Source organism: Palleronia sp. LCG004 (assembly GCF_032931615.1).
Taxonomy (GTDB): domain Bacteria; phylum Pseudomonadota; class Alphaproteobacteria; order Rhodobacterales; family Rhodobacteraceae; genus Palleronia.
Window position 1 is genome coordinate 225182 of sequence record NZ_CP136759.1, and the last position, 224171, is coordinate 449352.

Genomic DNA, 224171 nt, shown 5'->3' on the forward strand with positions numbered 1-224171 from the left:
TCGCTTCTGGTCGTTCGCGAACTCATGTTCGGACCGCGACGCTTTTCGGATATCCGCGCAAGCCTGCCTGGAATAAGCGCCAAGACCCTTGCCGAACGACTGGCGAGCCTGGAATCGCATGGTATTCTTGCGCGCCACGCGGCAACGGATGCCGTGCCCGCACAGCTCTACGGTCTGACCGACTGGGGCCATGCTGCCGAACCGCTGATCCAGGAACTCGGGCGCTGGGCCGCGGCCTCGCCTCTGCACGATCCGACGCTGCCGCTTTCCGCTGCGTCCTTCATGCTGTCGCTGAGGACGATGTTCGACGCCGCTGCGGCAGGGGATCTTGCGGCACGAATCGTCTTTGCGATCGGCACGGTGCGGTTCACGGCGCACCTTGCCGATGGGGCGTTACCGGTCGAGCGGGGAGAGGCCGCGGAGTGCGAACTCGGCATATCGGCCCCGTCCGGATCGGCGCTCGCCGCGGTATTCTACGGCGATATGCCGCCCGCTGAAGTCGGCGTCGAGGTTACGGGGGATCCGGAGCTTTTCGAGACGTTCAGGTCGCTTTTCGAGCTGCCCGACAAGCGACCGGCGTAATATAGCGGAAAATCCCGTGGGTGGTCGTCGGAGTGGTGCCGGGTGGGTCGGTACGGCCATTCGGGCTAGCCATGGGGACGGGCCTTTTCGGAGTGGCTGGCAACCCGAGGAAGAAGGCGCACGGAAAGAGCTGCCTGCGCTGCTGAGACCTGCCTCAACGGCGGATAGAGCTTCGGAATTGCGCGCTGATCCCTTTGCCCCGACGCAACGTTAGAATGCGTATGAAGCATGATACCTGACACTGGATAACGGGACGCGAGAGCTTCATGTCCGCTACGAGATCGCTGTTCATGGGGTCCGGCAGACTTTCACGGGTCCATTCGGGTTCGCAAAAGACATTCAATGCTTGCGCTGCGGTATTTCCGGCGGCAGGGCTCGATCTCTGCTTGCCCGACCCGCAAGTCCGGGCATCCGATTGCCGCGATCTGCCGCGGAGCTCCCCTAGCTCAGCCGGTCTTCCAGTCGAAGAAGCCCGGTCCAGCGCGGTCCAGAAGTGAACGGGCCAGCGTTCGGCCGAGCTCGGGGCCGTCCGCCGCGAGGCCCTCGATCAGGTCCGACAGCGCCTCCGATCCGTCCGTCTTCAGAATTTCTCCGCGGAGCGTCAGGCGGTCGCCGTCGAGCGTGGCAAGCGCTGCGATGGGCGTCTCGCACGACCCGTCGAGCGTCGCGAGAAAGGCGCGCTCGGCCGCGAGGCGCGTGCCGGTCTGACCATCGTGGATGGCCGCGAGCATTTCGGCCGCGCGGTCGTCATCCATTCGCCGTTCGACGCCGATGGCCCCCTGCGCCACGGCAGGCAGCATCGTCTCGGGCGGGACGGGATTGCGCGGAATGTCGTCGTTGCCGAGCCGGTCGAGCCCCGCCATGGCGAGGAACGTGGCATCGGCGACGCCGTCCTCGAGTTTTCTCAGCCGCGTCTGCACGTTGCCCCGGAACTCTACGACCTGGAGGTCGGGACGGCGGTTCAGCAATTGCGCGCGCCGTCTGAGCGAGGAGGTGCCGACCGTGGCACCCTGCGCCAGATCATCGAGCGTGCCGCCGTCGAGCGCGATGAACGCATCACGCTCATCCGCGCGCGGCAGGTAGGTGTCGAGAAGAAGCCCCTCGGGCTGCAACGTCGGCATGTCCTTCATCGAATGAACCGCAAGATCGATCTCGCCCGCGCTCAGAGCCTCCTCGATCTCGCGCGTGAAGAGACCCTTGCCGCCGATCTCCTTCAGCGGGCGGTCGATCACCCGGTCGCCGGAGGTCTTGATGACCACCACTTCGAACGCCTCGGAAGGCAGGCGGAATGCATCGGCGAGCCGCATGCGCGCCTCATTCGCCTGGATAAGCGCCAGCGGCGATCCGCGGGTGCCGATCTTCATCGGGGTGTCGGGCGTGGGACGTCTCATGGAACGAACGCTTAGCCGGGGCGCGAGGACAGCACAACCGAAACCGTCTTGACATTGACCGGCCCGACCCGGACGACCCTCCGTGACGCGGAAAGCGAGGAAATATCATGGCCGAGAAACTGCTCATGCGTGCGCTGAAGGGTGAAACGCTCGACGTGCCGCCCGCCTGGATGATGCGCCAGGCCGGACGCTACCTGCCGGAATACAAGGCCACGCGCGCGCAGGCGGGTGATTTCCTGTCGCTCTGCTATACGCCCGAACTCGCCGCCGAGGTGACGTTGCAGCCGATCCGGCGTTTCGGCTTCGATGCCGCGATCCTCTTTGCCGATATCCTGCTGGTACCGCAGGCGCTGGGTGCCGATCTGTGGTTCGTGACGGGGGAGGGGCCACGCCTCTCGACGCTGACCGACCGTGCCGGGATCGACGCGCTGAAGCCAGCCGATACGGTGCACGAGACGTTGAACCCGATCTACGAGACGGTGCGGATCCTGTCGCGCGAATTGCCGGAGGATGTCGCGCTCATCGGCTTTGCGGGCGCGCCCTGGACCGTCGCGACCTACATGGTCGCGGGCCGTGGAACGCCGGATCAGGGGCCGGCCCACGCACTCAAGGATGGCGATCCGGACGCCTTCGGCGCGCTGATCGACCGCATCACCGAGGCGACGATCGAGTATCTGTCCGCGCAGATCGAGGCGGGGGCCGAGGTCGTGAAGATCTTCGACAGCTGGGCGGGATCGCTGAAAGGCGACGATTTCACGCGCTATGCCGTGGCCCCGACCAAGCGGATCATCGCGGCACTGAAGGCGCGTCATCCCGGAATTCCGGTCATCGCCTTTCCCCGGCAGGCAGGTGACGGCTACAAGAATTTCGCGCGTGAAACTTCAGCGGATTGCGTGGCGCTCGACAATTCGGTCGCACCGGAATGGGCGGCAGAGCACGTGCAGCGTGGCGTCTGCGTGCAGGGCAATCTTGCGCCGGGACACATGGTGACGGGCGGGCAGGCGCTGATCGACGAGGTGCGCCATATCCGCGAGGCGTTCGCCAACGGGCCGCATATCTTCAATCTCGGCCACGGTATCACGCCCGATGCCGATCCCGACAACGTGGCGCTGATGCTCGAGACATTGCGCGAGCGGCGCTAGGTCCGCCCGTTATCTCACGTCGCCGGGCGAGACGAAGGCATCGGCCCAGTCGCCGCTCGGGATGAGCTGTACCGGGTCGACCCGATCGATGTAGAGATAGAGCCAGGCCTCCATCGGGCCCTGGTCGGTCTGCACCTCACGGCGGACGCGCTCGTACTCGGCGGGTTCGTCCATGAGGCCCTCGTAATCGTCGAGGATCGCCATCACGCCGGTCGTGGTCAGACGCCAGACCTCGCCCTTGACCGATCCGGGGCCTTCCTCGATCAGCGCGGGATACCACCCGGTCGAATAGAGAAGCCCCGGCACCCAGCCCTCGGCGATGAATTCCGCCCCGCCACGGAAGGCGAGTGTCGCCTCGTTGTTGATGAAGCCCCGGCGCAGCGTCCCGTAGACGAAGACCAGATCGCCGATGTACCCGTCGCCCGCCATCAGACCCACTTGGCCAGCGGCGGAAGGCTCATCAGAACCGCATTGGCATCGTGCCCGGTCTCGAGCCCGAATTTCGTGCCACGGTCATAGACGAGGTTGTATTCGGCATAGAGGCCGCGATGGACAAGCTGCGCGTCCTTCTCCGGTACCCCGAACTCCATTCCGCGACGCTTTTCGACCAGTGGCACGAAGGCCGGGAGGAAGGCGCGGCCCATGTCCTGGATCATGGCGAAATCGGACTTCCAGTCGCCCGTGCAGTGATCGTCGAGGAACACGCCGCCCACACCGCGCGCGCGTCCGCGATGCGGGATGAAGAAATACTCGTCCGCCCAGTCCTTGAGCCGGGGATAGAGGTCGGTCCCGTACGGATCGAGATGGGCGCGCAACGTGTCGTGGAAATGTGCGGTATCCTCGGCGTAGTCGAGACAGGGATTGAGGTCCGATCCGCCGCCGAACCACCAGGCATGCGGGGTCCAGAACATCCGGGTGTTCATGTGTACCGCGGGGACGTGCGGGTTCTGCATGTGCGCCACCAGACTGATGCCGCTGGCCCAGAAACGCGGATCGCCCTCCATGCCGGGAATGCCCTTGCGCGCCGCCATCGCGGCCTGCGCGCGGGGGGCGAGGGTTCCGTAGACCTCGCTCACGTTGACGCCGACCTTCTCGAAGACGCGGCCGCCGCGCATCACGCTCATGAGGCCGCCACCGGCATCCGAGCCGTCGTCCGACTTGCGTCGCGTTTCGCTCACCTCGAAGCGGCCAGCCGGAGCTTCCGCGAAGGGGCCCGAATCGTGGTCACGCTCCAGCGCCTCGAACGCCGCGACGATCTCGTCGCGGAGGGCCCTGAACCACCTGGCGGCCTCGGCTTTCTCGGATCGGAACACGGCGTCGTCCATCGCAATCCCTTCTGTCGCTGGCATGGAAATGGGCCTATCATCGGGAGGTGCGGAAATCCACAGACAGGCATGCCCTGCGGTAGAAGGACCTTCCTGATGTTTTCCAAGCCCATGATGTGGCTTCTCGTTCCGCTCGCGCTCGGAGCATGCGCGACCCCGCGCGAGGCTTGTATCCGCGACGCGCAATCCGAGTTGCGCGCGGTCACGCGCGACATCTCCGCAATCGAGACCGACCTCGCCCGTGGATATCGTCTCGTCCGCACGCGCGAGACGGATTTTCGGCTGACGACCTGCTTCAGGCGCACCCGCGAGGGCGAGACGTTCGGCTATCCCTGCCAGAAGCCGGTGACGGTCACGAATTCGACGCCGATCGGTATCGATTATTCAGAAGAGCGGTCGCGGCTGTCGCAACTCAAGGCCCGGCAATCGCGGCTGCTGTCGTCGACGGAGGCCGGAATCCGGCAATGCCGCGCGGCCTATCCGGCGGAGAGCTGAGCAGGGGTCAGCTGGCCGCCGCCTCTTCGAACTGGGCGGCCGCGGCGAGTGTGCGGTCGTCCGAGAGAAGCTCGCGCGCCACTGCGGGCGCGATGGTGAAACAATCCTGCCCGCGGGCCGCGAGTTCGACCATCTGGCGTGCATTCCGCAGCGACGCGATGAGAACGCGCGTCTTGCCGCCTGCGGAGAGGCCGATGGCGCGCATCTCGGACATCGCGTCGTAGGCGGGCATTCCCGCCTCGAGCATCCGGCCGAAATAGGGTGCGATGTACTCGGCCCCGAGGGCTGTCGCGACGAACATCTGCTTGGGGTCGTAGCAGGCGGTCATCAGGATCGGTCCGTCGAGATCGCGGATCGCAGGCGTTGCGCGGATGCCGTCTTCGGTCAGGGGAATCTTGACCACGGTGCGGATGCCCGCATCCTTTCCGACGCGATAGAGTGTCCTGGCGAAGTCGACATAGCCCTCCACCGGGCCGGCGACCTGGGCGTGAAACTCCCTTGCGCCGAGACCTGCCGCATGATCGGCAAGGGTACCCCAGTCGATTTCGGGATAGCGCAGCCCCGCGCGTTGCGCGAGGAGCGGGTTGGTGGTGATACCGGTGAAGAGACCGGTGGGCAGCAGGGCGTCCCATTCGGTGCGATCGGCGGTATCGAGATAAAGATCGAGGCCCATATCAGTTCGCCCCCTGCATCGCCGCATCGAGCTCGTTTCTCGTGGGTGGATCGCATCCCTCTCGCGCGCAATTGATGGCGGCCGCGAGCATAGCTTCGGTGAGGATTGCATCGAGACCGGCGGCCTCGAGGCTCGCGATCGCATCGGGAGAAAGCGCGCCCTCGCGCGCGAGACCTGCGAGTGTCGCGGCCATGAATGTGTCGCCCGCGCCGACCGTATCGACAAGCGACGTGACTTTCGGCGCGGGAAGGTCGCGCCGTGCGCCGTCCTGCCAGATGCTGACCCCCTTGGGGCCACGTGTCATGACAAGGAGGGTCCGGGGCGCGGCCTCGGAGATCGTCGCGATCGCGGCGTCCGCATCGAGGTCGGGAAAGAGGCCGGAGAGATCCTCGTCGCTGAGCTTCACGAGATGGGCATGCGCGGCCATGCGCAGGATGCGCGCGCGATAGGCGTCCCGGTCCTTGATAACCGACAGGCGCACGTTCGGATCGAGCGACACGACGAGGCCGCGATCGGCGCAGGTCGTGCAGAAGGCCTCCCAGGCATCGGCATCGGGGCCGTCGGTCAGTGTCAGCGATCCGGTATGCACCGCGCGTGCCTCGTCCGGCAGGGCGGAGGAAAGGCTCTCGGTCGTGACCTGACGTTCGGCCGTCGCATCGCGCTGGAAATCGTAGCTCGGGATGCCCTTCGTGACCGTCACGCGCGACAAGGTCGTGGGCTCATCCCTGCGTCCGCCCCGCAAGTCCACACCCGATGCCTCAAGCGTGTCGGCGAGCCGCGCGCCCCAATCGTCGGTCGAGATCGGCGTGATATAGGCCACGTTCGCACCGAGCCTGCCAAGGGCCATCGCCACGTTGAATGGCGATCCGCCAGGGTGGGCCGCGACCTCTCCGTCGCGGGTCACGTGATCGATCAGGTTCTCGCCGCCGACGGCGATGAGCGGGCGCTGGGCCATTGTCCCTCCTCCTCGCGCGGATGGGGAACGCCGCGCACGGAAGTTATCTCGCGCAGGCCGCCAGCCCCGTCAAGCGAGAGCGATCAATGGGCGGGGGTCTCGACCACGTCGACGAGCGTGCGGCCACCGTCGATCGTCAGGATCTGTCCCGTCATGAAGCCCGACCCGTCGGCGGCAAGGAACTGTACGGCCTCGGCGATTTCCGACGCGCCGGCGATGCGGGCAAGGGGGGTTGCCTCGATGATCTCGGCCCTCAGATCGGCATCGGCCTTGATCGCGCCTTTCAGCGTTCCGCTCATCACGCTGCCGCAGGCAATGGCATTGACGCGGATGCGATGCGGGGCCAGCGCCACGGCAAGCGAGCGCGTGGCCTGATCGGCGGCAGCCGAACTGACCGAATAGGCCAGCAGGTTCGATTGCGTCCGCTGCGCGGCGATCGAGCTCATGTTGATGATCGACCCGATCGGTCCCTGATCGCGACCTTCCTCCTTGGCCTGGCGGATCATGCGCCGCGTGACCTGCTGCGTCAGTCGCAGCGATGTCATCAGGTTCTGCTCGAGCAGCTCGGCCACCGTATCGTCATCGGGATCGAGAGGATCTGATGTCGCCATCTGCCGCGAAGCGTTCACGAGAATGTCGATCCGGTCGAAGGCGTCGAGCGTTGCCGACAGGAGGTTGGCGATCGTGAGCTTCTCGCGCAGGTCGCCCGCGAAATAGCGCGCCGTGCCGCCTTCGTCCTCCGGCAGCTCGCCGATCTCGTCGACGAGGCGGTCCTCGTCCATGTCGCAGAGCATGACGTTCGCCCCGCGTTCGATGAAGTGCCGCGCGACGGCGAGGCCGGTTCCGTTGGCCGCCCCCGTGACGATGGCGGTCTTGCCGGAAATCGAGAAGGACATGGGTCTGGCCTTTATCTTGCGCGGCGCGGTCGCGCGGCGCGGTAGAGCTTGAAGGCGTTGGTGCCGGGCAGTTCGGAAACTTCGGCGAAATGCTCGTTCAACGTCGATTCGTAGGGCAGATGACGATTGGCGACCAACCAGAGCGTACCGCGCGGCTCGAGGATGCGGGCGGCATTGGCAAGGAAGGCACGACCCAAATCGGGAGTGCCGGCGCGCCCCTTGTGGAAGGGCGGGTTGCAGATCACGTGTCGTGCGGATCGGGGCGGCGTGAAGGCGGTCGCATCGGCCCAGTGAAAGACCGCGCGCGGATCCTCGACATTGCGCCGCGCGCAATCGAGCGTGGCGAGATCGGCCTCGACCAGATGGATTTCGGTGATCGCATCGCTGCGAAGCGCGTGACCCGCGAGATAACCCCATCCGGCACCGAGATCGACGACCGCACCGGCGAGCGAATCGATCACGCCAGCAAGAGCGGCCGATCCGGGGTCGATCCCGTCCGCGGAAAAGCTGCTTGGTGCCGTCCAGTACCCGTCGTCGTTCCGTGCGGGTTCGGCCAACCAGTCGCGGAATTCACCGCCTTCAAGCGCGAAGATCTTGCCGTGAGCCTTGGAGATGACCGGGCCAACCGTACCCACGGCACGGCAGGCCTTGAGCATCGCATCGATTCCGTCGGTCTTCTGCCCGTCGACGATGATCCGTCCCCCTGTCGCGGCCGCCCGCGCGATCCGATCACGCGCGAGAGCGCGTTCGCGCGGCAGCGAGACAATCGTCGTCGCCATGCCTGCGCGCAGATCCGTCGCGACATCGAGCCCGCGTCGCGAAAGCCTGTCGTGATCGGGTTGGACCGTCGAGATGAGCGTGACCGGGCCGGGCAGGGGGGAGATGTCGACATTGCCATCCGCGCCCAGGATCTGGACCGGAGTGTCGATCATTCCCTCATCGAGGGCGAGCCTGAGACGTGTGGACAGCATGGCGAGGCGCGCGCGCCTATTCCTTTTCCATCGTGCATTGCAGCGGATGCTGATGACGCCGCGCGAAATCCATGACCTGCGTCACCTTGGTTTCGGCCACCTCGAAGGAGAAGACGCCGACGACGGCGAGCCCCTTCTTGTGGACCGTCAGCATGATCTCGAAGGCCTGCGCGTGGTTGAGGCCGAAGAACCGTTCGAGCACGTGGACCACGAATTCCATCGGGGTGTAATCGTCGTTGAGCAGCATCACCTTGTAGAGCGGCGGCCGCTTGGTCTTGGGCTTCGTCTCCAGCACGACGTCGGTATCACCGTCGCCGGGCGTGGGCTTGCTGGACAGGATCGGAGAGCTCTCGATCACGTCGGGCCTTTCGGGTATCGGTGGGATGAATTTCACCGTTGTTCATATAGGGAATGGCACCCGTCTGAAAAGGGTACAATATCGTATCCCGTCGTCGTTCGCGTTTGCGTCCCATGCAATCCGGCCATAGGTCCGGTTTCGGAAAAGGCATTGGGCGGGGAGTTACGTGACGGGTCTTCAGGCGATCGGGTTCGATGCGGATGACACGCTCTGGCATTGCGAAAAGTTCTTTCGGCTGACCGAGGGGCTTTTCGCCGATATGCTGCGCGATCATGCCGCGCCCGAGGATCTGGGCGCTCGGCTGATCGAGGCGGAACGGCGCAATCTGGCGCGCTACGGCTTTGGGGTGAAGGGATTCGTCCTGTCGATGATCGAGACCGCGATGGACGTGACCGCGGATCGTGTCCCGGCACATGTCCTTCGCCGCATCATCGAGGCGGGTCACGAAATGCTCGAACATCCGGTCGATCTGCTGCCGCATGCCGCCCAAACGATCGAGGCTTTGCACGGGCAATACGCGCTGATCCTCGTCACGAAGGGCGACCTGCTCGATCAGGAGCGAAAGCTCGCCGCGTCGGGGCTCGGCGATTGGTTCGACCGGATCGAGATCGTGTCGGACAAGACCGCACGCGTCTACGCAGGCGTCTTCGCGGATCACGGCGGTGCGGGGGCGGGCCTGATGGTGGGCAATTCGATGAAGTCCGACGTGTTGCCGATGATCGAAGCGGGCGGTCATGGCGTCTTCGTCCCCTGTAACGATACCTGGATTCTAGAGGCGGCGGAGGCACCCGAGGGCGATGCACGTTTCCACGAGATTACCCATCTTGGTGAGCTCCCGGCCCTCACAGTCAGGCTCTCGAAGGGTCGCTCATCTTGAGGTTGTCTCGTGTCCTGGGCACAACATCCATGCGGATGTTGCGGAGGGATCACGCGATGGGATCTTGAAACAATGTTATTTTCGTGCCGCCGGGGTTGTGCTAGCGTGACGCAGTAGCGGATCGGACAACAAGATTCGACCGCCGAGGCAGACAGAGGCAGTAACACCCGTGACACAAAAACGGCTGCAAAGCGCCTTCTGGGCGTTCGCGATGATGATCGCGGTAACGATTGGCGGGCAGGCGAATGCCGCACCCTATGCCGCCATGGTGATCGACGCCCGCTCGGGCGAGGTACTCCATTCCCGAAATGCCGATACGCCGCTCCATCCGGCATCACTCACCAAGATGATGACGCTCTATGTCGTATTCGACGCGGTGAGGCGGGGAGAGATCGGGCTCGACACACCGGTCAAGATCTCGAAACATGCGGCGAGCGAGCCGCCTTCCAAGCTTGGGCTGCGTTCAGGGCAGACCATTGCATTGCGCTATCTCATCCGTGCGGCGGCTGTGAAATCGGCCAACGATGCGGCGACAGCGCTCGGCGAGGCGATCGAGGGGTCGGAGGCTGCCTTCGCACGGCGCATGACGCAGACGGCCAAGGCGATGGGCATGACGCGCACGACCTTCAAGAACGCGCATGGCCTGACCGAGGCGGGGCATCTCAGCACTGCGCGGGACATGACGACGCTGGGACGCCAGCTTTTCTACGATTTCCCGGAATACTACAATCTCTTCTCGCGGCGCAGCACGAATGCGGGTGTGACCACGGTCGCCAACACCAACCGCCGCTTCCTTGCGGCCTATAACGGTGCCGACGGGATCAAGACTGGCTACACTCGCGCGGCGGGGTTCAACCTCGTGGCGTCGGCCGAACGCGGCAACGAGCGGATCATCGCGACGATGTTCGGCGGCACCTCGACCGCGCAGCGCAACGCGAAGGTCGCGGAATTGCTCGACATGGGCTTTTCGCGTGCACCCTCGCAAGTGGCGATCAGCCGTCCGGCAGCGCCCGATTTCACGACCGGGACCGGAGCGTCCGCGATCATGGCAAGCTCCCTCAGGCCCCATGCGCGTCCGGCGCTGCAGGTCGCGGGAGCGATCGGGGCGTCCGAAACGCAGCTCGCCCAGGCGGTCAACCAGGCTGTCCAGCAAGCGTCCGTCCCCGTCCCGGTCGCACGTCCCGACGATGCCCTCGAGGTGGTGACGCGGGTTTCGACCTCGGGCGGACGTCACTGGGGGATCAACGTGGGCAAGTACGGCTCTCGCCACCAAGCCGAAAGCGTCCTCCTCAAAACCGCGCTCGTCGAGATCGGTACGCTCGACACCGCGCTCAGGAAGGTCGTTCAGGGCTCCGGTGGATACGAAGCGAACTTCGTCGGCATGACGCAGGACGGTGCCGCGCTTGCCTGTCGCAGGCTCGCCGCGCGCGACGTCGAGTGCAATACGCTCGGGCCGACAGGCTGAATCGTCGGCGGCCGGTCAGGCCGCCGACCAGATCCCGTTCCGGCGGCTGAAGGCTGCTTCCATCTCGGGCTTGAAGGCAGGCTCGTCCTGCGCAGCGAATGTGCGGATCGTCAGCCCCTTCCGGTCACCCTCGATCACGTTGAAGGTGTTGGCCTCGCCCCGAAGCCGGTTCGACAGTCCGGTGCCCGCCTGTACGAACAGGAGGCCTTCGGCGCGTTCGAAGGGAGCGGTCACCGTGTGATGCAGGTGGCCCGACAGGACGATATCGGCCCCGCATTCCTGCAACCGCCCCAGCGCGGATCTGGCACCGCGCATGAGCCGCTTTTCCACTTCGGGGCCGTGTTCGAGCGGATGGTGAAGCACGACGACCCGCAGGCTGTCAGCGGCGTCCGCGAATGCTGCGCAGACACGTGCCACGGTGCGACGTGACATCTTCCCACGCTGCCACGAGAATCGGTTGACGGTGTTGACGCCCATGACGCGCGCAGCGTCCAGATCCGTACTCGGCTCAAGGTTTGCATCGATCGCCTGACGATAGCGCTTCCATGGTTGGAAGAAACGTACCAAGAGATTGTCGAGCGGCGTGTCATGGTTGCCCGGCACCGACAGCGTCGGCGCCTCGATACGGTTCAGGAAGGCACGCGCGCGGTCGTACTGGCCGACCCGCGCCCGCTGGGTGAAGTCGCCGGAGATCGCCACGAGATCGGGGGTCAGGCCATTCACTGCTTCGATCAGCGGTGTTTCGAGCTCGGGCTGGTCGCGACCGAAATGAAGATCCGAGAGGTGGACGATACGGGTCATTCGGTTCTTTCGGCTGGAAGGATGATCTTGAGCGGCGCATCCGCCATTCGAAAGCGGAACGGGCCGGGCGCACGTTGCTTCTCGCCGTCGAAGGCGAGGATGGTACTGCGTCGTCGTGGTGTGGCGACGAGGTCGCGCGCGCTCAGAAGCTCGTAGTCCCGGCCCTCGCGCACCGTCCCGCTCGCCAGACGCCAGGCCAGCTGGAAGAGCCGTCTTCGGCTGTTCGCCTTGGAGACGAGAACGGCGAACTTGTCCTCGGAGATCAGCTCTGACCCTTCGAGCCCGAAATAATCGAGCTGATAGGCAGATCGCGCGACGAAGATCATCGCGGTACGGTGTTCGACGGGCTCGCCGCCATCGACCTCTAGCCGGAGCCGCATGGGTTTGCGGAATCGCATCATGGTCTTCACCACCGACCAATGCGCTGCAAGCCTGCGCCGACCCCAGCGACTGTAGACCGCCTCGCGCTCCTTCAGGATGGAAGGATAGATGCCGAGGCTCGAATTGTTGAGGAAGGTCTGGCCGTTGACCTCACCCACGCGGATGTCGTGGGCATGCCCCTCGAGGATCTGTCGGGCCGCCTCGACCGGTTCCTCGCTGAGGCCGAGACCTCGTGCGAAGAAGTTGAACGTGCCGAGAGGCAAGACGGCCATGGGCACATCGCGTCCGCGCATCGCATCGGCGACCGCCATGATCGTCCCGTCGCCGCCGGCCGCCACGATCAGATCCGCGCCGTCCTGGATCGCCTTGTCGATCAGAGAAGACAGATCGTTTTCGGGCGACCAGTCGCGCCGGGTGGTGCCCTCTCCGAAGACGTCGATGGCATCTTCGATGACCTTGTTGTCACGGGAATTGCGACCCGATTTCCTGTTGGCGATGACGCAGATGGAGCGGGTCATTATGGCTTTCCGATGCTTCTGCGGGCAAACGCCGCGCGCACCGGAATTGTTGCGTTCAGCGGATGCGTTCTCGCACGCCGCCGAAGGCCGCCTCCATCAGCGCGCGGGTATACTCAGTTTCGGGAGCGTCGAAGATCGTGTCGGCGGACCCCGCCTCGACCACGTCGCCCTTCTTCATCACGATGACCTTGTGCGCGAGGGCGCGGACGACCTTCAGATCATGGCTGATGAAGAGATACGCGAGGCCATGACGCGCCTGCAGATCGCGCAGCAACTTCACGATCTGGACCTGTACCGTCATGTCGAGCGCGCTTGTCGGCTCGTCGAGGACAACGAGCTTCGGCTGCAGGATCATCGCGCGTGCGATCGCGATGCGCTGGCGCTGGCCACCGGAGAATTCGTGCGGATAGCGGTGCATCGTAGCAGGGTCGAGCCCGACCTCGGACATGATCGCCGCGACTTTCTGATACCGGTCGCGCCGCCCATCCGTGCCGTGGATATGGAGCCCCTCGGCGATGATCTCCTCGACGGTCATCCGGGGGGAGAGCGATCCGTAGGGGTCCTGGAACACGATCTGCATGTCCCCCCGCAACGGGCGCATCTTGCCGCCACGAAGCCCCTGTATGTCGCGGCCCATGAACACAATCGGCCCTTCGGAGGATATGAGCCGCATGATGGCGAGTGCGAGCGTCGTCTTGCCGGACCCCGATTCGCCGACGATGCCGACCGTCTCGCCACGCCGTACCGAGAGCGTCGCGGCATTGACGGCCTTCACGTGCCCGACCGTGCGCTTCATCAGCCCCTTCTGGATCGGGAACCAGATCCGGAGCTTGTCGGTCTCGGCGATGACAGGGCTGTCATCCGGGACGGGCAGAGGGCGTCCGCCGCTTTCGGCTTCGAGCAGCATGCGCGTATAGGGATGGCGCGGATCGCCGAAGATCTCGGCGGTCGGCCCGTGCTCGACGATTTCGCCGTCCTTCATCACGCAAACACGGTCGGCAATCTTGCGCACGATCGTAAGATCGTGGGTGATGAAGAGCATCGAAAGCCCCTCGCGCGCTTTCAACTGCGCCAGGAGTTCCAGGATCTGCGCCTGGATCGTCACGTCCAGCGCGGTGGTGGGCTCGTCCGCGATGAGGAGATCCGGACCGTTGGCCAGCGCCATGGCGATCATCACGCGCTGTCTCTGGCCGCCCGAAAGCTGATGCGGATAGGCCCCGAGCCGGCTTTCGGCATCCGCGATGCCGACCTCGTCTAGAAGTTCGAGAATGCGTCGCCGGGCCGTGTCGCCCTTCAGGCCCTGATGCAGTTCGAGCGATTCCCGGAGCTGTTTCTCGATCGTGTGGAGCGGATTGAGCGAGGTCATCGGCTCCTGAAAGATGAAGCTGATATCGTTGCCGCGCACCTTCCTCAACAGCTTCTCGGGTGCGCCGATCATTTCGGCGTCGTGGTAACGGACGGACCCTTCGACCCGCGCGGCACCGGTCAACAGATCGACCGTGGAGAGAGCGGTGACGGATTTTCCCGACCCGGATTCACCAACCAGCGCGACAGTTTCGCCCTCGCCGACCTCGAAACTCACACCGCGCACGGCATGGGTTTCGACGCCGTCCTGGCGGAAACGGATGTTGAGGTCGCGGACGGTCAAGACAGCGCTCACTGGAAGGTCTTTCTCGGGTCGAAGGCGTCGCGGATCCCCTCGAAGATGAAGACGAGGAGGGAGAGCATGATCGCGAAGGTCAGGAAGGCCGTAAAGCCGAGCCAGGGGGCCTGGAGGTTCTGCTTGGCCTGCAACGTCAGCTCGCCCAGTGACGGCGCGGATGACGGCAATCCGAAGCCCAGGTAATCGAGCGAGGCAAGCGTCGCGATCGTGCCGGTGATGAGGAACGGCAGCATCGTAACGGTGGCGACCATAGCGTTGGGCAGCATGTGGCGGAACATAATCGTCCAGTTCGAAACGCCGAGCGCTCGGGCCGCGCGGACATATTCGAAGTTGCGGGCCCTCAGGAACTCCGCCCGGACGATCCCGACAAGTGCCGGCCATCCGAAGAGAACGGTAACGAAGACCAGCAACCAGAAACTTCGCCCCAGGATCGCGAAGAGGATGATGATCACGTAGAGCGACGGCGTCGAGACCCAGATCTCGATGACGCGCTGGAAGATGAGGTCGAGCCAGCCGCCGAAGAAGCCCTGCACGGCGCCTGCGACAATTCCGATGATCGAGGTGATGACCGTCACGACGATCGTGAAGAGGATCGAGAGCCTGAAGCCGTAGATCACCCGCGCCGCCACGTCCCGCGCCGTATCGTCGGTGCCGAGCAGGTGGTCGGCATCGGGGGCGGACGGCGCGGCTCCGCCGATATCGTTGATCGTGTCGTAGCTGTAGGGGATAGGTGGCCATACCATCCAGCCGCGATCGAACCCTTCGGCAGTTTCGCCCGAGTTGATTAGCGCACGCGGGTCGTCGAAGCACTCGACGAGCCCGGCGGTCATGATCAGGCACTGGACTTCCACATCGGAATAGACCGCCTCCGTCCGGAAATCGCCGCCGAAGGCCGTCTCGGGGTAGAAGTTGAAGACCGGTGTAAAGAGCTCTCCGCGATAGCTTACGAGGATCGGCTTGTCGTTGGCGATGAACTCGGCGAAGAGGCTGAGCCCGAACAGGACGCCGAAGATGATCAGCGACCAGAAGGCGCGTCCGTTGCGACGGAAGTTGCGCCAGCGCCGCTGGTTCAGCGGGCTGAGCGTCGGGCGACGTCGCTTCGGCGTGACGGGCGGTGGCGCGTCGAGCCCTCCTGCCCCGGGGTGGGGCGGCGGCCCCTCGATGCCGGGTTCGGTCGGCGAGCGGACGGGCGCGCCGTGATCGAGATGGCTCATCTCAGCCCTCCCGGGTTTCGAAATCGATCCGCGGATCGACGAAGACATACATGAGGTCCGACAGGATCCCGACGACAAGCCCGATCAGGCCGAAGAAGAAGAGCGTGCCGAATATCACGGGATAGTCGCGCGCGACCGCCGCCTCGAAGCCGAGCCGGCCGAGGCCATCGAGAGAGAAGATCGTCTCGATGATGATCGACCCGCCAAAGAAGACGCCGATGAAGACCGCCGGAAAACCCGCTACGATGATGAGCATCGCGTTGCGGAAGACATGGCCGTAGAGCACCTGGCTTTCCTTCAGGCCTTTGGCCTTGGCGGTCGTGACGTATTGCTTCTTGATCTCGTCGAGGAAGCTGTTCTTCGTCAGGATCGTAAGCGTCGCGAAGGCCGAAATGGTCGAGGCGGTGACAGGCAGTGCGATATGCCAGAAATAATCGCCGATCTTGCCCAGAAGGCTCAGCTGATCCCAGTTGTCGCTGGTGAGCCCCCGGAGCGGGAACCACTGGAAATAGGATCCGCCCGCGAAGAGGACGAGCAGCAGGATCGCGAAAAGGAATCCCGGAATCGCATAGGCCACGATGATGAGCGCGCTCGTCCAGGTGTCGAATGTTGTGCCGTCGTTGACCGCCTTGCGGATCCCCAGCGGTATCGACACAAGATACGCAATGAGCGTCGACCAGAGCCCCAGCGAGATCGAGACCGGCATCTTCTCGAGCACCAGATCCACGACGCTGATCGAGCGGAAATAACTCTCTCCGAAATCGAAGCGGATGTAGTTCCACATCATCGTCAGGAACCGTTCCAGCGGGGGCTTGTCGAACCCGAATTCGCGTTCCAGCTCGGCGATGAATTCCGGCGGCAGGCCGCGCGCCCCGCTATATCCGCCGGGATTGCCCGAACTTTCGAACTCGGCCGCGCCGGACGAACCGCCTCCCGAAATCCCGGAAAAGACGTCGCCGGACCCCTCCATGCGCGCGATCACCTGCTCGATCGGGCCACCGGGCACGAATTGCGTAAGCGTGAAGTTGACGACCATGATCCCGATCAGCGTCGGGATGATCAGCAGCAGCCGTCGGAGGATATAGGCTCCCATGCCGTCAGAGCGCCCCGGATTGTCTGAGCTCTTCCGCGGCCTCTTCGTCGTACCACCAGAAATCGAGGGCACCCGCGCCGAAGGGCGGCAGGGTCTCGGGGTGATCGTAGACGTCCCAGTAGGCGATCCAGGTATCCGGGAGGTAGTAGATCGGAATGTCGAAGGAGAGGAAACGCAGCACGCGGTCGAGCGCGTGGGTCGCGGTCGTTAGCCCTTCGAGCGTGGTCGTATCGTTGATGGTCTGCAGAAGACTGTCGACCGCGCCGTTCTTCAGCCGCATGATGTTGCGCGAACTCTCGTCCGCACCTTCCGATCCGAACCATTGACGCAGCCCCGTAGAGGGCTCGAACCCCATCTGGAAGGCCTGGTTCGTCAGATCGAAATCGTCGTCGCGCCGGCGTTGCACGTATTGGGCGGTGTCGACGCGCTCGAGCGTTCCGTCGACGCCGATCAGTTCCAGATTGCTGATGAAGGGCGTGATGATCTTGTCGTAGCGCGAGTTGAACTGGATGATGTCGAGCGTCAGGCGCTGGCCGTCTTTCTGGCGGATGCCGTCCGGTCCCGGCTCCCATCCGGCGGCGTCCAGCAGTGCCGCGGCCTCGCGGATGGTGCCGCGCGATGGGCGGGCGCTTTCGCTTGCGTTCTCGGTCGGCAGACGCGCAGGCTCCTCAAGGATGGCGGCGTCGAGCAGCCCCTCCTCGATCAGCGGCTCTAGAAGGGCGCGCTCCGCCTCGGAGGGCGTGTCGGTCGCTTGCAGGTCGGTGCCGGTCCAGAACGATTCGGGGCGCGCGTAATCCCCGTAATAGAGCGTCGCATTCGACCATTCGAAGTTGAACATCATCGCGATGGCTCGGCGGACCCTGATGTCCTGCCACTTCTCGCGATTAAGGTTGAAGTTCCACGAGAAACGCTGCGCCACCGTGCCGTCCGGGATCTCCTCCGTGACGACGTCGCCGGACTTGACGGCAGGAAAGTCGTAGCCGGTGTTCCAGTCGCCCGGGTCGCTTTCGAAACGCAGCAGGTATTCGCCGGTCTGGAATGCCTGCAATGCCGCTGAGGTGTCGGCGAAATATTCGACCCTCACGGTCTCGAAGTTGTTCCGCCCCTGGTTGATGGGCAGATCCTCGCCCCAGTAGTCCGGGTTCCTGCGATAGACGACGCGCCGATTGTAATCGACGCTGTCGAGCACGTAGGGGCCGGTCGCCATGAAGGGTTCGGTCGTGCTCTGGTCGAGGCGGATTTCGTTCTCTTCGAACCATGCTTTCGAAAAGGCCGGTGTACCGCCTGCCTGCTGAACCCGAACCTTCGGGGGCATGAAGTCGGTGAAGACGAAGCGGATCGTGTAATCGTCGAGGACATCGACGGATTCGTAGAACTGCGAGGCGGACTGGCGGTATTCGGGGATGCCCTGTTCGATGAAGAGCTGGTTGGTGAACGCGATGTCGTGCGCGGTCATCGGCGTGCCGTCCGCGAAGGTCACATCCTCCCGCAGCTTGAAGGTCGCATAGGTCCGCGCCTCGTCGTACTCGACGGTCTCGCAGAGAAGGCAGTAGCTTCCGTATGGATCGTCGAGCGTGCCGACCATCAGGGTCTCGTCGCCGATGGTGTTCAGGGCTGCGGGCACCCCGGCCCGGGCATACTGGTTGAAACTGTCGAAATTTCCCAAGCTCCAGGTCGAGTATTCGCCACCTTTCGGCGCGTCGGGATTGACGTAATCAAGAACCTTGTCGGGGCCGTATTTCAGTTCGCCGAAGTTGGTGTAGCCGTGCGAAATCGTGACATCGCCGTCCCCGGGCTCGGTCGTCTCCTGCGCGAATGCGGGAGTGCCGGCGGAAAGGAGCGCTGTTGCGAGAACAAGGCCCGTCCGCATCGCGGACCGCCCCGACGTCGCGAGGGCGGGGAAGGGGGCTGCCGCGTCTGTCATGGCCATCGTCCGTCTTGGGGGAATGCTTTCGATGCCCGCAACGCTAAGGGCGCGGTGGCCGGAGATTCAAGTTGAAATAGCGTGATCGCGGCAAGGCCCCTGCGGTCGCGCGGATGCCGGCCGAGGGGCCGGCATCATCGGTAGCGAGGTGCTTCGCGCGATACCGATCACTCGGTCGTCTGGAGATACGCGATGACGTTGGCGCGCTCTTCGACGCTCGGAAGTCCATTGAAGCTCATCTTGGTTCCCGGCGCGTATCCGCGGGGATTCTCGAGAAAACCGTTCAGGTTCTCGGGCGACCAGACATCGGCGACTTCCTCGAGCGCACCGGAATAGGCATAGCCCGCGACCGCGTCGACCTCCCGGCCGACCACGCCGTTCAGATGCGGGCCGACGCCGTCGGAGCCGTCGACTGCGTGACAGGCGCGGCAGCGTCCAAAGACACGTTCGCCCGCACCGGCATCGGCGCTTGCGAAGACTTCCTCGAAGGGTGCCGCCTCCTCTTCCGGTTCGGCACCTTCGCCTTCGGGGACTTCGATCGAGTAGGCCTGTTCGCCTTCGTCGTGGCCGGAACCGTGATAGATGAGCTCCGCTCCCCAGGCCCCGAGAAGGAAGATCAGCAGCGCGCCGCAAAATCCGCCGACGATCTTCGTGAGTGTCATAGTGTCGAACATGTCGCGTGTCGCCCCTTGCCGCATCTTCGGTGGTTCTCTATCCCCTTCCGCGCACGGGTTTCAAGCGATATGACCCGCGACAAGACGACGATCGGGGAGCGTGTCATGGCCCGCAGCATCGCGTTCCAGGGGGAACTGGGCGCTTATTCGCATCAAGCCTGCGTCGAGACCCGGCCCGATCTCGAGCCGCTCGCCTGCCGCAGTTTCGAGGCCGCGATCGCCGCCGTGCGTTCCGGCAGGGCCGAACTGGCCATGCTGCCGGTCGAGAATTCGACCTATGGTCGCGTGGCCGACATCCATCGCCTGCTGCCAGACAGTGGTCTCAAGATCGTCGAAGAGGCCTTCGTCCGCGTCGAGATCTGCCTGATGGCGGGGGCGGGGACGCGCATCGAGAACATCCGCGAGGTGCGGGCGCATCCCGTCCTCATCCCCCAATGCGCCGACTTCCTCGCCACGCGCGGCATCCGCGGCGTTGCGGCCCCCGACAGCGCCGGTGCCGCGGCCGAGCTCGCCCGGGCACCGCAGCCCGATCAGGGCGTGCTGGCCTCGGCCACCGCGGCCGAGACCTACGGGCTGGAGATCCTCGCGCGCAACGTAGAGGACCTCGACCACAACGCGACGCGGTTCCTGGTGATGGCGCGCGATTACGACGAGACCCGGCGTGGCGATCACGGGATGATCACCAGCTTCGTGTTCCGCGTACGGAACATTCCCGCCGCGCTCTACAAGGCGATGGGAGGTTTCGCGACGAATGGCGTCAACATGACAAAGCTCGAATCCTACATGGTCGGGGGCAATTTCACCGCGACACAGTTCTATGCCGATGTGGAGGGCCATCCCGAGGACCCGGCCCTCGCCCGGGCGCTCGAGGAACTCGATTATTTCACCGACGAGATAACACTTCTGGGCGTGTATCCAGCCGATCCCGGCCGCCGTTAGGGCGTCGGATCGAGATGCGCGACGACTGAACGCTGTTTGCGCAGATCAGCCGCGGGGATGGGCGCGGTCGTAGACATCCATGAGGCGCGACATATCCACGGCGGTGTAGGCCTGCGTCGTCGAGAGCGAATTGTGGCCCAGCAATTCCTGTATCGCGCGCAAATCGCCGCCCGCATCGAGCAGATGGGTCGCGAATGAGTGGCGCAGCGCATGGGGCGTGGCGGTGGACGGAAGGCCAAGTTGCATGCGCGTCCGCTCCATCGTCTTCTGGACGATCCGGGGATTGAGCGCGCCCCCGCGCGCGCCCCGAAAGAGCGGCGCGTCCGGTGTCAGGTCATAGGGGCAGGCGCGGGCGTAATCCTCGATGGCGAGGCGCGCGGCGGGCAGCAGCGGCACGATCCGTTCCTTTCGGCCCTTGCCGGTAATGCGCAGCGTCTCGCCCGGGGCCTTCGTTTCTCCGCCAAGACCCAGCGCTTCGGAGATGCGTAGGCCCGATCCCCAGAGCAGGGTGACAACCGCGAGATCGCGGGCGGCAATCCATGGCTCGCTCGCCTGGACCTCGATGGTAGAAAGCAGGTCACGCGCGGCCTCGACGGTCAGCGGCCGGGGGAGCTTGCGCCGGAATTTCGGGCTGCGCGTCGACAGGATCGCCGTCGGATCGAACGGCTCCCGCTCGGCCAACCATCGCGTGAAGCTCTTGACGGACGAAAGCCTGCGCGCGAGCGAACGCGCCTGCAGACCGCGGCCCCGCTCATGTGCCATCCAGGCACGCATGTCGCGCAGCGTGACATCGACCATCAGCGCGGTTCCGGTGCGGTCCCCCAGATGGGTCTGCATGAATTGCAGAAAGCCCACGACGTCGGTCCGATAGGCGACGACCGTCGCAGGCGAGGCATCGTCGAGCGATGCGAGGTGGCTCAGCCACGCTTCGAGCGCGGCCGAAAGGCCCGGGGTGATCACGCGAGCCAGCGGCGCATCGCCCGCTCGAAGACGCCTGCGAAGAAGTCGAGAAGATCGCCGCCCTGCCCTTGGGCGAATTGCTCGGGGTCCTCGGCCCCGAGGACGAGCATGCCGGGCAGGCGTCCCTCGCCGAAATCGAGCATCAGGCACGCCTCCGAGCGGATCGCCTCGGCCTTGTCGCCGTGGATCTCCGGGCTTGCACCGTACTCGCAATGCCTCAGCGTCACGCGGCGCGGCTTGCCGCCGGAATGCTGGCCGCCATAAAGGCAGCAATAGCCCCGCTCGGCGAGGCCCATGATCTGTGCCAACGGGCCGAGATCGGGGGAATTCTCGTGATCGGCGCTTTCGAGCAGGAGCCTGAGGCTGTCGACCTGCAGCGTCCGTGCCACTGGCCCGGCGAGATCGTCGAGGAATGTCGCGAAATCCTGCGCATCGAGCAGACGCAGGATCGCGCGATGGATCGTGTTGGTGCCGGCGAGATTCTCGTAGGCGGCGGCGATCACGTTGCGATGCGTATCTTCGAGCCGGTCGAGCCGGCTTTCGAGCCGCTCCATCGCGATGCCGCGCATATCGACGACGTTGCCGCCCAGATGACGGTCGTTGGCGGCGACGAGCGCGCGCATCAGATCCTGATCGTCGAGGATCAGGTCGGGTTGCGACAGGATGCGGTCGCGGATTTCGGGGGTCGCCAGGGGGTTGGTGCTCATGCCTCGGTCCATTCTTATGCGATGGTCCGGCGATCCTATCCGGGCCGGTCGGCGCGGCCCATACCCCCCGGGCGGGCGCGGGGCATGCGGTGGCCCGTTCGCCACAGGCACCGGGGGCTTCTGTCCCGTCGCGCGCGGATGGTATAGGGTTGGACGCCCGACCGGTCCACGTCAGGAGCGATCCGGATGAGATGGACATGAGCATTTGACCACAGGTGACGACATGGGCGTTGAGCCCGGATGGTTCGAGGAAGGCGCGCTGGTTTCGGTGCTGACGACCCAACCGCTCGACCGGCCGCTCGATTATCGTGCTCCCGAAGGAGGCTGCCGGGAAGGTGCGTTCGTCGAGGTGCCGCTCGGGCCGAGACGGGTTCTGGGTGTCGTCTGGGGGCCTGGCGCGGGCGGATACGACATCGCCAAGGTCCGGCCGGTCAACGCGGTGCTCGACGTAGCACCCATGCGCGCGGAATTGCGCGCGTTTCTCTCGCGGGCGGCGGAATACACGCTCACGCCGCTGTCGGCGATGCTGCGGCTCGCGACGCGTGCGCCTGGCCTTGGTGCCGCCCAGACGATGCGCAAGGTCTATGCCCGCGGGATCGGTGATCCGTCGAGGATGACGGATGCACGGGCGCGGGTGCTCGATATTCTCGACGAGGAGGAGGGCCGCGTCTTTACGCTCAAGGAACTCGCGGATCTCGCGGGCGTCGGGACGGGTGTGGTCAAGGGTCTGGTCGAGCAGGGTGCGATCGACGAGCGCGAGAGCCCGCGCGACCTGCCCTTTCCGCGCCTTGATCCGGACCTCCCCGGGATGGAGCTCACGCCCGAGCAGGCGGTGGCGGCAGAGACGCTGCGCGCGGGCGTGGAAAGTGGCCGCTACGCCACCACCATGCTCAGGGGCGTTACCGGGTCGGGCAAGACCGAGGTCTACCTCGAGGCCGTGGCCGCCTGTCTTTCGGTGGGGCGTCAGGCCCTGGTCCTCCTGCCGGAGATCGCGCTCACCGCGGAGTTCCTGACCCGCGTCGAGGCACGGTTCGGCGCGAAGCCCGCAGAATGGCATTCCGGTGTCACCCAGACCGAGCGGCGTCGGGTCTGGCGGATGGTGGGCGAAGGGGGGGCCGAACTCGTGGTCGGAGCGCGATCGGCGCTCTTCCTGCCCTATCGCGACCTCGGCCTCGTCGTCGTCGACGAGGAGCATGACACGTCCTACAAGCAGGAAGACGGGGTTCTCTACTCCGCGCGTGACATGGCCGTCCTGCGCGCGGCGATCGGCGGCGCGCAGGTCGTACTGGCATCGGCCACCCCGTCGCTTGAGACCTGGGCGAATGTCGACGCCGGGAAATACGGTGCGTTGACGTTGACCTCGCGGTTCGGTCCGGCAGTCATGCCGCAGATGCGGGCGATAGACTTGCGGGGCGAGGATCTGCCGTCCGGGCGCTGGATCTCGCCGACACTCAAGACCGCGGTCGAGGCACGGATCGAACGAGGCGAGCAATCGCTGCTCTTTCTCAACCGCCGTGGCTATGCGCCGGTGACGATCTGCCGCGCCTGCGGGCATCAGATAGGCTGCGATCATTGCGATGCCCGGATGGTCGAGCATCGCTTTCTCAAGCGGCTGGTGTGCCACCAATGCGGAGAGACGAAGCCCGTCCCCGAGGCGTGTCCATCATGCGGTGTAGAGGGCAAGCTTGCGGCCGTGGGCCCGGGCGTCGAACGGATGGGCGAGGAGGCCGCGGCGCTGTTCCCCGATGCCAAGGTCGAGGTGCTGAGCTCGGACATGTATGGCAGCGCGCGCGCGCTGAAGGAGCGGATCGTGGCGATCGCGGAGGGCGATGCCGATATCGTCATCGGCACGCAGCTGGTGGCGAAGGGACACAACTTTCCGAACCTTACCCTGGTCGGCGTGATCGACGCCGACCTCGGGCTGCAGGGCAGCGATCTGCGCGCGGCCGAGCGCACGTTCCAGCTCATGCGTCAGGTTGCGGGCCGCGCAGGCCGGGCCGAGCGTGCGGGCGAGGCGCTGCTGCAGACCTTCCAGCCCGAGCACCCCGTGATCCGAGCGATCCTTGCCGGCGACGAGGATCGGTTCTGGGCCGCCGAAGCTGCGGAGCGGCGTGCGGCGGGGGTACCGCCTTACGGCCGCATGGCCGGCATCGTCCTGAGCGCGCCCGACATGCAGGCGATCTTCGATCTGGGCGGCGAGATGGCACGGCGCGACGGGCCGCTGAGGCAGATCGGCGCGCAGGTCTTCGGGCCGGCACCCGCACCGATCGCACGGATCCGAGGACGGCATCGCGTCCGTCTGCTGGTCAAGGCCGACAAGGCCGCACCGTTGCAAGCCGCACTTTCCGAATGGCTGAGGCAGTTCCGCTGGAAGGGCGACATACGCCTCAGCGTCGATATCGATCCGCAGAGCTTCTACTGAACAAAAAAACCGCGCCGGAGTGATCCGACGCGGCCATAGTACCTTTGGTCTGAGCAGCGGCTCAGTTCGAGTTTGTGCTGCTGTCGGAACTCGAGCTTCCGTCGCTGGAGCTGCCGCTCGACGAACCGCTGTCGCCGCTCGACGTGTCGCTGTCCGTCGACATTTCGCTTTCCGACGAAGCGTCGCCGGACATGCCGCCCTCGGACGAGGAACTGTCGTCCGATGACATTCCGCTGTCCGTGGAACTATCGTCCGACATGCTGCCGTCCGATGACGAACCCTGAGCGCCCATCGTTTCGCGCGGTTCACCATCCGGGCCGTAATAGACGATCTCAACGCCATCCATCAGGTCGCTGCGCAACTCGGCAAGGCGCTCCTGACGCAGCTGCTGCTCGATCTGCGGGCGGACGGCTTCGAGCGGGGGCAGCTCTTCTTCGGTATCCGCGGCAACCTCGTCATAGGCTTCCTGCACGGCATCGTCGGTGACGACACCCTCCATCTGCTGGTTGAGATACGCCTCGATCGTCGCATTCTCCTGCGCCATCTCGGGCTGATCGTCGGAAACATCGCCCGTGATGCCCTGCTCCTCGGCATCCTGAAGGATCAGCTCACGCAGAACGAGCTGTTCGACTGCGAAGGGGACGAGTTGCTCGGGGGGGGTCTGCTGCATCTGCGGCGGCAGGGCGGAGATCGCCGCCGTCACGTCGGCGGCCGTGATGTCGCTGTCGCCGACCGAAACGACGACGGCATCTTCATCGGGGGAGGCCATATCAGAGCTGCCCGACATGTCGGAATCGCCGGATGCGGACGACGAACTGTCGGACGCCGTCGAGTCGGAAGACGTCGAAGATCCTGTGTCCGACATTCCCGAGCTGCCCGATTGGCCGCTTTCGGAACTGCTGCTCGTCGACATGTCGGTGTCGGAGTTCGTGTCGCTGGAGCTTTGCGCGAGTGCGGGCTGCGCGATTGCGAAAGGTACGGCGACGAGTGCCGCGATCGCTGTGCTGGTCAGTCTGTTCATCTCTGGTCCTCCAGAATTTGTCAGTCTTGGACCGCTCAACCACGCGCGTGCCATGCTGTTCCATGCCTGCTTCATCCCCTTTCCGCGATTTGTCTTGGATTGGGCTCCGGAGCAGCGCGGTAGCGTTCCATGCCATGGCGACGGGCGGGCAGGGTTCCTATATGACCGGCAAAGAGAAAGGGAGACCGAACATGTTTCAGCTTCTGCGCAGAAAAGCCGAGATGGTGGCCCGCGACGATGCCCTACCGGGCCGTGATACGCCGATTGCAATGGACGAGAGGCATTTCGTGAAGGATGTGCCCCTCACCGGTGACGTTCCCGACGGCATGGAAGTCGCGATCTTCGGCATGGGATGTTTCTGGGGCGTCGAGCGGATGTTCTGGAAGCTCGACGGCGTGCAATCGACGATGGTCGGCTATGCGGGAGGCTATACGCCCAACCCGACCTATGAGGAGGTGTGTTCCGGCCGCACCGGCCATAACGAGGTCGTGCGCGTAGTCTATGATCCTGACGTGATTTCCTACGAAGACCTCTTGCGGGTGTTCTGGGAGGGACACGATCCGACCCAGGGTATGCGGCAGGGCAATGACGTGGGAACTCAGTACCGGTCCGGTATCTACGTGACGACCGAGGCGCAGCGCCGGAGTGCCGAAGCGAGCCGGGAGCGTTTTGCGCCGGAGCTGAGCAAGTCGGGCTACGGAGCGATCACGACCGAAATCGTTGACGCCCCCGACTTCTACTTTGCCGAAGGCTATCACCAGCAGTATCTCGCGAAGAATCCCGGTGGTTATTGCGGGATCGGCGGTACCGGGGTGAGCTGTCCGATCGGCACGGGCGCGAGCGCCGCCTGATCGGCGCTCACGGGCGGATTCCCGTGAACTTGTGCAGAAGCGCGACCAGCGTCGCAGCTTCATCGGTGCTCAGACGCGCGGTCTCCCGCCGCGTCTGATCCAGAAAGGCAGGCGCACGTTCCTCCACGAAGCGTGCGCCGCCTTCGGTCAGAAATATCCTCAATGCCCGGCGATCGCCTTCAGGAACCTCTCGCCGGAGAAGATCGCGGGCTTCGAGACCTGTCACGAGTTTTGCCATATGGGCACGCTTTATTCTCAGCCGTCTGGCAAGCGCCCCCTGACGCGCACCGGGGTTGATCGACGCCAGATAGAGAATCGAGAATTCACCCGGCCGTACGCCTTCGAGCCCCTCCGCCTCGTAAAACATCTCGAAAATCTCGAGCTGAGCGAGGCGGACGAGGAATCCGACTGATCCGCCGAGGGCACCGAGCTCCAGATCCTCTGCTTCGTGCATGATGGATCTGGTTGCGACCTTGTCCCCGGCCATTACGCATCCTTCCACTCTATTCTGTTGACCTGTCTCGCGTCCGACTGTTTCCATGTAAACAGTTATCGCGATCTGGGAGGGGGCGATATGGCGAAGGTGGACGGGGAGCGCGAGGTCAGGGTCTGGAAACCGGACCTCAGGTGGAGGACGAGACCCGACGGCACGACATTGATCTGGCGTGCGGATCCATTGGGCGAGGTACCGCACCGCCTGACCGACCGGATCGACCATTGGGCCAACGTCGCGCCCGACCGCATCTGGATGGCCGAACGCGCGGGGGCCGGCTGGCGCAGGATCAGCTATGGCGAACTTGCGCGCGCCGTGCGCCACGCAGGGCAATGGATGATAGATGCCGGCCTCACGGTCGAGCGGCCTCTCGCCATACTGTCGGGCAACTCGCTAGACCATGCGATCATGGCTCTCTCCGCTCAGTATGTCGGTGTGCCGTCGGCCGCGATATCGCCCGCATATTCGCTGATGGCAGAGGATTTCGACAAGCTTTCCTCCATCCTCCAACAGATTACCCCCGGTGCGATCTTCGTGGAGGATGCAGCCCCCTTTGCCGGGGCGATAGATGCCGTTTTGCCCGACGGTGCCACGGTCGTGGCAAGCCGTGGTGCGATCGAAGGTCGTCACATCACGCCGTTCGAGACACTGCTTGGCACGACGCCGACCGATGCGGTCGCGCATGCGCACGACGCCGTCGGTCCCGACACGGTCGCGAAGTTCCTTTTCACCTCGGGGACGACAGGCAGCCCGAAGGCCGTGATCAACACCAACCGAATGCTGTGCGCCAACATGGAAATGGTGCGCGATTGCTTCGCCTTCATGAAGGACACGCCGCCGATCCTGTGCGACTGGGCCCCGTGGAGTCATACGGCCTCGGGCAACAAGGCATTCAACATCGTCCTCTGGAACGGCGGGACGTTCCATATCGACGGAGGCAAGCCGAGTCCGGAAGGTATCGAGGAGACCGTGCGCAATCTGCGGGAGGTCTCGCCCACGTGGTATTTCAACGTGCCCGTCGGATACGAACGCCTCGTCGAACGGATGGAGCGGGATGCCGTCCTCCGCGACAGCTTCTTCGCGAACCTTTCGATGATGATGTATGCTGGGGCGGGTATGGCGGCGCATACCTGGACGGCACTCGAACGGCTGGCCCGGGAAGCCGTCGGCCACCCCGTTCTCATGTGTTCCGGGCTCGGCGCGACCGAAACGAGCCCATTCGCGATCTTCTGCACCGATCCGCAGCGGGCACCGGGCAATATCGGCATTCCAGCGCGTGGAGTGACACTGAAGCTCGTGCCATCGGGCGAGCGGCTGGAGGCGCGCGTGAAAGGGCCGAACGTCACGCCGGGATATTGGCGCGCCCCGGATCTGACCGCCAACGCGTTCGACGATGAGGGGTTCTACCTGCTGGGCGACGCCCTTCGCTTCGAGGTTCCGGGAGAGCCCCGCCGTGGTTTCCGCTTCGACGGACGCATCGCCGAGAACTTCAAGCTGCGGACCGGAACATGGGTCGCGGTGGGGACCTTGCGTTCGCGGATCGTCGACCAGATGGACGGCCTTGTCAGTGATGCGATCGTCGCGGGAGAGGATCGCGACACGCTCGGGGCGATCTTGCTCCCGGATCTGGAACGGCTCCGCATGATCGCCCCGAATGCGAAAGGCAGCGCCCTTTTGTCGCATCCCGAGGTCCGCTCCGCGATTGCCCGACGTCTCGCGCGTCATCTTGCCGCGGCCGAAGGGTCCGCCACACGGATCACCCGTGCCCTGCTGCTCGACGGGACGCTCTCGCTCGCGCGCGGAGAGGTGACGGACAAGGGTTCGGTCAATCAACGTGCGGTCTTGCGGGAACGGGCCCATCTGGTCGAAGCGCTTTACGGCGATGGGCCGGACGTCATCATTCCCGCGCCAACGCCCGCATAACCTCCGGAAAGAGGCCGCCGATCGTTCGCGGTGCCAGCGAACCGGTCGAGGCGGCAGGTCAATTTACATCCTCCGGTCGCGCGTTATCTAGCGCAAAGCTCAACCGGAAGGCCGCTCAGTGAAACCATCGAATGCTCTCTCGCCTGCAGTTCTTGCCGTGCTGCTGATCGGCACGCCCGTATTTGCACAGGAAGATGGTTCGGGCGGCGATGGCGATGGTCAGGAGCAGCAGGGCGGTCAGGGATCCCAAGGCGGATCCGAGGGCGGCGATGCCCCGGTGATCGATCTGCCGCTGCTCGGCGAAGTGCCGGTGCCGGGTTTCCTTGCAGGACTTTTCGGCATCGAAAGCGGAGAGGGCGACGACCAGCAACAGGAGCAGGGACCCCCAGCAGTCGTCTATTCCGTGGCGGAGGTACAGTCGGTGGCCGAGACCTTCCGCTTTCTGGGTCGTATCCAGCCGATCGAGCGGGTCGACGTGCGTGCCCGCGTTCCGGGTTTCATAGACGAGGTCGCCTTTCGCGGCGGCCAGCAGGTCGAGGAGGGTGATCTGCTGTTCCAGATCGAGACGGCCCAGTACGACGCGGCGCTGCAATCCGCGCGCGCGCAGGAGGAAAGCGCCCGGGCCCAGTTCACCACGGCCGAGCGGGCGCTGGCCCGTGCCGAGGAACTGCGGGAGAGCGGAACGGTCTCGCAATCGCAACTCGACGATGCCGTCGCCGCGTTCGAGACGGCCCGCGGGACGGTCCTGCAAGCAGAGGCGGCCGTTCGCCAGGCCGAACTCGACCTCGATTATACGTCGATCACGGCACCCATTTCGGGCCGCATGTCCGAGCCTTATCAGACCCAGGGAAATTACGTGAGCGCGAGCAGCAACGCCATTGCCGAGCTCACCCAGATGGATCCGGTCTGGGGCGTCTTCGCCCTGGGCGAGAACCGTCTCATCGAATGGCAACAGCTGGGTATCGGCGGGACGGACCTCGCCCCGATCGCCGCGTCGGGCGAGGAAGGGGCATCGGCCGGAGGCGAAGCCTCACCGGGCGGAGACGGCGCGGTGGAGGTCGATCCCCCGCGACCCGACGGCGATCTCGATGTCGCGAACGACATGTCGGAAGAAGGGGCCGATCCCGAGGATTACGACCTCCTCCTCCTGTTGCCCGACGGATCCAGTTACGCCGACGAGGGCGAATTGTCCTTCGTCGGCAACAGCGTCGATCCGCAGACCGGGACGGTCGACGTGCGGGTCGAGTTCAGCAATCCATCGGGCATCCTCTTGCCCAACCAGAACGTCACGCTGGTCGTGACCGAGGCCGATCCACCGCGAATGCCGGTCATTCCCCAATCGGCGGTCCTGCTCGCCCGCGAGGGCCGCTCGGTCTGGGTCGTCCGGGATGACGACACGGCGACGCAGATCCCGGTCGAGGTGACGTCGGTCGACGTTCCGGGCCAGGTCGCAGTGACGCGCGGGCTCGATGGTGGAGAGCGGGTGATCGTGCGCGGAACGATGGCGCTCGAGGAGGGGGCAAAGGTCGACCCAAGGCAATCTAGTGACAATTCCGGTCTTCCCGGGGCATCCGGTCAATGATCTCGAAGACCTTCATCGAGCGTCCGCGTCTTTCGGCCGTCATTTCGCTCGTCCTCGTCATCGCGGGACTTCTGGCGATGTTCGCCCTGCCGATCACGCAATATCCCAACATCTCCCCGCCAACGGTGCAGGTATCGGCATCCTATCCCGGGGCAGACAGCACGGTTCTGGCCGAAACGGTCGGCGCACCGCTGGAGCGCGCGATCAACGGGGTCGACGGCATGATCTACATGTCGTCATCGTCTTCGAACCAGGGCACCTATTCACTGTCGATCACCTTCGAGATCGGGACCGATCCCGACATCGCGCAGGTGAACGTCTCGAACCGGGTGCAACTCGCGACCTCGCAGCTTCCGACATCCGTGGTCGATCAGGGCGTGACGGTCACGACGCAATCGCCGAACTTCCTCGCCGCGGTCGCATTCGTGGTGGATGACGACAGCGACGTCTCGATCATCGAGGCTGCCAACTACGTCTCGACCAACGTTACGACCAGTCTGCAGCGCATCAACGGGGTCGGCAACGCACAGGTGCTCGGCCCCGCGAACTACGCGCTGAGGATCTGGACCGATCCCGGCAAGATGACGGCGCTCGACCTGTCGCCGGACGACATCTCCGAAGCGGTGCGCGGTCAGAACCTCGCCGCGGCGCTGGGCCAGGTCGGCGGCTCGCCCGCTGTCGAGGGTCAGTCCCTCGTCTATACCGTGACTTCCAGGGGCCGGCTGTCCGAGGTCGAGGAATTCGAGGACATCGTCATCCGTTCGGGCGGGAATGGCGGTCTCGTGAGGCTCAGGGACGTGGCGCGGGTGGAGCTCGGCGCGGAGGATTATTCGACGAACTCGTTTCTCGGCGATCAGCCGAGCCTTTCGATCCAGCTCAACCAGGCTCCGGGTGCGAACGGGCTCAACGTCATGGGGCAGGTCCGATCCGAGCTCGAGCGGATCGCGCCGACCTTTCCCGAGGGGCTCAGCTACGAGATCATCTACGACAGCACCGATTACGTCCGCGTCACCATCGAGGAGATCGTGAAGACACTGCTCATCACCGCGGGGATCATCGTCCTCGTGGTCTATGTCTTCCTTCAGGGTATCCGCTCCACGATCATTCCGCTGATCGCAATTCCCGTCTCGCTGATTGGAACCTTTGCCTTCCTGCTGGCCGTCGGATTTTCCATCAACGTGATCACCCTCCTGGCACTCATTCTCGCCATCGGCCTCGTGGTCGACGATGCGATCCTCGTGGTCGAGAACGCCCGCCGCGTAATGGAAGAAACCGACAAGACCGGACGTGAGGCCGTCATCCATGCCATGGGCGAGATCACGGGGCCGATCATTTCGACCACGCTCGTGCTTTTGGCCGTTTTCGTTCCGACGACGCTGCTGCCCGGCCTTTCCGGTCAGCTTTACCGGCAGTTCGGGCTGACGCTTTCGATCTCCGTCGTTCTGTCCTCGGTGGTGGCGCTGACGCTGACCCCGGCGCTTTGCGGATGGCTGCTGCAACCCCACGGGCAGGGCAGCAGGATATTCAAACCCTTTAACTGGGGGCTCGAAAAAGCCCGGAACGGCTATTCACGCGTTGTGAAGTTCTTCGTGACGAAGGGTTTGCTCACGCTTGCCGCGCTCGTCGCGGCGATCGGCCTCGCGCTCTGGTCATACACCACCCTTCCCGGAGAGCTCGTCCCCGCCGAGGATCAGGGTGCCATCCTGGTCGACGTGTCCCTGCCGGACGGTGCCTCGCTCGAACGTACGACCGAAGCCATGCGGGAAATCGGCGACATCATCCAGAACACCGATGGTGTCGAGGCGGTGATCCAGGTCGCCGGCTTCAGCTTTCTCGGCGGATCGCGCTCTTCGGTGGGCATCGCGATCGCGACGCTCAAGCCATGGGGCGAACGACGCGACCTCTTCGCCATTCTCGGTCAGCTCAACGGCCGGTTCCAGACAATTCCGGGCGTTCAGGTTTCGGCCTTTCCGCCCCCCTCGATCCCCGGCACGGGCAGCGTCGGTGGCGTCAGTTTCGAGGTGCTGGCGACCGAAGGGCAATCGCCCGAAGAAGTCGCGCAGGTCGCGCGTTCCTTCGTGCAGGCCGCGAACCAGCGTCCCGAAATCGGCAATGTCCGCACCACGTTCTCGGCCAGTGTGCCGCGCATCTTCGTCGATGTGGACAGTGATCGCGCCGCGCAACTGGGCCTTACCGTCGCCGACATCTACAACACGCTCGGACAGACGCTCGGGGCGGGCTTCATCAACCAGTTCGTCTACGAGGGGCGCGTCTATCAGGTGCGCGTGCAGGCCGATGCGCCCTTCCGTTCGACGCCCGAGGACATCTCGGACCTCTACGTGCAGAATGCCACGGGCGAAGAGGTCTCGATCGGTGATCTGACCGATCTCAGAACCGAGTTCGGGCCCTACATCCTGCCGCGCTTCAATCTCTTCACCACGGCGTCGATCTCGGGAAATCCTGCCGAGGGGGCATCGACCGGCGATGCGCTCACGGCACTCGAAGAGGTCGCGCAGGAGACGCTTCCGAGCGGATATACCTATGCCTTCTCAGGCGCGTCCTATCAGCAGCAGCAGGCGGGCGGAGCCACGATCTACGCATTCATCTTCGCCTTCGTGTTCGCCTATCTCTTCCTCGTCGCGCAGTTCGAGAACTGGCTTCAGCCATTGGCGGTCATGCTTTCGGTGATGGTTGCGATGGCGGGGGCCGCGACGACGCTGCTCATCACGGGGTTCACGGCAAACCTCTATGCGCAGATCGGCATGGTGATGCTGGTGGGGCTTGCCGCCAAGAACGCGATCCTGATCGTGGAGTTCGCCAAGCTGCGCCATGCCGAGGGAATGCCGATCACCGAGGCGGCGATCTTCGGTGCGCGGCAGCGGTACCGCGCCGTGTTAATGACCGCACTCGCCTTCGTCTTCGGGATGTTGCCACTGGTCTTCGCTTCCGGTGCCGGTGCCGCGTCGCGCAACGCCATCGGTACCGCGGCGCTGGGCGGTATGATCGCCGCGACCTTCCTCGGAATTCTCATCATTCCCGCGCTTTACGCGATATTCGAGCGGCTGGGCGAGGGGGCCAAGGGCGTGCTCTGGGGCCGGGAGGACTATACCGAGGACGAGCTGGAGAACGTGCCCGAAGAGGCCAGGCTCTCCTCGTGATCTAGCGCCCGAAGGGTTCGCCCAGCGATGCCACGGAATTGAGCCGCATCCGCCGCCGGTTCGACGAGATGAGGGCAAGTACGACGATCGTCGCGAGGTAGGGAAGGGCCGCGAGTGCCTGGCTCGGGATCGGGACGCCCGTCGCCTGCACGACCAGCTCGCCGATCGAAAGCGCCCCGAAGAGGATCGCGCCCATCGCGACGCGTCCGGTCTGCCACGTGCCGAACACCACGAGCGCGACCGCGATCCAGCCGCGCCCGGCGATCATCCCGTCGGCCCAGAGCGGCGTGTAGACCGTCGAGGCATACGCCCCGCCGAGCCCGGCAAGTGCGCCGCCGAAGGCGATGCAGGCCGCCCGCACCGCAAGGACGGGCGTGCCGATTGCTCTCGCGGCCTCGGGGTTTTCGCCCACTGCCCGGATCCGCCAGCCGAGCCGGGTGGCGCGGAATGTCCATGCCATCACGACCGCGAGGGTGAGCGAGGCCCATACGACGACATCCTGCGTGAAGAGCGGGCCGATCACCGGAAGATCCGAAAGGACCGGCAGTTCGATCCGCGGGATGCCGCGCACCGTGAGGCTTTCGTAGGGTCGCCCGAACAGCGCCGACAGCCCGCCCGCGAGGATCCCGATCGCGAGGCCGGCCGCCACCTGATTGGCGCGGAACATGAGCACGGGGATCGCGAAGACCAGCGCCGCGGCCATGCCCGCACCTGCCCCCGCGAGAAAGGCCCATGCGTGGCCGCCGGTGTGATAGGTCACGATGAAGGCGATCGCCGCACCGAGCGCCATCATCCCCTCGACCCCGAGATTGAGAACGCCCGAGCGTTCCACAACGAGTTCGCCCAGGGCCGCGAGAAGCAGCGGCGTCGCGGCGGCGAGCGTGCCCGCGAGGATGAAAGCCAGCGCACTCATGCGGACGACCCGCGCAGGGGCACGATCCTGTAGCGCACCAGCGTCACGGCGATGAGGTAGAAGATCAGAAGCAGCCCCTGAACCACGCGCACGGCCGCTTGGGGCAGGTCGGCGAAGACGGTCGCGTTGTCACCGCCGATATAGATCGCTGACATCACGAAGGATGACACGAGGATGCCCAACGGATGCAATCCGCCCAGATAGGCGACGATGATCGCCGCGAAGCCGTAACCTTGGCTCACCGAGCGCTGAAGCTGGCCCAAAGGCCCAGCGACTTCGGCGGCTCCGGCGAGCCCCGCAGCGGCACCCGAAACGAGGAGCGAGATCCAGACCCCCCGCGCGGCCGAAAATCCCGCATATCCCGCCGCACGTGGCGCGGTGCCCGTGACGATCAGCCTGTATCCCGCAAGACTTTTCTGCATCAGGACATAGGCCGCGCCGCTCGCGACAAGCGCAAAGAGAAGCGAGATATTGACGCGTGTCCCCGGCAGCAGCGCTGGCAGGAGCGCCTCGAACGGGAACATCACCGTCTGCGGAAAATTGAAGCCGGCCGGATCCTTCCATGGCCCCAGCAAAAGCCAGTTGAGCAGCTGCACCGCGACCAGCGACAGCATCAGCGTCACGAGGATCTCGTTCGCATTGAGCCGCGTGCGCCAGAAGGCGGCGATCCCGGCCCACAGGGCACCCCCCGCCATGCCCATCGCCATCATCGCGACCCACAGGACCGGCGAGGTGGCACCCGGGGCCATGACCGGCAGGATCGAGGCGAAGATCGCACCGAGGATCAACTGCCCCTCGGCCCCGATGTTGAAGACCCGGGCACGAAATCCGATGGCAAGGCCCTGCGCGATCAGCAGGAGCGGCCCCATCTTCAGCAGGACTTCGGAGAAGTCGTACCAATTGGTGAAAGGGCTCGCCGCCAGGGTCCAGAGCGCGTGGCCCGCAGGCACGCCGAGCGCGGCAAAGAGGGCCCACGACACGATCGCAGTCGCCCCGAGGGCCAGAACCGGTGCGAGACATGCCATGGCAAGCGAGGCGCGGTCCCGGCGGACGAGCTCAAACACGGGCGTCCTCCGTTCGCGCACCGATCATCCATTCACCGATCTCCTCGGCGCTGGTCTCGGCAACGGGGAGCGAGGGCGAAAGCCTGCCGTCCCTGAGCACATGGAGCCGGTCGCAGATCTCGAACAGTTCCTCGATCTCTTCCGAGATGACGAGGACGGCGCAGCCGGCGTTGCGCATCAGGACCAGGCGTCGCCGGATGGCGGCGGCGGCCGCCACGTCGACGCCCCAGGTGGGCTGTTGCACGAAGAGGATGCGGGGCGAGAGCATGATCTCGCGGCCCACCACGAATTTCTGCAGGTTGCCCCCCGAGAGCGCGCCGGCCTCGGCCTCGACGCCGGGGGTGCGGACATCGAAATCCGCGATGCAATCCTCGGCGAACCGGTTCGCGGCAGCGCGGTCGACCATGCCGCCGCGTGCAAGCCCGCGATCATGGGCCGTCAAGATGGCATTCTGCCAGAGCGCCATATCAGGTACCGCCCCGCGACCGAGCCGTTCTTCGGGAACGAAGGCAAGGCCCCGCGCGCGGCGTGCGGCGGCTCCGAGATGTCCCACGGGCTGTCCGTCGATCGCGATCGCGCCCGAACGTGCGCGCGACAATACCCGTTCGCCCGAAATGACGGCGGCGAGGTCCGCCTGGCCATTGCCGGAAATCCCGGCGATGCCGACGATCTCGCCCGACCGGATCGACAGATCGATGCCCGACAGGTCAGGCGCGTATGGGTCCGAGCTGGACACGTCGAGCGCCGAAAGCTCGAGCCTCGCTTCACCGGGAACGCCGGCCTCCACGGGCAGCGGCGCAGGCATCTCGCGACCGATCATCATCGTGGCGAGGCTGCGCGTGTCGGTCTGTCGCGGATCTGCGTGACCCGTCACCTGCCCATCGCGGAGGATCGTCGCAGTGTCGCAAAGTGCGCGGATCTCGTCGAGCTTGTGCGAGATGAAGAGGATCGACACGCCCCGGTCACGCAATGCGCGCAGCGTCGCGAAAAGCCGTTCGACCATCTGCGGCGGCAGGACCGCCGTGGGTTCGTCAAGGATCAGCAGCTTGGGATCGAGCATCAGGCAGCGCAGGATCTCGACCCGCTGGCGTTCGCCGACCGACAGCGCATGGACATGCGCGCGCGGATCGACGTCGAGCCCGTATTGCCGCCCCAGATCGCCGATCCGCGCGGCGAGATCGCGCGCGCGTCCCGGTACGACCAGCGCCACGTTCTCGAGCACGCTCAGCGTATCGAAGAGCGAGAAATGCTGGAACACCATGCCGATACCCAGGGCGCGTGCCTCGGCGGGCGATGCAGGCGCGACCGTCCGCCCCTGCCATTCGATGCGGCCGGCATCGGGCATCTCGATGCCGTAAATCATTTTCATCAGCGTCGACTTGCCCGCGCCGTTCTCGCCCAGGATCGCATGGATGGAGCGTGGCATGACCGCGAGGTCCACGCCGCGATTGGCATGGACGGAGCCGTAGCTCTTCGTGACCCCTTCGAGTCTCAGAAGAGGGGCCGTGCTCCGTGCCTCGGCGGTCATGCGCAGGCTCAGTTCGGCAGTGGCGTCGTCACGCCTTGGACATGCCAGTCCATTCCCTGGATCTCGGCATCGGTCATCGTCGTCCCGTCTGGGACGCGGGTCTCGCCGGACTGATCGACGAGCGGACCCGAAAGCGGGTTGAACGTGCCGGATGCGATCTCGGACAGGCGCTCTTCGATCTGTGCCTTCACGTCATCGGGGATCGCAGGGTTCCAGTCATCGACATAGACGACCTCGTCGGACATTCCGAGATAATGGTTGGCACCCTCAAAACTGCCGTCGAGATGCGCCTGCGCCTGCGCGGTGAAGAACGGCTCCCAATCGGTGCCGACGACACCGAGATAATATTCGGGCGCGTAGGATTTCATCGAGGAATTGAGGTTGAACGCATAGACGCCTTCCTCTTCGGCAAGCGAGATGACCGACGGCGTATCCTGCGCGTTCGAGAAGAGGACGTCGCAATCCTGGCTGATGAGCGCCTGGGCGGCCTCCCGCTCGGACGCCGGGTCGAACCAGGAATTGACCCAGACGACGACCACCTCGATGTCGGGGTTGATCGCCTGTGCGCCGAGCGTGAAGGCGTTGACCGAGGTGATGAGCTCGGGGATCGCGAAGGCCGAGACCGATCCGATCTTGCCGGTCTGCGACAGGGCGGCGGCCGCCATGCCCATGAGATAGGTGCCCTGGTAGTATTTCGCGGCGAAGGGCGAGAAGTTCTGCGCGACCTGGTAGCCCGATGCGTGAAGGATCGACACGTCGGGATAGCGGCGGGCCAATTGCAATCCGCCGTTCATGTAGCCGAAGGATCCGAGGATCACGAAGCCCGCCCCGTTCGCGGCCGCGCGCTGCATGATGCGGTCGGCATCGGGACCCTCGGCGATGTTCTCGAGCACCGAAAGCTCGCCGCCCACGGTTTCGGCTGTCGCGCTCGCCGCCTCGACGAGCGTATGCGACCAGCCCACATCGGCGGTGGGCGAGGGCGTGACGAGCGCCATCTGAAGGCTTTCCTGCGCGGAAAGCTTCATCGGAAGCGCACTGGCGAGGCCGGCGGCGGAGGCGGTGCCGAGAAAGGCGCGGCGGGTCTGGGTCATGGTCTCTTTCCTGTCATCAGGCGCCGAGGGCGCGGGTCATCGCGGTTTCGGCCGCCCGGGCGAGCGCGCCTTCATCGAGGCCGGGGAACTCGCCGTTCTCCCAGACGATGCGGCCGTCGATCATCGTAAGGTCCACGGCCCTGCCGATCCCGACCTTTGCCGGCAGCGAGACGGGATCGTGGCGCGTGCCGACATATTCGAGACCGGACGTGTCGATCGCGAAGAGATCGGCCGCCATGCCGGGCGCGATCCGGCCGAGCTCAGGCCGCGCGAGCAGATCCGCGCCACCCCTCGTCGCATAGCGCAGAAAGGCGGATGGCGGCGGTACGGGATCGCGGCGCGATTTCGCGGCAAGGGACTGAAGCATGTAGGCGGAATGGATGCAGTGCATCAGGTTCGAGTTGTCATTGGATGCCGCACCATCCGCGCCGAGGCCGATCGTGATACCGGCAGCCTCCATCGCCGGGATGTCGGTGATCTCCGCCCCGACGAGATAGACTGGCTCGGGACAGTGCGAGACGCCGGTTCCGCTCGCGGCAAGCTTCGCGATCTCGTCCCGTGTCAGTTCCCAGCAATGCGCGAGCCATGTCTCGCGGCCGAGAAAATCGAGGCTCTCCAGATAGTCGATCGTTCGCATGCCATGACGCGTCAGGATGGCATCGCTTTCGCCCTCGCCGGCATGGGTATGGAGCCGCGCGCCCGTTTCGCGGGCAAGCGTCACCGAGCTTTCGAAGGTCTCGCGTCGGCAGTTGACAGGCTGACAGGGCGCGATCGCGATCTGAACCATCGCGAAGGGGTCGGGGTCGTGATAGGAGGAGATGAGCCGTGCGCAATCGGCTATGAACTCGTCCGTCGTCTCGCACAGGGCGTCGGGGATCGTGCTGCCCTCGGATTTCGGAAGGGTATTGCCGCCGCGGCCCGCGACGAAGCGCATGCCCATCAACCTCGCTGCCTCGATCTGGCGGTCGATCAGGTTTTTGCCGGCATGGTCGGGAAATGCGTATTGGTGGTCGAATGCCGTGGTGCAGCCGTGCTTGATCAATTCGGCCATGGTCACGACCGAGGAATGATAGAAGCATGCCTCGTCGAGGCGTGCGAAGATCGGATAGATCGTGTCGAGCCACTCGATCAGGCTCAGTCGGGTCCAGTCGAGATCTACCCGGTTGCGGACGAAGGACTGGAAGAAATGGTGATGCGTGTTGACGAGGCCGGGATAGAGGAACAGGTCGCGCGCGTCGATCACGCGCGTGCCCTGCGGAACCTCGAGGTTCGGGCCGATCGCCTCGATGCGGTTGCCGCTCGTCAGTAGATCGAGGTCGCGCTGCGGAACGGCGTCGGCATCGGTGACGATCGCGGCGCAATTTCGGAACAGGACGCTCATTCGATGGCGGTTTCCATCTCGGGCTCGGGCAAAAGCTCGTGCAGGCGATGGATCCCGGGCATTTCGACGAAGCCCGGGAGGGCGCGGACGGCGCGGGTCCAGAGCCTGATCGACGGGTAGGGTGCGAGGGTAATCCCGCCATCGGGGGCGAGCATCACATGCGGGAAACAGGCGATATCGGCGATCGTCGGCCCGTCACCCACCAGGAATGTCGCACCCTCCATCCGTCGTTCCGACAATGCCGCCTCGAGTTGCCTGAGGCAGGCGCGACCGCCGGTCTGCGCGGTCGCGAGCGATCCCGGAACGCCGAGCATGTCGATGGACCGCGCAAGGCCCGCGGTCGCGTTCAGCCGTTCCGCGAAGGAAAGCCAGTTCTGCAGATGCGCGGCATCGGCCGGCCCCTCGGCGAGCCAGCCGCCCGAGCGCCGGGCGAGATAGGTCAGGATCGCGGCGCTTTCGGTCAGGACCAGATCGCCATCCTGCAGGATCGGCAACGTGCCCGCGGGATTGAGCCCGATGCAGGGTTCGGAAAGATGCTCCCGCCCGGGATAGAGATCGACGGCATGCAGGCTCAGCCGCTCACCGCAGAGCGCCGCCATCAGCCGGACCTTGTAGCAATTCGGCGAAAGGACCCAGTCGTACAGGATCATGCCGCCACCAACTGCGCGCCGTAGATGTAGCCATGCGACTTGAGCCAGCGCCGGTACGCGACCGAGGTCATGTCTGCACGTGTCGGGATCTCCAGCCCGGGATCGAGCGGCAGGAGCGCGGGCACTTGATTCTCGAGGATCGAGCGGTCCTGAACGAAAATCATCTGCTGGAAAGCGACGAGATCGGCCTGCGGCGATACGTCGTCGAAAAGCGCCATCCATGGCCAGACGTCGCAGGTCGTCTCGGTCACGGGCTGCACGAAGATCGCGATCACGTCCCATTCGCCGGGACGCGGCGGACAGGTCTTGTAAAGCACCGAGGAGGTCGGCGCGGGCACGCGGTACATGTATTCCGTGGTGGTCCCGCCGCTTGCCGATTTCGCGGCCTGTGGCTGATAGAACTCGACCTTGGTTGCCCAGACTTCGTCTTCTTCCTCGCGGACCTCGGCCTTGTAGCGGGCAACCTCGGTATGCGGCTCGGAACCGAGGATGTCGGTATGGACAAATGGAAAATGCGCGATGTCGAGGAAGTTCTCGACCGCGCGCAGGGGCGAGCAGGCGACGCGCACGCGACCGCAGGGGACGAAGCGGCGACCGGGCTGGCGTGCTTCGGGAATGTCGAAGATCGGCCGGTTCGGCGTGCCGAGCGAGATCCAGAGATGATGGTAGGCCTCCGTCACAGGCAAGTCGCGACCGTCCTCGGCCTCGGCGCGGACGGTTCCGTCGGCGTCGCGCCAGACGCGGACGGGCGTCTCCATCAGGATCGTGTTTCGTGGGGCGGGGCCGAGATCCGCAAGCATCGCGACCGGGTACCATTGATCTTTCATGCAGCGGCCTCCGCCTCGAAGGTGCGGCGCAGTTGCTCGAGGCGACGGCTCGCCGCGCGGGCATCGGTATCGGGCGAGACAAGCGCATGGACCATCGACGTTCCCGCGTCGATCGGTTGGATCAAGGCAAAAAGGCCCTCGCCCAAGGCGACAGGCCACCCCTCGCCGAGATCTCCGGCGGGACGCTCGACCGGAAGCGACCGCAGGGGGTGCAGATCTCCGGGCAGGGCGGGCGGTTCGGGGGCGGATGGGTCGGCTGCGATCCAGACCACGCCATCGCGTTCGGCCACCGAAAAGGTCGGCACCGCAATGGATGTGGGCGGCTCGAGGCCGGGATGGGCGGGGATCTTGCGGCAGGTTCCGGAGCCGTCGTAGCGCCATCCGTGATAGATGCAGCTCAGCATTTCCCCGCGAACGAAACCGTGGGACAGTCGCATGCCGCGATGCGGGCAGCGGTCCTGCCAGGCAGCAATCCGGCCCGATGCGCTACGCCAGAGGGCGATCTCGTGCGCGCCGCATCGCGTGGGGATCACGGTGGCGGGGGGCAGGTCCTGAGACAATGCCGCAGGCTGCCAGAGAGAGATGTCTATATCGCTGGTCAATGGACGGCCTTCCGATCCGGTCGGGCACGATCCCTAGCGCATCTGGCGGCGGGCGGAACAGGAAATGTCGTCTTGTCGACGCATTTGGCGGCAAAAATGCCTAAGAGATGTGCAAAAACTGAATGCTTTCGCCCGCTTTATCAGCTTGGCCCAGCGACTTCGGTCGTCACTCGGTGAGAATCCGTCGGTCGATGCGCCGAACGTCGACCGTGATGGGGCCGAGGCTGCATCCCATCTCCATCGCGTCGAGCATGTCGGGTGCGCCCTCGGCCGAGAATGTCACGGTGTTGCCTTGAGCCTCGATCGGTCCGCAGAAAATACCCAGCTTGCGGGCGTGTCGGTCGATCCAGTCAGGGAAGGTCGCGTGATCGACGCGCCCTTCGATGACGAAGCGTTCTGATCTGAGATCAGTCGAACTCATGCCGGTGTCTTGAGTCTGATAACCGTCCGGATCTCGTCCGAACCGCCTTCCCAGACGGTATTGCCAGTTCCGTCGGCATTCCCCAGCGTGACTGTCAGTACCGTATCGCCATGCCGACGGGTCAAGCGGCGCGTCTCGTCATCCCAAAGCGCCTCACCATTGGAGAAGAGATCGGGATGCGTGTTCCTGAGCTCGAGCAGCGTGGTCAACAGGCGGAACTTCTCGCTCGACGGATCGTCCCCACGGGGAAGGGAGGCGAGCATGTCCCAGTCGGGTGCACGGCGGTTGTCCGGGTCGGTCAGTTGCAACAGCATGCCCTCGCCGCCCTGATAGATATCGGGCATGCCGGGCAGGGTGCAGCGCAGGGCGAGCTCGCGCAGGCTCAGTGCCGCTCCGATCCGGACGAGGCGTTCGAGCCCATCGGGCCTCCGCGCGTCCCAATCCGCAAGCAGGCGTCTGACCCAGTCCTGCATCCGCGCCTCGCGCTCCTCGTCGGGCGCGGTCCAATAACTGACCTCCTTGCCCTCTCGCAAAGCCTTGACCAGATGGTCGGCCACGCGGTCATGTGCCTCGGGCTCGTCCCAGAGCGCGAGCGCGACCTGGAAGGCATAGAAAAGCCGGTTCGGTTCGAGTTGCTCATCGCCGGCAAGCGCCCTTTCCCAGAGCTCTGCCACCGCGTAGGGCGCGTGGGTCATCGCGGCGATCCGCGCGCGCGCGTCCTCGGAACGCTTTGTATCGTGGCTCGACCCGAGGTTCAGGGCGTGTGGAAACCGCGCCATCCTCTCATCGAGGAACGATTGCACCTCGCCTGCACGGGGCAGGGGATGTCCGGGCTCGGCACCGACCTCGTTCGCGGCAAGATATCGGTTGAACCTGAAACCGGCGGTATCCTCGTGCGCCTTGGCAATGAGGGCTCCGGTCACCTGCTCGATCCTGACGGCGAGCGCGCGCGACGCGTTCGTATCGCTCGCGAGAATGCGCGCGACGATCCAGTCGATCACGTCGGCGGACCGGACATGCTCTGCCGCGCGGACAGCGCTGTCCTCCCACAGGGCGCGATCGATATCTGCGCCGGTATCGCCGATATAGGATCTGTATTGCGGGAAGGCGGTCAGAAGCTCGGTCAGCGCCTCGCGCAGCATTTCGGGGCCAGCCATGAAGCCGTCCTCCTCCGCCGCCCGTTCGGCGAGGCCGATGAGCTGCCGGAGTTCCGCGGCAAGTTCGTCGGTCAGGATCTCGCGTTTGGCTTCCTCCACGAAGGGGTGGAAATCTCCTTCGATCCCGGACGCCTCGCGCCAGAGCGTGTCGATCCGCTCCATGCCGGCAGGCTCGGTCAGAAGGCGCGCGATGATCGTGGCGGCGTCATACCCGGTCGAACCGGCGATGGGCCAGTCGCGCAAGGCTTCGCCATCGACCAGAATCTTCTCGATCCAGACGGGAACGCTTTCGGGAAGTGCCTCGCGCAGCCGGCGCAGATAACCGCCCGGATCGACGAGTCCGTCGACATGATCGACGCGGAGCCCCTGGATCAGGTCCGACCGCGCCAGATCGAGGACGGTGGCATGGGTCCGCTCGAAAATCTCGGGATCCTCGATCCTGACGCCGACGAGACCGGTGACCGAAAAGAAGCGGCGATGGGTGATGCTGTCGCGCTCCATCTGCCACGGAAGAAGCCGCCAGGATTGAGCCTCGTGCAGCGCTGTCGCCGCCGTCTCGTCGAGCGTGCCGTTCCCCATCGCACTGCCGGGGGCGAGCGGAATGCGCAGATCGCCCACGACAAGCGCGTCATCCTCGACCGAAACCTCACCCCTTTCGGCCAGCACCGGCAGAGGATCGGTGAGCCATGGCAGGGCAAGCGGTCCGGCCTGCCAGTCGATGTCGAAGGTTCGGGCGTGTTCGCTTTTCTCGCCATGGCGCAGCACGTCGACGAGCCACGGGGTGTCGAGCCCGAAGGCCATGTGGTTCGGCACGATGTCGAGGATGATGGCGAGCCCGCGTGCCTTCGCCTCGGCGTTCAGGCGCTCGAACCCTTCCCGACCACCAAGGCTTTCGTCGATGGTGGTGGGATCGGTCACATCGTATCCGTGGGTCGATCCCGGCGCGGCGGTCAGGATCGGCGCGAGGTAGAGATGGCTGACGCCCAGTCCCGCGATATGATCGAGCCGCGAGACGATCGTGTCGAAATCGACGCCCTCGCGCAGCTGGATGCGATAGCTTGCAGTATGGATCATCCTTCGGAAACTCCAACGCGGATGCCCGCTCCACTGTCGTCTGTCATGTAATAGATCTCCCGCGTGTCTCGACCGAGCGAGCCGGGCGGTCCTTCCATCGTGAAGATGATCTCGAGCGCCCCATCCTCGAAGATCCACCGTGCCGACATAGACCTTCCTGAAAGACGCTCGACCTGCTCGCTCTTCCAGCCGCTGATGAGCAGCGGTACGACATGCTCATGGCGCAGGTTGAGGAGATGTGTCGTCAGCTCGCGCCATTCGGCGGCATCATCTTCCAGAGCATCATAGGGCCGGGAATTGACGAAGGTCGATTTCTCGTTCGGATCGGGGACGTCCTCGTTCGCGAAATCGGGAAACTCGGATTTGCGTCCCTCGCTGACCGCGCGGGCAAGATCGCCGTCGAAATCCGTGAAGAACTGGAACGGTGCCCGGCTCCCCTCTTCCTCGCCCATGAAGAACATCGGGATGAACGGGGCGAGCGCCAAGAGCGCGTGGACGATGCGGACCTGACCCGGCCCCGTGAGCGAGATGAGCCTGTCGCCACGCGCGCGATTGCCGATCTGATCATGCGTCTGGTTGGAGTTGACGAAACATTCGGGAGGCAGATGGTTCGAGGGTTCGCCACGCGGTTCGTGCTGACCCGGACGCTCCTGCCCCTGATCGACCTGACCGTCCCGCATCGCGGTCACGAGGTCGCCGAACGGATCGACGGCAAAGGGCGCATAGTAGGAAAAGCTCTCCCCCGTCAGAAGCGTGTGCACCGCGTGGTGGTAGTCGTCGTTCCACTGGGCACGCATGTTCGGCGCGTCGATCACGTAATCCGCAAGGTTGCGCTCATCCTCCGGCACCAGGTGCACTGGCCGTCCGAGGTCGAGCTTATCGACATGATCCGCGAGGGTGCGCAGGAATGCCGTGTCTCCCGGAAGGCCGATCTGATGGACGGCGTCGAGCCTCAGCCCGTCGACCCCGTAATCCCGCAGCCACATCGTCGCATTGTCCAGAAAGAACTGCCGAACCTCGGGCCGGTCGAAGTCGATCGCTCCCCCCCAGGGCGTTTCGCGGGTCTCGTCGAAAAAGGCGGGGCAGAGCTGCTTCTGGACGCAACCTTCCGGGCCGAAATGGTTGTAGACCGCATCGACGATCACCATGAGACCGTGCGTCTGGGCGATGCGCACGAAATCCGCCAGATCGTGTGGTGTGCCGTAGGCAGGATGCACGGCATAGGGCAGGACCACATCGTAACCCCAGCCCCGGTTGCCCGCAAATTGCCCGAGCGGCATGAGTTCGATCCCGGTAAAGCCCATCGCCGCGATCTCCGCCATCCGGCGCGCGGCTGCCTTCAGCGTTCCGTCCCGGGTGAACGTGCCGACGTGAAGCTCCATGATCACCGCGCTGCGCCAGTCGCGTCCCCGCCACCCGGCGGGCTGGCTCAACGTTGCCGGGTCGAGAAGCTTCGAAAGCGCATGAACGCCGCCATCCTGCCAGTGCGACGCGGGATCCGGGAAAACCTGACCGTCACGCTCGAACCCGTAGAGTATCCCCTGTTCCGCCGCCGCGGTGGCGACGTGCCATCCGCCTGACTTCGCCATCACCTGCTGGCGACCGTCGAGGTGGAGCGTGATCTCATCTGCGTCCGGTGCCCATAGGCCGAATGACCAGTCGTCGGTGTCGCGTTGTTTCCGTGCACCCCAGACCGGGGTCTCCGCGTATTCCTTCACCCTGATCCCTCGCATACGTTCGTCGGTCTAACTGCAATGGTGTGCCGAACCCCACGGTTCCGGTCTGCTGCTTATTATCCCACCGACCATGCTGTCGCTTGATGTTGTCGACGGGGCACGAAGCCGTCATGTTCGCCTCGAAAGATGCTTGCGAACCGGACCAGACATGATCGACGACCCGAAGACCTTTCTGACGGATCTCTTCAAGACGGCGGTCGCCCGTGCCGATCCAATGGAGGTCGTCCCGGCTCATCTGCCGCCACGTCCCGACGGACGCCTGATCGTGATCGGTGCGGGCAAGGCCAGTGCACGGATGGCCGAGGCGGCGGAGGCATATTACGGACCATGCGACGGCCTCGTGGTCACGCGCTATGGCTACGGCCGGCCCTGCGAGAAGATCGAGATCGTCGAGGCCGCGCATCCGGTGCCCGACGCTGCGGGACAGGAGGTGACCCTGCGGCTTCTGGACCTGCTCTCCGACCTCGATGAAGGGGATCTTGTGGTCGCCTTGATCTCTGGCGGAGGATCCGCACTGCTTTGCGCGCCGATCGACGGTCTGACGCTCGACGACAAGCAGGTGCTCAACCGCGCGCTCCTGTCGTCAGGCGCGCCGATCTCTGTAATGAACCGCATCCGCAAGCATGCGAGCGCCGTCAAGGGAGGCCGTCTGGCTGCTGCCGCGGCTCCCGCGAGAATCCTGAGCCTCGTCATCTCCGACGTCCCCGGCGACGATCCTGCCGAAATCGCCTCGGGGCCCACGACGGGCGACGGAGAGCGGGAATGGGAGCCGGTGGCCGAGCTCGTCTCCCGATATGGCATCGAGCTGCCGGAACGTATCCTCGAAATCATCCGTGAGGCGGAAGGGCCGCTTCGGGCGGTCGACCCGCTGCTGTCGCATGCCGAGACCATCATCGTCGCGGCCCCGCGCCAATCGCTCGACGCTGCCGCCGCCGCGGCGCGCGACCGCGAAATCGATGTCCGGATCCTGGGCGACGCGTTGGAAGGGGAGGCACGAGACCTTGCCCGCGATCAAGCGGCCGAGGCGATCGAGATCGCTGAAAGCCTTGGGGCAGGTGATGCACCCGTTCTGCTGCTGTCCGGGGGCGAATGCACGGTGACGCGGCGCGGCGATGGGACGGGCGGACCGAATGCCGAATTCGCGCTGGCCGCCGCCTTGGCGCTCGACGGTCATCCGAGGATACATGCCGTCGCCTGCGACACCGACGGCGTCGATGGCGCGGCCGAGATCGCCGGAGCCTATGTCGGTCCCGAAACGCTCTCGCGTGCGGCTGACTTGGGCGTCGATCCCGTTGCAGCACTCGAACGCAACGATGCACATACGTTCTTCAGAGCGCTGGGCGATCAGATCGAAACCGGCCCGACCCTTACCAACGTGAACGATTTTCGGGCCTTCCTCGTCCTGCCGCCGCAACCATCCAGTTGAAGGGCGGCACAGTCGCCCCTCTTTGCTTTCTGAAATACGCATGTCGGTCCGCCGGAGCCCGGGGCGGGGCGGATCCCACCGTCACGTCCCGGAATAGAGCCCTTCGTAGATCGGCCCGAGCGTCTCGGGATCGAAGAGCGAGCTTACCGACGTGCCGTGCCAGATGTTGAGGATCGCCTGTGCGAGCATCGGGGCGGTCGGAACGATGCGGATGCTCTGCGACTGGCGTACGGCATCCGTCGCCTCGATGCTGTCCGAGATGACGAGCGATTTCATCACCGAATTCTCGACCCTGTCCACGGCCGGTCCCGACAACACGCCGTGGGTGATGTAGGCGTGCACCTCTTTCGCGCCTTGCGAGATCAGCGTCTCGGCCGCCTTGCAGAGCGTGCCGGCGGTGTCGACGATGTCGTCGACGATGATGCAGGTCTTGTCCGTCACGTCGCCGATCACCGTCATCTCGGCCACTTCACCGGCCTTCTCGCGGCGCTTGTCGACGATCGAAAGCGGTGCGTTGATCCGCTTGGCCAGTTCGCGCGCGCGGGCCACACCACCGACATCGGGCGAGACCACCATCAGATCGTTGAGCTGGTCGCGGAACATGTTGCGGATGTCGAGAGCGAAGACAGGCGACGCATAGAGGTTATCGACGGGAATATCGAAGAATCCCTGGATCTGCGCGGCGTGAAGGTCGAGCGTCAGAACACGTTCGATGCCCGATTCGACGATCATGTTGGCGACGAGTTTCGAGGTGATCGGCGTGCGAGCCTTGGTTCGCCGATCCTGCCGTGCATACCCGAAATAGGGAATGACGGCCGTGATCCGCGCGGCCGACGAACGTCGCAGCGCATCGGCCATGATAAGCAGTTCCATCAGGTTGTCGTTTGCCGGATTTGACGTCGGCTGGATGATGAACATGTCCTCGCCGCGCACGTTCTCGTAGACCTCGACGAAGATCTCGGCATCGTTGAACCGTTCGACCCGTGCATCCACCAGACCGATATTGAGGCCCCGATGCATCGACATGCGACGCGAGATCGCCTTCGCCAGAGTCCGGTTTGCATTGCCGGAGATCAGCTTCGGCTCGAGTGAGTTTGGCATTGAACGAGGTCCTCGGATCCGCTGCGCCGCTCGGATTCGCGACGTTTGACACCGCCTAGCACGCGTCTAGGATCGGGGGAACACAGACAGTTGAACGGGCATTACTTTGGCGCAAATCGACTACTACTTCTCGCCGGTCTCACCCTACACCTACCTGTCGGCCATGCGGCTCGAGCGTATTGCCCAGGCGCACGGGGTTTCGATCGCGTATAAACCGTTCGACGTCGCCGGACTTTTCGCACGGACCGGTGGTCTGCCCCCGAAGGATCGGCATCCGAACCGGCAGGCCTACCGTGAGCAGGATCTCGCGCGGACGGCTGCCTATCTGGATCTTCCGCTGAATGTCCGGCCGATGTTCTGGCCCACGAATCCGGCCCCGGCCTCCTATGCGATCATCGCCGCACAACTGGCGGGAGGGGGCGATGTCGGAAAGCTCGCCCATGCGCTCGCCCGGGCCTGCTGGGCCGAGGAACAGAATGTCGCGGACGACGCGGTGATCCGTGTCTGCCTCGATGGGGCGGGGTTCGATCCGGGCCTCGCCGATAGCGGTCTGCTGACCGGTGCCGAAATCTATTCGCGCAATCTCGAGGAGGCCTTCGCCGCCGGTGTCTTCGGTGCGCCTTTCTACGTCACCGAAGATGACGAAAGGTTCTGGGGGCAGGACCGGCTCGATCAGCTCGACTGGCATCTCGGCCGATCCTGACGGATTTTACCCGATGAGGTCGAGGAATCGTTCGGTATTGTCGTCACTCGCCGACCAGTCGCAGACGAGCCGCGCGGGTACCATCGCGTCATCGGGGCCGTCCAGGTTGCCCATCGAATAGAATTGCGCCCCCGCATCGCGCGCCCGCAGATGCGCAGCACGCGGAAATTCGCAATAGACCATGTTCGCCTGCGGCTCATGCAGAAGGCGCGCGTCATTGTTCTCGCGAAGTCCCTGCGCAAGCCGCGCGGCGGATTTGTTGGCCGACCGCGCCATCTCCAGCCAGAGATCGTCGCGCAGATAGGCTTCCATCTGGGCGCTGAGATAACGGTGCTTCGAAAAGAGATGCCCGCCGCGCTTGCGCCTGAGTTCGAATTCCCAGGCGTGTTTCGGATCGAAGAATATCGCCGCCTCGACGCCGAGAAGCCCGTTCTTGGTGCCACCGAAGCTCACCGCATCGATGCCCGAGCGCCAGGTCAGATCCGCCGGCGAGACGTCGAGGCCAACCAGTGCGTTCGCGATCCGCGCTCCGTCGAGATGTACGGGAAGACCGGCATCCTTCGCGATCCCCGTCAGACTGCGAAGATGATCGAGGCCGTAGACTGTTCCCCGCTCGCTGACCGTGGTCAGCGTGAGTGGACCGCGCTGCACGCCATGCACGACGCCCTGCGCGGTGGCCGCGACCCTCGCCCGAAGGCTCTCGGGGTCCATGAGGCCGTCGGGCGCATCGACGAGCGTCAGTTTCGCGCCGCCGGTGAAGAATTCAGGCGCACCGCATTCGTCTTCCTGCACATGCGCCACGTCGGAGCAGAAGATCGTCTCCCACGGCTCGCAGAGCGTCGCGAGAGCGAGCGCGTTGCACGAGGACCCCGTCCCGACGAGGTAGACCGCCGCCTCCGGTGCCTCGAAGACGTCGCGGATCCGTGCCACGACCGCGTCCGTGGCCGGGTCTTTGCCGTAGGGCATCGCGTAGCCCTCGTTCGCGTCGATCAGGGCGCGCATGACCTTGGGATGGGCCGGTCCGGAATTGTCGGAAGCAAAGTGCATCAGGTCGGTTCCTCGATGATGTGATCCTCCCAATCCTCCTCGTCGACCTCGAATTCGGGCACGGTCAGGCCCTGCGCAGAGACGCCCGCATCGTGCACGCTCTGGGGGTCGCCGGTAAGAAGGGGGTGCCAGGGATAGAGCGGCTTGCCCTCGTGGAGCAGGCGATAGGCGCAGGTTCTGGGCATCCAGTAGGCTGCATCCGGCAGCGTCTTCGGCGTCAGGACCACGCATTCGGGCACGAATTGCTTGCGGATCTCGTAATGCGCGCAACGGCAGGTCCCGTCGTCGAAGAGACGGCACGCCACGCGCGTCAGCTCGACCTCGCCCGTCTCCTCGTCCTCGAGCTTGTTGAGACAACACTTGCCGCAACCGTCGCAGAGCGCCTCCCATTCCGCGCTCGACAGTTCCTCGAGCGGATAGCGCTCCCAGAATCGCGGCCGGCCGACACTGCGCTCGATCGGATCGCTCACGAGAGGATCTCCCGTGCCTGCGCGCTGTCGATGTCCATCTGACGGATCAACGCGTCGAGGCTGTCGAACTTCTCCTCGCCGCGCAGATACTCGACCAGCCCCACGGACAGATGCGTGCCGTAGAGGTCCCCGGCGAAATCGAAGAGATGCGTCTCGAGATTAGGGAGGTTTTCGCCGAACATCGGACGCACGCCGAGAGAGGCCACCCCCGGATAGGTCCCTTCGTGCGGGCCTGCCGCCACGTCCACCGTAACGGCATAGACGCCAAGCTTCGGCAGGTGCAGACCGTCGAGGCCCATATTGGCCGTGGGATACCCCAGATCGCGGCCCCGTCTGTCGCCATGCAGCACCGGTCCCTCGATCCTGTGAAGGTGCCCCAGAAGCTGCGCGGCGAGCCGTGGATCGCCCTCGCTCAGCGCGTCGCGGATGCGGGTGCTCGAGACCTCGACGCCGTCGCTTTTTCTCAACCGGGCGATCGTGACGTCGAACCCGAAGCGTTCTCCGAGGGCGCGCAGCGTCCCGGCATCGCCCGCGCGATCGCGTCCAAAGCGGAAATCTGCCCCCGTCACCACATGCGAAAGGCCGAGAGCGTCCCTGAGGATATCGCCGGCAAATTCCTCGGGCGACAGACGCGTCAGCGTCCTGTCGAACGGGATCTCGAAGAGATGGGTGACGCCGAGCTTGTCGAGCCTGTGGGCACGGGCTTCCCGGTTCATCAGTCGAAAGGGCGGTGCGTCGGGTGCGAAGACCTCGCGCGGATGAGGCTCGAACGTCACGACGGAGAGTGGTGCGCCGTGCCTGCGTGCGATGTCGATCACCGCCTGATGGCCGAGATGGACGCCATCGAAATTGCCCATCGCGGCACTCGTGCCGCGAGCTTCCTCGGGGATATCTGTAATGTCGCGGAAGCTGCGCATGGCACTCGCGATACCGGGAGGGGCCCGCCCGCGCAAGGGGCCCGGAGCGGTGCGATCAGCGCAGCTTGCCGATGGTGAATTCGGGATTGGCGCGCTGCGTGTCCAGGAAGCGGTCGAGTGCCTCCGGCTCGGGCTGACGTTCGGTGGCGGTTTCCTTCAGCGCCAGTCCGCCCGAGACGAACAGCACGTCGAGCCCTTCGAGCGCGCCTCCGAGCACGTCGGTCGCGATACCGTCGCCGATGGCGAGGATGCGCTCGTCCGGCACCGGGTCACCGAATTCGGCAAGCCGCCTGCGCGCCAGGTCATAGACCGGCGGATGCGGCTTTCCGAAGGACAGGACCTCGCCGCCCATCGATTTGTAGAGCTCGGCGATCGCGCCGCCGCAGAATTCGCGCTTGTCGCCCTTGTCGACGACGATGTCGGGATTCGCGCTCAGAAGCTTCAGCCCCCGCGCCTTGGCCGAGAGAAGCTGCGGCCGAACGGCCTCGGGTGGCTCGGATGGGTCGAACGGGCCTGTCACCACGATCCCCTCGGCCTCCCCGAGCGGGACGCGCTCGATCGCAACCGGATCTTCGACGGTCGCGATGGGTTCGAAGAAGACATGGTCCCGCTCCTCCCCCATGAAGTAGATGCGGGACCCGACCGCTCCGCGGAACATGGCGTCGCGCGCCGCGTCGCCCGAGGTCGCAATCGTATCCCAGGCGTCATCGGGCACGCCCAGCGCCTCGATCTGCAGGGCCACCGAGGCGCGGGGCCGCGGCGCATTGGTCAGCAGCACGACCGAGCCGCCACGCGCCCGATAGGCCCTGAGGGCCTCGACCGCTTCGGGCAGCGCCGCAATCCCGTCATGCACGCAGCCCCAGAGATCGCAGAAGAGCGCGTCATACTCGTCCGAGATCTCTTCGAGCGCCTCGATGATCCGCGTCATTCTCGTTCTTCCTCAATGGTGCCGGGGCCGCTCGTGCGACCGCGCTCTCTTTGCTTTTCCAAGTACGCACGGTCCGCCCGAACGATTTCGGCGGGCGGTCTGCCCTCAGAGCGTCAGGTTCGGGATGATCTGCTTCTTGCGCGACACGATCCCGGGCAGCACGACCTGATCGGCTTCCTTGCCGCAGACGGTCGAGAAGCTCTTCTCGGCGATGCCGCGGACGGTGTCGTTGGGCAGGAGCATCGTCGCTTCTTCCTTCAGGATATCGACGATGAAGAGCAGGACTTCCTCGACGCCATCCTCCTCGGCGACGTCGCGCATCGACGCGATCAGTGCGTCCTTGCGGCTCAGCACGGTTTCCGGGGATGTCGTCTCGAGCACGCTCACCCGGAACTTGCGACCGTCGATCTCGGTCTCCTTGCTGTCCATCCGCAGGAGTTCCGCATCCGAGAAGGCCGAGACGTCGGACTTTGCCGCGAACATGTCCGAGGCGAAGGCGGGGATCTGGACATCGAGCTCTTCGGCGAGCTTGCGCGCGAGCTTCTTGTCCGTCTCGGTCGTGGTCGGCGAGCGGAATTCGAGTGTGTCGCTCAGGATGCAGGCCAGCATCGTGCCCTTCGCCCAGTCGGGCATCTGCTCGGCGTCGCGACCGATCAGCTTGTGGATGATCGTCGCCGTGCAGGCCAGCGGCTTCATCGTGATGTTGATCGGACCCTTGGTCTGCAATCCGGGCACCAGGCGGTGGTGATCGATGATGCGGCGGATGTCGGCATTGTTGATGTTGGCCGGAAGCTCCGCAGGATTGTTGGTATCGACGATGACGACCCGCTGTCCGTCCTCCACGTCGTCGATGATCCGCGGCTTCGGAAGGTCGTACTTCTTCAGAAGCCAGGCGGCTTCGGTGTTGGGCTCGCCCAACAGGACGGCTTCGGCCGTCTGGCCGAGCACGTCGTTCAGATACCACGCCCAGAGGATGGCGGATCCGGTCGTGTCGGTGTCGGGTGCCTTGTGGCCGAAGACGAGGGTGCTCATGTCGATGTCCCTGAAAATCACAATCGGCGTGCTTATAGGCCGGGACGATATGTTTGTCACCGCCCGGCGATTCCATCGACCGGGCGGCTGCGCTAGGCAGGGGAATGACCGCGCGCGAAACCGATCTCTACGCTCCCCTGAAGGCGTTTCTGGAAAGCCAGGGCTACGAGGTGAAGGGGGAGGTGGGGCGCGTCGACCTGATGGCCGTCCGGGGTGCCGAGCCGCCCGTCCTGGTCGAGATGAAGCTCTCGTTCACGCTTTCGCTCGTCCATCAGGGAATCGACCGGCAGGCGCTCAGCGACTGGGTCTATCTCGCGGTGCCGCATCCGAAGGGCGGGGTCCGCAAGCGCCCTCTCGCGCTCTGCCGTCGCCTGGGGCTCGGCCTCGTCACCGTGCGGATGAATGACGCGCTCGTGACGGTCCATTGCGATCCCGCTCCCTTCGCGCCGCGCCGGTTCCCGGCACGACAGGGGCGGCTCCTGCGCGAATTCGCACGGCTCGAGGGCGATCCCAATATCGGCGGGGGAACGCGGCGCGGATTAATGACGGCCTATCGGCAGGATGCGCTCCGATGCGCGGCCCACCTGGCGGTCGAAGGTCCCGCGCGTGGTGCCGAGACCGCGCGCGCGACGGGTGTCGCCACGGCGACGCGGATCATGCGCGACAACCATCACGGCTGGTTCCGGAAGGTCCGTACGGGCGTCTACGACCTGAGCGAGGCGGGTCACCGGGCGATTCCCGACCGGGACTGATTTTTGTCCGAAACTGACTTCCAATCCAGTTGACACGAAGTTGACGCGTCCCTACTTCACCGTCCGTTAGCACTCGACGAGACGAGTGATAACCTAAAGCAACGAACTCATAGGAGCGTTCAGAGATGGCATTCACTCCCCTGCATGACCGCGTGCTGGTCCGCCGTGTCGAATCCGACGAGAAGACCAAGGGTGGTCTGATCATCCCCGACAGCGCCAAGGAAAAGCCCCAGGAGGGCGAAGTCGTTTCGGTCGGCCACGGGGCCCGCGACGAAGACGGCAAGCGCGTCGAGATGGACGTCAAGGCCGGAGACAAGATCCTGTTCGGCAAGTGGTCGGGCACCGAGATCACTCTCGAAGGCGAAGAGCTGCTCATCATGAAGGAATCGGACATACTCGGCGTCATCGCCTGAGCCGACCGTTCCCTCAGCTAAACCCCAGACATTCGAAGGAGGAGCCATCATGGCTGCCAAGGACGTCAAATTCGACACCAATGCCCGCGACAAGATGCTCAAGGGCGTCAACACGCTCGCAAATGCGGTGAAGGTCACGCTCGGCCCCAAAGGCCGTAACGTCGTCATCGAGAAGAGCTTCGGTGCCCCCCGGATCACCAAGGACGGCGTTTCCGTCGCCAAGGAGATCGAGCTCGAGGACAAGTTCGAGAACATGGGCGCGCAAATGGTCAAGGAAGTGGCCCAGCGCACCAATGACGAGGCCGGCGACGGAACCACGACCGCCACGGTGCTGGCCCAGGCCATCATCAAGGAAGGCATGAAGTCGGTTGCCGCCGGCATGAACCCGATGGATCTCAAGCGCGGCATCGATCTCGCCACCTCCAAGGTCGTCGAGCACATCCGCTCGGCCGCCCGCAAGGTCGAGAACTCCGACGAAGTCGCACAGGTCGGCACCATCTCCGCGAACGGCGAGGCCGAGATCGGCCGTCAGATCGCCGACGCGATGCAGAAGGTCGGCAACGAGGGCGTCATCACCGTCGAGGAGAACAAGGGCCTCGAGACCGAGACCGACGTCGTCGAGGGCATGCAGTTCGACCGTGGCTACCTCAGCCCCTACTTCGTGACCAACTCCGACAAGATGATCGCCGAACTCGACGATTGCATGATCCTCCTGCACGAGAAGAAGCTCTCCTCGCTGCAGCCGATGGTCCCGCTTCTCGAGCAGGTCATCCAGAGCCAGAAGCCGCTCCTCATCATCGCCGAGGACGTGGAAGGCGAAGCGCTCGCCACGCTCGTGGTCAACAAGCTGCGCGGCGGCCTGAAGATCGCGGCCGTCAAGGCTCCGGGCTTCGGTGATCGTCGCAAGGCCATGCTGCAGGACATCGCGATCCTGACGGGCGGCCAGGTCATCTCCGAAGATCTCGGCATGAAGCTCGAGAACGTCACGATGGACATGCTCGGCACCGCCAAGAAGGTCTCGATCACCAAGGACGAGACGACCATCGTCGATGGTGCCGGCGAGAAGTCCGAGATCGAGGCGCGCGTCGCCCAGATCCGTAATCAGATCGAGGAAACCACCTCGGATTACGACAAGGAGAAGCTGCAGGAGCGTGTGGCGAAACTCGCAGGTGGCGTCGCGGTCATCCGCGTCGGCGGCATGACCGAAGTCGAGGTCAAGGAGCGCAAGGACCGCGTCGACGACGCGCTGAACGCGACCCGTGCGGCCGTTCAGGAAGGGATCGTCGTGGGCGGCGGTGTCGCTCTCGTCCAGGGTGCCAAGTCGCTCGAGGGCCTGAAGGGTGAAAACTCCGACCAGGACATCGGCATCGCCATCGTCCGCAAGGCGCTCGAAGCGCCGCTGCGTCAGATCGCCGAGAACTCCGGCGTCGACGGATCGGTCGTTGCCGGCAAGATCCGTGAATCGGACGACCTGAAGTTCGGCTTCAACGCGCAGACCGAAGAATATGGCGACATGTTCAAGTTCGGCGTCATCGACCCGGCCAAGGTGGTGCGTCACGCGCTGCAGGACGCGGCCTCGATCGCCGGTCTGCTCATCACGACCGAAGCGATGGTCGCCGACAAGCCGCAGAAAGAGAACGCCGGTGGCGGCGGCGGCATGCCCGACATGGGCGGCATGGGCGGCATGATGTAATAGGGCCCACGCCCTTTACTCCGCCATGTTGCGGTCAAGGCAAAGGGCCCCTCGCGGGCCCTTTGTCGCGTTCTGCGACCGGGCATTCTGGCGATTGAAGCATGCGGACCTGCAACCTAACCCCGATTGGGGTATTGTCCCTTCATGCTGAATGCCCTGCTGCTCCTGCTCCTGTCGGTTTTCGGATCGTCCACGGCCATAGCCGAGGCCGAGGAGGAATGCGTCGTCCTGCTGCACGGGCTCGCGCGCAGCTCCGCCTCCATGGCGATCATGGCAGAGGCCCTGCAGGCACAAGGGTTCGGGACGGTCAACGCGGATTACCCCTCCACCGCCGCCCCGATCGAGGAACTGACGCAGGATATCGTCCCCCGCGCCGTCGCGGCTTGCGGCGATCGACGCGTCAGTTTCGTGACGCATTCCATGGGCGGCATTCTGGTCCGGGCCTGGCTCGAGGATCATCGGCCGGACAATATGGGCCGGGTCGTCATGCTCGCCCCTCCCAATCACGGCACCGAACTGGTCGATGCCTTCGACGAACTCGTCGCCTTCGAATGGTTGAACGGAGAGGCCGGCCTGCAACTCGGAACCGATGAGGAATCGTTTCCCAACCGCCTCGAACTGCCTGATTTCGAGCTTGGCGTGATCGCGGGGGACCGCTCTCTCAACCCGATCTATTCTTCGATGATCAACGGCCCCGACGACGGGAAGGTCTCGGTCGAATCGACGCGGGTCGAAGGCATGGACGATCACATCGTGATGCCGGTCACCCATACGTTCATCATGGTCAATCCGGGCGTGATCTCGCAGGTGGTCGCGTTCCTGCGCAACGGGCGGTTCGACCGTGGCGGCTAGCGCCGGCGGTTGACATGTCCCATCTTGCGGCCCGGCCGCGCTGCGCCCTTGCCATAGAGATGCAGCGAGGCGGACGGATCGCGGAGGATCGCGTCGATCCCGTCGACGTCGTCGCCGATCAGGTTCTCCATCGTGATATCGCCGCTTCGGGATCCGTCGCCGAGAGGCAGGCCGGCGATCGCACGGATATGCTGCTCGAACTGATCCACCGGGGCCCCGTCCTGCGTCCAATGGCCTGAATTGTGAACCCGCGGCGCGATCTCGTTGACGAGAAGACCGTCCTTCGTGACGAAAAGCTCGATCCCCATGACGCCGACGTATTCGAGCGCGTTGAGGATCCGCCCGGCAAGCAGGACAGCATCCGTGGCGACCGAATGGGAAACAGCGGCGGGAACCGTGGTCTTGCGCAGGATCCCGTCGACATGCTCGTTCTCGCCGGGGTCGTAGCAGGCGATGGACCCGTCGAGTCCCCGCGCCGCGATGACCGAAATCTCGCGCTCGAACGCGACGAAGCCTTCGAGCACCGCAGGCGCGCCGGATATCGCGTCCCAGGCGGCATCTGCTTCGGAGACATCGTCGATCCGGACCTGCCCCTTTCCGTCATAGCCGAAGCGCCGGGTCTTGAGGATCGCGGGCGTGCCGAGCTCTGCGAGTGCGGCGTCGAGCGCCGCGCGATCGGCCACATCCGCGAAGGGGGCGGGCGACAGGCCAAGATCCGCAAGCCAGGTCTTCTCGGTCAACCGGTCCTGCGAGACGCGCAACGCCTCCCGACCGGGACGGATCGGGCAATGCCGTTCGATCGTGTCGAGCGCATCCGTCGGGATGTTCTCGAATTCATAGGTCACGACGTCGACGGACCGGGCGAAACGCGTCAATGCGTCCACATCGTCATACGCCGCCTTCAGATGGAAATTCGCGACATGCGCGGCGGGCGGATCGTCCGACGGGTCGAGGATGCAGCATTTGTATCCGAGGCGCGCCGCCGCGACCGACAGCATGCGGCCGAGCTGCCCGCCTCCCAGGATGCCGATGGTCGCGCCGGTGGGAAGCCGATCACTCATCGGTCGGCTCCTCGGGAATGGAGGCCGAAAGGGCCGCCCGCCACGCATCGAGCCGCTGCGCCAGATCCGCATCGCCGAGCGCGAGGATGCCGGCAGCCATGAGCCCCGCATTCGCGGCCCCGGCAGAGCCGATCGCCATGGTCGCCACCGGATACCCCTTGGGCATCTGGACGATCGAATAAAGGCTGTCGACGCCCGAAAGCGCGCGGGTCTGTACCGGAACGCCGATCACGGGCAGGCGGGTCTTGGACGACATCATGCCGGGCAGATGTGCTGCCCCGCCGGCACCGGCCACGATCACCTTGAGGCCCCGGTCGACCGCATTGCGCCCGTATTCCCAGAGACGGTCCGGCGTTCGGTGGGCCGACACGATTCGCGCCTCGTAGGTGACCCCGAGTTCATCGAGGATCGCCGCCGCCTCGCGCAGGGTCGGCCAGTCGGACTGGCTCCCCATGATGATGCCGACATCGACCGCCATTCGCGCCTCCGGTTCCGCCTGCGGCCGTTATAACAGCCATGTCGGACTGAACCAGTCCCACGGTCACCCTTCAGGCGATGATGTCGGGAAAGAGGCGATCCTCGAGGGCCGCGATGCGGTCCTTGAGCGCCAGCTTGCGCCGTTTCAGCCGTTGAAGCGTCAGCATGTCCGTGCCCGCGGCCCGTTCCTGAAGCGCGCGAACCGACTCGTCGAGATCCCGGTGCTCGTGCTTGAGCACCTCGAGCTCCACGCGCAGGATCTCGTCTTCTTCCATCTTGCGGTCCATCGCACAGGCTCCTCGTTCCGCGAGGCTCCGGCATGCCGCCGGTGCCCAAATGCCCCCGGGCCACGGCGCACTTGCGCGGGACCGGGCCCTCTCCCATATCTAGCACAAGCAGGCGGTTGCCGGAACGGGGCCGTTTGGAGATCACACGATCGCTTTGAAAAGGACGTGTCATGACGAAGATGGCTTTGGGGTCTCACCCATTCCTGCTCGGTTTCGAGCAGCTCGAACGACTTGTCGAGCGTACGGCAAAGTCCGATGCCGGCGGGTATCCGCCCTACAACATCGAACAGGTGAGCGAACGGGAATACAGGATCACCCTCGCGGTGGCAGGTTTCCCGGAAGAGGCGCTCGAGATCACCGTCGAGGACCGGCAGCTGGTCGTTCGCGGCCGCCAGTGCGAGCCGGATGGCGAGAGGATCTTCCTTCACCGTGGCATCGCGTCGCGTCAGTTCCAGAGGACCTTCGTCCTTGCGGACGGCGTTGAGGTGACGGGTGCAGGGTTGAAGAACGGCCTTCTTCACCTCGATCTCGAACGCGCGCCTCAGGACAGGATCGTCCGAACTATCGCGATCGAGCGTGATCGATCCGACAAGGCAAAGGAGTCAGAGACATGACCGATGAATATCAGGGCGTCCTGAAGGACGATACCGGTGCAGAGGACAAGATCGTCTATGTGCGCCCCGTCGAGGTCGCGGACCTCCCCGAGGAAATCCGCGAACAGGCTGAGGGGCTGGACCTCATCTACGCCGTGCACAACGCCGACGGTGATCGGCTCGCGCTCGTGAAGGACCGGGATCTGGCCTTCGTGGTCGCGCGGCAGAACGACCTTGCCCCGGTAAGCGTTCACTGAGGCGGAATCTATACCGACAGCATGCGGCCCCGGACAATCGTCCGGGGCCTTTTCATTCGGGGCTGAGCCCGCGCACCGGATCCTTGTGAATGATCACGTCGGTCTGCGGGTATTTTTCCAGGATGGCCCGGCGCAGGCCCGCACCGATGTCATGCGCCTCGGCGAGCGTGAGCGAGCCGTCGATCTCCACGTGAATGTTGACGAAGACCCGGCTTCCGGCCGTCCGGGTCTTCAGATCGTGATGTCCGTGCAGCCCCGGCCAGTTCCGCGCGAGCGTCTCGATCCCCCGCACCATCTCGTCGGGTGCGGCCCGGTCCATCAGCGCATTCCAGGCCCCTGCGGCGATGCGGATCGCCCCGGCCGCGAGCAACACGGCCGCGGCGAGTGCAATGAAGCTGTCGAGCGCGAAGATACCGAACCGGGCCGAGACGAAGAGGGCCACGATCGCGCCGAGATTGGGCAGAAGGTCGCTCAGGTAATGAAGCCTGTCGGCAAGCACCACGCGGTTTCCGGTGGTCCTGGCGATGCGCGATTGCAGGATCACGAGGCCGATCGTCAGGACGATGCCGAAGACCATGACGGCTATGCCCGCCCCTTCGTTCGCGAGGGAGCCGTCCTCGGGTGTCGCGATACGCATGATGGCGGCAACGGCGATCGCGATGGACGAGACGAGGATGAAGGCCGATTGCCCGAGCGCGGCCAGATCCTCGGCCGAGGAATGTCCGAAGGCGTGGTCGTGGTCCGGCGGTCGCTGCGCGTAGCGGACGGCCGCGAAGCCGGCGAGCGATACCATGAGGTCCAGCGCCGAATCGGCGAGCGATGCCGCGACCGAAAGCGACCCCGTCGCCGCGAGCGCCCAGAACTTGGCCAGAACGAGCAGCATCGCCACCAGGACCGACGCCCCCGTGGCGATCAGGTTCAGACGATTGTTGCGTGCGACATCCATGCGCGGGGGATTAGGACGGCGAAGGCCGGGACGGCAACCGCTATTCTATGATCTCGGTCGGCTCGACACCCCAGAGCGCGGTCTTGTGCGTCCACCCGCCATATCCGCCGGCGCGCAGGCGGCACCATTCGACGCCGCATTGCTCGATCCGGGCCACGACGCCCCGACGCAGGCGGGCATTCTCGGGAGAGCCTTCCACCGGCTTCATCAGGAGGGCGATCTCGTCCTCCTCGATCATCACGGTGCGCACGCCCGACAGCAGCGAGTAATGGACCCATCCGCCCAGACCGTCGCGATCCTCGACCCGGCGCCAGTGCCCGTGCTCGGCGGTGATCTGCAACGGAAGATCCTTGAGACGGTACACCCAGTCGATCCGGTGACCGAGCGACGGGCCCCGCCGCACGTTCCCCTCGGAGGCCTTCATCGAGACGAAACGCGGCAAGGGCAGGTGGGTCACGGGGCCGAGCGTGTCCTGCGCGGGCGCGGCGTGCCCGAGGCCCGCGACGAGCATTGCCGCGACGGCAAGCGTCGCCTTCTTCACCGTGACTGCCATATGCCACTCCGCCTCTGGGATAGGGGTCGTTCGGTCGGGCCTTCTTCGCATCTTGTGCCGGGTCCCGTTCGCCTGCACCTTGCGCCAAACGGAAGCCGACGGAAAGGCGGAGAACGCGTGCATGGGTCCTGAACGTCTGAGTGTTGTCGTCACGCGACGCCTTCCCGGCCCGATCGAGGGCCGGCTGGCGGAACTCTTCGACGCGACGCTCAGATCCGAGGATGCGCCGATGACCCGCGAAGAGCTCGTCGCCGCGATCCGGAACGCGGACGTCCTCGTGCCGACCATCACCGACCGGATCGATGCGGGCCTTCTGGGTCGGGCGGGCACCCGGCTGAAGCTCGTCGCGCATTACGGGGCGGGCGTCGACAACGTGGATGTTCAGACCGCACGTCAGCGCGGCATCCTCGTCTCGAACACGCCGAACGTGACGACCGAGGATACGGCCGACATGACGATCGGTCTGATGCTGTCGGTGACGCGCCGCATTCCCGAAGGTCTCGCGATCATGCAGCGCGCAGGCTGGACCGGATGGTCGCCGACCGCCAATCTCGGGCGCCGGGCGACGGGGCGTCATCTCGGCATCCTCGGCATGGGCCGGATCGGCCGCGCGGTGGCGCGCCGCGCCCGGGCCTTCGGGATGCAGGTCCATTACCACAACCGCACGCCATCGGGTCCGTGCGAGGACGGTCTCGCCGAGGCGACCTATCACCCCTCGCTCGACCAGATGCTCGCGCGGATCGACGTGCTCTCGATCAACTGCCCCCACACGCCCGCGACCTTCCACCTTCTCAACGCTCGGCGGATCGCCCTGATGAAGCCCACTGCCGTGGTCATCAACACGTCGCGGGGCGAGGTGATCGACGAGGCCGCGCTGGCCCGCGCGCTGGAAGGCGGGCGGCTCGCGGGGGCCGGACTGGATGTCTTCGAGCATGGCGACGATGTCGATCCCCGTCTGCGCGCGCTGCCGAACGTGGTCCTGCTTCCGCATATGGGGTCGGCCACGCATGAGGGCCGCATCGAGATGGGAGAGCGCGTCATCGCCAATATCCTGGCCTTCTCCCGCGGTCAGCGGCCGCCGGATCAGGTCGTGCCCGGGACGTTCTGAAACCGGTTTCGCGGCGAAACCTGACACTCGTCAGGTATTTATCCGTCCGGAACCGCGCGCGGAACGCGCAGGTTGGCGGAGAGACGACATACCGAGGCACGAGGAGGACCGAGGACATGAACTGGGATCAGATCGCCGGAAGCTGGAAGCAATTCACGGGCCGGATCCAGCAGAAATGGGGTCAGCTGACCCATGACGAGGTGGACGAGGCGAAGGGCGACCGCGAGCGTCTCGAGGGCATCATCCAGAAGAAGTACGGCGTGACCAAGGAAGAGGCGCGCGCGCAGATCGACGAATGGATGGCCAAGCAGTGATCGCAATCCGGCGCGGGCATCATGGCCCGCCCGCGCCGTTCCAGCCATGGACCGGAACGCGCGTCATGTCCGGGCCTTGCACCACGCGCGGGGCGGTGAGACTTTGATCCGGCAATGCTGACGGGACAGGCAATGAACGACATTCGACGGGACATTCCCTGGTGGAAACGCGCCGTGGGCTATCAGATCTATCCGCGCAGCTTCGCGGACGGGAACGGCGACGGTATCGGCGACATTCCGGGTATCGTCGGACGTTTGGACCACCTGAAGGATCTGGGCGTCGGCTTCATCTGGCTCAGCCCGGTCTACGCCTCGCCGCAGCGCGACAACGGCTACGACATCTCCGACTATCGCGCGATCCATCACGAATACGGTACGCTCGACGATTTCGACAGGCTGGTGGCCGAGGCAAAGGACCGCGGGATCGGCATCGTCATGGACCTCGTGGTCAATCACAGCTCGGACGAACATGCGTGGTTCAGGGCAGCCGCCGCGTCGCGCGATGCGCCCGAGCACGGATATTACGTCTGGCGCGAGGGTCGCGAGGGCGGCCTTCCGCCGACAGACCGGCGGGCCATCTTCGGCGGGCCGGCCTGGACCTATGTCGCGGCCGTCGACCGCTGGTATCTGCACACGTTCAGCCCGGGCCAGCCCGATCTCGACTGGAGCAATCCCGCGCTCCGCGCCGAGATTTACGATATGATGAACTGGTGGATCGCCCGCGGCATCGCGGGTTTCCGGATGGATGTGATCGACCTCATCGGCAAGGATGTCGATCGCGACCTCTTCGACGAGGGGCCCTTCGTCTGGGACCATCTGGGCGAGATGGCCCGCGAAACGTTCCAGGGTCGCGACCTGGTCACGATCGGAGAGAGCTGGGCCGTCAGCCGCGAAAGCATCATGCGCTATATCGGCGAGGACGGCCCGCTCGACATGATGTTCCACTTCGATCACGTGAAGCTCGGCTGGGATCCGGACTTCCACAAGTTCCGTCCGCGCGAGGTGACGCCCTCGATGCTGAAGCGCGAGATCATCGCCTGGCAGAATGCGCTGCGCGATGACGGGTGGGACGCGCTGTTCCTGTCGAACCACGACCTGCCGCGGCAGGTCTCGCGCTATGGCGACGACGGAGCGCATCGCGTGGCCTCGGCAAAGGCGCTCGCCACGATGCTGCACATGCTGCGCGGCACGCCGTTCGTCTATCAGGGCGAAGAGATCGGCATGACCAATTTCCACGCCTCGTCGCTCGACCAGTTGCTCGATGTCGAGGTGCACGGACAATACCGGCAGTTCCTCGATCAGGGTCTCGGCCACGACGAATTCATGGCGGGCGTCAATCTCAACGGGCGCGACAATGCCCGGACGCCGATGCAATGGGACGGTCGGGCAGGGGCGGGGTTCACCAAAGGTACGCCCTGGATCGGGCTGAACCCGAACCATGCCGAGATCAACGTGGCCGCCGATCGCGCCGATCCCGACGGCATCTTCGCCTACTACGCCCGGCTCATCGCGCTGAGGGCCGAGCATCCCGTGATCGCCGACGGGGGCTTTCGTGCCCATCTCGAGGATCATCCGGCCGTGCTCGCCTTCACCCGGGGGCATCGCAACCGCCGCCTCTCGGTCATGGTGAACCTGACGGGCGAGGCGCAGAAATTCGTCGTGCCCGACGCGATGGCCGGGTCCGGCACATCGCTTGTCGCGACGCACGGGGCGCGCGCCGGGTTGCAGGGCGAGATCACGATGGAGCCGTGGGAGGCCTTCGCGCTGCTGCGCTGAGGGCCGCGTCTTGTTGACACGCGCGACGATGCGCTTATAAGGCGCGCTTCGATGGTGTTGGTGGCCCCCGCGAGGGGATGCCTGTCGGGTGAGGGCCAAGGCCCGAGGCCAAAGGACAACGCCCTTTTGACACGACGCAAAAGGAGATCAGCCGTGACCAAACGCACGTCTGCCAAGTACAAGATCGACCGCCGCATGGGCGAGAACATCTGGGGACGCCCGAAATCCCCGGTGAACCGCCGCGAATACGGCCCCGGCCAGCACGGCCAGCGCCGCAAGGGCAAGATGTCCGATTTCGGCATCCAGCTTCGCGCCAAGCAGAAGCTCAAGGGCTATTACGGCGACCTGACCGAAAAGCAGTTCCGCCGCATCTATGCCGAGGCCGAGCGTCGCCGCGGCGATACCGGCGAGATCCTGATCGGCCTTCTCGAGCAGCGCCTCGACGCGGTCGTCTATCGCGCCAAGTTCGTCGCCACCGTCTTTGCCGCGCGCCAGTTCGTGAATCACGGCCATGTCCTCGTCAACGGCAAGCGGGTGAACATCCCCTCCTTCCGCGTCCGCGAGGGTGACGTCATCGAGGTCCGTCAGAAGTCGAAGCAGCTCGCCTCCGTTCTCGAGGCCGTCGGCCTGCCCGAGCGTGACGTGCCCGATTACATGGATGTCGATCACACCAAGATGACGGCGACCTTCACCCGCGTTCCGGGCCTGGGCGACGTGCCCTATCCGGTGCAGATGGAGCCGAACCTGGTCATCGAATATTACGCTCAGAACTGATCCGAAGGATCATCGGAGCTTGGAAAGGCCGCCCCGATCCGGGCGGCCTTTTTCGTGCGCGGCGTCGAGCGACCGCGCGATTTCGGACTGACGGTGGCGCGGCAGGCGCGAGCGACGATAAGCGTCTGGTCAGCCAAACGCGGCCCCGTTAGGAAGGGGCGCGAAGAGGATCACGCATGACCCACGCTATCGAGCCGAAAGCCGGCATCATGGAAATCGCGCTCTATCAGGGTGGCGCAAGCCGCGCCCCGGGCGTGAGCGACGTGGTGAAGCTGTCGAGCAACGAAAACCCGCACGGCCCGCCCGAATCGGCGCGGGAGGCGCTGAGGAAGACGGCGCACCTGCTGCACCGCTATCCCTCCACCGACCATGCGAGCCTGCGACAGGCGATCGGCGAGGTGCACGGGCTCGACCCCGAGCGGATCATCTGCGGGGCGGGCAGCGACGAGCTCATCCACATGATCTGCCAGGCCTATACCGGACCGGGCACCGAGGTGATCCATACCGAGCACGGCTTCGCGATGTATCGCATCAGTTCGCTCGCCTCCGGGGCCACGCCGGTGGAGGTGCGCGAGCACGAGCGCAAGGTCGATGTCGATGCGATCCTCGACGCGGTCAACTTTCGCACGCGGCTGGTCTTCATCGCGAACCCGGCCAATCCCACCGGCACGATGCTCGGCAGCAACGAGATGGGTCGGCTCGCGGCGGAGTTGCCCGATCATGTGCTTCTCGTGCTCGACGGGGCCTATGCCGAATATGTCGACGGCTATGACGGCGGTGCCAAGCTGGTCGACAAGCGCGAGAACGTCGTGATGACGCGGACGTTTTCCAAGATCTACGGTCTCGGCGGTCTGCGCGTCGGCTGGGCCTACGGTCCGGCGCATGTGATCGACGTGCTCAACCGCGTTCGCGGACCCTTCAATCTGGGCGAGGCGCAGCTTGCCGCCGCCGAGGCGGCCGTGCGGGACCGCGACTTCGTCGACCGCTGCCGGGCCGAGAATGCCCGCATGCGGACCTGGATGGCCAAGGCACTGGCCGAGCTTGGCGTGATGTCCGATACCTCGACGGCGAATTTCATCCTGGCCCGGTTCGACAGCCCGGCGGAGGCCGAAAGATGCGAGGCCCATCTTCGTGCCGACGGTCTGCTGGTCCGGAATGTCGGTGGCTACAAGCTGCCCAATTGCCTGCGTATCACCGTGGGCGACGAGGCATCGTGCCGCCGGGTCGTCCATTCCATCGCCAAGTTCAAGGGACAGGATTGATGAGCCGGCTCTACGATCGCGTCGCCCTGATCGGGCTGGGCCTCATCGCGGGGTCCATGGCGCTCGCCATGAAGCGGGGAGGCCTCGCGGGCGAGATCGTGGGCCATGCGCGCTCGGCCGAGACCATGAAGGTCGCGATGGAGCGGGGTCTCTGCGACCGGGTCTGCGACACGCCCGAAGAGGCCGTCGCCGATGCCGATCTGGTCGTTCTGGCCGTCCCGGTCGGTGCGATGTCCGAGATCGCCGCGCGGATCGGGCCGCATCTCAAGCCGGACGCGACCGTCACCGATGTCGGATCGGTGAAGCGCGCCGTGATCGATGCGGTCGCGCCGCATATTCCCGAAGGCGTGGTCTTCATTCCGGGCCATCCGCTCGCCGGGACCGAGCAATCGGGCCCGAGCTCCGGCTTTGCCGAGCTTTTTCGCAACCGTTTCGCGCTGCTGATCGACGAAGGCGTGCCGCCCGAACCGCTCGACCGGTTGGCCCAGCTCTGGAAGGGGATGGGCGCGCAGGTCGACGTGATGGATGCCGATCACCACGACCTCGTCCTCGCCGTGACGAGCCACTCGCCGCATCTCATCGCCTACACGATGGTCGGGGTGGCCGACGATCTGAGCCGCGTGACCGACGGCGAGGTCATCAAGTATTCCGCCGCGGGATTTCGCGATTTCACGCGCATCGCGGCGTCGGATCCCACGATGTGGCGCGACGTGTTCCTCAACAACCGCGAGGCGACGCTCGAGATCCTGGGCCGATTTACCGAGGAGCTCTTCGCGTTGCAGCGCGCCATCCGGACGGGCGACGGCGACATGCTCCACGACTATTTCACACGGACCCGCGCCATCCGTCGCGGCATCGTCGAGGCGGGTCAGGATACCGGCGCGCCCGATTTCGGACGGGGGCAATGACGATGCGGCTCGCACTTCTCCTGCCCCTCATGCTTGCCGCCTGTGCGCTTCTGCCGGGGGGCGACCGGGTGAGCCGCGACCTTCCGGGTGTTCCGATCTGCGGCGATCGCACGATTCTGGGCGAGACGATCGCGCCGATCGAGGGGCGTATCGCTGCCTGCGGGATCGACCGTCCGGTGCGCGTCTTCAGCGTGTCAGGCGTGACGCTCAGCCAGCCCGCCACGCTCGATTGCGGAACGGCCCGCGCGCTCAGGACGTGGGTGGATCGCGGTGCGAAGCCCGCGCTCCGGCGGCGCGGCGGCGGTCTGGCCGAATTGCAGGTGCCTGCGCATTATGCCTGCCGGACCCGCAACCATCAGGCCGGGGCCAAGATCAGCGAACACGGCCGCGGCCGGGCGATCGACATCTCGGCCTTCAAGCTGCGTGACGGAAGCGAGATCACGGTTCTCGACCACTGGGACAGCTGGCGGCGGGGACGGCTTCTGCGCAGGATGCACGAAGCGGCCTGCGGGCCTTTCGGAACGGTCCTCGGGCCTGAATCCGACCGCTTTCACCGCGACCATTTCCACTTCGACACGGCAAGCTATCGGTCCGGGCCCTATTGCCGCTGATCGCGCGGCACTATCGCCACGAGGGCAAGACCCGCAAGGATGAGACCCACGCCCGCGAGCGAGCGTGAGGTGACGGGCTCGCCCACGATCCAGGTCGCGAACAACCATGCCGTCACGGGCTCTGCCAGCGCGAGGGTCACGGCCGTCGATGCGGCCACGTGGCCCAGCCCCCACGTGTAGAACGCATAGGACAGTCCCGTCGCACCGATCCCGAGAAAGGCGATTGCCCCCCACGACACCGCGGTGTCGAGCCAGACGGGCGGAAAGATCAGAAGGACGGGTGCGGCGAGAATCGCGGCGAGGCCGAAGGTCGTCGCCGCGACGAGGGTCGAGGGTGCCTGGCCGGACAGCCGGCTGGTCGCCAGCGAATAGCTTGCGTAGCAGGCCCCCGCAGCCAGCGCGAGCGCGATCCCGGGTGCCGAGCCGACCCCTCCGCCCGCAATGCCCAGCAATGCGACACCCGCAATCGACAGGACCTGTCCCGCCCCCCTCAGCCGACCGGGCGCGCGCCGCTCCACCATGAATTCGTAGAGACTGGTCCAGATCGGCGCGCTGCCGATGGTGACGGCCGTGCCGATCCCGACACCGGCCAGCGTCACCGCATGGAAGAAGAGGAGGTTGTAGCCCGCGATCGCGCCGGCGGCGAGCAGAAGGCCGGGCAGGGGCAACCCGCGCGGCAGACCGGTCCGCTGGACAAGAGCGAGTGCCGCCAGAGCCGCCGCGCCGATGACGAGCCGCAGCGCGCCCACGGCCAGCGGATCGCGTGTTTCGGGCAGGAGGGCCTGCACCGTTCCGGTCGTCCCCCAGAGAATTGCCGCGGCGACGATCGCCGCGACGCCCAGGAAACGCATCAGCCGCGCAACGTGCCGCCGGTGGCCTTCTCAACCTTTCCGACGATCGCCTTCGAGACCGCTTCGATCTGGGCCTCCTTCAGGGTTTCGCCGCGTGGCTGCAGGCGGACCGTGATGGCGAGGGATTTCTTGCCCTCGCCAAGGCTGCCGCCGATGAATTGGTCGAAGACGCGAACGTCCTCGATCAGGGTCTTGTCGGCCCCCTGCGCCGCGTTGAGGATCGTCGCCGCCTCGACATCCGCATCCACCACGAAGGCGAAGTCACGCTCAACCGCCTGCAGGTCGGCAAGGACGAGCGGGGATCGTGCATGGCCCTGGTTGCGGGCGGCCGGAATCTCGTCGGGCCAGATCGTGAAGGCCACGACGTCAGCCCGGATGCCGAGTTCGCGCAGGATCCTGGGATGGATCTCTCCGAACACCCCAAGGGTCTTCTTCGGCCCGAGGCAGATGCGGCCGTGCCGGCCGGGATGCCACCAGCCCGCCCCGCCGCGCAGGATCTGTGTTTTCGCGGGCGCGCCAAGTGCCGAGAGGACGGCCAGCACATCCGCCTTCGCGTCGAACGTGTCGATCGCGCGGGATGCGCCGTGGACATCCTTGGGGCCCGTGCGTCCCGTCAGGATACCGGTGATCTCCACCGCCTGTTCGCCCGGTTCACCGCCCGAAAAGGCGGTGCCGACCTCGAAGAGCGCAAGATCGGATTGCCCGCGCTTCATGTTGCGGGCCGCCGCCTGCAACAGGCCCGGAAGCAGCGAGGGGCGCAGATGGCTCATCTCGGACGAGATCGGGTTCTCGAGCATCGCGGCGTCGTCTCCGCCATCGAAAAGCGTCGCGGCATTCCGGTCGATGAAGGAATAGCTCACGACTTCGTTGTAGCCGAGCGCGGCGCATGTGCGGCGCGCGGTCTGTTCGGCGCGTTGCCCGGGGGTCAGAATAGGTGCCGGGACGCCGGGCTTTTCGCGCGGCATGGGCTGGGGGGCGAGTTTCGTGAGGGAGGCCATGCGCGCGACCTCCTCGACGAGATCGGCCTCGCCGTGCACGTCGCGACGCCAGCTCGGAACCTCGGCCATGTCGCCATCGAGGGTGAATCCCAGGGCTTCGAGTGTCTTGCGCTGCGTTTCAGGCGCGATTTCCATGCCGACGAGGCTCTGAACGCGGTCCGTATCGAGTCGGTAGGCACGCGGCTGCAGCGCGGGCGCGCCGGCCTCGACGACCTCCGAGGCCTCGCCGCCGCAGAGATCGAGGATCATCTTCGTCGCGAGATCGAGCCCCGGACGGGTGAAGGCGGGATCGACGCCGCGTTCGAACCGGTACCGGGCGTCCGAGATGATCTTCAACGCACGACCCGTCCGCGCGATCGCGACCGGGTCCCACCAGGCCGATTCGAGGAAGACGTCGGTCGTTTCCTCGTCAACGCCGGATGGCGCGCCGCCCATGATCCCGGCAATCGATTCGACGCCGTTATCGTCGGAGATCGCCACGCTGCCCGCGGGGAACGTGTAGCTCCGTTCGTCGAGCGCCTCGAGGGTTTCGCCACCCGATGCGAGATGCACGCGCAGATCGCCCGTCACCCGCGTCGCATCGAAGACGTGCAGCGGACGGTTGCGGTCGAAGGTGAAGAAGTTGGTGATGTCGACCAGCGCCGAGATCGGCCTGAGCCCGATCGCCTTGAGCCGCGCCTGCAGCCAGGCGGGGGAGGGGCCGTTCTTGACGCCGCGGATCAGCCGACCCGTGAAATGCGGTGCGTGCGGCAGCGCGTCCTCGTCGATGGACACGCCGATGGGGCAGGGGAAGCTGCCTGCGATCTCGGCTTCCGGCGCGGGCCTGAGCGTGCCGAGGCCCCGCGCGGCCAGATCGCGGGCGATGCCGCGCACGCCGAGCGCATCCTGCCGGTTGGGCGTGATCGCGATTTCGATCATCGGGTCGATCCGGGTGGGATCGTTCTGGGCGAGCCAGTCGATGAACCTCTGGCCAACCTCGCCCGACGGCAATTCGATGATGCCCGAATGCTCGTCCGAAAGCTCCATCTCGCGCTCGGAGGCCATCATGCCGTAGCTTTCGACGCCGCGGATCTTGCCGACCTGGATGGTCGTGTCGATGCCCGGGACATAGGTGCCGGGCTTGGCCACGACGACCGTGATCCCCTCCCGCGCGTTGGGGGCACCGCAGATGATCTGTTTCACGCCCTCGTCGGTCGCGACGCGGCAGACCCTGAGCCGGTCGGCATCGGGATGCTTCTCCGCCGCCTCGACATATCCGAGCGTGAAGTCCGAAAGGCGCGCGGCGGGGTCCGTGACCTCTTCGACCTCGAGCCCCAGATCGGTCAGCGTCTCGGCGATCTCGTCGACGCCCGCATCGGTCTCGAGGTGGTCGCGGAGCCAGGAGAGGGTGAATTTCATCGCAGGAACGCCTTCTTTGCCATTGGGCCGGGAAGTATCCGATGACCCCGGAAAAGGGAACCCACGGGCGGGTACGACAAGGGACGGCCCGGCCGGGCCGCCCCTTTCGCATTCCGCGATGGCGATGCGTTACGATTTGGACTGCGACTGGGTGCTGCCCTGATCCGTCGGCGCAACATTCGACGTGCTGGGCGTCGCGCGCTCGGTCAGTGTCGCGAAGACCATGCTGTCCGAGACCGAGGCAAGCTGCTGTTCCGCCTGCTGCAGGTTGCTGTTGTCGATCTCGGTCAGGGCCTGGTCGATCGCCTTGACCGTCGCATCGTGAGGCAGCAGTGCCGCGACCTCGACCATGTCGATCTCGTCCACGCGGAAGATCGTGCGGCCCTTCTCGGACGAACCCGTCGATTGCGAGGCATCCGCCTTCTGCTGATCGGACCCGGTCTGGCCCTGCTTCGTGGTCGACGAGGCATCGGCCGTCTGGTCGTTCTGGTCGGTGCCGGTCTGCTGGCGAGTGCTCACGGATTCGGAGATCATCGTGTTGCTGCCCACGGCGAAGTACGAGGCGTCCGTGAGCTTGTCGAGCCCCTGGACCTTGCCGCCGCCGGACGCGTCTTTCTTCAGCATGTCGGGGGTGATTGCATCGCCCGAGGCGTCCTCAAGCTTGGACTTGGCGTCCTGCAGCAAGCTCTTTGCCTGATCGGCGCTGTCCTGATGCAAGGCGATCCGCGCCATCTGAATGTCCCGAACGGCGTAGGATGCATTCTGGGACATCTTGAGCTGTTGCTGGTCGCTCTGGCTCTGAGAGGTCTGCTGCGTATCGCCGGCCTGCGCGGTCTGGGATTGTTCGGTCTGCGGCATCTTGGCCTGCTCTGCCATGGCGATGCCCGTGGTCAGAGATGTCGTCGCGAAGAGAGCCGCAAGGATCGCAGCGGAGGTTCTATGGTGTTTCATCGGTTTGCCCTTTCCAAAAGACCCGCATGGCGGGGTCCGTCGGCGTCTCGATCCGGGATGGATCGTGGTTTGCGTCGGCGGGCACTGCTTGACCTGTGTTCCGACAGGATCGGTATCAAGATTTGAAATTATACAAGAATTTAAGGTTTCTTATTGGAACATCCGTGATCCGACACGAAACCGTCCGAAGGGCCTTCGGATAGGGCGGCGCGCAGTCATGCGGCGGACGTCATTCCCGGGCCGAGATATCCCCGTCATCGCCCATCGCGGCCAACCTCACTTCGCGGAAGAGGCGCAACGTGGGTTTGACGGCGAAGGCCACCGACCCCACGGTGAAACACCAGATCGCCGGTGTCTCGAGGCTGCTCCAGAAGAACATGATCGAGCCTGCGAGAAACAGGATCGCCGCGGAGAAATCGATGAAGGTATATGCGATTTCGACCCGCGCGTAGAAGCGCTTGGATCGTTCCGATTTCTGGCGGTTCTCGTGCCGGAAAAGTCCCCAAGCCAAGGTCAGACCCCGCCCCTGAGCGTCGGTACCTGCAATGCGTTGAATCCGTAATGCCTGAGCCAGCGGAGGTCGCTGTCGAAGAACGCGCGCAGGTCGGGAATGCCGTATTTCAGCATGGCGATCCGGTCGATTCCCATGCCGAAGGCAAAGCCCTGCCATTCGTCGGGATCGATCCCGCCGGCGCGCAGGACATCGGGATGGACCATGCCCGATCCCAGCACTTCCAGCCAGTCGTCGCCTTCGCCCACCTTCACGGTGCCGCCCTCGAAGCTGCACTGGATGTCGACCTCGGCCGACGGCTCGGTGAAGGGGAAATGCGAGGCCCGGAAGCGGGTCTTGACCTTGGTGCCGAAGAAGGCGGTGAAGAACTCCTCGAGCACCCATTTCAGGTTCGCCATCGAGATGTCGCGCCCGATGGCGAGCCCCTCGATCTGGTGGAACATGGGCGTGTGCGTCTGGTCGAAATCGGCACGATAGACGCGGCCGGGGCAGATGATCCGGAGCGGTGCGCCATGCTCCTGCATCGAGCGGATCTGAACGGGCGACGTATGGGTGCGAAGGACGTGCGGCGGGCGGTCGTCGCCGTCCGCGCGGTGCATGTAGAACGTGTCCATCTCGCCGCGGGCGGGGTGATGGTCGGGGATGTTCAGCGCATCGAAATTGTACCAATCGCTTTCGACCTGGGGGCCCTCGGCGACGCGGAAGCCCATATCGGCGAAGATCGCGGTGCATTCCTCCCAGACCTGGCTTACCGGATGCACGGATCCCTCGGCCACGCCGCGCGCGCCGCCACGCCCCGGCAGCGTCACGTCGAGCCATTCTTCCGAAAGGCGCGCATCGAGCGCCGCATCGGCGAGCGCGGCCTTCTTCGCGGCAATGGCGGACGTGATCTCGTCCTTCAGCGCATTGAGCCGGGGCCCGGCTTCCTGCCGTTCCTCCGCGCTCATCTTGCCGAGAGAGCGCATGGCGAGGCTCACCTCGCCCTTCTTGCCGATCGCGGCGAGGCGCAGCTCCTCGAGCGCGGCCTCGTCTTGCGCCGCGTCGATCAGGGGCAGGTATTTCGTGCGAAGCTCGTCCATCGGTCCATCCAGTCAGCGCGTTGGCGCGGTTGCTATCGCGGGCGACGTTGCGTGGCAAGTCGCGGCCACCGGATCGGGCGGGCTTCGCGGGGGCGTCGCCCTATATGGCAGGCGACAAACATGGAAAAACGGGGAGAATTCACATGTACGCACGGTTCATCACCACGACGCTCGGTCTGGCGCTTCTTGCAGGCCCGTCGGTCGCCGCGACGGCCGACGAGATCACGCAGGCGCTCGTCGGCAATACGTTCCAGGGCGATATGGGCGGCGGTGGCTATTCGAGTTTCTTCGCCGAGGACGGGACCTATCACGACGCGTCGGGCTCGGGCCCCTACGAGATCACCGAGGAGGGCGTCTGCTATCCCGAGACGGAATACGGCTGTTACCAGGCCGAGATCGACGGCTCGTCGCTCGAATGGATGCAGGGCGGCGAAAGCGCCGGAACGGGCGAGATCCTCGAGGGCGACGCGCTCGACCTTGCCGGCAATTGATTGGAGGGAACCTCACATGAAGACGCTTTCAACCATATCCCTGCTCGCCCTTACGGCGGCTCCCGCGCTGGCCGAGGATGTCGGGTACGACGTCGACGGGGTCGAGCATACCGGCTATTTCGCCGCCGCGGATGACGGCGAGGCGGCCGGGCTGGTCGTGCTGGTCCACGACTGGAACGGCATCGACGATTTCGAGCGCGAGCAGGCCGACATGATGGCCGCCGAAGGCTACGATGTCTTCGTGGTCGACATGTTCGGGGCCGATACGCCGACCGGCACGATGGAGCAGAACCGTGCCGCATCGTCCGAACTGGGCCAGGACCGCGAGAAGATGCGCATGCTGTTGCAGGCCGGGCTCGACCAGGCGGAACAGCAATCCGATGCGGATGGCATGGTCGTCGCGGGGTATTGCTTCGGGGGCGGGGTCGCGCTCGAGATGGCGCGTTCGGATTTCGCGGACCGTGCAGACGGCTTCGGGTCGTTCCACGGGTCGCTCGGGCTGCCCGAGGGGCAGAGCTACTCCCCGGATGCGGCACCGATCCTGATCATGCATGGCGGCGGTGACGAGTCGCAACCGCTCGGCAGTGTGTATGAACTGATGCAGACCCTCGAGGAGGCCGGAGCGACCTATACGGTCGAGGTCTATTCCGGTGCGCCGCACGGGTTCACCGAACCGGGCGACCGCTATCAGGAACGTGCGGCGACCGAGAGCTGGGAGACCTTCAACGATTTCCTCGAAGATCGTCTCGATAACGGTTGATCGCGGGCGGCCATGAAAAAGGGCCGGATGCGTATCCCGCATCCGGCCCCTCATATCGTCGATCGGTAGATCGGATCAGGCGGCGAGCGCACCCTTTGCCTGATCGACGATCGCCGAGAACGCCTCGGGCTCGTGCACGGCGAGATCGGCGAGAACCTTGCGGTCCACCTCGATCCCGGCGAGCGACAGGCCGTTGATGAAGCGCGAATAGGTCATCGTCTCGTCGTTCAAACGTACCGCCGCGTTGATCCGCTGGATCCACAGGGCGCGGAAATTGCGCTTGCGGTTCTTGCGGTCGCGGGTCGCATACTGGTTGGCCTTGTCGACGGCCTGCGTGGCGGTCTTGAAGACGTTCTTGCGACGGCCGTAATAGCCTTTCGCGGCCTTCGTGATCTTCTTGTGACGGGCGTGGGTGACGGTCCCACCTTTGACGCGTGCCATTGGGTCAGTCTCCTCTTAGCGGGCGTAAGGCATGTAGGTTTTGGCGAGCTTCTGATCGGGCTCGCTCAGAACGCGGGTTCCGCGCGCGTCACGAATGAACTTCGTGCTGCGCTTGATCATGCCGTGCCGCTTGCCGGCGTATCCGCCGACCACCTTGCCGGTGGCTGTCACCTTGAAGCGCTTCTTCGCGCTCGATTTCGTCTTCATCTTGGGCATTTCCGTCTCCTCGATATCGCAAACGGTGAAAGGGGCAGCTCGGCATGCCGCATCGGCCGGCCACCCCGTCGGAACGCGCCCTATAGAATGACGGGCGCTCTTTGGCAAGCCTCAGCCGGGATCGGTCGCGTAGATCAGCCGTTCCTCGCAGGGGGCAACCCGCAGGATGTTCGTCGTCCCCGACTGACCGAACGGCACGCCCGCCGTCACGACGATCTGGTCGGTCGCGTCGGCGAACCCTTCGGAGCGGGCGGCGCGGGCTGCGTTGATCACCGCTTCCTTGAAGCGGCTCACCTCGCCGGTATGGACGCAATGCATCCCCCAGCTCAGGCAGAGCCTCCTCGCCGTGCCGAGCATCGAGGTCAGCGCGATGATCGGCACATGCGGCCGTTCGCGCGCGACGAGCGTGGCGGTCGTGCCCGATTGCGAGAAGCAGCAGATCGCGGTGATGTCGGTCGTCTCGGCGATCTCGCGGGCGGCCGACACGATGGCATCGGCCACGGTCTGCTTGTCGCCGCCGCGGCTGGCGTTGATGATATCGCGGTAGGTCGGGTCGTTCTCGACCTCGATCGCGACGTTGTTCATCGTCTCGACCGCTTCGACCGGATAGGAGCCGGCCGCCGATTCCGCGCTCAGCATCACGGCGTCCGCGCCTTCGTAGATCGCCGCCGCCACGTCCGAGACCTCGGCCCGGGTCGGCATGGGCGATTCGATCATCGATTCGAGCATCTGCGTCGCGACGATCACGGGCTTGGCTGCGGCGCGGCACTTGCGCACGAGACGCTTCTGGATCGGCGGCACGTTCTGCACTGGAAGCTCGACGCCGAGATCGCCGCGCGCCACCATGATCCCGTCGGATGCCTCGAGGATCGCCTCGAAATTCTTGACCGCGCTCGGCTTCTCGATCTTCGAGAGCACCGCCGCCCGCCCGCGGGCGAGCTCGCGCGCCTCATCGACGTCGCGGGGCCGCTGCACGAAGGACAGGGCCAGCCAGTCGACGCCCAGCCCGCAGACGAAATCGAGATCCTTGCGATCCTTCTCGCTCAGCGCGGCGAGGGGCAGCTCCACGTCGGGCACGTTGACGCCCTTGCGGTTCGAGATCGTACCGCCGACGGCGACGGTGCAATTGGCGTAATCGGCCCCGTAATCCTTGACCTTCAGGCGGATCTTGCCGTCGTTGACGAGAAGCGTCGCTCCTTCCTCGAGTGCGGCGAAGATCTCTTCGTGGGGGAGTTGCACGCGCGTCGCGTCGCCGGGCGTCTCGTCGAGGTCGAGGCGGAAATCCTGGCCCTCGGAAAGCTCCTCGGAGCCATTGGCGAACGTGCCGACCCGCAGCTTCGGGCCCTGCAGATCGGCGAGGATCGCGATCGGGCGGCCCGTATCCTCCTCGATCTGACGGATGATGCGATGACGTTCCGCGATGTCGGAATGTTCGCCATGGCTCATGTTCAGCCGGAAGACGTCAGCCCCGGCCTCGAACAGCGCACGGATCGTGTTGTAATCGCTCGATGCTGGGCCGAGGGTCGCGACGATCTTGATCTTACGAAGGCGTCTCATGATCGGAAAAACTCCGTTAGCGTCCGACAGGTTTGCCTCGAGCTTATGACCGCTTTGCGGGGGGGTCGCAACCGGGGGCGGGGTTGAAGGCGGCGGTTCGACACCCAGCTAGTGAGCGGACAAGAACAAGGAGAAGACCATGGATCAGCAGACCCGCATCGAACTCGAAGCCGCCGCCTTCCGCCGCCTCCGCCAGCACCTGAGCGAGCGGACGGATGTCCAGAATGTCGACCTGATGGAGACGGCGGGCTTCTGCCGCAACTGCCTCAGCCGCTGGTACATGGAAGAAGCCCAGAAGCGCGATATCGCGATGAGCCAGGCCGAAGCGCGCGAGGCGTTCTATGGCATGCCCTACGAGGTGTGGCGCGACATGTATCAGAAGGATGCGCCCGAGAAGGCCGACCAGGCCGGCTGATGGCCCGCGGCCCTGCGCTCGACACCTTCGTGCGTGACGCCCTGATGGCCGGACGGTCACGCGACGAGATCGACCGCGTTCTCGTCGAGGCAGGCTGGTCAACGCGGGATGTCGAGCGGGCGCTTGCGACCTATGCCGATATCGACTTTTCGCCGCCCGTTCCGCGTCGCCAGCCCTATGTCTCGGCCCGCGATGCGTTCTTCTACGGGCTGACATTCGTGGCGCTCGTCGTGGTCGTCGCGAATCTGGTCTCGGCGTCGTTCAAGGCGATCGAATGGGCGCTGGAGACCCGCGACCATCTGCGACTGAACTGGAACGTCGCGGCTCTCGTGGTCTTTGCGCCCGTCTTTGCCATTCTCGACCGGCGGGTGCGCGGCGACGACCGCGAAACGCCCATGCGCAAGATCTTTGCCTACGGAGCGCTGTTCCTGGCGTCCCTCGTCCTGCTGGTCGATCTCGTGGCGGCGATCGCGCTCGCCATCGGCGGCGGTCTCGGGGTGGAGGTCGCGTCCAAAGCCGGGGTCGTCGCGTTGGTCGCGGCGCTGGTCCTGCTCTACTACCGTGCGGATCTCAGCGGCGACGCGGGCACCCCCCGGCGGACCGGACGCTAGATCGCCGACTTGCGGCTTTCGTCGAGATAGATCTCGCGCAGACGGGTCGCGACGGGGCCGGGGGTGCCGCTGCCGACGGCCGTCCCGTCGATCTCCACCACCGGAAGAACGAAGGTCGAGGCCGAAGTGACGAAGGCCTCGTCGGCCGCCATCGCCTCCTCGATCGTGAAGGGCCGCTCCTCGACCTTCATCTGCGCCTCGCGGGCGAAGCGCAAAACCGCCTTGCGCGTGATGCCGTGCAGGATCTCGTTCCCGAGCTGACGGGTCACGATCGTTCCGTCCTTGACGATATAGGCGTTGTTCGACGTGCCTTCGGTGACGTGGCCGTCCTCGACCATCCAGGCATCGTTCGCCCCGGCGGCCTTGGCCATCATCTTGCCCATCGACGGGTAGAGAAGCTGCACCGTCTTGATGTCGCGCCGGCCCCAGCGTTCGTCCGGGATCGAAATGATGCTGAGCCCCTTGGCTGCCATCGGGTTGTCGACGAGATCGGCGCGCGCCTGCGTGAAGAGGACGAGCGTCTGCCCGGTCCCGGCGGCGGGATAGATGAAATCGCGATCCGCGGCACCGCGCGTCACCTGCAGATAGATCGTACCCTCGCGCAGATCGTTCTCGGCGATGAGCCGGCGATGGATCTCGAGAAGCTCCCCGGCGGGGACGGGCATCTCCATGCCAAGCTCGCCCAGCGAGCGTTCGAGCCGTTCGACATGCCCCTCGAAGTCGAGAATGCGCCCGTCCAGAACGCTCGTCACCTCGTAGACGCCGTCGGCGAAGAGGAATCCGCGGTCGAAGACGGAAACCGTCGCGCTTTCCTCGGGCACGTAATCTCCGTTGACATAGACGATGCGCGACATGGGGACGGGCTCCTTACCTGCTCGGATCGCACATCGGCCAGGCATGCGATCCTGTCAAGCTCGGGGCCCGGGGCGGCCCCAAATGTTTCGCGCGCGAAACATCCGTGCCGAGGGCGATACCTCCCCGCGAGTTGCATCCCCTGCGCGCCGCGTTCATAGAGACGCGAGATCGACGGAGCGTCCCCAGATGGCACATTATCTTGATTTCGAGAAATCCCTGGCCGAGATCGAAGGCAAGGCCGGAGAGTTGCGCGCCATGTCGCGGCGCGACGACGGCACCGACATGGAGGAGCAGGCCCGCGCGCTCGACCAGAAGGCGGACACGCTGCTCGACGACATCTACAAGAACCTCACGCCCTGGCGGAAATGCCAGGTCGCGCGGCACCCCGACCGGCCGCATTGCGTCGATTACATCCGTGCCCTCTTCACCGAATACACCCCGCTCGCCGGCGACCGGAACTTCGCCGACGACGAGGCCGTGATGGGCGGGCTCGCCCGGCTCGACGGTCGTCCGGTCATGGTGATCGGCCACGAGAAGGGCAACGACACCAAGTCGCGGCTGGAGCGGAACTTCGGCATGGCCCGGCCCGAGGGCTACCGCAAGGCGATCCGCCTCATGGAGATGGCCGACCGCTTCGGGCTGCCCGTCGTGACTCTGATCGACACGCCGGGCGCATTCCCCGGCAAGGGGGCCGAGGAGCGTGGCCAGTCCGAGGCGATCGCGCGTTCGACGCAGACCTGCCTCGGGCTCGGCGTGCCGCTCGTCAGCGTGGTGATCGGCGAGGGCGGATCGGGCGGTGCCGTGGCCTTCGCCACCGCGAATCGCGTCGCGATGCTCGAGCATTCGGTCTATTCGGTGATCTCGCCCGAAGGCTGCGCGTCGATCCTGTGGAAGGATGCCGACAAGATGCGCGAGGCGGCCGAGGCGCTCAGGTTGACCGCGCAGGATCTCAAGAAGCTCGGCGTCATCGACCGGATCATCCCCGAGCCGCGCGGCGGTGCGCAGCGCGACGCGCGGGCTGCCATGGATGCGGTCGGGGCCGAGATCGGACGGATGATCGAGGAGCTCTCCAAGCTCGATCGCGACGCGCTGCGCCACGATCGTCGCCGGAAATTCGTCGACATGGGAAGCAAGGGGCTCGCCGCCTGATCGGCAGGGCCCCCGAGAGTCCTTGATCTGACGCGGCGAAATCCGTATCTGCACCCCCGACCCATTCCCCGAGGATCGAAGTTCATGGCCAGCCGCACCAACCCGCTCCAGTTCATCCAGCAGGCCCGCGCGGAAATCGCGAAGGTCGTCTGGCCGACGCGGCGCGAGGTCCTGCTGACGACCGTCATGGTCTTCATCATGGCGTCGCTGACGGCGGTGTTCTTCTTCTTCGTGGATTTCATCATCCGGCAGGGGCTGCAGGCCGCGCTGACTTTCTTCGGCTAGGCTTGCATCCATGGCCCGCGCCGGTTAGAGGGGCGTTCGATTCCCCCAGACTGACGGCGTGCTTTCGATCGACGTGGCGCGCCGATTTCATATTCGGGGCCGCGGAACTAACGCACAGGCGAGGCGAGCATTCAGATGGCAAAGCGATGGTATTCGGTTAGCGTCCTGTCGAATTTCGAGAAGAAGATCGCCGAGCAGATCCGCTCCGAAGTCGCCGAGAAGAACCTGGGCGAGGAGATCGACGAGGTCCTGGTCCCGACCGAGGAGGTGATCGAGATCCGCCGCGGCAAGAAGGTCCCGACCGAGCGGCGCTTCATGCCGGGCTACGTGCTCGTCCACATGGAAATGAGCGATCACGGCTATCACCTCATCAGCTCGATCAACCGCGTGACCGGCTTCCTCGGTCCGCAGGGGCGTCCGATGCCCATGCGCGACGCCGAGGTCGAGGCGATCCTCGGCCGCGTCCAGGAAGGCGAGGAAACGCCCCGGATCGAGATCAGCTTCGAGACGGGCGAGCGCGTCAAGGTCACCGACGGTCCGTTCGAAGGGTTCGACGGCATGGTCGAGGACGTGGACGACGACAACCAGCGCCTCAAGGTGTCGGTGTCGATCTTCGGCCGGGCCACCCCGGTCGAGCTGGAATACACTCAGGTCTCCAAGGAGATCTGAGCGTTCGACGTGGGAGGGCGGCCTTCGGGTCCGTCCGAACCACGGCAAGCGGACCCTCATCCGATGGTCCATGTGCAGGACGGGAAGTGTCCCGTCGCGAATGAAAGGAGGCCGTCATGGCCAAGAAGAAGATCGGCAGCATGAAGCTGCAGGTGCCTGCGGGCCAGGCGAACCCGTCGCCCCCCGTCGGCCCCGCGCTCGGTCAGCGCGGCATCAACATCATGGAATTCTGCAAGGCGTTCAACGCGCGCACGCAGGAGATGGAGCAGGGCGCGCCGTGCCCCACCGTGATCACCTACTATCAGGACAAGTCCTTCACGATGGAGATCAAGACGCCGCCCGCGTCGTATTATCTCAAGAAGGCCGCCAAGGTGAAATCGGGTGCCAAGACCCCCTCGCGCGAGACTGTCGGCACGGTCACCGTCAAGCAGGTCCGCGAGATCGCCGAGGCCAAGATGAAGGACCTCAACGCCACCGATATCGACCAGGCGATGAAGATCATCCTCGGGTCGGCATCCTCCATGGGCATCGAGGTGAAGTAATGGCAAAGCTCAGCAAAAAGCAGAAGGTGCAGCGCGAAGCCGTCGCCGGCAAGGAAAACCTCTCCGTCGATGCGGCCGTGGCGCTCGTGAAGGGCAATGCGACCTCGAAATTCGACGAGACGATCGAGATCGCGATGAACCTCGGCGTCGATCCGCGCCATGCGGACCAGATGGTGCGCGGCAGCGTGACGCTGCCCAACGGGACGGGCAAGACCGTTCGTGTCGCCGTCTTCGCACGCGGTCCCAAGGCCGAGGAGGCGCAGGCCGCCGGAGCCGATATCGTCGGTGCCGAGGATCTCATGGAGCAGATCCAGGGCGGTCAGATCAACTTCGACCGCTGCATCGCGACGCCCGACATGATGCCGATCGTCGGTCGCCTGGGCAAGATCCTGGGCCCGCGCAACCTCATGCCGAACCCGCGCGTCGGCACGGTGACGATGGACGTCAAGGAAGCGGTCGAGGCCGCGAAGGGCGGTCAGGTCCAGTTCAAGGCCGAGAAGGCCGGCGTGATCCATGCCGGGATCGGCAAGGCCTCGTTCGACGCCGAGAAACTGGCCGAGAACCTGCGTGCCTTCGTCGATGCCGTCGGCAAGGCGAAGCCGGCGGGTGCCAAGGGCACCTACATGAAGCAGGTCGCCATCAGCTCGACCATGGGGCCCGGCGTGACCGTCGACGTGGCTTCGGCGACCGGCAACGAATGATCTAGTTCGTTTCGAACCGATCTCGAAAGGGGCGCATTCCGGGTGGGATGCGCCCCTTTTTCGTTTGCCGGGAATCGGAATGGCCGCGATGCGGACCCGACCGGTCGGATCGGGGGTTGTCGAAACAACAACAGACAGTCCCGGAGATGACCGACATGACCGAATACCGTGCCGCTGCGCTGGACGATCTCGCTCAGAACGACCCGACCGAGGTGGAACTCGGGGAAACGAAGGTTCTCCTCGTGCGGCAGGGCGACGATGTGCATGCGATGGCGGCGACCTGTCCGCACAAGGGCGTGCCGCTGAAGAACGGCGCGATCGACGGCGATCGCATCGTCTGCCCTGCCCATCGCGCATCTTTTGGCCTCGCGACGGGCGAGCTGATCGCGCCGCCGGCCTGCGAGGCGCTCGCCACCTATCCCGTACGTATCGACGATGGTGAGATCTTCGTGACCGTCGCCGAGGGTGTCGAGCCGCATCCGCTGCCTGAGCATGCGCGGCGCGGTGACGACGATCGCAAGTTCGTGATCATCGGCAGTGGCGCGGCCGGCTGGCGCGCCGCCGAGACGCTGCGTCGGGAGGGCTTTGAGGGCAGTATCATCGTCGTCACCGACGAAGGTGGTTCCCCGTTCGACCGCACCGGCTTCTCGAAGGCCTATATCGGCAGCGAGGATACGCCGGATGCCCCGCTCGTCCGCAAGCCCTCGAATATCGGTGATTTCGATATCGAGATCCGTCAGGGCAAGGCCATCGCGCTGGATCCGCGGGACAGGGCCGTCACCCTCGAAGGTCAATCCGAGGTCCTCCGCTATGACAAGCTGCTGGTCGCGACCGGCTCCGGCGCGCGGGAGGCAGGTTTGCCGGGTGGCGATCTCGAAGGCATTCACCGCATCCGCACGAAGACGGATGCCGATACGCTTCGCGATGACATTGCGGCGCGCAAGGACGGCGGGACCTGCCGGGTTGCGATCGTCGGGGGAGGGTTCATCGGGCTCGAGGCCGCCACTTTCCTCGGGCGACGCGATGGTGTCGAGGTGACCATGATCATCCGCGAGCACGTGCCGCTCGCCTCGAAATTCGGTGCTGCCTTCGGGACGCGTATCCTGAGCGAGCAGAAGGAGGCCGGCGTGACGATGCTGACCGGCGCAACCGTCGAGAGGTTTCGCGGCGAAACCAGGGTCAGCGGCGTGGAGCTTGAGAATGGTGAGGTCGTCGATTGCGACATCGCGATCGTTGCGATCGGCGCGGATCCCCGAACGGAATGGCTGCCGTTCACGAAAGATGACGATGGCGGCATCTCGGTCGAGCCGACACTGTCCGTGCCGGACCATCCCGACGTGTTCCTGGCCGGCGATATTGCATGCGTTCCGACCGCATGGGGCCCTAAAAGGATCGAGCATTGGCGTTTCGCGCAGGAACTGGGCGAGCTTGCCGCGCGCAACATGCTCGGGCAGGGCGGGCGCTACGAAGGGACGCCGTTCTTCTGGACGATGCAGCAGGCGAAGGGATCCTATACCTATACCGGCAATGCATCGGACTGGGACAGGATCGACGGGACGCCAGACGGCGGAAAATTCGCGTTGTCCTTCGTCAAGGACGGCGAGGTTCCCGCGGTGCTTGCGTTGGGGTTCGACGACCGGGTCACGCTGATGGAGCGCAAGATGGCCGGAACCGGGCCGGTCCCGGAAGCGGACGCAGTGGCCTACGGGCCCGACTAGATCCGACTTTGCGCGGGGCATCAGAGCCTCGCGGAACCCCCTTGCCGAGCCTTAACGAAAGGCTTAGACGGACCACTTGGACGATCTGTCGGTGATTCGCCGATGGATCATCCATTTCGTCCGAGACGGTGGGTGAGAGCGATCTCGTAAATCCTGCCCGAGACGGGAAGAGACATTGATCGATCGGCCCTTCCGGGGCGCGTTCTGGGATGTGACGACCCGTTCGGACCGCATGATCGGACCTTCTGGTCCGGTTGAACGAGCCGGAGGGGAGACCCTCCAAACTTGGAGTGAAACTGTGGATAGAGCTCAAAAAGAGAAAGTGGTCGAGGAACTCGGCCAGATCTTCGAAAGCTCTGGCGTCGTGGTGGTTGCACACTACGCGGGCCTCACGGTTGCCGAGATGCAGGACCTGCGGGCGCGGCTGCGCCAAGCCGGCGGATCCGTGCGCGTTGCCAAGAACAAGCTCGCCAAGATCGCCCTCGAGGGAAAGCCGAACGCCAAGCTTTCGGATCTCCTGACGGGGATGACCGTCCTGTCCTATTCCGAGGATCCCGTGGCTGCGGCCAAGGCAGCCGAGGATTACGCCAAGGATAACTCGAAGTTCGAGATCCTCGGCGGCTCTATGGGCGAGACACAACTGGACCGTGCCGGTGTTGCCGCGGTCGCCAAGCTGCCCAGTCGCGACGAGCTCATCGCTTCGATCGCGGCCACGCTTGGCGCACCCGCATCGAACATCGCAGGGGCCATTGGCGCGCCGGCTTCGAACATCGCGAGCATCCTGTCGACCATCGAGGAGAAGGCGGAAGCCGCCTGATCCGCATCGCCGGGGCTTGTGCCCCGGGGCGCTGGAACACATCTTAACGAACGGAACGGAAAAATGGCTGATCTGAAGAAACTTGCCGAAGAGATCGTCGGGCTGACCCTGCTCGAAGCTCAGGAACTGAAAACCATCCTCAAGGACGAGTATGGCATCGAGCCCGCCGCCGGCGGCGCGGTCATGATGGCCGGTCCCGCGGACGGTGCCGGTGGTGCCGCCGAGGAAGAGCAGACCGAATTCGACGTGATCCTCAAGAGCGCCGGTGCGCAGAAGATCAACGTCATCAAGGAGGTCCGCGCGATCACCGGTCTTGGTCTGAAAGAAGCCAAGGAACTGGTCGAAGCCGGCGGCAAGGCCGTCAAGGAAGGCGTCGACAAGTCCGAAGCCGAGGACATCAAGGCGAAGCTCGAAGCGGCCGGTGCCGAGATCGAGCTGAAGTGATCGACGCCCCCGCGATGTCCGCATCCGGGTCCAGTCCTTCGGGAACAGGGATCCGGCAGCAGGCACCGAGGGGCCGATGACATGACCCGGCTGGTTCCGTTCGCGGGACCAGCCTTCCGCGTCTCAAAGAGGGCCGTCAGGCGCGACCTTCTTTCAGGTGCGGCTTCGAGGATCGGGCGGCCGTCTGTGGGAGGATGGCCAGGTATGGATCCGAAGCTCCCGTTTCGTCAGGGTGCGCGACCTCTCCCCAAGGTGGCGTGACCCGCGAAAAGCAAAGGTGATATCCCCATGGCATCCAGCTATCTTGGTCAGAAGCGGCTTCGTAAGTATTACGGCAAGATCCGCGAAGTCCTCGAAATGCCGAACCTCATCGAGGTTCAGAAATCGAGCTACGATCTGTTCCTGAAATCCGGCGACCAGCTCGAACCGCTGGACGGCGAGGGGATCAAGGGCGTCTTCCAGTCGGTCTTTCCGATCAAGGACTTCAACGAGACCGCCGTTCTGGAATTCGTGAAGTACGAGCTCGAGAAGCCGAAATACGATGTCGAGGAATGCCAGCAGCGCGACATGACCTACAGCGCGCCGCTGAAGGTCACGCTGCGTCTCATCGTGTTCGATATCGACGAGGATACGGGCGCGAAATCCGTGAAGGACATCAAGGAGCAGGACGTGTTCATGGGCGACATGCCGCTCATGACGCCGAACGGCACCTTCATCGTGAACGGGACCGAGCGCGTCATCGTGTCGCAGATGCATCGCTCCCCGGGTGTCTTCTTCGACCACGACAAGGGCAAGACCCACAGCTCGGGCAAGCTGCTCTTCGCCTGCCGCATCATTCCCTATCGCGGGTCCTGGCTCGATTTCGAGTTCGACGCCAAGGATCTCGTCTATGCGCGGATCGACCGCCGCCGGAAGCTCCCGGTCACGACGCTGCTCTATGCGCTCGGGCTCGATCAGGAAGCGATCATGGACGCCTATTACGACACGGTGTCCTTCACGCTGGAGAAGAACCGCGGCTGGGTGACGAAGTTCTTCCCCGAGCGGGTGCGCGGTACCCGTCCGGGCTATGACCTCGTCGATGCGAAGTCGGGTGAAGTGATCGCCGAGGCCGGCAAGAAAGTGACGCCGCGTGCCGTCAAGCAGCTGATCGATGCGGGCGAGGTCACGGACCTGCTGCTGCCCTTCGACCAGATCCTGGGCCGCTATGTTTCCCGTGACATCATCAACGAGGAAACCGGCGCGATCTATGTCGAGGCGGGTGACGAGCTCACCTGGGAAACCGACAAGGACGGTCAGGTCACGGGCGGCACGCTGCACGAGCTGATCGAGGCCGGCGTGACCGAGATTCCGGTGCTCGACATCGACAACGTCACGGTTGGCCCGTACATGCGCAACACGATGGCTCAGGACAAGAACCTGAACCGCGACACCGCGCTCATGGACATCTACCGCGTGATGCGTCCGGGCGAGCCGCCCACCGTCGAGGCGGCGTCGAACCTGTTCGACACGCTCTTCTTCGATTCCGAGCGCTACGACCTTTCGGCCGTCGGCCGCGTGAAGATGAACATGCGCCTCAACCTCGATGCCGAGGATACCCAGCGCACGCTGCGCCGCGAGGATATCGTCGCCTGCATCAAGGCGCTCGTGGACCTGCGCGACGGGCGTGGCGACATCGACGATATCGACCACCTCGGCAACCGCCGGGTGCGCTCGGTCGGCGAGCTGATGGAGAACCAGTACCGTGTCGGCCTTCTGCGGATGGAGCGCGCGATCAAGGAGCGGATGTCGTCGGTCGAGATCGACACGGTGATGCCGCAGGACCTGATCAACGCGAAGCCCGCCGCCGCGGCCGTGCGCGAGTTCTTCGGTTCCTCGCAGCTGTCGCAGTTCATGGACCAGACCAACCCGCTGTCGGAAGTGACGCACAAGCGGCGCCTCTCGGCGCTCGGGCCGGGCGGCCTGACACGCGAGCGTGCGGGCTTCGAGGTGCGTGACGTCCATCCGACGCATTACGGCCGGATGTGCCCGATCGAGACGCCGGAAGGCCCGAATATCGGCCTGATCAACTCACTCGCGACCTTCGCGCGGGTGAACAAGTACGGCTTCATCGAGACGCCCTATCGCGTCGTGAAGGACAAGCAGGTCACCGACGAGGTGCACTACATGTCCGCTACCGAGGAAATGCGCCACACCGTCGCGCAGGCCAACGCGCAGCTCGACGACGATGGCCGCTTCACGATGGAGATGGTCAACACGCGCCAGAAGGGCGACTACACGCTTGCGCCCACCGAGCATGTCGATCTGATCGACGTCTCGCCGAAGCAGCTGGTCTCGGTCGCGGCCTCGCTCATCCCGTTCCTCGAGAACGACGACGCGAACCGCGCCCTGATGGGATCGAACATGCAGCGGCAGGCCGTGCCGCTTCTCCGTGCCGAGGCTCCGCTTGTGGGCACCGGCATTGAGGAGGTGGTCGCGCGGGATTCCGGTGCCGCGATCATGGCGAAGCGTGCCGGTGTCATCGACCAGGTCGATGCCCAGCGGATCGTCGTGCGCGCCACCGCGGATCTCGAGCTCGGCGATGCGGGGGTCGACATCTACCGTCTCAGGAAGTTCCAGCGGTCGAACCAGAACACCTGCATCAACCAGCGTCCGCTGGTGAAGGTGGGCGACACGGTCGGCAAGGGCGAGGTCATCGCCGACGGTCCCTCGACCGATATCGGTGAGCTTGCGCTCGGCAAGAACGTGGTCGTCGCGTTCATGCCCTGGAACGGCTACAACTACGAGGACTCGATCCTGATCTCGGAGCGGATCACCCGCGACGACGTCTTCACGTCGATCCATATCGAGGAATTCGAGGTCGCCGCGCGCGACACGAAGCTCGGACCCGAGGAGATCACCCGGGACATCCCGAATGTCGGCGAGGAGGCCCTGCGCAATCTCGACGAGGCCGGCATCGTCTATATCGGGGCCGAGGTCGGACCGGCGGACATCCTTGTGGGCAAGATCACCCCCAAGGGCGAGAGCCCGATGACGCCCGAGGAGAAGCTGCTTCGCGCGATCTTCGGGGAGAAGGCGTCGGACGTGCGCGACACGTCGCTGCGCCTGCCGCCCGGAGATTACGGCACCGTCGTCGAGGTCCGGGTCTTCAACCGGCACGGCGTCGAGAAGGACGAGCGTGCGCTGCAGATCGAGCGCGAGGAGGTCGAGCGCCTGAGCCGCGACCGCGACGACGAGCTCGCGATCCTCGATCGCAACATCTATGCCCGTCTCCGCGACCTCGTCATGGGCAAGAATGCCGTGAAGGGACCGAAAGGCGTCAAGCCGAACACCCAGATCACCGAGGCGCTGCTCGACGATCAGCTGAGCCGCGGCCAGTGGTGGCAGCTTGCCCTCGAGGACGAGGACGACGCCAAGATCATGGAGGCCCTGAACGAGCAGTACGAGTCGCAGAAGCGCGCTCTCGATGCCCGGTTCGAGGACAAGGTCGAAAAGGTCCGCCGCGGCGACGACCTGCCGCCGGGCGTGATGAAGATGGTCAAGGTCTTCGTCGCGGTGAAGCGCAAGCTTCAGCCGGGCGACAAGATGGCCGGTCGTCACGGCAACAAGGGCGTGATCTCCCGCGTCGTGCCGATGGAGGACATGCCGTTCCTCGAGGACGGCACGCCGGTCGATTTCGTTCTGAACCCGCTGGGCGTGCCGAGCCGGATGAACGTCGGTCAGATCCTCGAGACCCATATGGGCTGGGCCGCGCGCGGTCTCGGCATCAAGGTCGACGAGGCGCTGGGTGAATACCGGCGGACCGGGGACATGACGCCGGTCAAGGACGCGATGCGGATCGCCTATGGCGACGATGTCTACGACGAAGGCATCGAGTCGATGGACGACGACCGTCTTCTCGAAGCGGCCGGCAACGTGACCCGCGGTGTTCCGATCGCGACGCCTGTCTTCGACGGTGCGAAGGAACCCGATGTCAACGATGCGCTGCGTCGTGCGGGCTTCTCGGAAAGCGGGCAGAGCCGTCTCTATGACGGTCGGACCGGCGAGAAGTTCAGCCGTGAAGTGACGGTGGGGATCAAGTACCTGCTGAAGCTCCATCATCTTGTCGACGACAAGATCCACGCGCGGTCGACCGGCCCCTACAGTCTCGTCACCCAGCAGCCCCTGGGCGGGAAGGCGCAGTTCGGCGGACAGCGTTTCGGCGAGATGGAGGTCTGGGCGCTCGAGGCCTACGGCGCGGCCTACACCCTGCAGGAGATGCTGACGGTGAAGTCCGACGACGTCGCCGGCCGGACCAAGGTCTACGAGAGCATCGTCAAGGGCGAGGACAATTTCGAGGCCGGCGTTCCGGAATCGTTCAACGTTCTCGTCAAGGAGGTCCGGGGACTGGGCCTCAACATGGAACTCCTGGATGCGGACGAGGAGGAAGACGCGGAGTGAAGATCTCGGGTCGAGATTTTCGGGAGATCTTCGGAACGAAGATCTCTCACGCCCTTCCGACGCACCCTTATCATTAAGGACACGACATGAACCAGGAACTGACAACCAACCCGTTCTCGCCGCTCGCCGGCCCTAAAACCTTCGATGAAATCAAGGTTTCGCTCGCCTCTCCGGAACGGATTCTCAGCTGGTCCTTCGGCGAGATCAAGAAGCCCGAGACGATCAACTACCGCACGTTCAAGCCCGAGCGTGACGGCCTCTTCTGCGCGCGCATCTTCGGTCCGATCAAGGATTACGAATGCCTCTGCGGCAAGTACAAGCGCATGAAGTATCGCGGCGTCGTCTGCGAGAAATGCGGTGTCGAGGTGACGCTCCAGAAGGTCCGCCGCGAGCGGATGGGCCATATCGAGCTTGCGGCGCCCTGTGCCCATATCTGGTTCCTGAAATCGCTGCCGTCGCGCATCGGCCTCATGCTGGACATGACGCTGCGCGATCTTGAGCGTGTGCTCTATTTCGAGAACTACGTGGTGATCGAGCCTGGCCTCACGGACCTCACCTACGGTCAGATGATGACCGAAGAGGAGTTCATGGACGCCCAGGATTCCTACGGGATGGACGCGTTCACGGCCAATATCGGTGCCGAGGCCATTCGCGAGATGCTCGCGATGATCGACCTCGAGGCAGAGGCCGAACGCCTGCGCGAAGAGCTCAAGGAAGCGACCGGCGAGCTCAAGCCCAAGAAGATCATCAAGCGTCTCAAGATCGTCGAGAGCTTCGTCGAATCCGGCAACCGCCCGGAATGGATGGTGATGACGGTCATTCCCGTGATCCCGCCCGAGCTGCGTCCGCTCGTTCCGCTGGATGGCGGCCGGTTCGCCACGTCGGATCTCAACGATCTCTACCGCCGGGTGATCAACCGCAACAACCGCCTCAAGCGGCTGATCGAATTGCGTGCACCCGACATCATCATCCGCAACGAGAAGCGGATGTTGCAGGAATCGGTCGACGCGCTCTTCGACAACGGCCGTCGCGGCCGCGTCATCACCGGTGCCAACAAGCGTCCGCTGAAGTCGCTTTCCGACATGCTCAAGGGCAAGCAGGGCCGTTTCCGGCAGAACCTGCTGGGCAAGCGCGTCGACTTTTCGGGCCGCTCGGTCATCGTGACCGGACCCGAGCTGAAGCTGCATCAATGCGGGCTGCCGAAGAAGATGGCGCTCGAGCTCTTCAAGCCGTTCATCTATTCGCGGCTCGAGGCGAAGGGGCTGAGTTCCACCGTCAAGCAGGCGAAGAAGCTGGTCGAGAAGGAGCGCCCGGAAGTCTGGGACATCCTCGACGAGGTGATCCGCGAGCATCCGGTGATGCTGAACCGTGCACCGACGCTTCACCGTCTGGGCATCCAGGCCTTTGAGCCGGTTCTCATCGAAGGCAAGGCGATCCAGCTGCATCCGCTCGTCTGTTCGGCATTCAATGCGGACTTCGACGGTGACCAGATGGCCGTGCACGTGCCGCTGAGCCTCGAGGCCCAGTTGGAAGCGCGCGTCCTGATGATGTCGACGAACAACGTGCTGTCGCCGGCGAACGGCGCGCCGATCATCGTTCCGTCGCAGGACATGATCCTCGGCCTCTACTACATCACGATGGAGCGCCAAGGCATGAAGGGCGAGGGCATGGTGTTCTCGGACGTGAACGAGGTGCAGCACGCCCTCGACGCGGGCGAGGTCCACATGCACGCCAAGATCCAGGCGCGCCTGCCGCAGATCGATGCCGAGGGCAACGAGGTCATGACGCGGTTCGAGACGACACCGGGACGCGTGCGTCTTGGCGCGCTTCTTCCGCTGAACGCCAAGGCCCCCTTCGACCTCGTCAACCGTCTGCTGCGCAAGAAGGAAGTGCAGCAGGTCATCGACACCGTCTACCGCTATTGCGGTCAGAAGGAATCGGTCATCTTCTGCGACCAGATCATGACGATGGGCTTCCGCGAGGCCTTCCGCGCCGGCATCAGCTTCGGCAAGGACGACATGGTCATTCCGGACACCAAGTGGCCGATCGTGGAGGATACCCGCGAGCAGGTGAAGGATTTCGAGCAGCAGTACATGGACGGCCTGATCACCCAGGGCGAGAAGTACAACAAGGTCGTCGACGCCTGGTCGAAGTGCAACGACAAGGTCACCGAGGCGATGATGTCGACGATCTCGACGCCCGGCATGACCGACGGTGCCGAGCATGAGCCGAACTCCGTCTACATGATGGCCCATTCGGGTGCCCGGGGCTCGGTCACGCAGATGAAGCAGCTCGGCGGGATGCGCGGCCTGATGGCCAAGCCTTCTGGCGAGATCATCGAGACGCCGATCATCTCGAACTTCAAGGAAGGCTTGACCGTGCTGGAGTACTTCAACTCCACCCACGGTGCGCGGAAGGGTCTTTCGGACACCGCGCTTAAGACGGCCAACTCGGGCTACCTCACGCGGCGTCTCGTCGACGTGGCGCAGGACTGCATCGTGCGGCAGCATGATTGCGGCACCGAGCGTGCGGTCACCGCCAAGCCTGCCGTCAACGACGGCGAGATCGTGGCGAGCCTCGGTGAGCGGGTTCTGGGTCGCGTCGCGGCCGAGGATCTCGTTCGCCCGGGCACCGACGAGGTGATGGTCACGAAGGGCGAGCTCATCGACGAGCGGAAGGCCGACATGATCGAAGCCTCGGGTCTTGCCGAGGCGCGGCTCCGGAGCCCGCTGACCTGCGAGGCCGAGGAGGGCGTCTGCGCCATGTGCTACGGTCGTGACCTTGCACGCGGCACGATGGTCAACCAGGGCGAGGCCGTGGGCATCATCGCGGCACAGTCGATCGGCGAGCCGGGCACGCAGCTGACGATGCGGACCTTCCACATCGGCGGCGTCGCGCAGGGTGGCCAGCAGAACTTCCAGGAAGCCGGCCAGGAGGGTAAGGCGGAGTACCGCAATGCCCAGATCCTGCAGAACGAGTCGGGTGCGAATATCGTGATGGGGCGGAACATGACCCTCGCGATCGTCGACGAGAACGGTGCCGACCGTGCGACCTTCAAGCTCGGCTACGGCACCACGATGCACGTGGCCGACGGTGCCGAGATCAAGCGGGGCGATCGCCTGTTCGAATGGGATCCCTATACCCTGCCGATCATCGCGGAGAAGGCCGGCACGGCACGCTTCGTCGACCTCATCACGGGCATCTCCGTGCGTGACGAGACCGACGATGCGACGGGCATGACCCAGAAGATCGTCAGCGACTGGCGGTCGGTGCCGCGTGGCGGGGATCTCAAGCCCGAGATCCTCATCGCGGGCGAGGATGGCGAACCCGTCCGCAACGATGCGGGCAACCCGGTCACCTATCCGATGTCGGTCGACGCGATCCTGTCGATCGAGGACGGGGCGGAGATCAAGGCGGGCGACGTCGTCGCGCGGATCCCGCGCGAGGGTGCGAAGACGAAGGACATCACCGGTGGTCTGCCGCGTGTGGCCGAACTCTTCGAGGCGCGCCGTCCGAAGGACCATGCCATTATCGCCGAGGCGGACGGCTACGTGAAGTTCGGGCGCGACTACAAGAACAAGCGCCGGATCGCGATCGTGCCGACCGACGAGGGTGCCGAACCCATCGAGTACATGGTGCCGAAGGGCAAGCACATCCCCGTGCAGGAAGGCGACTTCATCCAGAAGGGCGACTACATCATGGATGGCAATCCCGCCCCCCATGACATCCTTTCGATCCTGGGCGTCGAGGCGCTTGCCGATTACATGATCGACGAGGTGCAGGACGTCTATCGACTGCAAGGCGTGAAGATCAACGACAAGCACATCGAGGTGATCGTTCGCCAGATGCTCCAGAAGTGGGAGATCCAGGATTCGGGCGAGACCACGCTGCTGAAGGGCGAGCATGTCGACAAGGTCGAGTTCGACGACGCGAACGAGAAGGCGATGAAGCGCGGCGTCCGTCCGGCGACGGGCGAGCCGATCCTGCTGGGTATCACCAAGGCGTCGCTGCAGACCCGCAGCTTCATCTCGGCGGCATCCTTCCAGGAGACGACGCGCGTGCTGACCGAGGCATCGGTTCAGGGCAAGCGCGACAAGCTCGTCGGTCTGAAGGAGAACGTGATCGTCGGACGTCTGATCCCGGCCGGAACCGGAGGCGCGAGCCAGAAGGTCCGTCGCATCGCAGCCGAGCGGGATCTGAAGGTCCTCAAGCAGGCGCGTGCGGAAGCCGAGGAAGCCGCGGCGCTCGCCGCGCCGGCTGCCGAGCCGATGAGCGACGATGCGCAGGAATCGCGTGTGGCCGATCTCATCGACACGCCCGAGAGCCGGGACGAATAAGTCCAGTTCCGTGAAAAAGTTGAAGACGCCCCTCCGGGGGCGTCTTTGCGTTCGGGGGAGGGCGGTCGCCGGGTCGCCCCCGCAGAAGTTAAGGGTCGGTGTTGACACCGACCGAGTCGGCCTCTATACGGCCACAACTGCGCGACCGGGATCCGTTCCGGGCCAGTGATCAAATCGATGGAAGTGGTCACGATCCGGGCCGAAAGACGCCCCGATCCTCTGGAGACCAACCGCAAGGGCGACCGCCCGCTGCGGTGTTTGTGTTTTTGCGGACGCGCGAGGCACGCAAGGAATTGAGCCGGGATGCGCGCGCATCCCCCGAGACAAGACGATGTTGCAACACCGAGGAATGTAACCGGAATGCCAACGATCCAACAGCTGATCCGCAAGCCGCGCCAGCCCAAAGTCAAACGCTCCAAGTCCCAGCACCTGGAGAGCTGCCCGCAGAAGCGTGGGGTTTGCACCCGCGTCTACACGACGACACCGAAGAAGCCGAACTCGGCCATGCGGAAGGTCGCGAAGGTGCGCCTGACCAATGGTTACGAGGTCATCAGCTACATTCCCGGTGAGTCGCACAACCTGCAGGAGCACTCGGTGGTCCTGATCCGCGGTGGTCGTGTGAAGGACCTTCCCGGTGTGCGTTACCACATCCTGCGCGGCGTGCTCGACACGCAAGGCGTGAAGGACCGCAAGCAGCGCCGGTCCAAATATGGTGCAAAGCGGCCCAAGTGACGCCGCGGGCGTCATCCCGGACCTGATCCGGGATCTCGCCGATCGAGGCCCCGGGTCGATCCCGGGGCGGGTCAGACAAAGAGATTGAGGAAGCCAAGATGTCCCGTCGTCACGCCGCCGAAAAGCGCGAGATCCTGCCCGACGCCAAATTCGGCGACAAGGTGATCACCAAGTTCATGAACAACCTGATGGTGGACGGAAAGAAATCCGTCGCCGAACGCATCGTCTACAACGCGTTCGATCGGGTTGAGGGTCGGCTCAAGAAGTCGCCCGTCGAAGTGTTCCACGAGAGCCTCGACAACATCAAGCCGTCGGTCGAGGTCCGCTCGCGCCGCGTTGGTGGTGCCACCTACCAGGTGCCGGTCGAGGTTCGTCCCGAGCGTCGCGAAGCTCTCGCGCTCCGCTGGCTGATCACGGCCTGCCGGAACCGCAACGAGAACACGATGGAAGAGCGTCTCGCCGGCGAACTGATCGACGCCGTCCAGGGTCGCGGCTCCGCGGTCAAGAAGCGCGAAGACACCCACAAGATGGCCGATGCCAACAAGGCGTTCAGCCACTACCGCTGGTAATCCGACCAGCGGTTTTCAGAACAAACCCGAGGACGCATCATGCCCCGCGATTATTCGCTCTCCCGCTACCGCAATTTCGGCATCATGGCCCACATCGATGCCGGCAAGACCACCTGCACGGAACGGATCCTGTTCTATACCGGCAAGTCCCACAAGATCGGCGAAGTCCATGACGGCGCCGCGACGATGGACTGGATGGAGCAGGAGCAGGAACGCGGGATCACCATCACCTCGGCCGCGACCACGACCATGTGGTTCCGCACCGAGGATGGCGAGACCACGACGGGCATTTACGGCGATACGCCTCAGGAAGCCTCGTTCCGCTTCAACATCATCGACACGCCTGGCCACGTGGACTTCACCATCGAGGTGGAGCGCTCGCTCGCCGTTCTCGACGGTGCGGTCGCCGTTCTTGACGCCAATGCCGGCGTCGAGCCGCAGACCGAGACCGTCTGGCGTCAGGCCGACCGGTACAAGGTTCCGCGCATCGTGTTCGTCAACAAGATGGACAAGATCGGCGCCGACTTCTGGAACTGCGTCAAGATGATCAAGGACCGTACCGGAGCGACGCCCGCGCCGATCCAGATGCCCATCGGGGCGGAGGATCAGCTCGAGGGTATCGTCGATCTGGTGACGATGAAGGAATGGGTCTGGAAGGGCGAGGATCTCGGAGCATCCTGGGTCGTTCAGGACATCCGTGACGATCTCAAGGATCAGGCCGAGACGATGCGCGCCGAGCTCATCGAGATCGCCGTCGAAGTCGACGACGACGCGATGGAGCAGTATCTGGAAGGCAACGAACCCGACCAGCCGAAGCTGCGCGAGTTGATCCGCAAGGGGACGCTCTCGATGTCCTTCGTGCCGGTTCTGTGCGGTTCGGCGTTCAAGAACAAGGGCGTCCAGCCCCTTCTGAACGCGGTCATCGACTATCTTCCGGGTCCGCTCGACGTTCCGGCCTATATGGGCTTCTCGCCCGACGACGAGACCGAAACGCGCAACATCGCACGTCATGCGGATGACGACGAGCCGTTCTCGGCGCTTGCGTTCAAGATCATGAACGACCCGTTCGTGGGCTCGCTCACCTTCACACGTGTCTATTCGGGTACGCTCTCCAAGGGCGATTCCGTGCTCAACACGACGAAGGGCCGGAAAGAGCGCATCGGTCGAATGATGATGATGCACTCCAACAACCGCGAGGAAATCGAGAATGCCTATGCGGGCGACATCATCGCGCTTGCCGGTCTGAAGGACACGACGACGGGCGACACGCTGTCTGACAGCCAGAAGCAGGTCGTGCTCGAGACGATGACCTTCCCCGATCCGGTCATCGAGATCGCAGTCGAGCCAAAAACCAAGGCCGACCAGGAGAAGATGTCCGCCGGCTTGCAGCGGCTTGCGGCCGAGGATCCGTCCTTCCGTGTCGAGACCGACATCGAATCGGGTCAGACGATCATGAAGGGGATGGGCGAACTTCACCTCGACATCCTCGTCGATCGCCTGAAGCGCGAGTTCAAGGTCGAAGCCAATGTCGGCGCGCCGCAGGTGGCCTATCGCGAGACGATCCGGCAGCAGGTCAACCACACCTACACGCACAAGAAGCAGTCGGGTGGTTCGGGCCAGTTCGCCGAGGTGCAGCTCGAGATCACGCCGACCGAACCGGGTGAGGGCTACAGCTTCGAAAGCCGCATCGTCGGTGGCTCGGTGCCGAAGGAATTCATCCCCGGCGTCGAGAAGGGTATCCAGTCCGTCATGGATAGCGGTCCCCTTGCCGGCTTCCCGGTCATCGACTTCAAGGTCGCTCTGGTCGACGGCAAGTTCCACGACGTGGACTCCTCGGTCCTCGCCTTCGAGATCGCCAGCCGCATGTGCATGCGCGAAGGTCTCCGGAAGGCAGGTGCCCAGCTTCTCGAGCCCGTGATGGCGGTCGAGGTGGTGACGCCCGAGGAGTATACCGGCAACGTCATCGGCGACTTGACCTCCCGTCGCGGTCAGGTGCAGGGGCAGGAGCCGCGCGGCAACGCAATCGTCATCGACGCCTTCGTGCCGCTGGCCAACATGTTCGGCTACATCAACAACCTGCGCTCGATGTCCTCGGGCCGTGCGCAGTTCACGATGCAGTTCGACCATTACGAGCCGGTACCGCAGAACATCTCGGAAGAGATCCAGAGCAAGTACGCCTAAACCCATCGTCCCGGGGGCAACCTTCCCCGGGACCCGACGAATTCGGCGCGGCGACGGTCGCGCGACGGGGCAAACGCCCAAGAGAACAGATCAGGAGGCCATCCATGGCGAAGGCAAAGTTCGAACGCAACAAACCGCACGTGAACATCGGGACGATCGGTCACGTCGATCACGGCAAGACGACGCTGACGGCGGCGATCACGAAGTATTTCGGCGATTTCCGTGCCTATGACCAGATCGACGGCGCGCCGGAAGAGAAGGCGCGCGGGATCACGATCTCGACGGCGCATGTCGAGTACGAGACCGAGAACCGTCACTACGCGCATGTGGACTGCCCGGGCCACGCCGACTACGTGAAGAACATGATCACGGGTGCGGCGCAGATGGACGGCGCGATCCTGGTGGTGAACGCGGCCGACGGCCCGATGCCGCAGACGCGCGAGCACATCCTGCTGGGCCGTCAGGTCGGCATTCCGGCGATCGTGGTCTACATGAACAAGGTCGACCAGGTCGATGACGAGGAGCTTCTCGAGCTCGTCGAGATGGAGATCCGCGAGCTTCTGTCGAGCTACGACTACCCGGGCGACGATCTTCCGATCGTGAAGGGCTCGGCGCTGGCCGCGATGAACGGCGAGAACCCCGAGATCGGCGAGAACTCGATCCGCGAGCTGATGGCTGCGGTCGACGACTACATCCCGACGCCGGAGCGCGCCGTGGACCAGCCGTTCCTGATGCCGGTCGAGGACGTGTTCTCGATCTCGGGTCGCGGTACGGTCGTGACGGGTCGCGTCGAGCGCGGCGTGATCAACGTGGGCGACGAGATCGAGATCGTGGGCATCCGCGACACGAAGAAGACGACCTGCACGGGCGTCGAGATGTTCCGCAAGCTGCTCGACCGCGGCGAGGCCGGCGACAATATCGGCGCGCTGCTGCGCGGTGTCGACCGCGAGGGCGTCCAGCGTGGCCAGGTTCTCTGCAAGCCGGGTTCGGTGAAGCCGCACACGAAGTTCGAGGCCGAAGCCTACATCCTGACGAAGGAAGAGGGCGGGCGTCACACGCCGTTCTTCGCGAACTACCGTCCGCAGTTCTACTTCCGCACGACGGACGTGACCGGCACGGTTCAGCTTGCCGAGGGCACCGAGATGGTCATGCCGGGCGACAACGTGTCGTTCGGTGTCGAGCTGATCGCGCCGATCGCGATGGAAGAGAAGCTCCGCTTCGCCATCCGCGAAGGCGGCCGCACCGTGGGCGCGGGCGTCGTCTCGAAGATCATCGAGTAAGGTCCGCGCGGGCCTCCGTGGGCAAATCCTCCGGAGACCTGTACGGCCCGACTGCCCCGGGCCGGCCCGGGGCCGAGACACAGACAAGGTCCGAAGTGGCGCGGGGAATGATCCTTGCCCCACCTCTCGACTGGAACCCGCAAGGGAAAGAGAACAGATATGGCCGCCAGCCAGAACATTCGCATCCGCCTCAAGGCGTTCGACTACCGGGTGCTCGACAGCTCGACCCAGGAGATCGTGTCGACCGCCAAGCGCACCGGCGCGAGCGTCCGGGGCCCGATCCCGATGCCGAACAAGATCGAGAAGTTCACCGTTCTTCGTGGTCCGCACGTGGACAAGAAGTCGCGTGACCAGTTCGAGATCCGCACGCACAAGCGCATGCTCGATATCGTCGACCCGACGCCGCAGACCGTCGACGCGCTCATGAAGCTCGACCTCGCCGCGGGCGTTGCCGTCGACATCAAAGTGATGGGGGCCTGATCTAATGCTACGCTCAGGTGTGATCGCCAAGAAGGTGGGCATGACGCGCATCTTCCAAGAGGATGGCCGGCAGGTGCCCGTCACCGTCCTGCAACTCGACAAGCTTCAGGTCGTCGCTCAGCGTACGCCCGACCAGCACGGCTATGCCGCCGTGCAGCTCGGCGCGGGGACGGCGAAGCCCAAGAATACCACGAAGGCGATGCGCGGCCATTTCGCCATCGCGAAGGTCGAGCCCAAGCGCAAGATCGCGGAATTCCGTGTCTCGCCCGAGAACCTCATCGAGGTCGGCGAGGAGATCATCGCGTCACATTACTTCGAGGGCCAGTTCGTCGATGTGTGCGGCACGTCGATCGGCAAGGGCTTCGCGGGTGCCATGAAGCGGCATAACTTCCGCGGCCTCGAAGCGACGCACGGTGTCTCGATCAGCCACCGCTCGCACGGTTCGACGGGTCAGTGCCAGGATCCCGGTAAGGTCTTCAAAGGCAAGAAGATGGCCGGGCATATGGGTGCCGCGCGCGTGACCACGCAGAACCTGCAGGTTGTCCGTACGGATTCCAGCCGCGGCCTGATCATGGTCAAGGGTGCCGTTCCGGGATCCAAAGGCGGATGGGTGACGATCAAGGATGCGGTGAAGAAAGCCACGCCCGAGAACGTGATTTATCCCGCCGCGCTGAGATCGGCGGCTGACGAGGCAGAGCGTCTCGCGCAGCAGGCGGCGGAAGAAGCGGCTGCAGCCGAGGCTGCCGAGGCCGAGCGCCTCGCGCAGGAGCAGGCCGAGCAGGAAGCTGCCGCACTGGCCGAAGCCGAGGCGCAGATCAATTCCGAGGGCGCTGAGACCGACAACAGCGACGCCGCCGCGAAGAAGGAGGGCGACGATGAAAACTGATGCCATCAAACTCGACGGTTCTGCCGCGGGTTCTGTCGAACTCGACGAGGCTCTCTTCGGTCTCGAGCCGCGCGTGGACATCCTTCACCGGGTAGTCCGCTGGCAGCGCAACAACGCGCAGCAGGGAACCCACAAGGTCAAGACCCGCTCGGAGACGAGCTACTCGACCAAGAAGATCTATCGCCAGAAGGGCACCGGCGGCGCACGTCACGGTGACCGCAACGCGCCGATTTTCCGGAAGGGCGGGGTCTACAAAGGTCCGGTTCCCCGGAGCCACGGTCACGACCTGACGAAGAAGTTCCGCAAGCTCGGTCTGCGCCACGCGCTGAGCGCAAAGCAGGCCGAAGGCAATCTGGTCGTTCTCGACGGTCTGGACCTCGGCGACGCGAAGACGGGAGCGCTTGCCAAGCAGGTAAAGAACCTGGGCTGGAAGCGGGTCCTCATCATCGACGGTGCCGAGGTGAACCAGAACTTCGCACGCGCCGCGGCGAATATCGACGGTCTGGACGTGCTTCCTTCGATGGGGGCGAATGTCTACGACATCCTGAAGCGCGATACGCTGGTCATCACCAAGGCCGGTATCGAAGCACTGGAGGCTCGACTGAAATGAGCACGAAGCCAGAGCATTACGATGTGATCCGCAAGCCGATCATCACCGAGAAGGCCACGATGGCCTCCGAGAACGGTGCGGTCGTCTTCGAGGTGGCGATGAGCGCGGCGAAACCCGCGATCAAGGAGGCGGTCGAGACCCTCTTCAACGTCAAGGTGAAGGCGGTCAACACGTCCATCACCAAGGGCAAGACCAAGCGCTTCCGCGGCCGCCCCGGCCGTCGGAGTGACGTGAAGAAGGCCTACGTCACCCTCGAAGAGGGCAACACGATCGACGTGACCACAGGTCTCTGACAGCGAGACCACGCCCCGGGCTTGACCCGGGGCGTGGTCGGTGCAAGAAGCGCGTCTTCCCGCCAAGGGAGGCGTTCCGGCGCGACGCCGTGAACAGCGCGAGATGAACTCGGGCCGGCAGGCCCGGCAAGAACGGGGACCTTCGGGGCCCTTGAACCGCGGACCCGAAAGGGGCCGCCACACAACGGAAGACAGAAAGCATGGCACTCAAGTCGTACAAGCCGACGACGCCTGGCCAGCGCGGGCTGGTGCTGATCGACCGTTCGGAGCTGTGGAAAGGCCGTCCGGTCAAGTCCCTCACCGAAGGGTTGACCAAGAATGGCGGTCGTAACAACACCGGACGTATCACGATGCGCCGCAAGGGCGGTGGCGCGAAGCGTCTTTACCGCATCGTGGACTTCAAGCGCAGCAAGCACGAGATGGAAGCCGTCGTAGTGCGGATCGAGTACGATCCCAACCGGACAGCCTTTATCGCACTGATCCAGTATCAGGACGGCGAGCAGCGTTACATCCTCGCTCCGCAGCGGATCGCCGTCGGCGACAAGATCGTTTCGGGCGAGCGGGTCGACGTCAAGCCGGGCAACGCGATGCCGTTTTCGGGCATGCCGATCGGAACGATCATCCACAATATCGAACTGAAGCCGGGCAAGGGCGGTCAGATCGCCCGTGCGGCGGGGACCTACGCGCAATTCGTGGGTCGGGACGGGGGTTACGCTCAGATCCGCCTGAGTTCGGGCGAATTGCGGATGGTCCGGCAGGAATGCATGGCCACCATCGGTGCCGTGTCCAACCCCGACAACTCGAACCAGAACTTCGGCAAGGCCGGCCGGTCGCGAAATCGGGGCATTCGACCCAGCGTGCGTGGTGTGGTCATGAACCCGATCGATCACCCGCATGGTGGTGGTGAAGGTCGGACTTCGGGTGGCCGTCACCCGGTGACGCCATGGGGCAAGCCCACGAAGGGTGCCCGGACCCGTAACAAAAACAAGGCGTCGCAGAGCCTCATCATCCGCTCGCGTCACGCCAAGAAGAAAGGACGCTGATAGATGTCGCGTTCCGTCTGGAAGGGCCCTTTTGTCGACTCCTACGTCCTCAAGAAGGCTGAAAAAACCCGCGAGAGCGGTCGCAACGAGGTCATCAAGATCTGGTCGCGCCGTTCCACCATCCTGCCCCAGTTCGTGGGCCTCACCTTCGGCGTCTATAACGGCAAGAAGCATGTCCCGGTGAACGTCTCTGAAGAGATGATCGGTCAGAAGTTCGGCGAATACAGCCCGACGCGGACATATTACGGCCACGCCGCCGACAAGAAGGCGAAGCGCAAATGAGCAAGCAGAAGAACCCCCGTCGCGTGGGAGAGAACGAAGCCATGGCAAAGGTGCGCATGCTGCGGACCAGCCCCCAGAAGCTCAACCTCCTGGCCGCGCTTATCCGCGGAAAGAAGGTCGAGAAGGCGCTCAACGATCTCACGTTCTCGCACAAGCGCATTTCGGATGACGTGCGCAAGTGTCTGCAATCGGCGATTGCCAACGCGGAGAACAATCACAACCTTGATGTGGACGAGCTGATCGTGGCCGAGGCCTATGTGGGCAAGAACCTGACCATGAAGCGCGGACGTCCGCGTGCCCGTGGCCGGTTCGGACGCATCATCAAGCCGTTCTCTGAACTCACCATCAAGGTCCGCCAGGTCGAGGAGCAAGCCTAATGGGTAACAAGGTAAATCCCGTCGGAATGCGCCTGCAGGTCAACCGGACCTGGGACAGTCGCTGGTATGCCGACACGAAGGATTACGGTGATCTTCTCCTCGAAGACATCCGCATCCGCGAGTTCATCAAGACCGAATGCAAGGCCGCCGGCATCAGCCGCGTGATCATCGAGCGTCCGCACCGCAAGTGCCGCGTCACGATCCACACGGCCCGTCCGGGCGTCATCATCGGCAAGAAGGGCGCGGATATCGAAACCCTGCGCCGCAAGCTTGCGGCGATGACGCAGAGCGAGCTTCACCTCAATGTCGTCGAGGTGCGCAAGCCGGAGCTTGACGCAGCACTGGTCGGCGAGAGCATCGCCCAGCAGCTCGAGCGTCGTGTATCGTTCCGCCGGGCAATGAAGCGTTCGGTCCAGAACGCGATGCGCATGGGTGCGCTCGGTATTCGCGTGAACCTTGCCGGTCGTCTCGGCGGTGCGGAGATCGCCCGGACCGAATGGTATCGCGAAGGTCGCGTGCCGCTCCATACGTTGCGGGCGGATATCGACTTCGCGCGCGTCGAGGCGCAGACGGCTTACGGGATCATCGGGATTCAGGTCTGGATCTTCAAAGGCGAGATCCTCGAGCATGATCCTTCTGCCCGCGATCGCCGTGCCCAGGAACTGCAGGACGGACCGACGCCTCGCGGCGCCGGCCGCCGCTAAGGAGGACGCGAGATGCTACAGCCGAAGCGCACTAAGTTTCGCAAGATGCACAAGGGCCGTATTCGCGGCGAGGCGAAGGGTGGATCCGATCTGAATTTCGGGACCTTCGGCCTCAAGGCGATTGAGCCCGAGCGCGTCACTGCCCGTCAGATCGAGGCCGCACGTCGTGCCATGACGCGCCATATGAAGCGTCAGGGTCGGGTCTGGATCCGGATCTTCCCGGATGTGCCCGTCACCTCGAAGCCGGTCGAAGTCCGGATGGGTAAGGGCAAGGGTTCGGTCGACTTCTGGGCGGCGAAGGTCAAGCCTGGCCGCGTTATGTTCGAGATCGACGGTGTCGGCGAGACTGTGGCCCGTGAGGCCCTGCGCCTTGCCGCCATGAAGTTGCCGATCAAAACGCGCACGGTCGTTCGCGAGGATTGGTAAATCCCGAACGGGATGCGTGCTGAAAAGACTGGAAGCTCCCGTGGGTGACCCCGCGGGAGCTTTTTTCATTCAACGTCCATTTGGATCCGGCGGTATCGGGACCTGCCTGACCGCCCCTACCAAAGCCAGGAGAAGGTCAATGTCCGAAATCACCCCTCTATTCGTGACGCAGCTCTACTGCGCGAAGCTGTCGGACCATGAGCCGTCGGTATCGACCTCGGAACTTGAAACGTCGTGTCTTTCGATCGCGGATGATGACGAGGCGGGTCAGGCATGGTGCGAGGAGAACGCTTTTCCTGGCTATACGAGTTATGCTTCGTTAAGCGATTTGCCCTGGAGGTTTTCGATCTTTGCGGACGTCGTGAGGTCTCTCGATACCCATGTTGCGTCGTTTGCCGAGACTTTGGGCTTCGACCTCGGGGATAGGAAGCTGGTTCTCGAGGATATTTGGATCAACATCCTGCCCGAAGGCGGCAGCCATAGCGGGCATATCCATCCGCACTCGGTGATTTCCGGAACGACCTACGTGGCGATGCCGGAGGGCACTTCGGCAATCAGGTTCGAGGATCCCCGCCTGCCGATGATGATGGCGGCACCGCCTCGTCGGAAAGACGCGGACCCTTCCATCCGGCAATTCGCCTATGTCACCCCGGAGATCGGAGACGTGATTCTGTGGGAAGGATGGCTGAGACACGAAGTCCCGATGAACATGAGCGAGGAAGAGCGCATCAGCATCAGCTTCAACTACCGCTGGGAATGACCGCAGCAGAACCATTTCGTCATCCTGAACCTTTGATGTCAGGATTAGATGAATGTTAACAGCGCGTTGTAAGCTATGGTTAATTGATGCGGTGAGAGAAACAGATTTTGCAACCGGTAGTACGTTGAAGCGAGCACGGAAGAAGTTAAAAAACCCTTAAGGGTGCCGGATGGGTATCCGCTTTTACGGAGGTAACGAATACCATGCTTATCAAGAAACTTGCTGCCGCTGCTGCGATCTCTGTCGCGGCCATTTCGTCCGCCAACGCGATGACGGTCGTCAACTACGAACCGGCCTCGTTCTCGGCCGGTCAGGCCGGGGGCGCATTCGCACGGGCGACTGCATTCGAAGATTTCGACGGTGCCTTCGTGTTTTTCGAAGCGACCGAAGCGCTTCGCTCAAGCACGAGCATCACCATCAACCCCTTCAACGCCAGTGCCGGCGACCCGAGCGCCAACACGATCGACCTGAGCTACGCGCTGAATGACGGCGAGCGTATGAGCCTCGGTATCGATCCGTCCGGAAACCGGACCGGATCGAGCGAGCTCGACTTCAATCTTGGTGCCGGCGATCGTCTGTCGTTCTTCCTGAACGGCATGGCGGGCAGCGGCGGGAACCAGGTGACGTTCCAGACCACCACCGCAGCCATTCCGCTTCCCGCGGCCGGCCTTCTCTACGTTGCGGGTATCGGTGGCGTGATCGCCATGCGTCGCAAGCGCAAGGCGTCCAAAGCCTGATCTGGTCACCATAAGTCAAGACTGTCGGGTCGCCTTCGGGCGGCCCGATCCGTTTGGCACATCTATGATCTGCTGGTTGGCTTCTACTGCATTGGTCTGCAAGCGAGGGGTTGCCAAGGCGAAGACTGCAGCCTATACGGCCGCTTCATCCATCTCCACCGGGATTCGGGGTGACGTGCTCGCGCGGCCCGCCGGTGATGTTGACGAAAGGAACGGCGATGAAAGCCGAAGAACTTCGGGGCAAGACCCCGGACGAGCTCCGTGACCAGCTCGGCGCGCTCAAGAAGGAAGCCTTCAATCTGCGCTTCCAGGCTGCAACCAATCAGCTCGAGAATACGGCGCGTATGCGCGTCGTTCGCCGCGACGTTGCGCGGGTTAAGACGATCCTGAACGAAAAGGCCGCTGGCGCGGCGCAGTCGGAGGCTTAAGAGATGCCCAAACGTATTCTGCAAGGCACCGTCACCTCCAACCAGAACGAACAGACCGTCACTGTCTCTGTCGAGCGCCGCTTCACGCATCCGGTTCTCAAGAAGACGATCCGGAAGTCGAAGAAATACCGCGCGCATGACGAAGGCAACTCCGTCAATGTCGGCGATCTGGTGCGTATCCAGGAATGTGCTCCCCGCTCGAAGTCCAAGCGTTGGGAAGTCATGACGCCCGAGATGATCGAGGCCGATCGCCGCGCCCGTGAAGAACATGCCAAGGTGCAGCAGAAAGAAGACGCTGCACGTCACGACGCGAACGAGGCTGCCCACTAATCGGGCGGTCCTGGCGGGGCGGATCGACCGTCCCGCGACATATCGAAACCCTGGGGGGAACGGGCAGGGCCCGCCCCAAAGGTCGGGAGACATAATCCATGATCCAGATGCAATCAAATCTGGATGTCGCTGACAATTCCGGCGCACGCCGGGTGCAGTGCATCAAGGTCCTCGGCGGCTCCAAGCGCAAATATGCGTCCGTGGGCGACATCATCGTCGTCTCTGTCAAGGAAGCCATTCCGCGCGGTCGCGTGAAGAAGGGTGACGTCCGCAAGGCCGTCGTCGTTCGCACCGCCAAGGAGGTCCGCCGCGACGACGGAACCGCGATCCGCTTCGATCGGAATGCCGCCGTCATCCTCAACAACAACAACGAACCCGTCGGGACCCGTATTTTCGGGCCGGTGGTTCGCGAGCTGCGCGCGAAGAACTTCATGAAGATCATCTCGCTCGCGCCGGAGGTGCTGTGATGGCCGCAAAACTCAAGAAGGGCGATAACGTCGTCGTGCTTGCCGGTAAGGACAAGGGGAAGCAGGGCGAGATCAAGTCCGTCAACCCTTCGGCCGGCAAGGCAGTCGTTGACGGGATCAACATCGCGATCCGCCACACGAAGCAGAGCCAGACCTCGCAGGGCGGGCGTGTTCCGCAAGCCATGCCGATCGATCTGAGCAATCTGGCCATTGTCGATTCCAACGGAAAGGCCAGCCGGGTCGGCTTCCGCGTGGAAGACGGCAAGAAGGTCCGCTTTGCCAAGACCACGGGAGACGTGATCTGATGCTCGATACAGCAAATTACACGCCGCGCCTGCGCAGTGTCTATCAGGACGAGATCCGTGCGAAGCTGCAGGAAGAGTTCGGCCTCAAGAACTCGATGCAGATCCCGCGTCTCGACAAGATCGTGCTGAACATCGGTGCCGGTTCCGAGGCGGTCCGCGACAGCAAGAAGGCCAAGTCGGCCGCCGACGACCTGACGGCTATCGCCGGTCAGAAAGCAGTTGTGACGAAGGCGAAAAAATCGATCGCCGGCTTTCGTGTGCGCGAAGACATGCCGCTTGGCGCGAAGGTGACGTTGCGCGGTGATAGGATGTACGAATTCCTCGACCGTCTGATCACCATCGCGCTGCCCCGCGTCCGCGACTTCCGCGGCGTGAACGGCAAGTCCTTCGACGGCCGCGGCAACTACGCCATGGGCATTCGCGAGCACATCGTGTTCCCCGAGATCAACTTCGACAAGGTCGATGAGGTCTGGGGTCTTGATGTCGTGATCTGCACAACCGCGTCGGACGACGCCCAAGCCAAAGCGCTGTTGAAGCATTTCAACATGCCCTTCAACAGCTGAGAGGATCGAACTCATGGCGAAGAAAGCAATGATCGAGCGCGAAAAGAAGCGTCAGGCCCTGGTGGATCGTTATGCCGCCAAACGTGCCGAGCTCAAGGATATCGCGCGGGACGAGAGCAAGCCGATGGAAGAGCGCTTCAAGGCGCAGCTGAAGCTCGCGAAGCTTCCGCGCAATTCGTCGGCGACGCGCCTGCACAACCGGTGCCAGCTGACCGGGCGTCCGCACGCATATTATCGCAAACTGAAGATGTCGCGGATCGCGCTTCGGGACCTCGGTTCCGACGGGCAGATCCCTGGCATGGTCAAGTCGAGCTGGTAAGGAGGGTTTTGATATGAACGATCCTATCGGTGATATGCTGACCCGGATCCGCAACGCGCAGATGCGCCGCAAGTCGACCGTCCTGACTCCTGCCTCGAAGCTTCGGGGCTGGGTGTTGGATGTGCTGGCCGACGAAGGCTACATCCGTGGCCACGAGACCGTCACCGGTCCCGACGGGCATCCTGCGATCGAGATCAGCCTCAAGTATTACGAGGGTGCTCCGGTCATCAAGGACATCAAACGCGTTTCGACGCCCGGTCGCCGTGTCTATGCCGGTGTCAGCACCATTCCGTCGGTTCGTCAGGGCCTCGGCGTCTCCATCGTCTCGACCCCCAAGGGCGTGATGTCGGATGCGGCCGCACGGTCGGCGAATGTCGGCGGCGAAGTTCTCTGCACGGTATTCTAAGGAGGGTTGAAATGTCTCGTATCGGAAAACGACCCGTCGAGCTGCCCTCCGGTGTGGAGGCCAAGCTGAACGGCCAGAAGATCGAAGTCACGGGACCGAAAGGGTCCCGTAGCTTCACCGCCACCGACGACGTCACGCTCGCCATCGACGACGGCAAGGTGACGGTCACCCCGCGCGGAAAGTCCAAGCGCGCGCGCCAGCAATGGGGAATGAGCCGCACGATGGTTCAGAACCTGGTCACGGGCGTCAGCACGGGCTTCAGGAAAGATCTCGAGATCCAGGGTGTTGGTTACCGCGCACAGATGCAAGGCAACGTCCTGAAGCTCAACCTCGGGCTCAGCCACGATGTCGACTTCGCCGTGCCCGAAGGTGTGACGATCACCGCGCCCAAGCAGACCGAGATCACGGTCGAAGGGATCGACGAGCAGGTGGTGGGGCAGGTTGCCTCGAACATTCGCGACTGGCGTCGTCCCGAGCCCTACAAGGGCAAGGGCATTCGCTACAAGGGCGAGTTTATCTTCCGCAAGGAAGGCAAGAAGAAGTAAGGAACGCGAGATGGCAAACAGCAAGAGAGATCTGTTTCTGAAGCGCCGCCTGCGCGTTCGGAACAAACTGCGTGCGGTCAATTCGGGACGTCCCCGGTTGAGCGTGCATCGCAGCAACAAGAACATCAGCGTTCAGCTGATCGACGACGTTCAGGGCATCACTCTCGCCTCGGCCTCGTCGCTGGAGAAGGATCTTGGCATCCTCGGCAAGAACAATGTCGAGGCGGCGGCGAAGGTCGGACAGGCGATTGCCGAACGTGCCAAGAAGGCCGGCATCGAGCATGCTTATTTCGACCGGGGCGGTTTCCTGTTCCATGGCAAGATCAAGGCCTTGGCTGATGCTGCCCGAGAAGGTGGTCTGAAGCTTTGATGAATAGGGGGAGTGCCTCAGGGCATCCCCCCGAATTTGCAGACGGTTGATGCCGTCTCGATGATCAGGGGGTCCTCTCGGCCCACCGGGATCGGATGATACGCCCCTTACGGGGACAGCAAGGAGCCAGATATGGCAAGAGACGACAACAGGGGCGGCCGCCGCAACCAGCGTGAGGAAACCCCGGAATTTGCCGATCGCCTCGTCGCGATCAACCGCGTGTCGAAGACCGTAAAGGGCGGCAAGCGCTTCGGTTTCGCCGCGCTCGTCATCGTGGGCGATCAGCGTGGACGTGTCGGGTTCGGCAAGGGCAAGGCCAAGGAGGTCCCCGAGGCGATCCGCAAGGCCACCGAATCTGCGAAGCGTAACATGATCCGCGTCCCGCTGCGCGACGGGCGTACTCTCCACCATGACGTCTACGGCCGTCACGGCGCAGGCAAGGTTATCATGCGGACGGCGTCTCAGGGTACCGGAATCATCGCCGGCGGTCCGATGCGTGCCGTCTTCGAAATGCTCGGCGTGCAAGACGTTGTTGCGAAGTCCCTGGGATCGCAGAACCCTTACAATATGATCCGCGCCACGCTGAACGGCCTCGTCAACGAGACTTCTCCGCGTTCGGTTGCGCAGCGCCGTGGCAAGAAAGTCGCCGATATTCTGCCGCGTCGTGACGAAGCGCCAGAGGCATCCGTCCAAGTCGCAGAGGAGGCCTGAACATGGCCAAGACGATTGTCGTCAAGCAGGTGGGCAGCCCCATCCGCCGTCCCCAGAGCCAGCGTGCCACGCTGAAGGGCCTTGGGCTGAACAAGATGCACCGGACGCGTGAACTCGAGGACACGCCTTCCGTCCGCGGGATGGTGGATAGCATTCCGCACCTGGTTCAGATTGTGGAAGAACGCGACTGAGCTTGTCGCGACCAGAACGAGAGACCGAATGCCCCCACGTGGGGCATTCGCATTTCAGATAGTCGCATTGAGAACTACGGTGCAGCGTCGGTCAACGCTTCTCGGAGATCAGTCCTGAGGAGGTGATGGCCGTTTTCTCGCTTTTCTGGAACGAGATAGCTGATGCGTTTCCCCACGAGTGTCGCGTAATCGGCGAAAATCGTCACGAACCGATCGCCAGGATTTATAATCACGAGTCGAGACCGTTCGGGAAGAGCGAGAATTGCATGAGCTACATGGCTCCCCTCCATGGAAACGCATATATCTGCGTCGCGTAGCGCTTTCCGAATTTGGGACGGAGGGGCTGAAACGGAAATCTTTACGAATTCGTTGTCTTCAAGAATGGCTGCGATTTCGCTTTCATTGGCGAGCTCGCGGGTAACTCCCGACTTTCCCCGGCTGAGATAGACACGCTTGCAATTGCTGGCCGTGATACGGTCCCGTATATCCGCGGAAAGCCGCTTCATGCGACTCCGGCGGTTCTCGTTCATTCCAATCTCAGTGCAGACGGTGAGCTCGCGAAAGAATGCGCGGGGCTCGCGGAGCGGATGAAGATCCATATGCCGAACATAATCTGCAGCGTGTTGCCAGTCGGACGGGTATGGAAGCACCAGCATTTCGCTTTCCCTCCGGAAATATTACGTGGCAAGACCATCGGTCAGCCAGTGGCCGAAATATCGGAGGCCGATCGGTGGTACGGAGAAGAACCCACGATCGTAAGCCGGAATGATTCCGTACGAGAGACTGGAAAGTTTCGGCCGTCCGGTCGGGGGAACGGCGTGACCCTCCAGAACATCCTGAAACTGATGTCGGATGGTCGCCCCGTCATTGGCCTCCCGCGGATCGAGCCGCGACAGCTCAAAATCCGGATTCGCTCCACTTTCGGTGGCGGTGATGCGCTGACGTGCTTCCTCCGTCGTGTCCGTGCCGGCCATCATGCCGGTTTCGGCTGGATGCAGTTCCTCGTTCGATACCGCCAATTCACTCAGAGATCGCCGACCTTTCAGCTTGTCACCGACATATGACGTCAGGGGAAAAAACCACGCAGTCTACTGACTTCCTCTCGATCTTAAGTGTCGTACCGCTCTAACGCTCGATCTTCTCATTCTATAAGTCAGGCTTCAGCTTAGCCTAGCTGTGATGATGATCGACCGGAATGCTTGCTCCTGCGCTAGTCGTGCGTTAGGAGCCATACGCCGATCACTGCATCGGTCGATTCACATAGCCGTGTCCGCACCACTCCCGTCGCTGGGGGTGCGCGTCCGGCAAAAGGAGTAAGCGACATGAAACTGAACGAACTTCGCGACAACGAAGGTGCAGCAAAGAAGCGGATGCGCGTCGGCCGTGGCCCCGGATCGGGCAAGGGCAAGACCGCCGGCCGCGGTATCAAGGGTCAAAAGAGCCGTTCCGGTGTGGCCATCAACGGTTACGAAGGCGGGCAGATGCCGCTCTACCAGCGCCTGCCGAAGCGCGGCTTCAACAAGCCCAACCGCAACGAGTATGCCGTCGTGAATCTGGGCCTCATCCAGAAGTTCATCGATGCTGGAAAGCTTGGCGAAGAGATCACCGAAAACGAACTCGTTGATTCGGGTCTGGTGCGTCGGAAGCGTGACGGGATCCGTGTTCTGTCGAAGGGAGAAATCACTTCGAAGGTTCAGATGACCGTGTCGGGCGCATCGAAATCGGCGATCGAAGCGGTTGAGAAGGCCGGAGGGACACTTACCGTCGCGGCATCGCGGGCTTCCGAGTAAACGGTTGTGAGCGTCGGTCAGGGCGCGTACATAACCGCCTAGGTTTTCAACACGCCGCGCGAGCCCGAAAACCGGTTCGCGCGGCGTCATCTTTCTGAGAGAGACCCAATGGCATCAGCAGCCGAACAGATGGCGGCGAACATGAGCTGGGGCGCCTTCGGCAAGGCGACCGAGCTGCGCTCGCGTATCCTTTTCACCCTGGGCCTACTGTGCGTCTATCGTCTCGGGACCTACATTCCCGTGCCGGGCATCGACGGCAACGAGCTCCGCAACTTCATGGAGCAGGCCGCGACCGGCATCGGCGGAATTCTCAACATGTTCACCGGCGGTGCGATCTCCCGAATGGGGATCTTCGCGCTCGGAATCATGCCTTACATCTCCGCCTCGATCATCGTGCAACTTCTCACGGCGATGGTTCCTCAGCTCGAGCAGCTGAAGAAAGAGGGAGAGCAGGGCCGCAAAAAGATCAACCAGTACACCCGGTACGGGACAGTCTTCCTGGCAACCTTCCAAGCCTATGGCCTTGCGGTCAGTCTCGAGGCCGGCGGCCTCGTCACCGACCCGGGCTGGTTCTTCCGAGCGGCCTGCGTGATCACGCTCGTCGGCGGCACGATGTTCCTCATGTGGCTGGGCGAGCAGATCACCCAGCGCGGCATCGGCAACGGCATCTCGCTCATCATCTTCGTGGGCATCATCGCCGAAGTTCCGGCGGCGCTCGCGCAGTTCTTCGCAAGCGGACGATCTGGAGCGATCAGCCCCGCAGTGATCGTCGGCGTGATTGTCATGGTCGTGGCGGTGATCGCCTTCGTGGTCTTCATGGAAAGATCCCTGCGCAAGATCCACATCCAGTATCCCCGTCGCCAAGTTGGCATGAAGGTCTATGACGGCGGTTCATCGCACCTGCCGATCAAGGTGAACCCGGCAGGCGTGATCCCGGCCATCTTCGCCTCGTCGCTTCTGCTGCTGCCGACGACCCTCGCGACGTTCTCCGGCGGGCAAAGCGGGCCCGTGATGTCGACGATCCTGGCCTATTTCGGTCCGGGGCAGCCGCTCTACCTGCTGTTCTTCGGCGGTATGATCGTCTTCTTCACGTATTTCTATACCGCGAACGTCGCCTTCAAATCTGAGGATGTTGCCGAGAACCTGAAGAACCAGAACGGCTTCATCCCCGGCATCCGCCCCGGAAAGCGTACCGAGGAATATCTCGATTACGTCGTTGCCCGGATTCTGGTGCTTGGATCGGGATACCTCGCTGCTGTCTGTCTGCTGCCGGAGATCATCCGGGCCCAATTCGCGGTTCCGTTTTACTTCGGTGGTACCTCCGTACTTATCGTGGTGTCCGTCACGATGGACACGATCCAGCAGGTCCAGTCGCATATGCTCGCACATCAGTACGAGGGTCTGATCGAGAAATCCCAACTGCGTGGCAAGAAGCGTAGCGGTAAGAAGCCCGTCCGGGGAGGAAGCCGTCGATGAACATCATTCTTCTCGGACCGCCCGGAGCGGGCAAGGGAACGCAAGCGCGTCGCCTGGTGGCTGAGCGCGATATGATCCAGCTTTCAACCGGCGACATGTTGAGAGACGCTAAGGTGAGCGGCACCGATATGGGCCGCCGCGTTGCCGAGATCATGGATCGTGGTGAGCTGGTGACCGACGAAATCGTCATTGGTTTGATCGAGGAAAAGCTCGACGGCAAGGCGAAGGGCGGGCTTATCTTCGACGGGTTTCCCCGCACGCTCGCACAGGCCGACGCGTTGGCTGACTTGTTGGCGCGCCATGGTGAGGCCCTCGATGCCGTGATAGAAATGCAGGTGGACGACGAGGCGCTCGTCCGCCGGATCACCGCACGTTCCGTCTGTGCCTCCTGCGGTGAGGTTTTCAACGACGAAACGAAGCCGATTCCCGAGGATGGCAGGTGCTCGAATTGCGGTGGGACCGAGTTTACACGACGCGGTGATGACAACGAGGATAGCTTGAAGCAGCGGCTTCTTGAGTATTACAAGAAGACCTCGCCACTCATCGGTTACTATTATGCCAAGGGTGAACTGCGTCGGATCGACGGCCTTGCCGATATCGATGAGGTCGGCGTGGAAATCGACAAATGTCTCGATGGCTGATTGATTTGGCCACGGCCTTGACGACACGATCGATCCGCACTATTGCGCACCATCCTTAAAAGGAATCGCAACCTATCGGGTTTTCCCGTTGAGAGCGAGCCACAAATTCGACAGCAGCCCGCGGGGAAACCCTCGGGCTTCCGTTGTGAAAAAAGGGCCTGGGATGACGGGCCCGCAACGAAAGGAAGAGACGTCTTGGCACGAATCGCAGGGGTAAACCTCCCCACAGCCAAACGGGTCCCCGTGGCCCTCACGTACATCACCGGCATCGGTCCGAGCGCGGCGAACGCGATCTGCGACGCCGTCGGTATCGACAAGTCGCAGCGCCTGAACGCGCTGAGTGACACCGATGTCGTAAAGATCCGTGAATACATCGACGAGAACTATACGGTCGAAGGCGACCTGCGTCGCGAGACCCAGATGAACATCAAGCGCCTGATGGACCTCGGCTGCTACCGCGGTCTGCGGCACCGCCGGAATCTTCCGGTTCGCGGTCAGCGCACCCATACCAATGCCCGCACGCGCAAAGGCCCCGCGAAGGCCATTGCCGGCAAGAAGAAATAAGGAGGCTGATCCATGGCACGTGATCGTCGCGTCAAGAAGAAGGTCTCCAAGAACATCGCCGCAGGCGTTGCTCATGTGAATTCTTCTTTCAACAATACCAAGATCCTGATTTCCGACGTGCAGGGCAACGCGATCTCTTGGTCGTCGGCCGGCACGATGGGCTTCAAGGGGTCGCGGAAATCGACCCCCTATGCCGCGCAGATGGCCGCCGAAGATGCTGGCCGCAAGGCACAGGAGCATGGCGTCCGCACGCTCGAAGTCGAAGTGCAGGGCCCGGGATCGGGTCGTGAATCCGCGCTGCGCGCACTGGCGGCGGCGGGCTTCAACATCACGTCGATCCGCGACGTGACCCCGATGGCTCACAACGGCTGCCGTCCGCCGAAGCGTCGTCGCGTCTGATCCGGATCCTCGAACTTTGCGGGGTCGCGCCGTGCTGCGCGGCCCTGCGCCGTCATTTTAACCCTCGGGTGTCGGCCCGCCCCGCATGAGCGGCCCGACGAGAATTGAGGAGACACCATGCTTCACAAAAACTGGCAGGAACTGATCAAGCCGTCGCAGCTCGAGGTGAAGCCCGGCAACGACCGTTCGCGTCAGGCGACCGTGATCGCCGAGCCGCTCGAGCGAGGATTTGGTCTGACGCTTGGTAACGCTCTGCGGCGTGTCCTTATGTCGTCTCTCCAGGGTGCCGCGATCACGTCTGTCCAGATCGACAACGTCCTGCACGAGTTCAGCTCCATCGCCGGTGTCCGCGAAGACGTGACCGATGTGGTCCTGAACCTCAAGGGCGTTGCCGTCAAAATGGAGGTCGAGGGGCCGAAGCGCGTTTCGATCTCTGCGAAAGGTCCGATGATCGTGACCGCGGGTGACATCTCCGTCAGTCAGGGCATCACGATCCTCAATAAGGATCACGTGATCTGTCATCTCGACGATGGAGCGGATCTCTTCATGGAGCTCACCGTCGCGAACGGTAAGGGTTACGTCTCGGCGGACAAGAACCGCCCAGAAGATGCACCGATTGGGCTTATTCCGATCGACGCGATCTACTCGCCCGTCCGCCGGGTCAGCTATGACGTTCAGCCGACCCGCGAAGGTCAGGTCCTCGATTATGACAAACTGACGATGAAGGTGGAAACGGACGGATCGGTCACGCCCGAGGATGCCGTGGCCTTCGCCGCACGCATCGTGCAGGACCAGCTCTCGATTTTCGTGAACTTCGACGAGCCTGAAAGCGCGTCGCGGCACGACGACGAAGACGGTCTGGAGTTCAATCCGCTGCTTCTCAAGAAGGTGGACGAACTCGAGTTGTCGGTCCGGTCGGCCAACTGCCTCAAGAACGACAACATTGTCTATATTGGCGACCTCATCCAGAAGACCGAAGCCGAAATGCTTCGCACTCCGAACTTCGGTCGTAAATCTCTGAACGAGATCAAGGAAGTGCTTTCCGGGATGGGGCTTCACCTCGGGATGGACGTCGAGGAATGGCCGCCGGAGAACATCGAGGATCTCGCCAAGAAGTTCGAAGACAACTTCTGATTCGAAAATTGCCGTTCGGGATTGTTTCCGAACGGTGAACAGAATGGGCATTCCGCCCCAATAGGAGAGGGGACCGCACGCACGGGCCCCCGGACAAAGCAAAGTGAAGGATTGAACACATGCGTCACGCTCGCGGATATCGCCGCCTCAACAGAACCCACGAACACCGGAAGGCCATGTTCGCCAACATGGCCGGATCGCTTATCGAACACGAGCAGATCAAGACGACGCTGCCAAAGGCCAAGGAGCTGCGGCGGGTGGTCGAGAAGATGATCACGCTCGGCAAGCGTGGCGATCTGCACGCTCGCCGCCAGGCTGCGAGCCGTCTGAAGCAGGATTCTCATGTAGAGAAGCTGTTCGACGTGCTCGGGCCGCGTTACGCCGATCGGCAGGGCGGCTATGTTCGTGTTCTCAAAGCTGGGTTTCGCTACGGCGACATGGCTCCCATGGCGATCATCGAATTCGTCGACCGTGACATCGACGCCAAAGGCGCGGCCGATCGGGCCCGCCTTGAGGCGGAAGAAATCGATTGATCGATCTCGTGCCACCCTGCGTTGCGGGGTGGCATACATGCCTTACCTTGGGTTACTTATCACCGGTTTGCTTCGATCGTCATTGCCGCCGCGCTCGGAATTCGTGAGATTGCGGTATGTTCGACAGGAATAGCTTCGATGCCGAGCTGATGAAGCTCGACGAGTTTGCGAAGGCGGGATATTACCTCGCCCTCCATATTCGATTTACGACGCCTCTGATGTTCTTCCTGACATATCCCGACGATTGGACTCAGCAGTACGAGCAGAAGGGCTATGTCCTTCGGGATCCGATGACTGCATGGAGTTTCGCGACGACCGGTGCAACGCGATGGTCCAATCCTCGTATTCCTGATCCATTCAAGATATTCGACGAAGCGCGAAAGTTCGGACTTAATTACGGCGTTACTGTATCTGCCGGGCCGATAGTCTCACGGACGGTCGGATCCATCGCTCGAGGCGATAGGGAATTCTCCGATGCCGAGATCGCCGAAATAGAAACGATTACCAGAAATCTGCATTCCATGGCAGATCCGGATGTGCATCTGACACGCGCCCAGATCGAGGCATTGAAATGCGTTGCGGACGGTCACCGCCATACCGCTGCTGCCGCGATGCTTGGAATTTCCGAAAGTGCTTTCAAACTCAGGCTTTCCGCCGCGCGGGAAAAGCTCATGGCCCGCACAACTGCTGAGGCTGTTCAGCGCGCTAAAGATTACAAGTTGCTGTAAATTGACGCCGCGATCATGAGACGTCTCGCATAAAAAACGCCTTACGATAGATTTGGTTCGTAGGGGTTTCCCCTCCGAGTGCATTAAGGAGGCTCATAATGCGTACGACTACTCTCTCTTTCGAAAACATTCACCAGCACGGCGAACTTTTCGCGAACATGCTTCGCGCGCGTCACGAATGGTTCATTCAGCACAATCGCTGGGATCTGCCGCATGCCTTGGGAATGGAGTTCGACCAGTACGACACGCCTGCGAGCAGGTGGGTGGTCGTGCACGACGATGATGGCCAGATCCTGGCCGGCAACCGTCTGACGCCCACGACGGCGAAATGCGGCATCTACACCTACATGATCCGCGATGCCCAACGGGGGCTTCTGGACTCGATCCCGTCGAACCTGCTTTACGACGAGGCTCCCGTGGCCGAAACCGTCTGGGAAAGTTCACGCCTGTTCGTATCCCATCACGTGCCGGCTTCGCGTCGTCGCTTGGTACATGCGCAACTGGTCATGGAACTTGCCAAATCCGCGCAAGGCGTCGGGGCTACGTCCTGCCTGACCCTTCTGAATGCGAACTGGCCGCGTTGGGCGAAGCGCGTCAATGTCGACATGACGGCCATGGGTCCAGCGATGGAGATCGAGGGCATCATGAATCAGGTCGTATCCATGAACTTCGCCAAGTCGATGAATTGAAAGCAGGCTGACATTACGCCTGCTCGTTTCTCTGGCCGATAAGGGCTCGGTCGCCTACATCGGACGCATGGCTGATCTTTTCGACACCACGCCCGATCCGAAGGCGGCCGATGCGGCTCCGAGGCCCCTGGCCGATCGCCTGCGTCCGCGAAGCCTCGCGCAGGTCATCGGCCAGGAGCAGCTCTTGGGCGAGGATGGGCCTCTCGGTGTCATGCTCAATTCCGGGGCACTGTCCTCGCTGGTTTTCTGGGGGCCCCCCGGTGTCGGGAAGACCACGATCGCGCGATTGCTCGCTGACGAGACCGATCTGCATTTCGTCCAGATAAGTGCGATCTTCACCGGTGTGCCGGATCTTCGGAAGGTCTTCGATGCGGCCAAGATGCGGCATCGGAACGGGCAGGGGACACTCCTTTTCGTCGACGAGATCCATCGTTTCAACAAGGCGCAACAGGACAGCTTTCTGCCGCATATGGAGGATGGAACGATCCTCCTCGTAGGGGCGACGACCGAGAATCCTAGCTTCGAGCTGAATGCGGCGCTGCTTTCGCGCGCTCAGGTCCTGGTTCTCACACGGCTGGGCGAGGGCGATCTCGACAGGCTTGTCAATCGAGCCGAAGATGACCTCGGGCGAAAGCTGCCGCTGGAGCCGGATGCCCGTCGGGCGCTTCTCGGGATGGCGGACGGAGACGGGCGCGCGCTCCTGAACCTCGTGGAGCAGATCGCATCGTGGAAGGTCGAGGCACCGCTTGCGACCGATGCGATGACGACACGTCTCATGCGACGCGCGGCGCAGTACGACAAGTCCGGCGATGCCCATTACAATCTGATCTCGGCATTGCACAAATCGGTACGCGGGTCGGACCCCGATGCCGCGCTCTACTGGCTGTCGCGGATGCTCGAAGGCGGCGAGGATCCGCGTTATCTCGCACGGCGCGTCACCCGCATGGCGATCGAGGATATCGGCCTTGCTGACCCCCAGGCGCAGCGCCAATGCCTCGATGCTTGGGAAACTTACGAACGTCTGGGCTCGCCCGAGGGGGAACTCGCCCTCGCGCAGGCAGTGACCTATCTGGCGCTCGCACCGAAATCGAATGCCGGCTACGTCGCCTACAAGCAATCGCGGTCGGCTGCGAAGAAGACCGGATCGGAGCCGCCCCCAAAGCATATCCTCAACGCACCCACGCAACTGATGAAGGACGAAGGCTACGGCACCGGCTACGCCTACGACCACGATGCGGAGGACGGATTTTCGGGGCAGAACTACTTCCCCGACGGTATGAAACGCGGCGTCTATTACCTGCCGCTCGAACGCGGCTACGAACGCGAGCTGAAAAAGCGTCTCGACTGGTTCGTGAAACAGCGCGCACGCCGGTCGGGCGATTGACAATCGCGCCCCGCCGCCCGAGGAGACGGACATGATGTCATCGCTTCTTCAGGTCGTGATCGGCGGCGGGCTCGGGGCCGGTCTGCGGTTTCTGCTTGCCTCCGCCGTAAGCCGTGCCACTGGTCCGGGTCTCCCACTCGGCGTTCTCACGGCAAACGTTCTGGGCTCTTTCCTGATGGGGGTCTTCGTGGTGGTGGCCGCGCAGCGCGGCCTGACGTATCTCTCGCCTTTCCTGGCCGTGGGCCTTTTGGGCGGGTTCACGACATTCTCCTCTTTCTCGCTCGAGACCGTTACTCTTCTGGAGCGGGGGGCCATGAACGAGGCGGCGCTCTACGTTCTCCTGTCGGTCGGCGCATCTCTCGGAGGGCTCTATCTGGGGCTTGTCCTGGCACGGGGAGCCTTCGCATGAGTGCCGTTCAGATGCTCACCGTCGGAGCAGACGAGGGCGATCAGCGGCTCGACCGCTGGTTCCGCCGGCATTTCCCGCACATCCCGCAGGGTCGGATCGACAAGATGTGCCGCAAGGGCGAAATCCGCGTCGATGGCGGTCGGGTCAAGGGTGCCACGCGCCTCACCGCCGGGCAGGAAGTGCGTATTCCTCCGTTGCCCGAAGAGGCCGCGCCAGCCGTCCAGCGATCGACGACGTATGTCAGCGATGCGGACGCGAAGATGATCCGCGATGCCGTGATCTATCGCGACGACCACATCATCGTGCTGAACAAGCCGGCCGGCCTCGCCACACAGGGCGGCAGCAAGACCTCGCGCCATGTCGACCAGTTGTCCGAGGCATTGCGCTTCGGGATGGAGGACAGGCCGAGGCTCGTCCACAGGCTCGACAAGGATACGTCCGGCGTGCTCCTGCTCGGCCGGACGCGGATGGCGGCGAAGGGCCTTACCGAGGCGATGCGTCACAAGGCCACGCGCAAGATCTACTGGGCCGCGGTGGCCGGTACGCCGCAACCGCGCCGCGGAATCGTCAAGTTCGGACTGATGAAGGCACCGGGCCATGGCGCGCGCGGGCAGGGCGAGAAGATGATCTGCGTTCATCCTCGAGATGTGGCCGATACCGAGGGGGCAAAGCGGGCCGAGACACGCTATTCCACGCTGTCCGCCCTCGGTGGCAGGGTCTCGTGGCTCGCGCTCGAGCCTGTGACGGGTCGGACGCATCAGCTTCGCGCCCATATGGCCGAGCTTGGCCATCCGATCATCGGCGACGGCAAGTATGGCGGCTCGTCGCAGGAGAACCTGGGCGACGGATGGGGGGCAGGCCTGGGCGAGGAAATCGGCCGCAAGCTTCATCTCCATGCAAGGTCGATGAGCTTGCGGCATCCCGTCACCGGGGCCGATCTGACGGTTACCGCACCGCTGCCGGCGCATATGCGCCACAGTTGGGACTTCCTCGGATGGGAGAGGTCGGAGGCTCCCGACGATCCGTTCGAGGATCTCCTGGATCCCGGAGCGCGGATATGAGCGAATGGACGATGAAACGCTTTTGGGCGTCGGCTCATGCAATCCCGACCGATGGCGGATATTCGGTGACGCTCGACGCACGCCCCATGCGGACGCCCGCGAAGGCGTCGCTGGTCGTACCGACGATGGCCCTTGCCACTGCGATCGCCGAGGAATGGGATGCGCAGGGCGAGACCGTCGACCCCTTGTCCATGCCCGTGACCCGGACGGCAAATTCCGCAATCGACAAGATCATGCCGCAGCGCGACGCGGTCGAGGCGATGCTCGCGGAATACGGTGGCACCGATCTTCTGAGTTATCGTGCCGAGCATCCCGAGGCTCTCGTCGCGCGTCAGGCGGAGCACTGGGATCCGCTGCTTGACTGGGCGGCTTCTGCCCATGGTGCACGGCTCTCCACGACTGCGGGCATCATGCCGGTGGCGCAGGATCCGGATGCAACGTCGAAACTCGCCGCACCGATGCGGGACATGTCGGCGTTCGAGCTTGCCGGGTTCCACGATCTCGTCGCGCTGACGGGATCGTTGGTCCTGGGCCTCGCCGCGGCCGAAGATGCCCGCCCGCCCGAGACGATCTGGTCGTTGTCGCGCCTTGATGAGGATTGGCAGGCCGAGGAATGGGGTATCGACGAAGAGGCAGCCGAGGCTGCCGAGCGGCGCAAGGCGGATTTTCTCCAAGCCCATCGGTTCTTGTGCCTCGCGCGCGCCGACTGATCCCCGCTGCGTTCTGCTGGACAGAGCGCCCCACGATTAAGCGTTCCGCCCGGAGATTCATCACCATCCGTTGTGAGCGGCTTGACCTCCGCTTATCAATCGCCGCAGACTTGCCTCCGTTCGACGATCAAATATGCAATCGCTCCAACCGGTCGCAGGATCGGACGTAAACCGCCCGAACGAGGGCGGACAAATCAGGAAGAGGTAAATATGACGAAGTCCCTATTTCTTGGTGCCGTCGCCGTAAGTGGTCTGGTGGCAGGGGTCGCCGGTGCCCAGACACTGAACGACGTTCAGGACCGAGGTACCCTCAATTGTGGCGTCAGCACCGGTCTGCCCGGCTTCTCGGCACCGAACGCCAGCGGCGATTGGGAAGGTTTTGACGTGTCGCTCTGCCGTGCCGTCGCAGCCGCCGTGCTGGGCGATCCTTCGGCGGTGGAATTCGTGCCCACGACCGGGAAAACCCGCTTCACTGCCCTCGCTTCGGGCGAGATCGACGTGCTCTCGCGCAACACGACCTGGACCTTCAGCCGCGACAACGATCTCAACTTCGACTTCGCCGGGATCAACTACTACGACGGTCAGGGCTTCATCGTGCCGACCGAGTTGGGCGTGACCTCCGCCCGCGATCTGGACGGTGCGACGGTCTGCGTGCAGACCGGAACGACGACCGAGCTCAACCTCGCGGATTACTTCCGCCGCAACAACATGAGCTATGAGCCCGTCCCGATCGAGACCAACGCCGAGGCGCAGCAGCAATATCTGGCAGGTGCCTGCGATACCTACACCACCGATGCGAGCGGCCTTGCCGCGACCCGCGCGGCGTTCGAGAACCCGAGCGATCACGTCATCCTGCCTGAGGTCATCTCCAAGGAGCCTCTGGGTCCGCTCGTCCGCCACGGCGACAACGAGTGGGGCGACATCGTGCGTTGGACGCTCAACGCCCTGATCGCGGCCGAGGAACTCGGCGTGAACTCGACGAACGTCTCGGACATGGCTTCGACATCGGGCGACAGCCCCGAGATCAACCGTCTGCTCGGCACCGAGGGCAATCTGGGCGAGATGCTCGGCCTGTCGAACGACTGGGCCGTGAACGCGATCGCCGCCAACGGCAATTACGGCGAGATCTTCGAGAAAACCATTGGCGAGAACACCCCGATCGGTCTCTCGCGCGGTTTGAACGCGCAGTGGACCGAAGGCGGGCTGCTTTACGCACCGCCCTTCCGCTAAGACGATTCAGGGGCGCGGATCATTCCGCGCCCTTCTTCCATACGACGATTATACGAGCGGAGCGGGGGCGACACGTCCTTGCAAAATCCGCCGATCCGACGGGGAAACATCGATGGCTAGCGTAACGGACCCGCAGGGCGGCGGATTCCGCCCGGCGATGCTGCTTAACGACAAGCGCTATCGCGGCCTGACATTCCAGTTCATCGCATTGGTGCTCATCATCGTGCTGATGGCCTTTCTGGGCATCAACCTGGTTCGCAATCTTGCGGCTGCCGGGCTCGACATCAGTTACAGCTTCCTCGGCGATCCCGCTAATTACGACATCAACCAATCGCTGATCGAATATTCGAGTCGTTCGACCCATATGCGGGCGGCGGTGGTGGGGCTTCTCAATACGCTTCTCGTCTCGATCATGGCCTGCGTCACGGCGACGGTCATCGGCGTGATCGCAGGGGTGTTGCGTCTGTCCAAGAACTGGCTCGTCCGCAAGTTGATGAGCGCCTACGTCGAAGCATTCCGCAACGTGCCGGTCCTCATCTGGATCCTGATGATCGGAACCGTGGTCCAGCAATTGCCCGCGCCCTCGGCCTTTCGTGGCGACGATCCCGACAGCACGATGTGGTTCGGCATGATCGCGGCGACCAACCGCGGTATCTATGTGCCCGCGCCCGTCTGGGGACCCGGATCGCTGGTCGTGATCGCGGTCTTCCTGATTTCGATCGTCGGCGTTGTCCTCTACCGCCGTCACGCCGTCTCGCGCCTCTATTCCGACGGAACGCTACTTCCGACTTTCTGGCCCTCGCTGGGCATTCTCGTCTTGCCGACGCTGATCGCCTATTTCGCGATGGGGCAGCCCGTGTCGCTCGATATTCCCGAGCTTCAGGGCTTCAACTTCGGCGGCGGGCTCCAGGTGCAGCGGCCGCTCATCGCGCTCTGGTTGGCGTTGTCGGTCTATACCGGTGCTTTCATCGCCGAGAACGTCCGTGCCGGGATCCTGTCCGTCAGTCATGGCCAGTCCGAGGCGGCGGCGTCGCTGGGCCTCAGGCCGCGCCGTGTCATGTCGCTCGTCGTCCTGCCTCAGGCGCTCCGTGTCATCGTGCCGCCGCTGATTTCGCAATATCTGAACATCACCAAGAACAGCTCCCTAGCGATCGCAGTGGGCTATGCCGATATCACCGCCACGCTCGGGGGCATCACGCTCAACCAGACGGGGCGCGCGATCGAGACGATCCTCCTGCTCATGCTCTTCTACCTCATCGTCAGCCTGTCCATCTCGGCGGTGATGAACCTCTACAACGCTTCCGTGGCCTTGAAGGAGCGCTGATCCATGAGCGACATGCATTCCGAATCCGTGGGCTACGTCCGCGACAGCTTCCTTCCCGAGAGAGAGCCGCCCGCGAGGGAGACGGGCGTCATCAAGTGGCTGCGGGCGAACCTCTTCTCCAACTGGATCTACGCGATCCTCACGCTGCTTTCGATCTATGCGATCTACGTGCTGCTATCGGGGTTTCTGCCGTGGCTCCTCGGGGGGATCTGGCAGGCCGAAAGCATCCGGGATTGTCGCGAGATCGCGGATGGCGGGGTGGGTGGCTGCTTCGCTGTCCTGACTGACCGTTGGTACCAGTTGCTCTTCGGCTTCTCGTACCCTTCGACGGAATACTGGCGCCCGACGCTGGCATTCTTCCTCCTGCTGGTCGGGGCGGCACCCATACTCTTCCCGGCCGTTCCTAGGCCACTGCTGGTACTGACGCTGCTCTACCCGTTCGTCGCTTATTGGCTCATCTGGGGCGGCACGATTCTGGTTCCTCTCATGGCCCTGTTCGGTGTCGTGGCGGGCTACGTCGTCTATTCACGCCTCGTCGCGCGCAGCTTTGCGATGGGGCTCTTCGGGGGTGTCGTGGCGGCGTTCGTTGTCTGGTGGCTGGGCGGTTTCGTCACGGCCGAGGCTCCACGCTTCCTTGCTTTGCCGCAGGTCGCTTCACGTGACATGGGCGGCTTCGTTCTGAACATGATCCTCGGCGTCGTCTGCGTGTCGCTGTCACTGCCCATCGGCATCCTGCTCGCGCTCGGTCGGCAATCGCGTCTGCCGATTATCAAATGGATCTGCATCGTCTTCATCGAATTCGTCCGGGGTGTGCCGCTCATCACGCTGCTTTTCGTGGCGAATGTCGTGTTGGCCTACTTTCTGCCGCCGGGTACGAATTTCGACCTCATCCTGCGCGTGATCATCATGATCACCATGTTCGCATCGGCCTATATTGCCGAGGTGATCCGCGGCGGATTGGCCGCTTTGCCACGGGGTCAGTACGAAGGGGCCGAGAGTCTGGGCCTCGACTATGCCCAGAGCATGCGGCTCATCATCCTTCCGCAAGCACTCAAGATCTCGATTCCGGGGATCGTCAATGTCGCAGTCGGGCTCTTCAAGGACACGACGCTGGTGTCGATCATCTCAATGTTCGACCTGGTGGGAATGATCCGCGGTCCGATCCTCGCCTCGACGGACTGGAACGGCGTCTACTGGGAGCTCTACGGCTTCGCCGCGCTCCTCTTCTTCGTCGTCTGCTACAGCATCTCGCAATATTCCCAGTGGCTCGAGCGTCAACTCGCCACCGATCGCCGGTAAGAAGGAGGCCCATGATGAGCGTCACCGAAGAGCGCAACGTCGATACGTCCCGAATGAAGGTCTCCGACGAGATCGCGATCGACATTCAGGGTATGAACAAGTGGTACGGCACCTTCCACGTGCTGCGCGATATTGACCTTACCGTCCATCGCGGCGAGCGCATCGTCATCTGCGGGCCGTCCGGCTCGGGCAAGTCGACGCTGATCCGGTGCATCAATGCGTTGGAGGAACATCAGCAGGGCAAGATCGAGGTCGATGGCACCATCCTGTCATCGGATGTAAAGAACATCGACCGCATCCGATCCGAAGTCGGAATGTGCTTCCAGCACTTCAATCTCTTCCCGCATCTGACGATTCTCGAGAATTGCACTCTGGCACCGATCTGGGTCCGAAAGACACCCAAGCACGAGGCCGAGAAGACGGCGATGCATTTCCTCGAGAAGGTCAAGATTCCCGATCAGGCGAACAAGTATCCCGGGCAGCTTTCCGGCGGGCAGCAACAACGCGTGGCGATCGCGCGATCGCTCTGCATGAAACCTCGCATCATGCTCTTCGACGAGCCGACCTCCGCACTCGATCCGGAGATGATCAAGGAGGTGCTAGACACGATGATCGAGCTCGCCGAAGAGGGGATGACCATGCTTTGCGTCACGCACGAGATGGGTTTCGCCCGTCAGGTCGCGAACCGCGTGATCTTCATGGATCAGGGGCAGATCATAGAACAGAACGCGCCCGAGGAATTCTTCAACAATCCGAGGTCGGACCGGACCAAGCTATTCCTCAGCCAGATCCTGGGGCACTGAGGCGCATCAGCGGCCGAGGTCCTGCGGAATAACGAAATGCTCCACCCGCCCGCAAGCGGGGCCGAGCGCGGTCCACGTGTCGCCCGGTATGTCGAGGATCAGCGTCGCGCAGGTGGGAAATCGGTGGAACTCGGCCCGATCCGGCGTGGTCGCCACGAGATACTGCGCGAGCGCGCCCATTCCTGGATTGTGCCCGATCACGATGAGATCCCGGCTCTCTTCGGATCCGACCCGGTCCAGGATCTTTTCGGGTGCCGCGAGATAGAGATCCTCGTGCCGGGTCATTTCGACATCGCCCAGATGCGCCGACAATCCATCCCATGTCTCGGTCACGCGCCGTGCAGTCGAGAGCAACGCATGCGCGGGGCGAATTCCCTTCAGAGAGAGCCATGCCCCCATCGCGTCGGCGTTGCGGCGTCCCCGATCGTTCAGGGGGCGGTCATGATCGGGCAGGGCGGCCTCCGCCCAATCCGACTTGGCGTGCCGCATCAGGATCAGTCGCAGGCTCATCGGGGCATTCGGATCAGGCTGCCCGCCCCGCGCTCGGTATAAAGTTCCAGCAAGCAGGCATGCGGCGCGCGTCCGTCGACGATGACGACCGCCCGTACACCGCCCTCTATCGCGTCGAGTGCCGTCTGCGTCTTGGGGATCATGCCCCCGGAAATCACGCCGTTTTCGGTCATCTGCCGGATGGCCTCGGGCGTCATTTCACTCACCACCTCGCCATTCGCGTCCTTGAGCCCTGCGACATCCGTCAGCAGCAGCAGCCTGTCGGCATTGAGCGAGGCGGCAATGGCTCCGGCGGCCGTATCGCCGTTGACGTTGAACGTCTCGCCATTTCGGCCGGTACCGATCGGCGCGATCACCGGAATGACCTTGGTATCCGACAAGGACCGGAGGAATTTCGGATTGCATTCGACCGGCGTCCCGACGAAGCCCAAGGCGGGGTCGGTCTGCTCGCAGATCATGAGCTGCGCATCCTTGCCGCTGATCCCGATCGCGCGCCCGCCTTCCTCGTTGATGGCTTGCACGATCCGTTTGCCGACGAGACCCGACAGTACCATTTCGACGACTTCGATCGTCGCGGCATCCGTCACGCGCTTGCCGGCGACGAATTCGCTGACGACGCCCTGCTTCTTGAGCATCGCATTGATCATCGGTCCACCGCCGTGAACGATGACCGGGTTGACGCCGACATGGCTCATCAACACGATATCGCGCGCGAAACTGCGCATCGCTTCGTCCGACCCCATCGCATGGCCACCGAGCTTGATGACGACCGTCGCGCCCGCATAACGCTGGAACAGCGGAAGTGCCTTCGACAGGGTTTCGGCCGTGGCAAGCCATTCTGTATCGCTGGGCATGTCAGCGCTCATCGCAGGGTCACTCCTTTGGTGGTCTTTCAGTCGATGCCTTCGATCACCGCGCGGAGATCTGCGATACCATCGCCTTTTTCCGACGAGGTGAGGACGATCTCGGGGAACGCTGCCGGATGCCGCGACAATCCGGTCCGAAGGGTCTCGAGCATCCGGTCGCGGTCGCCCGCCTTCACCTTGTCGATCTTGGTCAGCACCGTCTGGAACGGCACCGCGGCGCGGTCGAGTAGGCCCATGATCTCGTCGTCGACTTCCTTGATGCCGTGCCGCGCGTCGATGAGGAGAAAGGCACGCCGCAGATTTGCCCGGCCCGAGAGATAGGCGCGCATCAGCCGCTGCCATTTCTCGACCACCGCGACTGGGGCGTTCGCGAAGCCATAGCCTGGAAGGTCCACCAAGTAGAGATTGGCGAGCGTGAAGAAGTTGATTTCCTGCGTCCGGCCCGGCGTGTTGGACGCCCGCGCGATCCCCTTGCGCCCCGTCAAGGCGTTGATGAGGCTGGACTTCCCGACATTCGAGCGTCCGGCAAAGCAGATCTCGACCCGGTCGTCAGGCGGCAGTCCATCCATTGCGACCACGCCCTTGAGGAACGTCGTCTCGCCGGCGAACATCTTGCGACCTCGCTCGCGTGCGTCCTCGTCGGGGATGACTTGTGGGAATGGAAGCTGCATGAACCTGACGTCACTCTTTGAAGGTTCGGCAAGCAGGACCAGCCCCGCCGCGCCTTGTCAAGCGCGCGGCGGGAGAGAGATCAGTCCTTCTCAAGCGGCTGTTGATCGGCGAACCAGGCTGCGGCGGCGCGCAACTGGTCGTCGGTCATGCGGCTCGCGATCATCGGCATCGGGCTGTAGGGCGTTACATCGCCGGCATGGGCATTCTTGAAGTAGGCCAGCCGTTCGACGAGGTAATTGGCATTCTGTCCATGCAGTCGCGGGATCTGGGAGAGAGCGCTGGTCGTATCCTCGCCGTGACACGTGAGGCAGGCGGGAATGTCTGCCTCTTCGAGACCCCGGCGCGCCAGCTGCGCGCCTAGATTGACATCGTCCGAAACCGGCTCGGGGGCGTCACGTACCAGCGGGTCCAGCGATCCGATGAAAGCGGAAAGTGCGTTGATCTCCGGCTCTTCGAGACGCAGCGCGGCCTGATGCATTCGCGAATTGTCCCGTCGCTTCGAACGGAATTCGTAGAGCTGACGTTCCACGTAGTCGGGCCCCTGCAATGTCAGGTTCGGCGTCTCGCCAGACGGCGCACCTGCAAGGTCGGCCTCGTGACATTCCTTGCAGACACGCTCGACCGCGCCGGAGGCGAGCGCGATCTGTTCGGGGGTGGGGGGCACGCTCACATCCTGCATGGGCACGTCCTCTTCGATGCCGCGGGAGGCGAAATACGCGGCTGCACCGGCAATGTCCTCGTCAGTCATGTTCCGGGCAACACCGACCATCGGGGACCATTCGGAGGTCTGGCCCCGGCCACCGCTGCGAAACAACTGGAGTTGGCGGGTGAGGAAGGTCTCGTTCTGCGCGGCGAGTTCCGGGATCACGATGCCATGTTCGTCCGTCTCACCCGCAGCGGCGTGACAGTCGTAGCAGGCCGAGATCGCGTCGACCGGACGACCTTCCGTCGCAAGGATCTCTCCATGGGCGACAAGCTCCGGATCGGGTGCCTCGTCCATCACGGTCGCGACCTCCGGCAGGGTTTCGGTGTAATACTGCGCAAGACCGGAGATCTGTTCTTCGGAAAGTTGTGAGGCCACGACCTGCATGTAGGCGCTATGACGGTCGGCCGATGCGTAGGAATGCAGCGCAGCTTCGATATAGTCGGCGGACTGGATTGTCAGGTTCGCCGCTTCGCCGCCCGTCGCCGCGCCGCTACCGTCAGCGCCGTGGCAGGTGGAACACTGCGCGACAGGGATGCCCGCAAGCGCGTAGTCGGCGAAGCCGCCCGTGGGTGCCGAATAGAGATGTTCGTCCATCGGGTAGCGGCGAGTGTGGTAGTCCATCTCTCGCGCATCGACCAACGGGCCGAATTCGATACCGGGTGCTTCCTCCGTGTCGGGCGTGACGAGCGAGAGGTACGTCGCGCCATCCATCTCGTCGAACCGGCGAATGAACGAGACCATCGTCCAGATCTCGTCCGGCCGGTCGACGGCGGGCCAGGCGGGCATCGCCGACATCATCACGCCGTTCTGTAGGATCCAGAAAAGCTCTGAATCGGTGAACTGGTTGATGACCGAGGGCAGATGCTGCGGCGTCGGTTTCATGGCGAGGACCATCGGGTTCTGCCCGATATCCGGTGCACCATGGCAGCGCACGCAGTTCTGCGCGAAATGCTGCGCCCCGAGCGCGATCCGCCCTTCGTCGTCGAGATCGTCCGGCGGCGTGATGCCGCCCGCATTCGCAGCGACCCAGCGCTTAAACGTAGAGTGGACGACGTGGTAGAAGAGGCGAGGGTCCTTCTTGTCCGCCGCCAGTGGGATCAATCCGAAATAGATCGCGACGAAGGCCGCCAAGCCCGCGACGACGCCCAGACCTGCGAGCGTCGCCACGAATTTCGCGATGAACTTCCCATTGAAAAACCCAGACATGCGCGCAGAATCCCTCAAGCAATTTTGTGGAAGCGTAGCACGCTCACACGCTCTGCCCAGAGCATATCTGCCGCAGGTCCTAGCTCTCGGTCTTCTTGCGGCTGAATCCCCTGCGGATGTTGCCGAAAACATCCGGTTTGTAACCTTGGCTCCGCATGATCGCGTATTGCTGCGTGAAGGTGATCGTGTTGTTCGCGATCCAGTAGAGCACGAGCCCCGAGGCGAAGCTGCCGAGCATGAACATGAAGACCCACGGCATCCAGGCAAAGATCATCGCCTGGGTCGCATCGGCGGGGGCTGGGTTCAGTTTCTGCTGCAGCCACATCGAGATCCCGAGCAGGATCGGCAGGATGCCGAGCGAGAAGATGAAGAAGATCGAGCTGGGATCCGGAGTGCCCCAAGGCAACAGGCCGAAGAGGTTCAGGATCGAGGTCGGATCCGGGGCGGACAGGTCGTGGATCCAGCCAACCCAGGGCGCATGACGCAGCTCGAGCGTCACGAAGATCACCTTGTAGAGCGAGAAGAAGATCGGGATCTGCAGGAGGATCGGCAGGCAGCCCGATGCCGGGTTCACCTTGTTCTTTTTATAGAGCTCCATCATCCCCTGCTGGAGCTTCTGGCGATCGTCGCCCGACTTCTCCTTGAGCTTCTCCATCTCCGGCTGAAGCTCTTTCATCTTCGCCATGGAGACGTAGGACTTGTAGGCGAGCGGGAAGAGCACGGCCTTGATCATCAGGGTGAGCACGATGATCGCCCAGCCCATGTTACCGATCACGGCATGTAGCCAGTGCAGAACCGCGAAGATCGGCTTCGTCAGGAAGAAGAACCAGCCCCAGTCGATGCTGTCGACGAAACCTTCGATCCCCTGCGCCTGGTATTCGCGGATCGTTTCCCACTCCTTCGCGCCGGCGAAGAGCTGCATCTGCGTCTCGACGCTTTCGCCCGGGGCCACGTCGAGCGTCGGCAGTCGTGTCTCGGTCTGGTAGATGTCCGCGCCGTCCACGTATTTGGCGACCGAGACGAAGGACGATCCCGGATCGGGGATGAGCGTGGTCATCCAGTACTTGTCGGTGAAGCCGATCCAGCCGTTCTGTGCAACGTCGATCACGTCGGCACGTGCGCCCTCGCGGTCGACCACGTCGAGATCGGGCAGGTCGTCGTAATCAAGTTCCTGCAGCTCACCGTCGGACATCCGCACCACGCCTTCGTGGAGGATGAAGAAGTTCGACAGGTCCGTAGGCTCACCATGACGGGCAACCGTGCCGTAGGGGGCGAGGCGGACAGCCTCTCCGCTGGCATTGTCGACGCGCTGACGGATCGTGAACATGTAGTTCTGGTCGATCGAGATCACCCGTTCGAAGACGAGGCCCGACGGGCTTTCCCAGCGCAGCGTCACGTCGTTCTCGGGGGTGAGCGCGCCGTCGTTTGTCCGCTCCCAGGGAGTGTTCGCTCCGGGCACGTCTTCGTATTCGAGCCCTGCACCCGGCGACCAGCCAAAGAGCGCGTAATAGGCATTGGGCTGTCCGACCGGGGAGAGAAGATCGACGATCGGGGAATCCTCGTCGATCGTCTCATGGTAGCGCTTCATTGCGAGTGAGTCGATCCGCCCGCCTTCGAGCGAGATGGATCCGAGAAGCGCGGGCGTGTCGATCTCGATGCGCGGCGCGTCGGTGGCTTCGATCTCGGCCGAAGCGACTGCGTCGGGTGCCGAGGATTGTCCGTCAGTCGTCGCCGGGGGGGCGGGGGCGGTGAGCGTCGCCTGTTCTTCGGTCCCCGCATTCGGATCCGGTGTCTGCTGTTCTGGCGGGAAAAGCAGGAACCAGGCGAGGATCACAAGGAAACTCAGCACGGTCGCAAGAATGAGATTCTTGTTCTGATCGTCCATGTCGGACCGCCACCTGTCGCTGGAAAAGGGTCAGCGGCGGTTCAACATCCCGTGGCCTGAAAGGTCAAGCCGTTTTGCCCCTCCCGCGGCCGCGCGGGCCTGTGGTCTCGGAAGCGTGACGGCCGGGCCCGGTCAGGCCGCGCATTGCCGCAGGCATTGCCTGACCGAGCCGCTCCTGCCGCCAGCGGGCAAGCCAGGTCTCGACCGCATCGATGCGCATGGGGCGTCCGATCCCGTAGCCCTGGACCTGATTGCAGCCGAGCTCGGCCGCACGCGCATGCTCGCCCGTCGTCTCGATGCCTTCGGCCACTACCTCGAGGCTCAGATGTTCGGCCATCGTCACGATCGCCGCAACCATTCCCTGCTGTTCCGGATCGCGGTCAAGATTGCAAACGAAGGACCGGTCGATCTTGATTCGATCGATGCAGAACCTGCGAATTGACGCGATGGAGGCCTGTCCGGTTCCGAAATCGTCAAGATCGATCCTGCAGCCGAGCTGGCGCAGCGCGCTCAGCGATTGCGGAACTTTGTCGGCCCCTTTCACGCTCAGCACCGTTTCCAGCACTTCGATGCCGAGGCGTTGGGCGGCGATCCCGTGGCGGTCGAGCATCCATTCGACGCGGTCCACGAGGCTCGGATCGTTGAGATCGGCCTGCGTGAGGTTGATCGACACATGCGGAATGTCGAGGCCACGACCATCCCAATCGGCCAGCGCCTTGAGGGATTGGGCTAGGATCGCGTCGGTGAGCGCAAGCTGGGCACCCGCGGCCTCGATCGTCGGCAGAAAATGGCCGGGTGCCAGCGCGCCGTGGACCGGGTGGATCCATCGCGCCAGCGCCTCGAGCCCGGTCAGCTGTCCGGTATCTGTCGAGACCTGCGGCTGGAAGAACGGAATGATTTGCCCGGTTGCGAACGCCTCGTCGAGATCCTTGGCGAGTTGCAGGGCGAGGGGTGCCTCTGAATCCGGGCTGCGCGCGGCCATCCGGATCGGGTTGTCAACATCAGCTTCGGCATTCCGCAATGCGACCTGGGCGGCGGCCAGTGCCGCGTGACCGTCGATGATGTCGGGCATGGACGGGCCGCAGATTCCGATCGCGGCTTCGAAGCGCGCATGACCGGCAGGGCAGGAGATCGGAGCCTGAAGGCAGCGCTGCAGCCTCAGGGCGATCTGTATGATTTCCTCGAGCGAGGCACGCGCCCGCATCGACAGGACGACGGCCAGCGTTGCTCCGTCGATTTCGGCCACGACGTCCTCGGGACGGAGCGCCGCCTTCAGCGCCGCCCCCGTCGCCGCGAGATCGCCGGGTCTGAGTTCGCCTGACGTCGCCCGTCCGCCAGACGCGCGGGTCGGCCGCAGGACGATGACCCCCGGCAATCCGCCATGAAGGCGCGCCGTTTGATCGAGATACTCGGTCACTGTCGCGACCCCGGGCAACGGCGACGGCGTGGCCGGGGGGGTGGGCCATGTCAGGTGAAGCACGGCCACGACACCGGCCGCGATGACGCAGGAGAGCGCCAATGGAGCGAGTTCGCCCAGAAACTGGCTCGCCAATCCCGCCAGGACGACCGCAACGATGAGGCCGATCCGCGTCGCCGCGATCCGGACCTTGTCATAGCGCACGTTCGAATTCCCTGACGGCATATGAAAGCTCTCCTTCGTGTCACAATCGAAGAGAGGGTCTATGGTCCCAACCTCACTTAAATCTTAAACCGATCGGCAGAAAATGGCTCAAACGATGAAAGTTTTAATTGATATCGAGTGAGCCGAAATCGAAGAGGCTTGGATCGAGCAGGTGCGACGGCCGCGCATTCATCAATGCACGGAACATCACCTGACGCCGGCCGGGGCTGTTGCGTTCCCATCCGTCGAGGATCTGCTTGACCTGCTGGCGCTGCAACCCGTCCTGCGACCCGCAAAGATCGCAGGGAATGATCGGATACTCCATTGCCCGGGCGAACCTCGCGCAATCGTCCTCCGCGACATGCGCGAGCGGGCGCAGCAGGAAGAGGTCTCCCTCTTCGTTGACGAGCTTCGGCGGCATCGTGGCAAGACGGCCGCCGTGAAAGAGGTTCATGAAGAACGTCTCGAGAATATCGTCGCGGTGATGGCCCAGCACGACCGCAGAACATCCTTCCTCCCGCGCGATGCGATAAAGATTTCCGCGCCGCAACCGAGAGCAGAGCGAACAGAAGGTCCGGCCCTGCGGGACCTTGTCCATGACGATGGAGTAGGTGTCCTGATACTCGATCCGGTGAGGTACTCCCATCCGGTTCAGAAACTCCGGCAGCACCGTCGCGGGAAATCCCGGCTGACCCTGGTCGAGATTGCAGGCAAGGATGTCGACTGGCAGAAGTCCGCGCCATTTCAGCTCGGTCAGTGCGGCGAGAAGGGTATAGCTGTCCTTCCCGCCCGAGAGGCATACGAGCCAGCGATCGCCCTTGCGGACCATGCCGTATTGGTCGACCGCCTCGCGCGTCTGGCGCACGATGCGTTTGCGTAGCTTGCGGAATTCGGTGCTAGCCGGTGCGCCATGGAAAAGCGGATGGATATCTGTCTCGTCGAGCATGGCGGTGGGCATACTCCATTTCCTTGCGGCCGCATAGAGAGGACGAACATGCGCCTTGACCCCCCGAAGAGGCCCGCGACGAACCCCTATCCCGACGACTGGACCCAACTCACCGAGTTCGAGTACCTTTCGCCGCTGAGCCTCATCCGTCCAGTAAACAACCTCGTGGACAGGCTTGGCGCGGATGGCGATTACGTGCTGCAGCACGATTTCGACTGTGCGCTCCATGTCGATGGTGAGCTTCACGTGCTCACGGCCCCGCGCGGACTGGTCACCGACCTGACCTCGGTCCCTCCCGTTTTCCGGCTTGTTGTCGGTCGGGTGGGGCCCTGGCTCGAGGCCGCGATCCTGCACGATTATCTTTACGTGGCGTGGGCCTTCCTCGACCGGCGGGGACCGCGTCCGAACGATCGTCTCTTCGCCGACCGGGTCATGTTGCTTGCGATGGAGGCCGCGGGCGTGCGCCGTTGGCGCAGGCGCATCATCTATCTCGCGCTGAGGTGGTTCGGCGCCCGATCCTACGGTCGTGCCGATCCCGAAACGTCCTTCGCCGATCTCGACGCGGAAGAACTCGATCCGGCGCTGATCGTGCCGGATGCGCCGGGTCAATCCGGGACGTTGTCGATGCCCGATCCGCCAAGCGGATGACAGCGTGCGATGCGTCGCAGGCTGAGCCATCCTCCGCGTATCGCACCGTGCCGTTCGAGCGCCTCGAGCGCATAGGCCGAACAGGTCGGCTGATACCGGCAATTGAACCCGACCCAGGGCGAAAATACCGCGCGATAGCCACGTACCGGCAGAGCCAGAATCGAGGCAAGCGGCCCCATCCGACGGCTCTCGCTACTCATCCGTGGATCTTGCGAAGCGCCGCGTTCAGGTCCGCCTGCATCCTCTCGAAATTGCGCTCGGCCGTCACGTCGCGCTTTCCGATCAGGACGTAATCCCATCCTGACTGTCCCAGATGCGGCAGGCCGATCCGTGCGATCTCTCGCAGTCGGCGCTTCGCGCGATTGCGTGCGACGGCGTTGCCGACCTTGCGCGAACAGGTGAAGCCGACCCGTATCGCGCCTTCGTCACGCCGGTCGCGGGCCTGCAGCATGAAGCCCGGCATCCGCACGGTCCGGGCCCGCGCCGCACGCAGGAAATCGGCCCGCGCCTTGATGCGCCGAGGCTCTGCCTGTGATCCGTCCCGTCCCGGTTCCGCACATGACGAAAGCCCGCCCGCGGGTTCGTCCGCGGCGGGCTTTCCATCTGTCATCGCGTCGCCGCTCAGGCGCTGAGCGACTTGCGGCCCCGGGCGCGGCGCGCGTTCAGGATCTTGCGGCCGGCCTTGGTGGCCATGCGCGCACGGAACCCGTGGCGGCGCTTGCGAACCAGGTTCGAGGGCTGGAAGGTGCGTTTCATCGCGTCTCTCCGTCAGATACGGGTGGCATGCGCGAGAACCGAAACCCCGCGCGGTCATTCGAAGCCCGCTTCCTAAGGGGGCGACCGGTGCCTGTCAACATCGTCGCACCCCCCGGCATGAATATGGCCCCCGCGGGGTTTCACGGCCGCCACGCGCCCTATCTGGTCTGCATGACAGGCGCAGGATCCCTCGGCGATGAATGACAAGACCCCGAACGATGCAGGCCCCGCGCCCTGGCTACGCCGTCTGCCGATCGTCGTCATCGCACTCGCGGCCATCGTCGGGGCTTTCACCTTGCGCGATTACCTGAGTTTCGAGACGCTTGCCGACAACCGCGAGCGTCTGCTCGCCTTTCGCGACGAACATTACCTTGCAACCGTGGCGCTCTTCATGCTCGCCTATGTCGTTGTGGTGGCGTTGTCGCTGCCCGGTGCCGCGCTCTGCACCCTGACCGGCGGATTCCTGTTCTCGACCTTCCCGGGCACGCTTTATAACGTCACTGCCGCGACTGCGGGCGCGGTCTGCATCTTCCTCGCCGCGCGCTGGGGGCTGGGCGACCGGCTCGCGGCCCGGATGGACGCCTCCGAGGGGATGGTTTCGCGTATCAAGGCCGGCATCGACGAGAATCAGTGGTCGATGCTCTTTCTCGTCCGTCTCGTCCCGGCGGTTCCCTTCTTTGTCGCCAATCTCATTCCGGCCTTCATGGGCGTCGCCGTCTGGACCTTCGCAACCACGACGTTCCTCGGCATCATTCCGGGCGCGATCGTCTATACGAGCGTAGGATCAGGGCTCGGCGCGGTGTTCGAGCGCGGTGAGACCCCGGATCTCGGTATCATCTTCGAGCCGCGCATCCTGCTCCCGATCCTCGGGCTCTGCCTGCTCGCGGCGATGCCGATGATCCTCAAGGCCGTGCGCGGCAGAAAGGGGCTCTGAGCCATGGAAGAGATCACCTGCGACATCTGCGTGATCGGTGCCGGCTCCGGCGGGCTCTCGGTCGCGGCCGGTGCCGCCCAGATGGGCGCGGACACCGTCCTCATCGAAGGGGCCGAGATGGGTGGGGACTGCCTCAACCATGGCTGCGTCCCGTCGAAATCGCTCCTTGCCGTGGCGAAGCAGGCACATCTGATGCGCAACCCGCCTGTTCCGGGCGTGGCCGCCGCCGATCCGCAGATCGATTACGCCGCCGCCAAGGACCATGTCGCCCGCGTGATCGAGACGATCGCCCCCGTCGACAGCCAGGAGAGGTTCGAGGGGCTGGGCGTGCGCGTCCTGCGCGGCTGGGCGAGCTTCGAGGACGAGAAGACCGTCGTCACGGACGCCCACCGGGTCCGCGCGCGTCGCTTCGTGATCGCGACCGGCTCTTCGCCGTTCGTGCCGCCGATCGATGGAATCGGGGATGTTCCCTACCTCACCAACGAGACGCTCTTCGCCCTGCGTGACCGCCCTGAGCATCTGCTGATCATCGGCGGCGGACCCATAGGCCTCGAGATGGCGCAGGCGCACGCCCGTCTCGGATCCCGCGTGACGGTGATCGAAGCCGACCGCGCCCTGCCGCGCGATGATCGCGAGCAGGTCGAGATCGTGCTGGCCCAACTCGCATCCGAAGGTGTGCAGGTCCTCGAAGGACAAAAGGTCACCCGCGTGCGCCATTCGGACGGCGTGATCCGGATCGAGACCGAAGGTGGAACCTACGAGGGCTCGCATCTGCTCGTCGCCGCCGGACGCAGAATCAATCTCGACCGTCTCGATCTCGACCGGGCCGGCATCGCGCATGATCGTGGCGTGACGGTGGGGACGGACCTGCGCTCGCCCAGCAACCGCCGCGTCTATGCGATAGGCGATGCGGCGGGCGGTGCGCAGTTCACGCATGTGGCAGGATATCACGCCGGCATCGTCGTGCGTTCGGCCGTGCTGGGCATGACCTGGTCCAAGGCGCGGACGGATCACATTCCGCACGTGACCTATACCGATCCTGAACTTGCCCATGTAGGCATGACCGAGGCCGAAACCCGCGAGAAATTCGGCGGCCGGACAAAGGTACTGCGCTTCAACTACGCCGAGAACGACCGCGCAATCGCCACGGGTCGCACGACCGGCTTCGTCAAGCTCGTCGTGGCAAACGGCCGCCCCTGCGGGGCGTCCATCATCGGCTCCGATGCGGGCGATCTCATCGCGATCTGGTCCGAGGCCATCGCCAACGGCACAAAGCTGTCTGCCATCGCGAACACGGTGCTGCCCTATCCAACGCTGTCGGAAATCAACAAAAGGGCGGCGGGTGCTTATTTCGCACCGCAACTCTTTGAAAACGCCAGCGTTAAATCCGTGGTAAGGCTGGTACAGAAATATCTGCCCTGATGTCGAGGGCGCGAGGCATGCTCAATACCCTTTCGGGACGTTTCCTGATCCTGACCGTCGTCTTCGTGATGCTGGCCGAAGTGCTGATCTTCGTCCCGTCAGTCGCGCGATTCCGGGCGGAATATCTCGATTCCCGGCTCGAACGCGCCCAGATCGCTTCGCTTGCGCTGCTGGCCGACGACGTGATCGACCCTGCGCTCGAGGCGGAACTGCTGCAGAACGCCGAGGTTTTCAACATCGTGCTGCGCCGTGACGAGATCCGGCAGCTCGTCCTCAGCTCCGAGATTCCCAGCGACATCGTCGCGACCTACGATCTGCGCGACCCGCAGCCCTGGTCGTTGATCGCCGATGCGATGGCGACACTCGCCCAGCCGTCCGATGCCGTCATCCGGGTCATCGGCGCGCCCGTGCGCGAGGGCGGCGAGCGGATCGAGGTGACGATGGCGACCGGCCCCCTCCGGGACGCAATGATGGAATACGGCCTCCGGGTGCTGATCCTCTCGGCGGTCATCTCCGTGGTCACGGCGCTGCTCCTCTTCATCGCGGTCAACCGCCTTCTCGTCGCACCGATCCGGGGCGTCGTCGACGCGATGCTGAGCTATGCCAAGGCCCCCGAGGATGCGCGCCGCATCATCGAACCCTCGGCGGGCGTGGCCGAATTGCGCGCGGCCGAAGAGGCCCTGCGCTCTCTCCAGACGCAGCTCACGGCCTCGCTTCGCCAGAAGGAGCGTCTGGCACAGCTCGGCAGCGGCGTGGCCAAGATCAGCCATGACCTGCGCAACACGCTCACCACGGCACAGCTCTTTGCCGACCGGATCGAAACGACCGAGGATCCGGCCGTGCAGCGCATGGTGCCCAAGCTGCTGGGCTCCATCCGTCGGGCCGTCTCGATCTGCGAGGGTGTGCTTGCCTTCGGTCGCGCGGACGAGCCGCCGCCGGCGCTGGGCCATGTCTCCCTCGCGGATCTGGTCGGCGACGTGATCGACGGCGAACGGCTCGCGGCCGGTGAGGCGGACATCTCCTTTTCCGAGGATGTGCCGGGCGGTATGGTCGTGCGCGCCGATCCCGAACAGCTCTTCCGCGTCATCGCCAATCTGGTGCGCAATGCCCGTCAGGCGCTCGAGGCGCATGGCGGCGAGGGCGAGATCTCAATCGCGGGTGCCGAGACCGCGCGCGACTGGCTCATCCGGGTCCGCGATACCGGTCCCGGGCTTCCGGCCAAGGCGCAGGAGCATCTCTTCATGCCGTTCCACGGCGCGGCGAAGAAGGGCGGGTCGGGGCTCGGCCTCGCCATCGCCGCCGAACTCGTGCGCGGCCATGGCGGCACCCTGCGCCTCGCCGATACCGGCCCGAACGGCACCGCGTTCGAGATCGTCCTTCCGAAATCGATCGTGACGCTGACCGAAGAGGGCTGATCCGCTCTTTCGGTTGTCCAGAAATTAATCAGGAGCAGTGGCCTCCCGGTGGTGGAGATGGGGGCAGGGGCCTCACCGCCCGGCGCGCCATTGACCCCCGCGCGCCGATCGCCAAAAAGGGAACGCAGCCCATCCTCGAGGATTTCTGGCAATGTACGACTTCGCCGTCATGTGGGACTGGCTGGCCTTCGCGATCCGCTGGCTCCATGTCGTGACCGCGATCGCCTGGATCGGGTCGTCCTTCTATTTCATCGCGCTCGATCTGGGTCTGAGGAAGGCTCCGGACATGCCGACGGGGGTCCATGGCGAGGAATGGCAGGTTCATGGCGGCGGCTTCTACCACATCCGCAAGTACCTCGTCGCGCCCGAGGCGATGCCCAACCATCTTACCTGGTTTAAATGGGAAGCCTACTCCACCTGGCTTTCTGGGGCGGCGCTCCTTGCGGTACTCTACTGGGCGGGGGCCGAACTCTACATGATCGACCCGTCGCGGGCCGATCTCTCGACCTTTCAGGCGATCATGCTCTCGGCGGCCTTCATCGCGGGCGGCTGGATCGGATACGACGCGCTCTGCCGCTCGCCGCTCAAGGCGTACCCGACGGCGGTGATGGTCGTGCTCTTCGCGGGTATCGTCGCGGCGAGCTGGCTGCTCAACCAGGTCTTTTCGGGGCGTGCCGCGCTGCTCCATCTGGGCGCGATGACGGCGACGTTGATGACGGCGAACGTCTTCGCCCACATCATGCCCAACCAGCGCATCGTCGTGGCCGATCTCAAGGCCGGTCGCAAACCCGACCCGAAATACGGCCAGATCGCCAAGCTGCGCTCCACGCACAACAATTACCTGACCCTGCCCGTGATCTTCCTCATGCTGTCCAACCATTACCCGCTGGCCTTCGGGACGGACAATGCCTGGATCATCGCGGCGCTCGTCTTCCTCATCGGCGTCTCGATCCGGCACTATTTCAACAGCCGCCATGCCGGAACGGGCAATCCGACCTGGACCTGGGCCGTCACGGTGATGCTCTTCATCGCGCTTGCCTGGCTGAGCTCGGTTCCGCTGCGCAATCCCGGCAGCGCAGACGCACAGGTGATGACCCCCGAGGCGGAGCGTCACGCCGCCGCGCCGGGCTTCGAGGAGGTGCACCGGATCGTCACCGGCCGCTGTTCCATGTGCCATGCTCGCGAGCCTGTCTGGTCCGGCATCCGCTGGGCTCCGAAGGGCGTCCTGCTCGAGACCGAGGCCGATGTCGCGGGGCAGGCCCGTCGCATCTACCTCCAGTCGGGCGTCACCCATGCGATGCCCCCCGGCAACGTCACAGGGCTCGACGAGGATGGACGCCGCGCCATCCGCGACTGGTATCGCGCCACCACCGACATGGAGATCGCCCGTCAATGACCCGCTACGCCTTCGCCCCCGGCGGGCTTCCCCCGCAAAGCGCCCGCATGGACGAGCGCGCGGTCTTCACCGAGGCCTATGCTTTCCTGCCCGCATCGACGATGCGCGACATCACGACCAGCGCGTTGCCCTTCTGGGACGCGACGCGCGCCTGGGTCATCGCGCGGCCCATGTCGGGCTTTTCGGAGACGTTCTCGCACTACCTGATGGAGGTCGCGCCCGGCGGCGGGTCCGACCGGCCGGACACCGATCCGGGCGTGCAGGGTGTGATCTTCGTGTCGGATGGCCGCATCGCGCTGACGATCGACGGCACCGCCTATGATCTCGGCCCGGGCGGCTATGCCTATCTACCGGCGGGCGCACGGTGGAGCTTGCGTGCCACCGGGGACGATCCCGCGAAGTTTCACTGGGTTCGCAAGCGTTATCAGGCGGTTGACGGAATCGATGCACCCGATGCTTTCGTGACCTCCGACGAAGCCGTCGATCCGGTCGCGATGCCCGATACGAACGGGCGCTGGGCCACGACGCGCTTCGTCGATCCCGCGGATCTGCGTCACGACATGCATGTCAACATCGTCACGCTGAAGCCCGGTGCCGTCATTCCGTTCCCCGAGACGCATGTGATGGAGCATGGTCTCTACGTCCTCGCCGGCAAGGCCGCCTACAAGCTCAACCGCGACTGGGTAGAGGTCGAGGGTGGGGATTTCATGTGGCTGCGCGCCTTCTGCCCGCAGGCCTGCTATGCGGGGGGAGACGGCCCGTTCCGCTATCTTCTCTACAAGGACGTGAACCGCCACGCGCCACTTCCCTAGGGCAGCGTCACCATGACGGGACGGGGCAGGGGATATTCCTCGAGATTGTCACCGGGCCCGATCCGGTCGATGACGGCAAAGAGCCCCGAGGGCCCGAGCGGCGTCAGAACCCCGTGCCACGTCCCGCGCAGCAGGTTCACGGCCTGACCCTGTGCCGTGACGAATGCATTGATCCGCCCGGGGCGGTCGCCCTCGTCCTCTGCCACGATCACGAGGAACGGATCGGGTGACATCGGCACGAAGGCCTGCGAGCCAGCCGGGTGCCGTTCGAGCAAATCGAGTTGATAAGGCATTTGGCGCGGGACCGCGTCGAACAGGCTGATCCCCGCATGCCCGTCCCCGAAATCGAGCCGTGCGCGATCGTGGAAGCGCCCGCAAAGCCCCTGATTGATGACCTTGTCCGGCGCGCCCGACGTATCGATTACGTCCCCGAAGGCGTGGAACGCCTCGGGGTCCAGCGGCCGTGCGACGATCTCCGCACTCATCCGAGCTTCTCTCGCAGCCGAAGTTCGGCGATCCGCTCGACCTGACGGCAGGCCTCACGGAATTCGGCGGCGCTGTCGTTGCCGACCCGACGCTCGAAGGCGTCGAGGATGCCGGCCTTGTCGTGATCGCGCACGGCGATGATGAAGGGAAAGCCGTGCTTTGCCTGATAGGCGTCGTTGAGCTCGGTGAAGCGTGCGCGCTCGGCATCGGTCAGCGCGTCGAGCCCCGCGCTCGCCTGTTCCGACGTGCTCTCCTCCGTCAGGCGTTTGGCCGCGGCGAGCTTTCCGGCAAGGTCGGGATGCGCCTTCAGCACCGCACGCCGCGCCTCGTCGGTTTCGCGGCGAAACCCTCGCGCCATCGCGGAGGCGAGCCCGACCGCATCGTCATGCGCAGGCCCGAGCTCCAGCGCATGGGCGGCCTCGGCAACCCAAGGCGAATGCTCGAAGATCCCGCCGAAGGCTGTGACGAACTCGTCCCTCGACATCTCGCTTGGCCTGCGCCGGGGCTGCGGCGGATGCGTTTCGGCCCAGTGCGCCGCAATCTCGGCGCGGGTCGCGAACCAGACGCCGTCATGTCCGCGCGCATGGTCCAGGAATCGCTTCAGCGCCATGATCCGTCCCGGCCGCCCGGCCAGCCGGCAATGAAGCCCGATCGACATCATCTTTGGCATGCCGGCCGCGCCCTCGGCGTAGAGGCAGTTGAAGCTGTCGGTCAGGTACCGCTCGAACTGGTCGCCCGAATTGAAGCCCTGCGGCGTGGCGAAGCGCATGTCGTTCGCATCCAGCGTATAGGGCACGATCAGCTGATGCCGGCCGCCGAGTTCGACCCAGTAGGGCAGATCGTCGGCATAGCTGTCGGCTATATAGTCGAAGCCACCTTCCTCGGTGGCGAGGCGGATGGTGTTCTCGGACGAGCGGCCCGTATACCAGCCGCGCGGTCTTTCGCCCGTCACCTCGGTATGGAGCGCGATGGCATCGACCATGTCCCCCGCCTCGTCCTCGGGGTTGAAATCCTTGTACTCGATCCACCTCAGACCGTGCGACGCGATCTCCCATTTCGACGCCTGCATCGCCGCGACCTGCGCGGGCGAGCGGGCGAGCGCCGTGGCCACGCCGTAGACCGTCACCGGCAGATCGCCGAGGAGGCGGTGCAGCCGCCAGAACCCGGCCCGCGCGCCGTATTCGTAGATCGATTCCATGTTGGCGTGCCGCTGGCCGGGCCAGGCGGCCGCGCCCACGATCTCGCTCAGGAATGCCTCCGACGCGGCGTCGCCGTGCAGGATGTTGTTCTCGCCGCCTTCCTCGTAATTGACGACGATCTGGACGGCGATCTTCGCGCCGCCCGGCCATTTCGCGTCCGGAGGCGTCGGCCCGTAGCCGCGCAGGTCGCGTTCGTATCGGTCTGTCATGGTCGGTATCCTCTTGTGCTCCCTGTCTGGCCCGGAAACACTGGGCAACGCAATCGAAACGGCAGGCGGAGGCACCCTTGGCGGGTTATCTGACGACACATGTCCTCGACACGGCACGCGGATGTCCGGCGGCGGGGCTGACGATCACGCTGTTCCGGTTGGAAGGCGAGACGCGGACCGAGCTCGCCCGAATGGTGACGAATGCCGACGGACGCACGGACGCGCCGATCCTGCCCGAGTCCGAGTTCGCCACCGGCAGCTACGAGCTCCTCTTCCATGCCGGTCCCTATCTGGGGGAGGCACGGTTCCTCGAGGACATTCCGATCCGCTTCAGGATGGACGAGGCGGCGCATTATCACGTGCCGCTCCTCCTCTCGCCCTACGGGTATTCGACCTATCGGGGAAGCTGAGCGATGATCGACCGCCAGACAGAGGCCGCGCTGATCGGCGCGCTGCGCGACGTCGCAAAGGCAGAGATCCTGCCATGTTTCCGTAATCTCGACGCGGCCGATATCGACACCAAGACCGGCCCGGAGGATCTCGTGACCGTCGCCGATCGCGCGGCTGAGGCCGCGATGGCCGAGCGTATCGCCCGCATCCTTCCCGACGCCGCGCTGGTGGGCGAAGAGGCCGTGTCGGACGATCCGTCGATTCTCGACCGGCTTGAGGGAAAGGGGACCTGCGTGATCCTCGACCCGATCGACGGGACTGCGAATTTCGCGCGCGGCAATGCCAATTTCGGCATGATCCTCGCCGTGACGGAAGGGGCCGAGACGGTGCTGGGCGTGCTCTACGATCCGGTCATGGACGACTGGATCGTCGCCCGGAAAGGCGGCGGCGCATGGTTCTGCCGCGAAGGATCCGACGACCGCCGCCTCGAGGTGCGCGCGTCGCGCGGGGCGGTCGAGGCAACAGGCTACCTGCCGCTCTATCTCTTTCCCAAGGTGCATCAACCGGCGCTCGCCGCGCTCTATCCCCGGATCGGACGGGTCGAGTCGCTGCGCTGTTCGTGTCACGAATACCGCATGATCGCGTTCGGCCATGCCGATTTCCTGACGAGCCATGTCTCGAAGCCATGGGACCATGCGGCAGGGCAACTCGTCGTGGCCGAGGCGGGCGGGGATGCAGGCATGCTCGACGGCGGGTCCTACGATTGCCGCCGGGCGGATGCGCGGCTCGTCGCCGCGAGTGGATCTGCGCTGAGGGCCGAGATCGCGGGAATGGTCATCGGCGCGCTGGGCGAAGAGGTCACCGCATGACCGCGGATGCGCCGGGCATCATCCGCGACGAGACAGGCACGCAGCGTACGCTCGGATACGTGCTCGACGTGGGCCAAGGTGACGGGCGTGGGCGCTGTCGGCTCGTCGTGGACGAGCGGCACACCAATCGCCACGGCGTGCTCCATGGCGGGCTTGTCACCGTGATGCTCGACACTGCGATGGGGGCGACCGGGTCGCTTTCCATGGACGAGACCGGCACGTATCCGATGCTGACGATCTCGCTCACGGTGAACTTCGTCTCGTCCGCGCGGTTGGGCCAATCGCTCGAGGCCGAGGGGCGGCTCACCGGGGGCGGGCGAAAGGTCAAGTTCATCGCGGGCGAGTTGCGGGACGACGAGGGCACGCTCGTCGCCACGGCCACGGGCGTCTTCCGGACGCTGCCGGATCACCGGCGCTCATGAGCGGACAGGTTTCGCGCGGGAAACGTTCTCCCGATCAGTAACCGAGCGTCTTGCGGATCATGTTGAGCGCGACGAGCATCAGGAACACCCCGAAGACCCGCTTGAGCCTTTGTGCGTCGAGTTTGTAGGCCAGTTTGACGCCCAGCGGTGCCGTCAGAAGCGTTGCCGCGATGACGATCAGGAATCCTGGCAGGTTCACCGCGCCGATGGTGAGGGGCGGCTTCAGCGCGATCTGGACGAAGAGGAACGCGATCACCGACGGCACCGCGATCAGCAGGCCGAAACCGGCTGCCGTGCCGACGGCACGATGGGTCGGCACGTTGTGCAGGGTCATGATCGGCACACCGAAGGACCCGCCCCCGATCCCCATGAGGACCGACAGGAAGCCCACGATGGGCGACAGGATCGACCTGAGCCCGAGACCGGGCATCTGGTCCGCGATCCGCCAATCCTTGCGACCGACCAGCATCCAGACGCCTACCAGCAGGGCGAGCGTGCCGAAGATCACCTGGAGAAGTTCCGAGCGCAGTGCCGAGGCCACGAGAACCCCGAGAAGCGCCCCGATGACGATGCCGGGTGCCCAGTGCCGCAGGATCACCCAGTCGACCCCGCCCTTGCGGTGATGCGCGATGACGGACCGGATCGAGGTCACGACGATCGTGGCGAGCGATGTCGCGATGCAGAGCTGCATGAGTTCGGGGCCCTCGTATCCGAGCGAGGCGAAGGCGTAGTAGAAGCCGGGGACGAGGACGATGCCTCCGCCCACGCCCAGAAGCCCGGCGAGGACACCGGCGACGCAGCCGATCGCGGCGACGATCAGACCGAGGATGAGCAGTTCGATGGGATCGCCGGTCATGCGGAAACGTCCTTTGGAATGGTGTCGGGTCCGGCCGCGCGACAGGCGGCCGCGCCGCAGCCATACATCATCGACGGGGGGAGTCTCAGCCGAAATCGCAGCGGGGGGCTCCGCTGCCCCCCGCCATGTGCATCAGCCCTTCGCGTTCAGCGCCGCACGGAGACCCCCGCCGTCGATCCGGGCCAGCGCATCGCGTACGGGCCCGATCAACGGTTCGGGATCGGTCGCGATGCCGCGCAACGTCAGCACTGCGCGGGCCGGATCGTCGGTGGCGGCGGCCTCGCGCAGTTCCTCTCCGCGGGGGTCGGCCACCGGGGGCAGGTCGCGCAATGCGGCGATCCAGCTTGCCACGGCAAGCGCTCCGCGATCGTGTGCCCGACCGGCGGCAATGTTCTCGCCAAGCGCGGCGAGAAGGCGCTGCGGCATCTTCTGGCTGGTGTCCTGAGCGATCTGGTCGAGACGGTGGCGCAGGCGGGTGTTCTCGAACCGGGCGATCAGCGCATCCGCATAGGCCGGAACATCGACATCCTCGGGCATGTCGAGCGTCGCCGCCTGCTCGTCGAGCATGAGGGCGCGCGCGAAATCGCGAAGATCGGCATCCGACATCGTATCCGCGACGGTCTCGTGACCGAGAAGGCGGCCGGCATGAGCGAGGAACGTGTGCGCGCCGTTCAGGAGCCGCAGCTTCATCTCCTCGAAGGGCGTGACGTCCGAGACGAGCTCGGCCCCGCCGGCGGCAAAGGGCGGCCGTTCTGTCGCGAAGGAATCCTCGATCACCCATTGCAGGAACGGCTCGGTCACGATCGCATTGGGATCGTCATGGCCCAGTGCCTCGCGGATCAGGGCGCGGCCCTCGTCGTCCATCGCGGGCGTGATGCGGTCGACCATCGCGCTCGGGAAGGTGCAGTTGGCGTCGATCCAGCCGGCAAGTCCCTCGTCGATCTCGCGCGCGTAATCGGTGAGGACGCGGTGCAGCATGCGCCCGTTGCTGGGGATGTTGTCGCAGGACAGAAGCGTGATCGGACCGGCACCGGCCTCTATCCGGCGGCGCAGACCCTCGGCGAGGATGCCGATCGCGGTTCTGGGCTCGCGCGGGGCGGCGAGATCGGTCCGCAGATCCTCGCGCGAACGGTCGAGCGCACCGCCGTCCTGACAATACCCCTTTTCGGTGATCGTCATCGTCACGAGCCGGAGGTCCGCATCGGCGATCAGGTCGGGGAGCGCGTCGCCTCCGTCACGAAGGGGATGGCGCGTTCCGATCACGCATCCGAGCTGTCGGAGTACCGCGCTTTCCCCGTCGGCCGCGGCGACGTGGAACAGGCCGTCCTCGGCGTCGAGCGCATCGAGCTGGTCCTGCCCGGAATTGAGCCGTGCGGCGATGACGCCCCAATCTCCGCCCTCTGCATCGAGGCCCCGGTCCAGGATCCACATCGTATGGGCGCGGGAAAAGGCGCCGAACCCGATATGCAGGATACGCGGCTTCAGGGCCGCGCGGTCATAGGCGGGATCCTGTCGGGTGATGTCGGGCGTGGTCAAAGCGTGATCTCCTCTCCGGGGGTGATGATCCGTCCGGCGAGGCGGAGCGTCCGCATCTCCCCTTCGGGAAGGACGATGCGGGCGCGGGCGGGGCCCTGGCTCTCGTCGCCCTCATGCGCGATCGTCAGGTCGATCCCGTCGCGCGATGCCGTCATCGCGATGCGGGTCACGCGGTGGGGACCGCCCTCGCTCCGGCCGTCATCGTCGTATGCGAACCCTTCGCCGGTGCCCTCGTCGGGCGGGAAGAGGTGGAACTCGCGCGCCGTCTCGGCCTCGGGTGCCGCACGCATCGCTCCGGTCGAGAGCGGCAGGACCGCGCCGCGCCGCACGAAGAGCGGAATGGTGTCCAGATCGACGGGCAGTGTCACAATCGCGCCCGGCGCATGTGTCGCACCGGTCTGGAAATCGGCCCAGCCATGCGCGTTCCGGGGCAGGCGCACCCGACGCTCGGTCGCCCCCTCGTCGATCACGTTCGCCACGAGAAGATCGGGCCCGAGCAGGAATTCGTCATGCTCCTTCCATGCCTCGGGATCGTCGGGATGGTCGAGGAAAACCGGGCGCAGCATGGGCTCGTCCTCGGTCACGGCGCGCCAGAGCTGCGTGTAGAGATAGGGCAGCAGCCGATAGCGCAACCCGAGTGCCGCGCGGATCTGCGGCAGGATCTCGGGATACATCCATGGTTCGTTGACGGTGGCGTCGTCGTTCCAGGAATGGATCGTGAAGCGCGGATGGAAGATGCCGTTCTGGACCCAGCGCAGGAACAGCTCGGGGCCCGGTCGCGGACCCGAGAAGCCGCCGACGTCGTGGCCGATATTGTAGAATCCCGAAAGGCTCATCCCGAGGCCCGTGCGGATGTTGTAACGCAGCGTCTTCCATGCCGTGCGGTTGTCGCCGGACCACGTCTGGGCGTGACGCTGAAGCCCCGGTGCACCCGAACGCGAGATGAGATAGGGACGCTCGCCCGGCGCATGGGCACGTTGCGCGGCTTCGGAGGCGCGACACATCAGCATCGGCATGACGGGCCGCATGAGGTCGATGTCGATCGGCTCGCCGAAGCCCGCGCAGCGCGCTTCGCGGTCCCAGATCTCGTATTCGTTGTTGTCGTTCCAGGTCGAGCCGATCCCGTGTTCGAGCAGCTGGGCGGTCACGCCGTCCTTCCACCAGTCGAACGCGTCGGGATTGGTGAAGTCGAGATGCGATCCCTCGTCGTCCCAGAAGCTCGAGATCTCGGGCGCGTCCGGGGTCTCGCTGTCGCGCACGAAGAGGCCGGCATCCGCCGCCTCGTCGTAGCGGGGATGGTCCTTCAGCAGGCACGGCTTGATGTTCGCGATGAGGTGCACGCCCGCATCGCGGAACTTCGTGGCCATCGCGTCGGGATCGGGCACCTTGTCGTGGTTCCAGTTGAAGACGTACCGCTTCGTCCCGATCGACGTGTAGCCCGAGGACATCTGGAAGCTGTCGCAGGGCAGGTCGTGCTCGGCCAGACGGTCGAGGAACCCTTCGAGCTGTGCCTGTGCATCCGGGGCGTCGGTATAGCTCATGGTCGAGCCGGAATAGCCGAGCGTCCAGCGCGGCGGGAAGGCGGTGCCACCGGTCAGCCGCACCTGCCGCTTCACCAGATCGAGCATCCGCGGTGCCCAGGAGACATAGTAGTCGAGATCGCCGTCCTCGGCCCGGTAGGCGCGGAAGGCCGGGTGATAATTGTCGAGCTCGTTGCCGAGGTCGAACCAGCAGGGTGCGAGGTTGTCGTAGAAGATCGACCACGCACCGGCACCCGCCGTCTGCGTTATGGTGAAGGGGACGTGCTTGTAGAGCGGATCGGTCGTCTCGGAATCGTATCCCATCGCGTCGAGATTGCGCATCTCGAACCGGCGGCCGCGACGGTCGAGATCGCCGGTCTTCTCGCCCAGGCCATGAACGGGCTCGTCGGGGTGGCGCAACAGGAAATGGGCGTGACGATGATCGCGCACCCCGAACATCGTGCCGCCGGTGCGCCGTTCCTCGACGAAGGTCCGCCATTCGTCGTCGATCCGCGCAGCCCAGGACAAGTGCAGCGGGTGCGAGATGGTGAGCCGCAGGGTCGCGGTCTCGATCACGAGGGTGTCGTCGTCCGTGATCCGCGGCTCGGGGCAGTTGAACCCCGACAGGCTGTCGCGGTCGCGCCCTTCGAGCGGCGCATCGCCGCCCGGGGCCACGGTCCATGTGCGCCCGAGCCGCCATGCACCGTCCTTGAGCAGTGAGACGCGGATCAGGTCGTCCTCGAGCACGCGGATGCGCATGAGGTGCCGTCCGGAAACGGTCAGGTCGACGCCGTCGGTGCGGCGATCCGCGAGGGTCCAGTCCTTGAGCGTCTTCATGCGCCGTATCCAAGAAGCACGCGGGGCAGGAAGAGGCTGATTTCAGGCACGTAGGTCACCACGAAGAGAAGGGTCAGGAGGACGAGATACATCGGGATCAGCGGACGGATCACCTTGGCGATCGAGGTTCCGCCGACGGAGCAGCCGACGAAGAGGGCCGATCCCACGGGCGGCGTGCAGATGCCGATGCAGAGATTGAAGGTCATCACGATGCCGAAATGGACCGGATCCATGCCGAGATCCTGCGTCACGGGCAGGAAGATCGGCGTGAAGATCAGCAGTGCCGGCGTCATGTCCATGAAGGTCCCGACGAGAAGCAGCGTGATGTTGATGGCCAGCAGGATCGCCAGCGGATTGTCGGAGATGCCCAGCAGCACGTCCGAGATCGCGTTGGGGATCAGTCCGAAGGCCATCGCCCGGCTCATCGCGATGGAGGCCCCGATCATCAGAAGGACAACCGCCGTCGTTACGGCAGATTCGACGAAGATGGCGGGCAGGTCGCGGACCGTGATCTCGCGATACCAGACGAGCGCGAGGAGCAGCGCATAGATGACGGCGGCCGCGGCGGCCTCGGTCGCGGTGAAGATGCCGGCGATGATGCCGCCCATGATGACGACGATGAGGCCGAGCGGCAGGATCGCATCGCGTACGGCGCGAAGAACCTCTCCGGTCGAGGGGCGGTCCGCCACGGGATAGCCGCGACGCTTGGCGATGATGCCCGCGACCGTCATCAACCCAAGCCCCATGAGGATTCCCGGGACGTATCCCGCGACGAAGAGCGCCGCGATCGAGGTGCCGCCGGTGATCAGGGAATAGACGATGAGCGTGGCCGAGGGCGGGATCAGCAGACCCGTCGGACAGGAGGCGATGTTGACTGCCGCCGAGAAGCCCCGGTCATACCCCTCGCGGTCCTGGAGCGGTGCCATGACGCCACCCACCGCCGCAGCCGAGGCGACCGCAGAGCCCGAGATCGCACCGAACATCATGTTGGCGATGACGTTGCAATGCGCCAGTGCGCCGGGCAGGCGGCCTGCAAGCACCTTGGCGAGGTTGATGAGACGCATGGCGATGCCGCCGCGGTTCATGATGTTGCCCGCCAGGATGAAGAACGGGATCGCGAGCAGGGTGAAGCTGTCGAGACCCGACGCCATCTGCTGCGCGACGATGAAGACCGATTGCTCGACCCCCATGAAGAGGAGGAATGTCAGCGTGGCCGATGTCCCGATCGCGAAGGCGATGGGCACGCCCAGTGCCATGAGGACGGCGAAACTGCCGAAGAGGACCCAGACAGCGGAGTTCATCGTGATATCCTCATTCGAGCGGCATTGAGACGTCGCCCTCGGCTTCGGGAAGGCGGCCCTGGCCGAGATCCCGTGCGAAGAGCGCGCAGTAATAAAGGATGACGATGCCCGCGAAGGGGATCGCCGCGTAGATCCAGCCCATCGGCAGGCGCAGGGCGGGTGTGACCTGTCCGGAGCTGAGCGTGCGGCTGACGAGCGACCAGCCGCCCCAGACCATGACGATCGCAGCGAAGCCCGCGACGATCGAGAGGATCACCCATTCGAGGGCCAGCCGGGCGCGTCCCTTGAGCGCGATCGGCAGCAGGTCGATGGCGAGGTGGCGACGCGCGCCGAACGTGTATGCCCCGCCGATCAGCGCGAGCCACATGAAGAGGAACCGCGCGATTTCGTCGGTGAGGATGGATGGCGTCTGGAAGACGTAGCGGCTCAGGACCTGCCACGTGACGCAGGCGACGAGAATCGCGAAGATCGCGATCACCGCCCAGCGAAGGATCAGGTCGACGGCACCCTTCACGACCGGACCTGTAACGCCGTCTTGCGGAAACTCATCGCGAAACCCTTTCCTGATGCGCGGCACCGAAACCTGCGGTCGACCAATCCGCGGACGCGGGAGGTCGTGGCAGCGGCTGCGCGGACAAATCCGTGCTGTCCCTTGCCAAACCGTTCGGAATTGGTCAACCAGTGCGCATTCGAACACACCCATCCGAATTTTCCCGGGAGGACGACATGACCGTCACCAAGACAGCCCTTTTCGGCGCGACCGCGCTCGTCGCCGCCGCCTCGATCGCCGACGCCGCCACCATGCGCCTGAGCCACAACAACCCGCCCGACCACCCCACGCATCTGTCGATGCAGGAGATGGCCGATCGCGTCTCCGAGCTCACCGACGGCGAAGTCGAGATCCAGATCTTCCCCAATGGCCAGCTCGGCACGCAGCGCGAGTCGATGGAGCTCGTGCAGAACTGCGCGCTCGAAATGGCGCGTTCCAACGCCTCCGAACTCGAAGCCTTCGAAGAGAGCTATTCCGCGATCAACCTGCCCTACATCTTCGACAGCGAAGAGCACTTCAACGAAGTGGTCGCGGGCGAGATCGGGCAGGACATCCTCGCCTCCTCGAGCGATAACGGCTTTCGCGGCGTGGCTTTCCTGACCGAAGGCGCTCGCTCGTTCTACGGGCAGAAGCCGATCCTGTCGCCCGCCGATCTCGAAGGGGTGCAGGTGCGCGTTCAGCCCTCGCCTTCGGCGATCCGCATGGTCGAGCTTCTGGGCGGCAGCCCGACGCCGATTTCCTGGGGCGAGCTCTACAGCGCGCTGCAGCAGGGCGTCGTGGACGCGGCCGAGAACAACCCCACCGCGCTCACGACCGCGCGTCACGGCGAGGTCGTTTCCGACTTCTCCCTCGACGAGCACACGATCATCCCCTCGGTCGTCGTCATCTCGAACTGCGCTTGGGACGGCATGACGCCCGAGCAGCAGGACGCGATGATGCAGGCCGCCTCCGAAATGCAGGAGGCCCATACGCAGCGCTGGCAGGAAGCCGCCAACGCCGCGCTCGAGGAAGCGCAGAGCGAGATGGGCGTCGAGATCCACGAGGTCGACAAGGCCCCCTTCGTCGAGGCGGTCCAGCCGATGATCGAGGAGACGGCTTCGCGGTCCGACAATCTCGCCGACCTGATCGAGCGGATCCGCGCCTCGGGCAGCCAGTCCGGCTCCTGACGCGATGCTCGAGCGATCCGATCTCGCCGAGAACGCCCTCCAGGCGCTTCACGACGAGGATTACGATCGCCCCTACAACACGCAAGGCCTGAACGCGGAGACCCTGATCTTCGCTGGCGGGCGGCGGGGGCGATCGCTCGACGGCGACTGGACCTTCTGTGTCGACCTCCTCGATACGGGGCTGAGGCAGAAATGGTTCGCGCTGGAACCCTCCGACCCGGAGGATCGGATCGAGCCCTGGGATTACGATCCCTACGAGGGCGAGACCGTTCCGGTGCCGTCCTGTTGGCAGATGCTCGAGGAGAAGTGGTACTTCTTCGAAGGATCTGCCTGGTACGGACGCTGGATCGATCTCGACCCGCATGACGGTCGGCGCTTCCTGCGGATCGGGGCCGCGCAATACGATTGCAAGGTCTTCGTCAACGGCCGGTTCCTCGGCAACCATTACGGCGGCTCGACGCCGTTCTGCGTCGAACTGACGGGAGCGGTTTCGCCCGGCCGGAACTTCGTGCTGCTCTGCGTGAACAATGCGCGCACGCGCGACCGCGTGCCCATGCGCAACACCGACTGGTTCAATTATGGCGGGATCACGCGCGAGGTGACGCTCTACGACACGCCCGCGACGGTGATCCGTGATCTTTTCGTGCGGCTCGAGGACGGCCGGATCCGCATTTCGGTGCATGCCGACGGGCCGTCCGACCGGGTCCGCGTCGAGATCCCCGAACTCGGCATCTCTTCGGAGATCGCTCTGGCCGAAGGGCAGGGCGAGGGCAGCTTTGATGCGGTGCCGGAGCTCTGGTCCCCCGAAACTCCGCGCCTCTATGATGTTCGCGCCGAAGCGGGCGGTGACGTGGTGACCGATCGGGTGGGCTTTCGCACGATCGAACGACGGGGGACCGAGATCGTTCTCAACGGCGATGCCCTCTTCCTGCGCGGTATCTCGGTCCACGAGGACGACGCCGAGACAGGCAAGCTGACATCCGAGGCGGATCTGAGGCGCAGATTCGCCCATGCGGCCGAGCTCGGCTGCAATTTTCTGAGGCTTGCGCATTATCCCCATCACGAGATGGCCGCGCGGCTCGCCGACGAACTTGGCTTCCTGCTCTGGGAGGAGATCCCGGTCTATTGGGCGATCGATTTCGCCAATCCCGCGACGCTCAAGGATGCCCGCAACCAGCTCGTCGAACTCATCCGTCGCGACCGCAACCGTGCGAGCGTCGTGATCTGGTCGATCGGCAACGAGAATCCCGACACCGACGCCCGGCTCGAGTTCATGCGCGATCTGGCCGAAACCGCCCGAAGCGAGGATCCCACGCGCCTCGTCGCGGCCGCCTGTCTCGTCAATCACCGCAAGCTCAGGATCGAGGACCGGCTCGCCGCCCATATCGACGTGATCGGCATCAACGAGTATTACGGCTGGTACGACGAGGATTTCGACGAACTTGGCGTGATCGGCCGCAATTCCGCGCCCGACCGCCCCGTGGTGATTTCCGAGACCGGGGCGGACGGCGATCACGAGATGGGGCCCGCACGCGGCCTTTTCTCCCTCGACTACCAGGCAGAGGTCTACCGCAAGCAGATCGCGACCCTGCGCGGCCTCGACTACGTGAAGGGCATTTCTCCCTGGATCCTCTACGATTTCCGGGTCGAGCGGCGGCAGAACAGGTTTCAGCGAGGGTGGAATCGAAAGGGACTGATCGCGGCCGACAAGACGACCAAAAAGCCCGCATTCGACATCCTCGCTACCTATTACGCGGAGCGAAAGGCCGGCGGATGAGCGCGCGGCGCTATGGAGAGGTCGCGGCACAGATCCGCGATCTCGTCGCGCGTGAGGGGATCGAGCCCGGGGGGCGATTGATGCCCGAACGGGCGCTGTCGGTACGGCTCGACGTTTCCCGTTCGATCATTCGCGAGGCGATCGTCCTGCTCGAGATCGAGGGCCTTGTCGAGGTGCGACGCGGATCGGGGATCTATCTCGGCGATCCGGGTGCGACTGCGAGCCTGCCAGAGCCCGACGATATCGGGCCGTTCGAACTCCTGCAGGCGCGCCAGATCCTCGAAGCTGAGATCGCGGGCTTTGCGGCACGCATGGTCACCAAGGCCGATATCGACCGCATGCGTGCGACGCTCGAGGGCGAGCGCCTGTCACTGGCGAATGGCGACGGGGATTACGCGGGCGACCGAGCTTTTCATCGTCAGGTTGCCGAGGCCACTCAGAACTCCGTGCTGGTCGATATGGTCGAGGACCTCTGGCGCAAGAGGGAGCAGAGCTCGATCTGGGCGGGACTGCACCGGCGGATCTTCGAAACGGATTACCGTGCGGATTGGCTCGACGATCACCAGGCCATCCTTGATGCGCTGAGGGCCCGGAACGAGCGCGCGGCACGATCGGCGATGTGGCGTCATCTTGGCAACGTGCGGGATAGGTTGATGACGCTGTCGGATGTCGAGGATCCGCGCTTCGACGGGTACCTGTTCGACGACGTGCCCCTGAAGCCCTGAATCCAAGCCGTTTTCCGCCTATTCCACTTGATGAAGCTTGGGTATGCGCGCCGATCTGCCGGCCTCGGCCGAAGATCGCTGGCGAGAGGGTCCCCAGATACACGGTCACATCCTGTTAACCAAAAAGATGCTAGCCGTGGCCTCGCCTGGGCGGCAAAACCTTGCCTAGGCTGTTTGCAGGCCAGTTTTCGACCGATTAACGGTCCCAATTCAGGGGCACCGGGACCGGTTCCCGACGAAACGAACTGGCGAATCTCGCCGGGAAATGGAGCATTCTCTTGATTGACATCTCGAAGGCAGCCGGGCGGATCGACGTCACGGCAGGGCGCGTCACGACGTTCGATCTGGGCGGCAGCGTTTCCGCCGTGACCGCGCAACCGGAATCAGGCAACGTGACGATCAACCCTGACGGGACCCTCTCGCTGGTCCTGGCCGACAAGGATTTCCGGGGCCACACCGACTTTTCGGTAACGCTCGGCGAAGGGGCCGATGCGGAGCAGGTCGATGTCCTGATCCGCGCCAAGGCGGGTCCCCAGGCGAACGGTTGGGGCGAGGGCGATCATTACATGCTCGCGGTGGACGACGAAGACGATGTCGTCGTCGAGCCGGGCGAGAACCACCGCAAGATCTACGTTTCCGAAAGCGACGATGCGCTGAGCCGGTCCGATATCGCCGCGCGCGAAGGAATCTCCGAGGGCGACATCAACGCCAAATGGCTCGAAGCGCACCCCGAATACGGCGCGAGCGAGGACATGGCGCTCAAGACCGATCTCGGGATGTCGCTCTGGTATTCGACGACGGACAAGAGGGCGGACCCGACCTCGAACTGGCTCCTCTTCGAGCGAGGCTATGAGTACGACGATACCGGTCGGTTGATCGGTCGGGATTCGGACGGGGAATCGGATATTCACCCCCTCTATGTCGGCGCGTGGGGTGAAGGCGAGAAACCCGTTCTCGGGGACCGTGTGCATATCTGGCAGGATCCGAGTCAGAACGTGGTCGTACAGGGACTGGAGATCGACGGCGCACGCGTCATGAAGGGCGGGAATCTGCTGTTCGATGACGTGACATTCGACGGAAGCCAGGTGACCATTCAGGGTCTTTTCGGCGCAATCGACGGTGCGACGCTCCACGGAACCACGATCATCGACGCGACGAATGGCGGGCGGACAAGCGGCTTCTACGGCGAGAACATCGATGGACTTCTCATCGATAAAGTCTTCGCCGACCGGAACGGATGGTCCCCGGGATACGAGACCGGCGACGGCGATGCACCCCGGATGCAGAACCACAACATCTATATCCAGACCGGTGTCGAGGACGTGACCTTTCGCGACAGCATCTCGATGAGAGGAAGCTCTTTCGGTGCGCAGTTCAGATCCGGTGCGGTGATCGAAGGAAGTGCTTTCGTCGACAACAACGTCGCCTTCAACACCAGTGGTGGACAATACGACAACCGTGGGCACAACGACAATTATTCGCTCGTCCTCGACAATATCGTGACATCCGCCGGCAACAAGCCGGGAGCCGGAGCGCGCGATTGGGGCATCGAGGATTACGCGCGCTGGACAAGCTACGTGGGCAACATCATTGCGCATATGGCCGACCCCGCCGATCCCGAGGATCGGGCCAGCAAGACCGATGGACGACACGACCCCCACACGATCCGCTACGACGACGCATTCGCGGACGACACGCTGATCTACAACTGGATCAGCGACCGCTTCCGGGATTCGCCCCGCCACGACCACGATCAGAACCTCCCCGATATCGATCCGGCCGAACTCGACGAGGTCACGATCAGGCGCTTCGTCGAGAACGAGCTGGGCGTAAGCAATCCCGACGATCCGATCGACATCCTCGCAACGTTCCTTCGCGCGAACTGGGGGCAGATCGAGGCGAGCGACGTCGTCGACTTCTTCCAGAAGGGTTTCGGCAAGGACGTCTCGGTCATCGACGGCCCGCAGGATCTGCGTTTCGTCCCGGACGAGCGGGGTGAGGGCTTCCGTTGGGACAACCGGCTGAACTGGACGAGCGAGGAACTGCCCCAGAGCGGCGATAGCGTCGATCTTGCCGGCAACTGGGTCACCTATGCCGGTACCAACCGTCTGCAGTCGCTCGATCTCGGCGATGGCGGCAGGTTGACCGTTCGTCAGGGGCTTCTCGAGGTCGCGGACCTCGAAGGTGGCGTGAACAGCGCGATCGAGATCGGTCGGGCAGGTCAGCTCTGGACCGATGGGTATGACGGCGAAAAGCGTATCGACGTCTCGCAGGACGGCGGACGGTTCGCGAACTTCGGGACCGTCGAGGGTGGCCTCGATCTCGCCGTATCGAGTGGTGAGGCGATCCTTGCCACCGGTGGGGCCAAGTTCGAAGTCGATGGTGGCCTGCAGATCACCGGCGATCGCGCGAAGATCGGGTTCGACGGTCAGGGCGGCGGTGTCGCTTCGCTGTCGCTCGCCGACGGTGCGGTGCTGCAATTCGAGGCTGCACGGTCCGGCTTTTCGACCATTGCGGAATTCCGCAGCGGTCACTGGGGAACGCGCGCGAGCGATGTCGTTTCGTCGGTCGATCTCGGATCGGCCGATACCTGGCTCGTCGTCGATTTCGCGGATCTCCGGTCAAGCGGCCGGTTCGATCTCGTCGAGGTTGACGAACTCGTCGGAGGGTTCGGAACAATCGAGGTCGACGGTGCGTCCGGCATCTCTGTGTGGATCGACTATGCCGAGGACCGGCTTCAGGTCGCGAAGGGTGGAAACACTCTGACCCTCGTCGGCAGCGATGCCTCCGATGTCTTCGTGGCAGCCGACGGAATCGAGGTCAGGATCGAGGAGTATTCCTCGAACGACCGGCTCGACCTGACGGCGGTGATGGATGGACGCGACCTTTCGGATCTTCGTCTCGCGCAGTCGGACGGCGAGACGGCGATCGTCGATGCGGCGGGCGATGCGATCGCGACGTTCGGCGACGCGGTCGGGACGGTTCATCTGGTCGACGACGGCACTCGCGTCACCCTGAAGGGAGACACCAATTCCGGACCGATCGATCCGAAGCCGGAACCCCAGCCTGAACCGGAGCAACCCGAGCCGGAGCCCGAACCCGAGAAGCCCGAACCCCAGCCCGAACCCGAGAAGCCCGAACCCCAGCCCGAACCCGAGAAGCCCGAACCCCAGCCCGAGCCCGAGAAGCCCGAGCCCCAGCCCGAACCGGAAAAGCCGCAGCCACAGCCCGAGCCCGAAATGCCGGACCAAGGCGATGGCGGTCCGATCGACTGGAACGTGATCGAAGGGTCGTCGAGGCCCTACCAGAACCTTGCCGGCACGGATGGCAGTGATGCGATCCGGGCGAATGGGGGGCGTCTGAACCAGATCACCGGCGGTGACGGTGCAGATGCGTTCATCTTCGGGTCCAGGGTGGCCGACAATGTTCAGACCATGTCGGTCGTCAACGATTTCGATGTTTCGGAGGACATGGTCGTGATCGAGCAGGGGGCACAGATCGTCAGCCAGCGGATGCATGGCGACACGATGTGGATCGGCTTGAAGGGCGATTCCGACATGATCGCTCTCCAGGGCGACGACCTGTCGGTCGATACCGTCAAGATCGTCCACGACGACGCTCACTGGATCGGGTAAGCACTTCGGTTCAGGTTGAAAATCGAAAGACGATCGGAAGATCCAAGCCCGCCGGCGAATACCGGCGGGCTTTTTTTGTAATGGTGATCAGCTACGGAGCGATTCAGCCACGAACACCTGACCATGCCGGGTCACCGTCCCCCGCCGATTAAATGGGCTAGCGTCGGCGCCTACGACGTTCCTTGCCCGTGCCGCCCTGGTTGAAGGAGGTCTGCGGCAGGGTTACGATCTTCGCGAGTTCCGGAAACGGATCGCTGGCATGCGGAAGGGCATTGGCGGCGACGAAATGCTCCTGAAACCGCGGCTCGATCGCGGTTTCGACCTTTCGGATACGCTTCACCGTTTCCTCGATCTCGGCCCGGGCCCCGCGGTCGAGAAGCGCGATACGCGCACCCGTTCCGGCGGCGTTGCCTGCCGAGGTGACGTTCTCGAGTTTCGCATCCGGGATCATCCCGAGCACCATCGCGTGAAGCGGGCTGATATGCGCGCCGAAGGCCCCGGCGAGAACGATCCGGTCGACCTTGTCGACACCGCGTTCGTCCATCAGCAGGCGCGCACCGGCATAGAGCGCGGATTTGGCAAGCTGGATCGCACGGATGTCGCCCTGGGTGACCGTGATGCGGCGCTCGTCGTCTTCGTACACGACATAGACCTGCGTCCGGCCCTCGGGCCGGAGGCGCGACGTGCCTGCCTGTTCGGCCGTCCCGATGAGGCCCGAGGCGTCGAGAAGTCCCGCGATCCGCATTTCGGCCACGGCCTCGATGATGCCCGATCCGCAGATGCCCGTGACGCCGGTCGAGACGATGGCGTCGGCGAAACCGGGATCGTCCGACCAGAGCTCGCAGCCGATCACCCTGAACCGCGGCTCCTTGGTCGCGGGATCGATCCGGATCGCCTCGATCGCGCCCGCGGCCGCGCGCTGGCCGGAACTGATCTGGGCCCCTTCGAAGGCCGGCCCCGTCGGGCTCGAACAGGCCAGGACCTGCCTGCGATCGCCGAGCAGGATTTCGGCATTCGTCCCCACATCGACCACAAGGGTAAGCTCGTCGCTCTTGTCGGGGGCTTCGCTCAGCGCGACGGCGGCGGCGTCTGCCCCGACATGACCGGCGATGCAGGGCAGTAAATACACCCGAGCCGATGGATTGACCGAAGGGAGGTCGAGCTCCGGCGCGCCCAAAGTCATCGCGTCCGACGTGGCGAGGGCGAAGGGGGCCTGGCCCAGCTCGACCGGATCGATCCCGAGCAGCAGATGGTGCATCACGGGATTGCAGACGATCGTGGCCTCGACGATCGCGCGCGGATCCGTCCCGGACACCTCCGCGATCCCGTTGGCGAGCGAGTCGATGGCCTCGCGCACCGCGCGGGTCATCTCGCGGTCACCACCCTCGTTCATCATGGCATAGCTGACGCGGCTCATGAGATCCTCGCCGAAACGGATCTGCGGGTTCATGATGCCGGAGCTCGCCACGACTTCGCCGGTCTTCAGGTTGCACAGATGCGCGGCGATCGTCGTCGAACCGAGGTCGATGGCGAGGCCGAAGATCCCGCCTTCGTAGAAGCCCGGCCATATGTCGATCAGTCGTGCAGGGCCACGATGGTCCTGATGGACCGCGACGGTGACCTGCCAGTTCCCCTTGCGCAACGCGGGCTGCAGCTTTGACAGGATCGGAAGGGAGGTTGCTCCGATCTCGATCTGCCATTGATCGGCTAGGGCGCGCGACAGACGTTCGAGATCGCCCGAGGGCTCGTGCATGTCCGGCTCGGCGACGTCGACGAGGACCAGTCGCGTCGCCGGATCGAGCGTGATGTCGCGCGCGGCCGCCTCCTTGCGGACCACTTGGCGATGGACCTGCGATCCGGGCGGCACGTCGATCACGACATCCGCCTGGACCGTCGCCTGACACCCGAGCCGTCGACCGGGTTTCAGGCCGCGCTTGTCGTCGTAGCGCTGCTCGACAGCGTTCCACGCGCTCAGCGCATCGACGGCGACATGAAGGCCGAGTTTTGGAAAGTCGCCCTTGCCGGGTTCGACCTGGCAGCGCGAGCAGATCCCGCGTCCGCCGCAAACCGAATCGAGATCGACGCCGAGTTTCCGCGCCGCCGTCAGCACCGGCGTGCCGACGGGAAACCGCCCGCGCCGGCCTGACGGGGTAAAAACGACGAGCGGGTCCTGATCTGCCATGGTCGTCACCGGAAGGAGATTGCCGGAGGGCGCTGACGGCAGCCGTGACGGGCCGCATGAACACCGCGTCCGATCGCGGCCGGGCGGATCGCTTGGGCCCTCACGTCCTGCTGCGCCGCCTGCGACCGCCGCGTGCGCCGCCTGCACTCATCTGCGCCTTGGAAGCCTCTGCGAAATTCGCGCCTTCGTCCACCGCGTCGAGGATCCGCGAGAACTTGATCCATTCGTAGCCATTATCGTCGTGGTTCATGAGGAAGTTGGCGGCGCGAACGGCCTCCATCTCTACCGAGCGGACCGGATTCATGATCGCGCTCGTCATGCCGGCGGTGATCGCCATCGGCAGGAAGGCCGCGTTGATCCCGTGGCGGTGCGGCAGGCCGAAGCTGATATTGCTGGCCCCACATGTCGTGTTGACCCCGAGCTCGTCGCGCAGGCGACGCACCAGCGTGAAGACCTGCTGACCGGCATTGGCCATCGCGCCCACGGGCATGACGAGCGGGTCGACCACGATGTCGTGGGCGGGAATGCCGAAATCGGCCGCACGCTCGACGATCTTCTTGGCAACGGCAAAGCGGACTTCGGGGTCCTCGCTGATCCCGGTATCGTCGTTCGAGATCGCGACGACCGGTACATTGTATTTCTTGACGAGCGGCAGCACCAGCTCGAGCCGCTCCTCCTCACCGGTCACGGAATTGAGGAGGGGGCGCCCCTCGGCCGCCTCGAGCCCGTTCTCGAGCGCGCCCGGTACGGAGCTGTCGATGCAAAGCGGCACGTCGACCAGTGCCTGGATGCGGCGAACGAGTTCGGGCATGAGCTGCGGCTCGACGAAGTTGTTGTCTGCGTAGCGCGGATCCTCGGCCATCTTGTTGGTGAAGACGGCCCCTGAATTGACATCGAGGACCATCGCTCCGCAGGCGACCTGTTCGAGCGCGTCGCGCTCGACGGTCGAGTAATCGCCCTGTTCGAGCTCGGCGGCGAGCTTCTTGCGGCCCGTGGGATTGATGCGTTCCCCGATGACGCAGAAGGGCTCGTCGAAGCCGATCGTCACCGTCTTGGTCTTCGATTCGAGGGTCGTGCGGGTCATGGTGTCATCCTGTCTGTCGGCAACGCTCGCGCAATGCGCGGTGGTAGGTGGGTCAGGCCCAGCCGTCGTTTTCAATGAGGGCCTTCAGGCGCTCCCGGTCGTATTCGCGGTCGAGGCGCGCGATTTCGGCCTCGGCAGCCTCGCCGTCGGTCCCATCGACTTCTGCCGGATCGGCCTTGCGCCATTCGGCGATGTAGGCGTCGCTGCCCGCGGCACCCGATTTCATCGCGGCACGATCGATCGCCTGCTCGAACCGTTCGGGAAGCTGGATCTTCGTTGCGCGCCGTCCCGCACCCGCGATGACCTGTGCCGGAATGTCCCGCCAGTAGAGGATCGTCACCTTCGCCATGTCCGTAATGCCTTTCGATCGACCTCGATGCCACCGCGACCGGAGGGGAGGGGTCCGCCCGCTCGCGTAAGGACATCTATCCCCCGTGGGGGCTCCGGACCAGATGCCGCCGCCGTCATATCGTTCATCATGATGATGAGGGGGCGGAAACCCCGCATGTCCGCACGGCACCGCTTGCGCGGGCGGGGCGCGGCCCCTAGTCTCGGTGCAACTGAATGAGGAGGGCGCTCTCATGGCGCCCAGGCGTCCCACAGGTGCCGGCGCGTTCCCGAAACCGGTCGAGCCCCGAAGCACCCGTACGATCGATCCCGACACGCTTTATGCGGCGTTGGATCTCGGCACGAATTCGTGTCGCATGCTGATTGCCCAACCAAAGGGCAATCAGTTTCACGTGGTGGATTCCTTCGCGAAATCCGTGCAGCTCGGCGCGGGGCTCGAAAGCTCGGGCCGGTTGTCGCGCGCGGCGATGGCGCGGACGGTCCACGCGCTCGGGATCTGCCAGTCCAAGCTCGAGAAGCACAAGGTGAGCCACATGCGGCTCGTCGCGACCGAGGCCTGTCGCCGCGCAAGCAATGCGGCCGAGTTCATCGCGACGGTGCGCCGCGAGGTCGGACTGCCGCTCGAGATCATCAAGCCCGAGGAGGAGGCCCGGCTCGCCGTCATCTCTTGCGCGCCGCTGGTCAGCACCAAGACCGAGCAGCTTCTGGTCGTCGACATCGGCGGCGGCTCGACCGAGCTCGTCTGGATCGACCTCACGCGGGTGCCGAAGGTCGATCGGCCGCGCGCGATCATGCGGCTCCATGCGGGTTTCACGCCCAAGGACGGGTCGCCCTTTCCGGCGGCGCGGGTGGTCGACTGGATCAGCGTCCCCTGGGGCGTCGCGACCCTGCGCGAGCAGTTCGACGACGTGCGCAACGATGCCGCCCGCTTCGCGCTGATGAGCTGGTTCTTCGAGGAAAATCTCGTGAATTTCGCGCCTTACGCGAGCGAGCAGAAGCGCGAGGGGTTCCAGATCATCGGCACCTCGGGCACGGTCACGACCGTCGCGGCAAGCCATCTGGGCCTCCGCCGCTACGACCGCAACCGCGTGGACGGGCTGCGGATGACCTCCGACCAGATCGATGCGGTGATCCGGTCCTATCTGACGCTCGGCCCCGAGGGGCGGCGCACGGATCCCCGGATCGGACGCGACCGGCACACGCTCATCATGTCGGGATCGGCGATCCTGCAGGCGTTGCTGAGGGTCTGGCCCACCGACCGGCTGAGCGTGGCCGATCGCGGTCTGCGCGAGGGGTTGCTCTATGCCCAGATGTCGGCGGACGGTGTCCTGGACGACGGGCCCTACTAGGCGGGCCGTGCCCTGGATGGGCGTGCGGCGAATGCGTATTTGAGAAAAGCAAAGAGATCATGGCCAAGAAGACCAGCGGACGTGGACAGCGGGACCTGACGGTGAAGGTCAAGACCGCGCGAGGGCGGCGGAGCTCGTCTACGCGGTGGCTGCAACGTCAGCTGAACGACCCCTATGTCACGCGTGCCCGCGCCGAAGGCTATCGCGGGCGCGCAGCCTACAAGATCATGGAACTGGACGACAAGTACCGGTTCCTCGTGCCGGGCGCGCGGGTGGTCGATCTCGGCTGCGCCCCGGGCGGCTGGCTTCAGGTCGCGGTCCCGCGGATCAACGCGCTGGGCGAGAAATCGGGCAAGGCCCGCGGCAGGATCATCGGTATCGATCTGCAGGAGGTCGAGCCCATCGCCGGTGCGGAGATCCATCAGATCGACTTTCTCGATCCGGGCGCGGACGACCTGGTGAGGGGCTGGCTCGACGGCCCCGCGGATGTCGTGATGTCGGACATGGCGGCTGCATCGTCCGGGCACAAGCAGACAGATCACCTCCGGATCATCGCGCTTTGCGAGACCGCGGCCGAATTCGCCTTCGACGTGCTGGAGGAGGGTGGCACCTTCGTCGCCAAGGTGCTGGCGGGCGGTGCCGAGGGGGAACTGCAGGCGGTGCTCAAGCGCCGCTTCGAGAAGGTCGCGCATATGAAGCCGCCGTCGAGCCGGTCGGACAGTTCCGAGAAGTTCGTCGTGGCGAGCGGCTTTCGCGGGCGTGACGACGAGGACGAGATCTAGCGGGCGAGGACCAGATCGGCCCTGAGCCCGCCGAGCCGCTGGGACCGGTCCAGGCGCAGCGTTCCTCCGTGCTGCCGCGCGATATCCATTGCGATGCTGAGCCCCAGCCCCACGCCGCTGCCGCGATTCTGGTTGCGCGCGGGGTCGAGCCGGGAAAAGGGCCGCAACGCCTCGGTGCGCATCTCCTCGGGAATGCCGGGGCCGTCATCCTCGACCGTGAAGACGATCGCCCGCGGTCCGAGCGACAGGCCCAGTTCGGCCCGCGTGCCATAACGCGTCGCGTTCCCGAGCAGGTTCTCGATCGCCCGGGTGATCGCGAGCGGATGGAGCGAGACGGCATCCCCGCCTGCGACGCCGACGATCTCGACATTCTGTCCGGCACGTCGTGCATTCTCGGCCACGTCCTGGAGGAGGAGCGCCGGGTCCATCTCGACCGGATCGTCGAGTGTTCCGTCGCGCGCGAAGTCGAGGAAGGCGTCGAGCATGCGCTGCATCTCGTCCACGTCGCGCTGGAGCGCCGGGCTTTCGGGATCGTCGCTCATCGACAGGCCCAGACGCATGCGGGTCAATGGCGTCCTGAGGTCGTGGCTAACCCCGGAGAGCATCAGCGTGCGTTGCTCCATCTGCCGTTCGATCCTGTTGCGCATGTCGAGGAATGCCGCACCGGCCTCGCGCACTTCGGTCGCGCCGGACGGTCGATAGGGCAGGGTGCGTCCGCGACCGAAGGCCTGCGCCGCATCGGCGAGCCGCTTGATCGGTTTCAGCTGGTTGCGCAGGAACAGGTAGGCCACGACCGTCATCAGAAGCGATGCGAGAACCATAATTACGAGAAGCTGATGAGGATTGCTGGCCGAGACGCGGTTGCGGTCGAAGGAAAGCCCCAGCGGACCCAGCTGTGTCGCCACGCTCAACTGGACGCGCTTGTCGTCGCCGGCCAGATCCACGCCCATCAGCTCCGGCAGGGCCTCCCTCAGGGTCGGCAGCACCAGGCGACCGGAAAGGTCATAGAAGACCCGCGCGTCGCCGGTGACCGGATCGGCTTGCGGAAGCGCCACGTCGATGCGCAGGGCTTGGGCGAGCGGTTCGACCTCGCGCAGCGCATCGGGGATGTCGGGGGCGCTTTCGACCATCGAAACGAGCCGGCGCAATTCAAGCGCAACATTCCCGGTCATCTGCTCCGTCACGTCCTCGAAGAGGCGCTGGATGAAGACGACCGAAACGACGAGCTGGATCGTCAGGACCGGCAGCAGGAGGATGAGCGCGGCCCGACCGTAAAGGGATCGCGGCGTATAGCGTTTGAGCCAATCGACTGTCATGATGCAGAAGCTATCCCCGGAAAGGCCGACGAGAAAGCGCCATGACGCAGATGCTCGAGCCGGGCCTTCGCCTGCTCCGCGCCCCGAACCCCTCGCCGATGACCCATACCGGCACGAACACCTACCTCCTCGGTCAGGGTCCGGTGGCGGTGATCGATCCCGGTCCCGGCGATCCCGCCCATCTCGACGCGATCCTCGCCGCGACCGGGGGGCAGGTCAGCCATATCTTCGTGACGCATGCGCATCTCGACCATGCCGCGCTCGCTCCCGCGCTGGCGGCCGCGACGGGGGCACCCGTTCTCGCGTTCGGCGATGCGCGCGCAGGCCGGTCGGAAGTGATGCAGCGGATGGCGGATGCCGGAGGAGGGGAGGGCGTCGATCGCGACTTCCGCCCCGATTGGCACCTCGCGGATGGGGAGGCGGTCACCGGTCCGGACTGGACGCTGACCGCGCTCTGGACGCCGGGGCATTTCTGCAATCACCTCAGTTTCGCCTGGGGGGATGCGCTTTTCACGGGGGATCTGGTGATGGGGTGGGCATCGTCGCTCGTCTCGCCGCCGGACGGGGACCTCACGCAGTTCATGTCCTCCTGCCGCCGCCTTGCGACCGGACGCTGGCGCAGGTTCCATCCCGGGCACGGCGACCCGATTGACGACCCGAAGAGGCGGCTCCACTGGCTCATATCGCATCGGCAGGAGCGCGAGGCGCAAATCCTCGATTGCCTCGCAGACGGCCCGGCCCGTCCGGGCGAGCTCGTTTCGCGTATCTACACGGGGATCGAGCCGCATCTCCTGCCCGCGGCAGAGCGCAACGTGCTGGCCCATCTTGTCGATCTGACAGTCCGTGGCCTTGTTCGGCCCGAGCCCGATCTCGGCCCGACCGCTCTTTTTCAGAAGCGCTGACTTTCCCTCCGCAACCCTCTTGCGACCCCCCAACACCCTTGCTATACGCCCCGAAGTGTTCCGGCGTAGCTCAGCGGTAGAGCAGTTGACTGTTAATCAATTGGTCGTAGGTTCGATCCCTACCGCCGGAGCCATTACTTTACCAAGCTACTGACAGCACGTCATTCTATACGTTCTTCGCGGATGCGGGCGGCGACGGTGTCGTGCCCTTGTCCACGGCTCGAAGTCATGTGTACAGATCCGTGCCGCTCTGGATGAGTTCGTGCGAGTAAGACCGGGCGTGCAGGCATTCCGGTCCCTCGGTGGTGCCGAGCCCGGTGGATCGCCGTCATGGCTCGGACGGACGTTCGCACCGCGACCCGTCGATTGGCGGATGTGGGTGGATGTTCACCCAAACGCGATTCTACATCGGATCTAAATCCAGGACTTTCCCCATTTCCGGTTCCATGACCCGGCAGCCCGTGCGGAACTGCACACGCGGCTCTGTGCCGCGACGGCCAAAAGGGAGGAAACCTTGATTCGTCATTATCCCGCCATCGTGGCGGGCGTCGTCTGTGCGGCCCCTGCCATCTCGCAGGATGCACCTGCGCCCCAGAAGAAAGCGCTTTCGGAGGAAAATCCGGGCCAGATCCTCTTCGTTGGAAACAGCTACCTCTATTACGGCGACAGCATCCACAACCACGTCGTCCGAATGGCGCGCGCCGCGTATCCGGACGACAGGTTCACCTACAAATCCGCGACGATCTCGGGGTCCTATCTCGATCAGCACGAGATCTCGTCTTATCTCGAACCGGGCCGCCTCGGTCTCGACGATCCGTTCGACGTCGTGATCCTGCAGGGCCACAGTGCAGCCACGACCACCGAGGATCGGCTCGATCGGTTCGCTGCAGCGGTGAGGGAAGACGCCCCGCAGGTCGAGGAACACGGTGCCGAAGTGGCGCTCTACATGACCCCGGCCTACACCGAGGAGAACGACGATTACGATCCCGAGATGTTCGCGCAGATCGACCGGGGCTATACCGAGGTCGGGAACGAGGTCGACGCGGTGATCATCCCCGTGGGCCTCGCCTTCGAACTCGCCTACGAGGCCCGACCGGAACTGGAATTGCACAAGCATTTCGACGGCAGCCATCCGACGCTCCTCGGGACGTATCTCGCCGCGGCGACGGTCTATGCGGCGTTGTACGAAGAATCGGCGGTTGGCAATTCCTACGATTACTACGGTGCCATTCCAGCCGAAGACACGGCCTTCCTGCAGGAGATCGCCGAAGAGGCGGTGAGCGCGTACACCTCTCGCTGAGGGGGTAGGATACGTCATTATCTCGCCATCGCGGCGGGCGGCTGCGGGCATCGGCTCGGTCCGCGTCGCCCCCCATTCCCAAAGATCGAGAGACGGAGGAGAATTCGACCTCGGAGGAAACCGGCCAACCGGCCGGAGAGGCTTTCGGGTCCGTGTCCGGAAAGGGCACCGACCCAAATCGTGGCGGCGAAGTTCCCGAAAGTGCCGCCCGTTACATGGAGGAGGAGAAACATGAAGAAATCATTCTTGCTGGTCCTTGCGGCCCTTGCACCTGTCGCGGCCCCGGCTGCGCCGGTGGAGGTCCTGTTCGTCGGAAACAGCTACACCTTCGCCCGGCTCGACCCGGTGCTGAGCTACAACGCCGACAACGTGACGAGCCTGACCTCGCCCGAACGGGGCGGGGGCTATGCCGATCCCGAGTCGCGCAACCGCTATTCGCCCCCGCCATGGGGCGGCGTGCCGGGCATCGTGAAGAAGCTCACCGATCAGGCAGGGCTCGACTACGAGATCTCCCTGTCGACCCGTCAGGCCGCGTCGCTCCGCGGGCATTTCCTCAACACCAATCCCGACGACTGGGATCTTCGCAGCAACATCGCGTCAAAGCCTTGGGACAAGGTCATCCTGCAGGAACAGAGCGACGAGCCGTTGCCGCGCGTGACCAACGCGTTCGGCAACGAACTTCGGTCGAACCCTGAATACTTCACCCATTTCGCCGATGTGATCGAGGATTTCGTGCATTCCTCCGACCCGACCGGGACGATCCGCTATCGCGATGCCTTTCCGGGTGCGAGCGAGGATGCGCGTCAGGCGGCCTGCGCCGATGCGGGCATATCGCCGGTGACCTGCAGACGGGATCGTGGCTCCTATGCCAATCCGAACGCCAACCCTGACGCAGATCTCTATCTCTACCAGACCTGGGCGCGACCGAACCTCGTCGATGGCGCGCTCGAGACCGAGATCGACCCCGAGACCGGTGCCGCCATCCGCACGGGCGGCATGTCGGAAGAGACGTTCTTCGCCAGCCTCGACGAGATGACGGCCCTGCTGGCGAATGCCTATGCCGACGCGGCCGATCTGGCCGGGCAGGACGGGACCGGCGGGTTCACCGGCATCGCCCCCGTCGGCGAGGCGTTCCTGAGCGCGGTCGCGTCAGGGATCGCCACGCGCGACTTCTGGGGCGAGGACGCGCTGTCCGACGGGCTGATCGACCTCTGGTTCGAGGACGGCACCCATGCGAGTCCCGCGGGCTCGTATCTCAGCGCGCTGACCATCTTCGGCACGATCACGGATCTGGATCCCGGCATGTTCGGCGCGGGCGAACTCGCGGCTCGTGACCTCGGGATATCGGCCGAGACCGCGCTTCTCCTTCAGGGCACCGCAAGCCGGCAGCTGGGCTTCACCCAGCCCGCCATCGTCCCGCTGCCCGCGACGGGCGGTATGCTGCTCCTCGGGGTCGCGGGGCTCGGTGCCGTGCGCCGCCGCCGACGGACCGCGCCGGCCTGATCCCCCGTCAAGACTTCGCACTCCGTCGACATCTGCGACGGGGTGCGAGGATGATCTGGTCCTTCCGCCGCGATGTCCGGGCAGGCTTCGGGACCACGAACTTGGCCTCGTCCCTCGGATGACGCAAAAGCGACGCACATCCTCGGACACGAACCAGAGACCAGAGAAGACCCCATGGCCACAGACGAAGAGCTCGATACGCAAACCACATTGGCGAACTGGCGCACCGCGCCCTATTCCCGCCGCAGCTTCCACCACGTCGACGAGTTGATCCGGGTCGACACGATCGAGGCATCGGATCGGCCGGGATCGCTGAAGACCGGGCCGGAGCTCGACCTCGGCTCGGTGAAACTGGCCGATGGACGGAGCGTCGAGGATGCGCTTGCGGCCTCGCATACGGACGCGTTCCTCGTCCTGCACGATGGGGTCATCGTGTCCGAGCGCTACGATCGGTTGATGCGGGCCGGGGATCGGCACATCGTCTTTTCCGTCTCGAAATCCGTGACGGGGTGCCTGGCGGGCATTCTCGTCGAGGAAGGCGTCCTCGATCCCGGCAAACCTGTGACGGAATACGTGCGGGAGCTGGAGGGATCGGCCTGGGACGATGCGACGGTGCGCGAGGTGCTCGACATGACCGTCTCGGTCAGGTTCGTCGAGGACTACCTCGATCCGGCGGGCGACGTGTCGCGCTATCGCGTCGCGATGGACTGGAACCCCCCGGGGGATTTTCCCTACGAAGGGGGGCTTCACGCCTTTCTTCCCAAACTGCCGAAAGGCGAGGGGCCGCACGGGTACCGCTTTCACTACGTCTCGCCCAATTCCGACGTGCTTGGCTGGGTGCTCGAAGCCGCGAGCGGCAGGAAGATCGCAGAGCTGCTCTCGGAGAAGATCTGGCGCAGATGCGGTGCCGAAGCGGATGGCATGATCACCGTGGACCAGATGGGCGGCGCGCGTACCGCCGGCGGCATCTGCATGCGTGCCCGCGACCTGGCCCGCTTCGGCGAGGTGATGCGCAACGAGGGCCGCGCGGGCGGCGAGCAGGTCATCCCGGCATGCTGGATCGAGGATATCCGCCGGAATGGCGACCGCGGCGCGTGGGAGTGTGGCGGCATGACGGCGCTCTATCCGACGGGATCGTATCGCAGCCAATGGTACGTGCCGGACACGCATCCGGGCGCGCTGATGGCCATCGGGATCCACGGGCAGTGGGTCTATGTCGATCTCGAGAACCGGATCACGGCCATCAAGCTGTCGTCGCAACCGCTGCCGGAAGACAGCGCGCTGGATCAGCTGAGCCTGTCCATCTTCAAGGCACTCGGCGACCACTTCGGAGCCTGAGCCGGGGATCGCGCTGCACGTCCGAGCGGCATCTGCCGCAGCGGCACGTCAATATAACTCTGGAGATATTGCTGCCATGGGCATCACCTTGCAAGCTATGGAAACAGCACCACTCACGCAATCTTACAGGAGAACTACCGCTATGAAGGCATTTCCCGCAAGCGGGCGACGCATGGTGGCCCTCGCTTCTGTGGCGCTTCCCGCGATGATCGTGTCTGCCACGGCACAGGCGCAGGATGGCAAGGATCTCGTCGTCTTCGACTGGGGCGGGTACGAGGATCCGGGCTTCTACGCCGACTATATCGAGAAATACGGCGACGGCCCCCAGTTCTCGTTCTTCACCAGCGATATCGATGCCGTCCAGAAGGTCCGCGCGGGATACGAGGTGGACGTCATCCATCCCTGCACCGCAACAATGCCGCAATGGATCGAAGATGGCCTGATCAAGCCTCTCGACACGTCGCGGCTGGATCACTGGGACGATCTGAGCCAGGGCATGCTTGACGCGCCGTTCGTCCAGAGCGACGGCAAGGTCTGGATGGTCCCGTTCGATTTCGGCGCGGACGGCATCATCTACCGCACCGACGTCGTCGAGAATCCCACGGGCATCGATATGCTGCTCGACCCGGCCTACAAGGGGCGCACCGCCTTGCCGGCAAACGCCTCCGGGCTCTGGATCGCCGCCGCGCTGCATGTCGGCGTCGAGCTCGATCACAAGAGCATTAGCGAGGAACAGTACGAGGAGATGCTGGCCTTCCTGCGCGAGGCGCACCAGAACGCGCTCTTCTACTGGGAGGACCCGACGCAGCTGTCGCAGGCTCTCAAGTCCGGCGAAGTGGTCGTGGCCGAAGGGTGGAACGATCTCGGCGCGCGCCTCAAAGCCGAAGGCGAACCGATCGACTTCATCGCCGATGCGCCCGAAGGGATCGCGCCCTGGATGTGCGGCTATGCCCTGTCCGCGACCTCCGATCCCGAGCGCGAGCAGCAGGCCTACGACTTCCTGAACGCCATCAGCTCGCCCGACGCTGCGGAATACCTCGAAACCTCATGGGGTTACGGACATTCCAATACCGTCGGCGATGCGCGGGTGGATCCATCGGTGACGGAGTCCTACTACCTCGACGACGTCCGCCAGGCGATCGAGGAAAAGGGCGTCTTCGGGCCGCTCCCGGACGAGATCCGCGCCCGTTTCGTCCAGGATATCGCCCGGATCCGCGCAGGTTTCTGAGTATCCAACCCCCGCGGCGGCACCGGCCGGCGCGGGGGCGGGCCCCCCGGATTTCATGGGAGGAGAGCGGCGTGACCCCCAAGGTCCATTGCGCGCTGACATTCGATTTCGACGCGATGTCCGTCTGGATCGGCAGCTATGCCAGTCGCAATCCTTCGATGATCTCGCGCGGCGAATTCGGCGCGGTCGCGGTTCCCCGCATCCTCGACCTTCTGCGCCGCCACGGTCTGCCGGCGAGCTTTTGCGTCACCGGACATACCGCGCTGGCCTATCCCGACCTGGTGCGTCGCATCGCGGCCGAGGGGCACGAGCTGGTGCATCATGGCTGGGTCCACGAGAATCCGGCCGACTTCTCCGAAGCAGACGAGCGCCGCAATCTCGAGAAGGGGTTCGAGGCGATCGACAAGGCCGCCGGACTCGTTCCACGCGGCTACCGGTCGCCGTCGTGGGATTTCTCCGAGCGGACCGTTCGCATTCTCGTCGATTCCGGCATGACCTATGACAGCTCACTGATGGGCTCCGATCTCGTCCCCTATTACGTGCGGTCCGGCGACGCATTTCCGAACGACGCGCCCTATGTCTTCGGGGTCCATACCGACCTGGTCGAGCTGCCGGTCGCTTGGCATCTCGATGATTTTCCGCATTTCGAGTATGACGGCGCGACCAAGGGGCTCTCCGCGCCCTCGACGGTTCTGGAGATCTGGAAGGACGAGGTGAGCTGGGCCGCCGATCACGAGCCCGGCGGCCTGCTGACTTTCACCATGCATCCGCAGGTGATCGGTCGCGGGCATCGTCTGGCCATGCTCGAGACGTTCGTTTCCTGGCTGAAGTCGCGCGGGGATGTCGGGTTCACGCGCATGATCGACCACGCGGATCGCTGGAAATCCGCGAACCCGCTCGGCGAATGGCTGGCGCAGGGCAGCGTTCACGCCCGCACCGATGGTCTGGGATGACGGTCGTCTCCTCCGGCACCGGGCGATTGTCAGGCAAGCGGGCGCTGGTGACAGGCGCGGCCAACGGCATCGGCAGGGCGATCGCCCGGCGCTTCGTCTCCGAGGGCGCAAAAGTCTTTGCCACCGACATCACCTGGACGGATGAGGACCGCCACGCTTTGCCGGGGGCCCGGATCGACACGCTCGACGTGGCGCTGGAGGCCGAATGGCAGAGGATCGTATCGGATATCGAAGGTCACTGCGGGGGCCTCGACATCCTGGTCAACAATGCCGGGATCGGCGGGGGCGACGCGCCCATACACACGACCAGCCTCGACGCGTGGCACAGGGCCCATTCGGTCAACCTCGACGGCGTGTTTCTCGGCATGAAACATGCCGTGCCCCTGATGCGCTTGGCCGGGGGCGGGGCCATCGTGAACATGGGGTCGATCTGGGGCGTGGCTGGCACCGCGGGATCGGCGGCGTACCAATCCTCCAAGGGGGCCGTGTCGGTCCTGACCCGCAACGGGGCGATCACCTATGCGCCGGAGAACATCCGCGTGAACGCAATCCATCCGGGGCTGATCGCGACACCGATGACCGCGTCCCAACCCGATGAGCTGAACGAGAATACGAGGCGGATGACCCCGCTGGGCCACCCCGGAACCCCCGATGATATCGCGGCAGGTGCGCTCTACCTCGCCAGCGACGAGGCCGCCTTCGTCACCGGTGCCGAACTCGCTATCGACGGAGGGTTCCTTGCCCAGTGACGGAAGCAGGCAGGTCAGGCTTGCCGTCGTCACGGGCGCGGCGCGCGGCATCGGGGCCGCGACGGCACGGCGGCTTGCGGATGACGGGTTCCGAGTGATCGCCTGCGACAGGGAGTTCGAAACCCTCGGGGTGGACTTGCCCGATCCCGGCCGACCGCAACCCTGCAATCTGGACGTGGCCGACGCATCCGGATGGTCGAACCTGGCCCGCCGAATCGCCGGATCGGGTGCCGAACTTGGCGCCTTGGTGAACGGCGCGGCGATCTACCGTCCCCGCCCGCTCGAGGACGAGACCGAGGCCGGGTTCGAAGAGGTGTTCAGGGTCAACCAGATGGGCACCTTTCTGGGCCTCGGCGCATTGTCTCCCCTGATGGCTGACGGGGCGAGCGTCGTGAACATCTGTTCCATCGGCGGCATGATCGGTGACGAGACCGCCTTCGCCTACACGGCGACCAAATGGGCCGTCCGCGGCATGTCGCGATCTGCGGCGCGGGCCCTCGCCCCGAGGGGGATCCGCGTCAACACCGTCTGCCCCGGGCTGATCGACACGCCGATGTTCTACGAGAACTCGGCCGATACGATCGACAACCTGATCGCCGGCGTCCCCGCCGGTCGACTCGGGCTGGCCGACGAGGTCGCGCAATGCATCTCGTTCCTCTGCGGGCCGGAAAGCCGGTACATCACCGGTACGGATCTCGTGATCGACGGCGGCTATCTGGCCTGAAAGGACCGGTCCGCCCCGAGGATCGCGACCGGGTCGCGGGCCCGGCAGTCAGGCTATGGCCGCGTCCCATGTGATCGCGCCGTCGCAGATGGTCAGCAGCGGTCGTGCCTCCGAAAGGCGGTCGGCCGGCATTTCATGCAGCGGATGGTCCATCACGACCACGTCGGCCATCATGCCGGGCGCAAGGCGTCCCTTGCTGTCCTCGTTGAACTCGACCCAGGCATTGTCGACGATGTAGCTGGCGAGCGCCTCGTCCAGCGTCTGGGTGCCGTCCGCCCAATGCGGCCCCGCATCCAGCGGGGCGCAAGCCGCCTGAATCGACCGCATGGGTTCGATCGGCACGATCGGCCAGTCGGTGTTGAAGATCAGACGGGGGGCATGTGCGCGGACGTCGCGGAACGCATAGCACAGCTCGCGCTGATCGTCGTGAAAGCTCCGGCCCGGAGGGGCAGGGGGAAACCAGCCGGCCCGCGGGCTCTGCATCGGCTGCATGGACGGCACAACACCAAGGGCGTCGAACCGCGGCAGATCCTCGCGCGTGACGGTCTCGACATGTTCGATCCGGTGGCGGCTGTCGCGGCGGCCATTGGCGTTCTGCGCCGCCTCGTAACCGTCCAGCACCCGGCGCACCGCCAGTTCGCCGATGGCGTGGGTGGAGATCTGAAAGCCCGCGCGGTCCGCCCGGATGCAGACCTCGGCAAAGTGGTCGGGCGCGAAGAGCTCGACACCGTTCGTCGTCGGATCTTCGGGATAGGGGCGCAGCTGGAGCCCGGTCCTGCTTTCGCTGACGCCGTCCATGAACATCTTCACCCGACCGCACCAGACCTTGTCGCCGGTGAACCTAGCCCGCATCTCGTGCGCTTCCTCGAGCCGGTCGATCGGATCGTCGTTCTTCAGGTGGAACGGAACCTCGATGCGGCAGGGCAGGCGGCCCTCGACCTCGAGCTCGGACAGCAGTTCGAGCTGGTAGAAGTTGCCGTCCATGTTGTGCAGGGTGGTGATCCCGAACCTGGCGCAGTGGAGCATCCCCTTCTCGAGCGATGCCTTGTCGGCTTCCCTTTCATCCTCGGTGGGGGGCGTCGCGGGGTTCCGGCCGAAGGCGATCCCCGCCTGTTCCCGGCCGCCGGAGGACGAGAGCCGCGCGACATGGTTCCAGGCACCGGGCTCAACCAGCATTCCCGTCGCCATGCCGTCATCGCCCATCACGATCTCGCTGTCGGCATCGGTTTCGCCGCCATAAAGAATTCCGGCCATCTCCAGCGCCTTGGTGTTGGCCCAGATGCTGTGATGGTCGCCGCCGAACACCGCGAAGGGGCGGTCGGGGATGATCTCGTCGAGATCGTGGCGCGTGGCGGGGCGGCCGTCGAACATGTAATAGTTGGCCCCAGTGGCCATGAGCAGCGTGTCGTCGGGGCGCGCGGCCGAATAGTCCCGGATCATCGCGGCGATCTCGGCGCGGTCCGTCGATCCCTGGAAATCGAGCCGGTCGAGTTCGACGCCACCCATGAACAGGTGCACATGGCTGTCGATGAAGCCCGGCATCACGGAATTGCCGCCGGCATCCACGATCCGCGTGTCGGGACCCGCCAGATCCAGGATCGTGGCATCGTCGCCGATCGCGGTGATCAGGCCGTCCTTGATGGCGATGGCGGTCTGGCCGGGCATCGGCGTGTCGAAGGTGACGAGGCTGCCGTTATGGATAACGATGTCTGTCATGTCGGTCGGGCCCGTTTTCTGCCATGTCTGTTTGGTCGGGGCCCGTCGTCGTGAAACGGTTCCGCCCCATCGTGATCCCTAGCTGCTATCTGTCCCGGGCCGCCATACCCCTCCAGGGATATGGCGGTGCCGGGCGTGGCGTGCAGAATGTAGCGTGCCAAATCCGCACCCTGCAGATTCCGGTTCCGTGCCAGCGCATGGAACGGCGCAGACGTGACCCCGCTCGCCCCTGCCGCCACTTCGAGGAGGTATCAGAATGTCGTTCCTGCCGCTGACACGGCGCTTTTCCACCGACGAGAAGGTCGGCCTGCGCCTGATTTCGGTGCCGGCCCTCGCGGTCTTTGCGCTGATCGTCGCGCCGCTCGTGATGACGCTGGTCTACAGCCTGTGGGAGCAGACCTATACCGCCCTGAACAAGAGCGTATCGCTCACCAACTACACGACGGTCCTGACGGACCCGATCTATCGGGCGCTGTTCCTGAAATCGCTCGGCGTCTCGGGCCTGGCGACCTTCGTGTCGCTGCTCTTCGCCTTTCCGATGGCCTATTTCATCTCGTTCTACGGCGGCAGGCACAAGGTGGCCTGGATCATCGCGATCATCCTGCCGTTCTGGACCAGCTATCTGCTCAGGGTCTTCGCGTGGAAGATCGTGCTGGGCTATAACGGTGTCCTCAACTCGGCGCTTATCTGGGCGGGACTGATCGACCAGCCGCTGGATGTCCTGATCTACAGCCAGACCTCGGTGGTGATCACGTTGACGCATGCGTGGATGCCGTTCGCGATCCTGCCGATCTATCTGTCGCTCGAACGGATCGACCGGTCCCTCTACGAGGCCGCACGGGATCTCGGCGATCCGGCATGGGCACGGTTCATGCGCATCACGCTGCCGCTGGCCACGCCGGGGATCATCGCGGCCGCACTCGTGATCTTCATTCCGACATTCGGCGATTACGTGACGCCGACGATCGTCGGCGGTGCCAGCGGGCAGATGATCGCCAACATCATCCAGATGAACTTCGGTGCGGCGAACAACTGGCCGCTCGGGGCGGCAGTCTCGGTCGCGACGATCCTGCTGGTCGCGCTGATCGCGACGACGTTCAGCATGATCCTGCACTTCGTGACATCGCGTATCCGGTAAGGGAGAAGGTCATGAGAAAACCGTTTTTCGTCTATGCCATCCTTTTCCTGGTGGTGCTCTACCTGCCGGTCGCGCTGCTGCCGCTCTTTTCCCTGAACGCATCGGTGAACCCGTCCTTCCCGCTCTCGGGGTTCACGTTCGAATGGTACGAGGACCTCGCCCGGCAATCCGCCATGTTCGAGGCGCTGAAGAACAGCCTGATCGTGGGAGTGACGGCGGCCGCCGTGTCAACGACGCTCGGCATGCTCGTGGCGCTCGCGACCGTCCGGCACCGCTTTCCCGGTATGGCGCCCGTCAACGCGCTGATCATGTCGCCGCTGGTCCTGCCGCAGATCCTTCTGGCGGTGTCGCTGATGATCCTCGCCCTGCAGACCGGCATCGGCCTGTCGCTGATGACGGTGACGGCGGGCCACATCCTGCTCTGCACGCCGTTCACCACGGTCGTTCTGCGGGCCAGCTGCGGCGGCATGGACGGCAGTCTGGAGGAGGCATCCTACGATCTGGGATACTCGCCCTTCGCGACCTTTCTCCACGTCACCCTGCCGCTGCTCGCGCCCGGCCTCGTCGCGTCCTTCCTGATCGCCTTCACGCTCAGCTTCGACGAATTCATCGTCGCCTTCTTCCTCTCGGGGAGCGAGCCGACCCTGCCGCTTTACATCTGGGGACAGCTCCGCTTCCCGCAGCGGCTGCCGGCCATCCTGGCCCTCGGAACCATCATCCTGTTCTCCAGCGTCATGCTCTTGCTTCTCGCACTTCGGCTTCTTGGACGGTCTTCGGCCGGAAAAGATCTCGATCTCTCCTGACAAAGGCCCTGACGATGACCAACCCGCTTATCCAAATCGAGAAACTGACCCGGACCTACGGCAGGTTCACGGCGCTGAACGCGGTGGACATGCAGATCAACGAGTCGGAATTCTACTCGCTTCTGGGGCCATCGGGCTGCGGTAAGTCGACATTGCTGCGCCTGTTGGCGGGCCTCGACGAGCCGACATCCGGAACCGTCCGCATCGAGGGCAAGGACGTCACCCGACTGGGTGCCGAGAAACGGCCGACGAACATGGTCTTCCAGAGCTATGCGATCTTCCCGCACATGACGGTCTTCGACAACGTCGCCTATGGCCTCCGCCGCAAGAAGATCCCCGCGCGCGAGCTGGGCGACACCGTCTCCGAAACCCTGGAAAAGGTCGGGCTTTCCGGGCTCGAGAAACGCAGGAAGCCCGAACTCTCAGGCGGCCAGCTGCAGCGTGTCGCCCTTGCGCGGGCCCTCGTGATGCGCCCAAAAGTGCTGCTCCTCGACGAGCCTCTGGCCGCCCTGGACAAGAAGCTCCGTCAGGAGATGCAGAGCGAGCTGCGCCGCCTTCAGCGCGAGCTCGGCATCGCCTTCGTCATGGTCACCCACGACCAGGAAGAGGCCCTGACCATCTCCGACAAGGTCGCGGTGATGTCCGAGGGCCGCATCCTGCAGAATGCCACCCCGCGGGAGCTCTATGACCGTCCGCAAAGCCGCAAGGTCGCCGAATTCGTGGGCGAGATGAACTTCTTCGCCGGTGAGGTCACGGGCCGCGAGGGCGACCGCATCGTGGCGCGGTTCGATCGCCTCGAAACGCTGAGCCTTCCCGGGGATCTGCAACCGGATGCCGAACCCGGAAGCCGCATCGAGATCGGCATCCGGCCCGAGAAGTTCTTCCTCGCCGGACCGCAGACCCCGCCCGACAGGATCCGCACCGGCCGCATCCTCAGCACGGAATTCTTCGGAGAGACCACGCATGTCTTTGTCGAACTGGCTGCGGGCAGGCCTCCTATCACGGTCTCCGTGCAGAACGAGGACCGCACGGACGGGCTGCCGCTGGAGCGGGGCGACAGCTTTTCCCTGAGCTGGACGGATACCGCCTACGTGGCGATGCGCCCGGACTGACGACCGGCACAGCGATGACAGAGATCAGCCCGGAAAACGCGGTTTCCCGGGGCAAGACGACGCATGATTGGAGTAAGACATGTTCATCCAGAATGAGAAGATCGACGCGGCAGAACTCGCCGGTATGGACAAGCAGCATTCCCTGCATCCCTGGTCGGATCTCGCCACGAACCAGAGCGAGGACCCGCTCGTTCTGGCCGAGGCGGAGGGAATCCATATCCGCGACGCCGAAGGAAACCAGTATATCGACGGTATCGGCGGCATGTGGTGCGTTCAGGTCGGGTACGGCCGCAAGGACATCGCCGACGTCATGGCCCAGCAGGCGCGCCAGATGTGCTATTACACGCCCTTTGGCGCGATGACGAACGTTCCGGCGGCGCGGCTCGCCGCCGCACTGGCCGAACGCGCGCCCGGTGATCTCAACACCGTCAGCTTCTCGACCTCCGGCTCGGACGCCGTCGACAGCGCGGTGCGGTTCGCCCATTTCTACTTCAACTGCCTCGGCAAGGAGACCAAGAAGCAGGTCATCGTCCGGATGGACAGCTATCACGGCTCGACCTACCTGACCGCGTCCATGAACGGAAAGCGCCGCGACTGGAGCCACTTCGACTACGCGCGCGAGCTCGTGCATTTCCTCCCGTCGGTCAATGCCTTCCGTCGTCCGGCCGATCAGTCGCTCGAGGATTTCGCGGCCGAGAAGGTGGCGGATCTCGAAGCCAAGATCCTCGAGCTCGGCCCCGAGAACGTGGCCTGTTTCGTGGCCGAGCCGATCCAGGCATCGGGCGGCATCATCGTTCCGCCTGAGGCCTACCTCCCGCAATGCCTCGAGATCTGCCGCAAGTACGACGTGCTCTATATCTCCGACGAGGTCGTGACCGCCTTCGGCAGGCTCGGCCATGTCTTCGCCTCCGAGAACGTGTTCGGCATCCAGCCGGATATCATCACCTGCGCCAAGGGCCTGACCTCGGGGTATATCCCGATGGGCGCGACGCTCTATTCCGACCGCCTGATCGCGGCGATCAGCGGCGACAAGGCGGTGGACCATCCCTACTTCACCAACGGCTACACCTATTCCGGCCACCCGGTCGCGTCGGCCGTGGCACTCAAGAGCCTCGAGATCCTCGAGGACGAGAAGATCCTCGAACAGGTGCGCGAGACGGGGCCGTATTTCCTGGCCCAGCTCGAGAAGCTGCGCGATCTGCCGATCGTGGGGGATGTGCGCGGCATGGGCCTGATGGCCTGCGTCGAATGCGTCGTCCGCAAGGTCGGGGCCGAGCCCGGAGAGGAAGACATGGCCGTCGCCGTGCGGGTGGACCAGCATGCCCAGGATCGCGGGCTGATCCTGCGCCCGTTCGAAAGCCTGTGCATCATGTCGCCGCCGCTGATCGTCACGAAGGAGGATATCGACCGGATCGTCACGATCCTCCGCGACAGCCTGATCGCCACGCAGGACGACCTGATCGCCGAAGGCGTGTGGTCGCCTTCTGATGCCGCCTGAGGGAACGACGACATGCTTCTGATCGATGGAAAGACCTTTGCCGGCAGCGGAGAAGACCTGCCGGTACTGGCCCCCGCCGAAGGGGTCGAGATCGCCCGAGTGAAGGCGGCGAGCGCCGAGGAATTCGACGCGGCGGTCGCCGCCGCCCGGCAGGCGTTTCCCGCATGGTCCGCCACGACACCGCAGGAAAGGGCGGCCCTGCTTCTGGCCCTCGCGGACGCGATCGACGCGCGCCACGAGGACCTCGCCCGCATCGAGGCGCGCAACGGTGGCAAGCCGATCACCCAGGTCCTGCAGGACGAGATGCCCGCGATCTCGGATTGTTTCCGGTTCTTCGCCGGCGCGGCGCGGGTGATGCAGGCGCCGGTGGCCGGCGAATACGTCGCGGGCCATACCTCGATGATCCGGCGCGATCCGATCGGCGTCACCGCCTCGATCGCGCCGTGGAACTACCCGCTGATGATGGCGGCGTGGAAGATCGCGCCGGCTTTGGCCGCGGGAAACACGGTGGTGTTCAAACCTTCCGAACAGACGCCCCTGACCATGATCGAACTGTTGCCTGTCCTGGCCGATCTGTTCCCGGCCGGCGTCATCAACGTCGTGCAGGGCAAAGGTGCCGATACCGGGGCGCGGATGTCCGGCCACCCCGACATCGACTTCATCTCGCTGACCGGGGCGGTCGAAACGGGACGTGCCGTCCTGTCGGGGGCCACGGGCAACCTGAAACGAACGCATCTCGAACTCGGCGGGAAGGCTCCCGTGCTGGTGCTGGACGATGCCGATATCGACGCCGCCGTCGAATGCGTCGCGACCTTCGGATATTACAACACGGGTCAGGATTGCACCGCCGCCTGCCGGGTCTATGCCGAGGCCGGCATCCACGACCGGTTCGTCGCGGCGCTGGCCGCGCGGGTGGAACGGATCCGGACGGGGGATGTCATGGATCCCGCCACGGAAATGGGGCCGCTCATCTCGCAGGCTCAGCGTGACCGCGTCGCGGGCTTCATCGACCGCGCCCGCGATACGGGACATATCGACGTCCTGACGGGCGGCACGGTCTCCGACGGGCCCGGCTTCTATCTGGCACCCACGCTCGTGGCCGGCGCGCGCCAGCAGGACGAGATCGTGCAGCAGGAGGCCTTCGGGCCGCTCGTCTCGGTCACCCGCGTGTCCGACGCGGCGCAGGCGCTGGACTATGCCAACCAGAGCATCTACGGCCTCGCGTCGTCGGTTTGGACACGGGACGTGGGCCAGGCCATGTCGCTCGCCTCGCGGCTGTCCTTCGGCGTCACCTGGATCAACACGCACCTGACGACGATCAACGAAATGCCCCATGGCGGCCTGCGTCAGTCCGGTTATGGCAAGGACCTGTCGATGCTCGGGCTCGAGGATTACACCGTCGCGCGCCATGTGATGATCCAGCACTGAAACTGCCCGATCCTTGGGCATGATCCGTTCACGACCGGCCAGCTTCATGCCCGAAGCTGGCCGCAAGCTGGACGGCGGTGCGGCATGGCACTAGAACACCGTCACCATGATGACGGCCGCTCTTCAAAAACGCTGGAACGACGGTGTCGGTGACCTTCTGGTGCATCGCGACTCCTCCGACATAGTCGACAGGTTCCTGTTCCATCTCTCCGACTGCGTCGAATTCGACCAGTGGTACACGGCCCTCTTCCACAGATCCGAACCCCCCGAACGGCTGGCCTTTCACGGCATCCGCCACGGCAAGGACGATTACGAAGAGGGGTATTACCTCCTCGATCCCTTCTATCAGAAGTTCCGTCAGGATCCTCGCCGCAGCGTTCACCGGCTCGACGACATCTCGATGCCGAGCCGTGCCAAGTCGACCTATTTCGAAAGCTATCTCGGCAAGTGGGAAACCCGCGACGAAGTCGGGTATCTGGTTCCGGTGGGCAAGAACAAGTCGATGCACCTGTCGATTTCCCGGTCGAACGACATGCCGTATTTCGAGACCGGCGAACTGGTGTTCCTCGAAAGTCTGGTGAACCTCGTCGGGGTGATTTTCAGCGTCGACCGTCACAGGTCCGAGCTGGACGAGGAGATGCGCAGCGCCCGCATGCACGACATGGTCGACGAGAAGGTCAGCGATTTCGGCGCCGGGATCCTCAGCGCCCGCGAGCGTGAAATCGCGCTGCTCCAGCTCAAGGGATACACCGCCCGTTCGATCGCGGGTCTGACCGGGATCACCGAAGGCACGGCCAAGATCCACATGAAGAACATCTACCGCAAGATGGGCGTCAGGTCCCAGGTCGATCTTCTCGTCAACTTCTTCGACACCCTGTACGTCTGAAGACCGTCCGGGCCCCGCCGCATCTTCGGGGCAGGGCGTAGTCAGTCGCGCTGACCCGGGCTCCTCGCAAGATCCCGAGAACCTCTCGGTCCGCCTTCCGTCCCTTGATCCGTCGGTATTTATTGCAAGGCGAGGAAAAAGCCGGAGACCTTCGCATATCCCGAAGGCAACGTCCGGCACCCGATCAAGCAACGACCCACATGCCACTCGGAATCTCGCGCGAGGATATAGGCGCTGATGGATCCCGACGGCGCACGCGGGTCACAGGGAAAGAAGGGTGGCGGAGACGAAGGGAGACTACGCCAAATTTCCCAACTATCTGACTTTACTCAGGAATACGGGTGAAACGATGTCCATTTAGCGAGTAGCCCACGTTGGACAACACCATGATGGGTGCAGCTGCGCAACGCCTCTCTTGCGGCACATGGCAGTCGTTGCGGGCGGGGGCCTTGGTCGGTTAGCTCGACGAGGAGTTGCCGCAAAGCGGCGGAGGTGAGGGAGATTGCAGTGTATGACGATGGCACCGGAGGGGGCCTTTCCGCAGGAGGGGCAATCCTCCTCTTGTCTATCGGGATTTACGTGACGATCCTCTGGCAGGCAGGAAAGGCGTTGGAACGGCACGGCTACGCTCTTGCAGGAACCCGGCTATGCACGATCTCCGTGTCTTCCGTTCTGATGGGCTTCATGGGCGGACTGGCAGGGGGTGCCTTCATTGTCTTGGTCTTGGGTGGCTATTCCAACCCCGCTGCTATGCGCGTGCATTGGCTCGCGATCTTTATCGGCTGGGCGAAGGGCGTCCTCGACGGCTGGCGCAAGCCTATCTCCTGACTTTCCTTAAGGTCCCACCATTGAAGGGAGAACCGTGAGGATGACGTGGTGATGACGGCCATCGGGCAATGCCAAGGCGTCCTCAGTCTCTCTCTTGCTGGTCCTGAGTGCGTCCTCGGGGTTGCCCTCCGGGGTGGCCTCGGGGGCGGTTATGGGTGGCCTCTGGGGGTATCACCTTAGAGGCGCATCATTAATGCAACCTGACGAAAGGCCAGAAGCAGCCACTCGAAAGGACCAGACCCAGAATGACGAAGACGAACCAGACACTTAGACCCGGCGCTGGAATGAAGCACCGGAAGTGCAGCCTATCCGAAATCCGTACCGACCCAGCACGTTTCCAGTTCCGGGGGCCGGGGCTCTGTAGTGAGCACGTGAGAGAGATGGCAGACGCGGTTAAGCGGGGCGATACGCTGGAACCGCCGACCATCTGGCGTGACCCCGGAGACGGGCAGCTCTACGTGATCGCAGGCCACCATAGGCTCCAAGCGTACACAGCGGCTAAGCGTACCGGCAAGATCCCGGTCATTGAGTTCGCGGGGGAGTACCGGGACGCGCAGCTCTACGCGGTCAAGTCGAACAGGAACAACAAGCTCCACTTCACATCGGTCGAGAGGTCTGACGCAACGTGGAGGCTGGTGCGGGCGTGGGATCCTGAGCTGGGCACAGACGGCCACACGTTCTCCATCGCAGAGATTACCAAAAGCGCCGGAAGCACTAAGCCGACCGTGAACCGGATGCGTAAGGCGATGGCCGACGCCTATCGGGAGGACGGCACCACGCCCGACATGCTTCCCGAAACTTGGGGTGACATGCGCTTGCGGCGGAGAGAGCAGGCGCTGGACGCGGATGGCTGGGAATGTGATCGGGATGCGGAAGAAGCGCACAGCGAGGAGGTGGACCGGATATACGGCCAGCTCAACCAGACCATGCATCAGGAACGCCACAGGAACCCAAGAGCCCTTGGACACGCGATCAAGCGTTGCCTTGGCTCGGACACGTACATGGTTCTCGACTGGGTGAGAGAGGCGAACGACGGCTATGCGGACGAAGACCTAGAGGGATCTGACGACGAGGCGGCAGCCTTCCCATTCTGAGCCCCGCAGGTCCTCATGGGACCCACGGAGGTTTTCACCGCAGATATCTGAGCGCCTTATCATAAGAGCGGCCAAGAGCGCGTTCCCCCCATGCCTTTGCTGGGGGTGGAGGGGAGGCTTCCTCATCACCTCGGCAGGTGCTGGCCCGGTGCCAGATACAGCGAGCCGCAGCGACCGACCGACAGGCGCAGCTCACTGCCCAGCGCGGCCGACAGACGTTCGAGGTATGGAGAGCTACGCTCGCGGCACGGGTCGTCGGGAGCGTAGGTCAGGGTCGACTTGATCGGGAAGGGAAGGCGGATCAACATGGGAAGTCCTCGCGGTCTGATTGGTCGCAAGGTCTTGGTATCAATGCCACTTTGCATAGATCGCCTTGCTCTCACGAATACCGCTTCTCTGCCTGTCTGGCAACAGGAGGTCCCATCCATCCGTTAGGGTATACCTCTACGGACAGCCGGACGAGAGAGGAAATGGGTGTCCGTAGGGGTTGATTTCCATCATCGGAGAGGTATCTCTACGGACAGTACCCTATAGGACACCGGAGGTATCATGTCCCGGACCATCTTCTATGCCCGCGTTAGCACCGCCGACCAATCCCTCAACCTCCAGCGCACCCAAGCCGAGAAAGCAGGCTTCGAGATCGACGAGGTGGTGGCGGACCATGGAGTGTCCGGGGTCAGCACGAAGCTGGCGGAACGTCCCGAGGGAAAGCGGCTCTTCGACAAGCTGCGCCGGGGTGACGTCCTCGTGGTGCGTTGGGTCGACCGGCTGGGGCGGGACTATCAGGACGTGACGGACACGATCCGAAATCTCATGCGACAGGGCGTCGTGGTGAAGACGGTCATCAACGGCATGGTCTTCGACGGTGCCACCGAAGACCCTGTCCAGCAGGCTGTGAGAGACGCTCTCATAGGCTTCATGGCCGCGACGGCACAGGCACAGGCGGAAGCTACAAAAGCCGCTCAGAGGGCCGGTATAGACGCCGCCAAGAGCGATCCTAAGAGATACCGTGGGAAGAAGCCGAGCTATGACCAGCGCGGACTTGAGCAAGTGCAGTCGATGACCGCTTCAGGGTCAGGGACAAGCGAGATCGCCAAGGCCACGGGTCTTTCTCGGCAGACGGTCCTGAGGATCAAGGTAGACCCTGCGGCAGCTCAAGCGGCGCTGGAACGGTGGAGCGTATCAGAAGGCCCGTAGGAACCCTTGAGCCTCAAGCTGGCTCCAGACCGCCTCCTGTGTCTGAGCAAGCTGTTCCTTCAGGAGCCCATGGTCATAGACCGTGCTGGAGGTGCGGGGGCCAGCCCACCCGCCGATGTCGTGGATGTCGCCTTCTGGAACCCGAGCTTGCCGAGCGACGGTGCGCCACGTGTGGCGGGTCGAATGGAGGGAGAGCCGCTTGTCGGTCTCGCCACCTAGGACCTGACGACGAAACCGCGTGAACCACTGCGAAATCGCATAGACCTTACCGACCGAAGGCCGGATCGGCCAGTCCGGGAACAGGGGGCCACTTTCCCCGTGCTCCACAAGGCGGCGGGACATGATCGGCCACGCGCCTTCGGGGATCGGGACGTATCGCCTTGCGTTGCGAGACTTTCCTTCCGCCAGATTTATCCCTTCGGCGTCATCTTCGAGGTCTTGAGTTTTCACCATCGCCAGCTCGTCGACACGACACCCAGTGACCAGCGCCAAACGAAGCAGATCGCCCTCCCGTGTTCCGCGCGGCGCTGCGGATAGGATTGCCGAGACCTCTTGTGCTGTGAAGTCTTCGCGCCGAGGCGCTTCATCGCTCCGGGCGCGGGGTGTTAGCTGCGTGAAGACCCACGGATCGCGATAGCGCTGGGCCGTCAGGTTGCGGTCGATTGCCCAGACCCAGATCGCTTTCAGCAGGGTGACGTTCTTGTTGACCGTTCCAGAGGAAAGCCCGTTCGGGGCACGTGGAGACTTGGCTGCGGGGAGGTACACGTCGCGGAAACGCCGGGCTAGATGCGGCGTCACGTCTTCGAGACAGGCAGCCTCGGCAGGGTCTTCGAGAAAGGCATGGAGGTGCTTGACCGCCGTTTCCGTGTTCATGACGGTTTTCCGCTTGATGGGCTTGAAGCCTCGACGATTGCCGGGAGCGCGTTCCTCGAAGTACTGGAGCGACAGCCCGCTGGAGGGGGAAGCCGCGACCATAGGCGACTTTGCCGAACCTCTTGAGCTTCACTGGGTCGACACCGCGTTCCTCAGCGGCCTCCAGCTTGTCCCCGAGAACCATAGAGACACCGCCGCGACCGTCCTCGGCATCGTCCTTTGCGATCACCTGTTGCCACTCGTCGGCCCGCTCAAGCGAGAACTGTCCTTCGTCGCTTTCCTCCATGGACCGGCGGCGGATCTCGCCCAGCGCTATGTCCCGGCGTTTCCGTGCCTCGATGAGGTTCCGGGTCCCGAGCCCCTTCCGTATCTCTTTGCCGAACGGCTGACCGGTCCACGGGTTCGGGAGCCCCACAAGGTCAGGGGGTGTAACCATCCTGAAGACCCAGCCGGTGCCGGGGCCGCGAGGTTGCTTGAGATAATCCATGTCGTCAGCCTTGCGCGTGTGGTCCATCATGGACAACGGCTTGCTGAACATCATCATTTCCTGAGCTAAATCAGTAGCTTGAGGATAATGGCGGAGACGAAGGGATTCGAACCCTCGAGACGGTTTCCCGCCTACTCCCTTAGCAGGGGAGCGCCTTCGACCACTCGGCCACATCTCCGCCGACGCGTATAGCCTGCGACGGCGAGGAGTTACAAGGCGTTAGTTTCGGTTTTCGCCCTCCGGCCCCGAAGCCGCGTCACGCCCCGCGCGACGGGGGCGGCTTGCGGCGCTCGCGGCGCGGGCGGTGCCCCGGCGCGTGTCGTCGAGCACCCTTGGCGTGTGGCGCGCGCGGGCCAGCGCCGTGTCGCAGGATGCGCCCTCGACCGAGGCGGCGGCGATCTCGCGCAGCGCGAATGTCGACACCTTGACGAGCCCCACGAGCGTCTCGCGCGACAGGGCGTGGATCGCGAGGTAGTCGAGATGGGCGCCGAGCAATCCCGCCCCCTCGGCCGCGCCGCCCTCGGCATTGACGCGGCAGGCATCGGCGTCGCGCGACAGGAACGACCGGCAGAGCAGGGGGCGCGCGTCGTAGGCCCGGCAGGTCCGCGTCTCGGGGTCGAGCGCGGGGCAGGCCTGCGGGTGCCAGTCGCGCCCGTCGGGATGCCCGGCGAGCGGTGCCAGCGCCGAATGCAGCGCGCGCGCCTCGGCCTCGGTGATCGTGCCCCCGTCCGGCCCGTCGAGGATGCAGCAGAACGCGCAACCCGCGGCGCAGGCGGCCTCGGTCACGATGGGGGGCGGGTCGCGCATCGTCTCGGCCAGCAGGGCACCGGCCACCTGGCGCGCCACCTCTCCGGTCGCCATCGCGCGGACCGCGTCGCGATAGGGGACGCCATGCCGTTCCGCCGTGCCCAGCCAGGCGTCGAGCATGCGGCGCGCCCGGTCCGCGCGGGCCGCCTCCGCTCCGGGCAGGGGCGTGGCGGCCAGCCGCGCGCGCAACCCCGCGATGCTGCGGGGGACCTCCCGCATCGCCTTGCGCCGTGCTGTCCGCGCGGATCTGGCCATCGCCCTAGCCGTAATGCGTGACCGGCGTGCCCGCCACGGCCGACATGTTGAGAAGCCCGCGCGCGGTGATCGAGCTCGTCACGATATGCGCGCGGTTGCCCATCCCCATCAGGATCGGCCCGACCTCCAGCCCGTTCGCCTTCATCTTGAGGATGTTGCGAACGCCCGAGGCCGCATCGGTATTGGCAAAGACCAGCGCGTTCGCGGGGCCTTCCATGCGGCTGTCGGGAAAGATCCGCGCGCGCAGATCGCCGTCGAGCGCGGCATCGGCATGCATCTCGCCCTCGTAGACGAAGTCGCGGGGCCTGGCGTCGAGGATCTCGAGCGCACCGCGCATCCTGATGCCGGTATCGCAATCGTAATTGCCGAACTGCGAATGCGAGCAGAGCGCGATCTTGGGGTCGACCCCGAAGCGGCGCATGTGCCGCGCCGCCGAGATCACCGTCTCGGCGATCTGCTCGGGCGTGGGCGAGGGGTTCACATGCGTGTCCGCGATGAAGAGCGGCCCGTCCTCGAGCACCATGAGCGACAGCGCGCCGACCGCGCGCAGGCTCTCGGTCCCCAGGACCTGCGTCACGTAGTTCAGGTGCCACAGATACTGGCCGAACGTGCCGCAGATCAGCGAATCCGCCTCGTCGCGATGGACCATGACGGCGCCGATCGCGGTGGAGTTCGTCCGCATGATCGCCTTGGCAAGGTCCGGCGTCACGCCCCGGCGTTGCATGATCGTGTGGTAGGTGTTCCAGTAATCGCGGTAGCGGGCGTCGCTTTCGGGGTTCACGATGTCGAAATCGACGCCTGGCCGGATCTGCAGGCCCGCGCGTTCGGCCCTGAGTTCGATCACCTCGGGCCGCCCGATCAGGATCGGCTTGTCGGTCGTCTCCTCGAGCATGGCATGCGCCGCGCGCAGCACGCGCTCGTCCTCGCCCTCGGCGAAGACGATGCGCCGGCTCGTCGTCGCCGCCGCGTCGAAGACCGGCCGCATGATGAGGGCCGACCGGAAGACGGACCCGTCGAGCTTGCGCTTGTAGGCTTCGAGATCCTCGATCGGCCGCTCGGCCACGCCCGATTCGATCGCGGCCTTGGCGACGGCACTCGCCACCACGCCCATCAGCCTCGGGTCGAACGGCTTCGGAATCAGGTAATCCGGCCCGAAGGTCATTTGCTCGCCCTGATAGGCGGCGGCGGCCTCGGCGCTGGTCGTCTTGCGGGCAAGCTCCGCGATGCCCTCGACGCAGGCGACCTTCATCTCGTCGTTGATCGTCGTCGCCCCCACGTCGAGCGCGCCGCGGAAGATGAACGGAAAGCAGAGGACGTTGTTGACCTGGTTCGGGAAATCGGACCGGCCGGTGGCGATCATCGCACCAGGGGCCACGGCGCGGGCCTCGTCTGGGTCGATTTCGGGGTTCGGGTTGGCAAGCGCGAAGATGATGGGCTTGGGGCTCATCCGCTCGACCATCTCGGCCTTGAGGACGCCCGGACCCGACAGGCCCAGGAACAGATCCGCCCCCTCGATCACGTCGCCCAGCGTCCGGGGCCCGCCCGGCTGGGCGAAGCGCGCCTTCTGCGGCGTCATGTCGGCCTCGCGGCCTTCGTGGACCAGCCCCTCGATATCGCAAAGCCAGATGTTTTCGCGCCGCACGCCCAGCTTCACCAGCATCTCCAGGCAGGCGATGCCCGCGGCTCCGCCGCCGGTCGAGACGATCTTGATGTCCTCGAAATTCTTCTTCGCGACGCGCAGGGCATTGGTCGCGGCCGCCCCCACCACGATCGCGGTGCCGTGCTGGTCGTCGTGGAAGACGGGAATGTTCATCCGCTCCCGGCAGATCTCCTCGACGATGAAGCAGTCGGGGGCCTTGATGTCCTCGAGGTTGATCGCACCGAACGTGGGCTCCAGTGCGCAGACGATCTCGGCAAGCTTCTCGGGGTCGCTTTCGGACAGTTCGATGTCGAAGCAGTCGATATTGGCGAACTTCTTGAAGAGGACGGCCTTGCCCTCCATCACCGGCTTCGATGCCAGCCCGCCGATATTGCCGAGGCCGAGCACCGCCGTCCCGTTCGACACGACCCCGACCAGATTGCCGCGAGAGGTATAGTCGCGCGCCGCATCGGGATCTGCCTTGATCTCGAGACAGGCTTCCGCCACGCCCGGCGAATAGGCCCGAGAAAGGTCCCGCCCGTTGGCGAGAGGCTTCGTCGCGCGGATCTCGAGTTTTCCGGGTCTCGGGTGGCGGTGATAATCCAGCGCCGCCGCACGCAGGGCGGCCTTCCTGTCGTCTTGCTCGCTCATGATCCCTTCACTCTCCCCGGCATGGTCGGGTCAGGGATAGAAGACCGGCCCCGCCAAGGAAAGCGGGATCGACCGTTTTTGCGTGCATCGGGCGACGGTCAGCCGCGTCCGGTCTTCTCCTGCAGCGCGTCGATCCTCTTCGACGCCTCTCCCTTGGTCATCGCGGGGTCGAATTCCTCGCCCGCCTCCTCGCAAAGCGTCTTGAGATACGAGGATTGCGCCCCCGTCATCTCCTCGTCGCCCGTTACCCAGTCGTCGACCGGCTTGTCGGCGTTTCCGGGGGCGTCCGTCTTCGGGGTCTCTGTCGCGTCATCGGTCATGGATTTCTCCGTCCTGGATGTTCTCTTGATGTTCCAAGTCTGGCGCGGCGGGAAGGTTCCCGCTCACATGCTCTTCAACGCCTCGATCCGGGCATCCGCCTGGTCCTGCGTCAGATTGCCGTCCATCGGCTCGTCGTGCTTCTCGCACAGCTCGCGCAACTCGGCGGCCTGCTTGTCGGTCATGGGCTCGTTGCCGTGCGGATTCTCGCCCGTCTCGACCGCACCCGCGACCGGAAAGGACGCCACGTCCATCGGGTCGTGCTTGGTTCCCTTGTCGTCTCTGTCGGCCATGTCTGATCCTCCGTTTCGTGGGGTCAATGCCGGTCACGAAGGCCGGTTCCGCTTGCCAAAGCGCGGGGCCTTGCGCAGATTGCAGGGCATGGAAGACCCTCTCATCGATGCCGCGCGCCAGGTGCGCGAGAATGCCCACGCGCCCTATTCGCGCTTCAAGGTCGGGGCCGCGATCGACAGTGTCGAGGGGCGCCGCCACCTCGGCTGCAACGTCGAGAACGTCGCCTATCCCGAAGGCACCTGTGCCGAGGCTGGGGCCATCGCCGCGATGATCGCCGCGGGCGACCGGCGCATCGCCTCCATCGCGGTGATCGCCGACAGCCCCGATCCGGTCCCGCCCTGCGGCGGCTGCCGGCAGAAGATCGCGGAATTCGCCGATGGCGACGCGCCCGTCACGCTCGCCACCACCGGCGGCAAGGTCCTCAGGACCAGCGTGGCCGAGCTTCTGCCCGGTGCCTTCACCGTCGGACACATGGACCGCGCGTGAACGTCCGCGCGCTGCTTGCCACCCTGCGTCGCGGCGAGGTGCCCGACCCGGCGGCGCTCGCCGAATTCGCGGGCGGGCTCGCCGATGGCCGCGTCACCGACGCGCAGGCCGGCGCCTTCGCGATGGCCGTCTGCACCGGGCCGGGCCTGGGCGAGGGGGGGCGCGTCACATTGACCCGCGCCATGGCCGACAGCGGCACGCGCCTGAACTGGGACGTGCAGGGCCCCGTCATCGACAAGCATTCCACGGGCGGCGTCGGCGATCCCGTCTCGCTGATCCTCGCCCCCGCGCTCGCGGCCTGCGGCGGTCATGTCCCGATGATCTCGGGGCGCGGACTCGGCCATACCGGCGGGACGCTCGACAAGCTCGAGGCGATCCCCGGCTTCCGCATCGACCTCTCGCGTGACGAGATCGCCGCCCGCCTCGCCGATTGCGGTGCCGCGATCGTCGCCGCCACGGGCCAGATCGCGCCCGCCGACAAGCGTCTCTATGCCGTGCGCGACGTGACCTCGACCGTCGACCAGATCGACCTCATCACCGCGTCGATCCTGTCGAAGAAGCTCGCCGCCGGGCTCGATGCGCTGATCCTCGACGTCAAATGCGGCTCTGGGGCCTTCATGCGGTCGCGGGCCGAGGCCCGCGCGCTGGCGCAGGTCCTGACCGCGACCGGATGCGGCGCGGGCCTGCCGACCGCCGCGCTCGTCACCGACATGGACCAGCCGCTCGCCCCCGCGATCGGCAACGCGGTCGAGGTCGCGGCGGTGATGCGCGTGCTCGACGGCACCCATCGCGACAGCCGCCTGCAACGCGTCACGGCGGCGCTGGGCGGCGCGTTGCTCCATATGGCGGGCCTTGCTCCCGACGCCGATGACGGTGCCGCGCGGATCGACGCGGCCATCGAGGACGGCCGCGCGCTCGGGATCTTCGCCGCCATGGTCGCGGGGCAGGGCGGGCCGCGCGACTTCGACACGCGCTGGGCCGAATATCTGGGCACCGCCCCGGTCCGCCGCGACGTGTCCGCCCGCGACGGCGGCATGCTTTCGGCCATCGACGGCACCGCGCTGGGGCAGGCGGTCGTGGCCTTGGGCGGCGGTCGGTTGCGCGAGGATGCGGCGATCGACCATTCGGTCGGCCTCGACGCCATCGTGCCGCTCGGCGCGCGCCTCGCCCCCGGCGATCCGATCTGCCGGATCCACGCGGCCGACGACACCGCCGCCGAACGGGCCGAGGCCGCGATCCGCGCGGCCGTCACGCTGTCCGACGGCCCGCCCCCTGATGCGCCCCTCATCCTGGAACGTCTGACATGACCGGCCGCGCCTTTCTCGTCGTCCTCGATTCCGTCGGTATCGGCGGCGCGCCCGATGCCGACAGCTTCGGCGACGAGGGCGCGAATACCGTCGGCCACATCGCCGAGGCGCTGGTCGGCACCGACCGCCCCCTGACGCTTCCCAATCTCGACGCGCTGGGCCTCGGCGCGGCGCTGACGCTGGCCTCAGGTCTGCGCGCGCCGGGGCTCGGGGCCGAGCCGCAGGGCCTCTGGGGGGGCGCGACCGAAATCTCTCCGGGCAAGGATACCCCGTCGGGTCACTGGGAACTCGCCGGACTGCCCGTGCCGTGGGACTGGACCTTCTTCCCGCCCGAGGATCCCGCCTTCCCGCCCGATCTGGTCGCGCGGGTCTGCGCGCTCGCCGGGACCGACGGCATCCTCGGCAACCGCCACGCCTCGGGCACCAACATCATCGAGGAGGAGGGGGCCGAGCATCTCCGCACCGGCTGGCCCATCTGCTACACCTCGACCGACAGCGTCTTCCAGATCGCCGCGCATGAGGAGGTCTTCGGCCTCGACCGACTGCTCGCGCTCTGCGAGGGGCTCGCGCCCGACCTCCACGCGCAAAAGGTCGGACGCGTCATCGCGCGGCCCTTCCTCGGCGACGAGGCGTCGGGCTTCAGCCGCACGTCGAACCGCCGCGACTATGCCATCGCGCCACCCGCGCCCACGCTCTGCGACTGGGCGCACGATGCCGGGCGCGAGGTTCATTCCGTGGGCAAGATCGCCGACATCTTTTCGATGCGGGGCATCGACACCCGCGCCAAGGGCACCGATGCAGAACTGCTCGACCATCTGCACGCCCGGATGGACGATGCCGCGCCCGGATCGTTCACCTTCGCCAATTTCGTCGAATTCGACAGCCTCTACGGCCACAGGCGCGACGCGGACGGCTATGCCCGGCACCTCGAATGGTTCGATGCGGGCCTGCCCGGCCTGATCGATCGGCTCGGCCCCTCCGACATCCTCGTCATCACCGCCGATCACGGCAACGACCCGACCTGGCGCGGCACGGATCACACGCGTGAATGCGTGCCCGTCCTCGTCGCGGGGCGCGGGGCGGGGCGGATCGGCCCTTGCGCCTTCGTCGATGTCGCGGCAAGCATCGCCGCGCATCTGGGCCTACCCGAGACCGGCCCTGGAAGGAGCTTTCTGTGACCGAAGACCTGCCGCGGATCGAACTGCATCTCCATCTCGAAGGCGCGGCCCCGCCCGCCTTCATCCGCGGCCTCGCCGCCGAGAAGGACGTTGACCTGTCGTCGATCTTCGATGATCGCGGAAACTATTCCTACCGCGATTTCAATGACTTCCTCCGCATTTACGAGGCGGCCTGCACGGTCCTGCGAACGCCCGACGACTTCGCCCGCCTGACCCGCGCCGTGCTCGAGCAATCGGCGGCCCAAGGCGTCGCCTATACCGAGATCTTCGTTTCGCCCGATTTTTGCGGCGGTCGCGACCTGGGGGCCTGGCGCGATTATCTCGCCGCCATCCGCGAGGCGGCCGGGGACGTTCCCGAGATCGAGATGCGGACCATCGCCACGATCATCCGCCATTTCGGCCCCGACGCCGCCCGCGAGACGGCGCGCTGCGCGGCCGAGACGGCGGGCGATTTCGTGACCGGCTTCGGCATGGGCGGGGACGAGTTCGCCGGCCATCCGCGCGACTTCGCCTATGCGTTCGACATGGCGCGCGAGGCCGGGCTCGGCCTCACCTCCCATGCGGGCGAATGGGGCGGGGCGAAATCCGTCCGCGACACGCTCGACCATCTGCGGGTCTCCCGCATCGGCCACGGCATCGCGGCGATCGAGGATGCGGCGCTCGTTGAACGGCTCGCCCGCGACGGCATCACGCTCGAGGTCTGCCCGGGATCGAACGTGGCGCTCCGGGCCGTTCGCGGCTGGCGCGACCATCCGGTCGAACGTCTGCGCGAAGCGGGCGTGCCGCTCACCGTCTCGACCGACGATCCGCCCTTCTTCCACACGACGATGACGCACGAGCACGAGCGTCTGGCCGAGACCTTCGGCTGGGAGCGCGAGACCTTCGCCGATATCGCCCGCACCGCCGCCCGCGCCGCCTTCTGCGACGAGGAGACGCGTTCCGCGCTCCTCGCGCGCATCGACGCCTGATTGCCCAGAGGACCCGATATGCAGCATCTCACGATCGTCGATCACCCGCTGATCCAGCACAAGCTGACCCTGATGCGCGACAGGACCTCCTCCACCGCGCTCTTCCGGGCGCTCCTGCGCGAGATCAGCCAGCTCCTCGCCTACGAGATCACGCGCGACCTTCCGGTGACGACCACGCGCATCGACACCCCGATCGAGCCGATGGACGCCCCGACGCTCGACGGGCGCAAGCTGGCCCTCATCTCGATCCTGCGGGCCGGGAACGGGATGCTTGACGGGATGCTCGAACTCATCCCGTCGGCGCGGGTGGGGTTCGTCGGGCTCTATCGCGACGAGGAGACGCTTCAGCCGGTCGAGTACTATTTCAAGGTTCCCGACCTGATGGACGAGCGTGTGGTGATCGCGGTCGATCCCATGCTCGCCACCGGCAACAGCTCGGCCGCCGCGATCGACAGGCTCAAGGCGGCGGGCGCGCGCGACATCCGGTTCCTCTGCCTGCTCGCCTCCCCCGAGGGCGTCGCGCGGATGAAGGAAGCGCATCCCGACGTGCCGATCGTCACCGCCGCGCTCGATGCGCGGCTGAACGAAAAGGGCTATATCGTGCCCGGACTGGGCGATGCAGGCGACCGGATGTTCGGCACCAAATAGGGCGGCCTCAGCCCGCGCAGATCTGCTGCAGGGCGCGCCATTCCCCGGCGGGCAGGACCGGTTCCGCTTCGGCGGCCGTGACCGGATCGGCCTCGATCAGCGGGTCCATGCTCTCTCCCGCGGCCTCGCGCGCCTCGGCATAGGGCGTCGCGGGGATGCGAGCCTCTTCCATCTTTTCCAGGAATATCTCGGCCGATAGCGGGTCCTGCGGTTCCGACAGCAGCGATTGCGCATAATCGGCAAGCGCGATGTCGGGGATCTCGCCCCGCGTCAGCAGGTTGACCGCCGCACCCGGCCCCGCATGCTCGAGCAGCCGCGCGATGGGATCGACGGCCTCGGCGCGGGCAAGCTCGGCCACGACATATCCCGCGACGGCCTCCGGGCCGTCGCTGTCCTCGACGAGCGTGCGGTCGAGCAGGACGATATTGCCCGGCAGATGCTCGGCTGTCCGGGGGCCGTCGGGCAGGACCACGATCTGCCCCCCGCCGGGCCCGAGCACGCGCCGCGACAATTCGGCGAGCGGCTGGCGCGCGGCCTCCGCCTGACAGGGTTCGCCTTCGATCAGGGTGATCTCGCGCAGGAGGCGCAGGCCGGTATCGGCGCGCACCGCCGGGGGGGCGACCGAGGCCGCATGCCGGACGAGGGCCCCCGGAAGCCACAGCACGCCGCCCGCCAGAAGCGCCGCGAGGATCACGCCCAGGATCGCGCTGCGGACCCATCCGTGCCGCGGGCGGTGCCGGGCGATCACGCGGTGCACCGTCTCGATCGCCTCGATCATGTCGGTGTCGTCGAGTTCCAGCGTCTCGGCCGCGTCGGGGCCGGGGGCGAAGATCGCGGGCATCTCGCCGGGATTCTGCCGCTCGGTCGCGGGAAGCGACCAATGCGTGAGCGGCCGTTCGGACATGTCGGTGATGGAGATCGTCGCATCGCCCAGCGACACGATCACGTCGCGCGGGTCCGTGCCGGGTGCCTCGGTCCAGAGCCCCGAGGCCTCGAGCCGTTCGTACCCCCTCAGGACGACCATCGATCTGCCCCTCCGGCGGTGATGACGCTCCTTCTCCGGGCGGTCCTGTCCCTAGCGCTTGGTAAAGCCGTCATGCCGCCTGTCGTCCCGATCGAAGATCCGGGGGCGAGTATCGCGCCTCGGGGCGGCAATGCAAAGACCGTGCGAGCGGCCACCGCACGATAATCGGCCGGGCGCGGCAACGGTTTCGCGGCGAAACCGTTGCCGAAACCCACCGTACTCAGGCCGCAGCGCGTGCGGAGCCGTCGCCGAACCGGGCGTAGAAGCCCTGTTTGTCCTCAGCCATCTCGCGCAGGAGGGCGGGACAGGCGAAGCGCGGGCCTTCCGCCGCCTCGAGCGTCTCGCAGATCTCCACCGCGCGGGCCGCGCCGATCATGTCGAGCCAACCGAACGGACCACCGGACCAGGGGGCGAAGCCCCATCCGAGGATCGCGCCCACATCGCCCTCGCGGATATCCTCGAGCACGCCATCCTCGAAGGCGCGCACCGCCTCGAGCACGCCCGCCATCATCAGGCGGTGCTGCACGCGGGTCAGCTCCGGCTGGTCGGTATCGTCGCTGCCGTAGCGCTCGGACAGGCCGTGCCAGAGGCCCTGCCGCTTGCCGTCGGTGCCGTAATCGTAGAAGCCCGCGCCCGCCTTGCGGCCCATCCGCCCCTCGTCGGCCATGGCGAAGAGGACCTCGTCCACGGCACCGTCGGGATAGGCATCGCCCATCGCGGCGCGGGTCGCGCGGGCGATGCGGACGCCGAGTTCGATCGAGGTCTCGTCGATGAGCTGCAACGGCCCGAGCGGGAAGCCCAGCATCCGTGCCGCGTTCTCGATCAGCGCGGGGTTGACCCCTTCGCCGACCATGCGGACGCCCTCGTTGATATAGGGGATGATGCAGCGGTTGGCGTAGAAGAACCGCGCGTCGTTCACGACGATCGGCGTCTTGCGGATCTGCCGCACGAAATCGAGCGCCTTGGCCACCGCGCGGTCGCCGGTCCCGGCCCCCTTGATGATCTCGACCAGCATCATCTTGTCGACGGGCGAGAAGAAATGGATGCCGATGAAATCGCCGGGTCGTCCGCTCGCCTTCGCGAGATCGCCGATCGGCAGGGTCGAGGTATTGGTCGCGATGATGCAGTCGGGGCCCACGGCGGCCTCGACCGCGCGGGTGACCTCGGCCTTGATGCCGGGGTCCTCGAACACGGCCTCGATCACGAGGTCGCAGCCCGACAGCGCCTCGTATTCGGTGGTCGCGTTGATCCGGCCCAGCACCTCGGCCTTCTTCTCCTCGGTGACCTTGCGGCGGCTCACGCCCTTCTGGAGGATGCCCTCGGCATGCGACTTGCCGCGGTCGGCATCGGCCTGTTCCCGGTCGATCAACACGACGTCGATCCCGGCATTCGCCGCGACGTAGGCGATGCCGGCCCCCATCATGCCCGCGCCCATGATGCCGAGCTTTCGGACCTTCTGGTCCGGCACGTCGGGCCGGTTCGCGCCCTTCTCGAGCGCCTGCTTGTTGAGAAAGAGCGACCGGATCATTGCCGAGGAGGACGGGTCCATCAGCACGCTGACGAAATGGCGGGCCTCGATCCTGAGGGCGGTGTCGAAGGGAACGAGCGCGCCCTCGTAGACCGCCGAGAGGAGCGCCTTGGCCGCCGGATAGACCCCTTGGGTCTTGCCGTTCACCATCGCCGAGGCCCCGACGAAGGTCATGAAGCCCGCCGGGTGATAGGGCGCGCCGCCGGGCATCTTCCAGCCCTTCTGGTCCCAGGGTTTGACGATGTCGGCGTCGCCCGCCTGCAGCACCCATGCCCTGGCATCGGAGAGCGGGTCGGCCGTGACTTCGTCGATCAGGCCCGCGCCCTTCGCGGCCCTGGGCTCCATCATCTTGCCCTCGAGCAGGACGGGCGCGGCGGCCATGACGCCGACCATGCGGCTGAACCGCGTCGTGCCGCCCGCGCCGGGAAAGAGGCCCACCATGATCTCGGGCAGGCCGATCCGGGCCTTGGGATCGTCGGTCATGAAGCGGCGGTGACAGGCCAGCGCGATCTCGGTGCCGATGCCCGCGCATGTGCCGGGCAGGGCGCAGGCCACGGGCTTGCCGCCCTTGTTGGTCTTGGGATCGGCACCCGCGCGCTCGATCTTTCGCAGGATGCGGTGCCCCTCCATCGTGAAGTCGAAGAGCGCCTGCGCGGGCGCGTCGCCCGACCGCTCGCGGATATTGGCGAGCACATTCAGATCCATCCCGCCCGCGAAATCCTTCTTGCCGGAGGTGATGACGATGCCCTTGACCGCGTCGTCGGCGAGCGCCTCGTCGATCATCCCCTCGACGAGGGCGAAGGCCTCCTCGGTCAGGGTGTTCATCGACTTCGACTTCGCGTCCCAGGTGATGATCGCGACGCCGTCGGCATCCGTCTCCATCGTGAAGTCGGTCATGTCTTCTTCTCCCTCGTGAAGCGGGCGATCGCCTCGCCACTGTCTGAAATCCTGTCGGTCCGGGGCTCGGTCAGCGGGAAGGAACGGTTCTCGACGCCCACCCAGATCGCCGTCGCACGCCATCCGCCGTTCTGCGCCGCGAGGACGACCGAGCCGGGATAGGGCGGGCAGACCGCGACGCCCGCGCGCCGTAGCTCGGTGGTGTAGCGGCAGAGGATGCGGTTCGGCCCCACCGGATCGATCGCGTCGATCTCGCGCAGACCCTCGTCGGCCCCGAGACCGTGGACCATCTCGATCCATTCCCCGAACGTGCGGGCGAGCGCGGCCTCGGTCGCGATGACCGAGTGGCCGTTGATGGTGGAAACCTCGAAGGGCAGGGCGACGCGTTGTCGGAACCCGTCGAAGTCGCGGCTGAAGGTGAACGCGCCCGTCGCGTCCAGCCATTCGCGGATTGCGGTCCGGCCGACCATCAGACCCGCTCGAGGATTGTCGCGGCCCCCATTCCAGAAGCTACGCAGAGCGTGGCGAGCCCGGTCTCGCGGTCGGTGCGCTCCATCTCGTCCAGAAGCGTGCCGAGGATGATCGCGCCCGTCGCCCCCAGCGGATGCCCCATGGCGATCGCCCCGCCGTTGGGGTTCACGCGCGCATGGTCGACCCCGAAGGCCTGCATGAAGCGCAGCACCACGGCCGAGAACGCCTCGTTCACCTCGAAGAGGTCGATGTCGCCGATCTCCATGCCGCTGTCGCGCAGGATCTTCTCGGTCACGGGGACGGGGCCCGTCAGCATGATCGTCGGATCGGTGCCGATCTTGGCCGTCGCGCGGATCCGGGCGCGGGGCTTGAGGCCGTGCGCGCGGCCGAATTCCGCGTCGCCGATCAGCAGGCCCGCCGCGCCGTCGACGATGCCCGAGGAATTGCCGGCATGGTGGACATGCGCGATCCGCTCGAGATGCGGGTATTTCATGAGTGCGACCTTGTCGAAGCCCGGCATCGTCTCGCCCATGTCCTTGAAGGACGGCGCGAGCGCGCCCAGGGCCTGCATGTCGGTGCCGGGGCGCATGTGCTCGTCATGGCCCAGGATCGAGAGGCCGTTGCGGTCCTTGATCTCGATGATCGACTTCTGGAACCGGTCTTCGGCCCAGGCGGCGGCGGCGCGCTTCTGGCTCTCGACGGCGAAGGCGTCGGCATCGTCGCGGGAGAATCCGTATTCGGTGGCGATGATGTCGGCCGAGATGCCCTGCGGTACGAAATAGGTCTCCATCGCGACGCTCGGATCGACGGCGATGGCGGCCCCGTCGCTGCCCATGGCGACGCGGCCCATCATCTCGACACCGCCCGCGATATAGCCGTGGCCGGCCCCGCCGCGGATCTGGGCGGCGGCCATGTTCACGGCCTCCAGCCCGCTCGCGCAGAAGCGGTTGATCGAGACGCCGGGGATCCGCTCGTCGAGGGAGGAGGCCAGCACGGCGGTCCGGGCGAGACAGCCGCCCTGTTCGGCGACCTGCGTGACGTTGCCCCAGATCACGTCCTCGACCGCGTGCCCCTCAAGCCCGTTGCGCTGGGCGATCGCGTCGAGGATCTGCGCGCTCAGACGCACGCTCGTCACCTCGTGCAGCGCGCCGTCCTTGCGCCCCTTTCCGCGCGGGCTGCGCACGGCATCGTAGATATAGGCGTCGTTCATGTCGCTTCTCCTTGGGGCTCCGGGCGGCGCGGCATCAGGTCGTAGGGATGTTTCCAGCCCGGCAGCGCCTCGATCGCGGAGAGCCACCGGTCTATCGCGGGCCAGTCGGCCCTCTCGAAGCCGAAGGGCTCGGGGTAGAACAGGTAGGAACAGCAGGAGAGATCGGCGACGGTGACGTCGCGGCCGACGATCCAGTCGCGATCCGCGAGATGCGTGTCGAGAACCTGGTAGGTCCCCTGCAGGCGGTTCCGCATGAAGTCGATCACGGGCCCGGGGCGCTTGTCCTCGGGCAGGAAGTTCATCAGGAACCGCGTCGCGCCGGCCTGTCCGCTGAGCTTGTGATTGTCCCAGAATTGCCAGCGCAGCACCTCCGCCGCCTCGGCCGGCGCGCCGCCGAGCCGGCCCGTCCGTTCCACGATGTGCTGCTGGATGACGCCCGACTGGGTGAGACGCAGATCGCCGTCGACCATCACGGGAACCTCGCCCATGACGTTGTGCGCCTCGCGCCATTCATCGGTGCGGGTTTCGCCATTGAAGAAATCGACGAAGACCGGCCGCCAGTCGAGGCCCGTCAGTTCGAGTGCGATGGCCGCCTTGTAGGCGTTTCCGGATTCTCCGAAGCAGTGAAGTTCGATCGTCATGTCGTCCTCGTGTCGTCGGTTGCGCCGCGGGGGCTTCGCGCCCCCGCACCCCCGCGGAGTATTTCTCGACAGATGAAGCCCGATGCTAACCGTCGATTAAAGATCGTGCGATACCTTTCTCGGGCGGTACAGGCTGGAGAGCCGATGACCGCGACAGGTGAAGCTCCGTCCCGGTCGTTTGGCGTCGATGCTGTCGTCGGGACGGAGTGCCCCGCGGCTTCATCTGTCCCGAAATACTCCCGCCGGAGGCGTTGCCGGATGTCGGCCACGGGCGGTCCGGCTCCGGCATCGCGAGACCCTAGAAGCCCGCCGCGTCGAGCGCCATGACCGGCGCGCCGCCCGTCTCGATCCGCGCTCGGTGAAGCGCCGTGGCGGGCAGCTGGCGCGCCATGTAATATCGCCCTGTCGCGATCTTGGCCTCGAGGAATTCGGGATCGCCGGTTCCGGCATCGAGCGCGCGCCGCGCGGCGCGGGCCATCCGTGCCCACATCAGCCCCATGCAGACATGTCCGAAGAGATGCATGAAGTCGTAGCTTCCGGCGAGCGCGTCGTTCGGGTCGCGGGCCCCGTGCTCCAAAAAGAAGGTCGCGGCCGCCTGCATGTCCTTGCTCGCGCGTTTCAGCGGCTCGAGGAATTGGGTCGTGAAATCCACGTCGTCGCCGTTTTCGCGGATGAATCTTTTCACGAGGTCGAAGAAAGCAATGACCGGTTTGCCGCCGTCGAGGGCGAGCTTGCGGCCGACGAGGTCGAGCGACTGGATCCCGTTCGTTCCCTCGTAGATCATCGTGATCCGCGCATCGCGGACGAATTGCTCGATCCCCCATTCGCGGGTGAAGCCCGATCCGCCGAGCGTCTGCTGTGCGAGGATCGTCGTCTCGAAGCCCTTGTCGGTCAGGAAGCCCTTCAGCACCGGGGTGAGGAGGGAGATCATCGCCTCGGCCTCCGCGTCGCCGGCGCGGTGGGCGCGGTCGAGCAGATGCGCTCCCCAGAGCGCGAAGGCGCGCGCGCCCTCGACGAAGCTCTTCTGGTCCATGAGATTTCGGCGCACATCGGGATGCACGATGATCGGATCGGCCGGTCCGTCGGGGTTCCTGGCACCCGTCACGTCGCGTCCCTGGAGCCTGTCGCGCGCGAAGGCGAGCGCGTTCTGGTAGGCGACCGCCCCCTGGGCATAGCCCTGGACGCCCACGCCGAGCCGCGCCTCGTTCATCATGGTGAACATGGCCCGCATGCCCTTGTGCGCCTCGCCGATAAGATAGCCGGTCGCGCCGTCGTAGTTCATCACGCAGGTCGCGTTGCCGTGGATGCCCATCTTGCTTTCGAGGCCGCCGCAGGAGACCGCGTTGCGATCACCGAGCGATCCGTCCTCGTTCACCAGGAATTTCGGCACGATGAAGAGCGATATGCCCTTCACGCCCTCGGGGCCGCCCGGAATGCGCGCGAGGACCAGGTGGACAATATTCTCGGTCAGGTCGTGTTCGCCGGCCGAGATCCAGATCTTCTGGCCTGTGATGCGGTAGGTCCCGTCCTCCTGCGGTTCGGCGCGGCTGCGGATGAGGCCGAGATCCGTGCCGCATTGCGGTTCGGTCAGGTTCATCGTGCCCGACCAGATCCCGTCGACGATGTTGGGCAGGTAGGTGCGCTTTTGCGCGTCGGTCCCGTGGGTGTGGATCGCGTTGTAGGCCCCGTGCGACAGTCCCTGATACATGTTGAAGGCCATGTTGGCCGAGACGAAGATCTCGCCCACCGCGGTCTGGAGGATCTGCGGCATGCCCTGACCGCCGTATTCGGGGTCGCAATCGAGCCCCAGCCAGCCGCCCGCGCGCATCTGCTCGTAGGCGTCCCTGAAGCCCGCGGGCGTGCGGACCACGCCGTTCTCGAGCGTGCATCCCTCGCGGTCGCCGATCGCGTTCAACGGAGCCAGCACGTTCTCGGCCAGCTTTCCGGCCTCGCCCAGGATGGCCGAGACGAGATCCGGGTCGAGATCGTCGTAGCCCGGAACGTCGCTTCCGGCGGTCCCGATAAGGTCTTGGATGACGAATTGCAGATCCTTGAGGGGGGCGGCGTAGACGGCCATGGCAGACTCCTGTCGATCGGGTAGGGACGGGGCCGGATTGTTCAGGCGGCGGATCCGCGACGGACCTTGGCGAGCGCGTCCTCGCCCCAGCGGATCTGGTCCGACAGATCGGAGATGGCCTCGTCGAGTTCGGTGCGGCGGCGCTTGAGGTCCTTGAGCCGTTCCTTCGCGATCTCGTAGGTGCGGCTCAGCTGCGTTTCCTGGCCGTCGCCGAGGGTATAGAGATCGAGGAGCTGGCGGATTTCCTCGAGACTGAAGCCGAAGCGCTTTCCGCGCAGGATGAGCTTCAGCCGCGCGCGGTCGCGCCGGGTGAAGAGCCGCTTCTGGCCGTCGCGCCGGGGCGCGATAAGCTCTTTCGATTCGTAGAACCGCAGCGTTCTGGGCGTCACCTCGAAGGTTTCGCACATCTGCCTGATCGTCATCAGATCGTCACTCATCTCACGGATCTCCCACTGGTCACGGGGAACAATCTGCCCGCGCCATTGGGTTCGCGCAAGACGGTTGACGTTTACGTAAGCCAAACGTTGCGTAAACTTTTAACGATCTAGTCGAGATCGCGCGCGACGAAATCGCGGTTCTCGGAGAGCTCCTCGATCGCACGGTCGAGGCGATCGCGCTCCGCCCTGAGATCCCCGAGCTTCTCGTCGGCGAGGGCGATCCAGGCCCGCATCTGCGCCTGGGTGCCCTGCCGGTCGTAGATGTCGAGCCACTGGCGCATCTCCTCGAGGCTGAACCCCCAGCGGCGTCCGCGCAGGATCAACGTCATGCGGGCGATGTCGCGGGCATGGTAGAACCGGGACCGGCCCTCGCGCTCGGGGTCGAGAAGTTCGATGTACTCGTAATATCGCAGCGTCCGCGGCGTCACGTCGAAGCGGGCGCACATCTCCTTGAAGGACAGGCGTCGCTCGGTCATCGCAGTGTCTTCTGGTCGAGGGGATGCGGAGGCGTCGGACATGGGCGTCACCCCGCCACCGCGTCGCGCAGCGCCGTGTCGAGACTGCTCGCGGAGCGTGGCTCGGGGCGGGCGATCGCGGGGGTGTCGCGCGACCATTCGCCCGTTTCGGCGCAGTGCAGGATGAAATGCGCCAGATCGGCATGGCGCGTCCGGATGAGGTCGGGGCGGATCGCCTCGGGCGTGACCACGTAATCGGTGGTAAGCGTCCCGTCCATCAACCAGCCGGGCCGGACGGCCGTCCAGTCGATTTCCGTCGAGCCGCGCAGCAGCGCCTCCATCTCGGCCATCTGGGCGAAGATCCGGCCCAGGGCGAGCCCGGACGCGATCCTGAACCAGTGCGGCCCACGGTTGCGGGCGGCCACGAAGCTTGCCGAGATAACGACAAGGCGGGTCTGGCCGTTCGACCGCATCGCGTGGAGGATGCGCCGCGTGCCGTCGCGGTAGAGCGGGGGAGGTGCGATCGCGTTCCGCGCGGACAGGGCGATCCCGATGGCAGAGACGACGACGTCGTACCCGTCGAGAGCGGGGCCGAGATCGTCTCCGAGGACATCCGCCTCCACACGCTCGACGTCGCGGGGCAGGGCGGTTTCGTCGGGAAAGGCGGTATCGACCGCGCGGACATGGTGGCCGCGCGACTGCGCCTGCGTGACGACGTGCCGTCCGGTGGCACCGGTCGCGCCGATGACGGCTATGCGGAGGGGTTCGGTCATCTCGGTTTCTCGAACAAGGATGCCGTCGAAACGAATAGTCAGGTCGGACGTTCCGGCATTCGCCCCGAATATCGACCCTGCGCGGAGAGTTGCCAACCCCGTCGATTCACCCTGACGTGTGCCGGATCGCCAGTTTGCCCTTGCCCCGGGAGCCCCGTTTCCGAATAGAGAGGCCATCACGCAGCACGGCCCGGAGAGCGCAGGATGTCCGACAGGACCGAAGAGATCGCCCGTCAATTCGTGGAAATGCTGCCGCATGCGCGCGACCTCGGGATGCGGCTCGTCTCGATGTCGCCGGGCCGCGCGGAGATCGAGATGCCCTACGACGAAAAGCTGGTGGGCGAGCCCGCCACGGGCGTGATCCATGGCGGCGCGGTCTCGGCGCTCATGGATACGTGCAGCGGCGCGGCGGTAATGCTGCATCCCGTGGCACCCGAAAGCACCGCGACGCTCGATCTCAGGATCGACTACATGCGGCCCGCGACGCCCGGCCAGACGATCCTCGCCGAGGCGGAATGCTATCACGTGACGCGATCGGTGGCCTTCATCCGGGCCCGCGCGCTCGACGACGACCGCGAGCATCCGGTCGCCACCGCGACCGGCGCCTTCACCATCGAACGGGGGGACGCATCGTGAGCCGCAGGCCGCCCGAACCCGTCCAGGTCATCAAGCAGCGACGCGACGCGACGCTCGAGGCGCTGGTCTCGGGGATCCCCTATCTGCGCCATCTGGGCATCCGGTTCGACCGGCGCGGGGACGAGCTGACCGCCACGCTGCCCTATGACGACAAGCTCATCGGCAATCCGATGCTGCCCGCGCTGCATGGCGGGGCGACGGCCGCGTTTCTCGAGACGACGGCGACCATCGCGCTTGCCTGGTCGCGGCTCTGGGACGAGATCGAGAGCGGCCGCGTCGATCCCGCGGCTCTCGACCCGAAGGACATGCCGCGGATGCCCAAGACCATCGACATCACGGTCGATTACCTGCGTTCGGGCCTGCCGCGCGACGCCTATGCGCGGGCGCGCATCGCCCGGTCCGGCCGTCGCTATGCGACCGTTGGTGTCGAGGCCTGGCAGGACAATCACGACCGTCCCTATGCGCAGGCGCTGGTGCATTTCATCATGCCGCGCCCCCGCGACGACGGCTGAGCGCGACGGCCCGCGCCTTCCGCGGCCCTAGAGCCAGCGATCGCGATCCGTGCCGACCGCTTCGGACACGTTCGCGAAGCCGTCCCGCTCCAGAAGCGCGTCCAGACCGCGCGCGATCCGCTCGACCAGCGACAGGCCCTCGTAGACCAACGCCGAATAGAGCTGCACGGCCGATGCGCCCGCTCGGATCTTGGCATAGGCATCCTCGGCCGAGGCAATGCCGCCCACGCCGATCAGCGGAAGGTCGGTGAGCCCGGAGAGTTTCGCGAGGATCCGCGTCGACGGCGCGAAGAGCGGTGCGCCCGAGAGGCCGCCAGCCTCGGCCGCATGGGGCCCGCCGATCCCCTCGCGCGAGAGGGTGGTGTTGGTCGCGACGATGGCGGCGATGCCGCCCGCACCGGCCACCCGCGCGATATCGGCCAGCGCCGCATCGTCGAGGTCGGGCGCGATCTTGACGAAGACCGGCAGCGGCCGGTCGAGCATCGCGTTGGCCGCCAGCACCGTCTCGAAGAGCGCCGCGAGCGCGTCCGCCCCCTGCAGGTCGCGCAGCTTCTCGGTATTGGGCGACGAGACGTTGATCGTCGCGAAATCCACGTATGGCCCTGCGCGGCGCAGCACCTCGGCAAAGCCTGCGGCACGGTCGGGGGCGTCCTTGTTGGTGCCGAGGTTGAGGCCGCGCGGCACCTTCGTCGGCGTCGCGGAAAGCCGGCGCGCGATCTCCTCCACGCCGATATTGTTGAAGCCGAAACGGTTGATGACCGCGCGGTCCCCGGTCAGCCGGAAGAGGCGCGGGCGGGCATTCCCCTCCTGCGGGCGCGGCGTCGCGGCACCGACCTCGAGAAAGCCGAAGCCCGCCCGCGACAGGGGGGCGAGCGCGCTTGCGTTCTTGTCGAAGCCCGCGGCGAGGCCGACCGGATTGGGCAGGTCGATCCCGGCCAGCCGCGTCCGAAGTCGCGGGCCCGTCACGACGCCCGGCAGCGGCACGAGACCCGCGCCGAGCGCGCGCAGCGCGAGGCCATGCGCGCGTTCGGGATCGATCCGGTGCAGCGCGGCGAGGCCCAGCCGTTCGACCGCCTGCCTCATCCGACGCGGTCGGGCAGGGTGAAACCGTCATCCCCGCGTGTCAGGCGGGCGTTCCACAGGATGTCGGCACGTTCGAGGTTGCGATAGAGATGCGGGAAGAGGTCGCCGCCCCGCGCCGCCTCCCATTTCAACGCGGTTCCCAGCCTGCCCGCATCGCAGGCACAGAGGATCACCTCCTCCGCATCGGTGAAGTGTTTGGCAAGCGTCCCCTCGAGCTGGTCGGCCTTGGAGAGGTGGATATAGCCGTCATCGAGATCGACGGGAGCGCCGCGCGTCTCGCCCGCGCGCTCGAATTCCGCGAATTCCTGCGGTCTGAGGATCTTGTAGATTTCCATGACCCGTCTTTTGCCACGCGTCCGCATCCAAGACCAGTCCCGCCCGCCTGGCCGAGCTGCCCCCGCGGGACCTTTGACAAGCGACCGCCCCCCGCGCAGAGTTTCGGGGTGACAAACCTTCGAGGACCTTCCGCATGATCCGAACTCTCTCCGCCTCCACCGCCGCGCTCGCCCTTCTCTCGGGCGCCGCCGCGGCCTATGACCTGACCATCCTGCATACCAACGATTTCCACGACCGCTTCGAGCCGATCAACGCCTACGATTCGACCTGTTCGTCCGAGGACAACGACGCCGGCGAGTGCTTCGGTGGCATCGCGCGGATGGTCACGGCGGTCGAGGACGCGCGCGAGGCCGCCGCGGGGGATGTCATCCTGCTGGATGCGGGCGACCAGTTCCAGGGCTCGCTCTTCTTCACGCAATATGGCGGCGACCTTTCGGCTGAGTTCATGACGCAGCTGGGCTACGACGCAATGGCGGTCGGCAACCACGAATTCGACGACGGCCCCGAAGGCCTCGCGAAGTTCCTCGAGCAGGTGGAGTTTCCCGTCCTGTCGGCCAATATCGACGTCAGCGGCAACGACGCCCTGTCGGGCAACGTGCCGAAATCGATCGTGATCGAAACCGAAGGGGACGAGCGCATCGGCATCGTCTCGGTCCTGGCCGAGGATACGCCCGAGACCTCCTCGCCGGGCGACGACGTCATCTTCTCCTCCATCATCGACGCGGCGCAGCAGCAGGTCGACATGCTGACCGATGACGGGGTGAACAAGATCGTCATGCTCACGCATGTGGGCCTTCCCGCGGACCGGCGGCTGGCCGAAGGGGTGACGGGCATCGACCTCATCATCGGTGGCCATTCGCATACGCTTCTGGGCGACATGGAGGGGGCGGCGGGACCCTATCCCACGATGGTCAACGACGTTCCGATCTTCCAGGCCTATGCCTACGGCAAGTATCTGGGCGAGATCGACGTCACCTTTTCCGACGACGGCGAAGTGACGGAGATTTCCGGCACGCCGGTCCTGCTCGATTCATCGGTCGCCGAGGACGAGGCGACGCTGGAGCGTGTCGCGGCCCTCGCCGAACCGCTCGAGGAGCTGCGCCAGGAAGTGGTGGGCGAGAGCACGGCCGCGATCGACGGCACGCGCGAAAGCTGCCGCGCCGTGGAATGCGAGATGGGCAACCTCGTGACCGACGCCATGCTCGCCCGCACCGCCGATCAGGGCGTGCAGATCGCGATCACCAATGGCGGAGGCCTGCGCGCCTCGATCGAGGGGGGCGAGGTCACGATGGGCGACGTGCTGACCGTGCTGCCGTTCCAGAACACGCTCTCGACCTTCGAGGTCGACGGCGCGGCCATTGTCGCGGCGCTCGAGAACGGAGCGAGCCAGATGGAAGAGGGGGCCGGCCGCTTCGCGCAGGTCGCCGGGATGAGCTATACGGTCGATCCCTCGGCCGAGGTCGGCAGCCGCATCAGCGAGGTGATGGTCGGAGGAGAGCCGATCGACGAGAGCGCGACCTATGCCGTCGCGTCGAACAACTACGTCCGCAACGGCGGCGACGGATACCAGATGTTCGTCGATGCCGAGAACGCCTACGATTTCGGACCGGACCTGGCGGACGTCACGGCCGAATACCTGTCCCAGAACACGCCCTACACGCCCGTGATCGAGGGTCGCATCACCGTCCGCTGAGGGCGGTCACCGGATGCGGGCGGTCCCGGCCGGATCGCCCGCGAAGGGGACGCCGTTGGCGTCGGACCCTTCCAGAAATGAAAACGGCCCCGGAATGTCTCGCGCGCGAAACGCTCCGGGGCCGTCGTCGTTCTGATGCCGCTCAGGCGCTGGGCTGATCGTCCTCGATATAGAAGCGGACGTTCTCCTCGAAGCCGTCATCCGCCTCGAGCCCGAGCGCGCGGGCCTTCTCGGTGCGGTAATCGTAACGCCAGCCGCGCACGATGGATGCGATGTCCTCGTCGCCCTCGAACTTGATGAGCTTGGCGGGTTCCGGACCGGCGACCGCCGTCAGCGCGTCGATCATCTGCCGGATGGACAGCCGCTGCCCCGGCATCGTCATGCAACGCTGCTGGCCCAGATCGGCGGCGTCGAGTTCGGCCCCCTTCACGAGGTTCTGCACGCACCGGCGCGGCGAGAGATAGAAATGCTCCTGATCCTCGTCGACGGGGCAGATCGCCTCCTGACCGTTCAGGGGCTCGCGGATGATCGACGACATGAAGGACGAGGCCGCACGGTTCGGCTTGCCCGGCCGGACCGAGATCGTGGGCAGGCGGAAGCCGCGTCCGTCGATGAAACCCTTGCGCGAATAGTCGTTCACGAGGAATTCGCCGATGACTTTCTGCGTCCCGTACGAGGTCTGCGGGTTCGGGATCGTGTGGTCGGTGATCGGATCGGGGACCTCTCCGCCGAAGACGGCGAGCGATGAGGTGAAGACCACGACCGGCGCGGTCCCGAGCGCGCGCGCGCGTTCCAGCACGTTGATCGTGCCGAAGAGGTTGACCTGCATTCCGTCGTCGAATTCCGCCTCGGCATGGCTCGAGACGACGGCGGCGAAATGGAAGATCACGTCGGTGTCGTCCGCAATCAGCGCATCGACCTGGGCACGGTCGGTGATGTCGCAGGCGGCGGTCTCGACGGGAAAGGGGGCGTCGATCGGATCTGGTGCGGCGATGTCGGCAAGTGTCAGGCGCGAGATCTCACGGCCCCTGAGCGTGCCGCGGCCGGCAAGCTCGGCCGCGACCTTGCGGCCGATGAAGCCACCGCCGCCGATGATGAGGATGTTCATGGAAACTGCCTTCTGGCGAAAGGTCCGGGGACGGCGATGCCGCCCCCGGCGGTGGATTTACTGGGAGGTGGACCCGCCTTCGGAGGCGTCGGAGCCGCTGTCGGATGCTTCGGCACCGTCGCCCGACCCTTCGGACTCGACACCGAGGCCGATGCGCTTCTGGAAGGCCAGGTGGCTTTCGACGAGCTCGGCCGTCTCGGGCGTCCGGTCGGCCCATTCCTGCCAGCGGCCGACGGCCGCCTTGCGGAAGGTCTGGCGATCTTCCTGCGACCAGTCATGCAGCGTCACGCCCTGGTCGGGCAGCGACACCGCCGCCTCGCCGTTGGCGACGAGCATGTTGAGCATCAGCTTCAGCGCGATCGAGTCCATCGCCGTCTCGAGGATGGCCTTGTTGGCGTCGCTGAGGCTGTCCCACACGGCGGTGGAGCAGGCGAGGTGGTCGGCCGACATCGAATGGAAGCCCGGATAGGTCGCGTGCGTCGCGACGTCGTAGATCCCCATTCCGACATTGTTGGCGAGCGTGGAGGCGTCGGCACCGTCGATGATCCCGGTCTCGAGCGCGGTGAAGATCTCGGTGAAGTCCATCACGATGGGCGAGGAGCCGAGCTCGGCGAAGATCTCGCTCTCCATCCCCGGGGGCGAGCGGAACTTCCAGCCCTTGAGGTCGTCGACACCCGCCAGCGGCTCGGTCGAGTTCATCGATTCCTGGCCGCCGGTATAGGCACCGACGAAGTGCATCCCGTTCGCCTGGTAGAGGTTCTGGATCGCCTCCTCGCCGCCGCCGTAATTGATCCAGGCGAGGAACTGGAGCGGGGTGTCGTAGCCGCCCATCGGGTCGGCGACGAACTGGAAGGCGGGGTTGAGACCCGTCTGGTAGGACCCGTTCGTCATGTCGCAATCGAGAATGCCGTTGGCTGCCGCGGTGAAGGTCTCGGCGGTGGCGACGACGGGCGAGGAATAGAACATCTCGATCGTCAGATCGCCGTCCGACATCGCCTCGACCTGCTGGACGAATTCGCCGATCAGCTGACCCCAGACCGACTCGGCCGGCTGGTGCGTCTGGATGCGAAGATTGGTCTGGGCGGAGGCGGCACCCGCGGCCAGAATGGTCCCGCAAAGCAGTGTTGAAAAGGTCTTGGACATTGGTTTCCTCCCTGAAATCTAGTCCCGGCAAAAAGCCTATCGGGGGCGTGACTCGAAAGCCAGCCAATTCCCGACAGGCTTGCCGACCCTACATCTCGGGCCGCGCGGCGGGCTGACCGGTATCGCGCTCGATCCGGACGGGGATCGATTTCGAGGCCGGCGTCTTGGAGGTCAGGTCGTGATGGTCGATCGAGATCAGCACGTTGCATTCGGGGTAGTAGCCCGCGACCGTGCCGCGCGGAATCTCGTAGGGGATGGCGGCGAGCCCGCCCAGACGGCGCGACACGTCGTCCTCCGCATCCGAGACGAGCGCGATGAGATCACCCTTGACCACGCCGATCTCGCGCATGTCCTCCTCGTTCATCAACAGCACGTCGCGCGTCCCCTCGATCCCGCGGAAGCGGTCCGAATAGCCGTAGATCGTCGTGTTGAACTGGTCGTTCGATCGCACCGTGATGAGGCGATAGCGCCCCTCGGCATCGTCGAAACCGATGGAGTTCAGCCGGTCGGGTGCCGAGAAGATCGCCTTGCCGGGCTCGGTCTTCCAGATGCGGTCATGGGCGGCGATGCCGCGCCAGAAGCCGCCCGCCTGGTTCATGCGCTGGTTGTAGTCGCCGAAATCGTCGGGATAGGTCGCCTCGATCAGGTCGCGGACGCGGCCGTAATCGGCCTGCCACTCGTCCCATTTCAGCTTGGGATTGTCGCGCGCCAGGACCCGCCCGAGGCCGCAGACGATCGCCATCTCGCTTCTGAGATGGGGCGAGGCGGGGTCGCGCTCGCCGATCGAGCCGTGGATCATCGAGAAGCTGTCCTCGATGGTGATCGTCTGGTTGCCGGTCGCCTGCTCGTCGCGCTCGGCGCGTGACAGGCAGGGCAGGATATAGGCGTGCCGCGCCGGAAAGAGATGCGAGCGGTTCAGCTTGGTCGAGACCATGACGCTGATCTCCTGAGCGGCCCAGGCCTCCTCCATGCGCTTCTGTTCGGGGACGGCGCGGACGAGGTTGCCGCCGAGGCTCACGAAGCCCTTCACGCTGCGGTCGAAGAGCCCGTGGACGGCATCGACGATATGGACCCCGTCCTCCATCGGCGGATCGAAGTCGAAGAGCTCGCGCAGCTTGTCCATCGGCACGAGCGCGGTCTTCTCCGCGATGCCGACGGTGCGCTGGCCCTGCACGTTGGAATGGCCGCGAACGGGGCACATGCCGGCCCCCTTGCGGCCGATATTGCCCCGCAGCAGCATCAGGTTGACGAGCATCCCGATATTGAGCGCGCCGTGCACGTGCTGCGTCAGGCCCATGCCGTAGACGGCGATGACGCGCTCGGCCTTCATGTAGGTCTGCGCGGCGTGGCGCAGGTCGCCCTCCTTCAGGCCCGCCTCGCGGGTGATGTCGCCCCAGCCGGTCTTGCGGCAGATGTCGAGGAAGGCGTCGAAGCCGGTGGTGTGCTCCTCGATGAAATCCACGTCGAGCACGCGCGGCTTGCCGGCCTTCTGCGCCTCGTCGTCGGCCTCGATCACCGCCTTGCAGATACCGAGGATCGCGGCCACGTCGCCGCCTGCGCGAAGCTGGTAATACTGGTCAGAGATCTTCGTCTCATGGCCCGTCGCGAGGTGGATCGGGTTCTGCGGATCGACGAAGGACACGAGGCCCTGCTCGCGCAGCGGATTGAACGTCACGATCTTCGCGCCGCGATCCTTGGCCTCCTTCAGCGGATGCAGGAAGCGGGGCGAGTTCGTGCCGGGGTTCTGACCGAAGAAGAAGAAGCAATCGGTCGCTTCCAGATCCTCCCAGATGACCGTGCCCACCGGGGATCCGATGACGTTCTTGAGGCCCACGCTCGTCGTCTCGTGGCACATGTTCGACGATTGCGGCAGGTTGTTGTTGCCGAAGAGCCGCGCGAGCACGCCGTAGAGGTACGACGCCTCGAGCCCGGCATGGCCGGAGGAATAGAAGACGACCTCCTTCGGGTCGAGCTTGCCCAGGACGTTGCCGATCTCGGCGAAGGCCTGGTCCCAGGTCACCTCGACGTAGCGGTCGGTCGTCGCGTCGTAGCGCAGCGGCGCGGTCAGGCGGCCCGTGCTCTCGACATCGTGGTCGGACCAGTCGCGCAGCTCGGTAACGGTATGCTCTTTCCAGAAGTCGGGGGTGCAGCGGTCGCGCGTCGCCTCCCAGAGCGTGGCCTTGGCGCCGTTCTCGCAGAATTCGAACGCCTTGTAGTTCGCGGGCTTGGGCCACGCGCAGGACGAGCACATCATGCCGCCGGGCTTGTTCTGCCGGCGCAGCGTCAGGAAGGCCTTCGGATCGGGATGCGCGCTCGACCGCACGTCCTTCATGCCGCGCACCGACCCCCAGCCACCGGCGGGTCCGCTTTTCTTGGGAAGGTCGTCGATATTGGTCATGGTCGCTCCACGGCTCGAATGAAAGGGCCTCGGGGGGACGGGCCAGAGGCGCATCCCCCCGAGGGTCAGCTTAACGCGCTTCCTGCCCGGAACGCGAGGGTCAGTTCAGGGCCGCCGCCGCCTATTCCGCCTCGCGGATCTCGCCGACGCGGTTCGACGTGATGGCCGGTGCCGCGTTGCCGAAGGCGTTGCGCACGAAGGTCGTGACCTGGGCCACCTCCTCGTCGGTGAGCTTCCAGTCGAAGGCGGGCATGGCATGGGGCGTCGGATAGGCGTCCGTCACCGCCGCCCGCGCGCCGCGCAGGATGATGTGGACGACCGTGGTCGGATCGTCGGCCTGCGTCAGCGAGGACCCGGCGATGCCGCCGAAGATGTTCTCGACGCCCTCGCCCTCCATGCCGTGACAGGCCGCGCATTGCGTGGCGTAGATCTCGGCCCCCGCGATCATTGCGGGATCGGTTTCCCTGACGGGCTCGACCTCCTCGGGTTCGCCATCCTCGAAGGGAAGGTCCTTGATGTAGGCGGCGATGGCGGCGATGTCCTCGTCGTCGAGATATTGCGTCGATTTCTCGACCACCTCGGCCATCGGACCGATCGCGGCGGTGCGCCCGTTGCGTCCGGTCTTGAGGTAGGTGGCGAGATCCTCCTCGGACCATTCGCCGATCCCCTCGTGCGCGTCGCCGTCGCGCAGGCTCGGGGCGTACCAGCCCTCGGCATGGCCCCCGGTATAGCTCGCATCGCCGCCGCGCTGGGCCCCGAGCGGATTGCGCGGGGAATGACAGGCCGAGCAATGGGCGAGGCCCTCGACCACGTATTTCCCGCGATTCCAGAGTTCGGACTTCTGCGGGTCGGGGTCGAAGTCGCGCTCGTCGAAGAAGAGCAGGTTCCAGCCGCGCATCGCGGTGCGGATGTCGAGCGGGAAGGGGATGTCGGGCTCGGGGACGCGGTTGCGCACCGGCTCGATCGTCTGGAGATAGGAAAAGATCGCATCGCTGTCCTCGCGCGTGACGATCGTGAAGTTGGTGTAGGGGAAGGCCGGATAGAGCCTCTTGCCGTCGTGGCCGATCCCCTCGTTCATCGCGCGGTAGAACGCGTCGGCCGACCAGCTGCCGATGCCCGTCGCCTCGTCGGGGGTCAGGTTCGCCGAATAGATCGTGCCGAATGGCGTCGGAAGTCCGAAGCCCCCGGCCATCCGGCCCTCGCCCTCGACGGTGTGGCAGGCCTCGCAATCGCCCATGCGGGTGAGATAGAGGCCGCGTTCGACCGTCGAATAGGTGTTCTGGTCCTGCGCGGCCGCGGGCAGCGCGGGCAGCGCCGCAAAAAGGATCAGCGGGAGGAGGGAATGTCTCATGCCTGCACCAGCGGTCCGGGGTTCTGGAGATAGCTGCGCCTGATCTCGGCCAGCGAGTGATAGGCCAGCGCCGCGACCGTGCCCGTGGGATTGTAGCCCGGGTTCTGCGGGAAGTTGCCGGCCCCCATCAGGAACAGGTTCGACACGTCCCAGCTCTGGTTGAACTTGTTGGTCACGCTGTTGTCGGGACTGTCGCCCATGATGTGCCCGCCCGTGTTGTGCGTCGTCTGGTAGGGCTTGATGTCGTAGGGCACCTTGAGGGGGCTCACGTCGACGCGGTTGCCGCCCATGGCGCGCGCGATCTCCTCGACCCGGTCGGTCAGATAGGCCGACATGGCGATGTCGTTGCGCGAGAAGTCGAAGGTCAGGCGCATCAGCGGCCGACCATAGGCGTCGCGATAGGTCGGATCGAGGTCGAGATGATTGCCGCGCCGCGAATGCGATGCGCCATGCGCGCCGATGCCGATCGTGTGGTTGTAATTCGCGCGCACCGCCTGTTTCCAGCCGAGCCCGAAGGTCGGCGTGTCCGACGGCACGGGGTGATGCTCGATCGGGCGGCCGTTGGTCTGCCATTGCGCGATGTAGCCGCCGCCGATGAAGCCCAGACCCTCGTGGTCGAAATTGTCGCCGTTGAACTCGTCGATGCACTGCCCCAGCGCACCGGCCCCCACGAAGGGGTTCACCGAGAAGTCGTCGTCGTAGAAGACGTTGGCGCCCGACATCGTCTGGTAGGCGTAGTTGCGCCCGACCTGGCCCTCGCCCGTCCGGGGGTCGTAGATCTCGCCGATCCCAGACTGCATCAGCAGGTTCACGTTGTGCGTGATGTAGGCGCAGAGGAAGACCATGTCGGCGGGCTGGAAGAACTCGTCGCCCTCGGGGGTGACGTAGGTGACGCCCGTGGCCCGTCCGCCGCGCGTCTCGACCCGGAGGACCATCGCCCCGGTCTTGAGCGTGAAGTTCTCGCGCCGCATCAGCGCGGGCAGGATCGTCGTGGCGGCGGTGGCCTTGGAGTAGTTGCCGCAGGCGTATTTCTCGCAGAAGCCGCAATAGGAGCAGGGGGCCAGCGACACGCCGAGCGGGTTCGTGTAGGCCCGGCTCATATTGGCCGAGGGGCCCGGAAAGGGCTGGTAGCCCAGCTCGCGCGCCGCATCGGCAAAGCGCAGCGGGGCCGCGACCATGTCCATTGGCGGGTTCGGATAGGGCGAGGAGCGCGGCCCCTCGAACGGATTGCCGCCCTGCTGGATCTCGCCGCCGAGATTGCCGGCCTGGCCCGCGATGCCGCAGAGTTTGTCGAACGTGTCGTAATGCGGCTCGAGTTCCTCGTAGGTGACGCCCCAGTCCTGGATCGTCAGTTCCTCGTCGATCGCATCCGCGCCGTAGCGTTCCTCGTTATGGCTGCGGGCCTGGAAATCCGTCGGAAGAAAGCGCCAGGTCTGGCCGTTCCAGTGCACGCCCGACCCGCCGACATTCGTGCCGGGCAGGAACGAGCCCAGCATCCGCATCGGCAGCGCCTCCTGGTTGGACTGGTTGCGGAAGGTCAGCGTCTCGCGGCTGAGATCCTCGAACAGCTCGTCGCGATAGCGATAGCGGACCTCGTCCTGCGCGTTGTTGACGGCGTAGTCGGTCGAGGTGTCGCGCCAGTGCCCGCGTTCGAGCGCGAGCACGTCGAGACCCTCCTGCGTCAGTTGCTCGGCGACGATGGCCCCGGTCCAGCCGAAGCCCACGATCACCACGTCGCGGCGGGGAAGGATCGTGGTCATGGCACCATCCTCCCGCCGACGGAAACGGGGTCGAGGATCACCGCCTCGCCGCCATGGTCGATCCAGGGGCGGTAATCGTAGCGTGCGCCGGGGAAGTTGATCATGCGCCATGCCTCCATATTGCGGTTGCCGCCATAGACCGGGTCGCCGAAATAGCCTTCCTGCGTGTTCTGCCAGAGCGTGTCGAAGAAGGTCTTTCCGTCGGTATGGGAAAGTTCGCCCTCGCCCTTGGACAGGCGGGTGAGCAGGGTGTCCTTCTCGTCGTCGGGAAGCTCGATGAAATCGGGCTGGCCGGCGGCGGCGAGCCCGTCGCGGATGTCGGCGATCGCCTGCCGATAGAGAAGGGCCGGGGCCTGCGCCTGGTAGCCCTGCGTCGGAAGGCCGTCGCGGAACGGCCCCTCCATGTAGTAGATGTCGCCGCGTCCGAAGGGACCGGCAAGCTGGTGGTCGATGAAGTCCACGACGCCGAGCTCGGAGGCCGAGGGATATTCGTCCGCGGGGATCAGCCGGTCGACCGCCGCGGTGACGAAGGCGCGCTCTTCCGATGTCAGGAATGTCTGTTCGGGATCGTAGACAGGCGGCGGCACCGCCTTGCCAGGCTCCCACGGAATGCCGCCGCGGTATTCCCGCGCGGCCGAAGCGGCCGTCAGCGCGAAGGTCGACACCCCCGCGAGAAAGGCCCGTCTCGTCAACTGCATCTGCCACCCCCCTGGCTGGTCCTCACGAACTTGCTATCAGGTTGATGCGGAACCCCCCGGTTGGGTTCCGAATTTTCTTCGACGTCCTGCCGGCGGCGGCGCGGGTGTCACATCATTCGGTCATGCAGGTTCGACATGATCCAGAGCGTTCCGAATGCCATGATGGCAAGCAGCAGAATGGTGAAGAGCAGCATCAGCAGGTCTTCGCGCTTCTGCCGGCTGAGGTCGATATGCAGGAAGATGCGCAGATGGACGAGGATCTGCGCGAGCGCGAGCAGGATGATCACCGGGATCACCCAGGCCCGCGGCAAAAGGCCTGTCATCACTGCCGTGAACGACAGGACCGTCAGCAGGATGGATAGGACGAGGCCCAGCGAATAGAAGCTGCGCTCCTCGCTTTCCTCCTCGGTGAGGCTGCGCGTGAAATGCTTGACCGTTTTCTTCATGCGATCCCCGCGAGAAAGACCATGGAAAAGATTCCGACCCAGACGATGTCGAGGAAGTGCCAGTAGAGCCCGAGCCGCGTGACGCGCGACTTGACCGTGTCGGTCAGCCCGAAGATCAGGATCTGCGCCGTCATCGCGCCGACCCAGAGCAGGCCCGCCGCGACGTGAAGCCCGTGCAGGCCCACCAGCGCCCAGAGCGCGCTGAGATAGCCCGAGCGCTGCGGCACCGCGCCGATCTCGATCCAGTGCATGAAGTCGAGCCCCTCGACGATCAGGAAGCCCAGTGCCGATGTCGCCGCGAAGCTCAGATAGAAGAGGGTGCGCCAGCGCCCCTCATGGTACTTCATCGACAGGCTCGCCCAGCTGAACGCGAAGGAGGAGCCGAGCAGCAGGGCCGTCTGGATCGACACGCTCGTCAGGTTCGTGACGTCGTGCGGGCCGGGCCCCCCGGCGGTCGCGCCCGTCATCGTGCCGAAGATGGCGAAGACCAGCCCGAAGGTGACGAGGTCACTCATCAGGAAGACCCAGAACCCGAAGACCTTGACCTCCGCCTCGTGCTCGCCCTCGCCGTAGCCGAGGTTCATGCCCGGGTGGACGTTGAGGGATTTGGCGTTGCTCATGTCGCCTCCGCCATGTCGGTGGCGGCATAGCCGCGGTTGCGCTCGTTACTCTCGTCGTCGCGGGTGACGGGCGTGGCGAGGTCGATGGCCTCGACCCAGGCCTGGTTCGACCGGTGCACCTCGCGCGCGGGGATCACCACATGCGGGTGATCGCGCAGCGAATGGACGATCAGCCAGACGAGGACGGCCAGCGCCGACACGATGGCGAGCCACCAGATCCACCAGGTCATGGCAAAGCCAAAACCGGTCGTGGCGAGAAAGCACATGAAGCCCGCCATCGTGTTGGGCGGCAGGTGGATGTCACGGTACCGGTCCGGCACGACATAGGGCCGGCCCTCGACCTTCTCGATGGCGAAGGCGTCGCGCGCGTTGACCTCGGGGATGACGGCAAAGTTCCAGTGCGGCGGCGGCGCGGGCGTCGCCCATTCCAGCGTGCGCCCGTCCCACGGATCGCCCAGCGGCACGGCCAGCCTGTCGCGGTTGCGCACCGAGACCCAGATCGTGCCGACCAGCCCCGCGAACGCCACCAACAGGGTGAACGCCCCGATGACCGACACGATCATGTAGGGCATGAAGGCCGGGTCCTCGAACGCGGAAGAGCGGCGCGGATACCCCATGAGCCCCACGACGTAGAGCGGCAGGAACGTCATCGAGAAGCCCGCGATCCACAGGATCGCCGTGACCTTGCCCCAGCTCTCCTCGAGCCGGAAGCCGTAGGCCTTGGGGAACCAGATGTGGATGCCCGCGAAGATCGCGAAGAGCAGCCCCGGCAGCAGCACGTTGTGGAAATGCGCCACGATGAACTGGGTGTTGTGCACCTGATAGTTGATCGCCGGATTGGCGAGGATGATCCCCGAGAAGCCGCCGATCGTGAAAAGGATGAAGAACCCCGCCATGTAGACCATGGGCGTGGTGAACCGGATCCGCCCCCGCCAGAGCGTCGCCATCCAGACATAGACCTTCACACCGGTCGGCACCGCGATGATCGCTGTCGCGATCCCGAAGGCCGCGTTGATCGTGGGCGACTGGCCCATGGTGAAGAAGTGGTGCAGCCAGACGCAGAAGCTGATGACCGCGATCGACATGGTGGCCCAGACGAGCGAGGTGTAGCCGTAGAGCCGCTTGGCCGCGAAGGTGGAGGTGAGCTCGGAATAGATGCCGTAGGCGGGCAGGATGAGGATGTAGACCTCGGGATGGCCGAACATCCAGAAGAGGTTGGCGTAGTTCATCATGTTGCCGCCGAGGTCGTTCGTGAAGAAGTGGAACCCCAGCAGGCGGTCGAGCCCCTGCATCAGCCCCGCGACGGTCAGCGGCGGTATGGCGAAGGTCAGCAGGATCGACGTGCAGAGCGCGGTCCAGCAGAAGACCGGCAGGTGCATGTAGCTCATGCCGGGGGCGCGCAGCTTGTAGATCGTCACGGCGAAGTTCATCCCCGAGAACATCGAGCCGAGCCCCGAGATCACGATCGCCCAGACCCAGTAATCGGGCCCCGGACCGGGATCGAAGGCCGCGCCCGTGAAGGGCGGGTAGGCGGTCCAGCCGCCGGTCTCGAACGGCCCGAAGACGAGGCTCGCCATGACCAGCGCGGCGCCCGTCGCCGTCAGCCCGAGCGAGATCTGGTTCAGCATCGGAAAGGCCATGTCCCGCGCGCCGATCTGCAGCGGGATCAGGTAGTTCATGAAGCCGGTGATGAACGGCATCGCCACGAAGAAGATCATCACCGTGCCGTGGGTCGAGAAGAGCTCGGCCCAGTGGTGGTCGCTGAGGAACCCGCCGTTGAGCGCGGTCACCTGATGAGTGCGCATCACGACGCCCTCGGCGATGCCGCGCGCGAACATCACGAAGCCCAGGATCATGTACATGATGCCGATCTTCTTGTGATCGACCGTGGTCAGCCACTCGCGCCAGAGCCAGCCCCAGCTGCGCGTGAGGGTGATCCAGCCCAGCACGAGGATCGCGCCGATCACGACCATCCACGATGCGGTCGATGCGACGGCGGTATCGACACTCGGGTTCTCGAAGAAATCGAGGAGCGTGAGGTCGGACCATGAGAGACGCCCGAAGAGGCTGTTCATTCCGCGAGATCCTCGAGATTGGCGACGGAGTAGGGTTCCGGTGCGGTGCAGATGCCGCCATCGGGGACGGGCGCGTGGTGGCCATGCGCGGCCATCGCGGCCGGCAGGTCGGGCAGGCGGGCCGTTTCCGCGTCGTAGAAGGGGCTGCCCGGCTGGTTCTCGTGGGCTACGGCCTCGCCGCTCGTGTAGCGCGCGACGATCCGGGTGAAGAGCCGGTCGTCGGGCAGCGAGAAGATCAGCGGCCCTTCGCCGGGGCGGTCGAACTCGGCGCGCGCATCGTCGAGCGTGCCGCTTTTCGCGAGGCGCGCATAGGCCGCATCGTCGAGCGGCGGGGCGTTCCGCGCCTCGGCCAGCCAGAGCAGGTACTCGTCCCCGGGGACCGAGATCACCTGTGCGCGCTGCCGCGCGAAGCCGGGGCCGTTATATTGCGTGTTGCCCGAGATCGACCGCCCGACGCGATCCGCGATGAAGTTCAGCTCGGTCACCATGCCGGGCATCGCGTAGATCTGTCCGGCAAGCCCGGGTGCCATGTAGCTCTGCATCACCGTGTCGGTGGTCAGACGCATGGATACGGGGCGATCGACCGGGATGACCATGCCCCCGACCGTCGCGATCCCCTCTTCGGGGTAGAGATGCAGCCATTTCCAGTCGAGGCCGACGGTCTCGACCGCGACCGGAGGGCCGCTCAGGTCGAAATCGAAGGACCGGGCCATCTCGATGTCGATCTTGCGATAGGGGTCGATCCGGAACGTCGCCTGGGTAAGCCAGATGCCGAGCGCGATGATGATGACGACCGGCACGCCCCACATCACGGCCTCGAGCCTGTTGTCGTGGCCCCATCCGGGCGCATAGCCCGCATTGCGGTTCGACCGGCGATAGCGCCACATGATCCAAGGCACGCCCACGAAGACGGGCGCGATGGCCACGAAGATCATGATCGCGGCCCAGATGAGCTCGACCCGCTGGAATTCCGCGATGGGTCCGAGCGGGTCGAGGAACGATGCCGTGTCGGCGATCGCCGTGCCGCCGACGATCGCGCCGAGGGCCGAGAGCGACGCGACGCGGACGCGCCGGGGCAGGGGGCGGGGTGTCATGTGAGGGCGCATTCTTCGATGTGGGTGTCACCCCCCCAAACGACCGGAGGCCGCGCAGAAGTGCAACCCCCGAAACACTGCGTTTCCGCGCGCCCTATCGTCGCCCCGCGCGCGGGGCGCAGACCTCAGCGGCGGTCGGCGGTTCCGGCGAAGCCCGGCTTCTCGGGTGCGAGGGGGGCGTCTCCCGGCTCCTTCGAAACCTGGAAATCCTCGTGGTACGAGCGTTCGACATTGACGTTCCAGACGTCGTGATCCTCGCCCAGGATGTTGCGCGCGGCCAGCATCGCCGACAGCATCGAATGGTCCTGGTTGTTGTAGCGGTGCTGGCCGTTGCGGCCCACGGTCTGGAAATTCTCGAGCTGCTTCAGCCACTCCGTGATCGTGTCGAGCGCCGCGCGATACTGACCGTCATAGACCGGATAGGCCTTGCGCTGGCGGATGACCTTGTAGTCGATGACGCTTTGCGCGGGGGCGAGGCCGAGCTTCTCGAGCTCGTGCGCCG

Annotated in this window: 226 protein-coding genes and 2 tRNA genes (2 of these 228 running past the window's edge); 125 read left to right on the top strand and 103 right to left on the bottom strand. The window is 64.9% G+C overall.

Going from position 1 to position 224171, the window contains the following annotated elements; genetic code table 11:
- A protein-coding gene (locus RVY76_RS01030; RefSeq protein ID WP_317375208.1) for a helix-turn-helix domain-containing protein crosses the window boundary here: on the top strand, positions 1-582 show its 3' portion. The gene continues 105 nt to the left of window position 1, outside the view; 582 of the gene's 687 nt are visible here — the last part of the coding sequence; its start codon lies beyond the left edge, outside the window; its stop codon occupies positions 580-582.
- Positions 583-1028: 446 nt separating this feature from the next.
- Here the strand turns inward: RVY76_RS01030 and hemC are convergent, their stop codons facing one another.
- The gene (gene hemC / locus RVY76_RS01035) at positions 1029-1973 is read right to left on the bottom strand and encodes a hydroxymethylbilane synthase (protein WP_317375210.1); all 945 of its coding nucleotides are present in this window, start codon (positions 1971-1973) and stop codon (positions 1029-1031) included.
- A 107-nt stretch (positions 1974-2080) separates the two neighbouring features.
- On the opposite strand from hemC, the gene hemE reads away from it, so the two are divergent.
- On the top strand, positions 2081-3115 hold the full coding sequence (gene hemE / locus RVY76_RS01040) for a uroporphyrinogen decarboxylase (protein WP_317375211.1): 1035 nt from the start codon (positions 2081-2083) through the stop codon (positions 3113-3115).
- Between the two features lie 9 nt (positions 3116-3124).
- On the opposite strand, the gene RVY76_RS01045 is transcribed toward hemE, so the two are convergent.
- Together RVY76_RS01045 and hemF are read right to left on the bottom strand one after the other, a co-directional pair.
- Entirely contained in the window at positions 3125-3544 is a 420-nt protein-coding gene (locus RVY76_RS01045) for a gamma-glutamylcyclotransferase family protein (protein ID WP_317375213.1), read from the bottom strand.
- Entirely contained in the window at positions 3544-4440 is an 897-nt protein-coding gene (hemF, locus tag RVY76_RS01050) for an oxygen-dependent coproporphyrinogen oxidase (protein ID WP_317375215.1), read from the bottom strand. Before hemF ends, RVY76_RS01045 begins: the two co-directional genes overlap by 1 nt.
- Positions 4441-4536: 96 nt before the next feature.
- Here hemF and RVY76_RS01055 point away from each other — a divergent pair, with 96 nt between their 5' ends.
- Positions 4537-4935 carry an excinuclease ABC subunit B gene (locus RVY76_RS01055; protein ID WP_317375217.1) on the top strand — a complete coding sequence of 133 codons (399 nt, stop codon included), beginning with the start codon at positions 4537-4539 and terminating at the stop codon, positions 4933-4935.
- Between the two features lie 7 nt (positions 4936-4942).
- Here RVY76_RS01055 and RVY76_RS01060 read toward each other — a convergent pair whose 3' ends face one another.
- From RVY76_RS01060 to clpS, 5 genes are all read right to left on the bottom strand, one after another.
- Entirely contained in the window at positions 4943-5608 is a 666-nt protein-coding gene (locus RVY76_RS01060) for a transaldolase family protein (protein WP_317375218.1), read from the bottom strand.
- Position 5609: 1 nt separating this feature from the next.
- Positions 5610-6563, bottom strand: coding sequence for a carbohydrate kinase (locus tag RVY76_RS01065; RefSeq protein WP_317375220.1), 954 nt, complete (start codon positions 6561-6563; stop codon positions 5610-5612).
- Between the two features lie 83 nt (positions 6564-6646).
- The gene (locus RVY76_RS01070; RefSeq protein ID WP_317375222.1) at positions 6647-7459 is read right to left on the bottom strand and encodes an SDR family NAD(P)-dependent oxidoreductase; all 813 of its coding nucleotides are present in this window, start codon (positions 7457-7459) and stop codon (positions 6647-6649) included.
- Between the two features lie 11 nt (positions 7460-7470).
- The gene (locus tag RVY76_RS01075; protein ID WP_317375223.1) at positions 7471-8430 is read right to left on the bottom strand and encodes a class I SAM-dependent methyltransferase; all 960 of its coding nucleotides are present in this window, start codon (positions 8428-8430) and stop codon (positions 7471-7473) included.
- A gap of 16 nt (positions 8431-8446) precedes the next feature.
- Positions 8447-8770, bottom strand: a complete 324-nt coding sequence (gene clpS / locus RVY76_RS01080) for an ATP-dependent Clp protease adapter ClpS (protein WP_410796016.1) — start codon at positions 8768-8770, stop codon at positions 8447-8449.
- 184 nt (positions 8771-8954) lie between these two features.
- On the opposite strand from clpS, the gene RVY76_RS01085 reads away from it, so the two are divergent.
- Positions 8955-9665: an HAD family hydrolase gene (locus tag RVY76_RS01085; protein WP_317375225.1), complete on the top strand. Its 711-nt coding sequence runs from the start codon at positions 8955-8957 to the stop codon at positions 9663-9665.
- Between the two features lie 211 nt (positions 9666-9876).
- Entirely contained in the window at positions 9877-11130 is a 1254-nt protein-coding gene (locus RVY76_RS01090; RefSeq protein ID WP_317376690.1) for a D-alanyl-D-alanine carboxypeptidase family protein, read from the top strand.
- Between the two features lie 15 nt (positions 11131-11145).
- Here the strand turns inward: RVY76_RS01090 and RVY76_RS01095 are convergent, their stop codons facing one another.
- The 7 genes from RVY76_RS01095 to RVY76_RS01125 all read right to left on the bottom strand — a co-directional run bounded on the left by RVY76_RS01095 (position 11146) and on the right by RVY76_RS01125 (position 19398).
- Complete coding sequence (locus RVY76_RS01095; RefSeq protein WP_317375226.1) at positions 11146-11931, bottom strand: metallophosphoesterase family protein; 786 nt, start codon at positions 11929-11931, stop codon at positions 11146-11148.
- A complete protein-coding gene (locus RVY76_RS01100) occupies positions 11928-12830 on the bottom strand; it encodes a diacylglycerol/lipid kinase family protein (RefSeq protein WP_317375227.1) in 903 nt (300 codons plus the stop codon). The genes RVY76_RS01095 and RVY76_RS01100 overlap by 4 nt, the downstream gene beginning before the upstream one ends.
- A gap of 55 nt (positions 12831-12885) precedes the next feature.
- Complete coding sequence (locus tag RVY76_RS01105) at positions 12886-14490, bottom strand: ABC transporter ATP-binding protein (RefSeq protein WP_317375228.1); 1605 nt, start codon at positions 14488-14490, stop codon at positions 12886-12888.
- Positions 14487-15707 carry an ABC transporter permease gene (locus RVY76_RS01110; protein ID WP_317375229.1) on the bottom strand — a complete coding sequence of 407 codons (1221 nt, stop codon included), beginning with the start codon at positions 15705-15707 and terminating at the stop codon, positions 14487-14489. Before RVY76_RS01110 ends, RVY76_RS01105 begins: the two co-directional genes overlap by 4 nt.
- 1 nt (position 15708) lies before the next feature.
- Entirely contained in the window at positions 15709-16800 is a 1092-nt protein-coding gene (locus tag RVY76_RS01115) for a microcin C ABC transporter permease YejB (RefSeq protein ID WP_317375230.1), read from the bottom strand.
- Between the two features lie 4 nt (positions 16801-16804).
- Positions 16805-18724: an extracellular solute-binding protein gene (locus tag RVY76_RS01120; protein WP_317375231.1), complete on the bottom strand. Its 1920-nt coding sequence runs from the start codon at positions 18722-18724 to the stop codon at positions 16805-16807.
- A gap of 167 nt (positions 18725-18891) precedes the next feature.
- A complete protein-coding gene (locus RVY76_RS01125) occupies positions 18892-19398 on the bottom strand; it encodes a cytochrome c family protein (RefSeq protein ID WP_317375232.1) in 507 nt (168 codons plus the stop codon).
- Positions 19399-19503: 105 nt separating this feature from the next.
- Here RVY76_RS01125 and RVY76_RS01130 point away from each other — a divergent pair, with 105 nt between their 5' ends.
- Entirely contained in the window at positions 19504-20337 is an 834-nt protein-coding gene (locus RVY76_RS01130; RefSeq protein WP_317375233.1) for a prephenate dehydratase, read from the top strand.
- Positions 20338-20382: 45 nt separating this feature from the next.
- Here the strand turns inward: RVY76_RS01130 and RVY76_RS01135 are convergent, their stop codons facing one another.
- Both RVY76_RS01135 and RVY76_RS01140 read right to left on the bottom strand, forming a co-directional pair.
- The gene (locus tag RVY76_RS01135; protein ID WP_317375234.1) at positions 20383-21297 is read right to left on the bottom strand and encodes a tyrosine recombinase XerC; all 915 of its coding nucleotides are present in this window, start codon (positions 21295-21297) and stop codon (positions 20383-20385) included.
- Positions 21294-22004, bottom strand: a complete 711-nt coding sequence (locus RVY76_RS01140) for a DUF484 family protein (protein WP_317375235.1) — start codon at positions 22002-22004, stop codon at positions 21294-21296. The genes RVY76_RS01135 and RVY76_RS01140 overlap by 4 nt, the downstream gene beginning before the upstream one ends.
- Positions 22005-22227: 223 nt before the next feature.
- Here RVY76_RS01140 and RVY76_RS01145 point away from each other — a divergent pair, with 223 nt between their 5' ends.
- The gene (locus RVY76_RS01145; protein ID WP_317375236.1) at positions 22228-24426 is read left to right on the top strand and encodes a primosomal protein N'; all 2199 of its coding nucleotides are present in this window, start codon (positions 22228-22230) and stop codon (positions 24424-24426) included.
- A 61-nt stretch (positions 24427-24487) separates the two neighbouring features.
- Here RVY76_RS01145 and RVY76_RS01150 read toward each other — a convergent pair whose 3' ends face one another.
- Entirely contained in the window at positions 24488-25447 is a 960-nt protein-coding gene (locus tag RVY76_RS01150; RefSeq protein WP_317375238.1) for a hypothetical protein, read from the bottom strand.
- 191 nt (positions 25448-25638) lie between these two features.
- Here RVY76_RS01150 and msrA point away from each other — a divergent pair, with 191 nt between their 5' ends.
- Positions 25639-26298, top strand: coding sequence for a peptide-methionine (S)-S-oxide reductase MsrA (gene msrA / locus RVY76_RS01155; RefSeq protein WP_317376691.1), 660 nt, complete (start codon positions 25639-25641; stop codon positions 26296-26298).
- 7 nt (positions 26299-26305) lie between these two features.
- Here msrA and RVY76_RS01160 read toward each other — a convergent pair whose 3' ends face one another.
- Entirely contained in the window at positions 26306-26785 is a 480-nt protein-coding gene (locus tag RVY76_RS01160) for a MarR family winged helix-turn-helix transcriptional regulator (RefSeq protein ID WP_317375239.1), read from the bottom strand.
- A gap of 87 nt (positions 26786-26872) precedes the next feature.
- On the opposite strand from RVY76_RS01160, the gene RVY76_RS01165 reads away from it, so the two are divergent.
- The 3 genes from RVY76_RS01165 (at position 26873) to RVY76_RS01175 (ending at position 33454) form a co-directional block, all read left to right on the top strand.
- Positions 26873-28714 carry a feruloyl-CoA synthase gene (locus tag RVY76_RS01165; protein ID WP_317375241.1) on the top strand — a complete coding sequence of 614 codons (1842 nt, stop codon included), beginning with the start codon at positions 26873-26875 and terminating at the stop codon, positions 28712-28714.
- Positions 28715-28832: 118 nt separating this feature from the next.
- Positions 28833-30296, top strand: coding sequence for an efflux RND transporter periplasmic adaptor subunit (locus RVY76_RS01170; RefSeq protein WP_317375242.1), 1464 nt, complete (start codon positions 28833-28835; stop codon positions 30294-30296).
- On the top strand, positions 30293-33454 hold the full coding sequence (locus RVY76_RS01175) for an efflux RND transporter permease subunit (RefSeq protein ID WP_317375244.1): 3162 nt from the start codon (positions 30293-30295) through the stop codon (positions 33452-33454). The genes RVY76_RS01170 and RVY76_RS01175 overlap by 4 nt, the downstream gene beginning before the upstream one ends.
- A 1-nt stretch (position 33455) precedes the next feature.
- Here the strand turns inward: RVY76_RS01175 and RVY76_RS01180 are convergent, their stop codons facing one another.
- From RVY76_RS01180 to treZ, 11 genes are all read right to left on the bottom strand, one after another.
- Positions 33456-34367, bottom strand: a complete 912-nt coding sequence (locus RVY76_RS01180) for an ABC transporter permease (protein WP_317375245.1) — start codon at positions 34365-34367, stop codon at positions 33456-33458.
- Entirely contained in the window at positions 34364-35431 is a 1068-nt protein-coding gene (locus RVY76_RS01185; protein WP_317375247.1) for an ABC transporter permease, read from the bottom strand. Before RVY76_RS01185 ends, RVY76_RS01180 begins: the two co-directional genes overlap by 4 nt.
- The gene (locus RVY76_RS01190; RefSeq protein ID WP_317375249.1) at positions 35424-36959 is read right to left on the bottom strand and encodes an ABC transporter ATP-binding protein; all 1536 of its coding nucleotides are present in this window, start codon (positions 36957-36959) and stop codon (positions 35424-35426) included. Before RVY76_RS01190 ends, RVY76_RS01185 begins: the two co-directional genes overlap by 8 nt.
- 8 nt (positions 36960-36967) lie before the next feature.
- A complete protein-coding gene (locus RVY76_RS01195; RefSeq protein WP_317375250.1) occupies positions 36968-38050 on the bottom strand; it encodes a BMP family ABC transporter substrate-binding protein in 1083 nt (360 codons plus the stop codon).
- A 16-nt stretch (positions 38051-38066) separates the two neighbouring features.
- Positions 38067-39431, bottom strand: a complete 1365-nt coding sequence (locus tag RVY76_RS01200) for an amidohydrolase (protein WP_317375251.1) — start codon at positions 39429-39431, stop codon at positions 38067-38069.
- Positions 39428-40081: a glutathione S-transferase family protein gene (locus RVY76_RS01205; RefSeq protein ID WP_317375253.1), complete on the bottom strand. Its 654-nt coding sequence runs from the start codon at positions 40079-40081 to the stop codon at positions 39428-39430. Before RVY76_RS01205 ends, RVY76_RS01200 begins: the two co-directional genes overlap by 4 nt.
- On the bottom strand, positions 40078-40908 hold the full coding sequence (locus RVY76_RS01210; protein WP_317375254.1) for an aromatic ring-hydroxylating dioxygenase subunit alpha: 831 nt from the start codon (positions 40906-40908) through the stop codon (positions 40078-40080). The genes RVY76_RS01205 and RVY76_RS01210 overlap by 4 nt, the downstream gene beginning before the upstream one ends.
- Positions 40905-41510, bottom strand: coding sequence for a Rieske (2Fe-2S) protein (locus RVY76_RS01215; RefSeq protein WP_317375255.1), 606 nt, complete (start codon positions 41508-41510; stop codon positions 40905-40907). Before RVY76_RS01215 ends, RVY76_RS01210 begins: the two co-directional genes overlap by 4 nt.
- Positions 41511-41676: 166 nt before the next feature.
- On the bottom strand, positions 41677-41931 hold the full coding sequence (locus RVY76_RS01220) for an acylphosphatase (protein WP_317375256.1): 255 nt from the start codon (positions 41929-41931) through the stop codon (positions 41677-41679).
- Complete coding sequence (gene treY / locus RVY76_RS01225) at positions 41928-44162, bottom strand: malto-oligosyltrehalose synthase (protein WP_317375258.1); 2235 nt, start codon at positions 44160-44162, stop codon at positions 41928-41930. Before treY ends, RVY76_RS01220 begins: the two co-directional genes overlap by 4 nt.
- On the bottom strand, positions 44159-45880 hold the full coding sequence (gene treZ / locus RVY76_RS01230) for a malto-oligosyltrehalose trehalohydrolase (RefSeq protein ID WP_317375260.1): 1722 nt from the start codon (positions 45878-45880) through the stop codon (positions 44159-44161). The genes treY and treZ overlap by 4 nt, the downstream gene beginning before the upstream one ends.
- A 166-nt stretch (positions 45881-46046) precedes the next feature.
- Here treZ and RVY76_RS01235 point away from each other — a divergent pair, with 166 nt between their 5' ends.
- Complete coding sequence (locus RVY76_RS01235) at positions 46047-47324, top strand: glycerate kinase (protein WP_317375262.1); 1278 nt, start codon at positions 46047-46049, stop codon at positions 47322-47324.
- An 81-nt stretch (positions 47325-47405) separates the two neighbouring features.
- Here RVY76_RS01235 and RVY76_RS01240 read toward each other — a convergent pair whose 3' ends face one another.
- On the bottom strand, positions 47406-48425 hold the full coding sequence (locus RVY76_RS01240; RefSeq protein ID WP_317375263.1) for a ribose-phosphate pyrophosphokinase: 1020 nt from the start codon (positions 48423-48425) through the stop codon (positions 47406-47408).
- Positions 48426-48531: 106 nt separating this feature from the next.
- Here RVY76_RS01240 and RVY76_RS01245 point away from each other — a divergent pair, with 106 nt between their 5' ends.
- Entirely contained in the window at positions 48532-49128 is a 597-nt protein-coding gene (locus tag RVY76_RS01245) for a 2-hydroxychromene-2-carboxylate isomerase (RefSeq protein ID WP_317375264.1), read from the top strand.
- 6 nt (positions 49129-49134) lie between these two features.
- Here RVY76_RS01245 and RVY76_RS01250 read toward each other — a convergent pair whose 3' ends face one another.
- From RVY76_RS01250 to RVY76_RS01270, 5 genes are all read right to left on the bottom strand, one after another.
- Positions 49135-50175, bottom strand: a complete 1041-nt coding sequence (locus RVY76_RS01250; protein WP_317375266.1) for a low specificity L-threonine aldolase — start codon at positions 50173-50175, stop codon at positions 49135-49137.
- Positions 50175-50645: a YcgN family cysteine cluster protein gene (locus RVY76_RS01255; RefSeq protein ID WP_317375267.1), complete on the bottom strand. Its 471-nt coding sequence runs from the start codon at positions 50643-50645 to the stop codon at positions 50175-50177. Before RVY76_RS01255 ends, RVY76_RS01250 begins: the two co-directional genes overlap by 1 nt.
- The gene (locus RVY76_RS01260) at positions 50642-51562 is read right to left on the bottom strand and encodes a bifunctional riboflavin kinase/FAD synthetase (RefSeq protein WP_317375269.1); all 921 of its coding nucleotides are present in this window, start codon (positions 51560-51562) and stop codon (positions 50642-50644) included. Before RVY76_RS01260 ends, RVY76_RS01255 begins: the two co-directional genes overlap by 4 nt.
- A 55-nt stretch (positions 51563-51617) precedes the next feature.
- Positions 51618-52490, bottom strand: a complete 873-nt coding sequence (locus tag RVY76_RS01265) for a TIGR01459 family HAD-type hydrolase (protein WP_317375270.1) — start codon at positions 52488-52490, stop codon at positions 51618-51620.
- 105 nt (positions 52491-52595) lie between these two features.
- Positions 52596-53522 (bottom strand): manganese-dependent inorganic pyrophosphatase, encoded by a 927-nt coding sequence (locus tag RVY76_RS01270; RefSeq protein ID WP_317375271.1) that lies wholly within the window; start codon positions 53520-53522, stop codon positions 52596-52598.
- Between the two features lie 104 nt (positions 53523-53626).
- Here RVY76_RS01270 and RVY76_RS01275 point away from each other — a divergent pair, with 104 nt between their 5' ends.
- The 4 genes from RVY76_RS01275 to RVY76_RS01290 all read left to right on the top strand — a co-directional run bounded on the left by RVY76_RS01275 (position 53627) and on the right by RVY76_RS01290 (position 57232).
- On the top strand, positions 53627-54274 hold the full coding sequence (locus tag RVY76_RS01275) for a DUF2161 domain-containing phosphodiesterase (RefSeq protein ID WP_317375274.1): 648 nt from the start codon (positions 53627-53629) through the stop codon (positions 54272-54274).
- 125 nt (positions 54275-54399) lie between these two features.
- Positions 54400-54687, top strand: a complete 288-nt coding sequence (gene groES, locus RVY76_RS01280; protein WP_317375275.1) for a co-chaperone GroES — start codon at positions 54400-54402, stop codon at positions 54685-54687.
- A gap of 49 nt (positions 54688-54736) precedes the next feature.
- The gene (gene groL / locus RVY76_RS01285; protein WP_317375276.1) at positions 54737-56380 is read left to right on the top strand and encodes a chaperonin GroEL; all 1644 of its coding nucleotides are present in this window, start codon (positions 54737-54739) and stop codon (positions 56378-56380) included.
- Positions 56381-56524: 144 nt separating this feature from the next.
- Positions 56525-57232 carry an esterase/lipase family protein gene (locus RVY76_RS01290; RefSeq protein ID WP_317375277.1) on the top strand — a complete coding sequence of 236 codons (708 nt, stop codon included), beginning with the start codon at positions 56525-56527 and terminating at the stop codon, positions 57230-57232.
- Here RVY76_RS01290 and RVY76_RS01295 read toward each other — a convergent pair.
- The 3 genes from RVY76_RS01295 to RVY76_RS01305 form a co-directional block, all read right to left on the bottom strand.
- Positions 57229-58293 (bottom strand): 5-(carboxyamino)imidazole ribonucleotide synthase, encoded by a 1065-nt coding sequence (locus RVY76_RS01295; protein ID WP_317375278.1) that lies wholly within the window; start codon positions 58291-58293, stop codon positions 57229-57231. The genes RVY76_RS01290 and RVY76_RS01295 overlap by 4 nt on opposite strands.
- Positions 58286-58771 (bottom strand): 5-(carboxyamino)imidazole ribonucleotide mutase, encoded by a 486-nt coding sequence (gene purE, locus RVY76_RS01300; RefSeq protein ID WP_317375279.1) that lies wholly within the window; start codon positions 58769-58771, stop codon positions 58286-58288. The genes RVY76_RS01295 and purE overlap by 8 nt, the downstream gene beginning before the upstream one ends.
- 70 nt (positions 58772-58841) lie before the next feature.
- Positions 58842-59057, bottom strand: a complete 216-nt coding sequence (locus RVY76_RS01305) for a YdcH family protein (RefSeq protein WP_317375281.1) — start codon at positions 59055-59057, stop codon at positions 58842-58844.
- 170 nt (positions 59058-59227) lie between these two features.
- Here RVY76_RS01305 and RVY76_RS01310 point away from each other — a divergent pair, with 170 nt between their 5' ends.
- Together RVY76_RS01310 and RVY76_RS01315 are read left to right on the top strand one after the other, a co-directional pair.
- Positions 59228-59671: an Hsp20 family protein gene (locus RVY76_RS01310; protein WP_317375282.1), complete on the top strand. Its 444-nt coding sequence runs from the start codon at positions 59228-59230 to the stop codon at positions 59669-59671.
- The gene (locus RVY76_RS01315) at positions 59668-59907 is read left to right on the top strand and encodes a DUF1150 family protein (RefSeq protein WP_317375283.1); all 240 of its coding nucleotides are present in this window, start codon (positions 59668-59670) and stop codon (positions 59905-59907) included. The genes RVY76_RS01310 and RVY76_RS01315 overlap by 4 nt, the downstream gene beginning before the upstream one ends.
- 52 nt (positions 59908-59959) lie before the next feature.
- Here RVY76_RS01315 and RVY76_RS01320 read toward each other — a convergent pair whose 3' ends face one another.
- Together RVY76_RS01320 and RVY76_RS01325 are read right to left on the bottom strand one after the other, a co-directional pair.
- The gene (locus RVY76_RS01320; RefSeq protein WP_317375285.1) at positions 59960-60853 is read right to left on the bottom strand and encodes a cation diffusion facilitator family transporter; all 894 of its coding nucleotides are present in this window, start codon (positions 60851-60853) and stop codon (positions 59960-59962) included.
- 40 nt (positions 60854-60893) lie between these two features.
- Positions 60894-61406, bottom strand: coding sequence for an SH3 domain-containing protein (locus RVY76_RS01325; RefSeq protein WP_410796002.1), 513 nt, complete (start codon positions 61404-61406; stop codon positions 60894-60896).
- Positions 61407-61527: 121 nt separating this feature from the next.
- Between RVY76_RS01325 and RVY76_RS01330 the strand changes: the two genes are divergently transcribed.
- The 7 genes from RVY76_RS01330 (at position 61528) to RVY76_RS01360 (ending at position 68159) form a co-directional block, all read left to right on the top strand.
- Entirely contained in the window at positions 61528-62514 is a 987-nt protein-coding gene (locus tag RVY76_RS01330; RefSeq protein ID WP_317375287.1) for a D-glycerate dehydrogenase, read from the top strand.
- Between the two features lie 116 nt (positions 62515-62630).
- Positions 62631-62828, top strand: a complete 198-nt coding sequence (locus tag RVY76_RS01335) for a CsbD family protein (RefSeq protein WP_317375289.1) — start codon at positions 62631-62633, stop codon at positions 62826-62828.
- Between the two features lie 132 nt (positions 62829-62960).
- Positions 62961-64604, top strand: coding sequence for an alpha-glucosidase (locus RVY76_RS01340; RefSeq protein WP_317375291.1), 1644 nt, complete (start codon positions 62961-62963; stop codon positions 64602-64604).
- A gap of 153 nt (positions 64605-64757) precedes the next feature.
- Entirely contained in the window at positions 64758-65378 is a 621-nt protein-coding gene (gene rpsD, locus RVY76_RS01345) for a 30S ribosomal protein S4 (RefSeq protein WP_317375293.1), read from the top strand.
- Positions 65379-65554: 176 nt separating this feature from the next.
- A complete protein-coding gene (hisC, locus tag RVY76_RS01350) occupies positions 65555-66640 on the top strand; it encodes a histidinol-phosphate transaminase (protein WP_317375295.1) in 1086 nt (361 codons plus the stop codon).
- A complete protein-coding gene (locus RVY76_RS01355) occupies positions 66640-67548 on the top strand; it encodes a prephenate/arogenate dehydrogenase family protein (RefSeq protein WP_317375297.1) in 909 nt (302 codons plus the stop codon). The genes hisC and RVY76_RS01355 overlap by 1 nt, the downstream gene beginning before the upstream one ends.
- Positions 67549-67550: 2 nt before the next feature.
- Positions 67551-68159 (top strand): extensin family protein, encoded by a 609-nt coding sequence (locus RVY76_RS01360; RefSeq protein ID WP_317375299.1) that lies wholly within the window; start codon positions 67551-67553, stop codon positions 68157-68159.
- On the opposite strand, the gene RVY76_RS01365 is transcribed toward RVY76_RS01360, so the two are convergent.
- The 5 genes from RVY76_RS01365 to pheS form a co-directional block, all read right to left on the bottom strand.
- Positions 68147-69010, bottom strand: a complete 864-nt coding sequence (locus tag RVY76_RS01365; protein WP_317375301.1) for a DMT family transporter — start codon at positions 69008-69010, stop codon at positions 68147-68149. The two genes, RVY76_RS01360 and RVY76_RS01365, sit on opposite strands and share 13 nt — an antisense overlap.
- The gene (gene pheT / locus RVY76_RS01370) at positions 69010-71406 is read right to left on the bottom strand and encodes a phenylalanine--tRNA ligase subunit beta (protein WP_317375302.1); all 2397 of its coding nucleotides are present in this window, start codon (positions 71404-71406) and stop codon (positions 69010-69012) included. Before pheT ends, RVY76_RS01365 begins: the two co-directional genes overlap by 1 nt.
- Positions 71407-71535: 129 nt before the next feature.
- Positions 71536-72357: a YfdX family protein gene (locus RVY76_RS01375; RefSeq protein WP_317375304.1), complete on the bottom strand. Its 822-nt coding sequence runs from the start codon at positions 72355-72357 to the stop codon at positions 71536-71538.
- A 229-nt stretch (positions 72358-72586) separates the two neighbouring features.
- Positions 72587-72868: a YrhK family protein gene (locus RVY76_RS01380; protein ID WP_317375305.1), complete on the bottom strand. Its 282-nt coding sequence runs from the start codon at positions 72866-72868 to the stop codon at positions 72587-72589.
- Between the two features lie 2 nt (positions 72869-72870).
- Positions 72871-73947: a phenylalanine--tRNA ligase subunit alpha gene (pheS, locus tag RVY76_RS01385; protein WP_317375306.1), complete on the bottom strand. Its 1077-nt coding sequence runs from the start codon at positions 73945-73947 to the stop codon at positions 72871-72873.
- Between the two features lie 143 nt (positions 73948-74090).
- On the opposite strand from pheS, the gene RVY76_RS01390 reads away from it, so the two are divergent.
- The gene (locus tag RVY76_RS01390; protein ID WP_317375307.1) at positions 74091-74438 is read left to right on the top strand and encodes a hypothetical protein; all 348 of its coding nucleotides are present in this window, start codon (positions 74091-74093) and stop codon (positions 74436-74438) included.
- Between the two features lie 16 nt (positions 74439-74454).
- On the top strand, positions 74455-75198 hold the full coding sequence (locus RVY76_RS01395) for a dienelactone hydrolase family protein (RefSeq protein WP_317375308.1): 744 nt from the start codon (positions 74455-74457) through the stop codon (positions 75196-75198).
- Positions 75199-75273: 75 nt separating this feature from the next.
- Here RVY76_RS01395 and rplT read toward each other — a convergent pair whose 3' ends face one another.
- The 3 genes from rplT to pyk form a co-directional block, all read right to left on the bottom strand.
- Entirely contained in the window at positions 75274-75639 is a 366-nt protein-coding gene (gene rplT / locus RVY76_RS01400; RefSeq protein WP_317375309.1) for a 50S ribosomal protein L20, read from the bottom strand.
- Between the two features lie 15 nt (positions 75640-75654).
- Positions 75655-75855, bottom strand: a complete 201-nt coding sequence (gene rpmI / locus RVY76_RS01405) for a 50S ribosomal protein L35 (RefSeq protein WP_317375310.1) — start codon at positions 75853-75855, stop codon at positions 75655-75657.
- Between the two features lie 111 nt (positions 75856-75966).
- On the bottom strand, positions 75967-77412 hold the full coding sequence (gene pyk, locus RVY76_RS01410; protein WP_317375311.1) for a pyruvate kinase: 1446 nt from the start codon (positions 77410-77412) through the stop codon (positions 75967-75969).
- 139 nt (positions 77413-77551) lie between these two features.
- Between pyk and RVY76_RS01415 the strand changes: the two genes are divergently transcribed.
- Positions 77552-77827: a DUF1244 domain-containing protein gene (locus tag RVY76_RS01415; protein WP_317375313.1), complete on the top strand. Its 276-nt coding sequence runs from the start codon at positions 77552-77554 to the stop codon at positions 77825-77827.
- Entirely contained in the window at positions 77827-78438 is a 612-nt protein-coding gene (locus tag RVY76_RS01420; protein WP_317375314.1) for a DUF5671 domain-containing protein, read from the top strand. The genes RVY76_RS01415 and RVY76_RS01420 overlap by 1 nt, the downstream gene beginning before the upstream one ends.
- On the opposite strand, the gene RVY76_RS01425 is transcribed toward RVY76_RS01420, so the two are convergent.
- Positions 78435-79292 (bottom strand): D-amino-acid transaminase, encoded by an 858-nt coding sequence (locus tag RVY76_RS01425; protein ID WP_317375316.1) that lies wholly within the window; start codon positions 79290-79292, stop codon positions 78435-78437. The genes RVY76_RS01420 and RVY76_RS01425 overlap by 4 nt on opposite strands.
- 187 nt (positions 79293-79479) lie before the next feature.
- On the opposite strand from RVY76_RS01425, the gene RVY76_RS01430 reads away from it, so the two are divergent.
- The 36 genes from RVY76_RS01430 to rpmD all read left to right on the top strand — a co-directional run bounded on the left by RVY76_RS01430 (position 79480) and on the right by rpmD (position 110387).
- Positions 79480-80442: an acetyl-CoA carboxylase carboxyltransferase subunit alpha gene (locus RVY76_RS01430; RefSeq protein WP_317375317.1), complete on the top strand. Its 963-nt coding sequence runs from the start codon at positions 79480-79482 to the stop codon at positions 80440-80442.
- Positions 80443-80526: 84 nt separating this feature from the next.
- On the top strand, positions 80527-80727 hold the full coding sequence (secE, locus tag RVY76_RS01435; protein ID WP_317375318.1) for a preprotein translocase subunit SecE: 201 nt from the start codon (positions 80527-80529) through the stop codon (positions 80725-80727).
- Between the two features lie 135 nt (positions 80728-80862).
- Positions 80863-81396, top strand: a complete 534-nt coding sequence (gene nusG / locus RVY76_RS01440; RefSeq protein WP_317375319.1) for a transcription termination/antitermination protein NusG — start codon at positions 80863-80865, stop codon at positions 81394-81396.
- Positions 81397-81512: 116 nt separating this feature from the next.
- Positions 81513-81938 (top strand): 50S ribosomal protein L11, encoded by a 426-nt coding sequence (gene rplK / locus RVY76_RS01445; RefSeq protein ID WP_317375320.1) that lies wholly within the window; start codon positions 81513-81515, stop codon positions 81936-81938.
- Positions 81938-82639, top strand: coding sequence for a 50S ribosomal protein L1 (rplA, locus tag RVY76_RS01450; protein ID WP_317375323.1), 702 nt, complete (start codon positions 81938-81940; stop codon positions 82637-82639). The genes rplK and rplA overlap by 1 nt, the downstream gene beginning before the upstream one ends.
- 146 nt (positions 82640-82785) lie before the next feature.
- Positions 82786-84357: an FAD-dependent oxidoreductase gene (locus tag RVY76_RS01455; RefSeq protein WP_317375324.1), complete on the top strand. Its 1572-nt coding sequence runs from the start codon at positions 82786-82788 to the stop codon at positions 84355-84357.
- A 298-nt stretch (positions 84358-84655) separates the two neighbouring features.
- On the top strand, positions 84656-85174 hold the full coding sequence (gene rplJ, locus RVY76_RS01460; protein ID WP_317375325.1) for a 50S ribosomal protein L10: 519 nt from the start codon (positions 84656-84658) through the stop codon (positions 85172-85174).
- Positions 85175-85237: 63 nt separating this feature from the next.
- Positions 85238-85618 (top strand): 50S ribosomal protein L7/L12, encoded by a 381-nt coding sequence (gene rplL, locus RVY76_RS01465; RefSeq protein ID WP_317375327.1) that lies wholly within the window; start codon positions 85238-85240, stop codon positions 85616-85618.
- A 288-nt stretch (positions 85619-85906) separates the two neighbouring features.
- Complete coding sequence (rpoB, locus tag RVY76_RS01470) at positions 85907-90055, top strand: DNA-directed RNA polymerase subunit beta (RefSeq protein ID WP_317375328.1); 4149 nt, start codon at positions 85907-85909, stop codon at positions 90053-90055.
- A gap of 86 nt (positions 90056-90141) precedes the next feature.
- Positions 90142-94392, top strand: a complete 4251-nt coding sequence (gene rpoC / locus RVY76_RS01475; RefSeq protein ID WP_317375329.1) for a DNA-directed RNA polymerase subunit beta' — start codon at positions 90142-90144, stop codon at positions 94390-94392.
- A 360-nt stretch (positions 94393-94752) separates the two neighbouring features.
- The gene (gene rpsL, locus RVY76_RS01480; protein ID WP_008331617.1) at positions 94753-95124 is read left to right on the top strand and encodes a 30S ribosomal protein S12; all 372 of its coding nucleotides are present in this window, start codon (positions 94753-94755) and stop codon (positions 95122-95124) included.
- Positions 95125-95222: 98 nt separating this feature from the next.
- A complete protein-coding gene (gene rpsG, locus RVY76_RS01485) occupies positions 95223-95693 on the top strand; it encodes a 30S ribosomal protein S7 (protein WP_317375332.1) in 471 nt (156 codons plus the stop codon).
- 39 nt (positions 95694-95732) lie between these two features.
- A complete protein-coding gene (gene fusA / locus RVY76_RS01490) occupies positions 95733-97874 on the top strand; it encodes an elongation factor G (RefSeq protein WP_317375334.1) in 2142 nt (713 codons plus the stop codon).
- 104 nt (positions 97875-97978) lie between these two features.
- On the top strand, positions 97979-99154 hold the full coding sequence (gene tuf / locus RVY76_RS01495; RefSeq protein WP_317375335.1) for an elongation factor Tu: 1176 nt from the start codon (positions 97979-97981) through the stop codon (positions 99152-99154).
- Between the two features lie 159 nt (positions 99155-99313).
- Positions 99314-99634 carry a 30S ribosomal protein S10 gene (rpsJ, locus tag RVY76_RS01500; protein ID WP_085853270.1) on the top strand — a complete coding sequence of 107 codons (321 nt, stop codon included), beginning with the start codon at positions 99314-99316 and terminating at the stop codon, positions 99632-99634.
- A 4-nt stretch (positions 99635-99638) separates the two neighbouring features.
- Positions 99639-100520, top strand: a complete 882-nt coding sequence (gene rplC / locus RVY76_RS01505) for a 50S ribosomal protein L3 (protein ID WP_317375336.1) — start codon at positions 99639-99641, stop codon at positions 100518-100520.
- Positions 100510-101130 carry a 50S ribosomal protein L4 gene (gene rplD, locus RVY76_RS01510; RefSeq protein WP_317375337.1) on the top strand — a complete coding sequence of 207 codons (621 nt, stop codon included), beginning with the start codon at positions 100510-100512 and terminating at the stop codon, positions 101128-101130. The genes rplC and rplD overlap by 11 nt, the downstream gene beginning before the upstream one ends.
- On the top strand, positions 101127-101423 hold the full coding sequence (locus tag RVY76_RS01515) for a 50S ribosomal protein L23 (RefSeq protein ID WP_317375338.1): 297 nt from the start codon (positions 101127-101129) through the stop codon (positions 101421-101423). Before rplD ends, RVY76_RS01515 begins: the two co-directional genes overlap by 4 nt.
- Positions 101424-101623: 200 nt before the next feature.
- Entirely contained in the window at positions 101624-102466 is an 843-nt protein-coding gene (rplB, locus tag RVY76_RS01520; RefSeq protein WP_317375339.1) for a 50S ribosomal protein L2, read from the top strand.
- A gap of 3 nt (positions 102467-102469) precedes the next feature.
- The gene (gene rpsS, locus RVY76_RS01525; protein WP_317375340.1) at positions 102470-102748 is read left to right on the top strand and encodes a 30S ribosomal protein S19; all 279 of its coding nucleotides are present in this window, start codon (positions 102470-102472) and stop codon (positions 102746-102748) included.
- Positions 102745-103125, top strand: coding sequence for a 50S ribosomal protein L22 (gene rplV / locus RVY76_RS01530; protein ID WP_317375341.1), 381 nt, complete (start codon positions 102745-102747; stop codon positions 103123-103125). The genes rpsS and rplV overlap by 4 nt, the downstream gene beginning before the upstream one ends.
- The gene (gene rpsC, locus RVY76_RS01535) at positions 103125-103829 is read left to right on the top strand and encodes a 30S ribosomal protein S3 (RefSeq protein ID WP_317375342.1); all 705 of its coding nucleotides are present in this window, start codon (positions 103125-103127) and stop codon (positions 103827-103829) included. The genes rplV and rpsC overlap by 1 nt, the downstream gene beginning before the upstream one ends.
- A gap of 12 nt (positions 103830-103841) precedes the next feature.
- Positions 103842-104255 (top strand): 50S ribosomal protein L16, encoded by a 414-nt coding sequence (gene rplP / locus RVY76_RS01540; RefSeq protein WP_317375343.1) that lies wholly within the window; start codon positions 103842-103844, stop codon positions 104253-104255.
- 139 nt (positions 104256-104394) lie between these two features.
- Positions 104395-105015 (top strand): TIGR02466 family protein, encoded by a 621-nt coding sequence (locus RVY76_RS01545; protein WP_317375344.1) that lies wholly within the window; start codon positions 104395-104397, stop codon positions 105013-105015.
- A 203-nt stretch (positions 105016-105218) separates the two neighbouring features.
- On the top strand, positions 105219-105752 hold the full coding sequence (locus RVY76_RS01550; RefSeq protein ID WP_317375345.1) for a VPLPA-CTERM sorting domain-containing protein: 534 nt from the start codon (positions 105219-105221) through the stop codon (positions 105750-105752).
- Between the two features lie 218 nt (positions 105753-105970).
- Positions 105971-106180, top strand: coding sequence for a 50S ribosomal protein L29 (gene rpmC, locus RVY76_RS01555; RefSeq protein ID WP_317375346.1), 210 nt, complete (start codon positions 105971-105973; stop codon positions 106178-106180).
- Between the two features lie 3 nt (positions 106181-106183).
- Positions 106184-106510: a 30S ribosomal protein S17 gene (gene rpsQ / locus RVY76_RS01560; protein ID WP_317375347.1), complete on the top strand. Its 327-nt coding sequence runs from the start codon at positions 106184-106186 to the stop codon at positions 106508-106510.
- A gap of 98 nt (positions 106511-106608) precedes the next feature.
- The gene (gene rplN / locus RVY76_RS01565; protein ID WP_317375348.1) at positions 106609-106977 is read left to right on the top strand and encodes a 50S ribosomal protein L14; all 369 of its coding nucleotides are present in this window, start codon (positions 106609-106611) and stop codon (positions 106975-106977) included.
- Positions 106977-107282: a 50S ribosomal protein L24 gene (gene rplX / locus RVY76_RS01570; RefSeq protein ID WP_317375350.1), complete on the top strand. Its 306-nt coding sequence runs from the start codon at positions 106977-106979 to the stop codon at positions 107280-107282. Before rplN ends, rplX begins: the two co-directional genes overlap by 1 nt.
- Positions 107282-107845 carry a 50S ribosomal protein L5 gene (rplE, locus tag RVY76_RS01575; RefSeq protein ID WP_317375351.1) on the top strand — a complete coding sequence of 188 codons (564 nt, stop codon included), beginning with the start codon at positions 107282-107284 and terminating at the stop codon, positions 107843-107845. Before rplX ends, rplE begins: the two co-directional genes overlap by 1 nt.
- A gap of 13 nt (positions 107846-107858) precedes the next feature.
- Complete coding sequence (rpsN, locus tag RVY76_RS01580; protein WP_317375353.1) at positions 107859-108164, top strand: 30S ribosomal protein S14; 306 nt, start codon at positions 107859-107861, stop codon at positions 108162-108164.
- A 13-nt stretch (positions 108165-108177) separates the two neighbouring features.
- Positions 108178-108570, top strand: a complete 393-nt coding sequence (gene rpsH, locus RVY76_RS01585) for a 30S ribosomal protein S8 (RefSeq protein ID WP_317375355.1) — start codon at positions 108178-108180, stop codon at positions 108568-108570.
- A gap of 11 nt (positions 108571-108581) precedes the next feature.
- Positions 108582-109115 carry a 50S ribosomal protein L6 gene (rplF, locus tag RVY76_RS01590; protein ID WP_317375357.1) on the top strand — a complete coding sequence of 178 codons (534 nt, stop codon included), beginning with the start codon at positions 108582-108584 and terminating at the stop codon, positions 109113-109115.
- A gap of 10 nt (positions 109116-109125) precedes the next feature.
- Positions 109126-109485: a 50S ribosomal protein L18 gene (rplR, locus tag RVY76_RS01595; RefSeq protein WP_317375359.1), complete on the top strand. Its 360-nt coding sequence runs from the start codon at positions 109126-109128 to the stop codon at positions 109483-109485.
- A 132-nt stretch (positions 109486-109617) separates the two neighbouring features.
- The gene (gene rpsE / locus RVY76_RS01600; RefSeq protein ID WP_317375361.1) at positions 109618-110196 is read left to right on the top strand and encodes a 30S ribosomal protein S5; all 579 of its coding nucleotides are present in this window, start codon (positions 109618-109620) and stop codon (positions 110194-110196) included.
- Positions 110197-110198: 2 nt separating this feature from the next.
- Positions 110199-110387, top strand: a complete 189-nt coding sequence (gene rpmD / locus RVY76_RS01605; RefSeq protein WP_317375362.1) for a 50S ribosomal protein L30 — start codon at positions 110199-110201, stop codon at positions 110385-110387.
- A gap of 74 nt (positions 110388-110461) precedes the next feature.
- Here rpmD and RVY76_RS01610 read toward each other — a convergent pair whose 3' ends face one another.
- Positions 110462-111043 (bottom strand): glycosyltransferase 61 family protein, encoded by a 582-nt coding sequence (locus tag RVY76_RS01610; protein WP_317375364.1) that lies wholly within the window; start codon positions 111041-111043, stop codon positions 110462-110464.
- A gap of 21 nt (positions 111044-111064) precedes the next feature.
- Complete coding sequence (locus RVY76_RS01615) at positions 111065-111406, bottom strand: hypothetical protein (RefSeq protein WP_317375366.1); 342 nt, start codon at positions 111404-111406, stop codon at positions 111065-111067.
- 303 nt (positions 111407-111709) lie between these two features.
- On the opposite strand from RVY76_RS01615, the gene rplO reads away from it, so the two are divergent.
- The 17 genes from rplO to RVY76_RS01700 all read left to right on the top strand — a co-directional run bounded on the left by rplO (position 111710) and on the right by RVY76_RS01700 (position 126561).
- Positions 111710-112177, top strand: a complete 468-nt coding sequence (rplO, locus tag RVY76_RS01620; protein ID WP_317375367.1) for a 50S ribosomal protein L15 — start codon at positions 111710-111712, stop codon at positions 112175-112177.
- Between the two features lie 108 nt (positions 112178-112285).
- Positions 112286-113653, top strand: a complete 1368-nt coding sequence (gene secY, locus RVY76_RS01625) for a preprotein translocase subunit SecY (RefSeq protein WP_317375369.1) — start codon at positions 112286-112288, stop codon at positions 113651-113653.
- A complete protein-coding gene (locus tag RVY76_RS01630) occupies positions 113650-114294 on the top strand; it encodes an adenylate kinase (RefSeq protein WP_317375371.1) in 645 nt (214 codons plus the stop codon). The genes secY and RVY76_RS01630 overlap by 4 nt, the downstream gene beginning before the upstream one ends.
- 195 nt (positions 114295-114489) lie before the next feature.
- Complete coding sequence (rpsM, locus tag RVY76_RS01635) at positions 114490-114858, top strand: 30S ribosomal protein S13 (protein WP_317375372.1); 369 nt, start codon at positions 114490-114492, stop codon at positions 114856-114858.
- 12 nt (positions 114859-114870) lie between these two features.
- A complete protein-coding gene (rpsK, locus tag RVY76_RS01640; RefSeq protein ID WP_073128416.1) occupies positions 114871-115257 on the top strand; it encodes a 30S ribosomal protein S11 in 387 nt (128 codons plus the stop codon).
- A 117-nt stretch (positions 115258-115374) separates the two neighbouring features.
- Entirely contained in the window at positions 115375-116391 is a 1017-nt protein-coding gene (locus RVY76_RS01645; protein WP_317375374.1) for a DNA-directed RNA polymerase subunit alpha, read from the top strand.
- A 119-nt stretch (positions 116392-116510) separates the two neighbouring features.
- Positions 116511-116924 carry a 50S ribosomal protein L17 gene (rplQ, locus tag RVY76_RS01650; protein ID WP_317375375.1) on the top strand — a complete coding sequence of 138 codons (414 nt, stop codon included), beginning with the start codon at positions 116511-116513 and terminating at the stop codon, positions 116922-116924.
- Between the two features lie 116 nt (positions 116925-117040).
- Positions 117041-117652 carry an autoinducer binding domain-containing protein gene (locus RVY76_RS01655; RefSeq protein WP_317375377.1) on the top strand — a complete coding sequence of 204 codons (612 nt, stop codon included), beginning with the start codon at positions 117041-117043 and terminating at the stop codon, positions 117650-117652.
- 98 nt (positions 117653-117750) lie between these two features.
- The gene (locus RVY76_RS01660) at positions 117751-118341 is read left to right on the top strand and encodes an acyl-homoserine-lactone synthase (RefSeq protein ID WP_317375378.1); all 591 of its coding nucleotides are present in this window, start codon (positions 117751-117753) and stop codon (positions 118339-118341) included.
- Between the two features lie 67 nt (positions 118342-118408).
- On the top strand, positions 118409-119725 hold the full coding sequence (locus RVY76_RS01665; RefSeq protein WP_317375380.1) for a replication-associated recombination protein A: 1317 nt from the start codon (positions 118409-118411) through the stop codon (positions 119723-119725).
- A 31-nt stretch (positions 119726-119756) separates the two neighbouring features.
- On the top strand, positions 119757-120134 hold the full coding sequence (gene crcB, locus RVY76_RS01670; protein WP_317375382.1) for a fluoride efflux transporter CrcB: 378 nt from the start codon (positions 119757-119759) through the stop codon (positions 120132-120134).
- Positions 120131-121195 carry an RluA family pseudouridine synthase gene (locus RVY76_RS01675; protein ID WP_317375383.1) on the top strand — a complete coding sequence of 355 codons (1065 nt, stop codon included), beginning with the start codon at positions 120131-120133 and terminating at the stop codon, positions 121193-121195. Before crcB ends, RVY76_RS01675 begins: the two co-directional genes overlap by 4 nt.
- Before the next feature lie 11 nt (positions 121196-121206).
- Positions 121207-121905, top strand: coding sequence for an ATP12 family chaperone protein (locus tag RVY76_RS01680; protein ID WP_317375384.1), 699 nt, complete (start codon positions 121207-121209; stop codon positions 121903-121905).
- Between the two features lie 210 nt (positions 121906-122115).
- Entirely contained in the window at positions 122116-123135 is a 1020-nt protein-coding gene (locus RVY76_RS01685; protein ID WP_317375386.1) for an amino acid ABC transporter substrate-binding protein, read from the top strand.
- 112 nt (positions 123136-123247) lie between these two features.
- Entirely contained in the window at positions 123248-124459 is a 1212-nt protein-coding gene (locus RVY76_RS01690) for an ABC transporter permease subunit (protein WP_317375388.1), read from the top strand.
- 3 nt (positions 124460-124462) lie between these two features.
- A complete protein-coding gene (locus RVY76_RS01695) occupies positions 124463-125758 on the top strand; it encodes an amino acid ABC transporter permease (protein WP_317375390.1) in 1296 nt (431 codons plus the stop codon).
- Positions 125759-125772: 14 nt separating this feature from the next.
- Positions 125773-126561 carry an amino acid ABC transporter ATP-binding protein gene (locus RVY76_RS01700; RefSeq protein ID WP_317376693.1) on the top strand — a complete coding sequence of 263 codons (789 nt, stop codon included), beginning with the start codon at positions 125773-125775 and terminating at the stop codon, positions 126559-126561.
- Positions 126562-126567: 6 nt separating this feature from the next.
- Here the strand turns inward: RVY76_RS01700 and RVY76_RS01705 are convergent, their stop codons facing one another.
- The 7 genes from RVY76_RS01705 to ttcA all read right to left on the bottom strand — a co-directional run bounded on the left by RVY76_RS01705 (position 126568) and on the right by ttcA (position 134973).
- Entirely contained in the window at positions 126568-127071 is a 504-nt protein-coding gene (locus RVY76_RS01705; RefSeq protein ID WP_317375391.1) for a SixA phosphatase family protein, read from the bottom strand.
- Complete coding sequence (argB, locus tag RVY76_RS01710) at positions 127068-127937, bottom strand: acetylglutamate kinase (RefSeq protein WP_317375392.1); 870 nt, start codon at positions 127935-127937, stop codon at positions 127068-127070. The genes RVY76_RS01705 and argB overlap by 4 nt, the downstream gene beginning before the upstream one ends.
- A gap of 26 nt (positions 127938-127963) precedes the next feature.
- Complete coding sequence (gene yihA, locus RVY76_RS01715; protein WP_317375394.1) at positions 127964-128608, bottom strand: ribosome biogenesis GTP-binding protein YihA/YsxC; 645 nt, start codon at positions 128606-128608, stop codon at positions 127964-127966.
- A gap of 80 nt (positions 128609-128688) precedes the next feature.
- Entirely contained in the window at positions 128689-130521 is a 1833-nt protein-coding gene (locus tag RVY76_RS01720) for a c-type cytochrome (protein ID WP_317375396.1), read from the bottom strand.
- A 79-nt stretch (positions 130522-130600) separates the two neighbouring features.
- The gene (yidC, locus tag RVY76_RS01725) at positions 130601-132406 is read right to left on the bottom strand and encodes a membrane protein insertase YidC (RefSeq protein ID WP_317375398.1); all 1806 of its coding nucleotides are present in this window, start codon (positions 132404-132406) and stop codon (positions 130601-130603) included.
- Between the two features lie 64 nt (positions 132407-132470).
- Positions 132471-134048, bottom strand: coding sequence for a GGDEF domain-containing phosphodiesterase (locus RVY76_RS01730; protein WP_317375400.1), 1578 nt, complete (start codon positions 134046-134048; stop codon positions 132471-132473).
- 103 nt (positions 134049-134151) lie between these two features.
- Complete coding sequence (gene ttcA / locus RVY76_RS01735; protein WP_317376694.1) at positions 134152-134973, bottom strand: tRNA 2-thiocytidine(32) synthetase TtcA; 822 nt, start codon at positions 134971-134973, stop codon at positions 134152-134154.
- Between the two features lie 48 nt (positions 134974-135021).
- On the opposite strand from ttcA, the gene RVY76_RS01740 reads away from it, so the two are divergent.
- On the top strand, positions 135022-135621 hold the full coding sequence (locus RVY76_RS01740) for a DUF1353 domain-containing protein (protein ID WP_317375401.1): 600 nt from the start codon (positions 135022-135024) through the stop codon (positions 135619-135621).
- Here the strand turns inward: RVY76_RS01740 and yidD are convergent.
- From yidD to rpmH, 3 genes are read right to left on the bottom strand one after another with little or no spacing between them, the layout of a single operon-like run.
- Positions 135579-135800, bottom strand: coding sequence for a membrane protein insertion efficiency factor YidD (gene yidD / locus RVY76_RS01745; protein WP_317376695.1), 222 nt, complete (start codon positions 135798-135800; stop codon positions 135579-135581). The genes RVY76_RS01740 and yidD overlap by 43 nt on opposite strands.
- Positions 135801-135817: 17 nt before the next feature.
- Complete coding sequence (rnpA, locus tag RVY76_RS01750; RefSeq protein WP_317375403.1) at positions 135818-136231, bottom strand: ribonuclease P protein component; 414 nt, start codon at positions 136229-136231, stop codon at positions 135818-135820.
- An 11-nt stretch (positions 136232-136242) separates the two neighbouring features.
- The gene (gene rpmH, locus RVY76_RS01755) at positions 136243-136377 is read right to left on the bottom strand and encodes a 50S ribosomal protein L34 (RefSeq protein ID WP_012177012.1); all 135 of its coding nucleotides are present in this window, start codon (positions 136375-136377) and stop codon (positions 136243-136245) included.
- A 196-nt stretch (positions 136378-136573) separates the two neighbouring features.
- Between rpmH and RVY76_RS01760 the strand changes: the two genes are divergently transcribed.
- The 5 genes from RVY76_RS01760 to RVY76_RS01780 all read left to right on the top strand — a co-directional run bounded on the left by RVY76_RS01760 (position 136574) and on the right by RVY76_RS01780 (position 142356).
- On the top strand, positions 136574-137311 hold the full coding sequence (locus RVY76_RS01760) for a TVP38/TMEM64 family protein (protein WP_317375408.1): 738 nt from the start codon (positions 136574-136576) through the stop codon (positions 137309-137311).
- A 3-nt stretch (positions 137312-137314) separates the two neighbouring features.
- A complete protein-coding gene (locus RVY76_RS01765) occupies positions 137315-138733 on the top strand; it encodes a dihydrolipoyl dehydrogenase family protein (RefSeq protein ID WP_317375410.1) in 1419 nt (472 codons plus the stop codon).
- A gap of 17 nt (positions 138734-138750) precedes the next feature.
- Positions 138751-140148 carry a HAMP domain-containing sensor histidine kinase gene (locus tag RVY76_RS01770; RefSeq protein ID WP_317375412.1) on the top strand — a complete coding sequence of 466 codons (1398 nt, stop codon included), beginning with the start codon at positions 138751-138753 and terminating at the stop codon, positions 140146-140148.
- A 151-nt stretch (positions 140149-140299) separates the two neighbouring features.
- Complete coding sequence (locus RVY76_RS01775) at positions 140300-141544, top strand: urate hydroxylase PuuD (RefSeq protein WP_317375413.1); 1245 nt, start codon at positions 140300-140302, stop codon at positions 141542-141544.
- A complete protein-coding gene (locus tag RVY76_RS01780) occupies positions 141541-142356 on the top strand; it encodes a bifunctional allantoicase/(S)-ureidoglycine aminohydrolase (protein ID WP_317375415.1) in 816 nt (271 codons plus the stop codon). The genes RVY76_RS01775 and RVY76_RS01780 overlap by 4 nt, the downstream gene beginning before the upstream one ends.
- On the opposite strand, the gene RVY76_RS01785 is transcribed toward RVY76_RS01780, so the two are convergent.
- Positions 142353-142841, bottom strand: a complete 489-nt coding sequence (locus RVY76_RS01785) for an ureidoglycolate lyase (protein WP_317375416.1) — start codon at positions 142839-142841, stop codon at positions 142353-142355. The genes RVY76_RS01780 and RVY76_RS01785 overlap by 4 nt on opposite strands.
- Positions 142838-144250, bottom strand: a complete 1413-nt coding sequence (gene puuE, locus RVY76_RS01790) for an allantoinase PuuE (RefSeq protein ID WP_317375418.1) — start codon at positions 144248-144250, stop codon at positions 142838-142840. Before puuE ends, RVY76_RS01785 begins: the two co-directional genes overlap by 4 nt.
- Positions 144251-144327: 77 nt before the next feature.
- Between puuE and uraH the strand changes: the two genes are divergently transcribed.
- From uraH to RVY76_RS01805, 3 genes are read left to right on the top strand one after another with little or no spacing between them, the layout of a single operon-like run.
- A complete protein-coding gene (uraH, locus tag RVY76_RS01795; protein ID WP_317375419.1) occupies positions 144328-144660 on the top strand; it encodes a hydroxyisourate hydrolase in 333 nt (110 codons plus the stop codon).
- Positions 144661-144663: 3 nt separating this feature from the next.
- Positions 144664-145509: an inositol monophosphatase family protein gene (locus RVY76_RS01800; protein ID WP_317375420.1), complete on the top strand. Its 846-nt coding sequence runs from the start codon at positions 144664-144666 to the stop codon at positions 145507-145509.
- On the top strand, positions 145506-145931 hold the full coding sequence (locus tag RVY76_RS01805; protein ID WP_317375421.1) for a PaaI family thioesterase: 426 nt from the start codon (positions 145506-145508) through the stop codon (positions 145929-145931). The genes RVY76_RS01800 and RVY76_RS01805 overlap by 4 nt, the downstream gene beginning before the upstream one ends.
- Before the next feature lie 34 nt (positions 145932-145965).
- On the opposite strand, the gene RVY76_RS01810 is transcribed toward RVY76_RS01805, so the two are convergent.
- The 5 genes from RVY76_RS01810 to RVY76_RS01830 form a co-directional block, all read right to left on the bottom strand.
- Positions 145966-146787 carry a sulfite exporter TauE/SafE family protein gene (locus tag RVY76_RS01810; RefSeq protein ID WP_317375423.1) on the bottom strand — a complete coding sequence of 274 codons (822 nt, stop codon included), beginning with the start codon at positions 146785-146787 and terminating at the stop codon, positions 145966-145968.
- A 132-nt stretch (positions 146788-146919) separates the two neighbouring features.
- Complete coding sequence (locus RVY76_RS01815; protein ID WP_317375425.1) at positions 146920-148323, bottom strand: mannitol dehydrogenase family protein; 1404 nt, start codon at positions 148321-148323, stop codon at positions 146920-146922.
- A complete protein-coding gene (locus tag RVY76_RS01820; protein ID WP_317375427.1) occupies positions 148320-150680 on the bottom strand; it encodes a TIM-barrel domain-containing protein in 2361 nt (786 codons plus the stop codon). Before RVY76_RS01820 ends, RVY76_RS01815 begins: the two co-directional genes overlap by 4 nt.
- On the bottom strand, positions 150677-151981 hold the full coding sequence (locus RVY76_RS01825; RefSeq protein ID WP_317375428.1) for a TRAP transporter large permease: 1305 nt from the start codon (positions 151979-151981) through the stop codon (positions 150677-150679). The genes RVY76_RS01820 and RVY76_RS01825 overlap by 4 nt, the downstream gene beginning before the upstream one ends.
- 10 nt (positions 151982-151991) lie before the next feature.
- Entirely contained in the window at positions 151992-152495 is a 504-nt protein-coding gene (locus RVY76_RS01830; protein ID WP_317375429.1) for a TRAP transporter small permease, read from the bottom strand.
- 212 nt (positions 152496-152707) lie between these two features.
- Between RVY76_RS01830 and RVY76_RS01835 the strand changes: the two genes are divergently transcribed.
- The 4 genes from RVY76_RS01835 (at position 152708) to RVY76_RS01850 (ending at position 159834) form a co-directional block, all read left to right on the top strand.
- A complete protein-coding gene (locus RVY76_RS01835; protein ID WP_317375430.1) occupies positions 152708-153697 on the top strand; it encodes a TRAP transporter substrate-binding protein in 990 nt (329 codons plus the stop codon).
- A 4-nt stretch (positions 153698-153701) separates the two neighbouring features.
- Positions 153702-155474, top strand: coding sequence for a glycoside hydrolase family 2 protein (locus tag RVY76_RS01840; RefSeq protein ID WP_317375431.1), 1773 nt, complete (start codon positions 153702-153704; stop codon positions 155472-155474).
- Complete coding sequence (locus RVY76_RS01845; RefSeq protein WP_317375433.1) at positions 155471-156199, top strand: FCD domain-containing protein; 729 nt, start codon at positions 155471-155473, stop codon at positions 156197-156199. Before RVY76_RS01840 ends, RVY76_RS01845 begins: the two co-directional genes overlap by 4 nt.
- Positions 156200-156477: 278 nt before the next feature.
- On the top strand, positions 156478-159834 hold the full coding sequence (locus RVY76_RS01850; protein ID WP_317375434.1) for a hypothetical protein: 3357 nt from the start codon (positions 156478-156480) through the stop codon (positions 159832-159834).
- Positions 159835-159991: 157 nt separating this feature from the next.
- Here RVY76_RS01850 and RVY76_RS01855 read toward each other — a convergent pair whose 3' ends face one another.
- From RVY76_RS01855 to RVY76_RS01865, 3 genes are all read right to left on the bottom strand, one after another.
- Positions 159992-162016 (bottom strand): ASKHA domain-containing protein, encoded by a 2025-nt coding sequence (locus tag RVY76_RS01855; RefSeq protein ID WP_317375436.1) that lies wholly within the window; start codon positions 162014-162016, stop codon positions 159992-159994.
- A gap of 100 nt (positions 162017-162116) precedes the next feature.
- Positions 162117-163100 carry a methyltetrahydrofolate cobalamin methyltransferase gene (locus tag RVY76_RS01860; RefSeq protein WP_317375438.1) on the bottom strand — a complete coding sequence of 328 codons (984 nt, stop codon included), beginning with the start codon at positions 163098-163100 and terminating at the stop codon, positions 162117-162119.
- A 52-nt stretch (positions 163101-163152) separates the two neighbouring features.
- Positions 163153-163449, bottom strand: coding sequence for a virulence factor (locus RVY76_RS01865; protein WP_317375439.1), 297 nt, complete (start codon positions 163447-163449; stop codon positions 163153-163155).
- A gap of 232 nt (positions 163450-163681) precedes the next feature.
- On the opposite strand from RVY76_RS01865, the gene RVY76_RS01870 reads away from it, so the two are divergent.
- Positions 163682-164797 carry a Ppx/GppA phosphatase family protein gene (locus RVY76_RS01870; RefSeq protein ID WP_317375440.1) on the top strand — a complete coding sequence of 372 codons (1116 nt, stop codon included), beginning with the start codon at positions 163682-163684 and terminating at the stop codon, positions 164795-164797.
- A 59-nt stretch (positions 164798-164856) separates the two neighbouring features.
- The gene (locus RVY76_RS01875; RefSeq protein WP_317375441.1) at positions 164857-165579 is read left to right on the top strand and encodes an RlmE family RNA methyltransferase; all 723 of its coding nucleotides are present in this window, start codon (positions 164857-164859) and stop codon (positions 165577-165579) included.
- Here the strand turns inward: RVY76_RS01875 and RVY76_RS01880 are convergent.
- On the bottom strand, positions 165576-166895 hold the full coding sequence (locus RVY76_RS01880; RefSeq protein ID WP_317375442.1) for an ATP-binding protein: 1320 nt from the start codon (positions 166893-166895) through the stop codon (positions 165576-165578). The two genes, RVY76_RS01875 and RVY76_RS01880, sit on opposite strands and share 4 nt — an antisense overlap.
- A 41-nt stretch (positions 166896-166936) precedes the next feature.
- Here RVY76_RS01880 and RVY76_RS01885 point away from each other — a divergent pair, with 41 nt between their 5' ends.
- The 9 genes from RVY76_RS01885 to RVY76_RS01925 all read left to right on the top strand — a co-directional run bounded on the left by RVY76_RS01885 (position 166937) and on the right by RVY76_RS01925 (position 175592).
- A complete protein-coding gene (locus tag RVY76_RS01885; RefSeq protein ID WP_317375443.1) occupies positions 166937-167797 on the top strand; it encodes an MBL fold metallo-hydrolase in 861 nt (286 codons plus the stop codon).
- 59 nt (positions 167798-167856) lie between these two features.
- Positions 167857-167931 (top strand) — tRNA-Asn (locus RVY76_RS01890).
- Positions 167932-168311: 380 nt separating this feature from the next.
- Positions 168312-169097 (top strand): DUF4886 domain-containing protein, encoded by a 786-nt coding sequence (locus RVY76_RS01895; RefSeq protein ID WP_317375444.1) that lies wholly within the window; start codon positions 168312-168314, stop codon positions 169095-169097.
- 231 nt (positions 169098-169328) lie between these two features.
- On the top strand, positions 169329-170600 hold the full coding sequence (locus RVY76_RS01900; protein WP_317375445.1) for a VPLPA-CTERM sorting domain-containing protein: 1272 nt from the start codon (positions 169329-169331) through the stop codon (positions 170598-170600).
- 174 nt (positions 170601-170774) lie between these two features.
- On the top strand, positions 170775-171938 hold the full coding sequence (locus RVY76_RS01905) for a serine hydrolase (protein WP_317375446.1): 1164 nt from the start codon (positions 170775-170777) through the stop codon (positions 171936-171938).
- A gap of 142 nt (positions 171939-172080) precedes the next feature.
- Positions 172081-173166 (top strand): PotD/PotF family extracellular solute-binding protein, encoded by a 1086-nt coding sequence (locus RVY76_RS01910; protein WP_317375447.1) that lies wholly within the window; start codon positions 172081-172083, stop codon positions 173164-173166.
- Positions 173167-173237: 71 nt separating this feature from the next.
- Positions 173238-174119 (top strand): polysaccharide deacetylase, encoded by an 882-nt coding sequence (locus tag RVY76_RS01915; RefSeq protein WP_317375448.1) that lies wholly within the window; start codon positions 173238-173240, stop codon positions 174117-174119.
- On the top strand, positions 174116-174868 hold the full coding sequence (locus tag RVY76_RS01920; protein WP_317375449.1) for a glucose 1-dehydrogenase: 753 nt from the start codon (positions 174116-174118) through the stop codon (positions 174866-174868). The genes RVY76_RS01915 and RVY76_RS01920 overlap by 4 nt, the downstream gene beginning before the upstream one ends.
- A complete protein-coding gene (locus RVY76_RS01925; RefSeq protein ID WP_317375450.1) occupies positions 174858-175592 on the top strand; it encodes an SDR family oxidoreductase in 735 nt (244 codons plus the stop codon). Before RVY76_RS01920 ends, RVY76_RS01925 begins: the two co-directional genes overlap by 11 nt.
- Positions 175593-175640: 48 nt before the next feature.
- Here RVY76_RS01925 and RVY76_RS01930 read toward each other — a convergent pair whose 3' ends face one another.
- Positions 175641-177308 carry an amidohydrolase gene (locus RVY76_RS01930; RefSeq protein ID WP_317375452.1) on the bottom strand — a complete coding sequence of 556 codons (1668 nt, stop codon included), beginning with the start codon at positions 177306-177308 and terminating at the stop codon, positions 175641-175643.
- Between the two features lie 256 nt (positions 177309-177564).
- On the opposite strand from RVY76_RS01930, the gene RVY76_RS01935 reads away from it, so the two are divergent.
- The 8 genes from RVY76_RS01935 to RVY76_RS01970 all read left to right on the top strand — a co-directional run bounded on the left by RVY76_RS01935 (position 177565) and on the right by RVY76_RS01970 (position 186095).
- Positions 177565-178446: an ABC transporter permease gene (locus RVY76_RS01935; RefSeq protein WP_317375453.1), complete on the top strand. Its 882-nt coding sequence runs from the start codon at positions 177565-177567 to the stop codon at positions 178444-178446.
- A gap of 11 nt (positions 178447-178457) precedes the next feature.
- Positions 178458-179249 (top strand): ABC transporter permease, encoded by a 792-nt coding sequence (locus RVY76_RS01940; protein WP_317375455.1) that lies wholly within the window; start codon positions 178458-178460, stop codon positions 179247-179249.
- Positions 179250-179263: 14 nt separating this feature from the next.
- Positions 179264-180361, top strand: a complete 1098-nt coding sequence (locus RVY76_RS01945; RefSeq protein WP_317375457.1) for an ABC transporter ATP-binding protein — start codon at positions 179264-179266, stop codon at positions 180359-180361.
- Positions 180362-180440: 79 nt separating this feature from the next.
- Positions 180441-181859, top strand: a complete 1419-nt coding sequence (locus tag RVY76_RS01950; protein WP_317375459.1) for an aminotransferase — start codon at positions 180441-180443, stop codon at positions 181857-181859.
- Between the two features lie 12 nt (positions 181860-181871).
- Positions 181872-183287: a gamma-aminobutyraldehyde dehydrogenase gene (locus tag RVY76_RS01955; protein WP_317375461.1), complete on the top strand. Its 1416-nt coding sequence runs from the start codon at positions 181872-181874 to the stop codon at positions 183285-183287.
- Positions 183288-183393: 106 nt separating this feature from the next.
- Positions 183394-184173, top strand: coding sequence for a helix-turn-helix transcriptional regulator (locus RVY76_RS01960; protein ID WP_317375463.1), 780 nt, complete (start codon positions 183394-183396; stop codon positions 184171-184173).
- A gap of 507 nt (positions 184174-184680) precedes the next feature.
- A complete protein-coding gene (locus RVY76_RS01965; protein ID WP_317375465.1) occupies positions 184681-185001 on the top strand; it encodes a hypothetical protein in 321 nt (106 codons plus the stop codon).
- 245 nt (positions 185002-185246) lie between these two features.
- Complete coding sequence (locus RVY76_RS01970) at positions 185247-186095, top strand: ParB/RepB/Spo0J family partition protein (RefSeq protein WP_317375466.1); 849 nt, start codon at positions 185247-185249, stop codon at positions 186093-186095.
- 125 nt (positions 186096-186220) lie between these two features.
- On the opposite strand, the gene RVY76_RS01975 is transcribed toward RVY76_RS01970, so the two are convergent.
- A complete protein-coding gene (locus RVY76_RS01975; RefSeq protein WP_317375468.1) occupies positions 186221-186403 on the bottom strand; it encodes a hypothetical protein in 183 nt (60 codons plus the stop codon).
- A gap of 241 nt (positions 186404-186644) precedes the next feature.
- On the opposite strand from RVY76_RS01975, the gene RVY76_RS01980 reads away from it, so the two are divergent.
- Positions 186645-187292, top strand: a complete 648-nt coding sequence (locus RVY76_RS01980; protein WP_317375470.1) for a recombinase family protein — start codon at positions 186645-186647, stop codon at positions 187290-187292.
- On the opposite strand, the gene RVY76_RS01985 is transcribed toward RVY76_RS01980, so the two are convergent.
- On the bottom strand, positions 187278-188165 hold the full coding sequence (locus tag RVY76_RS01985) for a tyrosine-type recombinase/integrase (protein WP_317375472.1): 888 nt from the start codon (positions 188163-188165) through the stop codon (positions 187278-187280). The two genes, RVY76_RS01980 and RVY76_RS01985, sit on opposite strands and share 15 nt — an antisense overlap.
- Between RVY76_RS01985 and RVY76_RS01990 the strand changes: the two genes are divergently transcribed.
- A complete protein-coding gene (locus tag RVY76_RS01990; RefSeq protein WP_317375474.1) occupies positions 188143-188721 on the top strand; it encodes a hypothetical protein in 579 nt (192 codons plus the stop codon). The two genes, RVY76_RS01985 and RVY76_RS01990, sit on opposite strands and share 23 nt — an antisense overlap.
- A 19-nt stretch (positions 188722-188740) precedes the next feature.
- On the opposite strand, the gene RVY76_RS01995 is transcribed toward RVY76_RS01990, so the two are convergent.
- The 5 genes from RVY76_RS01995 to RVY76_RS02015 form a co-directional block, all read right to left on the bottom strand.
- A tRNA-Ser gene (locus RVY76_RS01995) sits at positions 188741-188830 on the bottom strand.
- A 41-nt stretch (positions 188831-188871) separates the two neighbouring features.
- Positions 188872-189714 (bottom strand): YkgJ family cysteine cluster protein, encoded by an 843-nt coding sequence (locus tag RVY76_RS02000; protein ID WP_317375476.1) that lies wholly within the window; start codon positions 189712-189714, stop codon positions 188872-188874.
- A gap of 4 nt (positions 189715-189718) precedes the next feature.
- A complete protein-coding gene (locus tag RVY76_RS02005) occupies positions 189719-192004 on the bottom strand; it encodes an NADP-dependent malic enzyme (RefSeq protein WP_317375477.1) in 2286 nt (761 codons plus the stop codon).
- 98 nt (positions 192005-192102) lie between these two features.
- Complete coding sequence (locus tag RVY76_RS02010; protein WP_317375479.1) at positions 192103-192324, bottom strand: DUF3072 domain-containing protein; 222 nt, start codon at positions 192322-192324, stop codon at positions 192103-192105.
- A 63-nt stretch (positions 192325-192387) separates the two neighbouring features.
- Positions 192388-192615, bottom strand: coding sequence for a DUF3072 domain-containing protein (locus tag RVY76_RS02015; RefSeq protein ID WP_317375480.1), 228 nt, complete (start codon positions 192613-192615; stop codon positions 192388-192390).
- 88 nt (positions 192616-192703) lie between these two features.
- On the opposite strand from RVY76_RS02015, the gene RVY76_RS02020 reads away from it, so the two are divergent.
- The 5 genes from RVY76_RS02020 to upp are packed head-to-tail and all read left to right on the top strand — an operon-like array spanning position 192704 to position 197203.
- Positions 192704-193102, top strand: a complete 399-nt coding sequence (locus RVY76_RS02020; protein ID WP_317375482.1) for a cytidine deaminase — start codon at positions 192704-192706, stop codon at positions 193100-193102.
- Positions 193099-194409: a thymidine phosphorylase gene (locus tag RVY76_RS02025; RefSeq protein ID WP_317375484.1), complete on the top strand. Its 1311-nt coding sequence runs from the start codon at positions 193099-193101 to the stop codon at positions 194407-194409. The genes RVY76_RS02020 and RVY76_RS02025 overlap by 4 nt, the downstream gene beginning before the upstream one ends.
- Complete coding sequence (locus RVY76_RS02030) at positions 194406-195587, top strand: phosphopentomutase (protein ID WP_317375486.1); 1182 nt, start codon at positions 194406-194408, stop codon at positions 195585-195587. Before RVY76_RS02025 ends, RVY76_RS02030 begins: the two co-directional genes overlap by 4 nt.
- The gene (locus tag RVY76_RS02035; protein WP_317375488.1) at positions 195584-196555 is read left to right on the top strand and encodes an adenosine deaminase; all 972 of its coding nucleotides are present in this window, start codon (positions 195584-195586) and stop codon (positions 196553-196555) included. Before RVY76_RS02030 ends, RVY76_RS02035 begins: the two co-directional genes overlap by 4 nt.
- Before the next feature lie 18 nt (positions 196556-196573).
- Positions 196574-197203, top strand: a complete 630-nt coding sequence (upp, locus tag RVY76_RS02040) for a uracil phosphoribosyltransferase (protein ID WP_317375490.1) — start codon at positions 196574-196576, stop codon at positions 197201-197203.
- Positions 197204-197210: 7 nt separating this feature from the next.
- On the opposite strand, the gene RVY76_RS02045 is transcribed toward upp, so the two are convergent.
- The 9 genes from RVY76_RS02045 to RVY76_RS02085 all read right to left on the bottom strand — a co-directional run bounded on the left by RVY76_RS02045 (position 197211) and on the right by RVY76_RS02085 (position 206716).
- Entirely contained in the window at positions 197211-198227 is a 1017-nt protein-coding gene (locus RVY76_RS02045; RefSeq protein ID WP_317375491.1) for a hypothetical protein, read from the bottom strand.
- A 220-nt stretch (positions 198228-198447) separates the two neighbouring features.
- Positions 198448-200652, bottom strand: a complete 2205-nt coding sequence (locus RVY76_RS02050) for a 3-hydroxyacyl-CoA dehydrogenase NAD-binding domain-containing protein (protein ID WP_317375493.1) — start codon at positions 200650-200652, stop codon at positions 198448-198450.
- Positions 200649-201122 (bottom strand): hypothetical protein, encoded by a 474-nt coding sequence (locus RVY76_RS02055; RefSeq protein WP_317375495.1) that lies wholly within the window; start codon positions 201120-201122, stop codon positions 200649-200651. Before RVY76_RS02055 ends, RVY76_RS02050 begins: the two co-directional genes overlap by 4 nt.
- Positions 201122-202333: an acetyl-CoA C-acetyltransferase gene (locus tag RVY76_RS02060; RefSeq protein ID WP_317375496.1), complete on the bottom strand. Its 1212-nt coding sequence runs from the start codon at positions 202331-202333 to the stop codon at positions 201122-201124. The genes RVY76_RS02055 and RVY76_RS02060 overlap by 1 nt, the downstream gene beginning before the upstream one ends.
- Positions 202330-202974 carry a glutathione S-transferase gene (locus RVY76_RS02065; RefSeq protein WP_317375497.1) on the bottom strand — a complete coding sequence of 215 codons (645 nt, stop codon included), beginning with the start codon at positions 202972-202974 and terminating at the stop codon, positions 202330-202332. The genes RVY76_RS02060 and RVY76_RS02065 overlap by 4 nt, the downstream gene beginning before the upstream one ends.
- Positions 202975-203272: 298 nt before the next feature.
- The gene (locus RVY76_RS02070) at positions 203273-205051 is read right to left on the bottom strand and encodes an acyl-CoA dehydrogenase C-terminal domain-containing protein (RefSeq protein WP_317375498.1); all 1779 of its coding nucleotides are present in this window, start codon (positions 205049-205051) and stop codon (positions 203273-203275) included.
- Positions 205052-205092: 41 nt separating this feature from the next.
- A complete protein-coding gene (locus RVY76_RS02075) occupies positions 205093-205488 on the bottom strand; it encodes a MerR family DNA-binding transcriptional regulator (RefSeq protein ID WP_317375499.1) in 396 nt (131 codons plus the stop codon).
- Positions 205489-205595: 107 nt separating this feature from the next.
- Entirely contained in the window at positions 205596-205964 is a 369-nt protein-coding gene (locus RVY76_RS02080; RefSeq protein ID WP_317375500.1) for a MerR family DNA-binding transcriptional regulator, read from the bottom strand.
- 47 nt (positions 205965-206011) lie between these two features.
- Positions 206012-206716 (bottom strand): NAD(P)H-binding protein, encoded by a 705-nt coding sequence (locus RVY76_RS02085; protein ID WP_317375501.1) that lies wholly within the window; start codon positions 206714-206716, stop codon positions 206012-206014.
- 204 nt (positions 206717-206920) lie between these two features.
- Between RVY76_RS02085 and RVY76_RS02090 the strand changes: the two genes are divergently transcribed.
- A complete protein-coding gene (locus tag RVY76_RS02090; RefSeq protein ID WP_317375502.1) occupies positions 206921-207352 on the top strand; it encodes a PaaI family thioesterase in 432 nt (143 codons plus the stop codon).
- Complete coding sequence (locus tag RVY76_RS02095) at positions 207349-207864, top strand: PaaI family thioesterase (protein WP_317375503.1); 516 nt, start codon at positions 207349-207351, stop codon at positions 207862-207864. The genes RVY76_RS02090 and RVY76_RS02095 overlap by 4 nt, the downstream gene beginning before the upstream one ends.
- Before the next feature lie 27 nt (positions 207865-207891).
- Here the strand turns inward: RVY76_RS02095 and RVY76_RS02100 are convergent, their stop codons facing one another.
- Together RVY76_RS02100 and RVY76_RS02105 are read right to left on the bottom strand one after the other, a co-directional pair.
- On the bottom strand, positions 207892-208947 hold the full coding sequence (locus tag RVY76_RS02100; protein ID WP_317375504.1) for a quinone-dependent dihydroorotate dehydrogenase: 1056 nt from the start codon (positions 208945-208947) through the stop codon (positions 207892-207894).
- Positions 208944-209282 carry a DUF952 domain-containing protein gene (locus RVY76_RS02105; protein ID WP_317375505.1) on the bottom strand — a complete coding sequence of 113 codons (339 nt, stop codon included), beginning with the start codon at positions 209280-209282 and terminating at the stop codon, positions 208944-208946. The genes RVY76_RS02100 and RVY76_RS02105 overlap by 4 nt, the downstream gene beginning before the upstream one ends.
- A gap of 134 nt (positions 209283-209416) precedes the next feature.
- Here RVY76_RS02105 and RVY76_RS02110 point away from each other — a divergent pair, with 134 nt between their 5' ends.
- A complete protein-coding gene (locus RVY76_RS02110) occupies positions 209417-210976 on the top strand; it encodes a bifunctional metallophosphatase/5'-nucleotidase (protein WP_317375506.1) in 1560 nt (519 codons plus the stop codon).
- 142 nt (positions 210977-211118) lie between these two features.
- On the opposite strand, the gene denD is transcribed toward RVY76_RS02110, so the two are convergent.
- The 11 genes from denD to RVY76_RS02165 all read right to left on the bottom strand — a co-directional run.
- Positions 211119-212084: a D-erythronate dehydrogenase gene (gene denD / locus RVY76_RS02115; protein WP_317375507.1), complete on the bottom strand. Its 966-nt coding sequence runs from the start codon at positions 212082-212084 to the stop codon at positions 211119-211121.
- A 57-nt stretch (positions 212085-212141) separates the two neighbouring features.
- On the bottom strand, positions 212142-213227 hold the full coding sequence (gene dctP, locus RVY76_RS02120; protein ID WP_317375508.1) for a TRAP transporter substrate-binding protein DctP: 1086 nt from the start codon (positions 213225-213227) through the stop codon (positions 212142-212144).
- A gap of 88 nt (positions 213228-213315) precedes the next feature.
- Complete coding sequence (locus RVY76_RS02125; RefSeq protein ID WP_317375509.1) at positions 213316-215625, bottom strand: FdhF/YdeP family oxidoreductase; 2310 nt, start codon at positions 215623-215625, stop codon at positions 213316-213318.
- 121 nt (positions 215626-215746) lie between these two features.
- Entirely contained in the window at positions 215747-216976 is a 1230-nt protein-coding gene (locus RVY76_RS02130; RefSeq protein WP_317375510.1) for a cytochrome c, read from the bottom strand.
- Positions 216973-218736 carry a GMC family oxidoreductase gene (locus RVY76_RS02135; RefSeq protein WP_317375512.1) on the bottom strand — a complete coding sequence of 588 codons (1764 nt, stop codon included), beginning with the start codon at positions 218734-218736 and terminating at the stop codon, positions 216973-216975. Before RVY76_RS02135 ends, RVY76_RS02130 begins: the two co-directional genes overlap by 4 nt.
- The gene (locus RVY76_RS02140) at positions 218733-219434 is read right to left on the bottom strand and encodes a gluconate 2-dehydrogenase subunit 3 family protein (protein ID WP_317375514.1); all 702 of its coding nucleotides are present in this window, start codon (positions 219432-219434) and stop codon (positions 218733-218735) included. The genes RVY76_RS02135 and RVY76_RS02140 overlap by 4 nt, the downstream gene beginning before the upstream one ends.
- 107 nt (positions 219435-219541) lie before the next feature.
- Positions 219542-219880 (bottom strand): cytochrome o ubiquinol oxidase subunit IV, encoded by a 339-nt coding sequence (gene cyoD, locus RVY76_RS02145; protein WP_317375515.1) that lies wholly within the window; start codon positions 219878-219880, stop codon positions 219542-219544.
- Complete coding sequence (locus RVY76_RS02150) at positions 219877-220500, bottom strand: cytochrome c oxidase subunit 3 (protein WP_317375516.1); 624 nt, start codon at positions 220498-220500, stop codon at positions 219877-219879. Before RVY76_RS02150 ends, cyoD begins: the two co-directional genes overlap by 4 nt.
- A complete protein-coding gene (locus RVY76_RS02155; RefSeq protein WP_317375518.1) occupies positions 220497-222575 on the bottom strand; it encodes a cbb3-type cytochrome c oxidase subunit I in 2079 nt (692 codons plus the stop codon). The genes RVY76_RS02150 and RVY76_RS02155 overlap by 4 nt, the downstream gene beginning before the upstream one ends.
- The gene (locus RVY76_RS02160; RefSeq protein ID WP_317375520.1) at positions 222572-223669 is read right to left on the bottom strand and encodes a cytochrome ubiquinol oxidase subunit II; all 1098 of its coding nucleotides are present in this window, start codon (positions 223667-223669) and stop codon (positions 222572-222574) included. The genes RVY76_RS02155 and RVY76_RS02160 overlap by 4 nt, the downstream gene beginning before the upstream one ends.
- Positions 223670-223794: 125 nt before the next feature.
- Positions 223795-224171, bottom strand: partial view of an NAD(P)/FAD-dependent oxidoreductase gene (locus RVY76_RS02165; protein ID WP_317375521.1) — the end only. Its footprint extends 1147 nt past the window's final position; the window shows 377 of its 1524 coding nt (coding positions 1148-1524); its start codon lies off the right edge, out of view — the gene reads right to left on this strand; the stop codon is at positions 223795-223797.

Excerpts from the sequence above, each read along its gene's own strand:
- hemC (WP_317375210.1), bottom strand. The coding sequence starts at position 1,973 with ATGAGACGTCCCACGCCCGACACCCCGATGAAGATCGGCACCCGCGGA.
- hemE (WP_317375211.1), top strand. The coding sequence starts at position 2,081 with ATGGCCGAGAAACTGCTCATGCGTGCGCTGAAGGGTGAAACGCTCGAC.
- RVY76_RS01045 (WP_317375213.1), bottom strand. The coding sequence starts at position 3,544 with ATGGCGGGCGACGGGTACATCGGCGATCTGGTCTTCGTCTACGGGACG.
- hemF (WP_317375215.1), bottom strand. The coding sequence starts at position 4,440 with ATGGACGACGCCGTGTTCCGATCCGAGAAAGCCGAGGCCGCCAGGTGG.
- RVY76_RS01055 (WP_317375217.1), top strand. The coding sequence starts at position 4,537 with ATGTTTTCCAAGCCCATGATGTGGCTTCTCGTTCCGCTCGCGCTCGGA.
- RVY76_RS01060 (WP_317375218.1), bottom strand. The coding sequence starts at position 5,608 with ATGGGCCTCGATCTTTATCTCGATACCGCCGATCGCACCGAATGGGAC.
- RVY76_RS01065 (WP_317375220.1), bottom strand. The coding sequence starts at position 6,563 with ATGGCCCAGCGCCCGCTCATCGCCGTCGGCGGCGAGAACCTGATCGAT.
- RVY76_RS01070 (WP_317375222.1), bottom strand. The coding sequence starts at position 7,459 with ATGTCCTTCTCGATTTCCGGCAAGACCGCCATCGTCACGGGGGCGGCC.
- RVY76_RS01075 (WP_317375223.1), bottom strand. The coding sequence starts at position 8,430 with ATGCTGTCCACACGTCTCAGGCTCGCCCTCGATGAGGGAATGATCGAC.
- RVY76_RS01090 (WP_317376690.1), top strand. The coding sequence starts at position 9,877 with ATGATGATCGCGGTAACGATTGGCGGGCAGGCGAATGCCGCACCCTAT.
- RVY76_RS01095 (WP_317375226.1), bottom strand. The coding sequence starts at position 11,931 with ATGACCCGTATCGTCCACCTCTCGGATCTTCATTTCGGTCGCGACCAG.
- RVY76_RS01100 (WP_317375227.1), bottom strand. The coding sequence starts at position 12,830 with ATGACCCGCTCCATCTGCGTCATCGCCAACAGGAAATCGGGTCGCAAT.
- RVY76_RS01110 (WP_317375229.1), bottom strand. The coding sequence starts at position 15,707 with ATGAGCCATCTCGATCACGGCGCGCCCGTCCGCTCGCCGACCGAACCC.
- RVY76_RS01115 (WP_317375230.1), bottom strand. The coding sequence starts at position 16,800 with ATGGGAGCCTATATCCTCCGACGGCTGCTGCTGATCATCCCGACGCTG.
- RVY76_RS01120 (WP_317375231.1), bottom strand. The coding sequence starts at position 18,724 with ATGACAGACGCGGCAGCCCCCTTCCCCGCCCTCGCGACGTCGGGGCGG.
- RVY76_RS01125 (WP_317375232.1), bottom strand. The coding sequence starts at position 19,398 with ATGTTCGACACTATGACACTCACGAAGATCGTCGGCGGATTTTGCGGC.
- RVY76_RS01130 (WP_317375233.1), top strand. The coding sequence starts at position 19,504 with ATGGCCCGCAGCATCGCGTTCCAGGGGGAACTGGGCGCTTATTCGCAT.
- RVY76_RS01140 (WP_317375235.1), bottom strand. The coding sequence starts at position 22,004 with ATGAGCACCAACCCCCTGGCGACCCCCGAAATCCGCGACCGCATCCTG.
- RVY76_RS01145 (WP_317375236.1), top strand. The coding sequence starts at position 22,228 with ATGGGCGTTGAGCCCGGATGGTTCGAGGAAGGCGCGCTGGTTTCGGTG.
- RVY76_RS01150 (WP_317375238.1), bottom strand. The coding sequence starts at position 25,447 with ATGAACAGACTGACCAGCACAGCGATCGCGGCACTCGTCGCCGTACCT.
- msrA (WP_317376691.1), top strand. The coding sequence starts at position 25,639 with ATGTTTCAGCTTCTGCGCAGAAAAGCCGAGATGGTGGCCCGCGACGAT.
- RVY76_RS01160 (WP_317375239.1), bottom strand. The coding sequence starts at position 26,785 with ATGGCCGGGGACAAGGTCGCAACCAGATCCATCATGCACGAAGCAGAG.
- RVY76_RS01165 (WP_317375241.1), top strand. The coding sequence starts at position 26,873 with ATGGCGAAGGTGGACGGGGAGCGCGAGGTCAGGGTCTGGAAACCGGAC.
- RVY76_RS01175 (WP_317375244.1), top strand. The coding sequence starts at position 30,293 with ATGATCTCGAAGACCTTCATCGAGCGTCCGCGTCTTTCGGCCGTCATT.
- RVY76_RS01180 (WP_317375245.1), bottom strand. The coding sequence starts at position 34,367 with ATGAGTGCGCTGGCTTTCATCCTCGCGGGCACGCTCGCCGCCGCGACG.
- RVY76_RS01190 (WP_317375249.1), bottom strand. The coding sequence starts at position 36,959 with ATGACCGCCGAGGCACGGAGCACGGCCCCTCTTCTGAGACTCGAAGGG.
- RVY76_RS01195 (WP_317375250.1), bottom strand. The coding sequence starts at position 38,050 with ATGACCCAGACCCGCCGCGCCTTTCTCGGCACCGCCTCCGCCGCCGGC.
- RVY76_RS01200 (WP_317375251.1), bottom strand. The coding sequence starts at position 39,431 with ATGAGCGTCCTGTTCCGAAATTGCGCCGCGATCGTCACCGATGCCGAC.
- RVY76_RS01205 (WP_317375253.1), bottom strand. The coding sequence starts at position 40,081 with ATGATCCTGTACGACTGGGTCCTTTCGCCGAATTGCTACAAGGTCCGG.
- RVY76_RS01210 (WP_317375254.1), bottom strand. The coding sequence starts at position 40,908 with ATGAAAGATCAATGGTACCCGGTCGCGATGCTTGCGGATCTCGGCCCC.
- RVY76_RS01220 (WP_317375256.1), bottom strand. The coding sequence starts at position 41,931 with ATGAGTTCGACTGATCTCAGATCAGAACGCTTCGTCATCGAAGGGCGC.
- treY (WP_317375258.1), bottom strand. The coding sequence starts at position 44,162 with ATGATCCATACTGCAAGCTATCGCATCCAGCTGCGCGAGGGCGTCGAT.
- RVY76_RS01235 (WP_317375262.1), top strand. The coding sequence starts at position 46,047 with ATGATCGACGACCCGAAGACCTTTCTGACGGATCTCTTCAAGACGGCG.
- RVY76_RS01240 (WP_317375263.1), bottom strand. The coding sequence starts at position 48,425 with ATGCCAAACTCACTCGAGCCGAAGCTGATCTCCGGCAATGCAAACCGG.
- RVY76_RS01250 (WP_317375266.1), bottom strand. The coding sequence starts at position 50,175 with ATGCACTTTGCTTCCGACAATTCCGGACCGGCCCATCCCAAGGTCATG.
- RVY76_RS01260 (WP_317375269.1), bottom strand. The coding sequence starts at position 51,562 with ATGCGCAGCTTCCGCGACATTACAGATATCCCCGAGGAAGCTCGCGGC.
- RVY76_RS01265 (WP_317375270.1), bottom strand. The coding sequence starts at position 52,490 with ATGACGCGGATCATCGAGGCGCTCGAAGAGATCTCGGACGAGTATGAC.
- RVY76_RS01270 (WP_317375271.1), bottom strand. The coding sequence starts at position 53,522 with ATGAGCACCCTCGTCTTCGGCCACAAGGCACCCGACACCGACACGACC.
- RVY76_RS01275 (WP_317375274.1), top strand. The coding sequence starts at position 53,627 with ATGACCGCGCGCGAAACCGATCTCTACGCTCCCCTGAAGGCGTTTCTG.
- groES (WP_317375275.1), top strand. The coding sequence starts at position 54,400 with ATGGCATTCACTCCCCTGCATGACCGCGTGCTGGTCCGCCGTGTCGAA.
- groL (WP_317375276.1), top strand. The coding sequence starts at position 54,737 with ATGGCTGCCAAGGACGTCAAATTCGACACCAATGCCCGCGACAAGATG.
- RVY76_RS01290 (WP_317375277.1), top strand. The coding sequence starts at position 56,525 with ATGCTGAATGCCCTGCTGCTCCTGCTCCTGTCGGTTTTCGGATCGTCC.
- RVY76_RS01295 (WP_317375278.1), bottom strand. The coding sequence starts at position 58,293 with ATGAGTGATCGGCTTCCCACCGGCGCGACCATCGGCATCCTGGGAGGC.
- purE (WP_317375279.1), bottom strand. The coding sequence starts at position 58,771 with ATGGCGGTCGATGTCGGCATCATCATGGGGAGCCAGTCCGACTGGCCG.
- RVY76_RS01305 (WP_317375281.1), bottom strand. The coding sequence starts at position 59,057 with ATGGACCGCAAGATGGAAGAAGACGAGATCCTGCGCGTGGAGCTCGAG.
- RVY76_RS01310 (WP_317375282.1), top strand. The coding sequence starts at position 59,228 with ATGACGAAGATGGCTTTGGGGTCTCACCCATTCCTGCTCGGTTTCGAG.
- RVY76_RS01315 (WP_317375283.1), top strand. The coding sequence starts at position 59,668 with ATGACCGATGAATATCAGGGCGTCCTGAAGGACGATACCGGTGCAGAG.
- RVY76_RS01320 (WP_317375285.1), bottom strand. The coding sequence starts at position 60,853 with ATGGATGTCGCACGCAACAATCGTCTGAACCTGATCGCCACGGGGGCG.
- RVY76_RS01325 (WP_410796002.1), bottom strand. The coding sequence starts at position 61,406 with ATGGCAGTCACGGTGAAGAAGGCGACGCTTGCCGTCGCGGCAATGCTC.
- RVY76_RS01330 (WP_317375287.1), top strand. The coding sequence starts at position 61,528 with ATGGGTCCTGAACGTCTGAGTGTTGTCGTCACGCGACGCCTTCCCGGC.
- RVY76_RS01335 (WP_317375289.1), top strand. The coding sequence starts at position 62,631 with ATGAACTGGGATCAGATCGCCGGAAGCTGGAAGCAATTCACGGGCCGG.
- RVY76_RS01340 (WP_317375291.1), top strand. The coding sequence starts at position 62,961 with ATGAACGACATTCGACGGGACATTCCCTGGTGGAAACGCGCCGTGGGC.
- hisC (WP_317375295.1), top strand. The coding sequence starts at position 65,555 with ATGACCCACGCTATCGAGCCGAAAGCCGGCATCATGGAAATCGCGCTC.
- RVY76_RS01355 (WP_317375297.1), top strand. The coding sequence starts at position 66,640 with ATGAGCCGGCTCTACGATCGCGTCGCCCTGATCGGGCTGGGCCTCATC.
- RVY76_RS01360 (WP_317375299.1), top strand. The coding sequence starts at position 67,551 with ATGCGGCTCGCACTTCTCCTGCCCCTCATGCTTGCCGCCTGTGCGCTT.
- RVY76_RS01365 (WP_317375301.1), bottom strand. The coding sequence starts at position 69,010 with ATGCGTTTCCTGGGCGTCGCGGCGATCGTCGCCGCGGCAATTCTCTGG.
- pheT (WP_317375302.1), bottom strand. The coding sequence starts at position 71,406 with ATGAAATTCACCCTCTCCTGGCTCCGCGACCACCTCGAGACCGATGCG.
- RVY76_RS01375 (WP_317375304.1), bottom strand. The coding sequence starts at position 72,357 with ATGAAACACCATAGAACCTCCGCTGCGATCCTTGCGGCTCTCTTCGCG.
- pheS (WP_317375306.1), bottom strand. The coding sequence starts at position 73,947 with ATGGACGAGCTTCGCACGAAATACCTGCCCCTGATCGACGCGGCGCAA.
- RVY76_RS01390 (WP_317375307.1), top strand. The coding sequence starts at position 74,091 with ATGTACGCACGGTTCATCACCACGACGCTCGGTCTGGCGCTTCTTGCA.
- RVY76_RS01395 (WP_317375308.1), top strand. The coding sequence starts at position 74,455 with ATGAAGACGCTTTCAACCATATCCCTGCTCGCCCTTACGGCGGCTCCC.
- rplT (WP_317375309.1), bottom strand. The coding sequence starts at position 75,639 with ATGGCACGCGTCAAAGGTGGGACCGTCACCCACGCCCGTCACAAGAAG.
- rpmI (WP_317375310.1), bottom strand. The coding sequence starts at position 75,855 with ATGCCCAAGATGAAGACGAAATCGAGCGCGAAGAAGCGCTTCAAGGTG.
- pyk (WP_317375311.1), bottom strand. The coding sequence starts at position 77,412 with ATGAGACGCCTTCGTAAGATCAAGATCGTCGCGACCCTCGGCCCAGCA.
- RVY76_RS01415 (WP_317375313.1), top strand. The coding sequence starts at position 77,552 with ATGGATCAGCAGACCCGCATCGAACTCGAAGCCGCCGCCTTCCGCCGC.
- RVY76_RS01420 (WP_317375314.1), top strand. The coding sequence starts at position 77,827 with ATGGCCCGCGGCCCTGCGCTCGACACCTTCGTGCGTGACGCCCTGATG.
- RVY76_RS01425 (WP_317375316.1), bottom strand. The coding sequence starts at position 79,292 with ATGTCGCGCATCGTCTATGTCAACGGAGATTACGTGCCCGAGGAAAGC.
- RVY76_RS01430 (WP_317375317.1), top strand. The coding sequence starts at position 79,480 with ATGGCACATTATCTTGATTTCGAGAAATCCCTGGCCGAGATCGAAGGC.
- secE (WP_317375318.1), top strand. The coding sequence starts at position 80,527 with ATGGCCAGCCGCACCAACCCGCTCCAGTTCATCCAGCAGGCCCGCGCG.
- nusG (WP_317375319.1), top strand. The coding sequence starts at position 80,863 with ATGGCAAAGCGATGGTATTCGGTTAGCGTCCTGTCGAATTTCGAGAAG.
- rplK (WP_317375320.1), top strand. The coding sequence starts at position 81,513 with ATGGCCAAGAAGAAGATCGGCAGCATGAAGCTGCAGGTGCCTGCGGGC.
- rplA (WP_317375323.1), top strand. The coding sequence starts at position 81,938 with ATGGCAAAGCTCAGCAAAAAGCAGAAGGTGCAGCGCGAAGCCGTCGCC.
- RVY76_RS01455 (WP_317375324.1), top strand. The coding sequence starts at position 82,786 with ATGACCGACATGACCGAATACCGTGCCGCTGCGCTGGACGATCTCGCT.
- rplL (WP_317375327.1), top strand. The coding sequence starts at position 85,238 with ATGGCTGATCTGAAGAAACTTGCCGAAGAGATCGTCGGGCTGACCCTG.
- rpoB (WP_317375328.1), top strand. The coding sequence starts at position 85,907 with ATGGCATCCAGCTATCTTGGTCAGAAGCGGCTTCGTAAGTATTACGGC.
- rpoC (WP_317375329.1), top strand. The coding sequence starts at position 90,142 with ATGAACCAGGAACTGACAACCAACCCGTTCTCGCCGCTCGCCGGCCCT.
- rpsL (WP_008331617.1), top strand. The coding sequence starts at position 94,753 with ATGCCAACGATCCAACAGCTGATCCGCAAGCCGCGCCAGCCCAAAGTC.
- rpsG (WP_317375332.1), top strand. The coding sequence starts at position 95,223 with ATGTCCCGTCGTCACGCCGCCGAAAAGCGCGAGATCCTGCCCGACGCC.
- fusA (WP_317375334.1), top strand. The coding sequence starts at position 95,733 with ATGCCCCGCGATTATTCGCTCTCCCGCTACCGCAATTTCGGCATCATG.
- tuf (WP_317375335.1), top strand. The coding sequence starts at position 97,979 with ATGGCGAAGGCAAAGTTCGAACGCAACAAACCGCACGTGAACATCGGG.
- rpsJ (WP_085853270.1), top strand. The coding sequence starts at position 99,314 with ATGGCCGCCAGCCAGAACATTCGCATCCGCCTCAAGGCGTTCGACTAC.
- rplC (WP_317375336.1), top strand. The coding sequence starts at position 99,639 with ATGCTACGCTCAGGTGTGATCGCCAAGAAGGTGGGCATGACGCGCATC.
- rplD (WP_317375337.1), top strand. The coding sequence starts at position 100,510 with ATGAAAACTGATGCCATCAAACTCGACGGTTCTGCCGCGGGTTCTGTC.
- RVY76_RS01515 (WP_317375338.1), top strand. The coding sequence starts at position 101,127 with ATGAGCACGAAGCCAGAGCATTACGATGTGATCCGCAAGCCGATCATC.
- rplB (WP_317375339.1), top strand. The coding sequence starts at position 101,624 with ATGGCACTCAAGTCGTACAAGCCGACGACGCCTGGCCAGCGCGGGCTG.
- rpsS (WP_317375340.1), top strand. The coding sequence starts at position 102,470 with ATGTCGCGTTCCGTCTGGAAGGGCCCTTTTGTCGACTCCTACGTCCTC.
- rplV (WP_317375341.1), top strand. The coding sequence starts at position 102,745 with ATGAGCAAGCAGAAGAACCCCCGTCGCGTGGGAGAGAACGAAGCCATG.
- rpsC (WP_317375342.1), top strand. The coding sequence starts at position 103,125 with ATGGGTAACAAGGTAAATCCCGTCGGAATGCGCCTGCAGGTCAACCGG.
- rplP (WP_317375343.1), top strand. The coding sequence starts at position 103,842 with ATGCTACAGCCGAAGCGCACTAAGTTTCGCAAGATGCACAAGGGCCGT.
- RVY76_RS01545 (WP_317375344.1), top strand. The coding sequence starts at position 104,395 with ATGTCCGAAATCACCCCTCTATTCGTGACGCAGCTCTACTGCGCGAAG.
- RVY76_RS01550 (WP_317375345.1), top strand. The coding sequence starts at position 105,219 with ATGCTTATCAAGAAACTTGCTGCCGCTGCTGCGATCTCTGTCGCGGCC.
- rpmC (WP_317375346.1), top strand. The coding sequence starts at position 105,971 with ATGAAAGCCGAAGAACTTCGGGGCAAGACCCCGGACGAGCTCCGTGAC.
- rpsQ (WP_317375347.1), top strand. The coding sequence starts at position 106,184 with ATGCCCAAACGTATTCTGCAAGGCACCGTCACCTCCAACCAGAACGAA.
- rplN (WP_317375348.1), top strand. The coding sequence starts at position 106,609 with ATGATCCAGATGCAATCAAATCTGGATGTCGCTGACAATTCCGGCGCA.
- rplX (WP_317375350.1), top strand. The coding sequence starts at position 106,977 with ATGGCCGCAAAACTCAAGAAGGGCGATAACGTCGTCGTGCTTGCCGGT.
- rplE (WP_317375351.1), top strand. The coding sequence starts at position 107,282 with ATGCTCGATACAGCAAATTACACGCCGCGCCTGCGCAGTGTCTATCAG.
- rpsN (WP_317375353.1), top strand. The coding sequence starts at position 107,859 with ATGGCGAAGAAAGCAATGATCGAGCGCGAAAAGAAGCGTCAGGCCCTG.
- rpsH (WP_317375355.1), top strand. The coding sequence starts at position 108,178 with ATGAACGATCCTATCGGTGATATGCTGACCCGGATCCGCAACGCGCAG.
- rplF (WP_317375357.1), top strand. The coding sequence starts at position 108,582 with ATGTCTCGTATCGGAAAACGACCCGTCGAGCTGCCCTCCGGTGTGGAG.
- rplR (WP_317375359.1), top strand. The coding sequence starts at position 109,126 with ATGGCAAACAGCAAGAGAGATCTGTTTCTGAAGCGCCGCCTGCGCGTT.
- rpsE (WP_317375361.1), top strand. The coding sequence starts at position 109,618 with ATGGCAAGAGACGACAACAGGGGCGGCCGCCGCAACCAGCGTGAGGAA.
- rpmD (WP_317375362.1), top strand. The coding sequence starts at position 110,199 with ATGGCCAAGACGATTGTCGTCAAGCAGGTGGGCAGCCCCATCCGCCGT.
- RVY76_RS01610 (WP_317375364.1), bottom strand. The coding sequence starts at position 111,043 with ATGCTGGTGCTTCCATACCCGTCCGACTGGCAACACGCTGCAGATTAT.
- rplO (WP_317375367.1), top strand. The coding sequence starts at position 111,710 with ATGAAACTGAACGAACTTCGCGACAACGAAGGTGCAGCAAAGAAGCGG.
- secY (WP_317375369.1), top strand. The coding sequence starts at position 112,286 with ATGGCATCAGCAGCCGAACAGATGGCGGCGAACATGAGCTGGGGCGCC.
- RVY76_RS01630 (WP_317375371.1), top strand. The coding sequence starts at position 113,650 with ATGAACATCATTCTTCTCGGACCGCCCGGAGCGGGCAAGGGAACGCAA.
- rpsK (WP_073128416.1), top strand. The coding sequence starts at position 114,871 with ATGGCACGTGATCGTCGCGTCAAGAAGAAGGTCTCCAAGAACATCGCC.
- RVY76_RS01645 (WP_317375374.1), top strand. The coding sequence starts at position 115,375 with ATGCTTCACAAAAACTGGCAGGAACTGATCAAGCCGTCGCAGCTCGAG.
- rplQ (WP_317375375.1), top strand. The coding sequence starts at position 116,511 with ATGCGTCACGCTCGCGGATATCGCCGCCTCAACAGAACCCACGAACAC.
- RVY76_RS01655 (WP_317375377.1), top strand. The coding sequence starts at position 117,041 with ATGTTCGACAGGAATAGCTTCGATGCCGAGCTGATGAAGCTCGACGAG.
- RVY76_RS01660 (WP_317375378.1), top strand. The coding sequence starts at position 117,751 with ATGCGTACGACTACTCTCTCTTTCGAAAACATTCACCAGCACGGCGAA.
- RVY76_RS01665 (WP_317375380.1), top strand. The coding sequence starts at position 118,409 with ATGGCTGATCTTTTCGACACCACGCCCGATCCGAAGGCGGCCGATGCG.
- crcB (WP_317375382.1), top strand. The coding sequence starts at position 119,757 with ATGATGTCATCGCTTCTTCAGGTCGTGATCGGCGGCGGGCTCGGGGCC.
- RVY76_RS01675 (WP_317375383.1), top strand. The coding sequence starts at position 120,131 with ATGAGTGCCGTTCAGATGCTCACCGTCGGAGCAGACGAGGGCGATCAG.
- RVY76_RS01680 (WP_317375384.1), top strand. The coding sequence starts at position 121,207 with ATGAAACGCTTTTGGGCGTCGGCTCATGCAATCCCGACCGATGGCGGA.
- RVY76_RS01685 (WP_317375386.1), top strand. The coding sequence starts at position 122,116 with ATGACGAAGTCCCTATTTCTTGGTGCCGTCGCCGTAAGTGGTCTGGTG.
- RVY76_RS01690 (WP_317375388.1), top strand. The coding sequence starts at position 123,248 with ATGGCTAGCGTAACGGACCCGCAGGGCGGCGGATTCCGCCCGGCGATG.
- RVY76_RS01695 (WP_317375390.1), top strand. The coding sequence starts at position 124,463 with ATGAGCGACATGCATTCCGAATCCGTGGGCTACGTCCGCGACAGCTTC.
- RVY76_RS01700 (WP_317376693.1), top strand. The coding sequence starts at position 125,773 with ATGAGCGTCACCGAAGAGCGCAACGTCGATACGTCCCGAATGAAGGTC.
- RVY76_RS01705 (WP_317375391.1), bottom strand. The coding sequence starts at position 127,071 with ATGAGCCTGCGACTGATCCTGATGCGGCACGCCAAGTCGGATTGGGCG.
- argB (WP_317375392.1), bottom strand. The coding sequence starts at position 127,937 with ATGAGCGCTGACATGCCCAGCGATACAGAATGGCTTGCCACGGCCGAA.
- yihA (WP_317375394.1), bottom strand. The coding sequence starts at position 128,608 with ATGCAGCTTCCATTCCCACAAGTCATCCCCGACGAGGACGCACGCGAG.
- RVY76_RS01720 (WP_317375396.1), bottom strand. The coding sequence starts at position 130,521 with ATGTCTGGGTTTTTCAATGGGAAGTTCATCGCGAAATTCGTGGCGACG.
- yidC (WP_317375398.1), bottom strand. The coding sequence starts at position 132,406 with ATGGACGATCAGAACAAGAATCTCATTCTTGCGACCGTGCTGAGTTTC.
- RVY76_RS01730 (WP_317375400.1), bottom strand. The coding sequence starts at position 134,048 with ATGCCGTCAGGGAATTCGAACGTGCGCTATGACAAGGTCCGGATCGCG.
- ttcA (WP_317376694.1), bottom strand. The coding sequence starts at position 134,973 with ATGCTCGACGAGACAGATATCCATCCGCTTTTCCATGGCGCACCGGCT.
- RVY76_RS01740 (WP_317375401.1), top strand. The coding sequence starts at position 135,022 with ATGCGCCTTGACCCCCCGAAGAGGCCCGCGACGAACCCCTATCCCGAC.
- yidD (WP_317376695.1), bottom strand. The coding sequence starts at position 135,800 with ATGGGGCCGCTTGCCTCGATTCTGGCTCTGCCGGTACGTGGCTATCGC.
- rnpA (WP_317375403.1), bottom strand. The coding sequence starts at position 136,231 with ATGACAGATGGAAAGCCCGCCGCGGACGAACCCGCGGGCGGGCTTTCG.
- rpmH (WP_012177012.1), bottom strand. The coding sequence starts at position 136,377 with ATGAAACGCACCTTCCAGCCCTCGAACCTGGTTCGCAAGCGCCGCCAC.
- RVY76_RS01760 (WP_317375408.1), top strand. The coding sequence starts at position 136,574 with ATGAATGACAAGACCCCGAACGATGCAGGCCCCGCGCCCTGGCTACGC.
- RVY76_RS01765 (WP_317375410.1), top strand. The coding sequence starts at position 137,315 with ATGGAAGAGATCACCTGCGACATCTGCGTGATCGGTGCCGGCTCCGGC.
- RVY76_RS01770 (WP_317375412.1), top strand. The coding sequence starts at position 138,751 with ATGCTCAATACCCTTTCGGGACGTTTCCTGATCCTGACCGTCGTCTTC.
- RVY76_RS01775 (WP_317375413.1), top strand. The coding sequence starts at position 140,300 with ATGTACGACTTCGCCGTCATGTGGGACTGGCTGGCCTTCGCGATCCGC.
- RVY76_RS01780 (WP_317375415.1), top strand. The coding sequence starts at position 141,541 with ATGACCCGCTACGCCTTCGCCCCCGGCGGGCTTCCCCCGCAAAGCGCC.
- RVY76_RS01785 (WP_317375416.1), bottom strand. The coding sequence starts at position 142,841 with ATGAGTGCGGAGATCGTCGCACGGCCGCTGGACCCCGAGGCGTTCCAC.
- puuE (WP_317375418.1), bottom strand. The coding sequence starts at position 144,250 with ATGACAGACCGATACGAACGCGACCTGCGCGGCTACGGGCCGACGCCT.
- RVY76_RS01800 (WP_317375420.1), top strand. The coding sequence starts at position 144,664 with ATGATCGACCGCCAGACAGAGGCCGCGCTGATCGGCGCGCTGCGCGAC.
- RVY76_RS01805 (WP_317375421.1), top strand. The coding sequence starts at position 145,506 with ATGACCGCGGATGCGCCGGGCATCATCCGCGACGAGACAGGCACGCAG.
- RVY76_RS01810 (WP_317375423.1), bottom strand. The coding sequence starts at position 146,787 with ATGACCGGCGATCCCATCGAACTGCTCATCCTCGGTCTGATCGTCGCC.
- RVY76_RS01820 (WP_317375427.1), bottom strand. The coding sequence starts at position 150,680 with ATGAAGACGCTCAAGGACTGGACCCTCGCGGATCGCCGCACCGACGGC.
- RVY76_RS01825 (WP_317375428.1), bottom strand. The coding sequence starts at position 151,981 with ATGAACTCCGCTGTCTGGGTCCTCTTCGGCAGTTTCGCCGTCCTCATG.
- RVY76_RS01835 (WP_317375430.1), top strand. The coding sequence starts at position 152,708 with ATGACCGTCACCAAGACAGCCCTTTTCGGCGCGACCGCGCTCGTCGCC.
- RVY76_RS01840 (WP_317375431.1), top strand. The coding sequence starts at position 153,702 with ATGCTCGAGCGATCCGATCTCGCCGAGAACGCCCTCCAGGCGCTTCAC.
- RVY76_RS01845 (WP_317375433.1), top strand. The coding sequence starts at position 155,471 with ATGAGCGCGCGGCGCTATGGAGAGGTCGCGGCACAGATCCGCGATCTC.
- RVY76_RS01855 (WP_317375436.1), bottom strand. The coding sequence starts at position 162,016 with ATGGCAGATCAGGACCCGCTCGTCGTTTTTACCCCGTCAGGCCGGCGC.
- RVY76_RS01860 (WP_317375438.1), bottom strand. The coding sequence starts at position 163,100 with ATGACCCGCACGACCCTCGAATCGAAGACCAAGACGGTGACGATCGGC.
- RVY76_RS01865 (WP_317375439.1), bottom strand. The coding sequence starts at position 163,449 with ATGGCGAAGGTGACGATCCTCTACTGGCGGGACATTCCGGCACAGGTC.
- RVY76_RS01870 (WP_317375440.1), top strand. The coding sequence starts at position 163,682 with ATGGCGCCCAGGCGTCCCACAGGTGCCGGCGCGTTCCCGAAACCGGTC.
- RVY76_RS01875 (WP_317375441.1), top strand. The coding sequence starts at position 164,857 with ATGGCCAAGAAGACCAGCGGACGTGGACAGCGGGACCTGACGGTGAAG.
- RVY76_RS01880 (WP_317375442.1), bottom strand. The coding sequence starts at position 166,895 with ATGACAGTCGATTGGCTCAAACGCTATACGCCGCGATCCCTTTACGGT.
- RVY76_RS01885 (WP_317375443.1), top strand. The coding sequence starts at position 166,937 with ATGACGCAGATGCTCGAGCCGGGCCTTCGCCTGCTCCGCGCCCCGAAC.
- RVY76_RS01900 (WP_317375445.1), top strand. The coding sequence starts at position 169,329 with ATGAAGAAATCATTCTTGCTGGTCCTTGCGGCCCTTGCACCTGTCGCG.
- RVY76_RS01905 (WP_317375446.1), top strand. The coding sequence starts at position 170,775 with ATGGCCACAGACGAAGAGCTCGATACGCAAACCACATTGGCGAACTGG.
- RVY76_RS01910 (WP_317375447.1), top strand. The coding sequence starts at position 172,081 with ATGAAGGCATTTCCCGCAAGCGGGCGACGCATGGTGGCCCTCGCTTCT.
- RVY76_RS01920 (WP_317375449.1), top strand. The coding sequence starts at position 174,116 with ATGACGGTCGTCTCCTCCGGCACCGGGCGATTGTCAGGCAAGCGGGCG.
- RVY76_RS01930 (WP_317375452.1), bottom strand. The coding sequence starts at position 177,308 with ATGACAGACATCGTTATCCATAACGGCAGCCTCGTCACCTTCGACACG.
- RVY76_RS01935 (WP_317375453.1), top strand. The coding sequence starts at position 177,565 with ATGTCGTTCCTGCCGCTGACACGGCGCTTTTCCACCGACGAGAAGGTC.
- RVY76_RS01940 (WP_317375455.1), top strand. The coding sequence starts at position 178,458 with ATGAGAAAACCGTTTTTCGTCTATGCCATCCTTTTCCTGGTGGTGCTC.
- RVY76_RS01945 (WP_317375457.1), top strand. The coding sequence starts at position 179,264 with ATGACCAACCCGCTTATCCAAATCGAGAAACTGACCCGGACCTACGGC.
- RVY76_RS01950 (WP_317375459.1), top strand. The coding sequence starts at position 180,441 with ATGTTCATCCAGAATGAGAAGATCGACGCGGCAGAACTCGCCGGTATG.
- RVY76_RS01955 (WP_317375461.1), top strand. The coding sequence starts at position 181,872 with ATGCTTCTGATCGATGGAAAGACCTTTGCCGGCAGCGGAGAAGACCTG.
- RVY76_RS01960 (WP_317375463.1), top strand. The coding sequence starts at position 183,394 with ATGATGACGGCCGCTCTTCAAAAACGCTGGAACGACGGTGTCGGTGAC.
- RVY76_RS01970 (WP_317375466.1), top strand. The coding sequence starts at position 185,247 with ATGACGAAGACGAACCAGACACTTAGACCCGGCGCTGGAATGAAGCAC.
- RVY76_RS01975 (WP_317375468.1), bottom strand. The coding sequence starts at position 186,403 with ATGTTGATCCGCCTTCCCTTCCCGATCAAGTCGACCCTGACCTACGCT.
- RVY76_RS01980 (WP_317375470.1), top strand. The coding sequence starts at position 186,645 with ATGTCCCGGACCATCTTCTATGCCCGCGTTAGCACCGCCGACCAATCC.
- RVY76_RS01985 (WP_317375472.1), bottom strand. The coding sequence starts at position 188,165 with ATGAACACGGAAACGGCGGTCAAGCACCTCCATGCCTTTCTCGAAGAC.
- RVY76_RS02000 (WP_317375476.1), bottom strand. The coding sequence starts at position 189,714 with ATGGCCAGATCCGCGCGGACAGCACGGCGCAAGGCGATGCGGGAGGTC.
- RVY76_RS02005 (WP_317375477.1), bottom strand. The coding sequence starts at position 192,004 with ATGAGCGAGCAAGACGACAGGAAGGCCGCCCTGCGTGCGGCGGCGCTG.
- RVY76_RS02010 (WP_317375479.1), bottom strand. The coding sequence starts at position 192,324 with ATGACCGATGACGCGACAGAGACCCCGAAGACGGACGCCCCCGGAAAC.
- RVY76_RS02015 (WP_317375480.1), bottom strand. The coding sequence starts at position 192,615 with ATGGCCGACAGAGACGACAAGGGAACCAAGCACGACCCGATGGACGTG.
- RVY76_RS02020 (WP_317375482.1), top strand. The coding sequence starts at position 192,704 with ATGGAAGACCCTCTCATCGATGCCGCGCGCCAGGTGCGCGAGAATGCC.
- RVY76_RS02030 (WP_317375486.1), top strand. The coding sequence starts at position 194,406 with ATGACCGGCCGCGCCTTTCTCGTCGTCCTCGATTCCGTCGGTATCGGC.
- upp (WP_317375490.1), top strand. The coding sequence starts at position 196,574 with ATGCAGCATCTCACGATCGTCGATCACCCGCTGATCCAGCACAAGCTG.
- RVY76_RS02045 (WP_317375491.1), bottom strand. The coding sequence starts at position 198,227 with ATGGTCGTCCTGAGGGGGTACGAACGGCTCGAGGCCTCGGGGCTCTGG.
- RVY76_RS02050 (WP_317375493.1), bottom strand. The coding sequence starts at position 200,652 with ATGACCGACTTCACGATGGAGACGGATGCCGACGGCGTCGCGATCATC.
- RVY76_RS02055 (WP_317375495.1), bottom strand. The coding sequence starts at position 201,122 with ATGGTCGGCCGGACCGCAATCCGCGAATGGCTGGACGCGACGGGCGCG.
- RVY76_RS02060 (WP_317375496.1), bottom strand. The coding sequence starts at position 202,333 with ATGAACGACGCCTATATCTACGATGCCGTGCGCAGCCCGCGCGGAAAG.
- RVY76_RS02065 (WP_317375497.1), bottom strand. The coding sequence starts at position 202,974 with ATGACGATCGAACTTCACTGCTTCGGAGAATCCGGAAACGCCTACAAG.
- RVY76_RS02070 (WP_317375498.1), bottom strand. The coding sequence starts at position 205,051 with ATGGCCGTCTACGCCGCCCCCCTCAAGGATCTGCAATTCGTCATCCAA.
- RVY76_RS02075 (WP_317375499.1), bottom strand. The coding sequence starts at position 205,488 with ATGAGTGACGATCTGATGACGATCAGGCAGATGTGCGAAACCTTCGAG.
- RVY76_RS02080 (WP_317375500.1), bottom strand. The coding sequence starts at position 205,964 with ATGACCGAGCGACGCCTGTCCTTCAAGGAGATGTGCGCCCGCTTCGAC.
- RVY76_RS02085 (WP_317375501.1), bottom strand. The coding sequence starts at position 206,716 with ATGACCGAACCCCTCCGCATAGCCGTCATCGGCGCGACCGGTGCCACC.
- RVY76_RS02090 (WP_317375502.1), top strand. The coding sequence starts at position 206,921 with ATGTCCGACAGGACCGAAGAGATCGCCCGTCAATTCGTGGAAATGCTG.
- RVY76_RS02100 (WP_317375504.1), bottom strand. The coding sequence starts at position 208,947 with ATGAGGCAGGCGGTCGAACGGCTGGGCCTCGCCGCGCTGCACCGGATC.
- RVY76_RS02105 (WP_317375505.1), bottom strand. The coding sequence starts at position 209,282 with ATGGAAATCTACAAGATCCTCAGACCGCAGGAATTCGCGGAATTCGAG.
- RVY76_RS02110 (WP_317375506.1), top strand. The coding sequence starts at position 209,417 with ATGATCCGAACTCTCTCCGCCTCCACCGCCGCGCTCGCCCTTCTCTCG.
- denD (WP_317375507.1), bottom strand. The coding sequence starts at position 212,084 with ATGAACATCCTCATCATCGGCGGCGGTGGCTTCATCGGCCGCAAGGTC.
- dctP (WP_317375508.1), bottom strand. The coding sequence starts at position 213,227 with ATGTCCAAGACCTTTTCAACACTGCTTTGCGGGACCATTCTGGCCGCG.
- RVY76_RS02125 (WP_317375509.1), bottom strand. The coding sequence starts at position 215,625 with ATGACCAATATCGACGACCTTCCCAAGAAAAGCGGACCCGCCGGTGGC.
- RVY76_RS02130 (WP_317375510.1), bottom strand. The coding sequence starts at position 216,976 with ATGAGACATTCCCTCCTCCCGCTGATCCTTTTTGCGGCGCTGCCCGCG.
- RVY76_RS02135 (WP_317375512.1), bottom strand. The coding sequence starts at position 218,736 with ATGACCACGATCCTTCCCCGCCGCGACGTGGTGATCGTGGGCTTCGGC.
- RVY76_RS02140 (WP_317375514.1), bottom strand. The coding sequence starts at position 219,434 with ATGCAGTTGACGAGACGGGCCTTTCTCGCGGGGGTGTCGACCTTCGCG.
- cyoD (WP_317375515.1), bottom strand. The coding sequence starts at position 219,880 with ATGAAGAAAACGGTCAAGCATTTCACGCGCAGCCTCACCGAGGAGGAA.
- RVY76_RS02150 (WP_317375516.1), bottom strand. The coding sequence starts at position 220,500 with ATGAGCAACGCCAAATCCCTCAACGTCCACCCGGGCATGAACCTCGGC.
- RVY76_RS02155 (WP_317375518.1), bottom strand. The coding sequence starts at position 222,575 with ATGAACAGCCTCTTCGGGCGTCTCTCATGGTCCGACCTCACGCTCCTC.
- RVY76_RS02160 (WP_317375520.1), bottom strand. The coding sequence starts at position 223,669 with ATGACACCCCGCCCCCTGCCCCGGCGCGTCCGCGTCGCGTCGCTCTCG.